Source organism: Reyranella humidisoli (assembly GCF_019039055.1).
In the GTDB taxonomy this organism is placed as follows: domain Bacteria; phylum Pseudomonadota; class Alphaproteobacteria; order Reyranellales; family Reyranellaceae; genus Reyranella; species Reyranella humidisoli.
Genome location: NZ_JAHOPB010000001.1, coordinates 2,330,001 through 2,560,686 on the forward strand (window position 1 = coordinate 2,330,001; position 230,686 = coordinate 2,560,686).

Annotated in this window: 194 protein-coding genes, 2 tRNA genes and 2 rRNA genes (2 of these 198 only partly in view); 105 read left to right on the top strand and 93 right to left on the bottom strand. The window is 66.5% G+C overall.

Annotated elements, in window-relative coordinates; genetic code table 11:
* The 9 genes from KQ910_RS11330 to KQ910_RS11370 form a co-directional block, all read left to right on the top strand.
* Nucleotides 1-824: ribosomal RNA gene (locus tag KQ910_RS11330) — 23S ribosomal RNA — on the top strand (it extends 1,906 nt beyond the left edge of the window).
* A gap of 80 nt (nt 825-904) precedes the next feature.
* Nucleotides 905-1,019: ribosomal RNA gene (gene rrf / locus KQ910_RS11335) — 5S ribosomal RNA — on the top strand.
* Nucleotides 1,020-1,075: 56 nt separating this feature from the next.
* Nucleotides 1,076-1,152: transfer RNA gene (locus KQ910_RS11340), tRNA-Met, on the top strand.
* Nucleotides 1,153-1,219: 67 nt separating this feature from the next.
* A complete protein-coding gene (locus tag KQ910_RS11345) occupies nt 1,220-3,580 on the top strand; it encodes a molybdopterin-containing oxidoreductase family protein (protein ID WP_216959713.1) in 2,361 nt (786 codons plus the stop codon).
* 62 nt (nt 3,581-3,642) lie between these two features.
* Nucleotides 3,643-4,419, top strand: a complete 777-nt coding sequence (locus KQ910_RS11350; RefSeq protein ID WP_216959715.1) for an SDR family NAD(P)-dependent oxidoreductase — start codon at nt 3,643-3,645, stop codon at nt 4,417-4,419.
* A gap of 98 nt (nt 4,420-4,517) precedes the next feature.
* A complete protein-coding gene (locus KQ910_RS11355; RefSeq protein ID WP_229600386.1) occupies nt 4,518-4,925 on the top strand; it encodes a hypothetical protein in 408 nt (135 codons plus the stop codon).
* Nucleotide 4,926: 1 nt separating this feature from the next.
* On the top strand, nt 4,927-6,531 hold the full coding sequence (locus tag KQ910_RS11360) for a GMC family oxidoreductase (RefSeq protein WP_216959718.1): 1,605 nt from the start codon (nt 4,927-4,929) through the stop codon (nt 6,529-6,531).
* Between the two features lie 32 nt (nt 6,532-6,563).
* Entirely contained in the window at nt 6,564-7,340 is a 777-nt protein-coding gene (locus tag KQ910_RS11365) for a phosphocholine cytidylyltransferase family protein (protein ID WP_216959721.1), read from the top strand.
* 1 nt (nt 7,341) lies between these two features.
* Nucleotides 7,342-8,403 (top strand): hypothetical protein, encoded by a 1,062-nt coding sequence (locus KQ910_RS11370; RefSeq protein WP_216959724.1) that lies wholly within the window; start codon nt 7,342-7,344, stop codon nt 8,401-8,403.
* A gap of 286 nt (nt 8,404-8,689) precedes the next feature.
* On the opposite strand, the gene KQ910_RS11375 is transcribed toward KQ910_RS11370, so the two are convergent.
* Nucleotides 8,690-9,217, bottom strand: a complete 528-nt coding sequence (locus KQ910_RS11375; protein WP_216959738.1) for a TetR/AcrR family transcriptional regulator — start codon at nt 9,215-9,217, stop codon at nt 8,690-8,692.
* A gap of 155 nt (nt 9,218-9,372) precedes the next feature.
* Between KQ910_RS11375 and KQ910_RS11380 the strand changes: the two genes are divergently transcribed.
* The 3 genes from KQ910_RS11380 to KQ910_RS11390 all read left to right on the top strand — a co-directional run bounded on the left by KQ910_RS11380 (nt 9,373) and on the right by KQ910_RS11390 (nt 11,132).
* The gene (locus KQ910_RS11380; protein WP_216959741.1) at nt 9,373-9,630 is read left to right on the top strand and encodes a DUF1127 domain-containing protein; all 258 of its coding nucleotides are present in this window, start codon (nt 9,373-9,375) and stop codon (nt 9,628-9,630) included.
* Nucleotides 9,631-9,684: 54 nt separating this feature from the next.
* Complete coding sequence (locus tag KQ910_RS11385) at nt 9,685-10,305, top strand: glutathione binding-like protein (RefSeq protein WP_216959744.1); 621 nt, start codon at nt 9,685-9,687, stop codon at nt 10,303-10,305.
* Nucleotides 10,306-10,424: 119 nt separating this feature from the next.
* On the top strand, nt 10,425-11,132 hold the full coding sequence (locus KQ910_RS11390) for a DUF4198 domain-containing protein (protein ID WP_216959747.1): 708 nt from the start codon (nt 10,425-10,427) through the stop codon (nt 11,130-11,132).
* Between the two features lie 115 nt (nt 11,133-11,247).
* On the opposite strand, the gene KQ910_RS11395 is transcribed toward KQ910_RS11390, so the two are convergent.
* Together KQ910_RS11395 and KQ910_RS11400 are read right to left on the bottom strand one after the other, a co-directional pair.
* Nucleotides 11,248-12,078, bottom strand: coding sequence for an enoyl-CoA hydratase (locus KQ910_RS11395; RefSeq protein WP_216959749.1), 831 nt, complete (start codon nt 12,076-12,078; stop codon nt 11,248-11,250).
* Complete coding sequence (locus KQ910_RS11400) at nt 12,075-13,256, bottom strand: amidohydrolase family protein (protein WP_216959752.1); 1,182 nt, start codon at nt 13,254-13,256, stop codon at nt 12,075-12,077. Before KQ910_RS11400 ends, KQ910_RS11395 begins: the two co-directional genes overlap by 4 nt.
* A gap of 42 nt (nt 13,257-13,298) precedes the next feature.
* Between KQ910_RS11400 and KQ910_RS11405 the strand changes: the two genes are divergently transcribed.
* Both KQ910_RS11405 and KQ910_RS11410 read left to right on the top strand, forming a co-directional pair.
* Complete coding sequence (locus tag KQ910_RS11405; RefSeq protein WP_216959767.1) at nt 13,299-14,042, top strand: 2-keto-4-pentenoate hydratase; 744 nt, start codon at nt 13,299-13,301, stop codon at nt 14,040-14,042.
* A gap of 113 nt (nt 14,043-14,155) precedes the next feature.
* Entirely contained in the window at nt 14,156-15,391 is a 1,236-nt protein-coding gene (locus tag KQ910_RS11410) for an MFS transporter (RefSeq protein ID WP_216959769.1), read from the top strand.
* Here KQ910_RS11410 and KQ910_RS11415 read toward each other — a convergent pair.
* Both KQ910_RS11415 and KQ910_RS11420 read right to left on the bottom strand, forming a co-directional pair.
* Nucleotides 15,388-15,792, bottom strand: coding sequence for a hypothetical protein (locus KQ910_RS11415; protein WP_229600387.1), 405 nt, complete (start codon nt 15,790-15,792; stop codon nt 15,388-15,390). The genes KQ910_RS11410 and KQ910_RS11415 overlap by 4 nt on opposite strands.
* A 26-nt stretch (nt 15,793-15,818) precedes the next feature.
* Nucleotides 15,819-16,598, bottom strand: coding sequence for an enoyl-CoA hydratase/isomerase family protein (locus KQ910_RS11420; protein WP_216959772.1), 780 nt, complete (start codon nt 16,596-16,598; stop codon nt 15,819-15,821).
* Between the two features lie 94 nt (nt 16,599-16,692).
* Between KQ910_RS11420 and KQ910_RS11425 the strand changes: the two genes are divergently transcribed.
* Nucleotides 16,693-17,433: a carbonic anhydrase gene (locus tag KQ910_RS11425; RefSeq protein WP_216959774.1), complete on the top strand. Its 741-nt coding sequence runs from the start codon at nt 16,693-16,695 to the stop codon at nt 17,431-17,433.
* 154 nt (nt 17,434-17,587) lie between these two features.
* Here KQ910_RS11425 and KQ910_RS11430 read toward each other — a convergent pair whose 3' ends face one another.
* Nucleotides 17,588-18,766 carry a pyridoxal-phosphate-dependent aminotransferase family protein gene (locus tag KQ910_RS11430; RefSeq protein ID WP_216959777.1) on the bottom strand — a complete coding sequence of 393 codons (1,179 nt, stop codon included), beginning with the start codon at nt 18,764-18,766 and terminating at the stop codon, nt 17,588-17,590.
* 99 nt (nt 18,767-18,865) lie between these two features.
* Between KQ910_RS11430 and KQ910_RS11435 the strand changes: the two genes are divergently transcribed.
* The 3 genes from KQ910_RS11435 to KQ910_RS11445 all read left to right on the top strand — a co-directional run bounded on the left by KQ910_RS11435 (nt 18,866) and on the right by KQ910_RS11445 (nt 21,816).
* A complete protein-coding gene (locus KQ910_RS11435; RefSeq protein WP_216959780.1) occupies nt 18,866-20,269 on the top strand; it encodes an aspartate aminotransferase family protein in 1,404 nt (467 codons plus the stop codon).
* Between the two features lie 189 nt (nt 20,270-20,458).
* Nucleotides 20,459-21,379 (top strand): SMP-30/gluconolactonase/LRE family protein, encoded by a 921-nt coding sequence (locus KQ910_RS11440; RefSeq protein ID WP_216959783.1) that lies wholly within the window; start codon nt 20,459-20,461, stop codon nt 21,377-21,379.
* Nucleotides 21,379-21,816 carry a GNAT family N-acetyltransferase gene (locus tag KQ910_RS11445; protein WP_216959787.1) on the top strand — a complete coding sequence of 146 codons (438 nt, stop codon included), beginning with the start codon at nt 21,379-21,381 and terminating at the stop codon, nt 21,814-21,816. Before KQ910_RS11440 ends, KQ910_RS11445 begins: the two co-directional genes overlap by 1 nt.
* A 148-nt stretch (nt 21,817-21,964) precedes the next feature.
* Here KQ910_RS11445 and KQ910_RS11450 read toward each other — a convergent pair whose 3' ends face one another.
* Both KQ910_RS11450 and KQ910_RS11455 read right to left on the bottom strand, forming a co-directional pair.
* Nucleotides 21,965-22,366 carry a RidA family protein gene (locus KQ910_RS11450; protein ID WP_216959790.1) on the bottom strand — a complete coding sequence of 134 codons (402 nt, stop codon included), beginning with the start codon at nt 22,364-22,366 and terminating at the stop codon, nt 21,965-21,967.
* A gap of 26 nt (nt 22,367-22,392) precedes the next feature.
* Nucleotides 22,393-23,364, bottom strand: a complete 972-nt coding sequence (locus KQ910_RS11455) for a Bug family tripartite tricarboxylate transporter substrate binding protein (RefSeq protein WP_216959793.1) — start codon at nt 23,362-23,364, stop codon at nt 22,393-22,395.
* Nucleotides 23,365-23,384: 20 nt separating this feature from the next.
* On the opposite strand from KQ910_RS11455, the gene KQ910_RS11460 reads away from it, so the two are divergent.
* On the top strand, nt 23,385-25,484 hold the full coding sequence (locus KQ910_RS11460; protein WP_216959795.1) for an acetate--CoA ligase family protein: 2,100 nt from the start codon (nt 23,385-23,387) through the stop codon (nt 25,482-25,484).
* A 15-nt stretch (nt 25,485-25,499) separates the two neighbouring features.
* Here KQ910_RS11460 and phhA read toward each other — a convergent pair whose 3' ends face one another.
* A complete protein-coding gene (gene phhA / locus KQ910_RS11465) occupies nt 25,500-26,270 on the bottom strand; it encodes a phenylalanine 4-monooxygenase (protein ID WP_216959799.1) in 771 nt (256 codons plus the stop codon).
* A gap of 89 nt (nt 26,271-26,359) precedes the next feature.
* Between phhA and KQ910_RS11470 the strand changes: the two genes are divergently transcribed.
* Nucleotides 26,360-26,845 (top strand): Lrp/AsnC family transcriptional regulator, encoded by a 486-nt coding sequence (locus KQ910_RS11470; protein ID WP_216959801.1) that lies wholly within the window; start codon nt 26,360-26,362, stop codon nt 26,843-26,845.
* Here the strand turns inward: KQ910_RS11470 and KQ910_RS11475 are convergent.
* On the bottom strand, nt 26,818-27,774 hold the full coding sequence (locus tag KQ910_RS11475) for a threonine dehydratase (protein ID WP_216959804.1): 957 nt from the start codon (nt 27,772-27,774) through the stop codon (nt 26,818-26,820). The two genes, KQ910_RS11470 and KQ910_RS11475, sit on opposite strands and share 28 nt — an antisense overlap.
* Before the next feature lie 48 nt (nt 27,775-27,822).
* Between KQ910_RS11475 and KQ910_RS11480 the strand changes: the two genes are divergently transcribed.
* The 6 genes from KQ910_RS11480 (at nt 27,823) to KQ910_RS11505 (ending at nt 34,833) form a co-directional block, all read left to right on the top strand.
* A complete protein-coding gene (locus KQ910_RS11480; RefSeq protein WP_216959807.1) occupies nt 27,823-28,989 on the top strand; it encodes a M20 aminoacylase family protein in 1,167 nt (388 codons plus the stop codon).
* A gap of 25 nt (nt 28,990-29,014) precedes the next feature.
* Nucleotides 29,015-30,775, top strand: a complete 1,761-nt coding sequence (locus tag KQ910_RS11485) for a glucan ABC transporter ATP-binding protein/ permease (protein ID WP_216959810.1) — start codon at nt 29,015-29,017, stop codon at nt 30,773-30,775.
* A gap of 68 nt (nt 30,776-30,843) precedes the next feature.
* A complete protein-coding gene (locus tag KQ910_RS11490) occupies nt 30,844-31,857 on the top strand; it encodes an ABC transporter substrate-binding protein (protein WP_216959813.1) in 1,014 nt (337 codons plus the stop codon).
* A gap of 17 nt (nt 31,858-31,874) precedes the next feature.
* On the top strand, nt 31,875-32,660 hold the full coding sequence (locus KQ910_RS11495) for an ABC transporter ATP-binding protein (protein WP_216959816.1): 786 nt from the start codon (nt 31,875-31,877) through the stop codon (nt 32,658-32,660).
* Nucleotides 32,657-33,433 carry an ABC transporter permease gene (locus KQ910_RS11500; protein ID WP_369408325.1) on the top strand — a complete coding sequence of 259 codons (777 nt, stop codon included), beginning with the start codon at nt 32,657-32,659 and terminating at the stop codon, nt 33,431-33,433. The genes KQ910_RS11495 and KQ910_RS11500 overlap by 4 nt, the downstream gene beginning before the upstream one ends.
* Nucleotides 33,434-33,582: 149 nt before the next feature.
* Nucleotides 33,583-34,833: an Hsp70 family protein gene (locus tag KQ910_RS11505; protein ID WP_216959820.1), complete on the top strand. Its 1,251-nt coding sequence runs from the start codon at nt 33,583-33,585 to the stop codon at nt 34,831-34,833.
* A 142-nt stretch (nt 34,834-34,975) separates the two neighbouring features.
* On the opposite strand, the gene KQ910_RS11510 is transcribed toward KQ910_RS11505, so the two are convergent.
* Entirely contained in the window at nt 34,976-36,508 is a 1,533-nt protein-coding gene (locus KQ910_RS11510; RefSeq protein ID WP_216959823.1) for an ABC-F family ATP-binding cassette domain-containing protein, read from the bottom strand.
* A 138-nt stretch (nt 36,509-36,646) separates the two neighbouring features.
* Between KQ910_RS11510 and KQ910_RS11515 the strand changes: the two genes are divergently transcribed.
* Entirely contained in the window at nt 36,647-37,738 is a 1,092-nt protein-coding gene (locus KQ910_RS11515; RefSeq protein WP_216959826.1) for an LLM class flavin-dependent oxidoreductase, read from the top strand.
* A gap of 91 nt (nt 37,739-37,829) precedes the next feature.
* On the opposite strand, the gene KQ910_RS11520 is transcribed toward KQ910_RS11515, so the two are convergent.
* Nucleotides 37,830-39,029, bottom strand: a complete 1,200-nt coding sequence (locus KQ910_RS11520; RefSeq protein ID WP_216959828.1) for an amidohydrolase family protein — start codon at nt 39,027-39,029, stop codon at nt 37,830-37,832.
* Between the two features lie 12 nt (nt 39,030-39,041).
* Nucleotides 39,042-39,824, bottom strand: a complete 783-nt coding sequence (locus tag KQ910_RS11525; RefSeq protein WP_068194161.1) for an HpcH/HpaI aldolase family protein — start codon at nt 39,822-39,824, stop codon at nt 39,042-39,044.
* Nucleotides 39,825-39,881: 57 nt separating this feature from the next.
* Here KQ910_RS11525 and KQ910_RS11530 point away from each other — a divergent pair, with 57 nt between their 5' ends.
* The 4 genes from KQ910_RS11530 to KQ910_RS11545 are packed head-to-tail and all read left to right on the top strand — an operon-like array spanning nt 39,882 to nt 43,118.
* Nucleotides 39,882-40,748, top strand: coding sequence for an aldose 1-epimerase (locus tag KQ910_RS11530; protein ID WP_216959831.1), 867 nt, complete (start codon nt 39,882-39,884; stop codon nt 40,746-40,748).
* A 10-nt stretch (nt 40,749-40,758) separates the two neighbouring features.
* Nucleotides 40,759-41,526: an SDR family NAD(P)-dependent oxidoreductase gene (locus tag KQ910_RS11535; RefSeq protein ID WP_216959834.1), complete on the top strand. Its 768-nt coding sequence runs from the start codon at nt 40,759-40,761 to the stop codon at nt 41,524-41,526.
* Nucleotides 41,523-42,206 (top strand): hypothetical protein, encoded by a 684-nt coding sequence (locus tag KQ910_RS11540; protein WP_216959837.1) that lies wholly within the window; start codon nt 41,523-41,525, stop codon nt 42,204-42,206. The genes KQ910_RS11535 and KQ910_RS11540 overlap by 4 nt, the downstream gene beginning before the upstream one ends.
* Nucleotides 42,207-42,221: 15 nt before the next feature.
* A complete protein-coding gene (locus KQ910_RS11545) occupies nt 42,222-43,118 on the top strand; it encodes a DUF3592 domain-containing protein (RefSeq protein WP_216959841.1) in 897 nt (298 codons plus the stop codon).
* On the opposite strand, the gene KQ910_RS11550 is transcribed toward KQ910_RS11545, so the two are convergent.
* From KQ910_RS11550 to KQ910_RS11565, 4 genes are read right to left on the bottom strand one after another with little or no spacing between them, the layout of a single operon-like run.
* On the bottom strand, nt 43,087-43,779 hold the full coding sequence (locus tag KQ910_RS11550) for an alpha/beta fold hydrolase (RefSeq protein WP_216959843.1): 693 nt from the start codon (nt 43,777-43,779) through the stop codon (nt 43,087-43,089). The genes KQ910_RS11545 and KQ910_RS11550 overlap by 32 nt on opposite strands.
* Before the next feature lie 19 nt (nt 43,780-43,798).
* A complete protein-coding gene (locus KQ910_RS11555; protein ID WP_216959846.1) occupies nt 43,799-44,572 on the bottom strand; it encodes a cysteine hydrolase family protein in 774 nt (257 codons plus the stop codon).
* Nucleotides 44,573-44,585: 13 nt separating this feature from the next.
* Nucleotides 44,586-45,653 carry a patatin-like phospholipase family protein gene (locus KQ910_RS11560; protein ID WP_216959849.1) on the bottom strand — a complete coding sequence of 356 codons (1,068 nt, stop codon included), beginning with the start codon at nt 45,651-45,653 and terminating at the stop codon, nt 44,586-44,588.
* Between the two features lie 14 nt (nt 45,654-45,667).
* A complete protein-coding gene (locus KQ910_RS11565) occupies nt 45,668-46,912 on the bottom strand; it encodes an MgtC/SapB family protein (RefSeq protein WP_216959851.1) in 1,245 nt (414 codons plus the stop codon).
* A gap of 197 nt (nt 46,913-47,109) precedes the next feature.
* Between KQ910_RS11565 and KQ910_RS11570 the strand changes: the two genes are divergently transcribed.
* Nucleotides 47,110-48,645: an alkaline phosphatase family protein gene (locus tag KQ910_RS11570; RefSeq protein WP_216959853.1), complete on the top strand. Its 1,536-nt coding sequence runs from the start codon at nt 47,110-47,112 to the stop codon at nt 48,643-48,645.
* A 42-nt stretch (nt 48,646-48,687) separates the two neighbouring features.
* Here the strand turns inward: KQ910_RS11570 and KQ910_RS11575 are convergent, their stop codons facing one another.
* From KQ910_RS11575 to KQ910_RS11585, 3 genes are read right to left on the bottom strand one after another with little or no spacing between them, the layout of a single operon-like run.
* Nucleotides 48,688-49,872 (bottom strand): MFS transporter, encoded by a 1,185-nt coding sequence (locus tag KQ910_RS11575; protein WP_216959855.1) that lies wholly within the window; start codon nt 49,870-49,872, stop codon nt 48,688-48,690.
* Complete coding sequence (gene mtnA / locus KQ910_RS11580) at nt 49,869-50,969, bottom strand: S-methyl-5-thioribose-1-phosphate isomerase (protein ID WP_216959859.1); 1,101 nt, start codon at nt 50,967-50,969, stop codon at nt 49,869-49,871. Before mtnA ends, KQ910_RS11575 begins: the two co-directional genes overlap by 4 nt.
* Nucleotides 50,970-50,978: 9 nt before the next feature.
* Nucleotides 50,979-53,318, bottom strand: a complete 2,340-nt coding sequence (locus tag KQ910_RS11585; protein ID WP_216959862.1) for a thiamine pyrophosphate-binding protein — start codon at nt 53,316-53,318, stop codon at nt 50,979-50,981.
* Between the two features lie 99 nt (nt 53,319-53,417).
* Between KQ910_RS11585 and KQ910_RS11590 the strand changes: the two genes are divergently transcribed.
* The gene (locus KQ910_RS11590) at nt 53,418-53,900 is read left to right on the top strand and encodes an Lrp/AsnC family transcriptional regulator (protein ID WP_216959865.1); all 483 of its coding nucleotides are present in this window, start codon (nt 53,418-53,420) and stop codon (nt 53,898-53,900) included.
* Nucleotides 53,901-54,004: 104 nt separating this feature from the next.
* Here the strand turns inward: KQ910_RS11590 and KQ910_RS11595 are convergent, their stop codons facing one another.
* Entirely contained in the window at nt 54,005-54,913 is a 909-nt protein-coding gene (locus KQ910_RS11595; RefSeq protein ID WP_216959868.1) for a PhzF family phenazine biosynthesis protein, read from the bottom strand.
* 36 nt (nt 54,914-54,949) lie between these two features.
* Between KQ910_RS11595 and KQ910_RS11600 the strand changes: the two genes are divergently transcribed.
* Nucleotides 54,950-56,635 carry an AMP-binding protein gene (locus KQ910_RS11600; protein WP_216959871.1) on the top strand — a complete coding sequence of 562 codons (1,686 nt, stop codon included), beginning with the start codon at nt 54,950-54,952 and terminating at the stop codon, nt 56,633-56,635.
* A gap of 151 nt (nt 56,636-56,786) precedes the next feature.
* Here KQ910_RS11600 and KQ910_RS11605 read toward each other — a convergent pair whose 3' ends face one another.
* The 4 genes from KQ910_RS11605 to KQ910_RS11620 form a co-directional block, all read right to left on the bottom strand.
* Complete coding sequence (locus KQ910_RS11605; RefSeq protein WP_216959874.1) at nt 56,787-57,533, bottom strand: alpha/beta fold hydrolase; 747 nt, start codon at nt 57,531-57,533, stop codon at nt 56,787-56,789.
* Between the two features lie 38 nt (nt 57,534-57,571).
* Entirely contained in the window at nt 57,572-58,054 is a 483-nt protein-coding gene (locus KQ910_RS11610) for a PaaI family thioesterase (RefSeq protein WP_216959877.1), read from the bottom strand.
* Nucleotides 58,055-58,143: 89 nt separating this feature from the next.
* Entirely contained in the window at nt 58,144-59,298 is a 1,155-nt protein-coding gene (locus KQ910_RS11615; protein ID WP_216959879.1) for a M20 family metallopeptidase, read from the bottom strand.
* Between the two features lie 130 nt (nt 59,299-59,428).
* The gene (locus KQ910_RS11620; RefSeq protein WP_216959881.1) at nt 59,429-60,670 is read right to left on the bottom strand and encodes a Zn-dependent hydrolase; all 1,242 of its coding nucleotides are present in this window, start codon (nt 60,668-60,670) and stop codon (nt 59,429-59,431) included.
* A gap of 91 nt (nt 60,671-60,761) precedes the next feature.
* Here KQ910_RS11620 and puuE point away from each other — a divergent pair, with 91 nt between their 5' ends.
* The 3 genes from puuE (at nt 60,762) to KQ910_RS11635 (ending at nt 63,461) form a co-directional block, all read left to right on the top strand.
* Nucleotides 60,762-61,676 carry an allantoinase PuuE gene (gene puuE, locus KQ910_RS11625; RefSeq protein ID WP_216959884.1) on the top strand — a complete coding sequence of 305 codons (915 nt, stop codon included), beginning with the start codon at nt 60,762-60,764 and terminating at the stop codon, nt 61,674-61,676.
* A 236-nt stretch (nt 61,677-61,912) separates the two neighbouring features.
* Nucleotides 61,913-62,365 (top strand): lysozyme family protein, encoded by a 453-nt coding sequence (locus KQ910_RS11630; protein WP_216959885.1) that lies wholly within the window; start codon nt 61,913-61,915, stop codon nt 62,363-62,365.
* 118 nt (nt 62,366-62,483) lie between these two features.
* Nucleotides 62,484-63,461, top strand: coding sequence for a Bug family tripartite tricarboxylate transporter substrate binding protein (locus KQ910_RS11635; RefSeq protein ID WP_216959887.1), 978 nt, complete (start codon nt 62,484-62,486; stop codon nt 63,459-63,461).
* Between the two features lie 156 nt (nt 63,462-63,617).
* Here the strand turns inward: KQ910_RS11635 and KQ910_RS11640 are convergent, their stop codons facing one another.
* Genes KQ910_RS11640 through KQ910_RS11650 form a run of 3 tightly spaced genes read right to left on the bottom strand, consistent with a single transcriptional unit; the run spans nt 63,618 to nt 66,827 of the window.
* Nucleotides 63,618-64,820 carry a pyridoxal phosphate-dependent aminotransferase gene (locus KQ910_RS11640; RefSeq protein WP_216959889.1) on the bottom strand — a complete coding sequence of 401 codons (1,203 nt, stop codon included), beginning with the start codon at nt 64,818-64,820 and terminating at the stop codon, nt 63,618-63,620.
* Between the two features lie 24 nt (nt 64,821-64,844).
* Nucleotides 64,845-65,687 (bottom strand): DMT family transporter, encoded by an 843-nt coding sequence (locus tag KQ910_RS11645; protein ID WP_369408326.1) that lies wholly within the window; start codon nt 65,685-65,687, stop codon nt 64,845-64,847.
* Nucleotides 65,688-66,827: an amidohydrolase family protein gene (locus KQ910_RS11650; protein ID WP_216959892.1), complete on the bottom strand. Its 1,140-nt coding sequence runs from the start codon at nt 66,825-66,827 to the stop codon at nt 65,688-65,690.
* A gap of 88 nt (nt 66,828-66,915) precedes the next feature.
* On the opposite strand from KQ910_RS11650, the gene KQ910_RS11655 reads away from it, so the two are divergent.
* The 3 genes from KQ910_RS11655 to KQ910_RS11665 are packed head-to-tail and all read left to right on the top strand — an operon-like array spanning nt 66,916 to nt 69,932.
* Complete coding sequence (locus KQ910_RS11655) at nt 66,916-68,661, top strand: flavin-containing monooxygenase (protein ID WP_229600388.1); 1,746 nt, start codon at nt 66,916-66,918, stop codon at nt 68,659-68,661.
* Between the two features lie 45 nt (nt 68,662-68,706).
* The gene (locus KQ910_RS11660; protein WP_216959898.1) at nt 68,707-69,165 is read left to right on the top strand and encodes a CHRD domain-containing protein; all 459 of its coding nucleotides are present in this window, start codon (nt 68,707-68,709) and stop codon (nt 69,163-69,165) included.
* Nucleotides 69,165-69,932, top strand: a complete 768-nt coding sequence (locus KQ910_RS11665) for an SDR family NAD(P)-dependent oxidoreductase (protein ID WP_216959901.1) — start codon at nt 69,165-69,167, stop codon at nt 69,930-69,932. The genes KQ910_RS11660 and KQ910_RS11665 overlap by 1 nt, the downstream gene beginning before the upstream one ends.
* Before the next feature lie 73 nt (nt 69,933-70,005).
* Here the strand turns inward: KQ910_RS11665 and KQ910_RS11670 are convergent, their stop codons facing one another.
* Both KQ910_RS11670 and KQ910_RS11675 read right to left on the bottom strand, forming a co-directional pair.
* Nucleotides 70,006-70,833 (bottom strand): amidohydrolase family protein, encoded by an 828-nt coding sequence (locus tag KQ910_RS11670; RefSeq protein ID WP_216959903.1) that lies wholly within the window; start codon nt 70,831-70,833, stop codon nt 70,006-70,008.
* Nucleotides 70,834-70,843: 10 nt separating this feature from the next.
* On the bottom strand, nt 70,844-71,872 hold the full coding sequence (locus KQ910_RS11675) for an aldo/keto reductase (RefSeq protein WP_216959905.1): 1,029 nt from the start codon (nt 71,870-71,872) through the stop codon (nt 70,844-70,846).
* Nucleotides 71,873-71,936: 64 nt separating this feature from the next.
* On the opposite strand from KQ910_RS11675, the gene KQ910_RS11680 reads away from it, so the two are divergent.
* Nucleotides 71,937-72,578, top strand: a complete 642-nt coding sequence (locus tag KQ910_RS11680) for a glutathione S-transferase family protein (RefSeq protein WP_216959908.1) — start codon at nt 71,937-71,939, stop codon at nt 72,576-72,578.
* On the opposite strand, the gene KQ910_RS11685 is transcribed toward KQ910_RS11680, so the two are convergent.
* From KQ910_RS11685 to gpt, 5 genes are all read right to left on the bottom strand, one after another.
* Nucleotides 72,575-73,471: a TauD/TfdA dioxygenase family protein gene (locus KQ910_RS11685; RefSeq protein ID WP_229600389.1), complete on the bottom strand. Its 897-nt coding sequence runs from the start codon at nt 73,469-73,471 to the stop codon at nt 72,575-72,577. The genes KQ910_RS11680 and KQ910_RS11685 overlap by 4 nt on opposite strands.
* 25 nt (nt 73,472-73,496) lie before the next feature.
* Nucleotides 73,497-75,533 carry a bifunctional aldolase/short-chain dehydrogenase gene (locus tag KQ910_RS11690; protein ID WP_216959911.1) on the bottom strand — a complete coding sequence of 679 codons (2,037 nt, stop codon included), beginning with the start codon at nt 75,531-75,533 and terminating at the stop codon, nt 73,497-73,499.
* An 8-nt stretch (nt 75,534-75,541) separates the two neighbouring features.
* On the bottom strand, nt 75,542-76,528 hold the full coding sequence (locus KQ910_RS11695) for a Bug family tripartite tricarboxylate transporter substrate binding protein (protein ID WP_216959914.1): 987 nt from the start codon (nt 76,526-76,528) through the stop codon (nt 75,542-75,544).
* 15 nt (nt 76,529-76,543) lie between these two features.
* Nucleotides 76,544-77,554: a zinc-dependent alcohol dehydrogenase family protein gene (locus KQ910_RS11700; RefSeq protein ID WP_216959919.1), complete on the bottom strand. Its 1,011-nt coding sequence runs from the start codon at nt 77,552-77,554 to the stop codon at nt 76,544-76,546.
* 207 nt (nt 77,555-77,761) lie between these two features.
* Nucleotides 77,762-78,265 (bottom strand): xanthine phosphoribosyltransferase, encoded by a 504-nt coding sequence (gpt, locus tag KQ910_RS11705; RefSeq protein WP_216959921.1) that lies wholly within the window; start codon nt 78,263-78,265, stop codon nt 77,762-77,764.
* 134 nt (nt 78,266-78,399) lie between these two features.
* Here gpt and KQ910_RS11710 point away from each other — a divergent pair, with 134 nt between their 5' ends.
* The 15 genes from KQ910_RS11710 (at nt 78,400) to KQ910_RS11780 (ending at nt 92,525) form a co-directional block, all read left to right on the top strand.
* Complete coding sequence (locus tag KQ910_RS11710) at nt 78,400-79,128, top strand: TerC family protein (RefSeq protein ID WP_216959923.1); 729 nt, start codon at nt 78,400-78,402, stop codon at nt 79,126-79,128.
* Between the two features lie 5 nt (nt 79,129-79,133).
* Entirely contained in the window at nt 79,134-79,565 is a 432-nt protein-coding gene (locus KQ910_RS11715; RefSeq protein WP_216959926.1) for a universal stress protein, read from the top strand.
* Nucleotides 79,566-79,615: 50 nt separating this feature from the next.
* Complete coding sequence (locus tag KQ910_RS11720) at nt 79,616-80,803, top strand: deoxyguanosinetriphosphate triphosphohydrolase (protein WP_216959929.1); 1,188 nt, start codon at nt 79,616-79,618, stop codon at nt 80,801-80,803.
* Nucleotides 80,804-80,995: 192 nt separating this feature from the next.
* Nucleotides 80,996-82,738, top strand: a complete 1,743-nt coding sequence (argS, locus tag KQ910_RS11725) for an arginine--tRNA ligase (RefSeq protein ID WP_216959932.1) — start codon at nt 80,996-80,998, stop codon at nt 82,736-82,738.
* 147 nt (nt 82,739-82,885) lie between these two features.
* On the top strand, nt 82,886-83,662 hold the full coding sequence (locus KQ910_RS11730; RefSeq protein WP_216959935.1) for an SPOR domain-containing protein: 777 nt from the start codon (nt 82,886-82,888) through the stop codon (nt 83,660-83,662).
* A 252-nt stretch (nt 83,663-83,914) separates the two neighbouring features.
* Nucleotides 83,915-84,946 carry a beta-N-acetylhexosaminidase gene (gene nagZ / locus KQ910_RS11735; protein ID WP_216959938.1) on the top strand — a complete coding sequence of 344 codons (1,032 nt, stop codon included), beginning with the start codon at nt 83,915-83,917 and terminating at the stop codon, nt 84,944-84,946.
* Nucleotides 84,947-85,000: 54 nt separating this feature from the next.
* Complete coding sequence (locus KQ910_RS11740) at nt 85,001-85,831, top strand: segregation and condensation protein A (protein WP_216959941.1); 831 nt, start codon at nt 85,001-85,003, stop codon at nt 85,829-85,831.
* Complete coding sequence (scpB, locus tag KQ910_RS11745) at nt 85,828-86,982, top strand: SMC-Scp complex subunit ScpB (protein WP_369408327.1); 1,155 nt, start codon at nt 85,828-85,830, stop codon at nt 86,980-86,982. The genes KQ910_RS11740 and scpB overlap by 4 nt, the downstream gene beginning before the upstream one ends.
* Before the next feature lie 110 nt (nt 86,983-87,092).
* Nucleotides 87,093-87,365 carry a twin-arginine translocase TatA/TatE family subunit gene (locus KQ910_RS11750; protein ID WP_216959944.1) on the top strand — a complete coding sequence of 91 codons (273 nt, stop codon included), beginning with the start codon at nt 87,093-87,095 and terminating at the stop codon, nt 87,363-87,365.
* A gap of 27 nt (nt 87,366-87,392) precedes the next feature.
* The gene (gene tatB / locus KQ910_RS11755) at nt 87,393-87,887 is read left to right on the top strand and encodes a Sec-independent protein translocase protein TatB (RefSeq protein ID WP_216959946.1); all 495 of its coding nucleotides are present in this window, start codon (nt 87,393-87,395) and stop codon (nt 87,885-87,887) included.
* Nucleotides 87,888-87,956: 69 nt separating this feature from the next.
* Entirely contained in the window at nt 87,957-88,772 is an 816-nt protein-coding gene (tatC, locus tag KQ910_RS11760) for a twin-arginine translocase subunit TatC (RefSeq protein ID WP_369408328.1), read from the top strand.
* A 2-nt stretch (nt 88,773-88,774) separates the two neighbouring features.
* Nucleotides 88,775-90,070 (top strand): serine--tRNA ligase, encoded by a 1,296-nt coding sequence (gene serS / locus KQ910_RS11765; protein WP_216959949.1) that lies wholly within the window; start codon nt 88,775-88,777, stop codon nt 90,068-90,070.
* Nucleotides 90,067-90,864, top strand: coding sequence for a 5'/3'-nucleotidase SurE (gene surE, locus KQ910_RS11770; protein ID WP_216959952.1), 798 nt, complete (start codon nt 90,067-90,069; stop codon nt 90,862-90,864). Before serS ends, surE begins: the two co-directional genes overlap by 4 nt.
* Before the next feature lie 12 nt (nt 90,865-90,876).
* Entirely contained in the window at nt 90,877-91,524 is a 648-nt protein-coding gene (locus KQ910_RS11775; protein ID WP_439612018.1) for a protein-L-isoaspartate(D-aspartate) O-methyltransferase, read from the top strand.
* Nucleotides 91,525-91,643: 119 nt separating this feature from the next.
* Nucleotides 91,644-92,525: a M23 family metallopeptidase gene (locus KQ910_RS11780; protein WP_216959954.1), complete on the top strand. Its 882-nt coding sequence runs from the start codon at nt 91,644-91,646 to the stop codon at nt 92,523-92,525.
* Between the two features lie 137 nt (nt 92,526-92,662).
* Here the strand turns inward: KQ910_RS11780 and KQ910_RS11785 are convergent, their stop codons facing one another.
* Entirely contained in the window at nt 92,663-92,998 is a 336-nt protein-coding gene (locus KQ910_RS11785) for a DUF1491 family protein (RefSeq protein WP_216959957.1), read from the bottom strand.
* Between the two features lie 146 nt (nt 92,999-93,144).
* Between KQ910_RS11785 and KQ910_RS11790 the strand changes: the two genes are divergently transcribed.
* Entirely contained in the window at nt 93,145-94,953 is a 1,809-nt protein-coding gene (locus KQ910_RS11790) for an ABC-F family ATP-binding cassette domain-containing protein (protein ID WP_216959960.1), read from the top strand.
* Between the two features lie 110 nt (nt 94,954-95,063).
* Here the strand turns inward: KQ910_RS11790 and KQ910_RS11795 are convergent, their stop codons facing one another.
* Entirely contained in the window at nt 95,064-96,500 is a 1,437-nt protein-coding gene (locus tag KQ910_RS11795; RefSeq protein ID WP_216959963.1) for a M20 family metallopeptidase, read from the bottom strand.
* Between the two features lie 44 nt (nt 96,501-96,544).
* Entirely contained in the window at nt 96,545-97,666 is a 1,122-nt protein-coding gene (locus tag KQ910_RS11800) for a hypothetical protein (RefSeq protein WP_216959966.1), read from the bottom strand.
* Nucleotides 97,667-97,850: 184 nt separating this feature from the next.
* On the opposite strand from KQ910_RS11800, the gene KQ910_RS11805 reads away from it, so the two are divergent.
* Together KQ910_RS11805 and KQ910_RS11810 are read left to right on the top strand one after the other, a co-directional pair.
* On the top strand, nt 97,851-99,434 hold the full coding sequence (locus KQ910_RS11805; protein WP_216959968.1) for a peptide chain release factor 3: 1,584 nt from the start codon (nt 97,851-97,853) through the stop codon (nt 99,432-99,434).
* A 255-nt stretch (nt 99,435-99,689) separates the two neighbouring features.
* On the top strand, nt 99,690-101,405 hold the full coding sequence (locus KQ910_RS11810; protein ID WP_216959972.1) for an N-acyl-D-amino-acid deacylase family protein: 1,716 nt from the start codon (nt 99,690-99,692) through the stop codon (nt 101,403-101,405).
* Nucleotides 101,406-101,600: 195 nt separating this feature from the next.
* Here KQ910_RS11810 and KQ910_RS11815 read toward each other — a convergent pair whose 3' ends face one another.
* Both KQ910_RS11815 and KQ910_RS11820 read right to left on the bottom strand, forming a co-directional pair.
* Nucleotides 101,601-102,440, bottom strand: a complete 840-nt coding sequence (locus tag KQ910_RS11815) for an amidohydrolase family protein (RefSeq protein WP_216959975.1) — start codon at nt 102,438-102,440, stop codon at nt 101,601-101,603.
* A 127-nt stretch (nt 102,441-102,567) separates the two neighbouring features.
* A complete protein-coding gene (locus KQ910_RS11820; RefSeq protein ID WP_216959978.1) occupies nt 102,568-103,791 on the bottom strand; it encodes a CaiB/BaiF CoA transferase family protein in 1,224 nt (407 codons plus the stop codon).
* Between the two features lie 115 nt (nt 103,792-103,906).
* On the opposite strand from KQ910_RS11820, the gene KQ910_RS11825 reads away from it, so the two are divergent.
* The 3 genes from KQ910_RS11825 (at nt 103,907) to KQ910_RS11835 (ending at nt 107,896) form a co-directional block, all read left to right on the top strand.
* Nucleotides 103,907-104,257: a RidA family protein gene (locus KQ910_RS11825; protein WP_216959981.1), complete on the top strand. Its 351-nt coding sequence runs from the start codon at nt 103,907-103,909 to the stop codon at nt 104,255-104,257.
* A 50-nt stretch (nt 104,258-104,307) separates the two neighbouring features.
* Nucleotides 104,308-104,655 carry a RidA family protein gene (locus KQ910_RS11830; RefSeq protein ID WP_216959984.1) on the top strand — a complete coding sequence of 116 codons (348 nt, stop codon included), beginning with the start codon at nt 104,308-104,310 and terminating at the stop codon, nt 104,653-104,655.
* Nucleotides 104,656-104,869: 214 nt separating this feature from the next.
* Nucleotides 104,870-107,896 carry a Calx-beta domain-containing protein gene (locus KQ910_RS11835; RefSeq protein WP_216959987.1) on the top strand — a complete coding sequence of 1,009 codons (3,027 nt, stop codon included), beginning with the start codon at nt 104,870-104,872 and terminating at the stop codon, nt 107,894-107,896.
* A 195-nt stretch (nt 107,897-108,091) separates the two neighbouring features.
* On the opposite strand, the gene KQ910_RS11840 is transcribed toward KQ910_RS11835, so the two are convergent.
* A complete protein-coding gene (locus tag KQ910_RS11840; RefSeq protein ID WP_216959991.1) occupies nt 108,092-109,495 on the bottom strand; it encodes an FAD-binding oxidoreductase in 1,404 nt (467 codons plus the stop codon).
* Between the two features lie 71 nt (nt 109,496-109,566).
* Here KQ910_RS11840 and KQ910_RS11845 point away from each other — a divergent pair, with 71 nt between their 5' ends.
* The 3 genes from KQ910_RS11845 to KQ910_RS11855 all read left to right on the top strand — a co-directional run bounded on the left by KQ910_RS11845 (nt 109,567) and on the right by KQ910_RS11855 (nt 113,004).
* The gene (locus KQ910_RS11845; protein WP_216959995.1) at nt 109,567-110,817 is read left to right on the top strand and encodes a thiolase family protein; all 1,251 of its coding nucleotides are present in this window, start codon (nt 109,567-109,569) and stop codon (nt 110,815-110,817) included.
* Between the two features lie 103 nt (nt 110,818-110,920).
* Complete coding sequence (locus KQ910_RS11850; protein ID WP_216960009.1) at nt 110,921-111,817, top strand: SDR family NAD(P)-dependent oxidoreductase; 897 nt, start codon at nt 110,921-110,923, stop codon at nt 111,815-111,817.
* A 104-nt stretch (nt 111,818-111,921) separates the two neighbouring features.
* The gene (locus KQ910_RS11855) at nt 111,922-113,004 is read left to right on the top strand and encodes an adenylate/guanylate cyclase domain-containing protein (protein WP_216960012.1); all 1,083 of its coding nucleotides are present in this window, start codon (nt 111,922-111,924) and stop codon (nt 113,002-113,004) included.
* A gap of 54 nt (nt 113,005-113,058) precedes the next feature.
* Here KQ910_RS11855 and KQ910_RS11860 read toward each other — a convergent pair whose 3' ends face one another.
* Nucleotides 113,059-113,505, bottom strand: coding sequence for a flavodoxin domain-containing protein (locus KQ910_RS11860; RefSeq protein ID WP_216960015.1), 447 nt, complete (start codon nt 113,503-113,505; stop codon nt 113,059-113,061).
* An 81-nt stretch (nt 113,506-113,586) separates the two neighbouring features.
* On the opposite strand from KQ910_RS11860, the gene paaG (KQ910_RS11865) reads away from it, so the two are divergent.
* The 3 genes from paaG (KQ910_RS11865) to KQ910_RS11875 are packed head-to-tail and all read left to right on the top strand — an operon-like array spanning nt 113,587 to nt 116,139.
* The gene (gene paaG / locus KQ910_RS11865) at nt 113,587-114,384 is read left to right on the top strand and encodes a 2-(1,2-epoxy-1,2-dihydrophenyl)acetyl-CoA isomerase PaaG (protein WP_216960018.1); all 798 of its coding nucleotides are present in this window, start codon (nt 113,587-113,589) and stop codon (nt 114,382-114,384) included.
* Between the two features lie 14 nt (nt 114,385-114,398).
* Complete coding sequence (gene paaG / locus KQ910_RS11870) at nt 114,399-115,187, top strand: 2-(1,2-epoxy-1,2-dihydrophenyl)acetyl-CoA isomerase PaaG (protein ID WP_216960032.1); 789 nt, start codon at nt 114,399-114,401, stop codon at nt 115,185-115,187.
* Nucleotides 115,188-115,206: 19 nt separating this feature from the next.
* Entirely contained in the window at nt 115,207-116,139 is a 933-nt protein-coding gene (locus KQ910_RS11875) for an SMP-30/gluconolactonase/LRE family protein (protein ID WP_216960034.1), read from the top strand.
* Between the two features lie 81 nt (nt 116,140-116,220).
* Here the strand turns inward: KQ910_RS11875 and KQ910_RS11880 are convergent, their stop codons facing one another.
* The 3 genes from KQ910_RS11880 to KQ910_RS11890 all read right to left on the bottom strand — a co-directional run bounded on the left by KQ910_RS11880 (nt 116,221) and on the right by KQ910_RS11890 (nt 118,940).
* Nucleotides 116,221-117,612, bottom strand: a complete 1,392-nt coding sequence (locus KQ910_RS11880; RefSeq protein WP_216960037.1) for a malonyl-CoA decarboxylase domain-containing protein — start codon at nt 117,610-117,612, stop codon at nt 116,221-116,223.
* A gap of 141 nt (nt 117,613-117,753) precedes the next feature.
* Nucleotides 117,754-118,392, bottom strand: coding sequence for a DNA-3-methyladenine glycosylase family protein (locus KQ910_RS11885; protein WP_216960040.1), 639 nt, complete (start codon nt 118,390-118,392; stop codon nt 117,754-117,756).
* On the bottom strand, nt 118,389-118,940 hold the full coding sequence (locus KQ910_RS11890; RefSeq protein ID WP_216960042.1) for a methylated-DNA--[protein]-cysteine S-methyltransferase: 552 nt from the start codon (nt 118,938-118,940) through the stop codon (nt 118,389-118,391). The genes KQ910_RS11885 and KQ910_RS11890 overlap by 4 nt, the downstream gene beginning before the upstream one ends.
* A gap of 126 nt (nt 118,941-119,066) precedes the next feature.
* Here KQ910_RS11890 and KQ910_RS11895 point away from each other — a divergent pair, with 126 nt between their 5' ends.
* The 3 genes from KQ910_RS11895 to pcaF all read left to right on the top strand — a co-directional run bounded on the left by KQ910_RS11895 (nt 119,067) and on the right by pcaF (nt 122,259).
* Entirely contained in the window at nt 119,067-120,296 is a 1,230-nt protein-coding gene (locus KQ910_RS11895; RefSeq protein ID WP_369408377.1) for a BtaA family protein, read from the top strand.
* Nucleotides 120,293-120,949 (top strand): class I SAM-dependent methyltransferase, encoded by a 657-nt coding sequence (locus KQ910_RS11900; RefSeq protein WP_369408329.1) that lies wholly within the window; start codon nt 120,293-120,295, stop codon nt 120,947-120,949. Before KQ910_RS11895 ends, KQ910_RS11900 begins: the two co-directional genes overlap by 4 nt.
* A 107-nt stretch (nt 120,950-121,056) precedes the next feature.
* Nucleotides 121,057-122,259, top strand: a complete 1,203-nt coding sequence (gene pcaF / locus KQ910_RS11905; protein ID WP_216960045.1) for a 3-oxoadipyl-CoA thiolase — start codon at nt 121,057-121,059, stop codon at nt 122,257-122,259.
* 136 nt (nt 122,260-122,395) lie between these two features.
* On the opposite strand, the gene pncA is transcribed toward pcaF, so the two are convergent.
* From pncA to purD, 5 genes are all read right to left on the bottom strand, one after another.
* Nucleotides 122,396-123,004 carry a bifunctional nicotinamidase/pyrazinamidase gene (pncA, locus tag KQ910_RS11910; RefSeq protein ID WP_216960048.1) on the bottom strand — a complete coding sequence of 203 codons (609 nt, stop codon included), beginning with the start codon at nt 123,002-123,004 and terminating at the stop codon, nt 122,396-122,398.
* Nucleotides 123,005-123,028: 24 nt separating this feature from the next.
* Nucleotides 123,029-124,156: a tRNA guanosine(34) transglycosylase Tgt gene (gene tgt, locus KQ910_RS11915; RefSeq protein WP_216960063.1), complete on the bottom strand. Its 1,128-nt coding sequence runs from the start codon at nt 124,154-124,156 to the stop codon at nt 123,029-123,031.
* Nucleotides 124,153-125,196 (bottom strand): tRNA preQ1(34) S-adenosylmethionine ribosyltransferase-isomerase QueA, encoded by a 1,044-nt coding sequence (gene queA, locus KQ910_RS11920; RefSeq protein WP_216960066.1) that lies wholly within the window; start codon nt 125,194-125,196, stop codon nt 124,153-124,155. The genes tgt and queA overlap by 4 nt, the downstream gene beginning before the upstream one ends.
* A gap of 21 nt (nt 125,197-125,217) precedes the next feature.
* On the bottom strand, nt 125,218-126,345 hold the full coding sequence (locus tag KQ910_RS11925; RefSeq protein ID WP_216960069.1) for an MBL fold metallo-hydrolase: 1,128 nt from the start codon (nt 126,343-126,345) through the stop codon (nt 125,218-125,220).
* 102 nt (nt 126,346-126,447) lie between these two features.
* Nucleotides 126,448-127,725: a phosphoribosylamine--glycine ligase gene (purD, locus tag KQ910_RS11930; RefSeq protein WP_216960072.1), complete on the bottom strand. Its 1,278-nt coding sequence runs from the start codon at nt 127,723-127,725 to the stop codon at nt 126,448-126,450.
* Between the two features lie 57 nt (nt 127,726-127,782).
* Here purD and xseA point away from each other — a divergent pair, with 57 nt between their 5' ends.
* Together xseA and KQ910_RS11940 are read left to right on the top strand one after the other, a co-directional pair.
* Nucleotides 127,783-129,318, top strand: a complete 1,536-nt coding sequence (gene xseA / locus KQ910_RS11935; RefSeq protein ID WP_216960075.1) for an exodeoxyribonuclease VII large subunit — start codon at nt 127,783-127,785, stop codon at nt 129,316-129,318.
* Nucleotides 129,319-129,440: 122 nt separating this feature from the next.
* The gene (locus tag KQ910_RS11940; protein WP_216960078.1) at nt 129,441-130,181 is read left to right on the top strand and encodes a ribonuclease activity regulator RraA; all 741 of its coding nucleotides are present in this window, start codon (nt 129,441-129,443) and stop codon (nt 130,179-130,181) included.
* A gap of 19 nt (nt 130,182-130,200) precedes the next feature.
* Here KQ910_RS11940 and KQ910_RS11945 read toward each other — a convergent pair whose 3' ends face one another.
* The 3 genes from KQ910_RS11945 to KQ910_RS11955 form a co-directional block, all read right to left on the bottom strand.
* A complete protein-coding gene (locus tag KQ910_RS11945) occupies nt 130,201-130,461 on the bottom strand; it encodes a hypothetical protein (protein ID WP_216960081.1) in 261 nt (86 codons plus the stop codon).
* 83 nt (nt 130,462-130,544) lie between these two features.
* Nucleotides 130,545-131,597, bottom strand: coding sequence for a glycosyltransferase family 4 protein (locus KQ910_RS11950; protein ID WP_229600390.1), 1,053 nt, complete (start codon nt 131,595-131,597; stop codon nt 130,545-130,547).
* A gap of 4 nt (nt 131,598-131,601) precedes the next feature.
* Nucleotides 131,602-132,417, bottom strand: a complete 816-nt coding sequence (locus tag KQ910_RS11955) for a UDP-2,3-diacylglucosamine diphosphatase (RefSeq protein WP_229600391.1) — start codon at nt 132,415-132,417, stop codon at nt 131,602-131,604.
* 122 nt (nt 132,418-132,539) lie between these two features.
* Between KQ910_RS11955 and KQ910_RS11960 the strand changes: the two genes are divergently transcribed.
* Complete coding sequence (locus KQ910_RS11960) at nt 132,540-133,466, top strand: diacylglycerol/lipid kinase family protein (protein WP_216960086.1); 927 nt, start codon at nt 132,540-132,542, stop codon at nt 133,464-133,466.
* Between the two features lie 11 nt (nt 133,467-133,477).
* On the opposite strand, the gene KQ910_RS11965 is transcribed toward KQ910_RS11960, so the two are convergent.
* The 6 genes from KQ910_RS11965 to KQ910_RS11990 all read right to left on the bottom strand — a co-directional run bounded on the left by KQ910_RS11965 (nt 133,478) and on the right by KQ910_RS11990 (nt 139,258).
* Nucleotides 133,478-134,698: a lytic murein transglycosylase gene (locus KQ910_RS11965; RefSeq protein WP_216960089.1), complete on the bottom strand. Its 1,221-nt coding sequence runs from the start codon at nt 134,696-134,698 to the stop codon at nt 133,478-133,480.
* 13 nt (nt 134,699-134,711) lie between these two features.
* Nucleotides 134,712-136,262 carry a TldD/PmbA family protein gene (locus KQ910_RS11970; protein ID WP_216960092.1) on the bottom strand — a complete coding sequence of 517 codons (1,551 nt, stop codon included), beginning with the start codon at nt 136,260-136,262 and terminating at the stop codon, nt 134,712-134,714.
* A gap of 16 nt (nt 136,263-136,278) precedes the next feature.
* The gene (locus KQ910_RS11975; protein WP_216960095.1) at nt 136,279-136,602 is read right to left on the bottom strand and encodes a hypothetical protein; all 324 of its coding nucleotides are present in this window, start codon (nt 136,600-136,602) and stop codon (nt 136,279-136,281) included.
* Nucleotides 136,603-136,623: 21 nt separating this feature from the next.
* Nucleotides 136,624-136,866, bottom strand: coding sequence for a hypothetical protein (locus KQ910_RS11980; protein ID WP_216960099.1), 243 nt, complete (start codon nt 136,864-136,866; stop codon nt 136,624-136,626).
* 75 nt (nt 136,867-136,941) lie between these two features.
* Entirely contained in the window at nt 136,942-138,645 is a 1,704-nt protein-coding gene (gene leuA / locus KQ910_RS11985) for a 2-isopropylmalate synthase (protein ID WP_439653320.1), read from the bottom strand.
* 298 nt (nt 138,646-138,943) lie between these two features.
* Nucleotides 138,944-139,258, bottom strand: a complete 315-nt coding sequence (locus KQ910_RS11990; RefSeq protein WP_216960102.1) for a hypothetical protein — start codon at nt 139,256-139,258, stop codon at nt 138,944-138,946.
* Between the two features lie 121 nt (nt 139,259-139,379).
* On the opposite strand from KQ910_RS11990, the gene KQ910_RS11995 reads away from it, so the two are divergent.
* From KQ910_RS11995 to KQ910_RS12010, 4 genes are all read left to right on the top strand, one after another.
* Complete coding sequence (locus KQ910_RS11995; protein ID WP_216960105.1) at nt 139,380-140,582, top strand: CaiB/BaiF CoA transferase family protein; 1,203 nt, start codon at nt 139,380-139,382, stop codon at nt 140,580-140,582.
* A 40-nt stretch (nt 140,583-140,622) separates the two neighbouring features.
* Nucleotides 140,623-141,612 carry a Bug family tripartite tricarboxylate transporter substrate binding protein gene (locus tag KQ910_RS12000; protein WP_216960108.1) on the top strand — a complete coding sequence of 330 codons (990 nt, stop codon included), beginning with the start codon at nt 140,623-140,625 and terminating at the stop codon, nt 141,610-141,612.
* Nucleotides 141,613-141,758: 146 nt separating this feature from the next.
* Nucleotides 141,759-142,751 carry a Bug family tripartite tricarboxylate transporter substrate binding protein gene (locus KQ910_RS12005; protein WP_216960112.1) on the top strand — a complete coding sequence of 331 codons (993 nt, stop codon included), beginning with the start codon at nt 141,759-141,761 and terminating at the stop codon, nt 142,749-142,751.
* Nucleotides 142,752-143,012: 261 nt separating this feature from the next.
* Entirely contained in the window at nt 143,013-143,657 is a 645-nt protein-coding gene (locus KQ910_RS12010; RefSeq protein WP_216960115.1) for a hypothetical protein, read from the top strand.
* Between the two features lie 60 nt (nt 143,658-143,717).
* On the opposite strand, the gene KQ910_RS12015 is transcribed toward KQ910_RS12010, so the two are convergent.
* Nucleotides 143,718-144,149, bottom strand: coding sequence for a DUF2852 domain-containing protein (locus KQ910_RS12015; protein ID WP_216960118.1), 432 nt, complete (start codon nt 144,147-144,149; stop codon nt 143,718-143,720).
* A gap of 97 nt (nt 144,150-144,246) precedes the next feature.
* The gene (locus KQ910_RS12020; protein ID WP_216960121.1) at nt 144,247-144,885 is read right to left on the bottom strand and encodes a TetR/AcrR family transcriptional regulator; all 639 of its coding nucleotides are present in this window, start codon (nt 144,883-144,885) and stop codon (nt 144,247-144,249) included.
* A 332-nt stretch (nt 144,886-145,217) separates the two neighbouring features.
* Between KQ910_RS12020 and argC the strand changes: the two genes are divergently transcribed.
* On the top strand, nt 145,218-146,195 hold the full coding sequence (gene argC, locus KQ910_RS12025; protein ID WP_216960124.1) for an N-acetyl-gamma-glutamyl-phosphate reductase: 978 nt from the start codon (nt 145,218-145,220) through the stop codon (nt 146,193-146,195).
* Between the two features lie 16 nt (nt 146,196-146,211).
* On the opposite strand, the gene KQ910_RS12030 is transcribed toward argC, so the two are convergent.
* Complete coding sequence (locus KQ910_RS12030) at nt 146,212-147,654, bottom strand: MATE family efflux transporter (protein ID WP_216960127.1); 1,443 nt, start codon at nt 147,652-147,654, stop codon at nt 146,212-146,214.
* 154 nt (nt 147,655-147,808) lie between these two features.
* Entirely contained in the window at nt 147,809-149,326 is a 1,518-nt protein-coding gene (locus tag KQ910_RS12035; protein WP_216960130.1) for a UbiD family decarboxylase, read from the bottom strand.
* A 30-nt stretch (nt 149,327-149,356) separates the two neighbouring features.
* On the opposite strand from KQ910_RS12035, the gene KQ910_RS12040 reads away from it, so the two are divergent.
* Nucleotides 149,357-150,079 (top strand): hypothetical protein, encoded by a 723-nt coding sequence (locus KQ910_RS12040; RefSeq protein WP_216960134.1) that lies wholly within the window; start codon nt 149,357-149,359, stop codon nt 150,077-150,079.
* 44 nt (nt 150,080-150,123) lie between these two features.
* Here the strand turns inward: KQ910_RS12040 and KQ910_RS12045 are convergent, their stop codons facing one another.
* The 7 genes from KQ910_RS12045 to ubiA form a co-directional block, all read right to left on the bottom strand.
* Complete coding sequence (locus tag KQ910_RS12045; protein ID WP_216960137.1) at nt 150,124-150,783, bottom strand: glutathione S-transferase family protein; 660 nt, start codon at nt 150,781-150,783, stop codon at nt 150,124-150,126.
* A 16-nt stretch (nt 150,784-150,799) separates the two neighbouring features.
* Nucleotides 150,800-151,684, bottom strand: a complete 885-nt coding sequence (locus tag KQ910_RS12050) for an HpcH/HpaI aldolase/citrate lyase family protein (protein ID WP_216960140.1) — start codon at nt 151,682-151,684, stop codon at nt 150,800-150,802.
* Nucleotides 151,685-151,704: 20 nt separating this feature from the next.
* Nucleotides 151,705-152,172 carry a CreA family protein gene (locus tag KQ910_RS12055; RefSeq protein WP_216960142.1) on the bottom strand — a complete coding sequence of 156 codons (468 nt, stop codon included), beginning with the start codon at nt 152,170-152,172 and terminating at the stop codon, nt 151,705-151,707.
* A 1-nt stretch (nt 152,173) separates the two neighbouring features.
* Nucleotides 152,174-153,076: a DMT family transporter gene (locus KQ910_RS12060; protein ID WP_216960145.1), complete on the bottom strand. Its 903-nt coding sequence runs from the start codon at nt 153,074-153,076 to the stop codon at nt 152,174-152,176.
* Nucleotides 153,077-153,256: 180 nt separating this feature from the next.
* Nucleotides 153,257-154,009 carry a hypothetical protein gene (locus tag KQ910_RS12065; protein WP_216960147.1) on the bottom strand — a complete coding sequence of 251 codons (753 nt, stop codon included), beginning with the start codon at nt 154,007-154,009 and terminating at the stop codon, nt 153,257-153,259.
* 60 nt (nt 154,010-154,069) lie between these two features.
* Nucleotides 154,070-154,741, bottom strand: coding sequence for a class I SAM-dependent methyltransferase (locus tag KQ910_RS12070; RefSeq protein WP_216960150.1), 672 nt, complete (start codon nt 154,739-154,741; stop codon nt 154,070-154,072).
* A gap of 5 nt (nt 154,742-154,746) precedes the next feature.
* Nucleotides 154,747-155,670 (bottom strand): 4-hydroxybenzoate octaprenyltransferase, encoded by a 924-nt coding sequence (ubiA, locus tag KQ910_RS12075; RefSeq protein ID WP_216960153.1) that lies wholly within the window; start codon nt 155,668-155,670, stop codon nt 154,747-154,749.
* 49 nt (nt 155,671-155,719) lie between these two features.
* On the opposite strand from ubiA, the gene KQ910_RS12080 reads away from it, so the two are divergent.
* The 6 genes from KQ910_RS12080 to KQ910_RS12105 all read left to right on the top strand — a co-directional run bounded on the left by KQ910_RS12080 (nt 155,720) and on the right by KQ910_RS12105 (nt 160,841).
* Nucleotides 155,720-156,508, top strand: coding sequence for a 16S rRNA (uracil(1498)-N(3))-methyltransferase (locus KQ910_RS12080; RefSeq protein ID WP_216960156.1), 789 nt, complete (start codon nt 155,720-155,722; stop codon nt 156,506-156,508).
* Between the two features lie 144 nt (nt 156,509-156,652).
* Complete coding sequence (locus KQ910_RS12085) at nt 156,653-158,017, top strand: glutamate--cysteine ligase (RefSeq protein ID WP_216960160.1); 1,365 nt, start codon at nt 156,653-156,655, stop codon at nt 158,015-158,017.
* A gap of 14 nt (nt 158,018-158,031) precedes the next feature.
* Entirely contained in the window at nt 158,032-158,886 is an 855-nt protein-coding gene (locus tag KQ910_RS12090) for a VOC family protein (protein WP_216960163.1), read from the top strand.
* An 8-nt stretch (nt 158,887-158,894) separates the two neighbouring features.
* On the top strand, nt 158,895-159,431 hold the full coding sequence (locus tag KQ910_RS12095) for a hypothetical protein (RefSeq protein WP_216960165.1): 537 nt from the start codon (nt 158,895-158,897) through the stop codon (nt 159,429-159,431).
* A gap of 1 nt (nt 159,432) precedes the next feature.
* Nucleotides 159,433-160,419: a ketopantoate reductase family protein gene (locus tag KQ910_RS12100; protein WP_216960167.1), complete on the top strand. Its 987-nt coding sequence runs from the start codon at nt 159,433-159,435 to the stop codon at nt 160,417-160,419.
* 17 nt (nt 160,420-160,436) lie between these two features.
* The gene (locus KQ910_RS12105) at nt 160,437-160,841 is read left to right on the top strand and encodes a DUF1801 domain-containing protein (protein ID WP_216960168.1); all 405 of its coding nucleotides are present in this window, start codon (nt 160,437-160,439) and stop codon (nt 160,839-160,841) included.
* 135 nt (nt 160,842-160,976) lie between these two features.
* Here KQ910_RS12105 and tldD read toward each other — a convergent pair whose 3' ends face one another.
* The 5 genes from tldD to KQ910_RS12130 form a co-directional block, all read right to left on the bottom strand.
* The gene (gene tldD, locus KQ910_RS12110) at nt 160,977-162,338 is read right to left on the bottom strand and encodes a metalloprotease TldD (protein WP_216963806.1); all 1,362 of its coding nucleotides are present in this window, start codon (nt 162,336-162,338) and stop codon (nt 160,977-160,979) included.
* A 206-nt stretch (nt 162,339-162,544) separates the two neighbouring features.
* Nucleotides 162,545-163,468, bottom strand: coding sequence for an NADP-dependent oxidoreductase (locus KQ910_RS12115; RefSeq protein ID WP_216960170.1), 924 nt, complete (start codon nt 163,466-163,468; stop codon nt 162,545-162,547).
* A 10-nt stretch (nt 163,469-163,478) separates the two neighbouring features.
* Entirely contained in the window at nt 163,479-164,450 is a 972-nt protein-coding gene (locus KQ910_RS12120) for a zinc-binding dehydrogenase (protein ID WP_216960172.1), read from the bottom strand.
* Between the two features lie 65 nt (nt 164,451-164,515).
* Entirely contained in the window at nt 164,516-164,947 is a 432-nt protein-coding gene (locus tag KQ910_RS12125) for a nuclear transport factor 2 family protein (RefSeq protein WP_216960174.1), read from the bottom strand.
* A 73-nt stretch (nt 164,948-165,020) separates the two neighbouring features.
* Complete coding sequence (locus KQ910_RS12130) at nt 165,021-166,562, bottom strand: AMP-binding protein (protein WP_216960177.1); 1,542 nt, start codon at nt 166,560-166,562, stop codon at nt 165,021-165,023.
* Between the two features lie 88 nt (nt 166,563-166,650).
* Between KQ910_RS12130 and KQ910_RS12135 the strand changes: the two genes are divergently transcribed.
* Nucleotides 166,651-166,735: transfer RNA gene (locus KQ910_RS12135), tRNA-Leu, on the top strand.
* Between the two features lie 166 nt (nt 166,736-166,901).
* Here KQ910_RS12135 and KQ910_RS12140 read toward each other — a convergent pair.
* Nucleotides 166,902-171,575: a M10 family metallopeptidase C-terminal domain-containing protein gene (locus tag KQ910_RS12140; RefSeq protein ID WP_216960180.1), complete on the bottom strand. Its 4,674-nt coding sequence runs from the start codon at nt 171,573-171,575 to the stop codon at nt 166,902-166,904.
* A gap of 359 nt (nt 171,576-171,934) precedes the next feature.
* Between KQ910_RS12140 and KQ910_RS12145 the strand changes: the two genes are divergently transcribed.
* Nucleotides 171,935-172,090, top strand: coding sequence for a hypothetical protein (locus KQ910_RS12145; protein ID WP_216960183.1), 156 nt, complete (start codon nt 171,935-171,937; stop codon nt 172,088-172,090).
* A gap of 79 nt (nt 172,091-172,169) precedes the next feature.
* Here KQ910_RS12145 and KQ910_RS12150 read toward each other — a convergent pair whose 3' ends face one another.
* The gene (locus tag KQ910_RS12150; protein ID WP_216960186.1) at nt 172,170-173,720 is read right to left on the bottom strand and encodes an alkaline phosphatase D family protein; all 1,551 of its coding nucleotides are present in this window, start codon (nt 173,718-173,720) and stop codon (nt 172,170-172,172) included.
* Between the two features lie 142 nt (nt 173,721-173,862).
* On the opposite strand from KQ910_RS12150, the gene KQ910_RS12155 reads away from it, so the two are divergent.
* The 8 genes from KQ910_RS12155 (at nt 173,863) to KQ910_RS12190 (ending at nt 186,989) form a co-directional block, all read left to right on the top strand.
* Nucleotides 173,863-174,303 carry a hypothetical protein gene (locus KQ910_RS12155; protein ID WP_216960188.1) on the top strand — a complete coding sequence of 147 codons (441 nt, stop codon included), beginning with the start codon at nt 173,863-173,865 and terminating at the stop codon, nt 174,301-174,303.
* Nucleotides 174,303-175,079, top strand: coding sequence for a cellulose synthase operon protein YhjQ/BcsQ (locus KQ910_RS12160; RefSeq protein WP_216960191.1), 777 nt, complete (start codon nt 174,303-174,305; stop codon nt 175,077-175,079). The genes KQ910_RS12155 and KQ910_RS12160 overlap by 1 nt, the downstream gene beginning before the upstream one ends.
* A complete protein-coding gene (bcsA, locus tag KQ910_RS12165; protein ID WP_216960194.1) occupies nt 175,076-177,241 on the top strand; it encodes a UDP-forming cellulose synthase catalytic subunit in 2,166 nt (721 codons plus the stop codon). Before KQ910_RS12160 ends, bcsA begins: the two co-directional genes overlap by 4 nt.
* 302 nt (nt 177,242-177,543) lie before the next feature.
* Nucleotides 177,544-179,997, top strand: coding sequence for a cellulose biosynthesis cyclic di-GMP-binding regulatory protein BcsB (locus KQ910_RS12170; RefSeq protein ID WP_216960197.1), 2,454 nt, complete (start codon nt 177,544-177,546; stop codon nt 179,995-179,997).
* A gap of 12 nt (nt 179,998-180,009) precedes the next feature.
* Nucleotides 180,010-184,113: a cellulose biosynthesis protein BcsC gene (locus KQ910_RS12175; RefSeq protein WP_216960200.1), complete on the top strand. Its 4,104-nt coding sequence runs from the start codon at nt 180,010-180,012 to the stop codon at nt 184,111-184,113.
* 22 nt (nt 184,114-184,135) lie between these two features.
* Nucleotides 184,136-184,624, top strand: a complete 489-nt coding sequence (gene bcsD / locus KQ910_RS12180; protein ID WP_216960203.1) for a cellulose biosynthesis protein BcsD — start codon at nt 184,136-184,138, stop codon at nt 184,622-184,624.
* A 2-nt stretch (nt 184,625-184,626) separates the two neighbouring features.
* Nucleotides 184,627-185,688 (top strand): family 8 glycosyl hydrolase, encoded by a 1,062-nt coding sequence (locus KQ910_RS12185; protein ID WP_216960205.1) that lies wholly within the window; start codon nt 184,627-184,629, stop codon nt 185,686-185,688.
* A gap of 161 nt (nt 185,689-185,849) precedes the next feature.
* The gene (locus KQ910_RS12190) at nt 185,850-186,989 is read left to right on the top strand and encodes an EAL domain-containing protein (RefSeq protein WP_216960208.1); all 1,140 of its coding nucleotides are present in this window, start codon (nt 185,850-185,852) and stop codon (nt 186,987-186,989) included.
* 9 nt (nt 186,990-186,998) lie between these two features.
* Here KQ910_RS12190 and KQ910_RS12195 read toward each other — a convergent pair whose 3' ends face one another.
* The 4 genes from KQ910_RS12195 to KQ910_RS12210 form a co-directional block, all read right to left on the bottom strand.
* The gene (locus KQ910_RS12195; protein WP_216960211.1) at nt 186,999-188,171 is read right to left on the bottom strand and encodes a GGDEF domain-containing protein; all 1,173 of its coding nucleotides are present in this window, start codon (nt 188,169-188,171) and stop codon (nt 186,999-187,001) included.
* 96 nt (nt 188,172-188,267) lie between these two features.
* Complete coding sequence (locus KQ910_RS12200; protein WP_216960214.1) at nt 188,268-190,172, bottom strand: sensor domain-containing diguanylate cyclase; 1,905 nt, start codon at nt 190,170-190,172, stop codon at nt 188,268-188,270.
* A gap of 175 nt (nt 190,173-190,347) precedes the next feature.
* Nucleotides 190,348-191,052, bottom strand: coding sequence for a carbonic anhydrase (locus tag KQ910_RS12205; RefSeq protein WP_216960216.1), 705 nt, complete (start codon nt 191,050-191,052; stop codon nt 190,348-190,350).
* A gap of 73 nt (nt 191,053-191,125) precedes the next feature.
* A complete protein-coding gene (locus tag KQ910_RS12210) occupies nt 191,126-192,427 on the bottom strand; it encodes a tetratricopeptide repeat protein (RefSeq protein ID WP_216960219.1) in 1,302 nt (433 codons plus the stop codon).
* Between the two features lie 138 nt (nt 192,428-192,565).
* Here KQ910_RS12210 and KQ910_RS12215 point away from each other — a divergent pair, with 138 nt between their 5' ends.
* Entirely contained in the window at nt 192,566-193,540 is a 975-nt protein-coding gene (locus KQ910_RS12215; RefSeq protein WP_216960222.1) for a Bug family tripartite tricarboxylate transporter substrate binding protein, read from the top strand.
* A 418-nt stretch (nt 193,541-193,958) separates the two neighbouring features.
* Nucleotides 193,959-197,126, top strand: a complete 3,168-nt coding sequence (locus tag KQ910_RS12220) for an AAA domain-containing protein (protein ID WP_216960227.1) — start codon at nt 193,959-193,961, stop codon at nt 197,124-197,126.
* On the opposite strand, the gene KQ910_RS12225 is transcribed toward KQ910_RS12220, so the two are convergent.
* Nucleotides 197,123-198,754 (bottom strand): GMC family oxidoreductase, encoded by a 1,632-nt coding sequence (locus tag KQ910_RS12225; RefSeq protein WP_216960230.1) that lies wholly within the window; start codon nt 198,752-198,754, stop codon nt 197,123-197,125. The two genes, KQ910_RS12220 and KQ910_RS12225, sit on opposite strands and share 4 nt — an antisense overlap.
* 307 nt (nt 198,755-199,061) lie before the next feature.
* Between KQ910_RS12225 and KQ910_RS12230 the strand changes: the two genes are divergently transcribed.
* Nucleotides 199,062-202,187 carry an AsmA family protein gene (locus KQ910_RS12230; RefSeq protein ID WP_229600716.1) on the top strand — a complete coding sequence of 1,042 codons (3,126 nt, stop codon included), beginning with the start codon at nt 199,062-199,064 and terminating at the stop codon, nt 202,185-202,187.
* 29 nt (nt 202,188-202,216) lie between these two features.
* Here the strand turns inward: KQ910_RS12230 and msrA are convergent, their stop codons facing one another.
* Both msrA and msrB read right to left on the bottom strand, forming a co-directional pair.
* Nucleotides 202,217-202,735, bottom strand: coding sequence for a peptide-methionine (S)-S-oxide reductase MsrA (gene msrA / locus KQ910_RS12235; RefSeq protein WP_216960235.1), 519 nt, complete (start codon nt 202,733-202,735; stop codon nt 202,217-202,219).
* Nucleotides 202,732-203,181, bottom strand: a complete 450-nt coding sequence (msrB, locus tag KQ910_RS12240; RefSeq protein WP_216960238.1) for a peptide-methionine (R)-S-oxide reductase MsrB — start codon at nt 203,179-203,181, stop codon at nt 202,732-202,734. Before msrB ends, msrA begins: the two co-directional genes overlap by 4 nt.
* Nucleotides 203,182-203,405: 224 nt before the next feature.
* Between msrB and KQ910_RS12245 the strand changes: the two genes are divergently transcribed.
* Together KQ910_RS12245 and KQ910_RS12250 are read left to right on the top strand one after the other, a co-directional pair.
* Complete coding sequence (locus KQ910_RS12245; RefSeq protein WP_216960241.1) at nt 203,406-205,409, top strand: M10 family metallopeptidase; 2,004 nt, start codon at nt 203,406-203,408, stop codon at nt 205,407-205,409.
* Nucleotides 205,410-205,516: 107 nt separating this feature from the next.
* On the top strand, nt 205,517-206,596 hold the full coding sequence (locus tag KQ910_RS12250; RefSeq protein ID WP_216960244.1) for a class I SAM-dependent methyltransferase: 1,080 nt from the start codon (nt 205,517-205,519) through the stop codon (nt 206,594-206,596).
* A gap of 178 nt (nt 206,597-206,774) precedes the next feature.
* Here the strand turns inward: KQ910_RS12250 and rfaD are convergent, their stop codons facing one another.
* Entirely contained in the window at nt 206,775-207,755 is a 981-nt protein-coding gene (rfaD, locus tag KQ910_RS12255) for an ADP-glyceromanno-heptose 6-epimerase (protein WP_216960247.1), read from the bottom strand.
* Nucleotides 207,752-209,302 (bottom strand): D-glycero-beta-D-manno-heptose-7-phosphate kinase, encoded by a 1,551-nt coding sequence (gene rfaE1 / locus KQ910_RS12260; protein WP_216960250.1) that lies wholly within the window; start codon nt 209,300-209,302, stop codon nt 207,752-207,754. The genes rfaD and rfaE1 overlap by 4 nt, the downstream gene beginning before the upstream one ends.
* A gap of 309 nt (nt 209,303-209,611) precedes the next feature.
* Here rfaE1 and KQ910_RS12265 point away from each other — a divergent pair, with 309 nt between their 5' ends.
* From KQ910_RS12265 to KQ910_RS12275, 3 genes are all read left to right on the top strand, one after another.
* Nucleotides 209,612-213,733 (top strand): hypothetical protein, encoded by a 4,122-nt coding sequence (locus KQ910_RS12265; protein WP_216960253.1) that lies wholly within the window; start codon nt 209,612-209,614, stop codon nt 213,731-213,733.
* A 253-nt stretch (nt 213,734-213,986) separates the two neighbouring features.
* Nucleotides 213,987-218,576 (top strand): hypothetical protein, encoded by a 4,590-nt coding sequence (locus KQ910_RS12270; RefSeq protein ID WP_216960255.1) that lies wholly within the window; start codon nt 213,987-213,989, stop codon nt 218,574-218,576.
* Between the two features lie 93 nt (nt 218,577-218,669).
* Nucleotides 218,670-220,037, top strand: coding sequence for a glycosyltransferase family protein (locus KQ910_RS12275; protein ID WP_216960257.1), 1,368 nt, complete (start codon nt 218,670-218,672; stop codon nt 220,035-220,037).
* 123 nt (nt 220,038-220,160) lie between these two features.
* Here the strand turns inward: KQ910_RS12275 and KQ910_RS12280 are convergent, their stop codons facing one another.
* From KQ910_RS12280 to KQ910_RS27215, 3 genes are read right to left on the bottom strand one after another with little or no spacing between them, the layout of a single operon-like run.
* Nucleotides 220,161-221,408: a KpsE/RkpR family capsule polysaccharide export protein gene (locus KQ910_RS12280; protein WP_216960260.1), complete on the bottom strand. Its 1,248-nt coding sequence runs from the start codon at nt 221,406-221,408 to the stop codon at nt 220,161-220,163.
* Nucleotides 221,409-221,448: 40 nt separating this feature from the next.
* Complete coding sequence (locus KQ910_RS12285; RefSeq protein ID WP_216960262.1) at nt 221,449-222,108, bottom strand: ABC transporter ATP-binding protein; 660 nt, start codon at nt 222,106-222,108, stop codon at nt 221,449-221,451.
* Nucleotides 222,105-224,039: a tetratricopeptide repeat protein gene (locus KQ910_RS27215; protein ID WP_216960264.1), complete on the bottom strand. Its 1,935-nt coding sequence runs from the start codon at nt 224,037-224,039 to the stop codon at nt 222,105-222,107. The genes KQ910_RS12285 and KQ910_RS27215 overlap by 4 nt, the downstream gene beginning before the upstream one ends.
* Before the next feature lie 154 nt (nt 224,040-224,193).
* Between KQ910_RS27215 and KQ910_RS12295 the strand changes: the two genes are divergently transcribed.
* Nucleotides 224,194-225,276 (top strand): glycosyltransferase family 9 protein, encoded by a 1,083-nt coding sequence (locus KQ910_RS12295; RefSeq protein ID WP_216960267.1) that lies wholly within the window; start codon nt 224,194-224,196, stop codon nt 225,274-225,276.
* Between the two features lie 36 nt (nt 225,277-225,312).
* Here KQ910_RS12295 and KQ910_RS12300 read toward each other — a convergent pair whose 3' ends face one another.
* The 4 genes from KQ910_RS12300 to KQ910_RS12315 all read right to left on the bottom strand — a co-directional run.
* Nucleotides 225,313-228,489, bottom strand: a complete 3,177-nt coding sequence (locus tag KQ910_RS12300) for a beta strand repeat-containing protein (protein WP_216960270.1) — start codon at nt 228,487-228,489, stop codon at nt 225,313-225,315.
* 179 nt (nt 228,490-228,668) lie between these two features.
* Nucleotides 228,669-229,784: a BMP family ABC transporter substrate-binding protein gene (locus KQ910_RS12305; RefSeq protein WP_216960273.1), complete on the bottom strand. Its 1,116-nt coding sequence runs from the start codon at nt 229,782-229,784 to the stop codon at nt 228,669-228,671.
* A gap of 4 nt (nt 229,785-229,788) precedes the next feature.
* Nucleotides 229,789-230,145: a hypothetical protein gene (locus tag KQ910_RS12310; RefSeq protein WP_216960276.1), complete on the bottom strand. Its 357-nt coding sequence runs from the start codon at nt 230,143-230,145 to the stop codon at nt 229,789-229,791.
* 120 nt (nt 230,146-230,265) lie between these two features.
* Nucleotides 230,266-230,686, bottom strand: the 3' portion of a protein-coding gene (locus tag KQ910_RS12315; protein ID WP_216960278.1) for a DUF1993 domain-containing protein. 98 nt of this gene lie beyond the right edge of the window; the window shows 421 of its 519 coding nt (coding positions 99-519); its start codon lies beyond the right edge, outside the window; the stop codon is at nt 230,266-230,268.

A 230,686-nucleotide genomic window follows, 5' to 3' on the forward strand; every position in this document is an offset into this window, starting at 1 on the left:
CCCCGTGCACCTTTACTACAACTTTGCAGTGGCATTAGAGAATGGATGTGTAGGATAGGCGGGAGCCTTTGAAACCGGGGCGCTAGCTCTGGTGGAGGCAACCTTGAAATACCGCCCTTTTGTTCTTTGATGTCTAACCGCGGTCTGTAATCCAGATCCGGGACCCTGCATGGTGGGTAGTTTGACTGGGGCGGTCGCCTCCCAAAGAGTAACGGAGGCGCGCGATGGTGGGCTCAGGCCGGTCGGAAATCGGCTGCTGAGTGCAATGGCACAAGCCCGCCTGACTGCGAGACTGACAAGTCGAGCAGGGACGAAAGTCGGCCATAGTGATCCGGTGGTTCCGCGTGAGTGGGCCATCGCTCAACGGATAAAAGGTACGCCGGGGATAACAGGCTGATACCACCCAAGCGTCCACAGCGACGGTGGTGTTTGGCACCTCGATGTCGACTCATCACATCCTGGGGCTGGAGCAGGTCCCAAGGGTTCGGCTGTTCGCCGATTAAAGTGGTACGTGAGTTGGGTTCAAAACGTCGTGAGACAGTTTGGTCCCTATCTGCTGTGGGTGTTCGAGACTTGAGAGGAGCCGTCCTTAGTACGAGAGGACCGGGATGGACTTACCTCTGGTGTACCGGTTATGGCGCCAGCCGTAGCGCCGGGTAGCTATGTAGTGAAGGGATAAACGCTGAAAGCATCTAAGCGTGAAACCCGCCTCAAAACTAGGTCTCGCTGAGAGTCGTGGTAGACCACCACGTTGATAGGCCGCATGTGCAAGTGCAGTGATGCATTAAGCTTAGCGGTACTAATAGCTCGATCGGCTTGATTTCATTCGTTCCGTGCAGCGGTCGACATCCGCTGCAGGGCCTTGTGCACGACTTAAAAGACCTCACCCTTTGCATTTCGACGATCCGGTGGCTTTAGCGAGAGGTGTACACCCGATCCCATTCCGAACTCGGACGTGAAAACTCTCAGCGCCAATGGTACTGTGTCTCAAGGCACGGGAGAGTAGGTCGCTGCCGGATCTTCCGAATGCAAAGGGAAACATTCCGATACGACGATCACTGCACGCAGGATTTGACGCGGGGTGGAGCAGCCCGGTAGCTCGTCAGGCTCATAACCTGAAGGTCGTAGGTTCAAATCCTGCCCCCGCAACCAAACTCTAAAAGCCGTCCTCGAAAGAGGGCGGCTTTTGTGCGTCCGGGCGCCGGTTAGGAGAACGCAGATGGGTGGACCGCAGAAGATCCCGGCCTTTTGCACGCAATGCCGGTCGCGCTGTGGCTGCATCGCCGTCGTGGAAGACGGGCGCTTGCGGGGGATCGAGCCTTTGCCGGATCATCCGACCGGCCAGGCGCTTTGTCCGAAGGGCCGGGCGGCCCCCGAACTCGTCTATCATCCAGAACGCGTGACGACCCCTCTTCGCCGGACCCGACCGAAGGGCGCCGCCGATCCCGGCTGGACGCCGATCAGCTGGGACGAGGCACTGACGGAAATCGCCGCTCGCCTGTCCCGTATCCGGGAGGTGCACGGCGCCGAACAGGTTGCCTTCTCGGTCACCACGCCGAGCGGGTCGCATATTTCGGATTCGATCTCCTGGGTCGAGCGCTTCATCCGCGCCTACGGCAGTCCGAACACGATCTACGGAACTGAAATCTGCAACTGGCACAAGGACTACGCCTCCCGCTTCACCTACGGCCACGATGTCGGCACGCCGGATTTCGCCAACACGGACTGCATCGTGCTGTGGGGAAACAATCCCGCGGCGACGTGGCTGGCGCGTCAGGTGGAGATACAAAAGGGCCTGAAGAACGGCGCGCGCATGATCGTCATCGATCCGCGACCGACGGCGCTGGCCAAACGGGCGAGCCAGTGGCTGCGGGTGCGCCCCGGCACCGACCAGGCGGTCGCCCTCGGGCTTGCGAATCTGCTAATCTCGAGCGGACGCTTCGATCGCGCCTTTGCCGGGACCTGGACGAACGCCAGCCTGCTCGTGCGCTCCGACACGGGCCACTTTCTGCGCCAGAGCGACCTTCGGGCCGATGGCCGGAGCGACGTTCTGTTTTCTCAAGCCGGCGAGGGCGGTGGCCTGTTGCCTTTCGATGCGACGAGCGAAGGCTCCGCCACGCCCGTCCTGCGGTGGAGCGGCACTGTCGAAACGCTCTCCGGCCCCGTCCTGTGTCACACGGCGCTGGAATTGTTCGCGGGGGAAGCGGCCGAGTTTCCGCCGGAGCGTGTCGCCGAAGTAAGCGGCATCGAGCCCGGCGACCTCGCGAAGGCTGCCGACATCATCGCCGGCGCGAAGTCGGTTGCCTATTACGCCTGGAACGGTGTCGGGCAGAGCGTCACGGCCACCCAGACCGATCGCGCGATTTCGAATCTCTACGCACTCACCGGCAGCTATGGCCGTAAAGGCGGCAACGTGCCGGGCGGTGCTGCGCCCTTCGTCGATATTTCCGGCCAGGATCTTCTGTCCTCGGAACAGCGCGACAAGGCGCTCGGTCTCGCCGAGCGGCCCCTCGGTCCCGGCCTTCAAGGCTGGGTCACGGCCCGCGATGTCTACAAGGCCGTGCTGACGAAGGCGCCCTATCCCGTGCGCATGTTGATGTCGTTCGGCACCAACCTCCTGGTGTCGCAGCCGGATACGGAAACCGCCCGTCAGGCGCTGTCGGCGCTGGAATTCCACGTCCATGCGGATTTCTTCGTCAATGCGACGGCCCGCTACGCCGACATCATCCTGCCCGTCGCGACCTCGTGGGAGCGGGAAGGCTTGCGCACGGGCTTCGACGGCAGCCTCGAGGGACTGCGGCATGTCCAGCTCCGGCCACCTGTCGTCGCGCCCGTCGGCGAGGCCCGCTCCGACACCGACATCGTGATGGGACTCGCCGCCGGGCTTGGCCTCGGTGAGCGGATGTTCGATCTCGATGCCGACCGCGGCCACAACGCCGTCCTGGCCAAAACGGGACTGACCGTCGAGATGTTGCGCGGCTCTCCGGCGGGCATCGTGGTCGAGGGCGCAGCGCAGCTCGACGCCCAGGCGGCTCCGCACGACGGCCGTCCCCGCGGTTACCCGACCCCGACCGGCAAAATCGAAATCTATTCGGAGCGGCTGCTGCTGGCCGGCTACCGGCCGCTACCCGGTCTCGACGTCAAAGATCTTCTGCCGGTCGACGCGAATTACCCGCTGCGCCTCGGCAGTGCCAAGAGCGTCGCCTACTGCCACAGCCAGCACCGCAATATCGACTCGCTGCGCCGGCTGGTCCCCGACCCGGTCGTGGAGATCTCGCCTGAAGATGCGGCGGCCCGCTCGATCGTTCAGCGCGACTGGGTTCGCATCAGGACACGGAGCGGTGACGTGGTTGCCCGGGCGGCCATCGTGCCGGGTCTCGCGCCCGGAGCCGTGTTCGGCCAGCACGGCTGGTGGGTCGATGGGGGCGACGGCACGCCGTATGATCGCAGTCACCCTCTGGCCGCGAACCTGAACGGCGCGATCGGCACCGACCGGGCCGATCCCGTCAGCGGCTCGATCCCGCTGCGGTGCTCGTGGTGCGAGATCGAAAAGATGGCGGGTGAGCCCCGGCCGGCGTGACGGTCGGCGTGACGGCCGGAATGCAACGTGCTCCAGTGGGTAGGGTCCACCGCTGAGCCGACATGTCACACGATCCGCTTGATCTCTTCCGACTGAAAGGCCGCACCGCCCTGGTGACCGGCGCCCGCCGGGAAATCGGCCGGGCCATCGCGCTCGCGCTGGGCCGTGCCGGTGCGCAGGTCGCGATTCATCACGCCGGTACTCCCGAGGAGGAAGCGGATGCCGGGGCCGTCGTCCGCGAGCTCGAACAGGATGGCGGAACTGCGCGCGCTTTCGCGCAGGACTTCGCGCTCGACGATGCCGGGCGCCGGCTGGCCGAAACCGTGTCGGCCTGGTCGCCGGTCGACATCCTGGTTCTGAACGCCTCGATCGAATTGCCGGAACCCTTCGAGGCGATCGATCGCGGGCGGTTCGACCGGCAGATCGCGGTCAATCTGCGGAGCCCGATGGAGTTGCTGCAGGAACTGGTCCCGCCGATGGGGCGCCGCGGCTGGGGGCGGGTCGTGACGATCGGCAGCGTCCAGCAGGTCAGGCCGCATCCCCGCATGCTGGTCTATGCCGGGACCAAGGCGGCGCAGTTGAACTGGGCCTGGAATCTCGCCCGGCAATTCGGTGGTCAGGGCGTCACGGTGAACAATCTCGCGCCGGGCGCCATCCTGACAGCGCGCAACCGCGAACAGATGGCGGTCGAGGGCGAGGTATTGGCTCAGCGCATTCCGACGGGCCGGCTCGGTCGGCCCGACGACCTGGTGGGCGCGGCCCTGCTTCTGTGTTCGGATGCCGGCGCCTACATCAACGGCATCAATCTTTACGTCGATGGGGGCCGCTCCATCGCCTAGGATCGACGCTGCACGTCAGCAGGGTTCACATGGCCGCCGCTCCCGACACTCGCCTTTCAGACACCGAGGTAGACGACCTCAGGAAAATCGCCGGGACGATGGTTCCCGCAGACACCGCTCTCGGCATGCCGGGCGCCGACGATCCGCTCATCCTGGACGACATCGTGCGATCGCTGGGTCGCGATCTTCCGCTGGTGCGCGAGGCGCTCGTCGCCATCTCGACGAAGTCCGGCGGGACGTTCGCCGACAGGGGCCAGGACGCACGGGAAGCGCTGATCAACGAATGGTATCCCGGCGGTGGCGGGCCGGCCGCCGCTCTCGGACGGGTGATCGTTGGAGCCTACTATCGCGACGACCGCGTCCTGCGGGCGCTGGGGCACGAGGCGCGCGCGCCTTTCCCGAAGGGTTACGTGCTCGAGCAGGGCGACTGGTCGCTGCTCGACGTCGTGCGTAAGAGACCGACGCTCTGGCGCGACGATCGAGTCCTCCCGACGGGAGGGCGCTGACATGGCGGCGAACGAAAAGGTCGATGTCCTGATCATCGGCTCGGGCGCGTCGGGCGCGGCCGTGGCCTGGAGCCTCGCCGAAACGAAGATGCGGATCCTGTGCCTGGAGCAGGGCGACTGGATGAAGCCGACGGACTTCCCCAGCAACGGCCGTGACTGGGAGGCGCGGCGCTACACGGATTTCGAGATCAGTCCGAACCGTCGCGGTCGTGACACCGACTATCCGATCAACGACGACAATTCGCTGATGAAGATCGCCAACTTCAACGGCGTCGGCGGCGGCACGATCATCTACACGGCCCACTGGCCGCGCATGCACCCCTCGGACTTCCGCGTGAAGTCGCTGGACGGCGTGGCCGAAGACTGGCCCGTCGACTACTGGGCACTCGAAAAATTCTATGACGAGAACGACCGGATGATGGGCGTCTCTGGCCTGGCCGGCGATCCCGGCGTGCCGCCGCGCCATCCGCCCATGCCGCCGATCGGGCTCGGCAAGACCGGTACCCGTTATGGCCAGGCGATGAATCGGCTGGGCTGGCACTGGTGGCCGTCCGACAGCAGCATCGCCACCACCGACTATGAGGGCCGGGCGGGCTGCATCAACCTCGGCCACTGCACGCCGGGCTGCGCGCAGGGCGCCAAGGCCAGCACCGACATCACCTACTGGCCGCTGGCGCTGCGGGCCGGCGTCGAGCTGCGCACGCGCTGCCGGGTGCGCGAGATCACCACCGACGAGCACGGCATGGCGGCCGGCGCCGTCTATTACGATGCCGACGGCGTCGAGCATTTCCAGCGGGCCGAGGTTGTCATCCTGGCCTGCAACGGCGTGGGCACGCCGCGCCTGCTGCTGAATTCGGCCTCCGCGAAGTTCCCGAACGGTCTCGCCAATTCGTCGGGCCTCGTGGGCCGGAACCTGATGCTGCATCCCTGGCCGATGGTATCGGGCTATGTCGACGAGCCGCTGGACGGCGGGCGTGGCCCCATCAACACGATCTGGAGCAAGCAGTTCTACGAGACCGACCCGTCGCGCGACTTCGTGCGCGGCTACACGCTGCAGTTCAGCCGCGGCACCGGTCCGGCCAACCAGGCGATCGTGGGCGCGGCTTCCGGCCTCCTGCCATGGGGCCGCGATCATCATCGCCACTACCGGCAAATGCTGGATCACCGGCTGAACATCGGCGTGGCCTGCGAGGACCTGCCGGAGGAGCACAACCGGGTGACGCTCGATCCCGTCCTGAAGGACAGCAACGGCATACCGGCGCCCAAGATCGACTACACGATCAGCGAGAACACGCGCCGCATGATGGAGCACGGGATTGCCCGCGCCGAAGAGATCCTGGCCGAAGCCGGCGCCACCCGGCTGTTCGCGTCGCGCACCGCATTGAACTATCCGGGCCACCTGCTCGGCACGGCGCAGATGGGCACGGATCCGGAGCGCTCGGTGGTGAACGAATGGGGCCGGAGCCACGACGTCAGGAACCTGTTCATCGTCGACGGCAGCATCTGGGTGACTTCGGGCGGCGTGAACCCGACCTCGACCATCCAGGCCCTGGCGCTCTACGTCGCCGATCAGATGAAGCAGCGGCTGGCCTCGCTTTTCGACTGATCGGCCGACGGTCATGGCTGGCGCGGCGGGACATGTTGCGTCACAGTCAGCACGTCATGCGCGCCATCATCATCGGAGCCGGCCGTGGCAGCCGGCTCATGCCCACCACCGAAGACGCCCCCAAATGCTTTGCCGAGATCCAGGGCAAGCGCATCCTGGACTGGACCGTCGAGGCCCTGAGGGGCGGGGGCTGCACCGAGATCGTGTTCATCGGCGGCTATCGCATCGACTCGGTGAAGCGCGACTATCCGGACTTCATCTTCCGCGAGAACAGGGACTGGCCCGACAACAACATCCTCGTCTCGCTGATGTGCGCCGAGGACCTGATGGACCGCCCCTTCGTCACCAGCTACTCCGACATCCTGTTCACGAAAGACGTCGTGCGAGGCCTGGTCGAGTCGAAGGACGAGCTGGCGCTGGGCGTCGATGCCGACTGGCGCGAGCACTACAAGCCGCGCACCCAGCATCCGCCGCATGACGCCGAGAAGGTGATCACCCGCGGTGACCGGGTCGAGCGCGTCTACCGCACGATTCCCTACGATGAGGCGACCGGCGAATTCATCGGCGTAGCGAAGTTCGGCGCCGAGGGCGCGGCCCGGTTCCGTGATTTCTACCATCGCCGCAAGGCCGAGTTCTGGGACAGGCCCTATCGCGAGGCGGCGATCTTCCAGAAAGCGTACCTGATCCACATGTTCCAGGACATGATCGAGCAGGGCATGTCGTTCGGCCATGCCGATACGCCGGGCAAGTATCGCGAGATCGATACGCAGGAAGACATGAACCTCGCCCAGACCCTGTGGAAGCCATGAAATGAAGACCCTGCCGCTGTTTCCCGCCTCGATCGTCGGTTCGATCCCGCGCCCGCTCGTGATCCGCGAGCTGATCGAGAAGCCGGCGTGGGACGAGACCGACCGCAACACGATGGACGCCGCCATCCGTTTCGTCGTGGCGCTGCAGGAGCGCGCTGGCCTCGATGTCGTGAACGACGGCGAATGGCGCCGTCGCTCCTATATCGGCGTCATCGCGGAACTGGCGCACGGCTTCACGCTGGAGGTCAATCCGGCGGACGGGCGGCCCTGGACCGTCGTGACCGAGAAACTGACGCCGAAGGCGGCCGGCTTTGTCGCAGCCGAAGCGAAGTTCGTGAAGGAGATCGCAAGGGTCGCCACCAAGATCACGCTACCGGCGCCGGCGCTGCTGGGCGAGCGGCTGTGGGACAAGGGCCGCTCGGGCAAGGCCTATCCGAAGCGTGAGGATTTCGTGCGTGACTGCGTGGCGCCGCTGCGCGCCGAGATCGCGCTGCTGCAGGACATGGGCGTCGAGATCGTGCAGATCGATGATCCGCATCTCTGCCTGTTCGTCGATCCCGATGTGCGCCGGAGCTATGAGGATCCCGACCGTGCCGCCGACTTCGCGGTAGAAATGATTAACGAGACGGTAAAGGGCTTCGACGGGATCAAGTTCGCCGTCCATCTCTGCCGCCGTGCCGGCGCGCGCGTGCGCGGCGAAAAGCATCATGCCGGCACTTACGGGCCGATCCTGAACCAGCTCAACAAGCTCAAGGTCCAGCATCTCACGATGGAGTTCACCGCCGCCGGCGCCGACGATCTCGAGAGTCTGGGCCGCCTGCGCGAGGATTTCGAGCTGGGCCTCGGCGTCGTCGACGTGACGCCCGGCGCGCCCGAGGCCGCGGCGCTGATCGTGTCGCGCGTCGAGCGCGCCCTCACGCGCATCGACAAGAAGCGCATCACCCTGAATCCCGATTGCGGTTTCGCGCCGGGCTCGGCGGCGAAGGTCGATACCGACGAGGTCTATCTCAAGCTCAAGGCCGAAGCCGAGGCCGCCCGGATCCTGCGCGCCAAGTACGCCTAGGGTCTTTCCAAGGAGCACGGAAACACACCCCAACCTCATGCTGAGGAGTGCTCCGCAGGAGCGCGTCTCGAAGCATGGGCGCGAGCACCACGTTTGCTGCCTATCCTTCGAGACGGCCGCTGCGCGGCCTCCTCAGGATGAGGTAGTGCGGTTGCGGTACGACTTGAGGCGGAAAGACTCTAGGCGACCTCCGTCGTCCTGAGCGGAGCCGCCCGGAGGGCGGAGCAGTCGAAGGACCTCTTTTCCCACGCACCTATTGTCGAAGTGAAAAGAGGTCCCGAGATCGTTACCGGCAGATCACCGGGATCATCGACCTTGTGAAGACCCGCAGGTCCGCTGCCGGTACGCCCAGTCGCGCGCGGATACCGGTGGCGTAGAGGATGGCGCCAGCCATGCTGGCCCGTTCGGCGGGCGAGGGCGCGGGCTTCAGGTCGCTGTTCGCGAACCCGCGCTCGAAGGCCTTCTCGAAGCCGGCGAGTATCTGGTGGGCGGCCGCGCCGATCTGCGGATGGCTGGTCGCTTCGACGGTTGCGGTGCCGACTATGATGCAGCCCGGCCTGTTCGGCGGCCGGGTATAGATGTCGATCGCGCCCTTGTAGATGCGGCCGAGCCGCTGCTCGATCGGCTCCGGTCCCGACAGCACCGCGTCCATCGCCTCGACGCTCTTCTCGCCGATATGGCGCAGCATGCTGATGTAGAGCTGCTCCTTGTCGCCGAATGCGGCGTAGAGGCTCGGCCGGTTGAGGCCGGCGGCGGCGCAGAGCTCGTCGAGCGAGGCCGCCGCAAATCCTTTGGCGAGGAAGACGTCGCGCACGCGTTCCAATACCTCGCTGGTAATGAATTCGCGCGGGCGCCCGCGCGGGCGCGGTTCCTTGCCTAATTTTGTACTGTCTCGCATAATTATCCTTGACGCAGGGCGTCGTCCGTATTTGTGTACCACTTCGTACATAAATACGAAAGCAGTCCACCATGAGCCATTTACGCCGCGACCTGTTCCCGGTCGATCCCTTCTCCGACGACCCGACCTTCCAGTCCGTATCGCTGCCGAGGCTGCCGCTGCACCGCCGCCTTCTCGCGAAGCTCCGCCTCTGGCGGGAGCGCGCGCGAACGAGAAAGGCGCTCGCGCAGGTCGACGAGCGCAGCCTGCGCGACGCCGGCATCGCACCGGCCCAGGCCGCCTTCGAGGCCAACCAGCCGTTCTGGCGCCGTCTGGGCCGGCTGCGCTGAACGATCGCGTCGAACGACTTGTTCAACCCCGCGTCAAATCCCAAGGAGACTGAGATGGAACTGTTTGCTTCGCCGATGGCGTGTTCGCTTGCCTCGCATATCGCCGTGATCGAGGCCGGGCTCCCGGTCAAGGTCCGGTTCGTCAATGGCAGGAAGACCGACGACGGCGGCGACTATCTCGCCGTGTCGCCCTATGGCTACGTCCCGGCGCTGCGGCTCGACGATGGCGCGATCCTGAACGAGGGCGCGTCGGTTCTGCAGTACCTGGCCGACCGCAACCCGGAGTCGGGCCTCGCGCCGGCCTGGGGAAGCGCCGAGCGATATCAACTCATGGATGTGCTGCACTATCTCGGCACCGAGGTGCACAAGCGCGTCTTCTACAACATCTTCTCGACCGCGGTGCCGGCCGAGGCGAAGGAGGCCGCGAAGGCCGAACTCGATCCGACGCTGGCCGCGATCGCCCGGCGTCTCAGCGATCGGGAGACGCTGGTCGGCGACCGCTTCACCGTGGCCGACGCCTACCTGCTGACGCTGCTCAACTGGGCGGTTTTCCTGAAGGCCGACCTTGCGAAGTGGCCGGCCCTGCAGGCCTATCACCAGCGCCACCTGAAGCGACCCTCGGTTGCCCGCGCGATGGGCGTGGAGATGGAGGAGCGCAAGCGCCGCGCGGCGTGAGTGATCGACGAGAAGAGCGGGGGGCCGAAAGGTCGCCCGCTTCATCTCCAGTAATTTAGATTGCGTCTAGTACTTGGTCGCTCTCATGGTAGATGTCCTGTCCTCGGAGGATATCGACCATGCGCATCGTCATCGCCGCCCTTCTGTGGCTCTCGTTGAGCAGTGCCGCCTCTGCGCATGCGCTCTGGCTCGAGCCGGACGGAGGGGGCTACCAGCTCTATTTCGGCGAGTTCGGCGAGAACCTGCGCGAAGGATCGCCCGGCCTGCTCGATCGATTCGAGCCCGCGCCGGCTGCCAAGGCGTTCGGCGGCGCGGGCGATGCGCCTCTCAAGGCGGAGAAGACGCCAACGTCGTTCCAGTTCACCGGCGCAGCCGACGGCACCACCAGCGTCGTGGCCGAGCAGGCGAGGGTCACCGAGCGCAAGCAGAACGACAAGACCGTCCGTACGCTGGGCCGCCTGTCGGCGCGCTACGTCGCCGACTTCAGGGAGCTCAAGCCGATCATCCCGCTCGACATCGTGCCGACCGGTACGCCCGGCAGCTTCAAGGTCTTCTACGACGGCAAGCCCCTGCCGAAGGCCAAGGTGGAGGTCGTGACCGAGTTCGGCTGGACGAAGGACCTCAAGACCGACGATGCGGGCGCCTTCGAGGTCGCGCTGCCGTGGAAAGGGACCTACGCCGTCGAAGTGTCGCTGGTCGACAACACGCCGGGCACGCACGGCGCCGCGCCCTATGACGGCATGCGCTTCGTCACCACGCTCACCTTCAAGGTGTCCGACGGACTCGCGGCACCGGCCCGCCCGCCGGTCGTGACGCCGAAGCGTTAGGCTTCAGACTCCTCTCCACCGCTAGGGGGAGAGGTTGGGTGAGGGGGCGACGCACGGAGCACTTCCTGTAACACCCTCACCTAACCTCTCCCTCTAGCGAGGGAGAGGAACATGACTAGGTGGTCTTCTTGTTGAGGACGCCGAAGCGATCCTTCGGCGATTTCTCGCGGGCGGCGGCGCCGTAGGTGCCCATCTCGATGCGGTGCGGGATGGTGAGCATGTAGTTCTTGAAGGCGTTCTCCATCGCCTGCCGCCAGCCCTGCGCATCCTGCGTCTCGTTGACCGACGCCTTGGCAAGCTTCAGCGCGTAGGGATCGCGCTCGGCGATCCTCTGGGCCAGCGCCATCGTCTCGGCCTCGAGCTTTTCGCGCGGGACCACGCGGTTCACCAGGCCCGCCTTCTCGGCATCGGCGGCGCTGATGAAGTCGCCGGTGAAGAGATATTCCTTGGTCTTGCGCGGGCCGAAATCCCACGGCATCGAGAAGTACTGCACGTGGCTGCCGCCCCACTTCACGGCGCGGTCGGCGAACTGGGCGTCTTCGCTCGCAATGATGATGTCGCAGGCCGAGGCGATCATCATGCCGCCCATGATGCAGTAGCCCTGGACCTGAGCGATGGTGGGCTTCGGCAGGTCGCGCCAGCGCATCGTGTTTTCGAAGAAGCGCTCCCACAGGCGGCGATACTCGCCCCTGAAGCCGGGCTCCAACGGAGTCTTCTTCTGGTCCTCCATCTCCTGCGGGCTGCCGAGATCGTGGCCGGCGGAGAAATGCTTGCCGGCGCCGGCCAGGATGATGACCCGCACGTCGCTGTCCTTGACCGCCGCGGCGAAGGCGTCGTCGAGTTCCTCCAGCAGGATGCGGCTCTGCGCGTTCAGCACGTCGGGCCGGTTGGTCGTGATCTTGAGCACCGGGCCGGTGCGGTCGATGAGAAGCGTCGAATAGGTCATGCGGCTGCCTGTACGGGGTGACGGAGTTCGGGCGCGAGACCGGCGCCCATCAGGTCGATGAAATTGTCGCAATAGAAGCGCTGCTTCTGGGCCTCCGTCGTGCCGGCCTTCTCCATCGACGCCTCGAAGCGCTTGATAGGATGGCGGCCGCCCTCGACATGCGGATAGTCGGAGGAGAAGAGGCAGACCTCGTCGCCGGTGTTGGCGATGATCCAGCCGGCATCCTCATGCGGATAGGGCGTGACGCGGATCTGGCGCTGCACGAACTCGCTGGGCTTCAGCGACATTTTCTGCAGCCGCTCCTCGTTGCGATAGAAGGCGTTGTGCGCGCTGTCCATGTTGCGCATCCAGCCAGGGACCCATGACGCGCCCTGTTCGATGACGCCGAACTTGAGGCTCGGGAAACGGTCGAGCACGCGGTCGACCACCAGCGCCGTCAGCGCCTTCATCGGCGGATAGCCGATGGCCATGTAGTCGATCGACTTGAAATTGTCGTCGCCGCCGTGGAAGTCCGGCACCGGCGGGAGGCCGTTGTTGAAATACGCGTCCTCCAGCAGCTTGCCGCCGCCACCGACATGGAAAACGATCGGCAGGCCCGCCTCCTGCGCGATGGCCCACAGCGGATCGAAGCCGATGTGGCTCGGCGAATGACCGTCGGGGCAGCGCGACGGGATCATCAGCGCCTTGGCGCCCAGCTCGATCGCCTCGCGTGCCGCCCGTTCCGTGCGCTCGAAGTCGACGAGAGGCACGTAGCCGGTCGGCAGCAGGCGGCGATCGACCGAGCAGAACTCGACCATGTGTCGCGTGTGGGCGCGCGCCACCGCATAGGTCAGTTCGACGTCGCGGCCGCCTTCCAGCACAGACGAGTAGTTGAGCAGTGCCGTGGTGAACATGAGTTGGCTGGCGAAGCCCAGCAGGTCGACGGAGCGCGGCCGGTCCTGCCGGCTCGACGAACCCAGCGCCTCCCAGTTCTTGCGCAGCATGATCTGCGTCTCGTCGAATTCCGTGGCCGAATCGGCCTTCAGCCGCGTGCTGTGGAAACCCTCGTGACGCGGAAACAGGACGGCGTCGGTGACCGACGCTCGATGCCGGGCTTCCAGGTAGTCCTCGAGAAAACCGGGCACTTCCATGATGTGCGCATCGGCGTCGTGAATGACGCGGCCGCTGGCGTAGGGCATGTTTCCTCTCGAATTTTCTTGTCCGTTTTGCGCGAGCTTATCATGAGCCCAGACATTTCCCACGCCGTGCAGGCCCTTCTCGAAGCGCGCCGCAGCGGCCACCAGATGGCGCCGCCCTTCGCCCTGAAGGACCGCGCTGCGGTCTTTGCCATCCAGGACGGCGTCGCCGCGGCCACCGGCCCGGTCGCCGGCTGGAAAGTCGGCGCGCGCACGCCGACGGCCGAGCCCAATCCGGCGCCGCTGCTCAAGGGGGCACTCGTGCCGTCGCCGGCACGGTTCGACGGCAAGGCGATGCACATGATCGGCGTTGAGGTCGAGATCTCCTTCCACATCGTGCGCGACGTCGCGGCTCGCTCGGCCCCGGTCGAACGCGCGGAAGCGCTCGCCGCGGTGGGCCATGCCTTCGTCGGGATGGAGATTGTCGACACCCGGCTCGCCGACTTCAAGAACGCCGATCCCGAGTGGCTGCTGGCCGACAACCAGATGAACCACGCGCTGGTGGTCGGCGATCCGATCCGCAACTGGAAGACGCTCGACTGGGCCACTCTGCCGGTGAGGCTGGTGGTCGACGGCCAGACGATCGTCGATCAGCAAGGTGGCCTCGGCGCCGTCGATCCGGTGCGTCCGCTCGCCTGGATGATCGATCACGCGGTGCGCCATCGCGGTGGCCTTCGCGCCGGCCAGGCGATCACGACAGGGTCGTGGACCGGCCTGCGCTATTTCCCGCCCGGCTCGCACGCACGCGGTGAGTTCGTTGGATTGGGTTCGGTGGAGGCGAGTTTCTAATTCTCGACGTCCCGAGCGGAGCCGCCCTTCGGCGCTTCGCTCGGGACGACGGTTGGAAATGCTTCGGCCGCAGCCGTAACAACGGCGCGCCTGCCGGCGGCACTGTCCGCCGCATGACAAGCATCGCTTCTCCCGCGCCGTTCTTCGGCCGCCGCGTCGTCGCGGCCGCCTTCGTGCTCGCCGTATTTGGATGGGGGCTCGGCTTCTATGGACCGCCCGTCTATCTCCAGTCGGTGCGCGAGGCACGGGACTGGTCGGTCGTGCTGGTCTCGTCGGCAGTGACTTTGCACTTCCTGGTGGGTGCGGTCGTCGTCGCCAACCTGCCGACGCTCTATCGCCGCTTCGGCCTGCCGTCGGTCACGAAGACGGGTGCCGTGCTGCTGGCGTTCGGCGTGCTGGGATGGGCACTGGCGCGCGAGCCCTGGCAGTTGCTGATCGCGACGTTCCTGAGCGGTGCGGGCTGGGTCGCGATGGGGGCGGCGGCGGTGAACGCCATCGTCGCGCCGTGGTACGCGCTGCGCCGGCCGGCGGCGTTGTCGATGGCCTATAACGGCGCAAGCATCGGCGGTGTCGTCTTTTCGCCGCTGTGGGTCGCGGCCATTGCGTCCTGGGGCTTTCCCATTGCCGCAGCCGTCGTCGGTGCAGTCATGGTGGCCACGGTCTGGTTCCTGGCCGACCGCGTGTTCGCCCATACACCGCAGTCCTTGGGGCAGATGCAGGATGGCGGGATTCTGACGCCCTCCGCCGGCACGACCGTGCCTGTAGAGCGCGGCCTGCCGGGCGGCTCGCTCTGGCGCGACCGTCGCTTCCTCACCCTCGCGGCGGCGATGGCGCTGGGGCTGTTCGCGCAGATCGGGTTGATCGCGCATCTCTTCTCGCTGCTGGTGCCGGTGTTCGGCGGACCGGTGGCCGGAATCCTGATGGGCCTGGCCACTGCGGCAGCAATCGCCGGCCGCACGCTGGTCGGCTGGCTGATGCCGCAAGGCAGCGACCGGCGGCTCGTCGCCTGCGCGAGCCATCTCGTGCAGATCGCGGGATCGGTGGCGCTGCTGTTCGCGGCGGGAACGGATGTGGTGCTGCTGGTGGCGGGAGTGCTGCTGTTCGGCGCGGGCATCGGCAACACCACGTCGCTGCCGCCGCTGATCGCGCAGGTCGAGTTCAGCAAGGCAGACGCCCAGCGCGTCGTGCCGTTGATCGTTGCCATCGGACAGGGGGCCTATGCATTCGCGCCGGCCGTATTCGGAGGGCTGCGGACGCTGTCACCAGCGGAAGGGATGCCGGTGTTCGTCGCGGCCGCCCTGGTCCAGGCGGCCGCGATCGCACTCTTCCTCTTGGGAAGAAGGACCTAGTAGTACCAGCCGGGATACGGGTAGCCGCCCCAGGGGCCCCAATCCCAGTCGTTCATCGCGTTCATGTCGGCCGTCATCTGCTGCTCGTCCGCGAGGTTCTTCTGGAACATATTGTTGCGATATGTGCCGTACGCCGACGCGTTGCCGACATAGATGCACACGCACACCGTCGGGTCCGGATAGACGTAGAACACCTGGCCGTTCTTGATCTCGCGCGAGAACTTGTGCGGCGGCAGGTTCTTGAACGCCGCCTGACGCTGCGGCGTGTTCGCGGGCACGAACTTGAAGCCCGCCGCCACCATCATGTCTTCCTTGTTCGCGATCACCTGCTGCGGGTTCTGGCAGGCGGCGACGGCAGCGCCCATTCCAAGAACCAATGAGAGTGTGGCAATCCGCTTCATCAAAATCCCTCCGTAACAATCGTCTGTCAGGCGCCTGACCATTTGGGTGCCCGCTTCCCCAGGAAGGCCGCCATGCCCTCGCGGAAGTCGGCGCTACCGTAAGCCAGTCTGATGAGATCGTCGATGTTCTCGTCGCCCAGGCGCGCCTGCAGGCGGCGAAGCGCCTCCTTGGTGACCTGCATCGTGATCGGGGCGTGCCCGGCCACGAGATTGGCCATCTCTTCGGCCCGGGCCAGCAGGGCGGCCTGGTCCGGTAGCAGCTCGCTGATCAGGCCGCAGGCGAGGGCCGAAGGCGCGTCCATCAGCTTGGCGAGCAGCATCATTTCCTTGACCCGTTGCGGGCCGATCAGGGCCGCCAGGCGCGCGTAGTTGGCCATCGACAGGCAGTTGCCGAGCGTCCGCGCGATCGGGAAGCCGAACTGGGCGCTGGCCGAGCCGATTCGCAGGTCGCAGACGGCCGCGATGGCCGCGCCGCCGCCGGTGCAGAAGCCGTTGACCGCCGCGATGGTCGGCACGCTGCAGCGCTCTATTTCACCCAGGATGCGGTCCATCTTGCGTTCGTAGGCGATGCCGTCCTCGCCGCTCTCGAAGCTCTGGAACTGGGCGATGTCGGTGCCTGCCGCGAAGGCCTTGTCGCCGCCGCCGGTCACCACCAGGGCACGGACTTCCGCGGTCTTGCCGATGCGGGCGCAGATTTCGGCCAAACCTTCATACATCGCGAAAGTAAGCGCGTTGCGCGCCTTCGGCCGGTTGAGCGTCACCCAGCCGATCTCGCCGCGCTTCTCGAAAAGCAGTTCTTCGGTCATGTCATCCGCAATCGGGGCCAAAAAAGTGTGATGGTGCGTTGCGGCATCATCGTCTATGTCGCCTCACGCCGCAAACGGGCACAGGCAGATCATCATGGCGTTGGAACGGCTTCTCAAGGGGTTCGCGGATTTCCGCGTGGGCTATTATCAGGAGCATCTCGACCTGTTCGAGAAGCTGGCGACAGAGGGGCAGTCGCCGAAGATCCTGATCGTGGGCTGCTCCGACGCGCGTATCGATCCCGGCATCCTGACCCAGACCAAGCCCGGCGACATCTTCACCGTGCGCAACGTGGCGGCGATGGTGCCGCCGGTTCAGATTCCGCCCGACGAGCGTCATCACGGCACGTCGGCGGCCATCGAGTTCGCGGTACGGGGTCTCGGGGTCGAGCATATCGTCGTGCTGGGCCATGCGCTGTGCGGCGGCATCGGCGCGCTGGTCGACGGAAGCGGCGGCGCCTACGCCCATTACGACTATCTCTCCACCTGGACCAGTATTGCCCAGGAGACACGCGACCGCGTCGTCGAGGAGCTCAAGGGACGCCCGCGCGAGGAGGTCACGCGCGCCGTCGAGCAGGCGGCGGTGGTGAACAGCGTGAACAACCTGATGGGTTATCGCTGGATCGAGGAGCGGGTGAAGGCCGGCACGCTGACCCTGCACGCCTGGTGGTTCAACCTGACGGTCGGGCAACTCTATGCCTTCGATCCGAAGTCGCTGAAGTTCGCGGCCGTCGTCGGCGTCAAGCTCGAGGCTGCCATCACAGCCGGAACGCCGCGCTCGGCCCTGAAGCCGGAAGCCTTCGCCGCGGCGCTGGCGGGGAAGAAGCCGGCGTTCTGAGAAGAAAGCGAAGGATCCCTCACTTCGTTCGGGATGACACGATTGTTGGAATTGGCGCAGTACGCCGATCCAAAAACAAGTGTCATCCTGAGCGCAGCGAAGGATCCTTCTCTTCTGCTTCTGCCGTCTGACGGGAGCAGCGGAAGTGTGAGCGTCAGGCCGACAGAGACTTGATCGCGGCGTCGACGCCGCCGGGAACGAAGGGCACGCCCGCCGTCTTCATGGCGAGTTCGGTCGTGGCGAGGCAGCCCAGCAGCATCGGCTCGTTGAGGTCGCCCATGTGGCCGATGCGGAACATCTTGCCCATCATCTTGCCGAGCCCGCCGCCCAGCGACAGGTTGAAGCGATCGACCGCGGCCTTGCGTAGGGGATCGGAGCTCACGCCCTCGGGCATGACGACCGCGGTCACCGAGTTCGAGAGGCGGTCCTCGTTCTGGCAGAAGAGCTGCGGGCCCTTGCCGTCGGCCCCCCACACGCGCACCGCGGCGCGCGTCGCTTCGGCCAGACGCGCATGGCGGGCGAAGACGGCGTCGAGGCCTTCTTCCTCGAGCATCTTCAGCGATTCCTGGAGGCCGAAGAACATGTGCACGGGCGCGGTGCCGACGAACTTCTGCGGTGCGCGGCCGGTCATCATCTCCCAGCTCCAGTAGTGCCGCGGCGTCTTGGACTTGCGCGACACCTCCAGAGCCTTGTTGCTGACGCCGGTCATCGACATGCCGGTTGGCAGCATCAGGCCTTTCTGGCTGCCGCCCACGGTGAGGTCGATGCCCCAGGCGTCCATCTTGTATTCCATGCTGGCGAGCGAGGAGATCGTGTCGCTGAGCAGGAGTGCCGGGTGCTTGGCCTCGTCGATGGCACGGCGCACCTCGGCCAGTGGCAGGACCATGCCCGTCGCGGTCTCGTTATGCACGGTCAGCACCGCCTTGATCTTGTGTTCCTTGTCGGCGGCGAGGCGCTCGGCGATCCTGGCGATGTCGGCGCCCATACGCTGGTCGGCGGGGATCGTCTCGACCTTGATGTCGAGATGATTGGCCATCTCGGTCCAGCTCTCGGAGAAGTAGCCGGTCTCGACCATCAGCACGGTCTCGCCCGGCGAGAACAGGTTGGCCAGCGCGGCTTCCCAGGCGCCATGGCCGGTCGACGAATACATGAACAGGTTCTGGTCGGTCTTGAGCACGCGCTTCACGCCGTTGTGGCAGGCGTGATGGATCGCGACGAATTCTTCCGACATGAAATCGATTACGGGCCGGTCCATGGCGCGCAGGACCCGGTCGGGAATGTTGGTCGGGCCGGGATTATTGAAGAATTGGCGGCCTCGGGGCTTGGCGTTCACGGCGTTCCTCCGTTTTGGAAGCGCGGACTGTGGCGCGAGGCCCTTGGCGAAACAAGCGAGACAAGCGATGCTCAGCCATTAGCTGGATTGAGGGCAAGTATGACCGGGCAAGAGAAAGATTCATCGCAGACGAACTCCGCCGTCGTGGCCGACTACAAGGCGAGGACGGGCAAATCGGCGGCCCTGTTCGAGCGCGCCCACAAGGTGCTGCCCAGCGGCATCACCCACGACGCGCGCTACCTCGATCCCTATTCGATCCACGTCACGCGCGCCGTCGGTCCGCGCAAGTGGGACGTCGACGGCAACGAGTATGTCGACTATTTCGGCGGCCACGGCGCCATGCTGCTCGGCCATTCGCATCCCGCCGTCGTCGAGGCGGTGAAGCGGCAGATCGAGCTGGGCACGCATTACGGTTCGAGCCACGAGCTGGAAGTGCGCTGGGCCGAGCTGGTGTGCGAGTTGACGCCGTGCGCCGAGCGGGTGCGCTTCACCGCGTCGGGTACCGAAGCCTCGCACATGGCGATCCGCCTCGCGCGCGCCCACACCGGCAAGGACAAGATCCTGCGCTTCCTCGGCCACTTCCACGGCTGGCATGACCATGTCACGGCCGGCGCTGGCGCGACTTACGACGGCGGCACGACGCCCGGCGTGCCGCAGGAAGTGGCCTCGCTCTCGATCGTGATGCCGCAAAGCGACGTCGCCGCGGTGGTGAAGGTGATCGAGGAGCGCGACGACATCGCGGCCGTCATGTTCGAGCCGTCGGGCGCCTCCTGGGGCCAGGCACCGCTGCCGCCGGGCTTCGTCCAGGCGGTGCGCGACGCCACGGCGAAGAAGGGCGTCGTCATGCTGATGGACGAAGTCATCACCGGCTATCGCTGGTCGTCGGGCGGCGCGCAGCAGGCTCTGGGCATCACCCCCGACCTTTGCATCCAGGCCAAGATCGTGGCCGGCGGCCTGCCGGGCGGCGCGGTCTCGGGCAAGCGCGAGATCATGGACCGCATCGATCACGCCGCGACCGCGGCGCGCAAGATCGAGCGCATCCTCCATCCCGGCACCTTCAACGCCAACCCGCTGTCGGCCGCCGCCGCCGTCACCGCGCTGTCGCTGGTGCGCGACGAGAACCTCGCGGAGAAGGCCAACAAGACCGCGGCCGAACTGCGCGCGGCACTGACCGAGGTGCTGGTGCAGGAAGGCGTGCCGTGGGGCATCTATGGCCAGAGCTCGACCTTCCTGATCTATCCCAATCCGTTCGGCGACCCGATCGATCCCGCGACCTTCGATCCGCTGAAGGTGCCGATCGAGAAGCTCAAGGGCGCGCGCGGCGCCGGTCCGCTCACCGGCAAGATCCGCATGGGCCTGATGACCCACGGCGTCGACGTCATGGGCGCCCCCGGCGGCTTCGTCTCCGCGACGCACGGTGGCGCCGAGATCGAGAAGACGGTCCACGCGCTGCGCCAGACCGTTCGTGCCCTCAAGGCCGAACGTGAAGTAAAGGCGGCGTAATACCCGTCCCACTCATCAAGTGGCTTGGCGCGGGGAGGGTGAGGTGGGTCATCGACCTCCGAACCCGTACATCGCTTTTGTTGAAGCACCACCTCATCCTCCCATTGCTTCGCAATGGGTCCCACCCTCTCCCCCGCTGCGCGGCGGAGAGGGTGAGCTGACAAGAACAAAGAAACGGGGGAAACGACCATGTACGGAATGACCAAGCCCGTTCGGGCCACGGAGTTCACTCGGTTGCCGGAGAAGTTCCGCAATCCGTCGCGCACGTCGTGGGGCGATACCAATGCCGTGGGGCAGTTGCTCGACTCGTTCCTCGAAGGGCCAAGCTTCGATCGTGCCGGCAATCTCTATGTCACCGACATTCCGTTCGGGCGCATCTTCCGCATCAGCCCGGCGGGCGAGTGGACGCTTGTGAGCGAGTATGACGGCTGGCCGAACGGGCTGAAGATCCACAAGGATGGCCGCATCTTCGTCACCGACTACAAGCGTGGCATCGTCCTGCTCGATCCCGCGACCGGCAAGGTGACGCCGTTGCTTGAGACGCGCGGCTCGGAGAGCTTCAAGGGCGTCAACGACCTGTTCTTTGCCGCCAACGGCGATCTCTATTTCACCGACCAGGGCCAGACCGGCCTGCACGACCCGACCGGCCGCGTCTATCGCTACGACACGGCGGGCAAGCTCACGATGCTGGTGGACACGGTGCCCAGTCCCAACGGGCTGGTGATGAACAAGGCCGAGACCGTGCTCTATGTCGGCGTGACGCGCGGCAACGCGGTGTGGCGCCTGCCGCTGATGGGCGACGGTACGGCCAGCAAGGTCGGGCTCTTCATCCAGATGAGCGGCGGCCATGCCGGCCCCGACGGCATGGCGCTGGACGAGGAGGGCGGGCTGGTGATCGCCCATCCCAGCACGACGGCCTGGCGCTTCGACGCGCTGGGACGGCCGACGCATCATGTCGATTGCGGCGACGACATTTTCTGCACCAACGTCGCTTTCTCGGGCCAGGACCTCTACGTCGTCGTCTCGCGCCGCAGCGAGAAGATCGCGGCCGGCACCATCCTCAAGGCGACCATGCCGGTTGGCGGCAAGCCCATGTTCAGTCACGCCTGATGCTCACCATCGGCAAGCTCGAACCGTCCGACCGCGCGCAATGGGAAGTGCTGTTCCGTGCCTACATGGATTTCTACGAGCGCACCCTGCCGCAGGCGATGTACGACCGCGCCTGGGACGAGTTCGCGAAGGATACGCGCATGCACGCGTTGGGCGCCCGTCTCGACGGACGGCTGGTCGGCATCACGCACTTCCTGATCCACGCAAACACCTCGTCGGACGATGTCTGCTACCTGCAGGACCTGTTCACCGAGGCCGAGGTGCGCGGCAAGGGCGTGGCCCGCGCGCTGATCCAGGCGGTTGCCGACTGGGCGAAAGCGCAGGGCTGCCCACGCCTCTACTGGCAGACGCAAGCCAGCAACGCGGCAGCGCGGCTCCTCTACGACAGGATGGCCGTGAACCGCGGGTTCATCCGTTACGATATCGAACTTGGCTAGTGCGCAAACAAACAACTCATCCTGAGGAGGCGCGCAGCGCCGTCTCGAAGGATGGGCAACGGAGGTGGTGCGCGTGCCCATCCTTCGAGACGCGGCCCGCCGGGCCGCTCCTCAGGATGAGGTCAATTGGGTTCGGGCGACGGAGAGTCTAACGCTTGCCTTTGCCGATATGCGCGACGGCTTCGATCTCGACGAGGATCTCCGGCGCGGCCAGCGCGCTGACTTCGACCAGGGTCGAGGCGGGGAAGTCACCGGTGAAGAACTCGCGGCGGGCCTGCCAGACCTTGGTGTTGTTGGCGATTTCGGTGAGGAAGATCGTGATCTTCACCACGTCGGACATGGCGCCGCCGGCGGCTTCGACCAGCGACTTGATCTTGCCGAAGATCACCTTGGCCTGGGCATATTCGTCCATCGCACCCAGCGCCTTGGGATCGCCACTGCGCGCGGTCATGCCGGAGACATAGACGACGCCATCCACCACGAGGCAGTTGGACCAGCGCTCCGCCGGCGGTTCGGCGACGTCGGGCGAGATTACGCGGCGAATGGTCATGGCATATCCTCTCTGCTGTGCGGGCCTTAACCGGGCGTGGCGCCCGACGCCTTCACGACCGGCGTCCATTTGTCGATCTCGCCCTGGATGAAGCGTGTCACCTCGGCCGGTGTCATGGTGCTTCCCTCGGCGCCGATTTCTTCCCAGCGCTTGATGACGGCAGGTTCCTTCAGCACGGCCTGCATCTCGGTCGCGAGGCGGTCGACGATCGGCTGCGGCGTCTTCGCCGGCACCGAGATGCCGAACCAAGAATAGGAAATCAGGTCGGGATAGCCCAGCTCCTTCATGGTCGGCACGTCGGGGAAGGCGGGGCTGCGCGTCTCGCCGCTCACCGCGAGCGCGTTCACCTTGCCCGCCTTGATATGCGGTGCGGCCGAGGGCAGCGAGTCGAACATCACCGGCACGTTGCCGGCAATCGTGTCGATCATGGCGGGTCCGGCGCCGCGATAAGGAACGTGGACCAGGCCGGCGCTGATCACCTGCTCGAGGCGCGCGCCCAGCAGATGGTTGCTCGAACCCGCGCCCGAGGTCGCATAGGAGACCTTGCCGGGATTGGCCTTTGCGAAGTCGACGAACTCCTTGAAGCTCTTGGCTTGGAAGTTCGGATTGGCGACCAGGACGCTTGGGTTTGTCGAGGCGATGGAGACGTGAATGAAGTCGCCCATCGGATCGAAGTCGGCGCCGCCATAGAGCGTCGGCGAGATCGACAGCCCCGAGATCACCGACATCAGCAGCGTGTAACCGTCGGGCGGCGATTTTGCGACGATCGCCGTGCCGACCATCGCGCCCTTGCCGGGCTTGTTGTCGACGACGATGTTCTGGCCGAGCTTCTGGCCGAGATATTCGGCGACCATGCGGGCCACCACGTCGGTCGTGCCGCCGGGCGCATAGGGCACGACGAGCTTGATGGGTTTGGAGGGCCAGGGCGCGGATTGCGCGGCGGCCGGGGCGGATGCGACGGCGAGCGTCGCAGCGACGAATGAGCGGCGGTTGAGCATGCGCGGAGTATACTCCGCCCATGAGCGATCCCAAGGTTCTCTTCTCCGCGCTGTTCGAACCGCGACGCGTCGCGTTGATTGGCGCCTCGTCGGACGTGACGAAGACGACGTCGCGGCCGCAGCGCTTCCTGCGAAAGCACGGCTTCTCCGGCGAAATTCTGCCGGTCAATCCGTCGCGCAGCGAAATCCTGGGCGAGACGGCCTACAAGGACCTCGATGCGATCCCAGGGGAGATCGATCATGCCTATATCCTGCTGAACGGCGCGTCGGCCGTCCGCGCGCTGGCGGATTGCGGCCGGCGCGGCGTGAAGGTCGCGTCGATCCTGGCCGGCGGATTCGCCGATGCCGGCGCCGCCGGCGCCTCGTTGCAGGACGATCTTGCCAGGGTCGTACGCGAGACCGGCATCCGGCTGGTCGGGCCCAACAGCATCGGCACGGTCAGCACCGATCCCGCTGTCGCGTTGACGGCCAATGCCGCTTTCGCCGTGGAGACGTTGCGCACGGGCAACTGGGGGTTGGTCAGCCAGAGCGGCAGCCTGATCGGCGCATTGCTGTCACGCGCGGATGCGCGCGGCATCGGTTTCTCGCGGCTGATCTCGGTCGGCAACGAGGTCGACCTCGCGGTCGGCGAGATCGCCGACCTGCTGGTGGACGATCCGAAGACGAAAGCCATCCTGCTGTTCATGGAAACGCTGCGCGACGGCGAACGGCTCGCGCGCGCGGCGCGGCGGGCACACGATGCGGGCAAACCGGTGATCGCCTACAAGCTCGGACGCTCCGACATCGGCCAGGAGCTGGCACGTTCGCATACCGGCGCCATCGCAGGGTCTGACGCGACCTTCGACGCCTTCTGCCGCCGCCATGGCATCGCGCGCGTGTCGATGTTCGAATCGCTGATCGACGTGCCGGCGCTGCTGGTCGACCGACCGCAGTCCAGGCGTGGCGGCCATCGCGTCGCCGTGGCGACGACGACCGGTGGCGGTGCCGCCATGGTGGTCGACAGCATGGCGGTGGCCGGCCTCGATATCGCAGGCCCGCCCAACAACCTCGTGAACTGGTTGAAGCCATTCGGAATCTCGGCGGGCGACGGCAAGCTGGTCGATCTCACGCTGGCCGGTGCCAAGCCCGAGATCGTGGCGGGCACCATCGAGCGCCTGCTGGCCGACGAGGGCAACGACGCGGTGATCTTCGTGGTCGGCTCGTCCGCGCAGTTCAATCCCGAACTCGCCGTCGAGCCGCTGTTGCGGTTCGCCGGATCGGGCAAGCCCTTCGCCGTGGCGTTGACGCCGTCGGCGGAGAAGTCGCTGGCGTTGCTGACGGCGGCGGGCGTGCCGGCCTTCCGCCATCCTGAATCCTGTGCCGAGGCGATGGCGCTCTGCCTTCTGCGCCGGCCGCCGCAGCCGGTGCCGCGTCTCGCGGAGCCTTCGATCGGCGCACTCGACGCGATGGAGGCGGGGCGCGTCTCCGGCTTCGACGAACGCCGTGCCGCCGATTTCTTCGGTGCACTCGGCGTTCCGATGGCCAGGTCGATGGCGGTACCCGATGCCAAGCGGATCGCTGCCGCCGTCGGCGAAGTGGGCGCGCCGGTCGTCCTGAAAATCCTGTCGGTCGACATTCCTCACAAGACCGAGGCGGGCGGGGTGGCGCTCGGTATTCCCGACGGCCAGACCGCAGCCATGGCCGCGCGAGAGATCGAGAAGAGGGTGAAGGCCTACGCGCCGGGCGCACGGCTGCAGGGCTTCCTCATCCAGAAGATGGAACGCGGGCTCGTCGAAGTGATCCTGGGCTTTCGCCGGGATCCGCTGGTCGGCCCCACGGTCACCGTTGGCCTGGGCGGCGTGCTGGCCGAAATCTACAAGGACGCCTCGACCCGGCTCGCGCCGGTCGACGAGCGCGAGGCATTGGAGATGATCGCCGAAGTGAAGGGCCTTGCGACAGTACGCGGCTATCGCAACCTGCCCAAAGGCGACGTGGCGGCGCTGGCGAAGACGATCTCGGCCTTCTCGACGCTGGCGCACAAGCAGTTCGCCAGCGTAGCCGAAGCAGAGATCAATCCGCTGCTCGTGAAGCGCGACGGCGAGGGCGTCGTCGCAGTCGATGGCTTGGTGGTGCTGGGTTGATATGCGGTCGCGGTGTCAGTGGCGTTGCGGCCGTTCCATGAGCTGGCGGAAGTCGTCGAGCACGAAATAAGTGTTCTGCAGCCGGTCGATCTCGTAGGGGCGATTCATCGCCGTCGTTGCGTCGAACGGCAGGCGCTCGACGCCATCGCCCTCGATCGCGTGCTTCACTTCGGCGGCAGAAGACAGGATGCCGGCGCCGTAGGCCTTCAGTCCCTGCTCGGTGCGGATCAGGCCGAACTCCACGGTGAACCAGTAGAGGCGCGCCAGCAGGCGGACGTCGGGGCCGGCTTCGACACCGCGGCGCCCATACTCCTGCATGTAATCGGCGAACACGGGATTGGTGAGCAGCGGGACGTGGCCGAAGAAATCGTGGAACAGGTCCGGCTCGACCAGATAGTCGATCTCCTCGCGCTTGCGGATCCACACCGTCACCGGAAACCGGCGATGGGCGAGATGATCGTAGAAGGCGGCATCGGGAATGAGACCCGGCACGCCGACGATGCGCCAGCCGGTCAGTGGCTCCAGCCGTGCATTGACGGCTTCGAAATCCGGGATCGTGTCGCCGAGCTCGATCGAGTCGAGACCCGACAGGAACTCCGCGCAGGCATAGCGCTCGGCCAGCGCGCGCTGCCGCTGAACCAGCAGCCGCCACACGCCCTGATCCTCGTCGGAATAGAGGTCGGGCTGCTGCGGCACCGTCCAGTCCGGCGCCATGCCGGCATAGTCGCCGCGCAGGTTCTCGAGGGGAGCGGTGCTGGTGTTCATGCCCTGAATATGGGCGAGCAAGGGTGGGGAATCCCGGCGAAGTTGGCTTTGGTATGTGTCTGTTTTGGAGATATTCTCCACAATAGAAGCAGTTTAGAGAGAATATCTCCATGATTGAGCTGGGTGACATCGACAGGCGCATCCTCGGGGCCCTGCAGGCCGAGGGCCGGCTGGCCATGGTCGATCTGGCCGAGCGGGTGGGCCTGTCGCCGACGCCCTGCCAGCGCCGGGTGAAGCGGCTGGAGGAAGAAGGGGTCATCGACCGCTACGCCGCTCTGGTCCAGCCGCCGGCGCTGGGCCTCGCCCTGCAGGCGATGGTGCAGGTGACGCTGGACGATCATTCGGAGAAAACCGTCGAGGCCTTCGAGGCGGCGATCCGTGCGCGGCCCGAGGTCGTGGCCTGCTATGCCATGACCGGCGACATGGATTTCCTGCTGCATGTGCTGGCGGCCGATCTTGCGCAGTTCAGCGAGTTCGCCATGAAGGCGCTGCTGCGCATGCCGGGTGTCCGTGGCACGCGCTCGTCCTTCATCATGCAGGCGGTGAAAAGCGATCTCGCCTGGGCGCCTCAATCGCCGGCGAGCGTACGGAGGTAGACAGGCCGGTCGATGTTGCCGCCGCTCAGGATCAGGCCGACGCGCTTGCCCTTGAAGCGGTCGCGTTCCTGCAGCAGCGCCGCCAGCGCTGCGGCGCCGGCGCCTTCCGTGAGCTGGTGCGTATCCTCGTAGTAGGCACGCATCGCGGCGCCGATCTCGGCGTCGCTCACCTGCACGATACGCTCCGCGCCCTTCAGGATGACATCGAGCGCCTCGGCATCGGGACCGCGCACGGCCATGCCGTCGGCCATTGTGTCGGCGCTGTTGGTCGCCACCACCTTGCCGGCGGCGAAGGAGAGCGCATAGGCCGGCGCCTCGGTCGAGACGACGCCGACCACCTTCGTCTTGAGCCCGAGTGCATCGCGCACGGCGATGGTGCCGCAGATGCCCGAGCCCAGGCCGATCGGCACATAGACCGTGTCGAGCGCCGGCGCCGCGCGGAACAGTTCGAGCGCATAGGTCGCCACGCCGGCCACCAGGTCACGATGGAACGACGGCACCATGGCCAACCCGCGTTCACCGGCCAGCGTCTGCGCGGCTTCCTTGGCGGCATCGAAGTCGTGGCCGGCCTCGACCAGTTCCGCCCCGAAGGCCCGCATGGCGGCGTTCTTCTCGACCGAATTGCCTTGGGGCACCACGATGGTGGCCGCGATCCCGTTGCGCGCCGCCGCCAGCGCGATGCTCTGGCCGTGATTGCCGCGGGTGGCGCTGACGACGCCCTTCGGTTGCGGCGAGCCGCGCTTCAGCCGGTCCATGTAGACCAGCCCGCCGCGCACTTTGAAGGCGCCGGTCGGCGTATGGTTCTCGTGCTTCACCCAGACTTCGCAGCCGGTGCGCTTTGCCAGCAGAGGCCAGGCATATTGGGCGGTGGCCGGCATCGCGGCATGCACGATCCCGGCGGCGGTTTCGACGTCGTTAAGGGACAACATGGCCGTCACTTTGGTCTAAGATGACCCTGGTTCCAACTGGAGTACCTGATGCCTGTTCTGCCGCGTGCGCTTGAAATCCAGGGCGAGATTTCCGCGATCCGTCGCGATATCCATGCTCATCCCGAACTCGCCTTCGAGGAAAACCGCACCTCCGACGTCGTGGCCGCCAAGCTGCAGGAATGGGGACTGGAAGTGACGCGCGGCCTGGGCAAGACCGGTCTCGTGGGCACGCTCCGCAAGGGCAATTCACTGAAGTCGATCGGCCTGCGCGCCGACATGGACTGCCTGCCGATGGACGAGACCAACGATTTCGCGCACAGGTCGACGAATCCCGGCCGGATGCACGCCTGCGGCCATGACGGCCATACCGCCATGTTGCTGGGGGCTGCAAAAATGCTCAGCGAGACACGGAACTTCGAGGGGGCCGTCCACTTTATCTTCCAGCCGGCCGAAGAGGGTGGCGGCGGGGCCAAGGTGATGATCGAGGACGGGCTGTTCGAGAAATTCCCCTGCGACGCGGTTTTCGCCATCCACAACAAGCCCGGCCTTCCGCTCGGCCACATCGTGACCAAGGGCGGGCCGTTGCTGGCCGCCGCCGATCGCTGGGACATCCGCATCAAGGGCAAGGGCGGCCATGCCGCCCATCCGCACACCACGCTCGATCCCATGGTCGTCGGCGCCAACATCGTCATGGCGCTGCAGACCATCGTGTCGCGCAACATCGACCCCATCGATTCCTCGGTCGTGACGGTCGGCTTCTTCCATGCCGGCTCGGCCTACAACGTCATCCCGGGCGAGGCGCATATCGGCGGCACGACGCGCACGACCACGCCGGAGAATCGCGCGCTGATCGAGCGCCGCATCGACGAGATCTGTGAAGGCGCGGCCAGGATGCACGGCGTCAAGATCGAGGTCGAGCACAAGCCAGGCTATCCGCCGACGGTGAATGACGTCGACCAGGCCCGCTTCGCGGCCGACGTCGCGACCGGCGTCTGCGGTGAACACGCGGTCAAGGACAATACCCGTCCCAGCATGGGCGCCGAGGATTTCTCCTACATGCTGGAGAAGGTGCCAGGCGCCATGGTGTGGCTGGGCAATGGCGGCGATTCGGTCAGCCTCCACAATTCCCGCTATGATTTCAACGACATGGCGATCCCCTTCGGCGTGAGCTTCTTCGTGCGCACCGTCGAGCGCTTCCTCGACACCAAAGCCTGAACGAGAACGGACGCGGACGAACCAGATGGAATTCTTCCGCGTCTACAGCCGGGTCATCGGCCTGCTGCGAGCCGAGAAGGGGCTGGCCATCACGCTGGCCATCGCGAACGTCGCGGTGGCCGCGCTGCAGTTCTACGAACCCGTCCTGTTCGGCATGGTCATCGACCTGCTGAGCAATGCCCGCAACAAGCCGGTCGAGGTACTGTGGCGCGAGGCCCGCGAGATCCTGGGCCTCTGGGCGTTGGTCGGCATCGGCGGCATCGTGGCCAACATGGTGGTCTCGCTGCAGGCCGACCGCATGGCTCATCGCCGGCGGCTTGGGGCGATGTCGACGTATTTCCAGCATCTGCTGATGCTGCCTTTCTCGTTTCACAACGCGCAGCATTCCGGCCGGCTGATCAAGATCATGCTGACCGGTGTCGACAACCTGTTCGGCATCTGGCTGTCGTTCTTCCGCGAGAACCTCGCGACCCTGGTGGCGCTGTTCATCATGCTGCCGCTCAGCCTGTTCATGAACTGGCGACTGGGGCTCCTGCTGCTGGTGCTGATCCTGTTCTTCGCCGTCACCAACGTCTGGGTGGTGAGCAAGACCGACCGGCTGCAGAAGGAGGTCGAGGACCTGCACAGCGAGCTGGCCGGCCGCGCGGGCGATGCGCTGGGCAACATCCACCTGATCCAGAGCTTCGTGCGCCTGGGCGCCGAGACACGCGAGATGCACCGCATCATCGGCCAGACGCTCGCGGCGCAGTTCCCGGTGCTGAACTGGTGGGCGCTCCTGTCGGTGATGACGCGCGCCGCCTCGACCGTCACCGTGATCGCGATCTTCGTCCTCGGTACCTGGCTCTACACGCGCGGCGAGGCGACGGTCGGCGAGATCGTGAGCTTCATGGGCTTCGCCACCATGCTGATCGGTCGCATGGACCAGGCCTCCGGCTTCGTCAGCCGCATCTTCTTCCAGATGCCCTCGCTGGGCGATTTCTTCCGCGTGCTCGATTCGCAGTCGACCGTGCCGGACAAGCCCAATGGCATCGACATCGGCCGGGCGAAGGGCAATGTCGAGTTCGACGACATCAATTTCTCCTACGACGGCAAGCGCCCGGCGCTGGTCCATTTCTCGCTGAAGGTCCCGGCCGGGGCGACCGTGGCCTTGGTCGGCCCCACGGGGGCGGGCAAGAGCACGGCGCTGTCGCTGCTGCACCGCATGTGGGACGCCCAGTCGGGCGTGGTCCGCATCGACGGCGTCGACCATCGCGACATCAAGCTCGAGTCCCTGCGGCGCAACATCGGCGTGGTGTTCCAGGACAGCACGATGTTCTACCGGTCGATCGCCGACAATCTGCGCATCGGCAAGCCCGACGCGACGCAGGCGGAGCTGGAGGAGGCGGCCAAGCTCGCAGAGGCGCACGAGTTCATCATGCGCCAGCCGCAGGGCTACGAGACGCTGGTCGGCGAGCGCGGCACGACCCTGTCGGGCGGCGAGCGCCAGCGGCTCGCCATCGCCCGCGCCCTGCTCAAGAACCCGCCGATCCTGATCCTCGACGAGGCGACCAGCGCGCTCGATTCGGTCACCGAGGCGCGGATCCAGAAGGCGTTGAAGGTGCTGATGCAGGGGCGCACGACCTTCGTGATCGCCCATCGGCTCTCGACCATCCGCGAGGCCAACCAGGTCGTGGTGTTCGAGCACGGCCGGGTCGTGGAGCAGGGCGCCTACCAGGCGCTGGTGGCGGAAGGCGGCGCCTTCGCCCGCCTCGTGGCCACGCAGCAGGCTGGCATAGAATCTGCCTGATATCCCCTTGGCGGGCGTCAAATGTCCGCCTAAGAGTCGCGGACAGGGAATTCACGGGGATCAATAAAATGAGCAAATTCGCCAAGATGCTGGGCGGCGCGGCGGCTGTCGCGCTGGCGCTGGGCAGCCTGCCGGCCAATGCCCAGACCGCGATCAAATTCACTCTTGATTGGGTATTCCAGGGCCCGACCTCGCCGTTCCTGGTGGCCCTGGAGAAGGGTTACTACAAGGCCGAGGGCCTCGACGTAACGATGGACCCCGGCCAGGGCTCGGCCGGCGCGGTCCAGCGCGTGGCTACCGGCGCCTACCAGATCGGCTTCGCCGACGTGAACTCCACCATCGAATACAATGCCAAGAACCCGGGCAAGGAAGTGCTCTGCGTGTTCATGGTCTACGATTTTGCGCCGTTCGGCGTCTATGCGCTGAAGAAGAGCGGCATCAAGACGCCCAAGGACCTCGAGGGCAAGAAGCTCGGCGCGCCGGTGTTCGACGCCAGCTTCCGCCTGTTTCCGGCCTTCGCCAAGAAGAACGGCATCTCCAAGTGGGAGCACGTCAACCTGACGCCGCAGCTGCGCGAGCAGAGCCTGGTGCAGGGCACGGTCGACTTCATCTCCGGCCACTACTTCTCCTCGATGCTCGACCTCAAGGCGCGCGGCGTGGCGTTCGAGGACATCGTGGCGATGCGCTTCGTCGACTTCGGCATGGACGTCTACGGTAACGGCGTCGTGGTCTCGGCGGAGATGGCGAAAAACGAGAAGGCCGTGAAGGGCTTCCTCGCCGCCACGATGAAGGGATGGAAGGACGTCATCGCCAACCCGCAGCTCGGCATCGCCGCCGCGAAGAAGCGCGATCCGCTGATCGACGAGAAGCTCGAGATGGAGCGGCTCAAGATCTCGCTCGAGACCAACATCCTGACGCCCTACGTGAAGGCCAACGGCATGGGCGACGTCGACCCGGCCCGCTTCGCCCGTGCCGTAAAGGACGTGTCCGAGGCCTTCGGCCTGCCGATCGTACCGGCTCCCGACAAGGTGTTCAGCAACGCCTACCTCCCACCCAAGGCCGACCGGATGGTCAGCAAGTAGCGGAGCGGACAAAGGCAATGGCCTTCGTCGATCTCCAGGGCGTCAGTCTCACCTACCGGCTCGGCAAGGACACCACGGTGGCCCTTGCCGATGCCACTTTTGGCATCGAGAAGGGCGAATTCATCGCCGTGGTCGGTCCCTCGGGCTGCGGCAAGTCCACCATCATGAAGCTGGTGACCGGCCTGCTACCGCCGACGGGCGGCGAAGTGCGGGTGAACGGCACGAAGGTGACGGGACCGATCAAGGGCGTCGGCATGGCGTTCCAGAACCCGACGCTGATGCCGTGGCGCACGACGATGAACAACATCCTCCTGCCCATGGAGGTGGTCGAGCCGCACAAGCGCCGCTTCCGCAGCCATCGCGCCGAATATGTCGAGCGCGGGATGAAGCTGCTGAAGACGGTCGGGCTCACGGACTTTGCCGACAAGTATCCCTGGCAGCTTTCGGGCGGCATGCAGCAGCGCTCGAACCTGTGCCGCGCGCTGATCCACGAGCCCGAGCTGCTGATGCTCGACGAGCCGTTCGGCGCCCTCGATGCCTTCACACGCGAGGAGCTATGGGGCGTCATGCAGGCGCTGTGGCTGGAGAAGCGCTTCACCGGCGTGCTGGTGACGCACGATCTGCGTGAGGCCGTCTATCTCGCCGATACGGTCTATGTGATGAGCCGGCGCCCCGGCCGCATCGTGCTGGCCAAGAAGATCGACATCCCGCGGCCGCGCACCCTGCAGACGACCTTCGAGCCGCACTTCGTCGACATCGTCCACGAGCTGCGCGACCGCATCCACCAGGAGCACGCGCCGTGAGCGACCTCCGGCGCGAGGCGCTGAAACACGCCATGCCGTGGCTGGTCCTGGCGGCCCTGCTGATCGTCTGGGAGATCTGCTGCATCGTCTTCCAGGTTCCGGAAATCATCCTGCCGAAACCGACCAAGATCTTCGCGGTCTTCGTTCAGCGCTTCGACATCCTGATGGCCTATTGCTGGGACACGCTGTGGACCACGACGATCGGCTTCCTGCTGGCGATCGCCGGCGGCCTGCTGCTCGGCCTCGCGGTCGGCGCCTCGCCGTTCGTGTATTCCGGCCTCTATCCGCTGCTGATCGCCTTCAACGCGATCCCCAAGGTCGCGATCGTGCCGATCCTGATGATCTGGGTCGGCGTCGGCTCCCTGCCAGCGGTCATCACCGCCTTCGTCATCAGCTTCTTCCCCATCGTGGTGAACGTGGCGACCGGGCTGGCCACCATCGAGCCCGAGATGCGCGACGTGCTGCGCAGCCTCGGCGCCTCGCGCTTCGAGATCCTGACCAAGGTCGGCATCCCGCGCGCGATGCCCTACCTGTTCGCGAGCCTCAAGGTCGCGATCACGCTCGCCTTCATCGGCTCGGTGATCTCCGAGACGGTGGGCGGCAACAACGGCATCGGCTTCCTGATGCTCTCGGCCAGCGCCCGCAACGACGCGCCCACGACCTTCGCCGGTCTGTTCGCCATCGCCATCATGGGCGTGGCCATGTACGCGGTCTGCGCGGTGATCGAAAAGCGCATGACCCGCTGGGCCTTCCGCGGCGAGATCGTCGCCTAGCTGCCTCAAAAAGCGAAAGGGCTGCCCGTGTTGCGGGCAGCCTTCTATCGCGCACAGGGCCGGCGAAAAGAAACAGTCTGGCAACGCGTGGCACATCGTAATAGACGACATCCCCTTCGCGACCCAATTCGCGATCCAAGGGGACTGTGATGACCGCCTGCGGACTTGATTTCGGCACCTCGAATTCGGCGATCGGGGTGGTGCGCGACGGCGTTGCCGTGCTGGCGCCGGTCGAGGGCGACAAGACGCTGCTGCCGAGCGCGGTGTTCTTCGATCAGGAGACGAAAGGACGGGTGCTGCTGGGCGAGGCCGCGATCGCTGCCTATGTCGATCACACCGAGGGGCGCCTGATGCGGGCGCTGAAGTCGATCCTGGGCTCGTCCCTGATCGACGAGGAGACCAGTCTTGGCGGCCGCAAGGTGCCGCTCACCAAGGTGGTCGAGATCTTCGTGGCGCACCTGAAGGAGCGGGCGGAGGCCTTCGCCGGCGTGGAGATCACCTCGGTCGTGATGGGGCGCCCCGTCCGCTTCGTCGACGACGACAACCGCGCCGATGCGCGCGCGCAGGAGGTGCTGGAGCGTATCGCCCGCCAGGCCGGCTTCCGCGAGGTCGCCTTCGCCTACGAGCCCATCGCGGCGGCGCATCACTATGAACAGACCGTGCCGCGCGAGGAGCTGGTGCTGATCGCGGACATCGGCGGCGGCACGAGCGACTTCTCCATCGTGCGCGTCGGGCCGGGCCTGCGGGATCGCGCCGACCGAAGCGGCGATGTTCTGGCGACAGAGGGCGTGCGGCTGGGCGGCACCGATCTCGACACCGCGCTCAGCCTCGCCTCGGTCATGCCGCTGCTGGGCCTCGGCACGCGGCTCGTCGAGAAGAACCTGCCGATGCCGAATGCGCTCTATCACCAGCTCGCCACCTGGGCGACGATCAACTTCGCCTACACTTACCGCAACGAACGCGAGATCGCCGAACTCGAGGCGCTCGCCGCCGAGCCGGAGAAGGTGGCTCGCCTGCTGAAGCTGGTGCACGAAGGCCTCGGTCATCGCGTCGCCTTCGCTGTCGAGGACGCCAAGATCGCGTTGAGCGCCGAGGAAAAGGCCGCCATTCCGCTCGGCTTTCTCGAAGCCGGCCTCTCGGCCCTCGCGACCCGTCGCGACTTCGACCATGCCATCGGCGTTGCAACGGAACGGCTCTACAAGTCGGCGGGCGACTGCATCGCCGCGGCCGGCCTCAAGTCCGATGCAATCGAGACGATCTTCCTCACCGGCGGATCGAGCCGGGTGCCGGCCGTGCGCGCCTCGGTTTCGCGAGCGGCTCCGTCCGCGCGGATCGCCGGCGGCTCCGACCTCCTCTCCGTCGCCCTCGGCCTCGCGCAGATGTCTGGCCGGGCGGGGTGATTTCCTGATTTCCGTCGTCTCGACCGGAGCGCTGCAGGCGCGGAGTGGAGAGACCTTCGCTCTACCAATAGCCGGCTAATCGTCGAGAGTAGGTCTCTCCGCTACGCCTCGCTTCGCGAGTCTTCGGTCGAGACGACGGAAATCAAACCTGTGAATCGAAAAACGCGTCGGCGTCTTCCGTCTCGACCAGCCGTCCCTTGCGGATCTCGAGGAACCGTGTCGCCACGGTGCGCGTGAAGAAGCGGTCGTGGCTCACGAAGAGGCACGATACGTCGCTCTTCTCCAACTGCTCCTCCAGATCCTCCTGGCCCTCGATGTCGAGATGGTTGGTCGGCTCGTCGAGAACGTAGAAGTTCGGCCGGAGCAGTTTCATCTTCAGGAACACCAGTCGTGCGCGCTCACCGTGGCTCAGCAGGCCGATCGGTTCCTTGAGACGCACGAAGGCGAAGCCGGCAGCGGCGAGCTGGCGTACGGCGTCCTTCTCGGTGACGCCTTCGGCCTCGACCACATAGTCGAGGATCTTCATCGTCATCGGCAGCTCGCTCATCGTCTGGTCGAAATAGACCAGCCGGCATGCCGGATTGAAGCGCACGGCGGCCTGCCCGTCGTAATGCTCTCGGCCGGGCTCGTAGGCGGCGGCAAGTGCTGCGAGAAGCGTCGACTTGCCGGTGCCGTTGGTGCCGAGCAATGCCACGCGCTCGCCGGCCGCAATGGCGAGGCGGTCGATGCCGATCAGTTTGCGGTCGCTGCCGGGGACGGTTACGTCGAGGTTCGACAGGCGCAGCGCCACCTTGGCGTCGATGTCGCCGTCGGCCAGTTCGAGCCGGCGCTCGCGCGCGACATAGGTCTGCGTGCGCTCCTTCTCGATGCGGGCGATGCGGCTCTCGACGGCGTTCTTGCGCTTGTTGAGGTCGGGGTTCTTGACCGCCCAGACCTTGTAGCGCGCGGCGGCCTGCTCCAGCCGCTTGATCTCGCGATCCTCCTGCCGCGCGCGGGCCGCGGAGTTGGCGTCGCGGCGCAGCAGCTCCTCGCGCGCGACCGAGAAGCGCGTCCTGAAGGCGTGCACGCCGTCGGCGCGCAGGAACAGGGTGCGCTCGGTTACGCGGTCGAGGAATTCGCGGTCGTGGCTCACCATCAGCATCGGCACCGTGAAGTCGGCCGTCAGCCAGCGCTCCAGCGTGTTGATGTTGGCGAGGTCGAGATGGTTGGTCGGCTCGTCGAGGATCAGGATGTCGGGCTCTTCCAGCCACGCCGCTGCCGCGATCAGCATCAGCCGCTGCCAGCCGCCCGACAGCGCGCCGAACGGCTTGTCGAGCATCTCGGGATCGACGCCGATCTCGTCGACCAGCACGTCGATGCGCCAGTCTTCGCCGTCCTGGCCCACGCGCGCCAGCGACCGAGCCAGCACCTCACGCACCGGCTGGTTGGCTAGACCTTCCGGTACGTCCTGCGGCACCTGGCCGATGCGTAGGCCGCGCGAGCGGATGACCTGGCCGGCGTTCAGTTCCAGCACGCCCGTCAGGCACTTCAGCAGCGTCGACTTGCCGGCGCCGTTCTCGCCGACCAGCGCCGTGCGCGCATCGTCCAGCAGGAACGAAACGTTCTCGAAGACACGGCCTGAGCCGTAGAAGAAGGAAGCCTGCTCCATGCCGAGCACGGCCTGACGCGACGCCATTGTCCGTCCTGACGGGAAAGCGACCGCGCCTTTACCACCGCTCTGCGGCCGGGGCGAGAGGCACATGGGACACGCGGGCTTGCCGGGCGCGCGGTCGCGTGAAAGCATTTCCGCAAACAAGAACACGGAGGAAGCCTGATGGACGTCGGCATGATGATGGTGTTCACCAGCTACGGCTGGGAGAACTGCTCGGACCAGCGGGTCTGGGACGAGGAGATCCGGCTGGCCCGCATCGCGGCGGACTCGGGCTTCGACTGCCTCTGGTCGGCCGAGCATCACTTTGCCGACTATTCGTTCGTTCCCGACAATCTCGCGCTGATGACGCACCTCACGGCGCTCTGCCCGGACATCGATGTGGGCACCGCCGCGGTCATCCTGCCGTGGCACGATCCGCTGCGCGTCGCCGAAAACGCGGCCGTACTCGACATGCTGAGCAAGGGGCGGTTGCGGCTCGGCATGGGGCGCGGCCTGGCGCGGCGCGAATTCAACGCCTTTCGGCTGAGCATGGACGAGTCACGCGGCCGCTTCGACGAGGCGGCTCCGATGATCGTCGAAGCGCTCAGGACCGGCTTCATGGAGGGTGACGGCAAGTACTACAAGCAGCCGCGTGTCGAGATCAGGCCGCGGCCGCAGCATTCGTTCGACGGGCGCATCTATGCCGTGGCGTCGAGCGAGGATTCGATCGACTCGGCGGCCAAGCTCGGCGCCCACATGGTGATGTTCGCCGACCGGCCGTGGGAGATGCGCGCCCCGATGATCGAGAAGGGGCGGCAGCTTCATCGCCAGTATCACGGCACCGAGCCGCCGACGGTCATGCTGACCGAGTTCTGCGTCTGCGGACCCGATGCCGCGACCATCGAGGACGAAGCGCGGCGCTACCAGGGCAAGTTCGTCGAGAGCAATTTCCATCACTACGAATTTCTCGGCGAGCACTTCAAGACTGTGAAGGGCTACGACTCCTACCAGCAGAAGGCCGAGATCGCGCGCAAGGGCGGCCTCGACGGCGCCGTCACGGGCTTCATGCAGGCGGCCTCCTGGGGAACGCCGGACAAGATCCTGCGCGGTCTCGAAGCGCGCCGCGAACTGTTGGGCGACTTCGAGATGAACGTCGCCTTCCGCTTCGGCGGCACGCCCTACGAGGTGAGCGAGCGCGGGCTGAAACTGTTCGCGAAGGAGGTCCTGCCGGTGGTGAAGTCGTGGGGCCCGGTCAAGGCGGCGAAGGCGGCCTGATCTCATGTTACTCTCCCCCGCTAGGGGGAGAGGCTAGGTGAGGGGGCGGGTCGAAGCACCGCTGCGCAACCCCCTCACTCAACCTCTCCCCCTAGCGGGGGAGAGGAGTTTGAAGGGTTCCATCTTTCGCGACGATGCGGCCGGATTTGACGACGAGGCTGCGCTGTTTGCGGGTGGCGACGGCTTCGGCGAGCGTCGTGGCTTCGACCGTGACGAAGTCGGCGGGGCCGCCGGCCTTGAGGCCGTAGTCCGATAGACCGAGCACGCGCGCCGCGGCGGCGGTTACCATGTCGAAGGCCAGCGCCAGCTCCGCGTCGTGGCGGAAGTTGGCGCGGTAGGCGATCTGCATGGCGCGGTCGAGCATGTCGCCGTTGCCGAAGGGCGACCAGGCATCGCGGATATTGTCGGATCCGCCGAACACCTCGACGCCGTGCTCGCGCAGGAGCTTGAGTGGCGGGATGGTCGCGCCGCCCGGTCCATGGCTCATGATCGCGACGCCGGCGCGGGCCAGCGCGTCGGCAGCGCGCGTCGCGCTGTCGGTCGATACGGAGCCCAGTGCGAAGGCGTGGCTGACCGCGACCTTGCCCTGCAGGCCCAGCGCTTCGGTGCGCGCGGCGATGGCGAGGATCTGCGCCAGCCCGCCTTCGCCGCCATCGTGCAAGTGGATGTCGACGCCCGCGCCACGGCGCTGGGCGATGGCGAACACCGCATCGAGATGGGCGTCCAGGTCGCCGTCGATGCCGACCGGGTCGAGTCCGCCCACGAGAGCCGCGCCCTGCGCGATCGCTTCGTCGAGAAGCTCCGCCGTGCCAGGCGAGCGCAGGATGCCGCTTTGCGGGAAGGCCACGATCTCGATGGTGACGAAGTCGCGGAAATGCTCGCGGATCTTCAGCACCTCATGGAGGTTCCGGAGACCGAGTTGATTGTCGATGTCGACATGGCTGCGCATGTGCAAGGTGCCGCTGGCCAAGACCTGGCGCACCAGGTTCGAGCCGGTCTCGAATTCCGGCACCGTGCGTGCCGCGCGCACGCGGCGCTCGGCCTCGATACGGTCGGAGACCTTGTTCCCCGCCGACTGGTTGGGCAGCCAGGGCAGGCCGAGAAGCGTCTTGTCGAGATGGATGTGACCGTCGACCAGCGGCGGCAGGACGAGGGTGCCGCCGAGATCGACTGTGTCCGAGGCAGCGGCGTGCGCCGCACCCGAAGCCGGGCGGAGGGCGGAAATCCGCCCTCCCTCGACCTCGATGTCATGCCGGCTGCCGTCGGGCAGCGTGGCGTTGGCGAAGCGCACGTCCTGGCTCGCTTACTTCGCGGCCGTCGGGCCGCCTTCCTTGCGCGTCTGGGCGACCGCTTCGCGGGCGGCCTTGGCCATCAGGCCGGCATCGTTGGCGATGGTGACGAGCTGGAAACCCTTGTGGACCATCTTCGCGGCGTAGCTGCCGGTGCCGTTGTGCAGGCCGGCGAACTGGCCACGCTTCTTGGTGGCGGCGAGCAGCTTGTCGTAGATCGCCAGGATCTGCGGCTCCTCGCGGTCGAGCATCGGCTTCATGCCGAGCGACAGGCCGAGATCGGACGGTCCGATGTAGATGCCGCTGACGCCCGGCACGTCGAGGATGGCGTCGATATTGTCGATCGCTTCCTGCGTCTCGATCATCGGGATGATCAGTACCTCGTCGTTGGCCATCGCCTGGTAGGGCGTCGCCTCGCCATAGGCGCCGGCGCGGATCGGGCCGTTGGAGCGCTTGCCCTTCGGCGGATAGAGCGCATAGGAAACCAGCGCCTTGGCTTCGGCCGCCGTGTTCACCATCGGGCAGATGACGCCCCAGGCGCCGCCGTCGAGCACCTTGCCGACGATGCCGGGCTCGTTCCACGGCACGCGCACCAGCGGTGTGATCGGATGCTTGTCCATTGCCTGGAAGCAGCGGACCATCGAGAGGTAGTCCTGCACGCCATGCTGCATGTCGACGGTGACGCTGTCCCAGCCGCACTGCGCCATGGTCTCGGCGGCGAAGCCGTCGGGGATCGCCAGCCATCCATTGACGCAGGCCTTGCCGGCCTGCAGCCGCTTCTTCAGCATGTTCGACATCGATGCGTTTCCTCGTAATTTGAGAGCGCGCGAGTTTACACAGCGACGGGGGATTGCGTGACGCTTTTGTCGCTGCGGGCCGGCCGGCTGGCCGTCGATCTGGCGCCGGACGCCGGCGGTTCGATCGCCCGCTTCGCCCTCGATGGCATCGGTGATCTGTTGCGCCCTGCGTCGGACGCCGCGCTGGCGTCCGGCACGGGTAAGGACACGGCCTGTTATCCGCTGGTGCCGTTTTCCAACCGCATCGCGAACGGTCGTCTCGCTTTCGGCGGCGAGATTTTTCACCTCGAACCCAACTGGCCCGGCGTGCGCCATCCGATGCACGGCGACGGCTGGGCGCATGCCTGGGACGTGGTGCGCCAGGACCGCACTTCGGCCGAGCTGGTCTATCTGCAGGAGGCGGGCGCCGGCGCTGCCGGCTGGCCCTTCCGCTATCGGGCTCGACAGACTTTCGCGCTCGACGAGGTGAGCCTCACGATCGGCATCTCGATTGAGAACCTCGAGGATCGGGAAGTACCGGCCGGGCTGGGACTGCATCCCTTCTTCGTGAGCGAGGCCGACACCGAACTGGCCTGCCGGCTCGGCGGTGTCTGGCACACCGACGCCGAAATCCTGCCGGTGCAGCATGTGCCCGTGCCGCGGGAATGGGACTTCTCGCATTCGCGCCCCGTCGAAGGGATGGGTCTCGATCATTGCTTCGACGGATGGGATGGCGATGCCACCGTTACCTGGCCGAGCCGCGGCCTCCGGCTCACCCTCTCAGCGACGGAAGCATTTCGTCATCTGGTGATCTATGTTCCCGGCGGCCAACGGTACTTTTGTGCCGAGCCGGTCAGTCACGCCAACGGTGCGGTCGGGCAGAGCCTGCTGGCCGCCGGTGCGACCCTCGCCGGCGAGGTCTCGTTTTGCGTGAGCAGGATCTAGAAGGAAATCCATGTCCTCATTCGCCTCCTATCCCAGCCTCTCGGGGCGGACCGTTTTCGTTTCCGGTGGCGGCTCCGGCATCGGCGCCTCGATTGTCGAACACTTCGCCGAGCAGGGCGCCAGGGTGGGCTTCGTCGACATCGACGAAGCGGCCTCCCGGGCGCTGGTCGATAAGATCGAGGCCCGTCGTCTCGCCGTGCCGCTGTTCGTCCCCTGCGACATCCGCGATATCGCGGCCTATCAGAGGGCCATCGAGGGCGTGGTGGCAAAGCTCGGGACCATCACGGTGCTGGTGAACAACGCGGCGCGCGACGACCGCCACACGCTGGACCAGGTGACTCCCGACTTCTGGGACGAGCGCATCGCGGTCAATCTGCGCCACGCCTACTTCGCGATCCAGACGGTGGCGCCGGCCATGAAGAGGGCGGGCGGCGGCTCGATCGTGAACTTCAGCTCGGTCAGCTACCACACAATGACGCCCAATCTTTCCGTCTACCAGGCGGCCAAGGCGGCGGTGATCGGCATGACGCGCGGTCTGGCGCGTGACCTGGGTGGCGACGGCATCCGCCTCAACGCGGTAACGCCCGGCTGGATCATGACGCAGCGGCAGATCGATCTCTGGGTCACGCCCGAGGCCAAGGCGGCGCAGCTCAATGCGCAATGTCTCAAGGAGCTTCTCCATGCTCCCGACATCGCGCGCATGGTGCTGTGGCTGGCGTCCGACGACAGCCGGCTGGTCACGGCGCAAAATTTCATCGTCGACGGAGGCCGCATTTGAGCGCAGCCGCCATCGCCTCGCTGCCGAGGCGCTTCTTCCACGGCTGGCTCCGGGTGATCCGGCACATGCTGCCGCCGACGCTCTATTTCTTCACCGCCTTCAACCTCATCGTCTTCACGACGAACCTCCTGGCCCACGACTACTGGTTCAATCTGACGGGCTTCATGCTGGCCAGCACCACGGCGCTGATCGTGGGCAAGGTGGTGCTGGTCGTCGATAAGGTCCGCATCATCGACAAGTTCCGGGGTGCGCCGCTCATCCAGCCCATCCTCTACAAGACCGTGTTCTACGGCGTCATCGTCACGATCGTGCGCTACGTCGAGAAGATGCTGCACTTCATTTTCGACGCGCGCGGCTTCGATGCCGCAGCCCAGGCGGCCGTCCTCGATTTCAGCTGGCATCGTTTCGTCGCCGTGCAGGTCTGGATCTTCGTCTGCTTCCTGATCTACGTGACCGCAAGCGAACTGAATGCGCTGGTGGGCGACGGCCAGCTCCGGCGTCTCTTCTTCCATCACCGCTCCTCGGAGTATCGCCTGACCCGCCGCCAGCACATCCGTGCGCTGATGGAGATCAGCCGGCTTGCCCGCGACACGCCGCACGAACAGCTGCTCGACCCGGCAACGCCGCAGGGCAGCCGCCTGGTGGCGCTGGTCGACCGGCTGAGGCGGCGCGACGCCTGAACGGTCGCATGGCCAATGTCTGTCGATAGGAACTGGCGCTGGATCGCCTGGCTGATCCTCGGGATCGGCGGGCTGATCGCGGCTGGCGGCGTGCTGATGGGACTCGGCAATCTGCGCCACGTTCTCTATGGCGAGCGGGCCGAGGGCGTCGTCACCGAGATCGTGCGCGAGGGCGACATGTATGCGCCGGTCGTGCGGTTCCGGCTGCCCCAGGGTGGGCCCATGGGGGTGCGTGACCTCGCCAGCAGCGCGCCGGACTTCGCCGTGGGCGATGCCGTCACTGTCCTCTACCTGCCCGAGACGCCCGCAGACTTTCGCCTCGATACGTTCGACCGGCTCTGGCTCGTGCCCCTCCTGCTCGCGGGCTTCGGAGGGTTCTGGCTGATGTTCGGGGCCATCGCCTGGGCGTTGTCCAACGATGCCGATCTCGCGGTCGTGGGCGAGCACGCCTTTACCGTGATTTCGGTGGTGGCGCTGCTGATCGGCGTGTTCGCGCTCTGGAGCGCCGTCGACCTCTATGCCAGCGGAGGCCGCGCCCGCGGCAAGGTGCTGGAGATCCGCGAAAGCCGTTCGATCGTGACGGAGGAAGTGACGACACCTGGCGGTCGCGAGGTCCGTCGCGACGTCGAGCGCATCTCCTACGCCCCCATCGTGCGCTTCACCACGCCGGAGGGCCGCGAGATCGAATTCCATGGCCGCGGCGGCAGCGGCACGTCGTTCGTTGCGGGCGAAGTCGTCAACGTCGTCTACGACCGCAACCAGCCGAGCCGCGCCCGCATCCTGTCGTTCGTCGATCTGTGGCTGCCGGCGGCCGTCGCCTTCGCGGTGTCGCTGCTGTTCGGGGGCGCCGTGCGCCTGTCGCGCCGGAGCCGGACGGGCGTTACAAACCGGTCCGCTCGATCCACGCGCTGAGTAGCCTGGAAAGCTCGTATGGTTTTTCGAGGGGGGCCATGTGGCCGCAGTCCTCGAGGATGCTGAAGCTCGAGTGGGGCAGTGCCTGCGCCATGCGCTCGGTCTCGGTGAAGGTGCGCAGCCGGTCCTGGCGGCAGGCGACCACCAGCGAGGGGCAGGCGATGCGTTCGAGATCGGCATAGCCGTCGCGGCGCACCAGGGCGGCCTGGCGCTTGCGCACCTCGGGGCCAAGTCGGCGCTGCATACCGCGCAGCCGGTCGAGCAGCACCGGATCGGTGTCGCGGTCGGGATGCAGGCCCATCGCGTTGGAGGCGGCGCCGGCGGCGCGGGGTGGCCGGTCGCCCGGCCGATAGCCCGACTGGCGGCGTGCGCGCTCCTCGTCGGAATAGCCGCGCGCGGAAGAGGCGACGAAGGCCACGCCCGTCACGCGCTCCGGCGCCATCAGCGTGAGCACGCGTGCCACGAAGCCACCCATCGAGAAGCCGATCAGCACGAAACGCTCGGGCGCCTCGGCCAGCACGCGCCGGGCCATGCCCTCGAGCGAATCGTCTTCATAGACGTTGCCGAAACGAAGGGTGCCGAGTGTTTCGAGATCGGGGACCATGTCGGTCCACAGATCGGCGTCGCACATGAAGCCGGGGAGCAGGACGAGGGAACGCACGCGGGATGACTTCTCGGAGTTACTTCTTGAGGGCTTTCAGGATCTTCTTCGAATCAGTGACAAAGCCGAAGCACTTCTTCACGTTCCATACCGTGGACTCGCGGCAGAAATCCGGCGAGGTGGTGCCGCAGCAATCCTCCACCAGCACGCAGCCGTAACCCAGGAAGTTGGCGTCAGTCAGCGAGTGCAACACGCACTGGTCGGTATTCACGCCCGCGAACAGGACGGTGCGGATGTCGAGGTTGCGCAGGATGCTGTCGAGCGGCGTGTCCCAGAAGCCGCTGATGCGGTACTTGTCGACTTTTATGTCCATCGGATCCGGTGCGAGCTCGTCGACCACCGCTGCGGCCCACGAATCCTTCTGCAGCACTGGCGCGCCACTGCCCGGCAGCGGATCGCCCAGCCCGATCCCCGTGCCTGAGTTCTTGTAGAGATGGATCTGGTTGGGCGGCATGTTGGCGAGGTCTGGCCGGTTGCCCCAGTTCAACCAGATCACGGGAACCTGGGCTTTTCGCAGCGCCGGCAACAGCTTCTGCAATGGCGCGATCGGCAGACGGTCCGGCGTGTAGTCGGCGCCGAGATGATCGACCCAGCCGCCCTCGGCACAGAAGTCGTTCTGCATGTCGACGACGATGATGGCCGTGCGCTTCAGGTCGATGGTGACGTCCTGCGGCGCGGCCGCGATCTTGAGTGGTCGGGGCCTCGCCGGCGTCGTCGCCATGTCGACATGGCGGGTGCTGGCGCGCCATTTATGGCCGGCGCGCGGGGCGCCGAGCGGGTTCATCTTCGTCATCGGGGCATGCTCTTCACGCCCACAGTGCCTTGACCTTCGGCAGCTCGGCCAATCCGCGTTCGTGGCCGTACTTCAGCAGGGGGCCGATCCACTTCGGATCCATGATGTTGTCGACATGCTGCGTGCCCGGCAGCAGGCCGGCGACGGTCAGCATGGTGCGCGTGCCGCCGGCTTCGAGGTCGCGGATCTCCTGCTGGAGTGTGTTGGGCATTCCGGAGGTGCGCAGGCCCTGCGTCACCGCCTGCGGACCACCGTCACTCAAGGAGATGACCAGCGCGCGCTTCACGCCGGTCACGACATCGGCATGCGTGCTGGTCTGGCAGATGCCGCCGTCCATGCACAGCCGGTCCTTCAGCCAGGTCGGTCCCATCGATCCCGGCAGGGACGAACTCGCCGCGCAGGCGACGTCGATGTGCAGGCCGGCGCTCGCCGAGACGACGATGCGCTCGCCGGTGTAGCAATCGTTTGCGGTCGTATGCAGCGCGGGCGAGGGCCAGATCGTGGGCCCGATCAGGCGATGCAGCGTGCTGAAGTACTTGTCGGTGCCGGCGGGATTGCGCGCGGCCATCGCGGCGCGGCCGATGTTGCGGATGGTCTCGAAGCTCGCATCCCGGGCGTCGACCGCGAGCTTACGCGCACGCTCCTGGCTGGGATTGGCCTGCAGCGCCGGCACCAGCTCGGCAAAGAGCTTGGGAAAACTGGCGAAGATGTCGAGTTCGCCCGTGAGCCGCCACAGCCGGCCGCTGGTCAGGACGGCGCCGGCGATGGAGCCTGCCGAGGTGCCGACGACGACATCGGCCGTCGCGAGGTCGACTCCGTTCTGCTTCAGGGCGTGGAAATAGCCCATCATCCAAGAGACGAGATAGGCGCCGCCGCCGCCCAGCACGAGGCCGCGCTCCTTCCCGAGACCGGGCGAGGGCGTGTAGGGAATCGGATGCGCCAGCCCGTCGTTCCAGCCGGCCGGTGTTGCCCCGGCCGCCACCGGTGCCTGCGCGAGAGCCGGGCGTCCGAGCGCGGTGGCGGCAGCGAGCGTTCCGGCGGCGATGAGGCCGCGCCGGCCGAACTTCTCTGCGACGGTCATTGAGTTCCCTTCGATCAGGCGACCAGCATAGCGGCCCAGGCTGCGGCCAGCATCAGCAGCTGGCCCGGCACGACATAGAGGGCGAAACGCGGACCGCCCGCGCTGAAGGCGAACACCATCTTGGTGATGGTATTGGTCGAGAAGGCGGCCAGAACGGGGATCACGGCGGCTGTCGGCAGGAGGCGGCCTTCGGCGACCAGCGACGCGACCGATATGGCCGGCGCATGCGTGTCGGCGAACCCGGCGGCGCCGGCTGCCAGGATGACGCCAGCCTCGCCCATCCAGTCCTGCAGGGCGGCCGCCAACAGAAGCACGGCGGCAAGGATTGCCGCGAAGACCAGCGCCGTCTTCAGGCTGAAGGCGTTGCCCGCCGTTTCCTCGACCGTGCCGCGGTCCTGTCGCAATGCCCACAGGATCAAGGCGCCGCCATAGAGGATGGCGACAGCGCCGGCGAAGAGCAGCGGCATCGCGAGAGCCTTCAGGGCCTCGAGATCGGTGGCGCCGATCAGCAGCCCGAGCTGCACCACGGTCGCGAGCGAGGAGAGCGCGGCCCCGGCCGCCGCCGGCCTCGTCAGGCGCGGCTCCTTGGCGGCGCGCGCGCCCATCGCGCCGATGGTCGCCGAGCTGGAGATGAAGCCCGAGGCGAGGCCGGCCAGCGGCAGGCCGAATCGCGGCCCCACGATTCGGACCGCGATATAGCCAAGGGCACCGACGCCCATCACCAGGATCACCACCAGCCAGATGGTGCGCAGGTTCAGCGCGCCGTAGGGACCGATCGGATGATCGGGCAGCAGCGGCAGCACGACCAGCGTGGCGCCGGCGAAGATCAGCAGGTCGTGCAACTCCCCGTCGGTCAACATCGAGCGCACGAAGCGATGCAGCGCTTCGCGGGAATTGAGCAGCACGGCGACCACCACGCCGACGCCGGCGGCGAAGCCCGGCTCGCGGATGGCGAGCCCGCCCAGCAAGGTCGTGGCGACCAGCGCCGTCTCCGTCGTCAGGCCGGGGTCGTTGTCGCGCGCGTGCCAGTAGGAGAGGCCGGCGAAGGTCGCCACGCCCAGGACGATCGCGGCCAGGAGGATTTCGCCGCCGGCTGCGGCTCCGATCGCGCCGGAGAGCGAGGCGAGCGTGAAGGTGCGCAGCCCCGCGGCCCCCCGGCCCGGCCCTTCGCCCTTCTTGCGCTCGCGGTCGATGCCAATCAACAGGCCGACGCCGAGGGCGACGACGAAGCCGAGGATGAGCGAGTGGGGTTCGAACATGGACTTTCTCGGGCCGCGCCCGTCGTTGCCGGCGCCGATACTAGCAAGCAAGCGACCGGTTCGTCCTGTTCGCTGGCGAGCTCGCTTTTCCGGCGAGTGCACCAGCAGGCAATCCAATTTTTCTGTTACTGAAGTAGTATGAATTGTCCCAACAATGTAAGCGCCGGATGATCGTCGCCACGGAAGGGGAGCATCGGATGGTCACCCGGAGGAACATCCTCTTCATCGTCATCGATCAGTGGCGCGCAGATGCGCTGGGCTGCGCCGGCAATCCCGTGCTGAAGACTCCGAACCTGGACCGACTGGCTGCAGATGGTGTGCTCTGCCGGCGGCACTTCGTGCAGGCCGCTCCGTGCGGGCCCTCGCGCGCGGCGCTGCTGACCGGCACCTATCAGCACAATAACGGCGTAATGCGGAACGGCACGCCGCTGGCGCGGCGCTTTACCAACATCGCCCTTGAATGCCGCAAGGCCGGATACGATCCGGCCCTGTTCGGCTACACCGATACGACCGCCGATCCGACCGGGCTGCCGCCCGACGATCCGGCATTGCGGACATACGAATCGGTGATGCCCGGTTTCGCGCCCGAACTGCACCTGCCGGAACTGCCCTATCCGTGGATGGCCGACCTCAAGGCGAAGGGCTATGACTTTGCAGACGACGTCACCGAGATCTACCGGCCGGCCGCGCCGGCTGGCGATCGCGGGCCGACGTTTCCACCCGCGCGCTTCAAGGCCGAGGACAGCATCACCGCCTTCCTCACCGACCGGCTCCTCGACTTCATCTCGCTGAGGCGCAACGGTTCGTGGTTCGCGCATGCGGCCTACATCCGGCCGCATCCTCCCTTCATCGCGCCCGCGCCCTACAACAGCCTCTACGATCCCGCCGACATGGCACCGCCGCGCCGCGCCGCCACGGCCGAACGGGAGGGCGCGCAGCATCCGCTGCTGGCGAGCTATCTCCGCTCGCAGAGCCTCGCGAGCTACTTCGTCACCGGGCAGGGGCTGGTCGCCGATCTCAGCGACACCGATCTCGCGCAGTTGCGCGCCACCTACTACGGCATGGTGCAGGAGGTCGACGACCAGGTCGGCCGCCTGATCGACCGGCTGAAGGAGTGGGGGCTCTACGACGACACGCTGATCGTCGTGACGTCCGATCATGGCGAACTGCTGGGCGACCACTGGATGCTCGGCAAGCAGGGCTATTTCGACGAGGCCTACAACGTGCCGCTGATCGTGCGCGATCCGCGGGCCACGGCCGATGCCACGCGCGGTACCCGGATCGAGCGATTCACCGAGGCGGTGGACGTGATGCCGACCGTCCTCGACTGGCTCGGCCTCGACATTCCACGGCAGTGCGACGGCCGCTCCCTGTTGCCGTTTCTCCATGGGAAGGCGCCGGCGGACTGGCGCCGGGAAGCTCATTGGGAGTTCGACTTCCGTGGCCTGGGCGCCGCGGACTCGGAGGTCGCGCTCGGCCTGCCAATGGATGCCTGTTCGCTGGCCGTCATCCGCGACGAACGTTTCAAGTATGTCCACTTCGCGGCCCTGCCGCCGCTGTTCTTCGATCTCGCAGCCGATCCGCACTGTCTGAACGACCTCTCCCGCGATCCGGCCGCGGCGCCGGCGATGCTCGCCTATGCACAGAAGATGCTGTCGTGGCGCATCCTTTCCAGCGGCCGCGACTTCACCGGCATGCATGCTTCGTCCGAGGGGCTCCACGTCCGTCCCTGACGCAACAAAGCGGCCCGACGCGGCTTGGGCGCGTCGGTGGCGTCAGCGGACCGTGCCGCTCGCGCGCACCAGCATCACGGTGGCGACGAGGGCAATCATTCCGATCACGAACGTGACGGCGAGCACGCCCTGGGCGCCGTAGTTGGCCATCACCGCGGCGAGCACCGGCGGGGCGGCGGCCGAGACGATGCCCTGCGGCAGGGCGAGGCGGCCGAGATAGGTGCCGAACTGGGCGCGTCCGAACAAGGCGAGCGGCAGCGTGGCGCGCAGGACCGCCTTCAGGCCGTTGGCGATGCCGTAGGCGACGAGGCAGAGCAGGGCGACCGCGAAGTTGCCACCGGCCAGAAAGGCGAGCCCGAGACCCAGCGGCAGGACGGCGGCGGCAAACAATGTCGAAGAGCTGATCGCGTAACGATGGCCGAACACGAGTTCGACAACCCGCACGGCGACCTGCGCCGGTCCGATCAGCGAGGCGAGCAGCAGGGCGGAAGCAGGATCGTGACCCAGCCCGCGCATCACGCCGATCGCGTGCACGATGAAGCCGGTGAAAATGAAAGCGCCACAGGAGAAGGCGACCGCCAGCAAGAGGAAGATGCGTTTGGTGTGATCCGAGGGCGGTGGCGTGGGCGTCGCGCCGGCCGCCGCGTGCGTGCCGACTTTCGGCCGGCCAGGCAGCACCAGCAGATGGACCGGCGCGCAGACCAGGAGATGGATCGCGGCATAGACGAGCAATACGCCGCGCCAGCTCAGGAATGTTTCGAGTGCCTCGGAGAGCGGCCAGAAAACGGTCGAGGCGAATCCGCCGATGATGGCGAGAACAGCGATCGCCTGGCGTGCGCGGCTGCCCGCGATCTGTGCCAGCGCGATGCTGGCCGGCGTGTTCAACGCCAGGGTCGAGGCGATGCCCATGGCGGCCCAGCACAGCAGGTAGCTCACGAGTCCTTGCGAGAAGGAAAGCGCGGCGAGCGACAGCGCGTAGACGATCGACCCGATGGCCATCACCGAGCGCGCGCCCGTGCGGTCGAGCAATCGGCCGACCCGTGGCGCGAAGAGGGCGCCGACGCCGAACATCACGGTGATGCCGCCATAGACGACCTCGCTCGGAAGGTCGAGGTCGCGCTCGAAGTGGCGGCCCAGCACCGAAGGCATCAGGAAGGTGGTGCCCCAGCCCACGATCTGGGTGAGGCAAAGCCCGACGGTCGCCTTGGCCGCTGCCGTGACTTTCACGCCGCGTGTGACCGCTCGGGATAGAGCGACAGCAGGCCGGCCTCGCTGGCGTCGCAGACGCCGCGCTCGGTGATCAACGCCGTCACGAGACGTGCCGGCGTCACGTCGAAGGCGGGATTGGCGCCGGCGCTGCCCTCGGGAAGGATCTGCACTGTTGCGAGTTCACCGGTCTCGGTGCGTCCCGTCATGTGCGACAGTTCGCGGGCGCTGCGCTCCTCGATCGGAATGTCGCGCACGCCGTCGGCGATCGTCCAGTCGATGGTCGGATAGGGCAGGCCGACATAGAAGGGCACGCCGTTGTCGTGCGCCGCCAGCGCCTTCAGGTAGGTGCCGATCTTGTTGCAGACGTCGCCGCCGCGCGTCGTGCGGTCGGTGCCGGTGATGACGAAATCGACCTGGTCGTGCTGCATCAGGTGGCCGCCGGCATTGTCTGCGATGACCGTGTGGGGCACGCCGTGCTTGCTCAGTTCCCATGCCGTCAGGCTGGCGCCCTGATTGCGTGGCCGCGTTTCGTCGACCCAGACGTGGATGGGGATGCCGGCATCGTGCGCCTGGTAGATCGGCGCCAATGCCGTGCCCCAGTCCACGGTGGCCAGCCAGCCCGCGTTGCAGTGGGTGAGGGCGTTGATGCGGCCGCTACTGTCGCGTGGCTTGAGTTTGCGGATCAGGCCCAGCCCGTTCTCGCCGATGCGGCGGCAGATCTCGGCATCCTCGTCGCAGATCTCGGCGGCGCGACGATAGGCGGCCTCGCGCCGCTGGGCGGGCGGCAACGGTGCCAGCAGCGCGCGCAGATCGTCGAGCGCCCAGCGCAGGTTCACCGCCGTCGGTCGCGACTCCAGCAGCACCGTGTAGGCGCGCGCCAGCATCGCGTCGGACGGATCGGCCGCCATTGCGAGCGCCATGCCGTAAGCCGCGGCCGCGCCGATCAGCGGCGCGCCGCGCACGATCATGGTGCGGATCGCGACCTCGGCATCCTCCATCGTGCGGAAATCGCGCACCACGAAACGATGGGGCAGCAGGGTCTGGTCGATGGCCTGGACGGTCGTGCCGTCGGCGCCGAGCCAGATGGTGCGATAAGGCGTGCCGTCTACTTTCACGCCGCCACTTTAGACGGCGCGTGCCACCGCGTCGATTATCGCCGCCGAATCGAGCCCGTAGGTTCGATAGAGATCGGGGATGTCGCCGGACTGGCCGAACTTCTCGATGCCGAGCGGCACCACCCGCTGGCCGCGCACCGAACCCAGCCACGACAGCGCCAGCGGATGGCCGTCCATCACCGTCACGATGCGCGCATCGCGCGACAGGGGTGCCAGCAGCCGCTCGATCGGGCTCATCGACCGGTCGACCAGACCCGCCGTGCGGCCGCGATTTCGCTGCGCAGCCAGCCAATCGGTGTGCAGCCGGTCGGGCGAGGTGAGCACCAGCAGGCCGGCGCCGCCAAAGTCGCGCGCGATGCTTTCATGCGCGGCGACGGCCTCGGGCGTCACCGCGCCCATGGCGACGATGGCCACGTCGGCGCCTTCCTCGGGCGGGGCGTACCAGTAGCCGCCGGAAACGATGTCGCTCTGCTGGTCCGGCGTCAGCGTGCGCTCGGGCTGTGCGAGGCTGCGCGTCGACAGGCGCAGGTAGATCGAGCCGCCATTCTCCTGCTGCATGTACTCGAAGCCGTGGCGCATCAGCACCGCCAGCTCGTCGACATAGGCCGGCTCGTAACTGACGAGGCCGGGCTGTCCCATCCCGATCAGCGGCGTATGGATACTCTGATGCGCGCCGCCTTCGGGGGCGAGCGTCACGCCCGACGGCGTCGCCACCAGCATGAAGCGGGAATCCTGGTAGCAGGCATAGTTCAGCGCATCGAGGCCGCGCGCGATGAACGGGTCGTAGAGCGTGCCGATCGGCAGCAGGCGCGCGCCGAACAGCTGGTGGCTGAGGCCCATCGCGGCGAGCTGGATGAACAGGTTGTTCTCGGCGATGCCCAGTTCGACATGCTGGCCCTTCGGCGTCTGGCGCCACAGCTGAGCCGACACGACCTTCAGCTCGCGGAACACGTCCTCGGCCTCGGTGTGGCCGAACAGGCCGCGCCGGTTCACCCAGGCGCCGAGGTTGGTCGAGACCGTGACGTCTGGCGAGGTCGTGACGATGTGGCGGGCGAGCTCGCCGTCTTCCGACGCGATCGCGTTCAGGATCTTGCCGAACCCTTCCTGCGTGCTCGACTTCTTGTCATTGGGCTTTGTGAGCTGCGCCGGGATGGCGACGACCGGCGCCTCGGTGCGGCGTCGGCCCTCGGCGTTGAACGGGGCGGCGTCGAGGAAGGCCTGCAGATCGGCCGGCGCGGAGGTGAGGCCCGCGAACTTGTCCCACTCCTGCCCGTCCTCGATCCCCATGCCTTTCTTGAAGCCCGCCATCTGGTCGAGCGTCATCAGGCCGGAGTGATTGTCCTTGTGGCCGGCGAAGGGCAGGCCCTGGCCCTTGATCGTGTAGGCGATGAAGCAGGTCGGCGTGTCGTCGTTCACGCCCTCGAAGGCGTCGACCACGGCCTGCATGTCGTTGCCGGCCAGGTTGGTCATCAGCCTGTGCAGCGAGGCGTCGTCATGCTGCTCGAGGATGCGGCGGATGCCGGGATACTGGTTGAGATCGCGCGTCAGCGCCTCGCGCCAGCCGGCGCCGCCCTTGAACACCAGCGCCGAGTAGAGCGAGTTGGGGCAGGCGTCGATCCACTCGCGCAGATGCGCGCCGTCGGGCTGCGTGAAGGAGGTCTCCAGCAGCTTGCCGTATTTCAGCGTGACGACCCGCCAGCCGACCAGCTCGAACATCTCCGCGACCCGGCCGAACAGCCGGTCGTTCACCACGCCGTCGAGGCTCTGGCGATTGTAGTCGATCACCCACCACAGGTTCCGGACGTCGTGCTTCCAGCCTTCGAGCAGCGCCTCGAAGATGTTGCCCTCGTCGAGCTCGGCGTCGCCGACCAGCGCCACCATGCGTCCCGTCGGCCGCTTGCCGTCACCGAGGTTCTTGAGACGCACATAGTCCTGCACGATCGACGAGAACAGCGTCATGGCGACGCCGAGGCCGACCGAGCCGGTCGAGAAATCGACGTCGTCCACGTCCTTGGTGCGCGACGGATAGGATTGCGCGCCGCCCAGTGCGCGGAAGCGTTCGAGCTTTTCGCGGGTCTGGTGTCCGAACAGGTACTGGATGGCGTGGAACACCGGCGAGGCGTGCGGCTTCACCGCGATGCGATCCTCCGGCCGCAGCACCGAGAAGTAGAGCGCCGACAGCACCGTCGCCAGCGAGGCGCAGGAGGCCTGGTGGCCGCCGACCTTCAGGCCGTCGCGATTGGGACGGATGTGGTTGGCGTGATGGATCGTCCAGGCGCTGAGCCACAGCACCTTGCGTTCCAATTCACGGAGGAGGCGGAGGCGCTGGACGGGGGCGAGAGTGCTCATTGCCAACGGATACTCCTGACGAGCTGGAAGGTCCTTGCGTTCAGGTCGCCGAACGGGCTGTATAGGGTAGAACTATCCTCGATAGGGACGTTTTGAGCAATGATCTCCCTTGATGCGATCGACCGGCGCATTCTCGAACGGCTGCAGCACGACGGCCGCCTGAGCAACGCCGACCTCGCCGAGCAGGTCGGCCTGTCCTCCTCGCCGTGCTGGCGGCGGGTCAAGGCGCTGGAGGAGGCGGGCGTCATCAAGGGCTATGCCGCCCAGGTCGACGCCAAGTCGGTGGGCCTGTCGGTCAACGTGTTCGTGAGCGTCTCGCTCTCGACCCAGAACGAGAAGGCCCTGAAGGACTTCGAGCGCGCCGCGGCGGAACGGCCCGAGGTGATGGAATGCTACCTGATGACGGGCGACAGCGACTACCTGCTGCGTGTCGTGGTGCCCGACCTCGAAGCCTACGAGCGCTTCGTGATGGACTTCACCAAGATCCAGGGCATCGCGCAGATCCGCAGTTCGTTTGCGCTGCGCCCGGTGAAGCAGGGTGCGGCGCTGCCGCTTGCTCCTCATATTCCTCTCCCCCGCTAGGGGGAGAGGCTAGGTGAGGGGGCGAGTCGAAGCGTTTGTGCGCAACCCCCTCACCCAACCTCTCCCCCTAGCGGGGGCGAGGAGTCTGAAAGAGAGAGTTGTCGCTACTCCAGTTCGATCACACCGCTCATCATCGGCTTGCAGCGACCGCCGATGTAGGTCGCGATGACCTTGCCGGCCTTCTTCTCGGCCGAGGCCTGCAGCACGCTGGGGCGGCCCATGTCGAAGCCCTGGCCGATCGTCTTGGCCAGAGTGATGTTGGTCTCTGGCCGGTGATGCGTCAGCACGCCGATCAGGGCAACGTTGGCCGCACCCGTCGCAGGATCCTCGGGGATGCCGTGCTCCGGCGCGAACATGCGGGTTTGGACGTCGATCTCGCCGTCCTTCGCCTGAACGTAGAGATGGATGCCGACGATGCGCTCGCGCGGCAGGTCGCGCGCGAAGATCTCGGCACGCGGTGCGGCGCGCTTGAGGGCCTCGCGCGACTTCAGTTCGACGAACAGCAGGGGGGCGCCGCAGGAGGCGACGCGGGGCGGATGGACGTCGAGCTTCAGGTCCTCCGGCTTCAGCGAGCAGGCCTGGGCCACGAGGGCGGGATCGATCTCCTCGCCGAAGCTCAGGGGCACCGGGGCGGCCAGGCGGGTCGCCACGACGGCGCCGCCTTCGCGGACGATGTCCATGTTCACCAGCCCGGCCTTTTCCTCGAAGACCAGCCGGTCGCCGGTCACCGGACGGCCGTAGCTGGTGCCGGCGCGGGCCAGCACGAAGGCGGTGCCGACATTGGGATGGCCGGCGAAGGGCATCTCGGCCTTGGGCGTGAAGATCCGGACCTCGGCGGTGTGGGCCGGGTTCCGGGGCGGCAGGACGAAGGTCGTCTCGGCCAGGTTGAACTCGGCGGCGATGGCCTGCATCCGTTCGCCCGACAGGCCCTGGGCATTGGTGATGACGGCCAGCGGGTTGCCCCCGAACTGGCGGTCCGTGAAGACGTCCACGGTGACGAAATCGAGTTTCATGATTTCAAATTTCGCACGGCGCGCTAATCTCGATTCATGACCAAAGCTCAGGCTGCCCCCAGAATCTCTCACGGTATCTCTTACGATCACGGCGTCTCGGAGAAGAAGCTGATCGGCGAAACGATCGGCGCTTTCTTCGACCGCACCGTCGAGGCCCATCGCGACCGCGAAGCGCTGGTGGTGCGCCACCAGAACGTGCGCTGGAGCTGGGGCGAACTGGGGCGCCGGGTCGACGAGTTGGCGGCGGGCCTGCTGACCTTGGGCCTCGAGCGCGGCGACAGGGTCGGCATCTGGTCACCCAACACGTCGGAATGGACGCTGGCGCAGTTCGCGACCGCGAAAGCGGGGCTCGTGCTGGTGAACGTGAACCCGGCCTACCGCCGCGCCGAGCTCGAATATGCGATGAACAAGGTCGAGTGCCGTGCGCTGATCCTGGCGCCGGCGCTCAAGACCTCGAACTATCTCGAGATCGTCGAGGACCTGGTGAAGGACGGCAAGCTGCCGCACCTGAAGCACGTCATCCGGCTCGGCAAGGAGAAGACGCCGGGCATGTTGAACTTCGACGATGTCGCGACGGCCGGCGGCAATGCCGAGAAGGCGCGCATCGCCGAACTGGCGCCGCTGCTGCAGTTCGACGACGCGATCAACATCCAGTTCACCTCGGGCACCACCGGCTTCCCCAAGGGCGCCACGCTCAGCCACCACAACATCCTGAACAACGGCTACTTCGTGGGCGAAGGACTGAAGCTCACGCCCGAGGACCGGCTGTGTATCCCCGTGCCGCTCTACCATTGCTTCGGCATGGTGATGGGCAACCTGGGCTGCCTGACGCACGGCTCGACGATGGTCTATCCGTCCGAGGCTTTCGATCCGCTGGCGACGCTGCAGGCGGTCGCCGAGGAGCGCTGCACGGCATTGTACGGCGTGCCCACCATGTTCATCGCCCAGCTCGACCATCCCGAGTTTGCGAAGTTCGACCTCAAGAGCCTGCGTACCGGCATCATGGCGGGCTCGCCCTGTCCCATCGAGGTGATGAAGAAGGTGCAGAGCCACATGCACATGGGCGAGGTCACCATCGCCTATGGCATGACCGAGACCTCACCGGTCTCGACCCAGTGCGCCACCGACGATCCGGTGGAGCGCCGCGTCTCGACCGTGGGCCAGGTGTTGCCGCACATCGAGATCAAGATCGTCGACACCGAGGGCCGCACCGTGCCGCGCGGCGAGACCGGCGAGTTCTGCACCCGCGGCTACTCCGTGATGAAGGGCTACTGGAACGACGAGGCCAAGACCAGGGAGGCCGTCGACGAGGCCGGCTGGATGCACACCGGCGACCTCGCGACCATGGACGAGCAGGGCTACGTCAACATCGTCGGCCGCCTCAAGGACATGATCATCCGCGGCGGCGAGAACGTCTATCCGCGCGAGATCGAGGAGTTCCTCTACCGTCACCCGAAGGTACAGGACGTGCAGGTGATCGGCGTGCCCGATCCGCGCTACGGCGAGGCGGTCTGCGCCTGGATCAAGCTGCACGCCGGCCAGACGACGACCGACGAGGAGATCCGCACCTTCTGCCAGGGCCAGATCGCCCACTACAAGATCCCGCGCTACATCGAGTTCGTGCCGGAATTCCCGATGACCATCACCGGCAAGATCCAGAAGTTCGTGATGCGCGAACAGACGATCGAGAAGCTCGGGCTCACGGCGCAGAAGACGGCTTAGCGGACACTGTGCGCCTTCCCGCCCTTCGAGACGCGCCTCTACGAGGCGTTCCTCAGGGTGAGGTTCTGGTGTTTCGCTTGATTCATTCTACCTCATCCTGAGGAGCACGCCGCAGGCGTGCGTCTCGAAGGATGGGCCACGGACGCGGTGCTTACGGCCGGTGCGCCTCCAGGAACATCCGGATGTGGCGCACCGCGAGCGGCACCCGTTCGGGCGTGTCCTTCCACGGATAGAGCGTGACCTGCGAATTGGGCGACAGCATCGCCACTTCCATCGCGACCTTGTAGGGATGCGGCGGGCTGTCGTCGGGGGCGACGAGGATCGGTGTCTTGCAGCTCTTCACGAAGTCGCGCGGCACGGTGAACACGAAGTCGGCCTTCTTCGTGTACATGTTGGTGAGGTACTGGCTCACCTGCTCCATCGTGTATTCGGGCCGCTTGGCCACGAAGTCGGGGCCCCAGCCCTTCATGTTGTTGTCGTAGAACTGGTTCGGCAGCTCGGGCCGGAAGCCGGAGGGCTGCGTCAGCACGGCGGCGATGACGCGGTCGCCCACCCGCTTGATCAGGTTCCAGATCAGCGGCTGGCCGATGCAGTAGCCGAGTACCATGAACTGCTTCGCGCCGAGATGGTCCATCAGGCCGACATGGTCGTCGGTGATGGCGTCCCAGGTGCGCTCGATGTCGAGCGGGCCGGTCGACTGGCCACCATTGGCATTGCGCAGGTCGGCGCAGATGCAGCGAAACCGGTCGCTGAATTCGCGCATCGCGTTGAACGGGTGGGTCTTGTCGAGGCCCGCGATGGTCGAGTTCAGCCCGCCGCCGGGAATGATCAGCAGCGGCAGACCCGAGCCCATCTCTTCGTAGTGAATGCGGACGTCGCCTTTTTCGTAGAACGGCATGGTGTTTTCTCCCCGCCGCCAGCCTGCCATGCCACAGATCACGACGCAAAGATCAGACAGGTCGTTGTGCCATGCGCTAAGAGGCGGCCTTTCTGATCGGTGATGCGACCTTCCGCGGTGCCGACGCGGCGGCCCGCGTTCAGCACGAGTCCTTCGGCGTGGATCAGGCCGGTTTCCGGTGTGATCGGCCGCAGCAGCGAGATCTTGAACTCGACCGTCGTCTGCGAAAGTCCCTTGGCCAGGGTCGTCTGGACCGCGAGGCCCATGCAGCTATCGAGCAGGGTCGCCGCAAGTCCGCCATGCACAGTGCCGGAGGGATTGAGATGCCGGTCGGTCGGCACGATCGAGACGACGACCCTGCCGTTTGCCGCCTCGACCACGTCGTAGCCCAGCGTCTCGGCAATCGTGTTGAGCGGCAGCGTGCCGTTCGCGAGTCCCTGCACGAATTCGAGGCCGGTCATGTCCCGTCGGCCCTCGGCGCTGACGGTTCCATAGGTCTTGGGGTTGGCTGGGCTCGACATCGGCTGGCTCCACGACTGCGGTTTCTCTCGTACGCTTACCGTGGAATGCCGTTGGCATCTGGCCGGATTCGGACCCGGTCGCCCTTCCTCTATCCCAGCAGCCGCTTCACCACGTCGAGCTGGATGTGGGCGGCGTCGACCATCTCGGCGATCGGCACGCTCTCATTGGCGGCATGGCCCTGCGCGCCGGAGCCCGGACCGAAGTTGATGATCTCGATGCCGTCGTCGGCATAGTAGCGGCCGTCGCTCACGCCGGTGGCGTTGAGGAACTTCACCTTGCGGCGGCTGTGGGTCTTCACCGCCGCTTCGAACGCGCCGACCGCCGCGCCGTTCTCGGGCGCGAAGAAGCCGTTGGTGCCGGTCAGGAACTCGACGCCGTACATCGCCTTCGGCTCGCCGACGCCGTCGACCACTTTCTTCAGTTCCTTGAACGCATCCTTGACCTTCTCGTTGGGCAGCAGGCGGCGGTCGATCTCGACGGTGCAGGCCGAGGGCACGACGTTGGTGTTGTGGCCGCCGTGGAACATGCCGATGTTCACGGTCGACTTCATTGCGCCGGAGACGCGCGTGGCCAGGGCCATGTCGTAGTAGGAGCTCAGCGCGCCCACGAGGCGCATCATGCGCAGGATGGCGTTATCGCCGGCCGCCGGGTTGCCGGCATGGGCGGCGCGGCCCTTGGTGGTGAGGCGTGCCCACATGACGCCGCGCTCGGCCACGATCAGGTTGTTCTCGGTCTGCGCGCCCAGGATCAGCGCGTCGGGCCGAACCTTGCCGCTCTTGCGGAGGAACTCCATGCCCTCGGGTCCGAGATTCTCCTCGTCGGCCACGAAGGTGAAGATCAGCTCGCCCGAGGCCGGACCACCGCGGCGCGCGATCTCCTCGGCGATCCAGATCTGCACCGCCATGCTGCCCTTGCAGTTGCCGGCGCCGAGGCCGTGGACCAGCCCGTTCTTCACCAGCGCCTTGTAGGGATCGCTCTTCCAGTTGGAGCGCTCGCCGACGCCCACCGTGTCGACATGGGCGTTGAAGGCGATGACCGGGCCTTTCGCCTTGCCCTTCATCCGCGCCACGACATTGTCGACGCCCTTCTTGTGCGTCGCGATCTCGACCTTGTAGCCCGCCTTTTTCAGGCGCTTCGCCGTATAGGCGCAGATCTCGACCGAGGTGCCGGGCGGGTAGGGGCTCGGCAGGGCGATCAGGTCGGACAGGATTGCAACGAGTTCGGACTGCATCTTCTTGGACATGGCACGATTACTTTCTGAAAGGTTATCCGTCGTCCTGAGCGGAGCGTAGCGTAGTCGAAGGACCTCTTTTCGCGAAGAGAGGCCCTTCGACTACGCGCCCCAAGGGCGCTCCGCCCAGGGCGACGGAGGGTTAGCGGTTTGCGAGCTCGGCCAGTACCTCGACCAGCACGCGGGCGCCGGCGGCGAGGTCCTGGGGCGTGGCGTTCTCGATCTCGTTGTGGCTGATGCCGCGCTCGCAGGGCACGAAGATCATGCCGGTGGGACAGAGATGGGCGATGTGCATGGCGTCGTGGCCGGCGCCCGAGGGCATGTCCATGTTGGTGAGCCTGAGCGCATTGGTCTTGGCGCGCACCATGTCGATCACCATCGGATCGAAGTTGGTCGGCGGCACGGCCGTCACGCGCTCGATGCCGGCGGTGCAGGGGGCGGCCTTCATCGCCACGATCTCCTTCAGCTTCTTCTCATGCGCTTCCAGCACGGCGTCGTCGGGATGCCGCATGTCGATGGTGAAGGTCGTGCGGCCCGGCACCGTGTTGGGCGAACCCGGACCGACATCGACCCGGCCGATGGTGAAGCGCAGCATATCGTCCTTGTCGGTCGTCGCCTCGTACATCGCGTGCGCGATGCGAAGGGCGGCGGCAAATGCATCCTTGCGGGCCGCGCGCGGCGTCGTGCCGGCATGCGCCTCTTCGCCCTCGGTCGTGACGATGTAGCGGCGGCTGCCCTGGATGGCGGTGACGACGCCGATCGTCGTAGCCGCATTCTCCAGCCGCGGGCCCTGCTCGATATGGGCCTCGACATAGCCGTCGAGCGGGAAGCCGGGCTTGCCCTCGCGCATCGGCGCGGGTGCGGCCTTCAGCGTCTCCGCGAGCGCGTCCTTCAGCACGACACCCTTCCAGTCCTTCACCTGCAACATCTGGTCGAGATCGTTGTGGCCGGCGAACACCGCCGAGCCCATGGCGCCGGGCTGGAAGCGCGAGCCTTCCTCGTTGGTCCAGGCGACGGCCACGACGGGACGCTTCGTCTTCACGCCGGCATCCTCCAGGGCTTCCAGAGCCTCGAAGGCGGCGAGCACGCCGTACATGCCGTCGAAGCGGCCGCCAGTCGGCTGGCTGTCCATGTGCGAGCCGCTCATCACCGGCAGCGCGTTGGGATCGGAGCCTTCGCGGCGCACGAAGAGGTTGCCGATGGCATCGGTCGAGATCGAGAAGCCGCGCGCTTTTGCCCAAGAACCGAGCAGGTTGCGGGCCGCCGCGTCCTCCGCCGAGAGCGCCTGCCGGTTCACGCCGCCCTTCGGCGTGCCGCCCAGCTTCGCCATGTCGGCGTGCCGCCGCCATAGCCGCTCTTCCCTGATCGCTTCGGCCGCGCCCATCTCGCCTCCACAAGCTTGTCGCGCGAGCTATAGCCGCGCCATAGTCGGGCTTCAATCGCCCGCACTCGGGCGGCGCGTCTCCGGGGGCCTCATGCACGACCATCTCGACCGCAACCTGATCGGCTATGGCGCCAATCCGCCGGACGCGCAGTGGCCGGGTGATGCCCGCATCGCGGTGAGCTTCGTGCTGAACTACGAGGAGGGCGGGGAGAATACGGTCCTGAACGGCGATGCGGCGTCCGAGGTCTTCCTGACCGAGACGCCGGGCGGCGCGCCGCTCGTGGGAGCCCGCGATCTGTCCACCGAGTCGATGTACGAGTACGGCAGCCGCGCCGGCTTCTGGCGCATCCTGAGGCTTTTCCAGGAGCGCAACATGCGCTTCACCTCTTGGGCGGTGGGCCGTGCGCTGGAACTCAATCCCGCCGCCGGCAAGGCGATGGCCGACGCCGGCCACGAGGTGGCGAGCCATGGCTGGCGCTGGATCAACTACAAGGACTTCACGCTCGAGCAGGAGCTCGACCACATGAAGAAGGCGGTGAAGGCGATCAGGCAGGCCGCCGGCCGCGCGCCGGTCGGCTGGTACACCGGCCGCTTCGGCATGCACACGCTCGAAGCCGTCGTGAAGCATGGCGGCTTCCTCTATTCGAGCGATTCCTACAGCGACGATCTTCCCTACTGGGTGAAGGTGTCGGGAGAGCCGCACCTGATCATTCCCTACACGCTGGAAGTGAACGACATGAAGTTCAGTGTCGCGCCCGGCTACTCCGCGGGCGACGGCTGGCTGCAGGCAATGAAAGACAGTTTCGACGTCCTCTATGCCGAGGGCGCGCGGTCGCCCAAGATGATGTCGATCGGCCTGCATTGCCGGCTCGCCGGCCGGCCGAGCCGCGCCGCGACCCTGGCACGCTTCCTCGACTACGTGGCGTCGAAGCCCAGGGTCTGGGTGGCGACGCGCGAGGAGATCGCGCGGCACTGGATCGAGACACATCCGGCCGGTGCAGCCTGAAAGCTGCCTGCACCGTTACAAATGGTACACGAATGCGTCGGCGGCGATGCCGCCGCGCAAAGGTGTGCGTGTCCGGCGTTCTTGGAGGCAAGCAAGCGTTTAAGTCAGCGTAGGCGGCAATTAACGAGGGTCGGCTCATGCCCCGTTCGTGTCTGCGGCATCGCAAATTCCTTCTTAGGGGCAGGCCGAGCCCAGGGTTTACCCTGGGGATAAAATCATGTGAACAATGGCGGGTCGTGAACATTCATCGAACCGCCACGCTCCCGCTCATGCTTGCCGCGCTCTGCGTCGGTTCGGGATGCGCCCAGAAGCCCGTCGAGACGGCCGTCGTCCCGCAGGGGCCTACGGAGCACGAGGCGTTCGTGAGGGCGCGCAAGAACGAGGTCTTGCAGTCGCTCGCCATTTGCGAGAGCGGAAGCTGGGGCCCGCATTCGAACCGCATCACCGGCGGACGCGGCACCTATCACGGTCGTTTCCAGTACACGCCCCGCACCTACATCACCATGCAGCAGAGGCGCGACGGTACCGTGCTGACGACCCAGGAAGCCATCGAGGCGGCGCAGGATTACGAGAAGGCCGCGTCACTCACCGAATGGGTGATGTTCGAGCAGGGCGAGACCTGGCACTGGCCCCTCTGCAACCGCAAGCTGGGCCTCACCGCCAAGGTCAAGGAAATCAACGCCCTGTAGGGCCGGACGAAAAGAATTCGCCCCTTCCTCCCGCCGACAGGCCGGGTGTAGCCTGATCCCGCAGCTGGCCCGGATGGATTGAAATCCACGAGATGGCGCAGTCTGCGGAGGAAACATCATGAAGATTCGCCGCCGCACGTTCGTGCATCTGGCTGTGGGCTCTGCTGCATTGCCCGCGGCCTCAAGTGTAGCGCTTGCCCAAGCCTATCCCTCGAAGCCCGCCCGCATCCTCGTCGGCTTTCCGGCCGGTGGGGCGACCGACATCCAGGCACGCCTGGCGGCCGAATGGCTGACCGAGCGCCTTGGGCAGCAATTCATCGTCGAGAACAAGCCCGGCGCCAGCGGCAACATCGCGACCGAGACGGTCGCAAAGGCCGCACCCGACGGCTACACGCTGCTGCAGGTCGTGACGCCGCATGCGATCAATGCCGCGCTCTATTCCAACCTTGGCTTCGACTTCATGCGCGACATCGCACCGGTCATCTGCGCCGCGCGGCTCGCCTATGTCGTCGTGGTGAATCCGTCTGTGCCGGCCGCGACGCTGCCGGAGTTCATCGCCTATGCCAAGGCCAACCCGGGCAAGATCAACTACGGCTCGGCGGGACAGGGCACGCCGCAGAACATCACCTGCGAACTCTTCAAGATGATGACCGGGCTGAACCTCGTCCACGTGCCCTACAAGGGCGGCGCGCCGGCCGTCGCCGACCTGATCGCCGGTCACGTGCAGGTGGTCTTCGCGCCCCTTTCGGAGGCGGTTCAGCAGATCAAGGCCGGCAAGCTGCGTGCGCTCGCGGTGACGACGGCGGCGCGTCTGGACGTGCTGCCCGACGTGCCACCGATCGCGGACTTCGTGCCGGGCTACGAGGCCAGTGGCTTCGCCGGCATCGGCGCGCCGAAGGGCACCCCGGCAGGTATCATCGAGCTGCTGAACAAGCAGCTGAATGCCGGCCTTGCCGATCCGAAGATCAGGAACCGGATCGTCGAGCTGGGCGGCACGCCGCTCGGCGGCACGCCCGCCGAATTCGCGAAGATTCTCTCGGAGGCCACCGAGAAATGGGCGAAGGTGATCAAGTTCGCCGGCATCAAGGCTGAATGATCCAGCCTCTCCGGCAGGCTATCGCCTGCAAGGCGAGGGTCCCTCACTTCGTTCGGGATGACACCAATCTTGGCACGGGCGCAGGCGCGCCGATGAAGAAGGGTGTGTCGTCCCGAGCCTAGCGCGGGATCTTTCGCTCTCTCCAGACGCGAGCTGCTAGCGCAGCTCCGCGCAGAACTCCTGGATGCGGGTGCAGCCGTCGCGCAGGCTTGCCATGTCGGTGGCGTAGGAGATGCGGAAGTAGGGGCTCATGCCATAGGCCGCGCCCTGGACCGTGGCGACGTGCTTCTCTTCCAGCAGCGCCGTGACGAAGTCGGTGTCGTTGGTGATTTTGCGCCCGCCCCTGGTCGTCTTGCCGATGCAGCCCGCGATGTTGGGGAACACGTAGAACGCGCCTTCGGGCATGTGGCAGGTGACGCCCTTGGAGGCGCGCAGCATGGCCACGACCTCGTCGCGGCGCTTCTGGTAATCGGCGGCGCGCTCCTTCAACAGCTCCTGCGGACCGTTCAGCGCCGCGGTGGCAGCGGCCTGGCCGATCGTCGAAATGCCCGAGCCGATCTGGCCCTGCATGTTGGTCATCGCCGCGATCATCGCGCGCGGGCCACCGGCGAAGCCGACGCGCCAGCCGGTCATTGCGTAAGCCTTCGACGCGCCGTTGACCGTGAGCGTGCGGTCCTTCAGCGCCGGCTCGACCTCGGCCACGGTGCTGAACTTCGCGTCGCCATAGATCAGGTGCTCGTAGACGTCGTCGGCCATCACCATGACGTGCTTATGCTTGAGCAGCACGTCGCAGATCTGCCGCATCTCGGCCGGCGAGCAGACCGCGCCCGTCGGATTGTTGGGGAAGTTCAACACCACCCACTTGGTCTTCGCGGTAATGACCTCTTCGAGATCGGAGGCGCGCAGCTTGAACTGGTTGTTCTCCGGGCACGACACGGACACCGGCTTCGCGCCGGCGATCACGGCCTGGTCGGCGTAGGAGATCCAGCCCGGCGCGGGGATGACGACCTCGTCGCCCGGGTTCACGCTGGCCATCAGCACGTCGTACATGATCTGCTTGCTGCCGTTGGAGACCATGATCTCGTCCAGCGCATAGTCGAGATTGTTGTCGCGCTTGAATTTGCGCTGAATCGCTTCCTTGAGCGACTTCACGCCGTCCTGCGGCGGATACTTGGTGTCGCCGGCCAGCGCCGCCTGATGCGCGGCCTCGATGGCGTGCGCCGGGGTGGGGAAGTCAGGCTCGCCCGAGGACAGGCCCACGATCTTCACGCCCTGCGCGCGCAGCTCGCGCACCTTGCGGGTCATCGCGGCCGAGGCCGACACCTTCACGTTCTTCAGACGATCGGCAACTTCGAACATGGCTTCCTCGGGCAATTGCCTGCGTTACTTGCGTATGGTGAGGGCGATACCGCCCAGGATGGCCGCCGACGCGAACAGCAGCCGCGCGGTGATCGGCTCGGCGAGTAGCACCACGCCCCCCAGCGCGGCAATGGCCGGCACGCAGAGCTGTATTGTGGCGGCCGACGTGGCGGAAAGTGCAGGCAGCGCGGCGTACCACAGGACATAACCCAGGCCCGAGGTCACGGCGCCCGAGGCCACGGCGTAGATCAGGCCCGTTTGGTCGGGCTGGGCCTGCGTCGCCACGGCCAGGCTGAGGATGGCGGCGAACGGCACGGCGCGGATGAAGTTGCCGCCGGTCGCGGCCGTGGGATCGCCGGCGCCACGGCCGAGCAGGGAGTAGATGCCCCACGCGATTCCGGACGCCAGCATGAGGCCCGCCGCAAGAGCCGGGGGTGCCGAGAGGCCGGGCAGCAGCAGCCAGAGGAGGCCCGCGATCGCGACCAGCACGCCGACGAGCCGCAGGCCGCGGAGGCGCTCGCCGGAGAACAGGCCGTAGGCGGTCATGGTGAGCTGCACCGCGCCGAACAGCAGCAGCGCACCTGTCGCCGCGGTGAGGTCGCGATAGGCGAAGGAGAAGCAGACCGCGTAGGCGAACAGCATCGCCGCCATCGGCCAGCTGCCCGCCGCCAGCGGTTGCCTCCCGCGCGAGCGCAGCAGGATCCACAGGACGAGCGCGCCCGAGGCCAGGCGGATGGAGGTGAAGCTTGCCGCATCGATCGACGTGTCGCGCAGCGCGATCCTGCACAGCAGCGAGTTGCTGGCAAAGGCCAGCATCGCGAAGGTCGTGAGGAGGGCCGTGCGGGCCGCTCCCGTTGCGGGCGTCACTCAGCTTGCCAGCTGATACAGCTTCATCGCGTTGTCGCGCGTGATCTTGCGCTTGGTCTCGGCGGAGACCTGGGTCAGCTCCTTGCTCAGGAACTCCTGGCTGTCCGGCCAGATGCCGTCGGGATGCGGATAGTCCGAGCCCCACATGACATTGTCCTCGCCGAGATGGCGCAGCAGCTCGATGCCGACCGGGTCGGTCTGGTAGGTCGCGTAGAACTGGCGATGCCAGTATTCCGAGGGCTTCATCTTGAGGTCGAGGTCCTTGAACTGGTCCTCCCATTCGAGGTCCATGTGCTGCAGAACGTACGGGATCCAGCCGAGACCGGCTTCGCCGATGACGATCTTGAGGTTGGAGTAGCGCGCCGGCGCGCCGGAGTAGATCAGGCCCATCAGCATGGTGCTCATGTGCATCTGGAAGCCGGTGATGTGCGTGGCGAAGATGCGACGCTGCACTTCGGGCGTGTACTTCGTGACGTCGGGCGAGCGGCCGCCGATCGTGTGGAAGTGCAGCGGAATGCCGGTCTCGTGGCCGAACTTCCACAGCGGCTCCCAGAACGGGTCCCAGAGCGGCGTCATGTCGGGACGATTGGCGATGTCGAGGCCTTTCACGCCGCGCTTGGCGCAGCGCATCGCCTCGGCGACCGACTCCTCCATGTCGTAGTTCGGGATGTTGGCGAGACCGACCAGACGGTCGGGCGCGGCCTTGCAGAAATCGTGGAGCCAGTCGTTGTAGATGCGCAGCATCACAATGGCGGCTTCCGGATCGTTCAGGCGGCCGCTCGATCCCAGCACGCCGTACAGCACCTCGGCCTGCACGCCGTCGCGGTCCTGGTCCTTCAGCCGGTGATCGACTTCGGTGAGACGGCGGATGCCCTTCTTGCCGTCTTCATAGAGTCCGGTCGAGGCCATGCGGTCGGAACGATGGATGATGCCCGGGACGTACTCGCGTCCCGCCGAGCCCATCCCGTTCACGAGACCGAACTTCGCGCCCTTGATGCTGACCCATTCCGGTCCCTTGGGTCCGTCGATGACATGGGGCATCCGGTCCTTCAGCGAAGCCGGCGCGTTGCTGGTGAAGAGATCCGGCGGCAACCAGATCAGGTCGACATGCCCATCCGCGGAAATCACATCGTACTTCATCGCTCGTTTCCTCCTGGGCGCCCCATTCCTCTGGAGTCGTCCATCTTCTAGAGTGCGCCGCCTGCCTGCCTGTCGCAATGGGATGACGATGAACGAGACCGAGTGGCTTGCCGAGTTTGCGTCCGCGCTGAAGCGCGCCGACACCGATGCTGCAGCGGCGATGTTCGCCGATGAGTGTTATTGGCGGGATCTCGTGGCCTTCACGTGGAACATCGTGACGCTCGAGAGCCGCTCTGCGATTTCTGACATGCTCCAGGCGCGCCTCAGCGATGTAAAACCTGGCTCCTTCGAATTCGCAGGGCGGCCCGGCTGGTTCACGTTCGAGACGGCGCAGGGGCGAGGCAAGGGCCACGTCCGCCTGAAGGACGGCAAGGCCTGGACCTTCTTCACCGCGCTGATGGAATTGAAGGGCTTCGAAGAGAAGAAGGGCCCGTCGCGCGAGCACGGCACGCAGCATGGCGCCTTCAAGGATCGCGTGACGTGGACCGACCGCCGTCGTGCCGACGCGAAGGAGCTGGGCTACGATCGTCAGCCCTACGTGCTGGTGATCGGTGGCGGACAGGGCGGCATCGGCCTCGGCGCGCGTCTCAAGAGGCTCGGTATCCCGACCCTGATCGTCGACGCCAATCCGCGCCCCGGCGATGCCTGGCGCAATCGCTACAAGTCGCTCTGCCTGCATGATCCGGTCTGGTACGACCACCTGCCGTACCTGCCGTTCCCCGATCACTGGCCGATCTATACGCCCAAGGACAAGATGGGCGACTGGCTCGAGTCCTATACGAAGATCATGGAGCTCGATTACTGGTCCTCGACCACCTGCAAGAGTTCGTCGTGGGATGGGAAGAAGGGCGAGTGGACCGTCGTCGTCGAGCGTGACGGCAAGGAGGTCACGCTCAAGCCGAAGCAGCTCGTGATCGCGACGGGCATGTCGGGCTTCCCGGAGATTCCGGCGTTCCCGGGTGCCGAGCACTTCAAGGGCAAGCAGCATCATTCCAGCGCCCATCCCGGCGGCGAGGGCTGGGCTGGCAAGAGCTGCGTCGTCGTGGGCTCCAACAATTCCGCGCACGACATCGCTGCCGACCTCTGGGAGCATGGCGCCGACGTGACGCTGCTGCAGCGCTCGCCCACGCTGGTGGTGCGCGCCGAGACGCTGGCGCGCAACCGGCCGCTCTACTCGGAAGAGGCGGTGGCGTCGGGCATCACCACCGAGATTGCCGACCTCACCACTGCCTCGATGCCCTATGGCGCGCTGCCCCAGGTGATGAAGCCGGTGGTCGACCAGATCCGGCGCGACGATGCGGATTTCTATGAGCGGCTCGAGAAGGCCGGGTTCAAGCTGACCTTCGGCGAGGACGGCACCGGCATCGGCCCGATGTATCTGCGTCGCGGCTCGGGCTACTATATCGAGGTCGGCGCGTCGGAGCTGATCGCCGACGGCCGCATCAAGCTCAAGTCCGGCGTCGAGGTCGAGCGCCTGACCGAGGGCTCGGTGGTCCTGAACGACGGCACCGAGCTGAAGGCCGACCTCGTCGTCTATGCCACCGGCTACGGCTCGATGAACCAGTGGGCCGCGGAGCTGATCTCGCCCGAAGTCGCCGACAAGGTGGGCAAGTGCTGGGGCCTGGGCTCCGGCACCGCCAAGGACCCCGGCCCCTGGGAGGGCGAGCTGCGCAACATGTGGAAGCCGACGGCGCAGGAAAACCTGTGGTTCCACGGCGGCAACCTGATGCAGTCCAGGCTCTATTCGATCTTCCTGTCGCTGCAGCTCAAGGCGCGAATGGAGGGGCTGCCGACGCCGGTCTATGGCCGGGCGCCGGTGCATCACAAAGCTTGATGTCGCGCGGGGACGCCGGCGCGATTGGCGACGTAGACTAGAAGCATGAGCCTCCCGTCCCGTCGCCTCATCCTGTCCCTCGGGCCGCTGCTCGCGGCCTCGGCCTGCTCGTTCAACATGGGCGAGCCCAACCTGCCGAAGACCGACCTGCGCGCCGACCTGAGCGGTGCGCGCGAGGTGCCGGCCACCGATAGCAAGGGCGAGGGCTATTTCGCCGCCACCTACCGGCCGTCGACCCGGGTGCTGGAATACAAGCTCAACCTGGTGCGGCTGAGCGGTCCGGTGCGGCAGGCCGGTCTGTACGGTCCGGCGTCATCCGACCAGAATGCCGTGCAGGTCGTTCCGATCGACGTGCCGTTCTACGCCGACCGTTCGACCGTCAACGACGGCGTGACTCTCACCGAGCAACAGGCCCGGGAAGTGCTGGCCGGCCTTTGGTACGTCAACGTGCTGACCGAGAAATATCCCGACGGCGAAATTCGCGGTCAGATCGTGAAGCGCTGATGCCCTACCCGGAAATGGAGGGGAAGGTGGCGCTCGTCACCGGTGGTAGCAGCGGCATCGGCCTGGCGACCGTCACCGCCTTCGCGCGCGAGGGCGCCACCGTGATCCTGGCCAGCCGCAGCGAGAGCCGGGCAAAGACCGCGCTCAAGACCATCAAGGGCGCCGAGCGGGAGAACGTGTCGTGGATCGCCTGCGACGTCTCGAAAGGCAAAGACGTCGCAAAGCTCTGCGCCGCGATCGCGAAGAAGCATGGCCGCCTCGACTATGCGTTCAACAATGGCGGCAGCGGCGGCTATGTCGGCCCGGTGGCAACCGGCGACGAGACCGGCTGGCGCAAGACGATGGACGGCTACCTCACCTCGGCCTTTCTCTGCCTGCGTTACCAGATTCCGCTGATGCTGGAGCAGGGCCATGGCGTGATCGTCAATAACGCCTCGGTCGACGGGCTGCGCGGCTATCCGTTTCCCGGCGGCGCGGCGTATTCTGCCGCCAAGCATGGCGTGATCGGTCTGACGCGGAGTGCCGCGCTGGAGAATGCCAAGGCGGGCTTGCGCATCGGCGCAATCTGTCCGGGCTGGGTCGACACGCCCGCGATCGCCCGATACCTGAAGGATCCGAAGCTGAAGGCCGAGATCCTGCGCCAGACACCGCGTGGAAAGATCGCCTCCGCCGATGAGATCGCGGCGAGCGTGCTCTGGCTCTGCTCGGACGGCGCGTCCTATATGATCGGCAGTCCGCTGATCATCGATGGCGGCTACATGGCCTGACGTGCCGGAACGAATCGTTCCGGCCCCTCCACTCCATCTTGATGCCTCATGATGCATCAAGATGGATATCAGGTCAGTCGAACTTCAGCTTCCAGTCGATCCACTCGCACAGGCCGCGGCCCATTACGTCCTCGAGGTCGCGGCCCTTCAGCCAGGGCAGCTCCTCGGTGAAGAAGGTCACGCACTGGCGGTAGGTGCACTGCATGCGGGTGATGTCGGTGCCCCAGAAGAAGCGCTTGGGACCGAAGGCATCGAAGATGCGATGCAGCCCGTCCTGGATGTTCCTGAACGGATAGCCCTTGGTCGAATAATGCGGCGCGCCGGTCGCCTTGACCGCGACGTTGGGGAGTTTGGCGAGCGCGACCAGCTTGTCGAGATGGATGAAGGCCTCCTCGTCCTGGCCGTGGCGGTTGAGGCCGCAATGGTCGACGATCATCTTGAGGTTGGGATGTGCCTCGGCGATCTCGCGGAACTTGTCGGGGAAGATGCCGCCCATCGTGGCGACCGGGATGCCTTCCTTCTCGGCGGCCGGCCACACCCAGTCGAGCAGCCCGTCGTTCAGCCACTTCTGCTCGGAAGGCTGCAGCAACGCCCAGCGCAGGCCCATCATGCCGGGCTGGTTGCGCCAGCCCTTGATGCGGTTGCGGCTGTCGGGATCGGTCAGCGGGAACTGGCCCATCACGGCGAAGCGATCAGGATACTTCTTGGCGGCATCGAGGGCGAGCTGGTTGGAGGTCGGGTCCCAGCTATAGGGCGGATGGATCAGCGCGGCGGAGACGCCGGCCTCATCCATCTCCTTCAATGCCTGTTCGGCCGTGAAACTCTCGACCTTGCGATGCAGGCCCGAGGGCGGTGTCACGGTCTGCGACCAGATATGAATCTGCGCGTCTACGATTTTCATTCAGGTAACCTCAGTTGGGTGTAGGGGCCGCGGCATCGAGCAGCTTCTCGCGCTTCAGCTCGCTCCACAGCTCGACCGGAATCTTCAAGCTCATATGGGCGATGTTCTGCTTTACCTCCGCGACGCTGAGCGCGCCGGGGATGACCGCGCAAAGGGCAGGGTGGAACAGCGGGAACTGCATCGCCGCCGCGCCGAGCGGCACGCTGTGCCGTTGGCACACCGCCTCGATCTTCTGTGCCTTGTCGACGAGGTGCTGCGGCGCGGCCACGTAGTCGTGCGTCGCACCCGTCTTCACGTTGCCGGTGAGGATGCCCGAATTGTATGGCCCGCCCAGGATCACCGAGACGCCGCGCCTGGTGCACTCCGGCAGGAACTCCTCCAGCGCGCCCTGTTCGAGCAGGGTGTAGCGCCCGGCCAGCAGCATGCAGTCGAAGTCGCCCGCTTTGATGAAGCGCGTGCTGGTGTCGCTCTCGTTGATGCCGACGCCGATCGCGGAAATGACGCCTGCCTTGCGCAGCTCGTCGAGTGCGCGGAAGCCCGAATCCATCACCGTCTTGAAGCGTTCGTCGAGGAGGGCGCGGTCCTTGATCGTCCAGAAATCGACGTCGTGGACCAGTGCGATGTCGATCCTGTCGAGGCCCAGCCGGAAGTGCGAGTGCTCCAGCGAGCGCATCACGCCATCGTAGGTGTAGTCGAACTGGGGCACGAAACCCGGCAGGCCGTTCTCGCGGAAATCCCTGGGCAGCACTTCGCCCGGCTTCCGCACATGCAGGATGCGGCCGACTTTGGTCGACAGGACGTAGCTGTCGCGCGGCTTCTCGCGCAACGCCGCACCCATGCGCAACTCGCTGCGGCCATAGCCATAGAACGGCGAGGTATCGAAGTAGCGGATGCCGGAATCGTATCCGTCGTTGGTGAGCTGCACCGCTTCCGCATCGGAGATGGTGGCGCGGAACCCGCCCATCGGCGCACCGCCGAGACCGATCTCGGTGACTTCGAGTTTCGTTTTTCCGACCTGCCGGCGCTTGAGCGCTGTCATGTTCGTTTCCTCCGGAGACGGGGGAGAGTACGAATTGCCTCGGGCCAACGCCACAGGAGAGACCATGAGCGACGAGCGCCTCGTTCTGCACGGCAGTTTCACGTCGAGTTCGAGCTACAAGCCGATGCTCTTCCTGGCGCTCTCGGGCCTGCCGTTCTCGTTCCGCACGGTCAACCTCAAGAACGGCGTGCAGAAGGAAGCCGAGCATCTCGCGATCAACCGCTATGGACAGGTGCCGGTGCTTCGTCATCGCGGGCTCACGCTGGTGATGTCGAACGTGATTCTCGACTATCTCGCGCGCACCACCGGCTGCTTCGAGCCGAAGACGGAGCAGCATCGCTGGCAGGCACGCGAGTGGCTGTCGTGGGAGAACGACGCCATCACCAACGTGGCGCGCGTCCGCCACTTCGCGCGCTTCCGTCCCGACGTGCCGCAGGACATTGTGAACTTCTTCCGGCCCGGCGCCGAAGCCGCGCTCGACTTCGCCGACAAGGCGCTGGCGGGGCGCGAATGGCTGGTGGGCGATGCCTGCTCGATCGCCGACATCGGCTGCTGGGGCCGCATGGTCTTCGCCCATGAAGGCGGCCTGTCGATCGACTCGCGTCCCAACCTCGCGGCGTGGCGCGACAGGATCAAGGCAATGCCGGGCTTCGCGCTGCCCTACGACCTGATCCCGAAGAAGGATGCGGAGTTCGACGGGCGTTAAGCCGCCTGCTGTCCCTCGACCGTAGGACCTTCGCTCATCGTCGTGGTGCGGCGCATGTCGCGGACGATGTTGAGGTCGTCGAAGCGGCGGACGCGGTGCATCGTCGTGCGGTTGTCCCAGATCACGAAGTCGTTCTTCGTCCAGCGATGGACGTAGACGAATTCAGGCTGGGTCGCGTGTTCCATCAGGTCGCGGATGAAGGCCATGGCTTCGGGCCTCGGCCAGCCGACGATGGCGCCGATATGCGCCGAGAGCAGCAGCGACTTGGCGCCCGTGACCGGATGCTTGCGCACGAGCCTGTGCAGCACGGGACGCATGCGATGGCGTTCGTCGTCGGTGAAGTCGGTGAAGCCGAGCTGGCCGCGCGAATAGATCAGCGAATGCTCGCAGACCAGGTCCTCGATCTCGGCCTTGGTCGCGTCATCGAGCGCGTCGTAGGCGGCGCGCATGTCGGCGAACTCGGTGTTGCCGCCGTCGCGCGTCACGATGCGGCCGCTCAGCAGGGAATAGCGCGCCGGCACGATGCGGAACGTGGCATCGGAATGCCACAGCCGGTTGCCCAGCGCGGCCATGCGGCGACGGTCGTTGCGTTCGAGGCGCTTGTTGTCCTTGTCGAGGTTGGAGACGTCGGCGAAGGCCCCGCCCAGGCGCATTGTGGTTGCTGTCAGCGTCGTGTTGGCACCCTCCTGCAAAGGCCCGAAGTTGCGCGTGAAGGCGAGCTGCTGCTCGTCGGTCATGTTCTGGCCGGGCAGCACCAGCACGGCATACTTGTCCATGCCGGCCTCGACGGCGGCGACATCGGCGGGCGTCAGCGGGCGCGTCGCGTCGATGCCGGTCATCTCGCCGGCGAACGACAGTTGGAGCGGCTGGAGGGAACGCGTCTCGATCGACAACAGGACCTCCCTTTGGTGAGGAACCCTAGCGCAGGGCGGCCGCGATATTACCACCGTCCACGGTCGTGACAGCGCCCGTCGTCTTCGACGCCTTGGCCAGCGAAACGAAGGCCTGCGCCACGTCGTCGGCCGTGACTTCGAGGCCGAGCAGGTTGCCGCCCATGTAGTCGGCCTCGCTGAGGCCGCGCGCCCTGGATCGCTGTGCGATCATTTCGTCCGTCAGGAGACCCGTGCGGATGCGGTCGGCGTTCACGGCGTTGGCGCGGATGCCGTCGCCGCCATGGTCGAGCGCATACTGGCGCATCAGGAACAGCGTCGCCGCTTTCGGCAGCCCATAAGGGCCGAAGTCCGGTCCCGGATTCACCGCCTGCTTGGAGGTGTTGAACAAAAGGCAGCCGCCCAGTCCCTGGGTGCGCATGATGCGGACGGCGTTCTGCGCCACGCTCTGGTGCGCCCAGAAGTTCAGCTCGAAGCTCTGGCGCAGCACGGCCTCGTCGACGTCGCCGATGCGGCCCTGCCAGGCGGCGCCGGCGTTGGAGACGACGATATCGACGCCGCCATAGGTCGCGGCCACCGTGTCGAACGCCGCGCGCACCGACTTCGGATCGGTCACGTCGCAGGCAATACCGAAGCCCTTCACCCTGGAGACATCGCGGTCGAGCACCGCCACTTCGGCGCCCTCGCGCGCGAAGGCGGCAGCGGTCGCGGCGCCGATGCCCGAAGCGCCGCCGGTCACGACGACGATGCGCCGCGCCAGCGGCTTCTCGGCCGCGCTGCTGAGTTTTGCCTGTTCGAGCGACCAGTATTCGATATCGAAGATGTCGGGCTCGGGAATGCACTCGTAGGTGCCGAGCCGCTCGGCGTCGGCGATCACCGCCACCGTCGTCTCGGCGAGGTCGGCCGCGATATTCGCGTCCTTCGAGCTGTTGCCGATGCCGAACAGGCCGACGCCCGGCACCAGCGCCACGCGCGGGATCGGGTCGAGTTCCTTCTTTGCGACGATCTGCTTGCCGTTGTAGCGCGTGAAGTAGGCGTGATAGTCGGCGGCGAATTTCTCGAGCGCGGCCTTGGCCTCGCTCTTGAACGCATCGAGGTTGCCGGCCTCCGGCGCGGGCGCGATGAAGGCCACGTTCTTGGTACGGATCGCATGATCGGGCGTCACCGGACCCTGCTGGCTGTAACGCGCGATCTCCTTGCCGTTCACATAGGCCAGGATCTCCGGCGAACTGCGGAACTCGAAGACGAAACGCTGCGCGGCTTCACGGCCACCGGCTTTTGCCGGCAGCGAGAACAGCCCGCGCAGGATCGGCGCGATCTCCGCTGCCGTCGCCGGCGTCGCGGGCAGAGTCGCGCCTGGGAAGATCTTCCGCGTGGCCTTGGCGAGGCGCTGCTCGGCCATGGTCACGAGGTCGATCATGTGGACATAGGCTTCCTCGGCCGTCGCGCCCATCGAGAAGATGCCGTGCTTCAGCAGGATCAATCCCTCGACGTCGGGATGGGCGCGTGCGATCTCGGCGGTCTTCCTGGCCAGCGCAAAGCCCGGCATGACATAGGGCACCAGCGCCGCGCGCTTGCCGTAGAGATCGGCGGCCAGTTCTGCGCCGTCGGGCTGGTCAGTCAGCGCCAGCACCGCATTGGAATGGGTATGGTCGATGAACTTGTGGGGCAGGAACGCGTGCAGCAGCGTTTCGACCGACGGGTTGGGCGCCTTGCTGTCGAGCAGGTTCGCGCGCTGCACGTTCACCATGTCCTCATCGGACAATGCCTGCAGCCCCTCCAGCTCGCGCAGCGGCGCGAGGCGGACGGCGGGCAGGCCGGGCGCCTCTATGGTCCCCATGTCCCAGCCGCTGCCCTTCACGCAGAGCACGTCGAGCGCCTGGCCTGTGACGTCCGCCATGCGCGTCTTTACCGATGTATTGCCGCCGCCGTGCAGCACCAGCCTCGGCTCGCCACCCAGCAGGCGCGTCGTGTAAACGCGCAACGCCAGATCCTCGTCGATGCCCTTGGCGGCATGGCTCGCGATGGCTTGCCGGGCATCGCTGTCGGACCAGAGGTTCTTCATGGCGCTGCCTATTCTCCCGGTTCGATCTTGGCGTCCTTGGCGATCTTCACCCAGGTCGCGATCTCCCGCTCCTGATAGGGCTTGAACTGCACCGGGTCGCGCGGCTCGACGGTGAAGCCCAGCTTGTCGATCTTCTCGACGACTTCGGGCTTCTTGAGGCTGTTCATGATCTCGCCCGACAGACGGTCGAGCGCGGGTTGCGGCGTCGCCGCCGGCGCGAAGAAGGCGGCCCAGGAGGAAGCGTTGGCGCCGGTCACGCCCTGCTCCTCGAGCGTCGGGACGTCGGGCAGCTGCGGATTGCGCTTGGCGCTGCCGATCGCGATCGCGCGGATGGTGCCGGCCTTGATCTGCGCCAGCACGCTGGGCAGCGTCGAGTTGGAGATGTCGATGCGGCCGCCCACCAGGTCCTGCACCAGCGGCGGGGCGCCGCGATAGGGGACGTGCGTCATCTTGGTGCCGGTGCGGGCCATGAACAGCTCGGTCGAGAGGTGCGAGCCCGAACCGATGCCGGTGGAACCGTAATTCAGCTCGCCGGGCTTGGACTTCGCGAGCGCGATCAGCTCCTGGATGTTCTTCACCGGCAGGTCGTTGCGCACGACGAAGACATGCTCGAAGGCGCCGGCGCCGGCCAGCGGTGCGAAGTCCTTCACCGCGTCGTAGCCCGGCTCCTTCAGCATGAACATGTTGTTGCCGTGCGTCTGGTTGTTGCCGAAGGTGATCGTCTGCCCGTCGGGCTTCGCCTTGGCGACAGCGCGCGTGCCGATGGCGCCGGCGCCACCGGACACGTTCTCGACCACGACCTGCTGGCCGAGCGGGCCCGATATGTCGGCCGCGACGATGCGGGCGATCACGTCGGTCGGGCCGCCGGCCGGATAGGCCACGACCATCTTGATGGGGCCGCTGGGTTGCCAGGCCGATTGTGTGTTCTGTGCGAAGGCGGGCTTCACGAAGGGCGCGGCCAGCAGGCCGGCGCTGAACAGACGACGCTTGATCATGGTGGGATCTGCTTCCTAGTGTGAAATGACGATCTTGCCGAAATGCTTCTGGCTCTTGAGATGCTGGTAGGCCGCTTTCGCCTCGGCGAAAGGAAACACCTTGTCGATGACGGGTTTGAGGCCATTCGCCTCGATGGCGCGGTTCATCGCCTCGAACATCTGCGTGCTGCCGACATAGAGACCCTGGACCTTGAGGTTGCGGCGCAGGATCGGCATCGGATCGAGCGTTGCCATGCCCGACAGCAAACCGATCACCGCGATGGAGCCGCCGAGCCGCGTCGCCATGAAGGAGCGGGGAAGGGTGCCGGCGCCGCCGACCTCGACGGTGATGTCCGCACCGCGGCCGCCGGTCAGCTTGAGCGCTTCCTGGTCCCAGTCGGGCGTCGCCCTGTAGTCGACCACCGCCTCGGCCCCCATCTGCTTCAGCCGTTCGGCCTTGGCGGCGGAGCTGGAGGTGCCGATCACGCGGGCGCCGAACATCCGGGCGAACTGCAGCGCGAAGATCGAGACGCCGCCGGTGCCCTGGATCTGCACCACGTCGCCTGCCTTGATATGGCCGATCTCGACCAGTGCGTTCCACGCCGTCACGGCGGCGCAGGGAAGGGTGGCGCCCTCCTCATAGCTGAGATGGGCCGGCAGCTTCACGACGCCTTCTTCTTCCAGCACCGCCAGCTCGGTCAGCACGCCGTCGATCGCGCCACCCATCGCCGAAGGCATCGCGCTCTCGCTGATGGCGCCACCGAACCAGCGCTGCATGAAGCAGCCGGCGACACGGTCGCCGACCTTGACCCGGCTGACGCCCGGACCGATCGCGACCACCTCGCCGGCGCCGTCCGACAGCGGGATCAGGTCGGGCTTGGGTGCCGACCGCGCATACTGTGCCTCGATGGTGAGCAGGTCGCGGTAGTTGAGCGAGGTCGCCTTGACCCGGACGAGGACCTGGCGTGGGCCGGGCGTCGGGTCCGCCCGCTCGACCAGGGTCAGCGAGTCGATGCCCTTGGGGGCGGGGATGACGTAGCACTTCATGGGGTGGCTCCTGTGGGGCGTACGGTGCAGGAAGGATCCCTCGCTACGCTCGGGATGACACCGGTGGGGATGTGAGGAGGGTGAGTCATTGCAAGCGGGCCCTTGGCGTGGCGTCCGCTAGGCGCATCGTGTCATCCCGAGCGTAGCGAGGGATCCTTGCTGGCCCGCAGTCCAGGACGACTCCGATTGCTATGCGAATGAGGTGCCTCACTTGGCGTCGCCCTTCAGTTCGATGACGGTCTTGGCCATGACGGCCTCCTGGTCCCAGGGGAACAGGATCCAGGTATCCTGGCTGACTTCGGTGACGTAGCTGTCGACCACCGGCCGGCCGGCGGGTTTTGCATAGACTGTGGCGAAATGCGCCTCGGGCAGCATGGCCCGGACGGCGCGGGCGGTGACGCCTGTGTCAACGAGGTCGTCGATGATCAGCCAGCCGGCACCCTTGTCCTGCTCGGCGGAAGTACCTTTCAGCAATTCGACCTTGGCACCGCGCTCCATGCGGTCGTAGGTCGAGCAGCACACCGTGTCGATCAGGCGAAGATTCAGTTCGCGTGCCACGATGGCGGCGGGGACCAACCCGCCACGGGTGATCGCGACCAGCCCTTTGAAAGGCCCCAGGTCGGCCAGCCGCCAGGCCAGCGCCCGGGCGTCGCGGTGCAGTTCCGTCCATGAGACGGGGAACATCCTGTTGTAGCCTGCGCTTCCCGCCATGCGATTTCGTCCCTGGATCCTGTCCGGTTTGGCTTGCCCCTTCGGGAGGGCTGCACTAACACCTTCGGCCGAAGCATAGAAGCGCAGGCCGCTGGGAAACAGGGCACAGGAAAACCGTACGGGGACCGCTGCATATGGGATTTGAGCTGACGCCCGCTTTCTGGAGCGGCCTGACCCAGATCATTCTGGTGAACATCATCCTGTCGGGCGACAACGCGCTCGTCATCGCGCTGGCCTGCCGGAACCTGGAGAAGAAGCACCAGCGCCCGGCCATCATCATCGGCAGCGGCGGCGCCATCCTGCTCCGTATCCTCTTCGTCCTGATCGTCGACTACCTGTTGTCGGTTCCCTTCCTGAAGCTCGTGGGCGGCATGCTGCTGCTGTGGATCGGCGTCAAGCTGGTGCAGGGCGAGGAAGAGGGCGAGGACGGCGTCAAGGCGGCCAGCTCGCTGAGCTCGGCCATCCGCACCATCATCATCGCCGACGCCGTGATGAGCCTCGACAATGCCATCGCCATCGCCGCCGCCGCCAAGGGCGACACCACGCTGATGGTGCTGGGCCTCATCATCTCCATCCCGCTGATCGTGTTCGGCGCCACGCTGATCATGGCCCTGCTCAACCGCTTCCCGATCATTGTCGTCGCCGGCGGCGCGCTGCTGGGCTGGATCGCGGGCGAGGTGCTGGCCACCGATCCGGGCTATGCCGCCAAGCTCACCGCCATCACGCCGCATGCCAAGACGATCCTCGAGGTCGGCTGTGCCGTCCTGGTCGTCGCGGTCGGATACTTCCTCCAGCACCGGGCGAAGCAGAAGCACAAGGCGCACGATCCGGTGGATCTCGCGACCGACAAGGGCAAGGAGTAGCGATCATGCACAAGATCAACGCCATCCTCGTCGCGGTCGACGGTTCGGCCTGCTCCGACCGCGCCGTTCAGCACGCCCTCGACATGGTCGCCACGGGCTGCGCCGCCGAACTGCATCTGCTCAACGTGCAACCGAGCCTTGGCGGTGCGGTCGCGACGTTCGTCTCGCGTGAGCAGATCGAGTCCCACCACCGCGACGAAGGCCAGAAGGCGCTTGCGTCCGCGGTGGCGCTGACCGGCAAGGCCGGGGTGACGCCGAAGACCCATATCGGCGTCGGCCGCCAGGGCGAGATCGTCGCCGATTTCGTGAAGAAGGTGGGCGCGGGCCTCGTGGTGCTGGGCACGCGCGGCCATACCGGCCTGGCCGGCGTATTGATGGGCTCGGTCGCACAGGACGTGATCGCGCATACGTCGGTGCCCGTAACCCTGGTCAAGTAGCCATCGCGCTCCGGACGGCGTAGAACGCGGCCCTGCAGGAGGACCCGCGTTTGGCCGAGGAGTTGTGGCGACACGAGGCGCTGGCGCCCTATGCGACGCTGCCGTGGCGGAGCAAGGGCCGCTACCATCGCGAGGCCGAGTCGCCGAGCCGCAGCCCGTTCCAGCGTGACCGCGACCGCATCATCCACTCCGCGGCGTTCCGGCGCCTGAAGCACAAGACCCAGGTCTTCGTCTATCACGAGGGCGACCACTACCGGACGCGCCTCACCCATTCGCTCGAGGTTGCCCAGATCACGCGCACGATCTGCCGGACGCTGCGTCTCGACGAGGATCTCGGCGAGGCCGTGGCGCTGGCCCACGATCTCGGTCACACGCCGTTCGGCCATGCCGGCGAGGAGGCGCTGCATGGCGTCATGCTGCCTTATGCCGGCTTCGACCATAACGCCCAGACGCTGCGGATCCTCACCAAGCTCGAGGACCGCTATGCCGAATTCAACGGGCTGAACCTCACCTGGGAGACGCTCGAAGGCGCGGTGAAGCACAATGGCCCGCTGCTGAAGCCGGGCCGGACGCTGGCCGACCTGCCGGCCGCCATCGTCGAATACTGCAAGGACCACGACCTCGAACTCGACGGCCATGCCGGCCCCGAGGCGCAGGTGGCGGCGCTGAGCGACGACATCGCCTACAACAACCACGATATCGACGACGGGCTGCGGGCCGGCCTGTTCGAGGTGAAGGACCTGCTCGACCTGCCGCTGGTCGGCGAGATGTTCGCGCTGGTGACGACCAAGTATCCCGGCATCGAGCAGCCGCGGTTGATCCACGAGGCGGTGCGCCGCGTGATCAACGCCATGGTCGAGGACGTCGTGGCCGAGACGCGCCGCCGACTGAAGGAGGCCGCGCCCGCGTCGGTCGCCGACATCCGTGCGCTCGGCCGTCCGGTGGTCGCTTTCTCGGAGGCGATGACGGCGACCGAGAAGACCGTGAAGCGCTTCCTCTATACGCGCATGTACGAGCACTGGAGGCTGAATCGGTCGCACTCCAAGGCGCGTCGCGTCGTGGTCGACCTGTTCAATCTACTGTTCGCCGAGCCCAATTGCCTGCCCTCGCCCTGGCGCGAGAAGGCCGAGCAGGCCGGGTCCCATTCCCGGGCCCGCGTGGTCGCCGACTACATCGCCGGCATGACCGACCGCTACGCCCTGGACGAACACCGGCGTCTGTTCGACCTGTATTCCTGATCAAGATTCCCGTCGTCTCGATCGGAGCGCCGAAGGCGCGGCGTGGAGAGACCTCTTTTCGGCCGAAGGCCGTCAAATCGAGGAAAAAGGTCTCTCCGCTTCGCCGCGCTGCGCGCGGCTCCGGTCGAGACGACGGAAAACCGATATCGTGGGTCGGATGACAAAAGGCACGGATTCGGCAATACCCGGCCCATGAATCCCTACCGTCATTTCATCGGCGAGATCGTCGCGGCCCTCCAGTCCATGCAGGCCGCGGGGGAATTGCCCGAAAAGCTCGATTTTTCCGCCATCACGGCCGAGCCGCCGCGCGATGCCGCGCATGGCGACATCGCGACCAACGCCGCGATGGTGCTGTCCAAGGCGGCGGGCAAGAAGCCGCGCGACATCGCCGAGCCTCTGCTCGCCCGCCTCAAGGCCAATCCCGACGTGGTCGATGGCGCCGTGGCAGGGCCGGGCTTCCTCAACCTGAAGATCGCCGACGGGTTCTGGCGCGCGCGCCTCGGCGATTGCCTGAAGGCCGGCACCGCCTATGGCGATTCCAGCATGGGCAAGGGCGCCAAGGTGAACGTCGAGTATGTCTCGGCCAACCCGACCGGCCCGCTGCACGTGGCGCACGCGCGCGGCGCCATCGTGGGCGATGCCCTGTCGAACCTGCTGCACAAGGCGGGCTACGACGTCACCAAGGAATACTACATCAACGACGCGGGCGCCCAGGTCGACAAGCTCGGACAGTCGACCTACCTGCGCTACCGCGAGGCGCTGGGCGAGACGGTCGAGTCGATCCCCGAGGGCCTCTACCCCGGCGAGTATCTCAAGGACGTCGGCGCCTCGATCGCCAAGCGCGACGGTGCCCGCTGGATCGGCAAGCCGGAAGCCGACTGGCTGCCCGAGATGCGGGCCTTCGCCATCGCCACCCTCATGGCCGAGATCAAGGCCGACCTCGAAACGCTGGGCGTTCATATCGACGTCTTCTCGTCGGAGCGCGCGCTGGTCGAGAGCGGCGCCGTCGATAGTGCCTTCGGGGAGCTCACGCGCCAGGGCCTGATCTACCAGGGCCGGCTGGAGCCGCCGAAGGGCCAGCTGCCCGACGATTGGGAGGACCGCGAGCAGACCCTGTTCCGCGCGACCCAGTTCGGCGACGAGGTCGACCGGCCGCTCAAGAAGTCGGACGGCAGCTGGACCTACTTCGCCAACGACATCGCTTACCACCACGACAAGTATCGCCGCGGCTTCGCCGACATGATCGACGTGTGGGGCGCCGACCATGGCGGCTACGTCAAGCGCATGAAGGCGGCGGTGAGCGCCATCACCGCCAAGCAGGGCGAACTCGACGTCAAGCTCTGCCAGCTCGTGCGCGTGATGCGCAACGGCGAGCTGGTGCGCATGTCCAAGCGCGCCGGCACCTTCGTCACGCTGCGCGACCTTCTCGACGAGGTCGGGCCGGACGTCGTGCGCTTCACCATGCTCACGCGCAAGAACGACGCGCCGTTCGACTTCGACCTCGTGAAGGCCACCGAACAGTCACGCGACAACCCTGTCTGGTATGTCCAGTATGGCCACGCGCGGACCCGTTCCGTGATGCGCCAGGCGACGGCCGCGGGCATTGCGATAGACGGTCTCGACAGTGCGCCGCTCGACCGCCTCTCCGACGTGGGCGAGCTCGCGCTGATCCGGATGATCGCCCAGTGGCCCCGTCAGGTCGAGGCGGCGGCGGTGGCGCACGAGCCCCATCGCATCGCCTTCTATCTCTATGACCTGGCAGCCGCCTTCCACTCCCACTGGAACCGGGGACGGGAGGAGCCGGGCCTGCGCTTCGTGATCGAAGGCGACTCCGATCTCACGCGGGCGCGTCTGGCATTGGTACAGGGAATCGGTTTTGTGATAGGATCGGGATTAAAGGTCTTCGGCGTAACACCCGTCGAGGAAATGAGATAAAAAATGCATGTTCGCCGGTCCCCCTCCGGCGACGGACCAACGATCTACCGGCCCAACGAGTCGGTAGCTGTGCGGCTCGATCCTCCGCCTCGGCCCGTCGCGCATGAACCCGATTCAATTCCCCCGCCTCCCCGGGACTCGCTGCTCATGCGGGTCAACAGACGCCGCGGCCAGATCCTCACGGTGATGGTGTCGGTCGCCGCCGTTGCGAGCTTCGGTTCGGTCGTCTGGTGGGCGCACAACCAGGACGTCAAGGCCGGCGGCAAGGGGCTGGAGCCGCTGGTGGTGCAGGCGCCGACCACGCCCGCCCGCGTGAAGCCCGAGAATGCCGGCGGACTCGTGCCGCCGAACCAGGACAAGGAAGTCTTCAACCGGATCTCCCCCGGGGCCGTACCGGCGCAGCCCGAGAAGCTGCTGCCGATGGCTGTGACGCCCAAGCTGCCGCCGAACGGCTTGCCGCTGCCGGCCGCGCGCCCGAGGGAGACGGAGGCCGGCAAGACGCCGACGCCGCTGCAACCCGCCTCGACGGCCGCCGGCACGCCGCCGCCTGCCGGCGCTGAACCGAAGGTGCCGGCCAATCCGCCCAACGTACAGCCCGCAACCAACACGCCGGCCGCGACCGAGAGCGGCCCCAGCATAGCGAGCCTGATCGAGAACATGTCCGGCCCGACCGGCGGCTGGCGCATCCAGGTCGCCTCGGTGAAGAGCGAGGACATCGCCAAGTCGACCTGGGCGCGGCTGCAGAGCGCGCATGGTGGCGAGCTTTCGAGCCTGCGCATGCAGGCGGTCCGGGTCGATCTCGGCGACCGTGGCGTCTGGTATCGAGTGCAGGCCGGACCGCTCGACGAGAAGCAGGCCCATTCGGTCTGTGCCTCGCTGAAGGCCCGCAAGGCCGACTGCGTCTCGGTCCCACCCGCCCGCTAGGGGCTTTCCGATGTGTCTCGAAGCGTCGGAATTCGGAACCGATCTCTTCCCCATTCAGATGGGGAAGTGCCACGTCATACCGGGCGATGGGGTCATCGGCCGAGCAAGGCTCGGCCGTCCGAGTGGCAGGACATCGCCTTGCGATGTCCGGGAGCGTCGGAGAATGAACGACAGCCTCATGACCCCTCCGTCGGCTTCGCCGCCACCTCCCCATTTGAATGGGGAGGAAAGTGACTACGGGACATTTTCCAGATGAGCAGGCCCCGCGCGCTTATCCTGGGCTGCGCCGGGCCGGACCTCACGACGGAGGAGCGTGCGTTCTTCCGCGACGCCGATCCGCTGGGTTTCATCCTGTTCGCGCGCAACATCGACACGGTCGAGCGCGCACGGCGGCTGGTCGACGATCTGCGGTCCTGCGTAGCGCGATCCGATGCACCGGTCCTGATCGACCAGGAAGGCGGCAGGGTCGCGCGCCTGCGTCCCCCGAACTGGCGCAAGGCGCCTCCGGCCCGCCTGCTGGGCGACCTCTACGCCCGCAACCCGGAGCAGGGGCTGGAAGCCACCAGGCTCAACTCACGCCTGCTGGCGGCCGACGTGGCCTCGATCGGCTGCGACGTGGATTGCCTGCCCGTGCTCGACATCGCCTTTCCCGAGACCCATGCCGTGATCGGCGACCGGGCCTATGCCGATCGGCCCGAGCCGGTGGCGGCGCTGGGCCGCGCGGCGGCCGAGGGCCTGCTGGCCGAAGGGGTAATGCCGGTCATCAAGCATATTCCCGGCCACGGCCGTGCGACGGTCGACAGTCACGAGGCATTGCCGACCGTGACGGCCTCGCGCGCCGAGCTGGAGCGCACCGACTTCGTGCCGTTCCAGCTGCTCTCGGACCTGCCCTGGGCGATGACGGGGCACCTCCTGTTCGAGGCGATCGATCCGAAAGAGTGCATCACGGTATCGGCGGGTGCCGTACAGGACGTGATCCGCACCCATATCGGCTTCGATGGGCTGCTGCTGTCGGATGACCTTTCGATGCAGGCGCTGGGCGGCTCCTTGGGCGATCGCGCGGCCCGGGCGCTGGCGGCCGGCTGCGACGTCGCTCTCCACTGTAACGGCAAGATGCCGGAAATGGTCGAGATCGTGGGCCGCACCGGCCCCATGACCGAGGCCGCCGGCCGTCGGTTCCAGGCCGGCCGCTCCTTTCTGGCGCGGCATCGTGCCCCTGCCGGCGGCAGGGGCTTGGCCGATGCGGCGCGGCGGGTCGCCGAACTCCTCCCGGAATGGGGATAAGGCGCTACCAAATCCTGTGGCGGCAGGCGCTTTCGCTGACTAAACCGGGACTGCATGACCGATTCCGCCAGCCCGCCACCTGAGGACGCGCCCGCGCCCGCCGTCGCCGACACGTTCGGCGCGGGTGGCCCGGACGTCATCGCGCCGGGCGAGGGCGAGCTGATCGTCAACCTCGAAGGCTTCGAAGGCCCGCTCGACCTGCTGCTGACCTTGGCACGCGACCAGAAGGTCGACCTGCGCAAGATCTCGATGGTGGCGCTGGTCGATCAGTACCTCTCCCACATCCACCAGGCGCGGCGCATGCGGCTGGAGCTGGCGGCCGACTATCTCGTCATGGCGGCCTGGCTCGCCTACCTGAAGTCGCGCCTGCTGCTGCCGGAGCCACCGGCCGGCGAGGAGCCGTCGGGCCAGGAGATGGCCGACGCGCTGCAATGGCAGCTGCGCCGCCTCGAGGCGATGCAGGAGGCCGGCGCCCGCCTGATGGCGCGGCCGCAGCTCGGCCGGGACATCTTCGCGCGTGGCCAGCCCGAGGGCATCGTCGTGGTGCGCCGTGCGATCTGGGACGTGAAGCTCTACGACCTGCTGAGCGCCTACGGCTCGCAGGTCCGGCCGAAGGATGCCGATACCTACCAGATCGAGCCGATGCAGTTCTTCTCGGTCGAGGAGGCGGCGGAACGGCTCGGTCGGATGCTGGGCATCGCCATCGACTGGCAGTCGCTCGAAGCTTTCCTGCCGGCCGGCCTCACCGATCCGGCGCGCCGCCGCTCGGCGATCGCCGCGACCTTCGTCGCCGGCCTGCAGCTCGCCAAGGATGGCCAGATCGAGTTGCGCCAGACCGAACGCTTCGGCCCCATCCATCTGCGTAAACGTACCGACCAGCAGTGACGGTCCCCGACATGTCAGACATCGAAAACGCCACTCCGACCGTCGAAGAGCCCGAAGCGCTCGAACTCGTCCGCCAGCGTGCCGCCGGCAAGGAGAAGGCCGAGGATGATGATGAGGACGACGACGAGTCGGATGACGATTCCGAAGATGATGACGATGACGATTCGGATGATGAAGACGGCGACGATGAAGACGAGGACGAGGACGAGGACGAAGAAGACGACGAGTCGGACGACGATGACGCCGACGAAGACAAGGATGACGACGACGCCGACGAGGACGATGGCGACGACGAGGATGTGGACGGCGAGGATGGCGATGAGGACGAGCAGCCTGCAAAGGCAGCCCTAGCCGACGAGCCCGCGGCGGAAGCCTCGACCGAAGAGGCACTCGTCGAAGCCGTGTCCGAAGAAGCGGTGGCTGTCGCGACCGCTGCCGCTGTCGCGACCGCTGCCGCTGTGGCGACCGCGGTTGCCGCTGCCGCCGGACCGGTTGTTACTGACGTCGTGTCACCCGACCATGCCCAGCATCTGCGCCTGCTCGAGGCCCTGGTCTTCGCCGGTACCCAGGCGCTGGACGAGAAGGAGCTGGCCGAGCGCCTGCCCAACGATGCCGACGTGAAGCGCCTCGTGGCCGACCTCGCCGAGATGTATGCCGGCCGTGGCGTGAACCTGGTGAAGGTGGCGGGCGGCTACGCCTTCCGCACGGCGCCGGACCTTTCGGAGAAGCTCAAGATCGAGCGGCCGGTGACGCGCAAACTGTCGCGGGCCTCGGTCGAGACGCTGGCCATCATCGCCTACCACCAGCCGGTGACGCGCGCGGAAATCGAGCAGGTCCGCGGTGTCGGCCTCAGCAAGGGCACGCTGGACCTGCTGTTCGAGCAGAACTGGATCAAGCCGATGGGCCGCCGGCGCGCGCCCGGCAAGCCGGTGACCTGGGGTACGACCGATTTCTTTCTCGAGCATTTCGGCCTGCCGAGCCTCGACGACCTGCCGGGCCAGGAAGAACTGAAGGCCGCGGGCCTCCTGGATGCGCGCGCCCAACCCCCGATATTCAGGCCGGATGAGGCCGATCTGCCGCTCGAGCCGACGGAGGACGAGCCCGACGAGCCTCTCGCCGTCGAGGAGAAAGCCGGGGGGCAGGCGCGCTGACGCCCCAGAACCACCTTATTCGGGCGGTTGCCGTGGCTTCGCAGCGGATGCCATAATCGGCATTCGTTATTCGACACGCCGATTGAAAATCGACTTGGGAGCATTTTGAAATGGGTAGCTTCAGCGTATGGCACTGGCTGATCGTGCTGGCCGTCGTGCTGCTGCTGTTCGGCGGTCGCGGCAAGGTCTCGCAGCTCATGGGCGACTTCGGCAAGGGCCTCTCGGCCTTCAAGAAGGGCGTCGGGGGCGCGCAGGAAGAGACTCCGCCGCAGGCTCAGCCGGGCACGCAGCCGGGCGACACCGCCAAGCCGATCTCGGCTCAGGCGACGACCACGCCGCCGGGTGGCACGGTTCACCATCAGGACAGTGCCGCCAAGGTCTAAAGCGGCGCTGTGAGGGCCTGAACGGCCATGTTTGGCATCGATAGTCCGGAACTTCTGGTCATCGCGGTCGTGGCGCTCGTCGTCATCGGCCCGAAGGAACTGCCCGGCATGCTGCGCAGCTGGGGCAAGTGGATGGCCCAGATGCGCGGCATGGCTTCGGAATTCCGCGGCCATGTCGACGAAATGGTGCGGCAGGCTGACATCGACGACGTGAAGAAGCAGCTCACCGGCAGCCAGGGTCTCGACCTGCAGGCGCTCGATCCCACCCGGGAGATCAAGAGTGCGCTGCAGGAGGGCATGGCCGAGGGCGAGAAGGCCATGGCCGAGGCCAAGGCCCAGATCGACAATCCGCTGGTCGAGCCGGAATCCGCGCCCCAGATCGCGGCCGAGCCGGCCCTCGAGACCGCAACCGCCGCAGTGACCGCGGAGGCTGCACCAGCCGCCGAACCGGCGCCTTCGGCCAGCGAACCTGCGGTGCCTGCAGCCGATGAGAAGCCGGCCAAGGCCGTCGCGGTCGGCTAGCGCCAACTTGCGCTTTGAATTGCGCACCAAAGGGCGGCATAACGCGGCTCCCAATCTGCGAGCCCTTCCGTGACCCAGGCGCACGACGGACCTGAAGACGACAAACCGATGCCGCTGCTCGATCACCTGGTCGAGCTGCGCAAGCGCCTGATCTATGCGCTGGTCTGCTTCTTCGCCGTCTTCTTCGTCACCTTCTACTTCGCCAAGCCGCTCTTCTCGTTCCTGATCCAGCCGGCGCTGGCTGACGGCTACAAGGTCGTCGTCCTCGACATCTTCGAGTTCTTCTTCGTCACGGTGAAGCTGTCGGCGTTCGTGGCGCTGATCGTAGGCTTTCCGTTGATCGCGGTGCAGATCTGGCTGTTCGTGGCGCCGGGGCTCTATCGCCACGAGAAGCGCGCCTTCATCCCGTTTCTCGTCGCCACGCCGTTCATGTTCTATGCCGGCTGCGCGCTGATGTATTACATCGTGCTGCCGTACGTGATCAATTTCATGCTGGGGCAGTACGCGCCGCCCGACATCGAGAAGACGCTGCGGTCGTCGGACTATCTCGAACGCATCCTGCAGCTCGTCTTCGCCTTCGGCTTCGCCTTCGAGGTCCCGGTCCTGCTGACCCTGCTGATCCAGGTCGGCATTACCAGCTCGGAGGGGCTGAGGTCGAAGCGCCGCTACGCCGTCGTCGTGGCCTTCATCATCGCCGCCGTCCTGGCGCCGCCCGATGTCGTCAGCCAGATCGCGCTCGCGATCCCGCTGATGGCCTTCTACGAGATCTCCATCCTGATCGGCGGCGTGATCGAGCGGAAGCGGGCTGCCGCGGACAAGGCGGCCGAAGAGGCTGAGCAGAAAGCCGAGGAAGCCGCCAAGGCCGGCGACGGATCCGGCAGCTAGCCATGCATGACATCCGGTTCATCCGCGAGACGCCCGAGGCTTTCGACGCCGGCCTGAAGAAGCGGGGCCTGGCGCCGCTGTCGGCCGAGATCCTGGAGATCGACAAGCGCCGCCGCGCGGCCATCTCCGAGAGCGAGGCCATCCAGGCGAAGCGCAAGGCGCTCAGCCAGCAGATCGGCATGGCCAAGCGCAAGGGCGAGAACGCCGATGCGCTGATGGCCGAGGTCGCCGCGCTCGAACAGAGCCTGAAGGACGGCGAGCACGAGGCCAGCCGTCTCGACGAGGAACTGCGGATCCGGCTCGAAGTGGTGCCGAACCTGCCGTTCGACGACGTGCCCGAGGGCGCCGACGAGACCGGCAATGTCGAGATCCGCCGCGAGGGCAACCAGCGCAACTTCAGCTTCCCGCCGAAGGACCATGTGGCGCTGGGCGAGGCCACCGGCGAGATGGATTTCGCCGCCGCCGTGAAGATCTCCGGCTCCCGGTTCGTGGTGCTGAAGGCGCATCTTGCGCGGCTGGAGCGCGCGCTGGCGCAGTTCATGCTCGATCTGCACACGGTCGAGGGCGGCTATACCGAGGTCAACCCGCCGCTGCTGGTGAAGGACGCGGCCGTCTATGGCGTCGGCCAGCTGCCGAAGTTCGCCGAGGACATGTTTCGCACCGACAACGGCTTCTGGCTGATCCCGACGGCCGAGGTCTCGCTCACCAACCTGGTGAACGACATGGTGCTGGACGAGAAGGAACTGCCGCTACGCTTCACGGCGTTCACGCCGTGCTTCCGCTCCGAGGCGGGCTCCGCCGGCAAGGACACGCGCGGCATGATCCGCCAGCACCAGTTCCCCAAGGTCGAGCTGGTGAGCATCACCACGCCCGAGCAGTCGGCCGCCGAGCACGAGCGCATGACGGCGTGCGCGGAGGAGGTGCTGAAGCGCCTCGGCCTTGCCTACCGCACGGTCGTTCTGTGCGGCGGCGACATGGGCTTTGGCTCGCGCAAGACCTACGACATCGAGGTCTGGCTCCCGGGCCAGGACGCCTATCGCGAGATTTCGAGCTGCTCGAACATGGGCGACTTCCAGGCCCGCCGCATGAATGCGCGCTACCGGCCGAAGGAAGGCAAGGGGACGCGCTTCCTCAACACGCTGAACGGCTCCGCCCTCGCGGTCGGCCGCACGCTGGTCGCGGTGCTGGAGAACTACCAGAACGAGGACGGTTCGGTGACGGTGCCCGAGGCGCTGCGTCCCTACATGGGCGGACTCGAACTGATCCCCGCGCCCCCTGCCGTGCCTGCGAAGAAATGAAGGTCGTCAACCTCGCCAAGGCGCGCATCCTCGTCACCAACGACGACGGCATCCACGCGCCGGGGCTCGAAGCCCTGGTCGAAATCGCCACGCAACTTTCGAGCGACGTCTGGATCGTGGCGCCCGAGGTCAATCAGAGCGGTGCCGGCCACTCGCTGTCGCTGTCGCGCCCGATCCGCGCGCGCGAGGTCAGCGAGGGCAAGTTCGCCATCGACGGCACGCCGACCGACTGCGTGCTGTTCGCCGTCAAGCACCTGATGAAGGACCGCAAGCCCGACCTCGTCCTGTCGGGCGTCAACCGGGGCACCAACATCGCCGACGACGTGACCTATTCGGGGACCATTGCGGCCGCCATGGAAGGCTGCCTGCTGGGGATCCCGTCGATCGCCTTCAGCCAGGCCTATATGCACGAACACCCGGTGAAGTGGGGCACCGCCACCGCCCATGGCGCTGCCGTTGCGCGCCGCGTGCTGGCGCTCGACTGGCCGCGCAACGTGCTGGTCAACATCAACTTCCCCGACGTGGTCGCGGGCTCGGTGAAGGGCGTGCGGGTCACGTACACCGGCACGCGTGGCTTCGGCGGCCACATCGTCGAGCGCAAGGATCCGCGCGGCGGGACCTATTACTGGATCGGCTACGCGCCGCAGGAGAGCGAGATCGACGCGGCGAGCGACATCGCCGCCGTCCGCTCGGGCCACATCTCCGTGACCCCGCTGCACCTCGACCTGACCCACGAGAGCATGCGCCGCAAGCTCGTGGCGGAGTTCGAGGCGGCGCCCGTCGACCTCGACTAGGGGCGGGCCCGCGTGAACGTCCCCGCCATGCAGCGCCTGATCGCCGAGCTGCGCAATTCGGGCATTTCGGACGAGAACGTGCTGGCCGCCATCGCCTCGGTCGACCGCGAGCGCTTCGTCACGCAGACCTTCGCCGAGCGCGCCTGGGAGAACACCGCGCTTCCCATCGCCTTCGGCCAGACGATCAGCCAGCCGCTGGTGGTCGCCGCCATGACCGAGGCGCTGCGGGTCGGCCCGCGCATGAAGGTGCTGGAGATCGGCACCGGCTCGGGCTACCAGGCGGCGGTGCTGGCGAAGCTCGCGCGCCGCGTCTATTCGGTCGAGCGCTTCAAGCCGCTCTCCAAGGCCGCCGAGCGCCTTCTGCTCGACCTCGGCATCTACAACGTGGTGGTCGACATCAACGACGGCAGCAAGGGCTGGCCGGGCCAGGCGCCGTTCGACCGCATCATCGTCACCGCCGCTGCCGAGGAACGCCCGCAGGCGCTGATCGACCAGCTCGCCGTTGGCGGCATCCTGATCGTGCCCGTGGGCCGCGATCCGACCTCGCAGGTCGTCGAGCGCATCGTGAAGAACGAGAGCGGCCTGCAGCGCGACACGCTGATGCCGGTGCGGTTCGTACCGCTGGTCGCCGGCCCGCTGCCGGTCCTTGGACAGGGCTGAGCGAAGCTCAGCGAGGAGCGGCAGGACATTGCCCTGGGCAATGTCCGGGAGCGTCGAAGAACGAACGACCACCGGAGCCACCTATTCCCGCCGGAATCCCAATGCAGTAGTATGGAAGCATGAAAAGAGCCCCTCGCTTCCCCTCGCGATGGGCCGGCCGGATGCACACGCTGGGTACAATGGCGGTGCTGTCGGTCGCGCTCGGCGCCTGCAACACCGTCATGGGTGCCCGCGAGGGCACCATGGAATATCCCGGCTCCGGCGCTGGCCCCAACGCCGTTCCCGTCTATGTCGTTAAGGACAAGGACACGGTCGAGAGCATCTCGCGCCGCTACGGCGTCTCGTCGCAGACCATCATCGACCGCAACAATCTGAAGGCGCCCTACACGATCAAGCCCGGCCAGTCGCTTGCCATGCCGGGCGCACGCTTCGTGCAGGACACTTACGGCGAGGCGCCCCAGCAGACCGCTGCCGCCAATCCCAATGCACCCTCCTCGGTGAAGCGCGAGGGCCTCGCGCCGCCGCCCGGCGCCTCGTCGGGTGAGGCGCCGCGTTCGGCCGCGCCCGCCGGCGAGCCGACGCCGCTGGCCGGCAAATCGGTCTCCGTGGCGGCTACGCCGCCGCCGCCCCGGATGAGCTGGCCGGTGAACGGCAAGATCGTCTCGCCCTACGGCACCTCGGGTGGCCAGAAGAACGACGGCATCAACATCGCCGCCGCCAAGGGCACGCCGGTGAAGGCCGCCGAGGGCGGCAAGGTCGTCTATGCCGGCGGCGAGGTGGCCAAGATGGGCAACCTGCTGCTGATCGAGCATCCCGGCGGCTACATCACGGCCTACGGCAACAACGAAGAGCTGCTGGTGAAGAAGGGCGACACGGTGAAGCGCGGCCAGACCATCGCCAAGGTCGGCAATTCGGGCGGCACGCCCGAGCCGCAGCTCCACTTCGAGGTCCGCCGCGCCGGCAAGACCATCGACCCGACGACGGTGCTGGGCGCTCAATAACACTCCTCCCCATTCAGATGGGGAGGTGTCGGCGTAGTCGCCGACGGAGGGGTCATCGTCGCATTGACGCCTATGACCCCATCGCCCCCGTAAGACGGGGACACTTCCCCATTTGAATGGGGAAGAAGCTTGAGGGCCTAAACGATCTTGCCGTTGATCTTGTATTCGCCCTTGCGGTCCTCGATCTCGAGGACCCAGAGGTCGGGGTCGCGGCTGACCTGGCGGGCGATGTAGGCGTCGGCTTCGGGCTCGGTGACAGGCGCGGGGCCGGTCCCGCGGCTCCACGACGGTTCGTCGTCGAGCGTGCTGGTCTGGGTGAAGACGGTCACGCCGGCCTCGAAGCGATTGATCTTCAGCAGCACGGTGCCGACATCGGGATCGCCACGCCGCACGACGGCCGCCGGAATGAACGCGCGGTCGCACAGGCGTATTTGCGCGCTGACCCAAAGTCCCGTTGTGAGGCCCATCACCATGAGACGGCCTTCATGCAGGGCACCGTACGACGCGTCAAATGCCGCCTGTGCGCCCCGTCAGGGCGCACGCCGCGCGCGGGAAGACCGGGACGATTCGGCTTCCGCCCTTGCCGACCGGAACGGCTTCGGCCAATACAGCGCGCTCCATGGCCGATCCCCCCCTCCTTGCGCTCAGCGACATCCGCTTCCATCTCGGCGACCAGACCATCCTGGCCGGCGTCGATCTCGGTATCGCGCCGGGCGAACGCCTGTCGCTGGTCGGCCGCAACGGTGCGGGCAAGTCGACCCTGCTGCGCATCCTCGCGGGCGCGCCGATCGCCGATTCCGGAACACGCTTCGCCCAGCCCGGCGCCACCGTCGCCACCCTGCCGCAGGAACCGGATTTCGCCGGCCACGCCACGGTCGCCGACTATGTCGGCACGGCGCTCACCGACTCGCTGGGGCCGGACGATTACCGCGTCGCCGCCATCCTCGAAGACATGAAGCTCGACGGCCCGCGCGATCCGACGAGCCTGTCGGGCGGCGAGGCGCGCCGCGCGGCGCTGGCGCGCGTGCTGATCGGCGAGCCCGACGTCATGCTGCTCGACGAGCCGACCAACCATCTCGACCTGCCGACCATCGAGTGGCTGGAAGAGAAGCTCTCGAAGTGGCGCGGCGCCTATGTGCTGGTGAGCCATGACCGCCGCTTCCTCACCAACCTGTCGCGCGCCGTGCTGTGGCTCGACCGCGGCATCGTGCGCCGCCTCGACAAGGGCTATGGCGAGTTCGAGACTTGGTCGAACGACATCCTCGAACGCGAGGCGACGGAGCGGCACAAGCTCGACCGGCTGATCGAGCGTGAGACCGAATGGGCTGGCAAGTCGATCCGCGCCCGCCGCACCCGCAACGAGGGCCGCCTGCGCGCGCTCGCCGCGCTCCGCCAGCAGCGCCGCCAGCAGATCGGCCCGGTCGGCCGCGCCACCATCGAGGCCGGCAGCGCCGAGGCCTCGGGCGCGCTGGTCGTCACCGCGCGCAACATCACCAAGCGCTGGGGCGACAAGACCATCGTCGATGATTTCTCGACGCGTATCTTTCGCAAGAACCGCATCGGCCTGATCGGACCCAACGGCGCCGGCAAGACGACCCTGCTCAAGATGCTGATGGGCGAGCTCGAGCCCGACAGCGGTACGGTGAAGCTGGGATCGAACCTGATGCCGGTGGTGATCGACCAGCGCCGCATCGGCCTCGATCCCGACAAGACGCCGTGGGAGACGCTGGCCGATCGCAACGACCATGTGCTGGTGCGCGGCCATCTCACGCATGTGATGACCTACCTGCGCGAATATCTGTTCCGCGACGAGCAGGCGCGCCAGCCGGTGCGCACGCTCTCGGGCGGCGAGCGCAACCGCCTGCTGCTGGCCAAGGCGCTGGCCGCGCCTTCGAACATGATCGTGCTCGACGAGCCGACCAACGATCTCGACGCCGACACGCTCGACCTCCTGCAGGAAGCGCTCGACGATTACGACGGCACCGTCCTGCTGGTGAGCCACGACCGCGACTTCCTCGACCGGCTCGTGACCTCGACCATCGTGCTCGAAGGCGACGGCACGGCGACCGAATATGCCGGCGGCTACAGCGACTACGTGGCCCAGCGTGGCCCGCGGGTCGAGCCAACGGGCGTGACCCCGTCACGCGCGAAGGAAAAGGCGCCCGCGCCGAAGGCCGCGGGGCAGGGCAAGGCGCGCCTCGGCTACAAGCGCGAACGTGCTCTGGTCGAGCTGCCGAAGAAGATCGAGGCCCTGCAGGCCGAGATCGCCACGTTGCAGCAGGCGCTCGCCGATCCCGACCTCTACCGCCGCGATCCCAAGAGCTTCCAGAGCAAGACGACACGCATCGGCACCGCCCAAGCCGAGATCGACGCCGCCGAAAGCGAATGGCTCGAACTCGAGATGCTGCGCGAGGAGTTGAATTCGTGAATCGAGTTCCTCTCCCCCGATAGGGGGAGAGGTTAGGTGAGGGGGTTACAGGAGGTGCATCGCCCCCTCACCCAGCCTCTCCCCCTAGCGGGGGAGAGGAGGAAGAAAGGCTACTTCTTCCGCTCGTAATGCGCCGCGATCATCAGCGCCGTCGCGACCGTCACCTTCTTGCCCGTCGGAATGTGCAGGAACTCGTTCGGTCCATGGGCATTCGAATGGGGCCCGAGCACGCCGGTGATCACGAACTGCGTCCTGGGGAACTTGTCGCCCAGCATGCCCATGAACGGGATCGTGCCGCCTTCGCCCATGTAGGCGACCGGCTGGCCGAACGCTTCCTGCGAGGCGTCGGTCACGGCCTTCTCCAGCCACGGCGCCAGCGGCGGCGCGTGCCAGCCGCTCTGGCCGCCTTCGCCCGCGTCGAACTCGACGGTGGCGCCGTAGGGCGGATCGGATTCCAGCGCCTTCTTCATGGCCTTCACGGCCTCCTTGGCGTCGAGCGTCGGCGGCGTGCGCACGCTGATCTTGGCCTCGGTGTAGGGCAGCAGCACGTTGCCGGCATCGACCGGCTCGGGATAGCCCGCCATGCCAACGGTCGCGAGCTGCGGCCGCCAGGTGCGGTTCAGCACCATCTGGCCGAGATCCTCGACCATCGGCTTGGTCGCGCCGGCGAAGGGGAACTTGCGATAGACCTCCTCGCCCAGCACGCGCGCGGCTTCCGAGGCCTGCGCGATGCGCTGCGGCGGGATCTGCACGAACAGCTCCGGCAGCTTCATCTCGCCGGTCGCCTCGTCCTCCAGCCGCGTGAGCAGCGCGCGCGTGATGCGGAACGACGAGGGCACGATCCCCGACGCGTCGCCCGAATGCACGCCCTCGTTCAGCACACGCACCTTGAGCGTGCCGGCCGCGATGCCGCGCAATGACGTCGTGAGCCACATCCGGTCCCAGTCGCCGCAGCCCGAATCGAGGCAGACGACCAGCGACGGGTCGCCGATCCGCTCGAGCAGGTGGTCGACATAGAAGGGCAGGTCGTAGCTGCCGGATTCCTCGCAGCCCTCGATCATGATGACGCAGCGGGCGCGCGGCACCTTCTGCTCCTGCAGTGCGAGCAAAGCCGCGAAGCAGGCATAGATCGCGTAGCCGTCGTCGGCGCCGCCGCGGCCATAGAGCTTGTCGTCCTTGCGCACCGGGATCCACGGCCCCATGCCCTCGGCCCAGCCCTTCATCTCGGGCTGCTTGTCGAGATGGCCGTAGAGCAGGACGGTGTCGCCGTTGGCGTCGCCCCCATCGGTACCAGGGATCTCGATGAAGATCAGCGGCGTGCGGCCGGGCAGGCGCACCACGTCCATCGTCGCGCCCGCGAAGGCGGCGACGTGCGGCCGCGCCCAGTCGGTCATAAGCGTGACCGCCTGCTCCATGTAGCCGTTCTCCTCCCACTTCGGATCAAAGGATGGCGACTTGTTGGGGATGCGGATGTACTCGGTGAGCGAGGGCAGGATCTGGTCGTCCCAGAAGCTGCCGATGAAGGTCTTGAGCTGGTCGGGGTTCATGGGTGGGAGTTTAGTCCCCCGGTTCGCCCTCGCAAACTCTCGGCTCAGCTCTTCGCGGCGTCAGCCTCTTTCTCGGGTTCGCCCTTGGCTGAGCCTTCCGGCCCGTCCTTGGCGAGCCTCTCTGACTCGTCCTGGCTGGGCTTCTCTGACACGTCCGTAGCGGGTTTCTCGGACTCGTCCTGGGTGGGCTTCTCCGGCTCGTCCGTGGCGGCCTTCTCCGACTCGTCCTTGGGCGGCTTCTCCGGTTCGGTTGTCGCAGCCTTCTCCGGCTCAATACTGGCGGGATCGAACCATGACGCGGCGCGGTCGAAAGCGGCGACAAGGGCGGCGGCTTCGACGGGATCGACCAGGGTTTCGAAGCCGTGGAGGATGTTGTTGCGGATGCGGCGCAGCGTATCGAGCTGGCGGAGCCGGTCCTTCGACAGGTTGAGGCGCGGCTCCTCGAACAGGCTTTCGAGCGGGACGGTGCGGTCGTCGGCCATGTCGGCGTGACGCTTGACCTCGCGTTCGAAGTTCACGGCGGCGTTCAGCACGGCCTGGTAGGGCATCTTGAGGTCGAGGAGCTGCTTCGGCGCCAGCGCTTCCACGGGGGTTCGCTTGGTCGGGGCGTGGGCGAGGTTGCGGAAGAGGGGGCGCTGGCCGTCCTCCGGCTTTTCCGGCTCGGGTTCGGGCAGAGCCCCTTGCTCCTTCAGTTCCTCGATCCCGACCCGGATGCTGACGAAATCGTTGGCGGGCTTCGGGGCGGGCTTCGCGGCAGGCTCAGGGACGAGCGCTGGAACGGGCACAGAGGCCGGCTCCTCGACCGGCTTGGCGGCGGGCTCGACGATGGGCTCGACCGTCGGTGTAGCGATGAGCACGGGCGCGGGCTCCGGTTCCTTCTCCGGCGCTTTCTCGGGGGGAGGCAGCTTGAGCGGCTCGGGAGCCAGTGCGCTGACTGCCGCCGGCGCGGTCTGCTCGCGCCGGGCCGTCCGAGTGGCGCGCAGCACCAGGCCCTGCGCGGCCAGGATGCAGAAGAACGCCACGCCGCCCGCCGTCACGCCGTCGAGCGGCATCTGCTTTGCCTGGGCGACGACCGCGCCGTAGGCGACGCCGCCGGCCAGCGGCAACACCAGCTCTTTCAGCACGCGCAGCGCGATTGGCGTACTGCCAGCCTTCGTCTTGTCCATCGACCCCAATCCATTCGCCCCGGCCAACCCGCGCCGGAAAAAGCCCGCGCCGTACTAACAAACCTCGGGTGCGCGACCAAGCGGGGGCCTGGGAGAACGGGGCCGGGAGAAGGAGGCCCGCCCGAGTTGACGTCCCCGGACCTGTCCGCTACCCCCTCGCCACCCCCGAAGGACCCCATAAAAAGTGCCCGATTCCGCGACTTCTCCCGCATCCGATGCCCGTCTGGCCGGCCACCCGGCCGCCCTGCGGCGCACGTTTGCCATCATCTCGCATCCCGACGCCGGCAAGACGACGCTGACGGAGAAGCTGCTGCTGTTCGGCGGCGCCATCCATGTCGCGGGTGCGGTGAAGGCGCGTGGCGAGGCGCGGCGGGCGCGCTCGGACTGGATGAAGATCGAGCAGCAGCGCGGCATCTCGGTCACCACCTCGGTGATGCATTTCGAGTATGGCGGCGCCGTCTTCAACCTGCTCGACACGCCGGGCCATGAAGACTTCAGCGAGGACACCTACCGCACGCTGACCGCCGTCGATTCGGCGGTGATGGTGATCGATGCCGCCAAGGGCATCGAGGCGCGCACGCGCAAGCTGTTCGAGATCTGCCGCCTGCGCGACGTGCCGATCGTCACCTTCATCAACAAGATGGACCGCGAGTCCAAGGACCCGATCGAGTTGCTGGACGAGGTCGCCTCGACCCTGGCGCTCGACGTCTCGCCCATGACCTGGCCAACCGGCTCGGGCCAGAATTTCAAGGGCACCTTCGATCTCAACAACAACCGCATGCTGGTGTTCGACAACACCGACCGCAGCCGCATCGGCGAGGTGATCGAGAACTACACGATCGCCGATTCGAACTTCGCCGAGGAGGTCGAGCTGGTGCGCGCCGGCTATCCCGCCTTCGACCTGGAGAGCTATCGCGCCGGCCATCTGTCGCCGGTGTTCTTCGGCTCGGCCTACAACAATTTCGGCGTGAAGGAGCTTCTCGACGCGATCGCGGCCTGGGCGCCGCCGCCGCGGCCACAGCCCGCCGAGCCGCGCGCCATCGAGCCGACCGAGGCCAAGGTCACGGGCTTCGTGTTCAAGGTCCAGGCCAACATGGATCCGAACCACCGCGACCGCATCGCCTTCCTGCGCCTGTGCAGCGGCAAGTTCCGCCGTGGCATGAAGCTGACGCAGATGGGCACGGGTAAGATCCTGTCGGTGAATTCGCCGATCCTGTTCTTCGCCCGCGAGCGCGAGATCGTCGACGAGGCCTGGCCCGGCGACATCATCGGCATTCCGAACCATGGCGTGCTGCGCGTCGGTGACACGCTGACCGAGGGCGAGACGATCAAGATCGTCGGCATCCCCAACTTCGCGCCGGAAATCCTGCGCCGAGTGCGGCTGGAGGACCCGATGAAGTCCAAGCAGCTGCGGCGTGCGCTGGAGGACCTGGCGGAAGAGGGCGTGACCCAGGTGTTCCGCCGCGTCATCGGCGGGGACCATATCGTGGGCGTCGTCGGCGAGCTGCAGCTCGACGTGCTGAAGACCCGCGTCGAGGCCGAGTACAACGTCCATATCGACCTCGAGCCCGCGCCGTTCGAGACTGCGCGCTGGATCTCGGCCGACACCAAGGCCGACCTGGAAGAGTTCATGTCGGCCAATCGCGGCGGCATGTCCGAAGACCGCGACGGCTCGCCGGTGTTCCTGGCGCGCAATGCGTGGGAGCTGGGCTACATCGCCGAGAAGAGCCCCAAGGTGAAGTTCAGCGACATTCGCGAGCGTTCCTAGGCCGAGCGAAGCTCGGCCACTGAGCGTCAGGACATCGTGAAACGATGTCCGGGAGCGCCGAAGAAGGAGCGATTACGCGAAGCTCATGACCCCTCCGTCAGCGTAAGACGCTGACGCCTCCCCATCTGAATGGGGAGGAAAGGGATCACGCTGCGCTCTGAATAGCAGTACGCCGGTAATGCATGGCTCCGGCCTTTCCGGGGCCGGCCGAGCGTGGAAAGCTGTCGTCCCCTTACAGAAGCAGCGGGACGGGCCATGCACGACATCGTCATTCGGGGCGGCACCATCGTCGACGGCACGGGCGCGCCGGCGTTCCAGGGCGACGTCGCCCTGGACGGCGACAGGATCGTCCAGGTCGGCGGCAAGGCGGGTCCGGGCAAACGCGAGGTCAAGGCCGAGGGCCGGCTGGTCACGCCGGGCTGGGTCGATGTCCACACCCACTATGACGGCCAGGCCACCTGGGATCCCGTGCTGGCGCCGTCCTCGTGGCATGGCGCCACGACCCTGGTGTTCGGCAATTGCGGCGTCGGCTTCGCGCCGGTGCGCAACGAGCACCAGAAGGCGCTGATCGAGATGATGGAAGGGGTCGAGGACATCCCCGGCATCACCCTGACCGAAGGCCTCAAGTGGGACTGGGAGAGCTTCCCGGAATATCTCGACGCGCTGGAGCGCCTGCCGCGCACCATCGATATCGGCGCCCAGGTCGCCCACCATCCGCTGCGCGTCTACGCGATGGGCGAGCGCGCCATCAAGCGCGAGATGGCGACCGCTGAGGACATCGAGCTGATGGCGCGCCTCACCGAGGAGGCGCTGAAGGCCGGCGCCGTTGGCTTCACCACCAGCCGCACCGACCAGCACAAGACCCTGGCCGGCGATCTGGTGCCCGGCCGCTATGCCGAGCATGAGGAACTGATCGCCATCGGCAAGGCGATGGGCCGCGCCGGTCGCGGCACCTTCGGCTTCCTCTCCGATTTCGACGACGAGAAGGCGGAGTGGAATTGGGTCCGCCAGGTCGCCAGGGAGAGCGGCCGGCCGGTCTGGTTCCTGCTCACCGACCGCGGCTACGACCCGCAGCGCTACAAGCGCCTGATGGAGGGCGTGCGCGCCTGCCGCGCCGACAACCTGCCGCTCTATGCCCAGGTCGCGGGGCGCCCCGTGGGCCTGACGCTCGGCCTCAACACCTCGCTCAATCCGTTCGGCCTGCGCGAGGGCTATGCCGCACTGGCCCATCTGCCGCCGGCCGAGATGCTGGCGAAGCTGCGCACGCCGGAGGTGCGCCGCCTGATCCTGTCGCAGGAGGCCTCGCCGCGCCTGCTCGAGGTGCTGCCGCCGCTGTCGCGCCAGATCGCGACGCGCTGGGACCGCATGTATCCGCTCGGCGACAAGCCGGACTACGAGCCCGCGCCGGAGCGCAGCATCGAGGCGTTGGCCAAGGCCGAGGGCGTGACGCCGCAAGAGTACTGCTACGACTATCTCGTCGGGGCCGAGAACCGCATGGTCTATTTCCCCGTCACCAACTACGTGCACGGCGATCTCGAGGTCGTGCGCGAGCTGATCGAGGATCCCCACACCATCCTCGGCCTGTCCGACGGCGGCGCGCATTGCGGCGTGATCTGCGACGCCTCGCTCAACAGCTCGATGCTGCAGCATTGGGTACGTGACCGCACGCGCGGACCGCGCCTTGGCCTGGAATTCGTAGTCAAGCGCATGACCAGCAGCACCGCCGACTTCTACGGCTTCAAGGATCGCGGCCGCCTGCAGCCGGGCATGAAGGCGGACGTCAATGTCATCGACTTCGACGGCCTGACCTTACACAGCCCTAAGATGATCTTCGACCTGCCGGCGGGCGGCCGCCGGCTCGTCCAGAGCGTCGACGGCTACGACATGACGATCTGCTCCGGCACGCCGATCTTCGAGAAGGGCGAGGAGACCGGTGCCCGCCCCGGCAAGCTGGTGCGTTCGACGGCCTGACTGAGACCCAATCACAGCAGTCTTGTCAGAAATCCACCTCACCCTGAGGAGCGCTCCGCAGGAGCGCGTCTCGAAGGGTGGGCACGAGCGCTCCGTGTTTTGCCGATCCTTCGAGACGGCCGCTGCGCGGCCTCCTCAGGATGAGGGTGGTGTGGGCGAACTCGAAGCGGAAAGAATCCAAGACGACTAAAGCTTCTATCTCTTCGGCGACCAGCCGTAAGCCTTGGCGCACGCGCCGCCCATCAGCATGGCGCGCTCGCTGTCGCTGAGCGTCTTCGTTTCCAGGAACGGCTTCACGGCGTTCTCGTAGTTCACGACCGCGAAGGCGCGGGTCCAGTCGGTGCCCCACAGGCAGCGCTCGAAGCCCCAGGCATCGAACACGCGCTTCAGCGGATCCCAGATGTCGGGGAACGGGTAGGGCTGCTGCGACAGCGTACAGGCGCCGCTCACCTTGATGACGGCGTTGGGACGCTTGGCCAGGTCGAGGATCTTCGGCAGGTCGGCCCATGGCTCGGCCGGCGCCGGCGGGTCGCGCGGCTGCAGCAGGCCGAGATGGTCGACGATGAAGCGCACATTGGGATGGCGGTCGATGATCCTGATGCCATCGTCGACCCTGCCCCAGAACAGGAAGTTGAGCGGCAGGTCGTAGTCTACGGCAGCCTTGCAGATGCGGTCGAAGCCGGGATGGTCGGGAGCACGCTTCTCTTCCTCGCGCAGGAAGATGCGGATGCCGACTGCGCCCTGCGTCTCCTTCCATTTCGCGACCACGTCGGCGACGTTCTCATCATCCGGGTCGACCGGCTTCACGATGGCCATGCGGCCCGGGTGCTGGCGGGCCACTTCCTCCGCGTAGCTGCCGTCATAGCGGTACATCGAGAAGGACGAGATGAAGATCGCGCCGTCGACGCCGACCTTGTTCATCGCCGCGACCATCTCGTCGCCGGTCACGTGAGGCGGCCAGTTCGGCACGGTGGCCCATGGGCGCTTCGGCGTGTTCGCTTCATAAGCATGGACCTGCGAATCTATGATCGGCATGGCACGTCTCCTTCCTTCTCATATTCCTCTCCCCCGCTAGGGGGAGAGGCTAGGTGAGGGGGGCACAGGGTGCGTCGTCCCCCTCACCCAACCTCTCCCCCAATCGGGGGAGAGGAGTCTGACAATTCTACTTCTTCTTCCGTTCCGTTACCGGCACCGTGACTTCGTCGGAGCGGAGACGCGTCAGCTCGTCGGCGTTCAGTCCGAGCAGCTCACCGAGCACGGCATCGGTGTGCTGTCCCAGGGTCGGCGCGGGCCGCTTGATCTCGGACTTGCCGCCGGTGTGGAGCCGGATGGGAGAGATCGGCACACGGGTCTTGCCGCGGCGCGGATGGTCGACATCGACCCAGAAGCCGCGCGCTTCGAGATGAGGATCGTAGGCGACCTCGCGCGCGGTCTTCACCGGGGCACACGGCACGCGCGCCGTGTTGAGCAGCGCCAGCACCTCGTCCTTGGTCTTCGTGATCGTCCAGGCGCCGACCATGTCATCGATCATTGCCATGTTCTTCGCGCGCCCTGGTGTGGTCGCGAGTTCGGGGTTCGCGAGCCAATCCTCGCGGCCCAGCATCTCGCACATCGACACCCAGTGCCGCTCGGCCGAGGTGAAGATCGCGACGTAGCCGTCGCTGCAGCGATAGGTGTTGTACGGCGCCATCGCGAGCGCGGGATGGCGGTTGCCGGTGCGGTCGGGCACGTTCTTGTCGCCGTCCATCACCGCGCCCAGCGCCGAGGCGATCGAGATCGCGCCGGCCTCGTGCATGGCGACCTCGACACGCTGTCCCTTGCCCGTGCGCTCGCGTTGCACCAGCGCGCCCAGAATGCCGGCACAGAGATGGATGCCGGCAAGGAAATCGCACACCGCGGCGCCGGCCTTGGTCGGCGGCCCGTCGGCGTCGCCCGTGGCGTTGGTGATGCCGCTCATCGCCTGGATGGTGACGTCCATCGCGGCGAGGTCGCGGTAGGGGCCGTCGAGGCCGAAGCCCGAGCTGCCGCCATAGACGAGTCGCGGATTGAGTTTGCTCAGTACCTCGTAGCCGAGGCCGAGCCGATCCATGACGCCTGCCGCGAAATTCTCGATCAGCACGTCGGCCTGCTCGACCAGCGCCAGGAAAAGTTCCTTGCCGCGCGGCTGCTTGAAGTCGAGGACGACCGATTCCTTGTTGGAGTTGAGCATGACCAGCGGATAGGGCTCGACCTCGCGCTTGCGGCGGCGCACCACGTCGCCCTCCGGCGGCTCGATCTTGAGCACGCGCGCGCCCATGAAGGCGAGCTGCAGGCCGCAATAGGGCCCGTTGTAGATTTGCCCGAGATCGAGGACGAGCATCCCGTCGAGCGGGCGGCGGATGGTCATGGGCGCTTTCTCCGATAGGCTTCCCGGGACTGTAGCGCGAACCGGCGGCACGGGGAGGGCGGAGTGCGTCCCCGGTCCGTTGTGCGAGCCGGAGAGGCGCTTTAGGTTCGCCGCCATGAGCAACATTGTACGAATCGACGTCGGCCCGCGCATGAGCGAGGCCGTCACCCTGGGCAACCGCATCTACTGCTCGGGCATGATCCCCGAGGATACGAGCCTCGACATCACCGGCCAGGTCCGGCAGGCGCTGGCCGAGATCGACTCGCTGCTGGCCAAGGGTGGCAGCGACAAGACCAGGATCCTGACCGCCACGATCTGGCTGAGCGATATCTCGGATTTTGCCGCCATGAATAAAGTTTGGGACGCCTGGGTCGTGCCCGGCCAGACGCCGGCCCGCGCCACCGTCGAGGCCCGCCTGAACGACCCGAACATGAAGGTCGAAATCATGGTCGTCGCGGCGATATAGGCTCTGCTAAGGTCCCGCCCGCTTTTCAAGTTTCTTCGAGGAGAGAGAATATGAGCATCAAGCGCATCAACGTCGGCGCCCGCATGAGCAGCGCCGTGGTCCATGGCGACACGGTCTATCTCGCCGGCCTCACCGCCGACGACGCCAAGGCCGACGTGAAGGTCCAGACCAAGCAGATCCTCGACAAGGTCGACAAGTTCCTGGCCGAAGCCGGTACCGACAAGTCGAAGGTGCTCTCGGCCAACATCTGGCTGACCGACATCTCGACCTGGAGCCAGATGAACGAAGTGTGGGACGCCTGGGTCTCCCCCGGCAACACGCCCGCGCGTGCGACGGTCGAGGCGAAGCTCGCCGCCCCCGGCCTCAAGGTCGAGATCATGATCCAGGCCGCCAAGTAAGGCGCGTCCGTTTCAATGGAAAGGGCCGGCATCCGCCGGCCCTTTTTCTTTGGGCGTTCTTTCCGGAGCCCCCGATTTTGCCGGCCACTTGCCCGTTCGCCGATTAATCGGCCTCGTTCATCGAGTACTCGCGGTTGGCGTCTGTTCCTCTCCGGGAAACATGACATCTCATCAGCAGAGACACTGTCGCTGACAACCAGCCGGAGGGAAGGACATGGCGAACGAGGCAAGCGCGACCGGGAAGATCTTCCAGATCACGTCGGATGGCGCGGACATCACCGGCTTCGATCCGGCCCGGGACAAGCTCGATCTTGGCCCTGTCACCGTACATAACGGCATTATCGTCGATACCCCGACCGGCGTCGGGATCATGAATCCGTGGTCGGGCGAGATCGCGGTTGTCGTCGGCGTTTCGCTCGGTCAACTCACGATCGACAGCTTCGTGCCGATCATCAACGATCACCTGCGTGAATGCGTATCCGGTGCGCTTGCCTGGGAACATGGAATCGCGGCGAACGACCACACTGTCTATGCGCGCTCCCACGAGATCGGCCAGATCGACCGGGTCGCCTTCAACCCCGCCACCGACACCGTGGACTTCCGATACTTCGGTACCCGCGAACAGATCTATATGACCAACAATCCCGAAGGAGTGGTCATCTCCAATTCGGGAACGGGTCAGGCGTTGATTCTGCTGGGTGTCACGACCGCTGATCTGAAAGCCGAGAACTTCGTGTTCTATTTTGCGGAGGCCCGCGAGGACCGCGTTGCCCTGCAACTCGGCTTCAGTTCGGTTCCGGATTCGCAGATCAAGCCGCAAGGCGTGCCCATCGCCGGCACGAACAACTGGCCGACGGGCACCGGTAACGGGGCGCCTCCCTCCGGCGAGGCTGGAACGACCACCATTATCGACTGGCACCATGGCACCAACACCGCCATCGCCTTCGATCCGTCGAAGGACAAGCTCGATTTCGGCTGGTTCAAGGCCAGCGAATTCTCGGTGAAAGAGGTCGATGGCTCGACGGTCATCAGCATCGAGGGCAACCGCCAGACCTACGTTCTGACGGGCGTGTCGCTCGCCGAACTGGACCACAACAATATCGCTGCCCGCGACGCCACGGCACGTGCGGAATGGCAGGAGCTGATCGATTCGGCCGAGGGATCTGCGGCCGTCGTGCCGCAACTCTCGATCGCCAACGGCACTCTCGCCGAAGGTAATGCCGGCAAGAGCCAGATGGTTTTCACCGTCACGCTTTCGCAGGCAGCGACCGGCCCCGTTTCGGTCGGCTATACGACCGGGAACGGTACGGCCACTGCCGGCCAGGACTATGCATCGGTTGTTGGTACGCTGACGTTCGCGGCAGGCGAGACTGCCAAGACGGTCAACGTCGACATTCTGGGCGACACCCTCGTCGAGACCAACGAGACCTTCACCCTCTCGTTGTCGTCGCCCACGGGCGCCACGATTGCCAGGGGGCAGGCCACGGGCACCATCGTCAACGACGATATCGATACGCAGCCCGCCACGCTGCCGGCCATCTCCATCGCCGACCTGTCGACCAGGGAGGGTAACGGCGAGCACAACCATTTCATGTTCGTCGTGACGCTGGACAAGGCATCGTCCGTGCCGGTGACGGTGCAGTACAAGACCGTCGATGGCAGTGCGGCCGCCGGCGTGGACTACACGGCTTCCACGGGGACGGTGACGTTCGCGCCGGGCACGACCTCGCAGATGATCCACGTGGACATCAAGGGCGACAGCATCGCCGAGGCCGACGAGACATTTACCGTGATGCTGTCCTCGCCTGTCGGCGCCACGATTGCCGACGGCTCGGGTACCGGCTTGATCACCAACGACGATGGGACCGCTCCGGTCCTGCCAGGCCTGTCCGTATCGGATGCCACGCGGGTCGAGGGAAACTCGGGCACGGCCAAGCTCAACTTCACCGTCTCGCTGTCGCAGGCCGCCACGGGTCCGGTGACGGTTCAGTACGGCACCGCCAACGGCACGGCGAGTGCGGGTTCGGACTACAAGGCGAAGTCGGGCACGCTCACCTTCGCGGCGGGCGAGACCTCGAAGACGGTCTCGGTGACCGTGTCGGGCGACACCGCCGTCGAGGCGAACGAGACGCTGACGCTGAACCTCTCGGGCGCGAGCGGTGCCACGATTGCCGACGGCTCGGGCGCGGGCACGATCACCAACGACGACATGGCCGCCCCGACCGGCGGGACGGCCGTTGGTTACAAGGTCAGCGACAACTGGGGCGCAGGTTTCATCGGCAACATGCAGGTTGCCGCCGGCGGTACCGCCCTGAAAGGCTGGACCGTCGAGTTCGACGCGGCGTTTGCCATCACCAACATCTGGAACGCCCAGATCGTAAGCCACATTGGCGATCATTACGTCATCAAGAACATGTCCTATAACGGCACGGTCGGCGCCCATCAGGAGACAAGCTTCGGTTTCCAGGCAACGCCGGGCAGCGACGGGACGGCGGCCACGGGCTTTACGCTCAATGGCATATCGTCCGGCAGCGGGACGCCGGCATCCGCGCCGCTCCTGCCAAGCCTGTCGATATCGGATGCCACGCGGGCCGAGGGAGATTCGGGCACGGCCATCCTTGACTTCACCGTGTCACTGTCGAAGGCGGCCTCGGGGCCGGTGACGGTCCAGTACGGCACCGCCAACGACACGGCCAGTGCGGGGTCGGACTATACGGCAAAGTCGGGCACGCTCACCTTCGCGGCGGGCGAGCAGTGTAAGGTCATACAGGTGCCGATTGCCGGCGATAAGCTGGCCGAGGGCAACGAGAAGTTCACGGTCACGCTGACCGATGCTCATGGCGCCGCCATAGGACGCGGCGCTGCAACGGCCACCATCAACGACGACGATGCAGCGCTTGCATCGACATCGTCGCCGCCCGTCACCAATTCGACGGCATACGGCACGTCGAGTGGCGATCTGGAGGCCCTGATGAAGGTGGTGGATTCGTGGAGCGGCGGCTTTAACGCGGCCGTGACCATCCACAACGACGGGGGAGCCGTCTCCGGTTGGCAACTCGAAATCGAGACACAGAGCGAGATCACCAGCATATGGAATGCGGAGATCGTTTCACACGATGCCAGTGGCTATGTGGTCCGCAACGCCGCCTGGAACGGGAAGGTCGATGCAGACGCCGACGTGAGCTTCGGCTTCACCGCGACAGGACCGGCGGACCCGGCCAAGTTCGACTTCCTGATCTGATCGCCGTCCCGGCCTCGAGGTCGAGATCGTGATCCAGGTCGCCAAGTAAGGCGCTTCAAAAAGCAAAGGGCCGGCGAAAGCCGGCCCTTTTTGTTTGCGCTGTCATCCCGTGCGAAGCGAGGGTTCTTTCCGGTAACCGAAGCATCCTTCGCTGCGCTCAGGATGACAATGTTCATCGCGACGCAATGAATATTGTCAATTGATCGGCCCGATGATCTTGCCCGGGTTCATGATGTTGTCGGGGTCGATCGCCTTCTTGATCGAGCGCATCAGCGACATCGCCTCGCCGTGCTCCTGGTAGAGATACTTGATCTTGCCGATGCCGACGCCGTGCTCGCCGGTGCAGGTGCCGCCGAGATTCTGCGCCCGGGCAATCATGCGGTCGTTGAGGCCTTCGGCTCGCGGCAGGTAGGTCGGGTCGTCGGGGTCGACCATCATGGTGAGATGGAAGTTGCCGTCGCCGACATGGCCGACGATCGGGGCGTAGAGGCCGTTGGCCTGGATGTCCTTCTGCGTCTCGAGGATGCACTCGGCGAGCTTGCTGATCGGCACGCAGACATCGGTCGCCCACATGCCCCAGCCCGGCTTGTAGGCCTTGGCTGCCCAGGCCGCGTCGTGGCGGGCCTGCCACATCCTGCTGCGCTCCTCGGCCTGGCTGGTCCAGGCGAAGTCGCCGCCGCCGTGCTCGGCGGCGATGGCCTGCACCATCTCGGCCTGTTCCTTCGTGCCGGCCTCGGTGCCGTGGAACTCGAGTAGCAGCAGGTTCTTCTGCGGCAGCGTGAGCTTGGAATACTGGTTCACCGTGTCGACGGTGTAGGTGTCCATCAGCTCGATGCGCGCCACCGGGATGCCCGACTGGATGGTCTGGATCACGGTGTTGACCGCGCCCTCCAGACTGTCGAAGGCGCAAGTCGCGGCGACCATCGATTCCGGTGTGCCGTAGAGGCGTAGCGTGATCTCAGTGATGACGCCCAGCGTCCCCTCTGAGCCCACGAACAGCTTCACCAGGTCGTAGCCCGCGCTCGATTTCCGCGAGCGGCGGCCGAGCTGCATGATCCGCCCGTCGGGTGTCACGACCTGCAGCGACAGCACGTTCTCGCGCATCGTGCCGTAGCGCACGGCGTTGGTGCCCGAGGCGCGGGTGCTGGTCATGCCGCCGATCGAGGCGTCGGCGCCGGGATCGATCGGGAAGAACAGGCCGGTCGCGCGCAGGTATTCGTTGAGCTGCTTGCGGGTGACGCCGGGTTGCACGACCACGTCGAGGTCGGCCTCGTTGACCTGCAGGATCTTGTTCATGCGGCTGACGTCGAGCGAGATGCCGCCGTTGGGGGCGCTGATATGGCCCTCCAGCGAGGTGCCGGTACCGAACGGGATGATCGGGGTCTTGTGGCGGGCGCAGAGCTGGACGATCTGCTGCACTTCCTCGGTCGATTCGGCGAACACCACGGCGTCGGGCAGGTGCGCTTCGTGATACGAAATGTCCTTGCCGTGCTGCTCGCGCACGGCGTGCGCGGTGCTGACCCGGTCGCCGTACAGCGCCTTCAGCTCGGCGATCGTGGCATCGACGTTGAGGGGTCTCGCCTGGGCCGCTACAGCCATGTTCGTTCTCCTAGCGTAAGCCGTTTGGATACGCTCAAATGCGGCCAAAGCCAACCTGAGGAAACCGCCCCATGCGCGACGTCTACATGATCGGCGCCTACACGACCGTCTTCAAGAAACACCCCGGCCTCAGCTTCGGCGACCTCGCCCGCGAGGCCTATATGGGGACCCTGGCCGATGCCGGCATGGACAAGGGAACGGACATCGAGACCGGCTGGCTGGGCAATTGCGGCATGGGCTTCTGGGGCCAGAACTCGATCCGCGGCCAGGCGCTGTTCCAGCCGCTCGTGGAGGAGGGCCTGTTCCCCGCGCGGGTGCCGATGTTCAACGTCGAGAATGCCTGCGCCACCGCCTCGACCGCCTTCATGGGCGCCTGGAAGGACGTGCTGGCGGGCACGCATGAGCTGTCCTTCTGCCTCGGCGTCGAGAAGCTGTTCAGCCCGGAGGCGCCCGAGCGCACAGCCGGTCTCTTCAACCAGGGCTACATCACCAGCCAGCACGACCGGCTGGTCGAGGAGATGAACCGGGTCGGCAAGATGGTGGGCTCCGAGTTCAAGCCGGGCGATGACCGCACCATCTTCATGGATACCTATGCCATGCAGGCCAAGTGGCACATGTGGAAGTACGGCACGACGCAGGCGCAGATCGCGGCCGGTGCGGCCAAGAACCACAATTACGGCGCGCTGAACGAGAAGGCGCAGTACCGCTTCCAGATGACGCCGCAGTCGGTGCTGGAGGACCGTCCCGTGTCCTTCCCGCTGACCCGCGCGATGTGCGCACCGATTGGCGACGGCGCAGCGGCGGCGCTGCTCTGCTCGAAGGAGTATCTCGACCGGCTGCCGAAGGAAGTACGGGACCGGGCCGTGAAGATCGCGGGAGTCGGCTTCTCCGGCGGCATGTACCGCAATCTGGACGAGCCGGGCCTGACGCGGGCGGCCGCCGACAAGGCCTATAAGATGGCGGGGATTGGGCCCGAGGACATCGACGTCGCCGAAGTCCACGACGCCACCAGCTTCTGCGAGATCTACCAGTGCGAGATGCTGCGCTTCTGCCCCGAGGGCGAGGGCGGCAAGTTCGTCGAGTCGGGCGCCACCGGCCCCGGCGGCAAGCTCCCGGTCAATACGTCGGGCGGCCTGGTCTCCAAGGGCCATCCGGTGGGCGCCACCGGCCTGTCGATGCTGGCCGAACTCGCCACGCAGCTGCGCGGCGAGGCCGGCGACCGTCAGGTGAAGGGCGCCGAAGTCGCGCTTGCCGAGAACGGCGGCGGCGTCATCGGCATGGAAGAGGCCGTGGCCTCGGTCGTGATTCTCAAGAAAGAGTAACCGTGTCATTCCGAGCGTAGCGAGGAATCCTTGGGTTCGAGGAAGGATCCCTCGCTTCACTCGGGATGACACATTTTATCGGGCGTCTGAGGAGAACAATGAAATGACAATCCGCTTCGACAACCGCGTCGCCATCGTCACCGGCGCGGGCAATGGGCTCGGCCGCGCGCATGCGCTCCTGCTGGCCAGCCGTGGCGCCAAGGTAGTCGTGAACGATCCGGGCGGCGCGGTCGACGGCAAGGGTGGCGGTCATGCCGCGGCCGACAAGGTCGTGGACGAGATCAAGGCGGCGGGTGGCCAGGCCGTCGCCAATTACGACTCGGTCGCCGAAGCCGCGACCGCCGCCAACATCGTGAAGACCGCCGTCGATGCCTTCGGCACGGTCGACATCGTGGTGAACAATGCCGGCGTCCTGCGCGACAAGACCTTCCACAACATGACGACCGAGGATTTCGAGTTCGTCGTGAAGGTCCACTTCCTCGGCACCGCCTACGTGACCCATGCCGCCTGGCCGATTCTGCGCGCCAAGGCCTATGGCCGCATCGTCGTGACCTCCTCGAACTCGGGCATCTACGGCACCTTCGGCCAGTCCAACTATGGCGGCGCCAAGCTCGCCGTCGTGGGCTTCATGAACGCGCTCAGGCTCGAGGGCCAGAAGTACAACATCATGATGAACGCGCTGGCGCCGATCGCCGCCACGCGCATGACCGAGAGCCTGATGACGCCCGAGGCCCTGGCCAAGCTCAGGCCCGAGTTCGTCTCGCCGATGGTCGCCTTCCTGTGCAGCGAGCAGTGCCAGCGCACCGGCGACATCTGGAGTGCCGGCGCCGGCACCTTCGCGCGCATCGAGTATCGCGAGGCGGAGGGCCTGCGCATCGACGGTCGCGCGCCGACCATCGAGGACGTGGCCGACAATATCGAGAAGATCGCCGACGTCTCGGCCAGCCGCGTCTTCCGCACCTCCGGCGAGGAAGTCGCGGCCGTCGTGAGCGGCTCCTGAGCAACGAGGCGCCTCCGGCTGCCGACCGGCTGGGGCCGGTCGCGAAGTGGCTGCTGCGGGAAGGCCGGCTCATTCAACGGCCGGCCTCCTTCATCGAGCAGATGATGGGCCGCGTGTTCGAGGCGGGCATCCCGGTCTGGCGCATGTATATCGGCCTGCAGCTCGTCCATCCGCAGCTCCAGGCGATGGGCTATCTATGGAGGCGGGGCCAGCCCGTGGAAACGACCGCGCGGGCCTACGGTGTGCAGTTCACCCCCGCCTATATCGGCAGCCCCCTCCAGGAGGTGCGGGAGGGCGGGGCACCCGTGCGCTACCGGCTCGACAGCCTGACCGAGCGGCATCACGAGGTGCTGCACGATGTCAGGGACGGCGGCGGCACCGACTATTTCTCGCTGCCGATGCGCATCCGCCGCGACGGACCGCTGCCAGTTGTGGCCTTCGCCACCGACCGCAAGGAAGGCTTCAGCGACGCCGACATCGACGACCTGACGCGGCTCGTGGACATGATGGGTGCGGTCACCGAGATGCACATCGAGGAGAGCGTCGCCCAGACCGTGGCGGAGACCTATCTGGGCCGCCAGGTCGGCCAGCGCATCCTGAACGGCATGATCCGGCGCGGCGACGGCGAGGAGATCCGCGCGGTGCTGTGGTTCTCCGACCTGCGCGATTTCACCGGCCTCAACGAGCGCCTGCCGCCCGACCACGTGCTGGAGCTGCTGAACAACTACTTCCAGCTCGTCGGCGATGCGCTGGCCAAGCATGGCGGCGAGATCCTGAAATTCATCGGCGACGGCGTGATGGCCTACTTCCCGGCCGAGGACGCGCTGTTCATGCCGATGGTGACGGCCGCCGCGCTCGAGGCGGCGCGGCAGCTCATCGACGATGCCGAGGCCGCCAACGAGGCGCGCGCCACGGGGGGCGCCGAGCCGATCAGGTTCGGCATCGGGCTCCATGTCGGCACGGTGACCTTCGGCAACATCGGCACGGAGGACCGGCTCGACTTCACCGTCATCGGCTCCGCCGTCAACCGCGCGTCGCGGCTGGAAGGCCTCACCAAGGCGCTGGGCGTCCGCGTCTGTGCCTCCGCCGAGTTCAACGAGAACTGCCCGAGCCCGATGAAGTCGCTGGGCAAACACCGCCTGCGCGGCGTCCGCGAACCGGTCGAGATCTTCACGCTGCCGGATTGACGATCTTCATCTCATGTTCCTCTCCCCCTACCGGGGGAGAGGAGTCTGAAATGATCAGACCTTCGTCTTCCAGCCTTCGATCCAGGTGAGGGCTTCCTCGTCCGGCAGAGGCTGTTCGGAGGCATCGACCTCCAGGCGGTCGCCGACCCGCTTCGCGCCGCAGCGTTCGAGCGCCTCGTCGACCTTCTTGCCGCCACCGCAGAACGTGTCCTGGTAGGTCATGTCGCCCAGGGCGATGACGCCGTAGCGATGGCCCGACAGGTCGGGCCTGTCGCGGTGCAGGGCCTCGACCAGCGGCAGGATGTTGGTCGGGATGTCGCCGGAACCGTGGGTGGCGCAGACCACAAGGAGCACGTCGTGCGCCTGCAGGTCGGCGGCGGTCGCGGCCTTGTCGGTGACGTCGACGGCGTGCCCGGCTCCAGCCAGGACGGGTTGCAGCGCGTCGGCCACCATCTGGGCATTGCCCGACTCGGTGCCGACCAGGATCAGGATCGTGGCCATGGGTCTGGGATACGGTAGGGAGTGCCGCGATGCGACGCGACCGGATGGCGCGGCAAATTCCGCCATGCCAGTCTGCCCGCCATGGAAGAAACGCCCGTATTGGCCGCCCTCGCCGGCGGCGTCCTGACCCTGACGCTCAACCGCCCGCAGCGGCTGAACGCGATGAGCCATGCGCTGATCGACGCCATGAATGCCGAGCTGAAGCGCGCCCGCGAGGACGATTCCGTGCGCTGCGTGCTGCTGACCGGCACTGGCCGCGGCTTCTGCGCCGGCGCCGACCTGGCGGGCGGCGGTCCCGGCGATGCGGGCGCGTCCGGCCCGCGCGACGTCGGCGCCGCGATGGACCGCATCTTCAATCCCATGATCCGCGCCATGCGCGATCTCCCCAAGCCGATCGTCGCCGCAGTGAACGGCGTGGCGGCGGGCGGCGGCGCCAATCTCGCGCTGGCCTGCGATATCGTGATCGCCGCGCGGTCAGCCCGCTTCGACCAGGCCTTCGTGCGCATCTCGCTGATCCCCGACCTCGGCGGCACCTGGTTCCTGCCGCACACGGTGGGGGACGCCCGCGCCCGGGCGCTGGCGATGCTGGGCACTTCCGTGCCGGCCGAGGAGGCCGCGCGCATGGGCATGGTTTGGCAGGTGGTCGACGATGCCACCCTGATGGACGAGGCCGGCAAGATCGCCGCCAGGCTCGCGACCGGCCCGACCCGCTCCTATGCCGCGATCAAGGGCGCCATCAACGCGGCCGCCACCAACACGCTCGACCAGCAGCTCGACCTCGAGCGCGACCATCAGCGCGAACTCGGCAAGAGCGAGGACTTCAAGGAAGGCGTCGCGGCCTTCCTCGCCAAGCGCGCACCCAATTTCACCGGACGTTGAGAGACGAGAACCAGATGACCTACGAGAAGATCCAGATCGCGAAGGATAACGGCCTCGCCACGCTGACGCTGAATGCGCCGGACCGGCTCAATGCCGTGTCGCGCAAGATGATCGGCGAGCTGAAGCAGTGCTGGGAAGAACTGGCCGCCGACACGTCGGTGCGCGCCGTCCTGCTGACCGGCGCGGGCCGCGGCTTCTGCGCCGGCGCCGATCTCGCCGATCCCGACCGCGCGAAAGGCAACACGTCGGACTCGGGCGAGGCGCTCGACAAGTTCTTCAACCCCGTGATCCGCCTGATGCGCAGCGTGCCCAAGCCGATCGTGGCGGCGGTGAACGGCCCGGCGGCCGGTGTCGGCATGAGCTTCGCGCTCGCCTCCGACATCGCCGTCGCGGGCAAGTCGGCCTCGTTCCTGCAGGCCTTCGCCCGCATCGGCCTGTTGCCCGACGGCGGCAGCACCTGGTTCCTGCCGCGCCTCGTGGGCGAGCAGCGGGCGCGGGCGCTGGCGATGCTGGCGCCGCAGATCAGCGCGCAGCAGGCCAAGGATTGGGGCCTGATCTGGGACGTGGTCGAGGATGCCGAGCTGATGAAGACGGCCGGCGATCTCGCGCGCCGCCTCGCGGATGGACCCACGATGTCGCTCGCGCGCATCAAGGAGGCGATGAACCGCGCCAGCGGCAACACGCTCTCCGAGCAGCTCGACGTCGAACGCGACTTCCAGCGCGAGCTGGGCAAGAGCGAGGATTTCAAGGAAGGCGTCGCGGCCTTCCTCGCCAAGCGCAAGCCCGAATTCAAGGGCAAGTAAGAACAACGGGAGAAACGCCATGACGACGCCGTTCAAGGAGATCACCTCGGGCCTCAAGTTCCCGGAGGGGCCGGTGGCCATGCCGGACGGCTCGGTCATCCTGGTCGAGATCGCGCGCGAGACGCTCACCCGCGTCACGCCGGACGGCAAGCAGCACATCGTCGCGAAGCTGGGCGGCGGCCCGAACGGCGCGGCGATGGGGCCCGGCGGCAAGATCTACGTGACCAACAATGGCGGCTTCAACTGGATCGAGCGGCCCGACGGCCGCCTGTTCCCGGGCACGCAGCCCGCCTCTTACAAGGGCGGCTCGATCCAGGTGGTCGATCCCGAGACCGGCAAGTTCGAGACGCTCTACGACAGCTGCGATGGCCGCAAGCTGAACGGGCCGAACGACCTGGTATTCGACGATGCCGGCGGTTTCTGGTTCACCGACCTCGGCAAGACGCGCGAATACGACAACGATCGCGGCGCCGTCTACTACGCCAAGGCCGACGGCTCGAAGATCGAGCAGAAGGTGTTTCCGCTGGAGCGCCCCAACGGCTGCGGCCTCTCGCCCGACGGCAAGACGCTCTATGTCGTCGAGACGCCGACGGCCCGCCTCTGGGCCTTCGATCTGTCGGCGCCCGGCACCATCAAGGACGCCAACGGCGCCTATCGGGGCGAGAAGGGCCGCGTCGTCACGGGCCTCGGCGGCTACCAGATGTTCGACTCGCTGGCCGTCGATTCGGCCGGGCACATCTGCGTCGCGACCCTGATCACCGGCGCCGTCTCCGACATCTCGCCCGACGGCCAGTCGGTGACGCAACACAAGTTGCCGGACCCGATGGTCACCAACGTATGCTTCGGCGGCAAGGACCTGCGCACGGCCTATGCCACTCTTTCGATGACCGGCAAGCTGGTCAGCTTCGAATGGCCGCGTCCGGGCCTCAAGCTCGAGTATCTGAACAAGTAGGTACGCCGGGCGCGCGCCACTCCCGTGGCGCGTCTTTTCGTTGATCCTGAACGCGCCACTGGAGTGGCGCGCCCCCGGCAACTACCCCTTCGTCTGCGCCCGCACTTCGCGGCTGGCGACGACCTTGCCAGTGGCGTAGGCCTCGTGGTTGGCGTCGACGTCGGACAGCTTGTAGCGGTAGTTCACCATCATCGCGTAGGACTGCTTGAAGCCGTTGGCGCTGGTGTCGCCCAGCCAGTTCAGCCGCTCGACGATGGCGCCGTTGCCGAGATGGAAGTGCGCCACCCGGTCGAGCGCGCGGCCCTTGTCGGTGGCAGTGAGGTAGACGGCGGCGAGGCGCGTCAGGATCGGGCGCAGTGCCTTGTCGATCGCCGGCACCTCCCACCAGTTCGGCCTCGCCAGCAGCTTGAGGACGGCGGCGGTGCCGTAGGCTTCATCCGTCACCGGTCCCAGCGAGGCGATCTCGCTCTGGGTAAGCATCGCATCGCCCTCGGTTTTCGCCCGATGCTCGACATGCTGGCGCAGGCCGGGGATCGGCGAGAGGGTGGCGAAGTCCTTGATGTTGGGCAGGTCGCGAGAAAGCTGATCGGCGACGCGCTTGATCAGGAAGTTGCCGAAGCTGATGCCGGCGAGGCCCTGCTGGCAGTTCGAGATCGAGTAGAAGATCGCGGTGTTGGCGCGCTTGGGATCGTGCGTCTCGTCGCGTGCGTCGAGCAGGCGCTGCACGTTACCCGCCATGCCGTCGACCAGCGCCACCTCGACGAAGATCAGCGGCTCGTCGGGCATGCGAGGATGGAAGAAGGCAAAGCAACGGCGGTCCGAATCGAGCCGGTTCTTGAGGTCGCGCCACGAGCGGATCGCATGGACCGCCTCGTAGGTGACGAGCTTTTCCAGCAGCGAGGCCGGCGAGCGCCAGTCGATGCGCACGAGATCGAGGAAGGCCACGTCGAACCAGGCGCCGAGCAGTGAGCGCAGGTCCTCGCTCAGCGCCTTGGCGGCGGCATCGCTCTTGCCCAGCGCCAGCAGCTCGGCGCGCAGGTCGACCACGAATTTCACGCCCTGCGGCACGCCGACGAATTCGCGCAGCAGCCGCACCGCCGGCGATTCCAGCTCCCGGCGCAGCGCCCGCGCCGGTTCCTTGCTGGCGCGCCATTTCTCGACGGTCTTCAGCGCGGCCTCACGCGGCAGGCCATAGTCGCGCGCCAGGGTCAGCAGGAATTTTTTGCGCCCGGCCGGCGACAGCGAGAGGTAGGCCTGTCCCAGCTCGGCCGCGCGCCCGCGCCGTGCCGTCTCGCCGCCCTTGCCTTCGAGGCAGGCGTCGATGCGGCCCTTGAGCCGCGGAACGTCGTCATCGGGAAGATCCGGCCGCAGCGGCGCGCCGACGGCTTCACGCGCGCCGCGCGCGGTATCGACGAAGGCGGTGCGAAGACGTTCGAGGGTACGGTCGACGGTATCGGAGAACGGTAGGGCCATGCCTGGATTATGTCACAGCAAACGTGTCACTCCAGTGGCGGCACATGAACGTGCCTTTACCAGAAATTTGATCCGTCGTTTCATGGTTTGCATCTTCATGTTCCTCTCCCCCTAGCGGGGGAGAGGAGTTTGAAAGTGTAGTCACGCGGGCGGCTGATCCAGCACGCGCCACAGATACCAGCTGGCGACCGTGCGATAGGGGCGCCACTTCTCGCCGGCTTTCTCCAGCGCCTTCGGCGACGGCAGCGCACGTTTCCTGAACGCTTTCGCATAGGCCTTGCGCAGGCTGTAGTCGTCGAGCGGCAGGATGTCGGGGCGGCCCAGCCGGAACATCATGAACATCTCGGCGCTCCAGCGCCCGATGCCGCGCACCTTCACGAGACGCTCGATCAGTTCGGCGTCGGCAATCCCATGTGCCTCGTCGAGCGTCGGCAGTTCGCCGCTGTCGACGCGGCGCGCGAGGTCCTGCACCGCCAGCACCTTGGCGCGCGACAGGCCGCAGCCGCGCAGATGCTCGTCCGGCGTCTTCAGAATGTGGCGCGGCGTGAAGCCATCGGTCGCCCTGGGATAGAGCGCCTCGACCCGGCCGTAGATCGTAGCGGCCGCCTTGTTGGAAAGCTGCTGGTAGACGATGGCTTCGGCCAACGAGCCGAACAGGCTGCGCGAGACCTTGAGCTGCATGCGGAACGGGCCGACGGCTTCGATGATTGCCGCCAGCGCCGGGTCGGCTTCCTTGAGATGCGCGACGGCTTTTGCCGGCTTGAACGGAAATCCCGTCATCGGGCCGCGAAGAGGGGACCCGCGCCGACTTCGGGCGCACCCTCGATCTCCAGCATGCGCCGCTTGGTCGAGACGCCGCCATTGGCCGAGAAGCCGCCCATCTTGCCGTCGGCACCCAGCACGCGATGGCAGGGTACGATGATGGCGACCGGGTTCTTGCCCAGCGCCTGGCCGACCTCGCGCGATTCGTGCGGCACGCCCAGGCGCCTCGCGATCTCGCCATAGGTCATGGTGTGGCCGGGCGGGATCGTGCGTGCCACCTCGTAGACCTTGCGGTGGAACTCGGGCGCGGCCTCGAGGTCGAGCGGGATGTCAGCGAGATCGACGGTGCCGCCCGCCAGCAGCGCCTGCACGCGGTCGAGCGCGCGCTGCACGCCGGCCGGCACCGACGCGGCCTCGACTGCGTCGGGCCAGCGCCGCTTCACGCGGGCGCGCGTCGCGACCGGCGTCGGCTCGGGAAGCTGCAGGCCGGTGATGCCGCGACCGCTCCAGGCGATGGCGCAGATGCCGATCGGCGTGTCGAACAAAGCGAAACCTGGGGCGCTCATGGACTCCGATCCTTCTACCTAACCGGTAATCCCGTCAAGTCGAGTGTTCACAGGCCGTCGTCATCAAACTGGCACCGACCGGGACTAGCCTCGGCTCGTCGATGTAAAGCCGGAGTCGATGGGTTGATCTATCCGCGGGCCGAGAGTCATTCGCTGCTGAAGCAGGCGGTGCGCCGCCACAAGGTCATGTCCCGCGAGGGGCTGCTGGAGAAGCTGTTCGAGCGGTTGTTCAGGGGCCTGGTCTACGCCCAGATCTGGGAAGATCCCGAGATCGACATGGACGCGATGGCGCTGACGCCGGACTGCCATGTCGTCGCGATCGCGTCGGGCGGCTGCAACGTCCTGTCCTATCTCACCGCAAGTCCGGCTCGCATCACCGCCGTCGATCTCAGTCGTGCCCATGTCGCGCTGAATCGGCTGAAGCTCACGGCGGCGCAGCGGTTGCCATCCTGGTCGGACTATTACCGCTTCTTCGGCGCCGCAGACTCAGGCGCCAACCCACGTGCCTACGATCGGGAGATCGCGCCGCACCTCGATGCCGAGAGCCGCGCCTACTGGGAAGGCCGCAGCCTGCAGCAGGGCGGGCGTCGGCGCATCTCGATCTTCGCGCGCAACGCCTATCGCCACGGCGTGCTCGGCCGCTTCATCGGCCTCGCCCATGTCGCCGCCCGCGCCTATGGCGTGGACCTGCGCGAGCTGCTTGTCGCGCGCACCCTGGACGGGCAGCGACGCTACTTCGACAGCGTGCTCGCGCCGCTGTTCGACAAGGCGGCGGTGCGTTGGGTCACCTCCAATCGCCTCTCGCTCTACGGGCTCGGCATTCCGCCGGCGCAGTACGCGGCGCTGGCCGGTAGCCGGGACATGGGCTCCGTCCTGCGCGACCGGGTCCAGCGGCTGGCCTGCGGCTTCAGCCTTTCCGAGAACTACTTCGCCTGGCAGGCGTTCGGCCGCGCCTATGCGCCCGACGCAAGCGGTCCGCTGCCGCCCTATCTGCGTGAGGGCAACTTCCCTGCGGTGCGCCGCGGCGCGGCGAGCGTCGAGGTACTCAACCGCTCGGTGACGGACTATCTCGCCGCCAGCCCCGCCGCCTCTCGCGACCGTTACGTGCTGCTCGACGCGCAGGACTGGATGACCGACGTCCAGCTCAACGCGCTGTGGAACGAGATCACGCGCACCGCGCGGCCGGGCGCGCGCGTGATCTTCCGCACCGCCGCCGGGCCCTCGCTGCTGCCGGGCCGCGTCGCGCCGGCGCTGCTCGACCAGTGGCACTACGAGGCCGAAGCCTCGCGCGCCTTCACCGCGCGCGACCGGTCGGCGATCTACGGCGGCTTCCATCTCTATGTGCTGAAGCCGTGAGTGCAACGCTCGTCCATGCCGGCCTGATGGACCGGATCTATCGTCGCCAGCGTCACGTCTATGATCTCAGCCGCAAGTACTACCTGCTGGGGCGGGACCGGCTGATCGAGGGCCTGGATCCGCCGGCCGGCGGCCGCGTGCTGGAGATCGGCTGCGGCACCGCGCGCAACCTGATTGCCGTGGCTCATCGTCATCCCGCCGCGCCGTTGTTCGGCATCGATCTTTCGCGGGAGATGCTCGACACGGCGCGACGGCGGGTCGAACGGGAAGGGCTCGCGGGACGCATTCGCCTCGCCCACGCCGACGCCACGCGCTTCGATCCGGCGCTTCTGTTCGGTGTGCCGGCCTTCTCGCGCATCTTCTTCTCCTACACCCTGTCGATGATCCCGGAATGGGAGAGGGCGCTCGCCCAGTCGGTGCTCTGGCTCAAGCCGGGCGGGGAGCTGCATATCGTCGATTTCGGCGGCCAGGAGCGGCTGCCACGCTGGTTCCGCGGCGGCTTGCGCCGCTGGCTGGCGACATTCCACGTCAGGCCTCGCGATGGGCTGGAGACGGCCTTGGCGCGGCTGCCCGGCGGGATTGAGGTCCACACCTTCGAACGGCCCCATCGCGGCTACGCCCAGTACGCCGTCTGCAGCCGCCTCCCCGTCTAAAGACACATAACCCCTCTGCCCCAGGGGCATTGGCAGGGCCATTGGCAAGCGGCCGTGGCCGGTGCTAACCCGACAGCAACGATTTGCTGAGTCCGGGAGTACCCAAGATGACCGAAGCCTTCATTTGCGACGCAATCCGCACCCCCGTCGGCCGCTACAACGGCGGCCTGGGTGCCATGAGGGTCGACGATCTCGCCGCCCATCCGATCAAGGCGCTGATGCAGCGCAATGCCAATGTCGACTGGGGCTCGGTCGACGACGTGATCTATGGCTGCGTGAACCAGGCCGGCGAGGACAATCGCAACGTCGCGCGCATGGCGGGCCTGCTGGCCGGCCTGCCGGTCGAGGTGGCCGGCGCTACCGTGAACCGCCTGTGCGGCTCGGGCCTCGAAGCGGCCGGCCACGCCGCTCGCGCCGTGAAGCTGGGCGAAGCCGACCTGATGATCGCTGGCGGCGTCGAGGGCATGACCCGCTCGCCCTACGTGATGGGCAAGCCCGAGGGCGCCTTCGACCGGTCGATGAAGCTCGAGGACACGGTGCTGGGCTGGCGCTTCGTCAATCCGCGCATGAAGGCGGCCTATGGCGTCGACCCGATGGGCCAGACCGCCGAGAACGTCGCCACCGAGCACCAGATCAGCCGCACCGACCAGGATGCCTTCGCCTATCGCAGCCAGCGCCGCTGCAAGGCGGCCCAGGACCGCGGCTTCTTCGAGAGGGAAATCGTCAAGGTCTGCGTGAAGAAGGGCAAGACCGAGGTGATCGTCGAGAAGGACGAGCATCCGCGCGGCGACACCACGATGGAGACGCTGTCCAAGCTTTCCGCGGCGTTCCGCGACGGCGGCTCGGTGACGGCCGGCAACTCGTCGGGCCTGAACGACGGCGCCTGCGCCATGATCATCGCCTCGGAAGCCGCCGCCCGCGCCAACGGCCTGACGCCGCGCGCCCGCATCCTGGGCACCGTGTCGGCCGGCGTGCCGCCGCGCGTCATGGGCATCGGCCCGGTGCCGGCGACTCAGAAGCTGCTGGCCAAGCTCGGCATGACCATCGGCGATTTCGACACGATCGAACTCAACGAGGCGTTCGCCGCCCAGGCGCTGGCCGTGCTGCGCCAACTCGGCCTCAGCGACGACGCCGAGCAGGTGAACCCCAATGGCGGTGCGATTGCGCTCGGCCATCCGCTGGGCGCCTCGGGCGGACGCCTGATGATCACCGCGCTGAACCAGCTCGAGGCCACCGGCGGCAAGCGCGCGCTCGCCACCATGTGCATCGGCGTCGGCCAGGGCATCGCGCTGGCGCTGGAGCGGGTTTGAGGTCGAGCCGTACTGACGTCTCATTCAGACTCCTCTCCCCCGATAGGGGGAGAGGCTGGGTGAGGGGGCGACGCACCGCCTGTAACCCCCTCACCTAACCTCTCCCCCTAACGGGGGAGAGGAATATGAAAAAGCTTTATGCGGTGGCGTTCAGATTGATCCCCGCGCGGCGCATGTCGCTCATCATGCGCTTGCGGCTGTCGTCGAGGTCGATGGCGGCGGTCGCCTCGACCACCACGGCGACGTCGAAGCCCGCCTGGCGCGCGTCGATCGCCGACCAGGCGACGCAGTAGTCGAGCGCGAGACCGCAGAAGACCAGCTTCGTGAAGCCGCGCGCCTTCAGGTAGCCGTCGAGGCCGGTGCGCGTCATGCGGTCGTTCTCGCGGAACGCCGAGTAGGAATCGATGCCGGTGTGATAGCCCTTGCGCACGATCATCTGCGCCTTGGTGACATTGAGTTCGGGGTGGAAGTCCGCGCCGGGGGTGCCCTGCACGCAATGGTCCGGCCACAGCGTCTGCTCGCCGTAGGGAAAGCGCATACTGGAGAAGGGCTCCGCGCCCTCCCATGAACTGGCAAAGGAAGCGTGGCCGGCAGGATGCCAGTCCTGCGTCAGCACGACATGGTCGTGGCGGCCGATCAGGCGGTTGACCAGCGGGACGACCGCATGGGCGCCGGCGACGGCCAATGCGCCGCCTTCGCAGAAATCGTTCTGCACGTCGACCACGACCAGGGCCTCGTTCGGCATCCGTTACGCTCCGTCACTGTGCCGCTATTGAATTGGGGGTATGTCGCCCAGCGCCTGGTCGCGTTCGAACGACGCGATCCAGGTGTCCAGGGTCTTGCTTTCGATGGCGCCGCGCAGGCCGCGCATCACGTCCTGATAATATTGAAGGTTGTGCCAGGTGAGCAGCATCGCGCCCAGGATCTCGTCGGCGCGGATGAGGTGATGCAGGTAGGCGCGGCTGTGATGCGTGCAGGCCGGGCAGGCGCAGTGCTCGTCGATCGGCCGCGGATCGTCGCGGTGGCGCGCGTTGCGCAGGTTGATCTCGCCACGCCGCGTGAAGCCCTGCGCCGTGCGGCCCGACCGCGTCGGCATCACGCAGTCGAACATGTCGATGCCGCGCTTCACCGCGCCCACGATGTCACCCGGCCGGCCGACGCCCATCAGGTAGCGCGGCCGGTTGGCCGGCAGCATCGGGACCGTGTAGTCGAGGGTCCCGAACATCAGCTCCTGGCCCTCGCCGACGGCGAGGCCGCCCACGGCGTAGCCGTCGAAGCCGATATCGATCAGCGCCTTCGCACTCTCCGCGCGCAGTTCGGGGAAGACGCTGCCCTGCACGATGCCGAACAGGCCGTAGCCCGGGCGCTTGACGAAGGCGCGCCGCCCGCGCTCGGCCCATTTCATGGAGAGCCGCATCGAGAAGGCGGCTTCCGGCTCCTCGGCCGGCCAGCTCGTGCACTCGTCGAACGACATGGTGATGTCGGCATCGAGCAGGCGCTGGATCTCGATCGAGCTTTCCGGCGTCAGCCGGTGCTGCGAGCCGTCCTTGGGCGAGCGGAACGTCACGCCGTCGGGATCGAGCTTGCGCAGCTCCTTGAGCGACATCACCTGGAAGCCGCCGGAGTCGGTCAGGATCGGGCCCGGCCAGTTCATGAACTTGTGCAGTCCGCCAAGCGCAGCGACGCGCTCGGCGCCCGGCCGCAGCATCAGGTGGAAGGTGTTGCCCAGCACGATCTCCGCGCCGGTCTCGGCGACCGACTGCGGCAGCATCGCCTTCACGGTGCCCGCCGTGCCGACGGGCATGAAGGCAGGCGTCTCGATCGTGCCGTGGGCGGTGGTGATCCGGCCGCGACGGGCGGCGCCGTCGCTGCCCAGCAATTCGTAGGAAAGGCTCATCGGCGCAACAGACAACAATCGCCATAGGAATAGAAGCGGTATCGCTTCTCGATGGCATGGGCATAGGCCTGCTTCATGCGCTCCAGGCCGGCAAAGGCGGAAACCAGCATGAACAGGGTCGAGCGCGGCAGGTGGAAGTTGGTCAGCAGCAGGTCGACGGCGCGGAACCGGAAGCCCGGCGTGATGAAGATGTCGGTCTCGCCGCTCCACGGCTTGATCGCGCCGTCATGCAGACGGGCCACCGCTTCCAGTAGCCGCAGAGACGTCGTGCCTATCGACACGACGCGGCCGCCCAGGATGCGTGTCGCCTCGACCGCGCGCGCCGTGGCCGGGGAAACCTCGCCCCATTCGGCATGCATCGTATGGGTGTCGGTGTCGTCCACGCGCACCGGCTGGAAGGTGCCCGCGCCGACATGCAGCGTGACGCCCGCCGTGGTGATGCCGCTGTCGGCGAGCGCCGCCATCAGCTCGGGCGTGAAATGCAGGCCTGCGGTGGGGGCGGCGACGGAGCCATCGTGCCTGGCGAACAGCGTCTGGTAATCCTTCCGGTCCTGCGCGTCGGCGGTGCCGCCGCGGATGTAGGGTGGCAGGGGTACCGCGCCTTCCTGCTCGAGCGCTGTGAGAAAGGCGTGACCCTCACGGTCGAATTCCAGAACGACGGAGCCATCCTCTTCCTTGGATCGGACCGTGGCTCCGAGGTCCGCAAAGACCAGCGTATCGCCGGGACGCAACCGCTTGCCAGGCCGCATGAAGGACCGCCAGCGCCGCTCGCCGAGGTCGCGGATCAGCAGCGCCTCGACCGCCACGTCCTGGCGCAGGCCATTGCCCGGTCGCACGCCCTTGAGACGTGCCGGGATGACCTTGGTGTCGTTGAAGACGAGGAGATCGCCGCGGCGCAGCAGGCCGGGCAAGGACCGCACGGTGCGGTCATGCAGCGCTTCGCCTGTGACGTCGAGCAGGCGCGCGGAGTCGCGCGGGGAGACGGGCCGCTGGGCGATCAGATCGTCCGGCAGCGCAAAATCGAAAAGGTCGACGCGCATCGAGTGACTGTCTGGCCTTCGTCAGGTCTGACCGATGTCCATGACCACGCCGTCTGAATCGTCGGCGGGCGGCAGGGTGTTCAGGTCGGCCAGGGCCACGAAGCGATGGACGCCGTCGACCACGACGCGCTTCACGCGCGCGCGAGTCTCGAGGCAATGCAGGTGCGCCAGCGTCTCGCCGAAGGCGAAGACGATCTGGTTGTTGTCGAGGTGGCGCGGGAACAGCACCGGGACCATGTCCCAGGCGGTCGCGCCCGTCGCGCCCCTGCGGGCGATCGCCAGTTCCATGTCGTTCAGTCGTGCATCGTGATGGGCCACGAGCTGGTCGAGGCGCGTGTGCAGGCCGATGAAGGGAAAGCCGTGGCTCGGCAGGACCAGCGCGTCGGCCGGCAGGCGGCGGAAGCGCGAGAAGCCGTCGAGGAACCAGGTGAGCGCGTCGGCCAGCGGCTCGTTGGGCCAGACGCCGACATTGGTGCTGATCTTGGGCAGCACCTGGTCGCCCGCGATCATCACGTTGAGCTCAGGGCACCAGAGCGAGGCATGCTCGGGCGCGTGGCCGCGGCCGACGATGACGTCCCAGCGATGGCCGCCGATGGTGATGGGATGCGCATGGATCATGCGCCGGAAAGCAGTCGGCAGCGGCACCACGCCCTTGGCATAGCCGCCCTTGTGGCGATGGAAGTTGGCGATGCGGTCGGGCGGCACGCCGTTGCGCGCGACATGCGCGGCGCGCGTCTCCTCGCTCTCGACGAAATCGTTGCGGGCGGCCTGCGCGCTCATGTACTCGCCCAGCGTCATGTAGAGCGGGGCATTCCACTTCTCGCACAGCCAGCCGGCGAGGCCGATATGGTCGGGATGGAGATGCGTGCCGATGACGCGCACCACCGGTTTGCCCTGGAGCTTCTCGACGAAGATCTTTTCCCAGAGCGTTCGTGTGTCCTGCGAATTGATGCCGGTGTCGACGATCGTCCAGCCGTCCTTCTCCTCGATCAGCCACAGGTTGATGTGGTTGAGCTGGAAGGGCAGCGGCATGCGCAGCCAGTGGATGCCGGGGGCGACATTCTTGATGTCGCCGGGCTCGGGTACGTCACCACAGGGAAAGCGGAGCTGCGCCAGCAGGCGCTGGGATTCGGAGAGGGCGTCAGGCATGGGCTTGAAACTAAAGCATCTTTCCCGCCGCGTCTGCCCGGGGCGGCGCATGCCAGCCTTTCAAACTCCTCTCCCCCTATCGGGGGAGAGGAATATGAAAGATCAGGCCTTGAGTGCCCGCCAGGCGATGTCCTTGCGGTAGAAGCCCTCGGGCCAGTCGATCAGGTCCACGGCGCGGTAGGCCCGGGCGCGGGCTTCCTCGACGGTCCGGCCCATGGCGCTGACGTTCAGGACGCGGCCGCCATTGGCCAGGATCTTGCCGTCGGGGCCGGCCTTGGTGCCGGCGTGGAAGATCTGCACGCCCTCGACCCTGGCGGCCTCGGCGAGGCCGCGGATCTCGCTGCCCTTGGGGTAGGAATCGGGATAGCCCCTGGTCGCCATGATCACGGTGATGGCGGCGTCGGGCGACCAGCGCAGGTCGAGATGCTTCAGCCCGCCCTCGGCGCTCGCCAGCAGGGCCGGCACGAGGTCCGACTTGAGGCGCATCATCAGCACCTGCGTCTCGGGATCGCCGAAGCGGCAATTGTATTCGACCAGCCGCGGCCCCTTGGCGTCGATCATCAGGCCGGCATAGAGCACGCCCTTGAACGGCGTACCGGCGCGGGCGAGCGCCCGCACGGTCGGCAGCACGATCTCGTCCATCGTGCGCTGCTGCATGGCGGCATCGAAGATCGGCGCGGGCGAGTAGGCGCCCATGCCACCGGTGTTCGGACCCGTGTCGCCGTCGAAGGCGCGCTTGTGGTCCTGCGCAGCGACCAGCGGCAGGACATGCTCGCCGTCGGTCAGGGCGAAGAAGCTCGCCTCCTCGCCCTGCATGAATTCCTCGATCACCACCGAAGCGCCGGCGGCACCGAAGCGGTTGCCCGAGAGCATGTCGCGCACCGCTTCGACCGCCTGGTCGATCGTCTCGGCGATGATCACGCCCTTGCCGGCGGCGAGACCGTCGGCCTTGATCACGATCGGCACGCCCTGCGCCTTTATGTAGGCCTCGGCCGGTGCCACCTCGGTGAAGCGCTCGTAGGCTGCCGTCGGGATGTCGTTGGCGCGGCAGAGTTCCTTGGTGAAGCTCTTGGAACCTTCGAGGCGGGCGGCGGCCTTGCTCGGACCCCAGGCCTTGATGCCGGCGTCGGCAAAGGCGTCGGCCATGCCGGCGACCAGCGGCGCGTCGGGCGCGATCACCACGAAATCGATCTTCAGGCGCCGGGCCAGCGCCACCTGGCCGGGGATGTCCTCGGCGCCGACGTCGTCGATGCATTCGGCGACCTGGGCGATGCCGGCATTGCCGGGCGCGCAGTAGAGCTTGGTGCAGAGGGGCGAGCCCGAAATCGCCCAGCACAAGGCATGTTCGCGGCCGCCGCCGCCTACCACGAGGATTCGCATGGCGAGGCTTTGACCACAGTTTGCGCCGTGGGCACAAGCGGCTAGGTTCAGTGCCGTATGGATGATTTCGACTCTCCGGCTCCCCCCAGCCCCACACTTGGCAACGTCCCGGAATTCTCGGTTTCCGAGCTTTCCTTTGCCCTCAAGCGCGAGATCGAGACCGCCTTCCCGCGGGTGCGCGTGCGCGGTGAGATCAGCCAGCCGTCCTTCCCGCGCTCGGGCCACTGCTACTTCCGCCTGAAGGACGAGAACGCGGTGATCGACGGCGTCTGCTGGAAGGGCACGATCCCGCGGCTCGGCATCCGGATCGAGGAGGGGCTGGAGGTCATCGCCACCGGCAAGCTCACGACCTATGCCGGCTCCTCGCGCTACCAGATCATCGTCGACCGGCTGGAACTGGCGGGCGAGGGCGCGCTGCTCAAGCTGCTTGAGGACCGGCGCAAGAAGCTGCAGGCCGAGGGGCTGTTCGACCCGGAGCGCAAGCGCGCGCTGCCCTATCTGCCGCAAGTGGTGGGCGTCGTGACCTCGCCATCCGGCGCGGTGATCCGGGACATCCTGCATCGCCTCGGCGATCGCTTCCCCTGCCACGTGCTGGTCTGGCCGGTCTCCGTGCAGGGCGAGAAGGCGGCGGGCGAGGTGGCTGCGGCCATCGCGGGCTTCAACCGTCTCGCCGTGGATGGGAAAGTGCCGCGGCCCGACGTGCTGATCGTGGCGCGCGGCGGCGGCTCGCTGGAAGACCTGTGGGCCTTCAACGAGGAGATCGTGGTGCGCGCCGCCGCGAATTCCGAAATCCCGCTGATCTCCGCGGTCGGCCACGAGACCGACACGACCCTGATCGACTTCGCCTCGGACCGCCGCGCGCCGACGCCGACCGCGGCCGCCGAGATGGCGGTGCCGGTGCGGGCCGACCTGATGACCGAGACGCTCGACTATGCCAAGCGCCTGGTCGGCGGCATGACGCGCCTGCTGCGCGAACGGGCGATGGAACTGGCCGGCCTGGCGCGCGGGCTGGGCGATCCGCGTCGTCTGATCGAGGAACGCCAGCAGCGGGTCGATGTCAGCGGCGAGCGTCTCGCGCTGGCGACCCGCCAGCTCGTCGAGCGGCGCGCGCATCAACTCTCGGCCGCGCGTCTCGTTAGCCCGCAGGCGGTGATCGCCGCCAAGGAACAGGCGCTGGTCGCCGAAGGCCGTGCGCTGACGCGCGCCGTCGACCGCTTCAAGAGCGACGCTCTGCAGAAGTACGCGCGCGCCTTCGACCGGCTGGACCAACTCGGCGATCGATTGAAGCGCCACGGCAACGATCTTCTCGTGAACGGCCAGCGCCAGGTCGACCAGGCCGCGAAGCTGCTGGAGAGCTATTCCTTCCACTCCGTCCTGAACCGCGGCTTCGCCCTGGTCCGCGACCAGGATGCCCAGCCGGTCCTTGCCGCCGCCAGCACCAGCACCGGCCAGACGATCACAATCCAGTTCAGCGACGGCCATGTAGGCGCGCGCGTGACCGACGGCGCCGGTGCGCCGAAGCCGGTTGCGCCGCAGCCCGCCTCACCGCGTCGTCGCGACGACGGCACCGGCAATCAAGGGTCGTTGCTCTGACGCGCGAGCCTTGATGAAATGAAAACTGTCATCCCGAGCGTAGCGAGGGATCCTTGATCTTCTGGATTCAAGAGAAGGATCCCTCGCTACGCTCGGGATGACACAGTGAGGGGAGAAGCACCGTGAGCAACAGCGAACCGCTGTCGGCCGAGACGATCAGGAACTTCATGTATGCGAGTACCGCTACCGTCTCGATGCAGATGTTGAAGCGCGGGTTTCGCAATGTCGCGGTAAACGGGGTGAAGCCGCTCAATCCGGCGGCGGCGCGGATCGTCGGGCCGGCCTATACGCTGCGCTACATTCCGAGCCGCGAGGATATCGACAAGGCGCCGAGCCCCAGCGATCCGCCGAATGCGCAGCGCACGGCGATCGAGGAATCGCCGGCGGGCTCGGTGCTGGTGATCGGGACCGAGGGCAACACGCGCTCCGGTACGCTGGGCGACATCCTGGCGCTGCGCCTCAAGGTGCGTGGGTTGGCGGGCGTGCTGAGCGACGGGGCGATGCGCGACTCTCCCGTCATCGGCAAATTCGACTTCCCGGTCTATTGCGCCGCGGCCGCCGCGCCGCCCAGCATGGCCAATCTTCGGCCGGTCGAGGTGCAGGTGCCGGTCGGCATCCGGGGCGTGCCGGTCTATCCTGGCGACGTGATCGTGGCCGACGAGGACGGCGCCATCGTCGTGCCGCGGCACCTTGCCGACGAGGTCGCGCGCGATTCCTTCGAGCAGGAGCGGCTGGAGAAGTTCGTCGCCATCCGCGTCGGACAGGGCCATCCGATCACCGGCACCTATCCGCCGAACGACGAGACGAAGAAGCTCTATCAGGCCTGGATCGCGGCCGGCGAACCGGCGGGCGGTGTTCCCTAGCCGGAGTACGTCCCGAGGATCAGCCGCCGCCCTTCTCGCAGACGAACGCCTTGAAGGTGATGATGTCGCTCGGGACACCCCTCTCCTTGCAGTAGGCCTCGAACTCTTCCGGTGTCACGGGCACCATCTTGATGGCGTGACGGCGGCTGCGCCAATCGGACATGCGGCTCATTTCCTTCAGATGCCAGTCGGCATAGGAGCTGAGCGGATAATGCTTCACGATGCGCTGCAGCGTCTCGTGGTCGGAAGCGGTCACCTTGGCGAAATACTGGATAGCCATGCCGGTCTGCCCTTGCGATGCGGACGCCGCAATTACCCTCCCACGGGCGGACCCGCAACCCGAATGACGCGGCGGAAAGGTGGCTAGGATGAGGCGGCGTCGGGCACGACCCGGTGGCGCAGCTTCTGCCAGTGACCGCGGGGAATGGGCTGCAGCGTTTCGAGGAACTGCCGCGCGCACTTCTCCCAGGTGAAGGTTTCGGCATGGCGGCGGCAATCCACCGCATCGAGCGACACGGCGGCGAGGCAGGCGGTGCGCAGATCGGGGTCGACGGCGCCCACCTTCGGGTCGGTGATCACGTCGAGCGGCCCCGGTACGGGATATCCGGCGACCGGCACGCCCGAGGCCAGGGCCTCGACCATCACCAGGCCGAACGTGTCGGTGAGGCTGGGAAAGACGAAACAATCGGCCTGCGCATAGCGATACGACAGCTCCTCGGTGTCCACCGAGCCGAAGAAGTGGACATCCGGATAGCGCCTCTGCAGCGACTTGAGCTGCGGGCCGCCGCCCACCACCCACTTGCTGCCCGGCAGGTCGAGATCGAGAAAGGCCTTGATGTTCTTTTCGATGGCGACGCGGCCGGCGTACAGCCAGATCGGCCGCGGGTCCTCGAGCTGTTCGCGTGGCTGCGGTCGGAAGGCGGCGATGTCGACGCCGCGCGACCATGGCACGAGATTGCGGAAGCCACGCGCCGCGAGCTCGTCGCGGATCGCCGGCGACACGACCAGCACGGCCGCCGACGGCGCATGGAAGCGGCGGACGAAGGCATAGCTCCACGAAAGCGGCGCGAGGATGCGGGCGCGGACATATTCGGGGAAGCGCGTGTGATAGGCGGTGGTGAAGGGAATTCCGCGACGCCGGCAGAAGGCGCGCGCGGCCCAGCCGAGCGGACCCTCCGTCACGAGATGGATGGCATCGGGCGCGAACAGCTTCAGCATGTGGCTGAGGCGCGCCGAGGGAAACAGGGAGAGACGGATCTCCGGATAGGTCGGACAGGGCAGGGTGCGAAAGCGGTCGGGCCCGAAGACCTCGACCTCGTGGCCTTCCGCCCGGAGGATGCGGGCCACCGTCTCGAGCGTGCGCACGACGCCGTTGATCTGGGGCCGCCAGGCGTCGGACACGATGGCAATGCGCAAGAGGCTACTCCGCGGCGAGCTGGACGGGCGCGAACGGCAGGCGCGAGGAGCGGCGCGCCACCTCCTCGGCCCAGTGCACGATGCGCAGGCGGCCGTTGAAATCCTCGACCAGCGCGGTGCAGCTTTCGACCCAGTCGCCGTCGTTGCAGTAGAGGATGCCGTCGATGGTGCGCATCTCGGCGTGGTGGATGTGACCGCACACGACTCCATCGACGCCGCGATGGCGGGCCTCGCTTGCAACCGCCTTCTCGTAGTCGGCGATGAACTGCACGGCGTTCTTCACGCGGTGTTTCAGGAAGGCCGAGAGCGACCAGTAGGGCAGGCCGAGCTTGCGGCGGCCCCAGTTGAAGAGGGTGTTGAGGCGCAGCGCGGCCGCATAGGCCCAATCGCCGAGGATCGCGAGCCAGCGGGCGTAGCGCACGATGCCGTCGAACTGGTCGCCGTGGATCACCAGCAGCCTGCGGCCGTCGGGCGTCTCGTGGATCGCCTCGTCCTGCACGCGCACGTCGCCGAAGGTGAGCTGGCAGTATTGCCGCGCGGCCTCGTCGTGGTTGCCGGGGATATAGACCACGTTGGTGCCCTTGCGGGCCTTGCGCATGATCTTCTGCACCACGTCGTTATGGCTCTGCGGCCAGTACCACCAGCGCTTGAGCCGCCAGCCGTCGACGATGTCGCCCACCAGATAGAGATGCTCGCTCTCATTGTGCCTGAGGAAGTCGAGCAGCAGGTCGGCCTGGCAGCCGCGCGTGCCGAGATGGATGTCGGACAGGAAGATCGCCCGGTGGCGCGCGGGCTGCGCATTTCGCTCGAGGGGGCTCATGGAAGCACGGTCATGTGGAAAAGAACTCGACCGACACAAAATCTGTCGTGCGCGATTGCACGGTACGCTTTGGATTGTGTAAGGGAGCCGTTGCGTGGAGGTGTCTCGGTTGTGACGTTTCGATGACATTCGCCCCTGTGATGCATTCGGTCCTTCTCATTCTCAACCCGACCGCGGGCCGGCGACGGCGCGGCCTGGTCGACGCAGTGGTGCGTTGCGTGCGTGACGCGGGCTGGACCGTCGATGTCGTGGAGACGCGGGCGGCGGGGGATGCACGGCATCTGGCCGAGACCTGCGATGCCACGCGCTACGGCGTCGTGGCCGTGGCCGGCGGCGACGGCACGATCAACGAAGTGGTGAACGGTCTCGCCGCACGTGCCGCCACCGCGCCGCCGCTCGCGCTCGTGCCGCTCGGCACCGCCAACGTGCTGGCGCATGAGCTGGGCCTTGGTTCCGGCGCCGCTTCACTGGCCGAGGCGATGATGGCCGGCCGGGAGGTACTGATGCATCCGGGCCAGGCGAGCGACGCAGGTGCGCCGCGCTGCTTTTCGCTGATGGCGGGCGCGGGCTTCGACGCCAAGGTCGTGGCCGGCGTCACCGCTCCGCTGAAGCGCCGCTGGGGCAAGGGTGCCTATGTCTGGCGTTCGCTGGTCGAGGCGCGGCGCTACCGGCCGGTCCGCTATGCCGTAGCGATCGACGGCGAGCGTTACGAGGCTGCGTCGGTGATCGTGACGCACGCGCGCCACTATGCCGGTCCCTATGTGGTGGCTCCCGCGGCATCGCTCGGCGAGCCGCTGTTGCATGTCTGCCTGTTCGAGCGCTGGGGCTGGATGCAGGCGCTGCGCTTTGGCGCGGCGCTCGTGCGCGGTGTGCTCCCCCGCACGTCAGGCTATCGCGTGGTTTCGGGCCATGAGGTCAGGATCTCGGTCCTGAACGATGCCGGCGAAAGCCGTCGCCAGCCGGTTCAGATCGATGGCGACGATGCCCTGTCCCTGCCAGTGACGATCCGCGTTTCGGCCGACGCCGTGCGGCTGCTGCGGCCTGCCTGACGGGAAGGCTTCTATCGCACTGCCTGGAGGCGGCGGATCGATTCCTGCGTCGGGTGGCCGTCGGCGGGCAGCGCCTGCTGCTGCTGGAACAGGCGCAGCGCCGAGCGGGTCTTGGGGCCGAGCAGCCCGTCGGTCTCGTCCTTGTAGAGGCCGAGCCTCGCCAGGCGGTTCTGCATGTCGATGACCGTGTCGCGCGAGATCGGCGCGTCGTCGGCCGGCGCGGACTGCTGCACCGGCGGGCCGCCCGCGATCTGGCGGGCGAGGATGCCGACCGAGAGCGCGTAGAGCGTCGAGCGGTTCCAGTTCATCACCGCCTTGAAGTTCGGATAGATGATGAAGGCCGGTCCGCGGAAGCCGGCGGGCAGCAGGATCGACGCCTCGGCGTCGACGGCCGGCAGCGCGCCGCCATTCATCTTCTTCACACCCATCGATGCCCATGCCTTGACGGGCTTCTCGACCGTGGTATCGGCCTGGTCGAGCGGGAAGCCCGGCGGCAGCATCACCTCTTCGCTCGACGGCAGGCTGGGCTTGAACCCGATGCCGCGCAAAAAGTTCGCGGCCGAGGCGAAGGCGTCGGGCAGGCTGTTCCAGATGTCGATCTTGCCGTTGCCGTCGCGATCGACCGCCCACTTGGTGAAGGTGGAGGGCATGAACTGCATGTTGCCCATCGCACCGGCCCACGAACCGCGCATCTGCTCGCTGGTCATGTGGTTGGTGTTGAGGATGCGCAGCGCCTGCACGGTTTCGTTGCTGAAGAAGGCGGTGCGCTTGGTCATGCAGGCGAGCGTCGCCACCGAGCGCACGACGCGGAAGTCGCCCATGTAGGTGCCGTAGTTGGTCTCGATGCCCCAGAAGGCCATCAGGTACTGCGGCGGGATGCCGTATTCGGCCTGGAGCTGGTCGAGCAGGGCGCGATGCTGCGCCATCTTCTGCTGGCCCTTCTGGATGCGGTCCAGCGACACGGTACCGCCGACATACTTCGCATAGGTCAGCGAGAATTCGGGCTGGCGATTGTCGAGGTCGACCACCTTCTGGTCGGGCGTCAGGCCCTGGAAGGCACGGTCGACCGTCGCGGCCGGCACGCCCTGCTTCAGCGCATCGGCCTTGATGTTGTTCAGGCAGTCGCGGAAGCCGCCATCCTGGGCTTGCGCGGGGCCGGCCGCGACAAGCGCGGTGCCGCAGAGAAGCGCCGTCGTTGCGGCGAGAATGCGTGCGTGAGGCATGAAGGTCATGCCCGGCACTTTATCACGAGCCGGCGACGGTCAGCCCTTCAATTCTTACGGTCGGCGCGTTGGTCGAGCTCTTGAATTCGAGGTCGTTGGCCGCCGTCATGTTCATGAACATGTCTTTCAGGTTACCGGCCACGGTGATGCCGCTCACCGGCCAGGCGAGCTTGCCATTCTCGATCCAGAAGCCCGAGGCGCCGCGGCTGTAGTCGCCGGTCACGCCGTTGACACCGAAGCCGATCATGTCGGTGATATAGAGTCCGCTCTTGATGTCGCCGATCAGCTCGGCGACCGAGAGCTTGCCCTTGTCGAGATAGAAGTTCGACGTGGTGGGCGAGGGCGGGCCTGAGACGCCGCGCGAAGCGTGGCCCGTGGGCTTGAGGTTGAGCTGGCGCGCGGCCGCGAGGTCGAGCAGCCAGGTGGTGAGCACGCCGTCGTCGATCACGGCGCGGCGCGACGTCGCCAGGCCCTCGGCATCGAATGGCCGGCTGCCCAGTCCGCGCTTGCGCAGCGGGTTGTCGAGGATGCGGATGCCCTCGGCGAACACGCGCTCGCCCATCTTGTCCTTGAGGAACGAGGTGCCGCGGGCCACGGCGCGGCCATTGATGGCGCCGGCGAGATGGCCGACCAGTCCGCCCGAGACGCGGCGGTCGTAGATCACCGGCACGCGCGCGCTCTGCGCCTTGCGGGGATTGAGGCGGCGCACCACGAACTTGCCGGCATTGCGGCCGACCTTGGCGGCCGACATCAGGTCCTCGAGATGGACGGCACTGGTCCATTCGTAGTCGCGCTCCATGCCGGTGCCTTCGCCGCCCAGCACCGAGCAGGAGAGCGAGAAGCCGCTGCGGCGATAACCGCCCGCGAAACCGTTGCTCGCGGCCAGCATCACCGAAGTGCGGCCCCAGCCGGCCTCGGCGCCCTCGGAATTGGTGACGCCCTTCACGGCGCGCGCAGCGTCCTCGGCCTCGGAGGCCATGGCGAGCAGCTTCTTCGCGGTCGGACGTGTCCGGTCGTCGAGATCGAGGTCGGGCCACGAGCGAGCCAGCAGTTCTTCCGGCGCGAGGCCGCAAACCGGGTCTTCCGGCACGGCACGCGCCATGTCGACGGCGCGGCTGGCCAGTTCCCGCAGCGAGGCGGGGTCGAAGTCGGTCGAGGAGACGAAGGCCTGGCGTTTGCCCACGAAGACGCGGAGCCCGAGATCGCGGCCCTCGCTGCTCTCCAGCTTCTCGCGCTTGCCCAGCCGCTGCGCCACCGAGATCGACTCGCCGTTGACGTAGAGCGCGTCGGCCGCGTCGGCGCCGTTGGCCTTCGCCCACTTCAGCAGGTCGCTCAGGAGATTGACGTCGACCGCGCCAGCGGGGTGCGTGTTCCGCGCGATCTTCGCGGCGGCTTTGACGGCAGGCTTGGCAACGGGTTTGCGCGCGGGCGACCTGGCCGGCTTCGGCGGCGGGCGTTTGGCTGTCTTCGGCGCTACCTTCTTCGACGCTACCTTCTTCACCACCTTTTTGGTGGCGGGCTTCGCCGGCTTTTTCGGAGAGGACTTGGGGGCGGTCTTTTTCGCTTTGGCCATGGGGCCGTTCTACGCGCTAACGGCCCGTGTCGTCGAGATAGTAGGAGAAGAACAACACGCCCGAGGCGGCGATACCGAGTGTCCAGAACAAGGCCCGCACGAAGTCGGCGAGCATCGCCCGGTCGGGCCATAGATGCGCCACCGCCTCGGCGCCGAACTGGTAGCCGAGTAGGCCGATCATCGTTCCGAGCATCAGCGAGATCGCGGCGTTCCAGAGGTGACGGACGCCGCGCATGACCGGCCCTTCCTGCCGCCGGTGAGGCGAACCAAGGCCCGATGGGTCGGTGATGTTGGAATTGGCGGCCGGCGGCGGCGCGGCGCCCGGGCGGACAGGGGACATGTCCGTACTATAGCAGGCGGATCAGTCGCCCGCGTAGCCGATGCCGGCCTCGGTCTCGTTGATGGCCGCGTTGACCAGGCTGATGGCGCGATCGCGATGGCCGCCCTTGTTGGGACGGGCCTGGATGAGTTCGGCGCGGGCGGCCTGCAGCGAGCTGAGGGCGGCCTGCATGTTGGGCTGGTTGGCGCCGGCAGCGCAGGCACCGATGACGGCGCCGATGACGAGGCTGACGGCGGAAATCTTCACGGACGAGCTGATCTTCATCGTTCACTCCAAAACAGAACGGGCGGGGAAATCCCCGCCCGTAATGCTAATCGTTCGCAACGTCTCGGCGCACGCCTATTTGGCGGCGGCGGCCCGGTTCGCGGCCGAAGTGACGGCCTTGAGCGAGGCGGCCACGATGTTGGAGTCCATGCCGACGCCCCACAGGACCTTGCCGTTGGCCGTCTCCGCCTCGATGAAGCTCACGGCCTGGGCGTCGGATCCGGCACCTGTGGCATGCTGGTGATAGTCGCGGACCCGGATCTGGATGCCGCAATTCTTGCCCAGCGCATCGACATAGCCCGCGATCGGGCCGTTGCCGCGGCCCGAGATGGTGGCCGGCTTGCCGTTGAAGGTCACCTTGGCATCGAGAAGACGCACGTCGGGATGGGCCGGGTCGGGCACGGTGGTGTGGCTGTCGAATGCCACCGGCGAGGTGTTCTCGAGATACTCCTTGCGGAACGTTTCCCAGATCAGCGCCGGCTGGATCTCCTTGCCGGTCTCGTCGGCGATCTGCTGGATGCGCTTGGAGAACTCGACCTGCAGGAGACGCGGCATGTCGATGCCGTAGTCGCTCTTCAGGATGTAGGCGATGCCGCCTTTGCCCGACTGGCTGTTGATGCGGATGATCGCCTCGTAGCTGCGGCCGAGATCGGCCGGATCGATCGGCAGGTAGGGCACTTCCCAGACCTTGCTGTTCGACGCGTCGAGCGCCTTGAAGCCCTTGTTGATCGCGTCCTGGTGGGAGCCCGAGAAGGCCGTGAACACCAGGTCGCCGCCATAGGGATGGCGCGGATGCACGGGGAGCTGGTTGCAGTATTCGACCGTCTGGCGGATCTCGTTGATGTTCGAGAAGTCGATCTCGGGATCGACGCCCTGCGTGAACATGTTGAGGCCCAAGGTCACCAGGTCGACGTTGCCGGTGCGCTCGCCGTTGCCGAACAGGCAGCCCTCGATGCGGTCGGCACCGGCCATGTAGCCGAGTTCCGCCGCCGCCACGCCCGTGCCGCGGTCGTTGTGCGGATGCAGGCTCAGGATGATCGAATCGCGATTCTTGAAGTTGCGATGGCACCACTCGATCTGGTCGGCATAGACGTTGGCCGACGACATCTCGACGGTGGCCGGCAGGTTGAAGATCATCTTCTTCTGCGGCGTCGGCTTGTAGATGTCGGCCACGGCGGCGCAGATGTCGCGCGCGAACTCGAGCTCGGTCCCGGTAAAGCTCTCGGGCGAGTATTCGAACACCCATTCGGTCTTCGGATCGGCATCGGCGAGCTGCTTGACCAGTTTCGCGCCCGACACGGCGATGTCGATGATGCCGGCATAGTCGAGGCCGAAGACGACGCGGCGCTGCAGGGTCGAGGTGGAGTTGTAGAGATGAACGATGGCGCGCTTGGCGCCGCGGCAGGCCTCGAAGGTGCGCTCGATCAGCTCGGGCCGGCTCTGCGTCAGCACCTGGATGGTCACGTCATCCGGGATCATCTTCTTCTCGATGAGTTCGCGCACGAAGTCGAAGTCGGTTTCGGACGCGGCCGGGAAGCCGACCTCGATCTCCTTGAAGCCCATGTCGCAGAGCAGCTTGAACATCCGCGTCTTGCGGTCGGAGTCCATCGGCTCGATCAGCGCCTGGTTGCCGTCGCGCAGGTCGACCGCGCACCAGATCGGCGGCTTGGTGATGACGGCGTTCGGCCACTTGCGGTCGGGGAGGGGCACGGGCTTGAAGGGCACGTACTTCTCCGCCGCGATCGGCATCATGGGCTTCTGGTAATTCTGGGATGACATGACGTAGCTCCTCGCGCCGCGCACGGCCGTATGGCTCAAACGAACACTGCGATGGATGAAGGGGATGCGGCGACTGGTTGGGTAAGAACAGGGACGAACGACAAGCGATCCGCAGGGCCCTTCCGGTTGTCCCGGTCGGGCGGCGGATCAGCCAATAAGTCGTAGCGTCGTCAGTCGCAGCATGATGGGCGCGACAATCGTTGATTTGCCCGCTTACGTCAACCGGGGGCGTCGTCCGAATTTTGCACGAGAGTCTTGCCCCTGGCCGAGCGCGCCAAGGGGAGGTCGAACGACGCGATCAACGCAGCGGGACGTCGATGCCGATGCTGAGGTTGCCGCCACGCGGGTAGGCCGGACCGTAGACGGGCGCGTAAGCCACCGGCGGGGCATAGACGGGGGCAGGGTAAACCACCACGGGGCGCGGGGCGTAGTAGACCGGGCGCGCGGGCTGCACGACGATGACTTCACCGCCATGGTAGTGATGATGATGCCTGTGCCCGCGACCCTTCTTCCAGTCGCCGGCCATCGCCGCGGAGGTGGTGAGCATCACGGCGCCCGCCACGGCGAGCGACCCGATCAGACGCGCGGTCAGACGCAGGGCCTCGATGTTCATTTTCCGGTCTCCTTTGCTGCAGGATGAAACGCCTGCAGGACAGCCATGTTGCCTGTGAATTCGCCCTTTGACGGTGACCAACTTGTGGTAAGCGGGACCTTCAAAGCGGGAGGAAATCAAGATGGCAGGTCCGTTGGACGGCGTTCGCATTCTCGACTGCACGACCGTCGTGCTGGGCCCCTGGGCGGCGCAGCAGTTGGGCGATCTCGGGGCGGACGTCATCAAGATCGAGCCGCCGGAAGGCGACACGACGCGCCAGCTCGGGCCGGCCCGCAATCCCGGCATGGCCGCCTTCTACCTCGGCTGCAATCGCTCCAAGCGTTCGATCGTTCTCGACCTCAAGCAGGAGTCCGGGCGCAAGGCGCTGTTCAAGCTCGCCGAGACCGCCGACGTGGTGATGCACAACTATCGCCCCGGTCCCGCCAAGCGGCTGGGCGTAGAGTACGAGGCGTTCGAGAAGATCAATCCTCGCCTCGTCTATCTCGCGACCTACGGCTACCGCGCCGCCGGACCGATGGGCGCGAAGGCGGCCTACGACGACATCATCCAGGCCGGTTCCGGCCTGGCCGCGCTGCAGACCGTCGTGGCGGGCGAGCCGCGCTTCCTGCCGACCATCGTGGCTGACAAGACCAGCTCGAACGGCGTCGTCTCGGCGCTGCTGGCGGCCCTGTTCGCGCGCGAGCGTACCGGCAAGGGCCAGGCGGTCGAGGTGCCGATGTACGAGACGCTGGTCTCTTTCGTGATGGTCGAGCATCTCTATGGCGAGACCTTCAAGCCGGCACTCGACACGGCGGGCTACAAGCGCGTGCTCAACAAGGAGCGCCGCCCCTACCCGTCGAAGGACGGCTACTTCGCGCTGCTGCCTTACACCGACAGTCACTGGCGTGAGTTCTGCACCCTCGTGGGTCGCGAGGACCTGGCGAGGGACGAGCGCTTCCAGGGCATGGCCAACCGCCTGAAGAACGTCGAGCAGTACTACTCGACCCTGGCGGGCCTGTGCGCTGAGCGCACCAATGCGGAGTGGGTCGAGCTGCTGAAGAACTCCAACGTCCCGCACGGTCCGGTGAACACGCTCGACGACCTGTTCGTCGATCCGCAGCTCGAGGCGACCGGCTTCTGGAAGGACGTCGACCATCCGACCGAAGGCAAGTTGCGCATGACCGACATTCCGCCGCGCTTCAGCAAGACCAAACCCGAGATCAAGCGCCTGCAGCCGCGGCTGGGCGAGCACAGCGTCGAGGTCCTGCAGGAGGCCGGCTTTACGCAGGGCGAGATCGACGCCATGCTCAAGTCGGGCACGACCAGGACGGCTCCTGCAACCTAAGCCGTCTCGACAACGAGTCGCCCCCGAGGGGGAGGCGACCATGATCGTGCGGGCAACGCGGCGTGACCTGTTGCGCTACGGCTCTCTGTCGGCGCTGGCGGCGGCATTGCCGGCGCCGGCCATCGCCCAGGCATGGCCCGCGAAGCCGATCAAAATCGTCTGCACCTATCCGGCCGGCGGGCTCACCGACATCTTCGCCCGTGCCTATGGCGAGTATGTCGCCGAGAAGACCGGCCAGCCGGTGATCGTCGAGAACAAGGCGGGCGCGGCCGGGGCGATCGGTGCGGAGATCGTCAAGCAGTCGCCGGCCGACGGCTACACGCTGATGTTCACCAATTCCACGACGATGGTGCAGAACAAGGCGCTGTTCAAGAAACTGCCCTACGATCCCGACAAGGACTTCGCCCTCGTCGCCTGGTTCAACACCGGCCATCTGCCGACCATGGTGAACAAGGACATCCCGGTGAAGAACGTCGCGGAGTTCGCCGCCTGGGCGCAGGGGAAGAAAGTCTCGCTCGCCACCTACGGTATCGGCTCCTTCGCGCACATCGTCACGGAGACGTTGAACCGGCATTACGGACTCAAGATGGAAGCCGTCCACTATCGCGGCGAATCGGCGATGTGGCAGGACGTGGCGTCCGGCGCCGTGCAGGGCGCCACCGGGAGCTACGCGTCGGGTTCCGCGGTTCTGCAGGCAGGCAGCGTCAAGCCGATCGCGGTGCCTACGATGGTGCGCATGAAGAAGCTTCCCGACGTCGCGACCTTCTACGAGCAGGGACTGACCGAGAAGGCGTTCCAGATCCGCGGCTGGGTCGGCTGCGCCGCGCCGGCCGGCACTCCGCCCGAAGTGGTGCAGAAACTGTCGGCGTTGATGGTCGAGGCCGGCAAGACCGAGCGCGTCCGGAAGATCAACGACACCTTCGCCATCGACGAGGGTGCCCGCGACGCCGCCTATTTCCGACAGGTCCTCGACCAGGAAGGCCCGGTGTCGATCGAGGTCCTCAAGACCCTGGGGATCGAGCCGCAGTAAAGGCAGCCTGCAAGGAGAGCGAAACGCTTACGGCACCGGGCCGGGGGCGGGCTTTACGCAGTGCGAAATGGCGGCCATGCTGCCGGGCAGGCGCGACCTGACGGCTCGGACCGTCGCAAAAATACCGCGCCACAGGGAGGCTATCGATGATCGTGCGTGCTTCGCGACGTGATGTGCTGCGTTATGGTTCAGCCGCTGCCGCTGCGGCGGCCCTGCCGGCTCCCGCCATCGGACAGGGAGCCTGGCCCAACAAGCCGATCCGGATCGTCTGCGGGTATCCCGCGGGCGGTCTCACGGACACCTTCGCCCGGGTCTACGGCGAATATATCTCCCAGAAGACCGGCCAGCCGGTAACGGTGGAGAACAAGACCGGCGCCAGCGGTGCGATCGCGGCGGAGCAGGTCAAGGGGGCGGCACCCGACGGCTATACGCTGATGTGGACGATCTCCACCACGATGATCATGAACAAGGTGCTGTTCAAGAAGCTGCCCTACGATCCCGACAAGGACTTCGTGCTGATCTCGTGGATGGACGCGGGCCATCTGCCGCTGATCGTGAACAGCAAGGTGCCGGTGAAGAACCTGGCTGAACTCGCCGACTATGCGCGCGCCAACAAGACGAGCCTCGGCACCTACGGCGCCGGTTCCTACAGCCATGTCGCGGTCGAGGCGCTGAACCGCCACTACAAGCTCGGGATGGAGGCCGTTCATTATCGCGGCGAGGCGCCGATGTGGCAGGATGTCGGTTCGGGTGCGGTCCAGGGCGGCAGCGGCAGTGTCGCGGCCGCCTCGGGCGTGCTGCAGTCGGGCAACGGCCGGCCGATCGCCGTGCCGACCAAAAAGCGGATGAGCAAGCTGCCCGACGTCCCGACCTTCTACGAGCAGGGCGTGACGGACAAGGCCTTCCAGATCCAGGGATGGATCGGACTGGTCGGGCCGGCCGGCATGCCTAAGGAGATCGTCCAGAAGCTGTCGGACATGATGGTCGAAGGCGGCAAGAGCGAGCGTGTCCAGAAGATCCTCGCGACCTTCGGCATCGACAACGCGGCGCGCGATCACGTCTTCTTCGAGAAGATCGTGGCCGAGGAGGGGCCGATCTGGATCGAACTGGTGAAGGGGCTCAATCTGGAGCCGCAGTAGCGGCAGCCGCGCTCGTCGCGGCCGGCTCCCGGGAAGCGATCTGCTCGCGCGGGTTGTTCGCGGTCCGGCGGTGCCGCAGAACAAGATTCCCGCGTGGGTTTGTCGCTTTGCGATTGCGTCTCTGCACGTCCGGATTGTACTTGTGGGCTGACTGCAAGTGTCGCTGTCAGCTTTGGTACGAAGGGAATCCGGTTCTTTATGGCCCTCGACGTGTATGTCGGGTCGCTTACGCGTTATTACGCTGGTGCCTGGGAAAATCCGATGGAGAGGGCTGCGCGCGAGCGCGGCTTGCCGCAGCCGGTGAGACCGTCGGGGCACGCCAAGGCTGCGACGTCCCAGGCTCGTATCCACGCACAGGTCCTGGCCTGGCGGTCCACGCTGGCTGCGGCACTGGGCAAGCGTATCCGGGTACCGCTGGACTGGGACGAGACGGACGAAGCACGCTGGTTTACCGGCCGACCGGGCTGGGACGGTCTTGGATCGCTGGTGCTCTGGGCTGCCTATGCCGAGCATCCTTCCTTGCGGGTGCCAGAGACGCTGCCGGAAGAGTGGGATCATGACGACATCGCCCTCACGCGCTCTACAGCGGAGGGATTCAAGTCGCGCTATTCCCATCTCGTCCGCAACGTCGAGATGTGGCTGCCCGTCTCCTTCGAGATCACGTTCGAGGGTGAGGATGTCGGCGGGCGCCGCGTCGTGATGGGATCGGTGTCGACCCTTCGGCGCCAGCTCGCCGAACTGAATGCCGCAACCTGGAAAGCCGCTGCCGAGGAGGTGGCGGCATGGGGACGGGTACGGCCGGAGAGCGGCGGGGTCGAGGAAAGCGCCCGCTATGCCTTCGCTATTTTCTGCGAGCTCGCGCGGCTGGCGGAAGTCGAGCGCCTGCCGATGAAACTCGACCACTGAAACGAAAACGCCCGCGGCCGAGCCGCGGGCGTTCCGTCGAACAGGCCTTGTCCGGGTCGATCAGGCGGCGGTCGGTGCCGGCGGTGCGGCCGGCGGCTCGCTGGCCGGACGGTTGCGGCGATCGGCCATGAACTGGTCGAACTCCGAACGGTCCTTGGCGGCCCGCAGCTTGTCGAGGAAGTCGCGGAACTCGCGCTGCTCCTCGTCGAGGCGGTTCAGCGTCTCTTCGCGATATTCGTCGAAGGCGACGTTGCCGCTGCTGCTGTGGCGTCCCCAGCCGTGGCGGCGCTTCCAGCCGCGGAATTCCTCACGGGCCGAGCGGCCGTCGGGCATGTTCCAGTGGCCATATCGCTTCGAGCAAAACATGCGTCCACTCCCTTTGAGATAGATGAGAAGGGCCAGGCCGACCGGCCAGAACAGGATGAAGCTCAGCACCATGAGCGCAATCCACGCCGGCTTGCCGAGGTCGTCTATTTTTTCGATCAGGCCCATGCGGGAGCCCCCTTTTGATGATGTTAACGATGTGAATGTTAACGACATTTACATTGGGGTCGAGGACCCCGGGAGTCAATAGGTCGCCGAAAAACTTTCAGGGGGCGGCGGGAAAGCCCAGCCCCTGCAGGTAGATGAGCACTTCCGACTCGAGGAGTTCCTCGGCCGACATGGGCAGGGGCCGCCGGCCGGCATCGCCGCGGCCGAAGAGCGAGGCGATGCCGTGCGACATCGACCAGATGTGCAGGCTCATCATCAGCGCCGGAGGCCTCTTTGCGGCGGGCAGCAGCGTCACGAGCTGGTCGGCAGCGGCGCGCAGCACGGCGAAGGCCCGCTCGGAGGCGGCGCGCAGGTCGGTGTTGGCATCGGCTGAAATGCCCGACTCGAACATGGCGGCATAGTAGGCGGGCTCGGCGCGTGCGAAAGCGAGGTAGGCCTTGCCGATGTTGTGGAAGGCCGTGATCGGGTCGGGCCTTCCGTTGGCCCAGCCGGTCGACAGCATCGCGGCGAAGCGCTCGAACCCCTCGCGCGCCACGTCGGCCATCAGCGCATCGCGGTCGCGGAAATGACGGTAGGGAGCGGCCGGGCTCACGCCGGCGGAGCGGGCGGCGTCGGCGAAGGTGAAGCCGGCCGGGCCCTTCTCCTTGATGAGCTCGCGGGCGGCCTTGATCAGCGCCTCGCGCAGACTGCCGTGGTGATACTTCCGCTCCTCACGGTCGTTGCGCTTCCAGCTCATGTTAACGGACTTTACATTAAAGGCGCCCGCCGCAACATCGCCATCGGCCGCGTTCACCGGTTGGCCGGTTGATGGACAATCCGCTTGACGACCGGGGGCGGCCGAAACAGTGTCCGAGCCCATGCTCAGGAACGAAGCCCTTTTCGACCGACGCCGACGTCGCTGCACCCCGCGGCGGCTGTTCTGGCTGCGCGTCGATCGGCGCCCCTCCGCATGGTGAAGGCCTCTTCTTAGGTCTTGCCCGCAGGAGCGGCCCTGGCCCGCGTTCCTGAACCCCCGCAGCCCCCCGGATTCGGGGGTTTTCTTTTGCCTGAACTTCGGAGGACACCATCATGAGCATTCGCGTCGGCATTGTCGGCATCAGCGGTTTCGGCGGCGGCGAGGCGATGCGCCTCGTGGCCGGCCACCCGTCCTTCGAACTGGTTTACGCCGCGGGCGAGGGCAGCGCCGGCAGCCGATTGGTGGACCGCTTTCCCGGCGTGCCGGCACGGCTCGCCGACCTGGTGATCGAGAAGTGGGACCCGGCCGCCCTGCCCAGGCTGGACGTCCTGTTCGCGTCCCTGCCCACGGGCGCGTCGGCCGAGGCGCTGGCGCGGGTGCCGCAGGATGTGAAGATCGTCGATATTGGCGGCGACCATCGCTACGTCGACGGCTGGACATACGGCCTGGCCGACGTCTGGCCGGACGAGATCAAGGGCAGGAGCCGCATCGCCAATCCCGGCTGCTTCCCCGCCGCGGTGCTGACGGCGCTGGCGCCGCTGCTGGCCGACGGGCTGATCGAGCCCGGCAACATCGTGATCGACGCCAAGACCGGCATCTCCGGCGCCGGCCGCGGCGGTGCCGACAGCCGGTTCGGCTATGCCGAGAGCAACGAGAACTTGGTGCCCTACGGCCTGCTGAAGCACACCCACATGCCCGAGATGGCAAGCACGATCGGGCGGCTGAGCGGCGGGAGCGCGGCCGGACTGGTATTCACGCCGCACCTCGTGCCGATGACCCGTGGCGTGCTCGCCACGATCTACGGCCGCGGCCGCGCCACCACGGACCAGTGCCTCGAAGCCGCTCGACGCTTCTACGACGGGCGGGCGTTCGTCCGCGTGACCGACAGGCCGCCGCAGACCAAATGGGCGACCGGCTCGAACCTCGCCTTCGTCAGCTATGCGGCCGATCCGGAGCGCAACCTGGTGATCGCGATGGGCGTGGTCGACAATCTCGGCAAGGGCGCGGCCGGGCAGGCGGTGCAGAACGCCAACCTGATCTGCGGCCTGCCGGAAACCGCGGGGCTGGACGGCGCGCCCGTCTGGCCCTGAGGAAGACGAGCCCGCTCTAGCGCGAGACCTCGCCGACGAGGATGTCCTCGGTCACTTTGCCGGCGATTTCCTCCTCGGGCTCGATCAGGCGCTTCTTCTTCCAGTCACCCTTCGCATAGAGGCAGAGGGTGATCAGCGCCGTCACGATGTTGGCGATGGGCAGTGCCCACCAGATCCCCTGCTCATGCAGATCGGTGTGCTTGGAGAGTACGTAGGCCAGCGGAAACTGCACGACCCATTGCGACACCAGCGTCAGCACCATGGTCAGCACCATGTTGCCGGAAGCCCGGAACACGCCGGTCAGCGCGAACTGCAGGCCGAGGAAGCCCCAGGCCAGCGACATGATGCGCAGGAAACCTGCGCCGGCCGCGATCACGGCCGCATCGCCGGGCACGAAGAACGCCACGAACTGCGGCGCGAACAGGAAGACCACGACGCCGAAGAGGCTGAGGCTCGCGAAGCCCAGCAGCCCGCCCAGCCGCCCGATCTGCGCGGCGCGTTCGATGTTGCCGGCGCCGATGTTCTGGCCGACCAGGGTCGAGATCGCCATCGACAGGCCCATCGCCGGCACCATGACAACCTGCAGGATGTTCGAGCCGACACCATAGGCCGCCAAGGTCAGCGTGCCGAAGCTCGCGATCAGGAAGGTCATCACCATCAGTCCGAGCGCCCGCGCCGACAGTTCGACTGAGGCAGGGAGGCCAAGGAAGAAGGCGCGCCTGATGTAGCCGAAGTCAGGGATGAAATCGCGGCGCCGCACGTGGATGCCGTGCATGCCGAGCCGAAGAATGGCGACACCGATGATGGCGGCGATCGCCTGGGTGATCAGCGTGGCGATGGCAGCCCCCATCACGCCGTAGCCCGGTACCGGGCCCCAGCCGAAGATCAGCAGCGGATCGAGCACGAAGTTCAGGAACACCGTGCCCAGCACGATGTAGACCGGCAGCGTCGGCTTGCCGATGCCGCGCATGATCGCCTGGAAGACGAAGAACGTGAAGTTGAAGACGATGCCGACGAATGACACCCGCATGAAGCCCAGCGCGCCGGGATAGACCTCGGGCGCCACGCCCATCAGCCGCAACAGCGCGGGCGCCGAGAAATAGCCGATCGTGCCCAGCACCACCGAGGCCAGGATGACCATCAGCAGCGTCTGTCCCGCGACGTGCGCCACCATCTTGTCATTGCGCGCACCGACATACTGCGCGATCAGCGTCGAGCCCGCGAGCGACAGGCCCGAGCCGATGGCGAAGGTGAGGAACAGCACCGGGAAGCTGATCGACACCGCGGCCACCGCGGCGCCGCCCAGCCGCCCGACCCAGAAGGCGTCGATGATCTGGTAGGCCGACTGCAGCACGTTCGCCGCCACGATCGGCACGGCCAGCGTCAGCAGCGAGCGGAGGATCGGCCCTTCGAGGAGCTTGTTGCTGGGTGGGGGCACGCCGGTCCTTTGATCGGGCAATGAGGTTTTTCTGCGGACCTCAACGTCCGAAGGGCGGTGCGGCTCCTGTCACACGGGGTGCGTTAGGATGCAGGAAGGATCCTTCGCTGCGCTCAGGATGACACGGACTTTTTGACACGCTCTCTGTGTCATCCCGAGCGCAGCGAGGGATCCTCTACTTCCAGATCTTCTTGCCCGACCCCGGCAACCCGAGCTTGCTCCACATCGCGTCGACCTTCTCGATCACCGCGTCGTCCATGCGGATCTGGCGGCCCCATTCGCGGTTGCTCTCGCCGGGGAACTTGTCGGTGGCGTCGAGGCCGATCTTGGAGCCGAGGCCCGACACCGGGCTGGCGAAGTCGAGATAGTCGATCGGCGTGTTCTCGATCACGGTGATGTCGCGCGCCGGGTCCATGCGGGTCGACAGCGCCCACATCACGTCCTTCCAGTTGCGCGCGTCGATGTCGGCGTCCACCACGATCACCCACTTGGTGTACATGAACTGCCGCAGATAGCTCCACACGCCCATCATCACGCGCTTGGCGTGGCCGGCGTAGGCCTTCTTCATCGACACCACGGCGATGCGGTAGGAGCAGCCCTCGGGCGGCAGCCAGAAGTCGACGATCTCGGGGAACTGCTGCTGGAAGAGGGGAATGAACACCTCGTTCAGCGCCTCGCCCAGCACCGAGGGCTCGTCGGGCGGACGGCCGGTGAAGGTCGAGAGGTAGATCGGCTTGCGCCGCATCGTGATGGCGCTGATCGTGAAGACCGGGAACTGCTCGACGCTGTTGTAGTAGCCGGTGTGGTCGCCGTAGGGACCCTCGTCGCCATAGTCGTCGAGGCTGACATGACCCTCGAGCACGATCTCCGCTTCGGCCGGCACCTTCAGCGGCACGGTCTTGCAGGCGACCAGCTCGACCTTCTTGCCACGCAGCAATCCCGCGAACTGATACTCCGACAGCGTGTCGGGTACCGGCGTCACCGCCGCGAGGATCGTGCCGGGATCGGCGCCGATCACCACGGCGGCCGGCAGCGGCTCGCGCTTGCCGGACTTCTGCCAGCGCTGGTGATGCTGCGCGCCGCCGCGATGCTTCAGCCAGCGCATCAGCGTCGTGTTCTTGCCCGTCACCTGCAGGCGATAGATGCCGAGGTTGAAACTGTCCTGCTTGTCGCCTTTCGGATTGGGCCCCTGCGTCACCACCAGCGGCCAGGTGATGAGCGGCGCCGGCTCGCCCGGCCAGCAGGTCTGGATCGGCAGCGTCGAAAGGTCGATGTCGTCGCCGGTCAGGACGATCTCCTGGCAGGGCGCCGAGCTCACCGTCTTCGGCTTCATTGCCATGACGGTGCGCACCATCGGCAGCATCTCGAGCGCCTCGCGCCAGCCGCCGGGCGGCTCGGGCTGGCGCAGGAAGGCCAGCGTCTCGCCCACGGCGCGCAACTGCCCCGGCTCGCGGTCCATGCCCCAGGCCACGCGCTCCACGGTGCCGAACAGGTTGACCAGCACGGGGATGTCGGAGCGCGTACCGTCGGGCCGCACGACATTCTCGAACAGCACCGCCGGGCCTTTCTCGGCCAGAAGGCGGGTCTGGATCTCCGTCATTTCCAGGTGCGGTGAGACCGGCGCGGTGACGCGCACGAGCCGGCCGCTCTTCTCCAGCCGGTCGATGAAGTCGCGAAGCGAGGCGTATGGCATGCTAGGCACGTCGTTTAGAGGGGCGGACCGATGAGATCAAACGGCATTCCGGTCGAGTTCGAGGACCTGTTGAGTCGCGCCGGCCGGCGCGTGCTGGCCGGCACGCATCCTTTGTGCGGCGCGCTCGCCAACCCACGCACGCGCTTCCTCAGCTCGGAGGACCTGCTCGACCGCGCCAAAGTCGCACGCTTGCGTCGCACGCTGGAGGCCGAGCTGCCGGACACGCTGGAGCCGATCGAGAAGCCGATCCCGCCCGACACGATCTTCGACATGAAGCGGGATTACGGTGAACTGCTGCCCAAGAGCAGCCGTGCCCGCACCATCTACTTCGAGAGCCGCCGCGAACCCGGGTACAAGGCGGCCGAGCGGATCGGGCTGGTGAAGATGATGCGCAGCCCGAGCTTCCGCGCCTTCGCCGAGGCGCTCGCGGGCCGCAAGCTCGCCTCGGGCTGGGGGATGCAGGTGCTGCGCTACGGGCCGGGCGATTATGCCGGGCCGCACAACGACCATCATCCCGAGAATGACAAGGCGAAGGGCGGATACATCGACCTGCATCTCAGCCTGTGTGGCCCCGGCATCGATCATCAGTGGCTGGTCTACAGCCGCGCCGGCCATTTCAGCGAGATCGTGTCGGTGGCAAGCCCCGCCACGGTGACGGCCTATCGCCTGCCGTTCTGGCACTACACGACGCCCCTGGTCGGCACGCCGAAAGCCGGCCGTTGGGTCTTGCTGGGGACGTTCCTGTATCGGTGAACTCATGTTCCTCTCCCCCTACCGGGGGAGAGGAGTCTGATTCTTTAATCCCTGTCCGGGGCGCCCAGCGGGAAGAGGGGGCGGAACTGGCGTGCGTCCTCGACGCACCGGGCGAAAGAGGGGCGTGCGAGCAGGCGCGTGCGGTAGGCTCGCAGGGTCGGATATGATTCGGGAATCCGGTGCACCCAATCGGCGTAGAACAGCGAGGGCGCCGCCGCGCAGTCGGCCATCGTGAAGTCGCTGCCGGCGGCCCAGGCGCGGCCGGCGAGTTCGCCGTCCAGCCAGGCGTAGGCGAGTTCCAGCTTCGCGATGGATTCGTCGTGACCGTCCTTGCGCTTCACCGGATCGCCGGTCAGCGCGCCGTTCACCGCGAGTTGCATCATGTTCATCACGTGCAGGTCGAAGAAGCGGTCGAGGAAGCGCACGTCGAGCGCCTTCATCGGATCGGCCGGGATCAGCCGCACGGGGCCTGGATGGTTGAGCTGCAGATACTCGATGATGATGCTGGTCTCGACGACGGTGCGGTCGCCGTCGAGCAGCATCGGGAACTTCCGCAGCGGCCAGCGCTTCAGCCACTCCGCGACATGCTGCGGCGTGTCCTGCCAGATGGCGCGGAACTCGAACGGCGTGCCGTTCTCGTAGAGCGCCAACAGCACCTTCTGGGTGTAGGACGAGAAGAGATGGCCGTAGAGCGCGAGCGACATTGCCGGTTCTTCCCGTTCAGCCCGTCTTCTTCCACGACGCCGCGCGGGCGAGCAGGCGCTCGGCGCGGATGACGATGGGCAGGTCGACCATGCTGCCCTCGAAGGCGACGGCGCCCTCGCCGTTGGCCTTGGCGACCTCGAAGGCGGCGAGCAGGCGGCGGGCGCGATCGAGCTCGGCGTCGGAGGCGCCGTACTCTTCGTTGATGATCGGCACGTGCGCGGGATGGATGCAGGAGGCCGTGGTGAAACCGAGTTCCCGGCCTCGCTTCAGGCCGGCGCGATAGGAGTCGAGATCGTCGATCTTGGCGAGCTGGCCCATCGAGCCCATCGGCAGGATGCCGGCGGCGCGGCAGGCGGCCAGGCCGTGCATGGCGAAGACGTACATGCTGTCGGCCGAGGGCGTGGCACCCATGTCGGTCGCCATGTCCTCGCCACCGACCGACATGCCGGCCATGCGTGGCTCGGCGGCGATGGCGAAGAGGTGCGGCAGTGCCGCCGTCGTCTCGATCAGCACCAGGAAGCGTGTATGGCCGATCTCCATGCCGAGCTGCGTCTCGCGCTCGGTCACCAGTTCGGCCAGCAGGCGCACATGCTCGGGGCCCATGACCTTGGGCAGCATCAGTGCCGAGACGCCCGGCATCACGGCGGCTTCGATGTCGGGCACGGCGAGTTCGAGCGGCCGGTTGATGCGCACGACCACGTCGGCACCGTTCTGCGACACCCGCGGCACGGCGGCGGCAATGGCGGCGCGGGCCTCGGCCTTCTTGGACGGAATGATCGAATCCTCGAGGTCGAGGATCAGCGCGTCGGCGCCGCGCGTATGGGCCTTGGCGATGAAGCGTTCGGCCAGCACTGGCACGAACATCAGCGAGCGCCAGTTGGGCGGGGGACGGCTGGTCATTCCATTGTTCTCCGGAGAAGTCAGCGCAGGCCGACGGGGACGACGCTGATCGAGTTCTGCGGACTGCCCTCGATCACGCGGTCGGTATAGGTGAGATATATCAGAGCGCGCCGCTTCGGATCGTAGAAGCGCACGACCTGGGTGGTCTTGAAGATCAGCGAGGCGCGCTCGCTGAACACTTCGTGCGGGCTCTTGAGCTTCTCGGCCTTGTCGCCGTCGACCGGCCCGACCTGGTGGCAGGAGATCGAGGCGTAGGGCGGGTCCTCGGCCAGGCCGACCATGCCCTTGAGCCCGCCGGTGCGGGCGCGCGCCAGGTAGCACGTGATGCCGGCGAGGTCGGGATCGTCGAAGGCCTCGACCACGATCTTGTCGTTGGGCCCGAGCCACTTGAAGCGGTAGCCGACCGAGCCGATCTCCTCGGCCGCGGCGGGAAGCGCCGTAGGAAGCGCCACGAGCAGGGCGAGGGCGGCGAGGAAAAAGCGGGTCATCTCAGGCTCCTTTGGCAGGGCGGGTCGCGAGGAACAAGCCGGGCAGCACCAGCATGGTTCCCATCAGATGATACCACTGCGGCGTTTCGCCAAGGGTCAGCCAGGCCAGGATGCCGACATAGAGCGGCCCGAGATACATCGACACGCTGGTGACCGAGGGGCCGAGCTCGCGCACGCAATAGGCGAAGGCACCGTAGGCGCCGACGCCCGGAATGATCGCCAGCACGAGGAAGGCGGTCCAGGTGCGCCAGTCGGCGAGGTCGGGCGCCTGCCAGAACAGCGCCTCGGCGAGCGTGAACGGCAGCAGCACGATCGCGCCCGCGAAGGAGATGGCGCAGAGCCGCGTCAGCGGATCGAGGGCGCTTGGCCGCGCCTTCAGCAGCACCGAGTAGAGGCCCCAGCAGGCCGAGGCCGCCGCGATCCAGAGATCGCCCTCGGTGAAACGGACCGACAGCAGGTTTTCCACCCGTCCCTTCGCGAACACGGCGGCGACGCCCGCGAGGCAGAGCACGATGCCGGCGATGCGGCCCGGCGTGAGCCGCTCGCGATAGAGAACACGGCCCAGTGCCACGACCAGGATCGGCGAGGCGGCGTAGATCAGGCCGATGTTGAGCGCCGGCACCGAGCGCGCGCCGATATAGACCCAGGCGCCGCAGATCCACATGCCGAGTGCGCCCAGCAGCAGCAGGTCGCGCCATTCGCGCGCGAGGGCGTGGCGGTGGCGCACGAGGCGGGGCCAGACGAACGGCAGCAGCAGCAGGGCGACGAAGAACCAGCGTCCCAGCGCCAGTGCGTTCGGCGGCACGAACGTCGCGTAGCGTGCGCCCAGCATGTTCACGGAGAACATCGCGGGCGTCAGCAGCAGCAGCGTCCAGGCGATGCGACGGCGGGTGAAGAACGACACGGTGGGTTTCTAGCACGGGAAGCTCTCCCGTCGTCTCGACCGAAGCCTCGCGCAGCGAGGCGTAGTGGAGAGACCTTCTCTCCACCAAAGGCCAGCTATGCGTGGACAGAAGGTCTCTCCGCTACGCGCCTGCGGCGCTTCGGTCGAGACGACGGGGGACTTTGTTTCTCGGACCGCGCCTCAGGTCGGGCGCAAGCCGTCCTTGGGATACTGGCCGCCGGCTTCCTTGATCGCGGCGCGGTAGTTCTTCTCGGAGTTGAATGGCTCCATCTTCGGGAAGTCCTTCGGCTTGCCGGGACGGATCTCGCCGGTCGAGGGCGTGACGATCAGCAGCTCGCCCTTGCGGCCGAGCAGCGGGATCTCCCGCTTCCAGCGCGAATAGACGCGGCGCGCCGAGGCCGAGAAATCGACGTAGGTGTCGAACTCGCTCTTGTCCTTGATGAACAGCGCCTCGTAGGTGGCGATGAACTCCTCGACGAACTTGCGGTCGACGATCTCGAGGTGGGACATCATCCAGCAGCGATCCTCGAACACCCAGTAGGTGCCGATGCCGACGAATTCCTTCTTGCGCGTCAGGTACGGGTAGAACGGGAAGCCGCGGCAGGCGATGGTGCGGTTGTCGCGCTCGCAATGACGCGCGCCCTTGCAGTGGATCGCCATGCAGTCGGGCGTCAGCTCCTCGACGATCTTCTTGGTGGCGTAGTCGTAGGGCTTGAACTTCGACCACAGGTCGGTGCGGGTCTTGAGCAGGTCCCATTCGACCTTGTGGACCACCGGCACCGCGTTCTGCGTCGAGCAGCAGACCGGCTCGCCATCATTGAGGGGCGCGCATTTGCGGCCGCAATCGAAACGCGAGACCGGGGCGTTGAAGCCCTCGTAGAGACTGGCGAAATCGGCGGGCTTTATCTTTGATTTCTGGGAGGCAGGGGGCATGGTTTCACCGTACCCCGAGTTGTCTGTGAATGAACAGCGATGGAATTGAAGCGCCGCGTCTCACGAAACCGGCAGGACGCGCCACACCACCGTCTCGCGCATGCCGCGGTTCTCCAGCTGGAGCGAGGTCGGGATCTCGTAGCGGCCGCGTTCCTCCAGGCCCTGGGCGCTGAAATAGTTGCGGCCCGGGTCGCCCAGCAGGACCAGCCGGCCCTTTTCGGCGTGGCTGCGCAGCCAGGCCAGCGCCTGCACCGACATCTCGCGCTCGTAACAGACGTCGCCCGCGATCACCACGTCGGCCTCCGGGCTTCCCGCCGCCCCGGCCAGCCAGTCCTCGCTGCTCGTCTCGATCGACAGGCCGTTGGCCGCGGCGTTGAGGCCGGCCGCGATCAGGGAGAGCTTGTCGATGTCGTTGGCCACCACCGACGCGGCGCCGCAGCGGGCGGCTGCCATCGAGGAGACGCCCGAGCCCGCGGCGAAGTCGATCACGCGCTTGCCGGCCACCAGCGACGGGTTGTCGAGCAGGTAACGCGCCACGGCCTGGCCGCCCGGCCAGCAGAAGGCCCAGTAGGGCGGGTCGACGTTCTGCTCGTCCAGCCACGCCTCGGTCGCCTGCCAGATCGGCACGTATTCGGTGGCAAGCCACAGCTTGAACTCGGGCACCATGGCCGGCGCCTCGAGCGCGGTGTTGGTGCGGATGAAATTCTCGGGGTCGTGGGGAAGTCTCGACATGTACCTCAGTACAGTCTGTCGGCGACAAGCGCAGCCAGCATCAGCCAGCCGACCAGCCGGTTCGACTTGAAGCGCATCAGGCAGTCGGCCGGGTCGTGGGGCTTGAGCAGGGCGATCTGCCACACGAAGTGCGCGGCGATGCAGGCCAGCAGGACAAAGTAGCCCGGCCCCAGCGGGGCCAGCAGGCCGGTCGCGGTCCACAGCGCGAGGGCCAGCACGGCGAAGAAGGTAAGCCAGCGGCGCGGGGCGGCGGCGAAGCGGCGGGCCGTCGACTTCACGCCGACCACGGCATCGTCGCGCTGGTCCTGCATGGCGTAGATCGTGTCGTAGACCATCGTCCAGGCGACGCCGCCGAGATAGAGCGCGACGGTGGCCCAGGAGAGCGTCTGGGTGACGGCGGCGTAGCCGACCAGCGCACCCCAGTTGAAGGCGAAGCCCAGCACGACCTGCGGCCAGGAGGTGATCTTCTTCATCGCCGGATAGACGGCGACCAGCAGCAGCGACAGCAGCGCCACGCCGCCCGCGAACTTGTTGAGCTTGAACAGCACGGCCGCGCCCACGGCGCCCTGAAGCGCCATCCAGATCAGCGCGTGGTGCAGCTTCAGCTCGCCCGAGGGCAGCGGCCGGCCGCGTGTGCGCTCGACCCCGGCATCGACCTTGCGGTCGAGGATGTCGTTCCAGGTGCAGCCCGCGCCGCGCATGGCAATGGCGCCGACCGTGAACAGCGCCATGTAGCCCGCCAACTGGGCCCAGTGGGGCGCGGCGGCCAGCGCCGACGACCACCAGCAGGGAAACAGCAGCAACCAGATGCCGATCGGCCGATCCCAGCGCGCCAGACGCCCGTAGGGCCGCGCCCAGGGCGGCAGGTAGCGCAGCGTCCAGTGCGTCTGGTCGATATCGGTGAAGCCGGTTGTCCGGGCGGTGGTCATGGCGTCATCATGCAGCGATGCGCGTCAATGATCCATCGAAGGAACCTTCATGAGTGCCGCACGCCTCTTCGTCGAGGCCGCTCTCGCGGCCGGCGGCGAAGCCCCGCTCGACGAGGCCCAGGTTCACTACCTGCGCCATGTGATGCGCCGGCCGGACGGCGCGCCGCTGCTGCTGTTCAACGGCCGCGACGGCGAGTGGCGCGGCACGCTGTCGGCGCGCGGCAAGAAGTCGGCCGTCGCCGAGCTGGGCGAGCGGACGCGCGAGCAGGTGCCCGAGCCCGACCTCTGGCTGTGCTTCGCACCGGTGAAACGCGCGCGCATCGACTATATCGCCGAGAAGGCGACCGAACTCGGCGTCTCGGTGCTGCAGCCGGTGGTGACGCGCCACACGGCGGTCGAGAGGGTCAATGTCGAGCGCCTGCGCGCCAACGCGGTCGAGGCGGCGGAGCAGACCGAGCGCCTCACGGTGCCCGAGGTGCGCGAACCGCTCGATCTCGGGAAGCTGCTCGACACCTGGCCCGCGGGCCGGCGGCTGATGATGTGCGACGAGACCGGGGGCGGTCCGCCGATCACTGAGGCCCTGTTGCAGCTGGATGACGCCGCGCGGGCCGCGCCGTGGGCGATCGTCATCGGGCCGGAGGGCGGCTTTGCCGAGGTTGAGCTTCAGGCACTCCGTCGCATAAAGGATGTAACGTCTGTAGGTCTCGGTCCGCGCATCCTGAGGGCCGACACGGCGGCGCTTGCAGCGCTGGCATGCTGGCAGGCCCTCGTGGGCGACTGGCGGCGCCCGACGCCCCGTCTGAGCGGCGATTATCGCACATCCAAGGTTACCGTCTGAGTGCTTGCGCAGTCCCCCGGCGATGTGGGAGAGGGGGAATCGAACAGGATGAACCAGCCGCAGGCTCACGTGAGGTTTTCTCATGCGACCGCGCCGCTCCATCAGCCCTCATAAGGCCGGGAGCGATCAGGGAGAGATGACCGTATGTCCGCACCTCCGTCGGGCGGCGGCGCGCCGATCGAAAATCGGCGGCAGCTGATTGAATACTTCGCGGCCGGCAACAAGCCCCGCGCGCAGTGGCGCATGGGCACCGAGCACGAGAAGTTCGGCTACCACACCAAGACGCTGAAGCCGCTGGCCTATGACGGGCCGGACGGCATCCGCGCCATGCTCGAAGGGCTGACGCGCTTTGGCTGGGAGCCGGTGATCGAGGGCAACAATCCCATCGCGCTGCTGCGCGGCAAGGCCAGCATAACGCTGGAGCCGGGTGGCCAGTTCGAACTGTCGGGTGCGCCGCTCGAGACGCTGCACGAGGCGGCGGCCGAGAACGGCCAGCATATCGACGAGGTGAAGCAGGTCGCGGGCGAGATCGGCGCGTCCTTCATCGGGCTGGGCTTCGCGCCCGAGTGGACGCGCGAGGACATGCACTGGATGCCCAAGGGCCGCTACAAGATCATGCGCGAGTACATGCCCAAGGTGGGCAAGCTCGGCCTCGACATGATGCTGCGGACCTGCACTGTGCAGACCAATCTCGACTTCGATTCCGAAGCCGACATGGTGAAGAAGTTCCGCGTGTCGCTGGCCTTGCAGCCGATCGCGACCGCGCTGTTCGCCAACTCGCCCTTCAAGGAGGGCAAGGACATCGGCTTCAAGAGCTACCGCAGCCACATCTGGACCGACACCGACCCCGATCGTTGCGGTGTGCTGCCCTTCGTCTTCGAGGACGGGTTCGGCTTCGAGCGCTACGTCGACTACATGCTCGATGTGCCGATGTACTTCGTCTATCGCGACGGCAAGTACATCGATGCGTCCGGCCAGAGCTTCCGCGACTTCCTGAAGGGCAAGCTGCCGGCGCGGCCGGGCGAGTTACCTTCGATCAACGACTGGGCCGATCACATCACCACGGCGTTCCCCGAGGTGCGGCTGAAGCGCTTTCTCGAGATGCGCGGCGCGGACTCCGGTCCGCTGGGCGCGCTGAACGCGCTGCCGGCGCTGTGGGTCGGCCTGCTCTACGACCAGACCGCGCTCGATGCGGCCTGGGATCTGGTGAAGGACTGGACCGCCGCCGACCATGACTTCCTGCGCGCGGAGACGCCCAAGTCGGGCCTCGCCACGATGTTCCGTGGCCGTGTCCTGTCAGAACTGGCACGCGATGTGGTCGAGATCGCCCATGCCGGCCTGCGCGCGCGCAATCGGCTCAACGCCGTGGGCGCCGACGAGACGATGTATCTGGCGCCGCTCGACCGGGCCGTCGCCAGCGGCCAGGCGCCGGCCGACGAACTGCTCGCCCGGTGGCACGGCGAATGGAAAGGGTCCTTCGCGGCACTGTTCCGCGACTGTGCCTACTGAGGTAAGGTCGCGGCATGCTCGATCGTTGCGACCGCGTTCAGATCGCCGTGCACGACGCCGCCAAGGCGGCGCAGCGCTTCGGCCAGTTGCTTGGCAGCCAGGTGGCGCGCCACGACCATAGCCGCCACCTGTCGGCCAAACGCACCATCCTCGCCGTCGGCGAGAGCGAGTTCGAGCTCTGCGAGCCCGATGGCGCGGGCCTTACCCAGGATTTCCTCAGCCGTCGCGGCGAGGGGCTGATGACGGCGGGTTACTGCACCGCCGATCTCGACGGCATGGTGAAGCGCTGGGAAGGTCTCGGCATCGGCTACGACCGCGACAACGGCCAGCTCTACCTCGCGAACGACGCGACCTTTGGCCTGCCCATCGTGATCTCCGAGAGCACCTATCGTCCCCGCGTGGGTCCGGTGTCGTTTCTCTACGAAACGACCAACACGCTGATGAGCGACTGGCGCCGCGTCGCCGCGGTCTATGCGGGCCTGTTCGGGCTCGACCCGTCGCGCTTCAGCGAGATCGGCAGCGAGCGCTTCGGCTATATCGGGACGCTCACTTTGTTCGATCCGCCCAACCGGCTCGACCGCATCGAGCTCAGCCAGGTCACCGACAACGTCCATTCGATGGGCCGCTACGCCCACAAGCACGGCGATTCGCTCTACATGTGCTACGTCGAGGTCCACGACTGGCCCAACGTCCGCCAGCGCCTGCTCGACGCCAATGCCCGCTATACGCCGCGCGGCTCGGACCCGGTGACCGATCCCGACGGCGGCTGGATCCATCCGAAGGAACTGCACGGGGTGTTGCTCGGCGTCTCGCGCACGGGCCTCGCCTGGGACTGGTCGGGCCGCGAGGAGCTGGTGCCGCCGGTATGAGTTCGAACATGAAGCGTCGTTCGCTCGTTGCGATGCTGGCGGCGCTGCCGCTCGCAGCACACGCCCAGCCGGCCGACTGGCAGACCGTGGTCGGGCCCGACCTGCGCTTTAGGCTGGAAATGCCGGCGCCGGTCAACAAGACCTCGGCGGGCGAGAAGGAAAAGGGCCATGCCGGCGAGCGCGTCGCCTGGGCCTCCAAGCGCAACGGCGAGATGTTCGACTTCGACTATGTCGACTACGAGCCGGGCTGGTTCTCGGCCAAGAACAGCAAGGAGATGGCGCGCGATCTGGGGCGCGGCGAGGCCGAGAAGGCCTTCCCGCGCAACAAGTTCAAGTACGTGCTCGACGAGCCGGTGACGCTGCAGGGCTGGGACGGCTACGCGCTGGACATCGCCGACCACGAGAACGCGCTGGTCATGATGCGCACCTACATCGTGAAGGACCGGCTCTATCGCCTGCTGGTGACGGCGAAGAACGACGAGGAATCGCGGGCGGCGGCCAACCGCTTCCTCGCCTCGCTGCGGCTGGCGGAGACCAGAAGCTAGGATGCGTATCTGTGTTTTCGGCGCCGGTGCGATCGGCGGCAACTATGCAACGCGGCTGGCCGATGCCGGCAACGAGGTCTCCGTCGTCGCGCGCGGTCCCCATCTCGAGGCGATCCGCGCCAACGGGCTTACGCTGCTGACTGGTGACAGGAAGATCGTCGCCAAGGTGAAGGCGAGCGACAAGCCCGCCGAACTCGGCCCGCAGGACGTGGTGATCTCGACCCTCAAGGCATCAAGCCTGTCGGCAATCGCCGACACGGTCGGGCCGCTGCTGGGACCGGGCACGCCCGTGGTGTTCGCGCAGAACGGCATCCCCTGGTGGTACGGACACGGGCTCGGCAAGGATCGACCCAGGGCGCCCGACCTGTCGCGCCTCGATCCCGGTGGTGCCCTGCTCAAGGCGGTGGGCTTCGACCGCACGCTGGGCGGCGTCATCACCTCGTCCAATCACGTGATCGAGCCCGGCGTGGTGCGCAACATCTCACCCGACCGCAATGTGCTGTGGGTCGGCGAGCCCGACGACCGTCAGACGCCGCGCATCCAGAAGCTGCGCGAGACGCTGATCGCCGCCGGCATCGCCTCGCCCTCGACCACCGACATACGCTACGACATCTGGCACAAGCTGATGGCCAACTTCACGGGCTCGACGCTCTGCCTCATCCTGCGCCAGCCCACCACCATCCAGGCGACACCAATGGTCAATCGCCTCGCGCGCCGCGCCCATGCCGAGGCGCTGGCCATCGCCGCCGCCCACGGCGTCGTGCTCGACGATTCGCCCGAGGTCCGCTACGGCCCCAAGCGCGTCTATCCCGACCATCGTCCGTCGATCCTGCAGGATTACGAGGGCGGCCGACCGATGGAAGTCGAGGCGATCGTGCGGGCGCCGCTCGCCTTCGCGCGCAGCGCCGGCCTCGACACGCCCACGCTCGACGCCATCGAATCGATTTGCGTCAGCCTCGCGGAATCGAAGAAGCTGTATCGGTCCTGACCGCAAGGTAAGGGAACATGGCGAAGTCCGCCGCTTCGGCCAACATCGACGCCCGCATCAAGGAGCTGGGCGACTGGCGCGGCGAGACGCTCGCGCGCGTCCGCAAGCTGATCCATGAGGCCGATCCGGCGATCGTCGAGGAATGGAAGTGGCGCGGCGTGCCGGTCTGGGAGCATGACGGCATCGTCTGCACCGGCGAGAGCTACAAGCAGGTCGTGAAACTCACCTTCGCACGCGGCGCGGCGTTGCCCGATCCGAAGATGCTGTTCAATGCCAGCCTCGACGGTAATGTCCGCCGTGCCATCGACATTCCCGAGGGTGCGAAGCTGAACGAGACGGCTTTCAAGACCTTGATCCGCGCCGCTGTCGCCGTGAACAAGCAAGCGTTGGCCGAGCGGGCCGCTAAAAAGAAGAAGCGGTAGCGAGTGCCTCTCATGTTCCTCTCCCCCGCTAGGGGGAGAGGCTAGGTGAGGGGGTGACTCGATATGTTCGTGCGCAACCCCCTCACCCAACCTCTCCCCCTATCGGGGGAGAGGAGAGTTTGAGGGATGCCCAGATCAGGTCGCGGTGCCGCCCACGGTGAGGGCGTCGATGCGGAGCGTCGGCTGGCCGACGCCGACGGGGACGCCCTGGCCGTCCTTGCCGCAGGTGCCGATGCCGGGGTCGAGCGACATGTCGTTGCCGACCATGCCGACGCGCGTGAGCGCCTCGGAGCCGGCGCCGATCAGGGTGGCGCCCTTCACCGGGCGGCCGAGCTTGCCGTTCTCGATCAGGTAGCCCTCGGTCACGCTGAACACGAACTTGCCGGACACGATGTCGACCTGGCCGCCGCCGAAGTTGGCGCAGTAGAGGCCCTTCTTGACCGAGGAGATGATCTCCTTGGGGTCTTTGTCGCCGCCCAGCATGAAGGTGTTGGTCATGCGTGGCATCGGAGAATAGGCGTGGCCCTGGCGACGGCCGTTGCCGGTCGGCTTCACGCCCATCAGTCGGGCATTCATGCGGTCCTGCATCAGGCCGACCAGGCGGCCGTCCTCGATCAACACGTTGCGCTGGGTCGGCGTGCCCTCGTCGTCGATGGTGAGCGAACCGCGGCGGTCGTTCAGCGTGCCGTCGTCGACCACGGTGACGCCCGGGGAGGCGATCATCTCGCCCATCAGGTGGCTGAACATCGAGGTCTTCTTGCGGTGGAAGTCGCCTTCCAGCCCGTGGCCGACCGCCTCGTGCCACAGCACGCCCGACCAGCCGGCGCCCAGCACGACCGGCATCTCGCCGGCCGGCGCATCGACCGATTCGAGGTTGACCAGCGCCTGGCGGATCGCCTCGTCGGCTTCCTTCTGCCAGTAACCCGGCAGGAAGATGTCGCCATAGGCGGCGCGGCGGCCGCTGCCGGTGCCGCCGGCTTCCATGCGCGTGCCGTCGGCGCAGACCACGCTGACGTTCAGCCGCACCAGCGGCCGCACGTCGGCGGCGCGCCAGCCGCCGGCGCGCACGATCTCCACGACCTGCCACGAGCCCGACAGCGAGACCGAGACCTGGCGCGCCTTGGGCTCCTTGCCGCGCACATAGGCGTCGATCTCCTGCATCAGCGCGACCTTCTTGGCGAAGGGCACGCCGTCGATCGGATTGTCGTCGGCATAGAGCAGCCGGTTGGTGCCGCGCGGGGATTCGTCTGACTTGCCACCGCGGCCCGCACGCACGGTCTTCACCGTCTCGGCCGCCCGCTTCAGCGCCTGCTCGTCGAGCGCCGAGGCGTGGGCGAAGCCGGTCACGTCGCCCGCCACGGCGCGCAGGCCGAAGCCCTGCGAGGTGTCGAACGACGCGCTCTTCAGCTTGCCGTCGTCGAACGACAGGCTCTCGCTCTGGACATATTCGAGGAACAGTTCGCCGTCGTCGGTGCCGGCCAGCGCGTCATCGACCATCTTCGCGGTCTTGCGCTGGTCGAGGCCGCCCTTGCCGAAGAACAGGCCGTCGGCGGTGGCGAGATGGTTGATCGACTTGCTCATGGGGGTATCCTTCAGACTTCCTCGTCAATCCTGAGCTTCGTCCTGTCAGGACGACATCGAGGCCTCAGACGACGAGGACCATCTTCAAAATGGGCATCTGCACCGATGGGCGCAAGCGCCGCTCACCGCAGTTTGAGCACCAGCTTGCCCTTGAGGTGACGGCCGGCACTGACCCGCAGCGCATCCGCCGCCTGGGCCAGGCCGAATTCGGTGATCGGAGGCACGCGAACGGCGCCGATGCGATGAAGCTCCACGATGCGCTCGAGGTGCGCGCGGGTGCGGGGAACGGCGGGCCGCAAGGCGGTGACATCGCCGCGGTCGGGCTTGGGCGCCTGGGCACCCGAGGCGATGAAGGCCGCGCGTCCACCAGGCTTCAGAACCGAAAACGATCGCATCGCGACGTCGCCGCCCACGGTATCGAACACGGCATCACAATCGCTTACCGCCTTGGTGAAGTCGGTCGAATTGTAATCGATGACCTGATCGGCGCCGATCTCGCGCAGATACGGCGCGTTGGCAGCGCTTGCCGTGGTGATGACATGGGCGCCGATATGCTTGGCGAGCTGAATGGCGAAGCTCGCCACGCCGCCAGCACCGCCCTGGATCAGGATCGTTTCGCCCTTCTGCAGCTTCAGGGCGTTTTCGATGGTGCACAAAGCCGTCAGGCCAATGAGCGCCAAGGCCGCGGCTTCGACATGCGTGAGCGTCGCCGGCTTCTTCGCAACGATGGCCGCGCCAATTGCCAGCTTCTCGACATAGGTGCCGTCGCGGCCGGTTTCCAGGACGCCGAACACCTCGTCGCCGACACGCAGGTCCGACACGCCCTCGCCAAGCGTCGCGACAACGCCGGAGAAGTCGCGTCCCAGGCTCAAGGGAAAGCGGGGCTGGCCGGGATACTCACCGGCGCAGACTTTCGCGTCGGCGCCATTGATGCTGGCTGCCGTCGTCTCGACGACGATCTGGCCCGGGCCGGCGACGGGATCGGGGAGGTCGCCGACGATCAGAACCTCGGGTCCGCCGAATTTTTCGATGTAAGCGGCTTTCATGAGGTACCTCTCAGACGACCAGGACGATTTTGCCGAAATGAGCGTTCGCCTTCATGTGCGCAAGCGCGGCGGCCGCCTCGGACAGGGGGAAGGTCTTGTCGATCGGCAGGCTGAGCTTGCCCTCCTCGATCGCCGTCCACAGGTCCTTGCGGGCGGCCTGCACGATCTCGCGCACTTCCTCGGGGCTGCGGGTGCGGAAGGTGACGCCGATGTAGTCGATGCGCTTCAGCGCATGCAGGTCGAAGTTGAACTCGCCCTTCATGCCGCCCAGGCGGCCGACATTGACGATGCGGCCGAGGATGGCGGCGGCTTCCATGTTCTGGTTCATCACGCCGCCCGAGACCTGGTCGACGATCAGGTCGACGCCCTTGCCGCCGGTCGCTTCCTTGACCTTCTCGGGCCACTTCGGGTCGCGCGTGTCGATCGCGACGTCGCAGCCGAACTCGCTCAGCCGCGCGCGGCGGCCATCGTTGGTCGAGCTGCCCAGCACCACCGAGGCACCCATGATCTTGGCGATCTGCATGCCCAGCAGGCCGACGCCCGAGCTGGCGCCCTGGATCAGGACGGTCTCGCCCTTCTTGAGGCGGCCGGCGCCGACCAGCGCGTTGTGCATGGTCTGCACGGCGACCGGCATGCAGGCGGCCTGCTCGTAGCTCATGTTGTTGGCCGGGATCTTGTGGGCGCGGCCGGCATCGGTGAGGGCGTATTCGGCGAAGCCGCCGGCCGCCGAGCTCATGACGCGATCGCCGGGCTTGAAGTCCTTCACGTCGGGGCCGACCGCCTCGACCTCGCCGGCGCATTCCAGGCCCACGATGGTGCCCGGGCCGCCGATGCGGCCGTGCGCATGGCCCGAGGCCACCGCGAGGTCGGCGCGGTTGAGCGAGGCGGCCTTCACCTTGATCAGGATCTCGTTGGCTTTGGGCGCGGGCTTCGGCGCGTCGGTGTACTGGACGCCCTTGTCGGTGACGACGGCTGCCTTCATGGCGGATCTCCCTGAAATGAGTTTTTGCTTCAGGGATCCTGCTTAGCAGGCAGGGCGCGCGGCCTCTACGGCTGGGCCATGCCCCTCACGTATTTCTTCACGATCGTTTCGTCGGGCGGGTAGTGGGCGGGCTGGACAGGCGTGATCTGCGCCTGGATGCACTTCCAGACGCCGTCGCGGCGGACATAGACGTCCGTGTACATGGTCATGCCGGTGATCTCGACGCCGTCCCGCACGCGCACGCTCTTGTTGGTCGAGCGCAACAGGGCGGTGTCGCCGAACACGTCGATCTTCTCGTCGCGATAGTCGAAGTAGGGGATGCGGGCGGGATCGAAGCCATCCGCCCATTCCTCCAGATAGTCGGCGCGGCTTATCCGCAGGCCGGCTGGCGAGATGCAGATGAAGTCCTCGTGCAGGATCGCGTCGTGCCCGGGCACGTCGTTGGTGATGAAATTATGGATGAACCTGGCATTCAGCGCGCGCAGTTCCGCCGTCATGGCAACCTCTCTTTCGATGAGTCAACCATATAACCGGTTATATAGTTAAGTCCAGACCCGTCTGGCGACGCGCCTAGCCGATCTTGCTCGTCCGATCCTGCCAGTAGCGGTCGCGCAGAAGGCGCTTGTAGAGTTTGCCGGTCGGATGGCGCGGCAGTTCGGCCTCGAAGTCGATGCTGCGCGGGCACTTGATGGCGGAGAGGTGCTGCTTGCAGTAGGCGATCAGCTCCTCGGCCAGGGCGGGACCGGCCTCGGCCATGTCGCGCGGCTGCACGACGGCCTTCACTTCCTCGCCGAAGTCGGCGTTGGGCACGCCGAACACGGCGCAGTCCATCACCTTGGGATGATTGATCAGCAGGTTCTCGCATTCCTGCGGGTAGATGTTCACCCCGCCGGAAATGATCATGAAGGCCTTGCGATCGGTGAGGTGCAGGAAGCCGTCGGCGTCGACATAGCCCACGTCGCCCAGCGTGCTCCAGCCCTTGGGGTGGCGCGACTCGGCGGTCTTCTTCGGGTCGTTGTGATACTCGAACGGGCGGCCTTCGGCGAAATAGACCGTGCCGGATTCGCCGGTCGGCATCTCGTTGCCCTCGTCGTCGCAGATCCTGAGCTTGCCCACGATGGCGCGGCCGACCGTGCCCTTGTGCGCCATCCACTCCTGCGAATTGCACATGGTGAGGCCGTTGCCCTCGGTGCCGCCGTAATACTCCCAGACGATCGGGCCCCACCACTCGATCATCGCTTCCTTGGTCGGGATCGGGCAGGGGGCGGCGGCGTGGATCGCGCACTTCAGCGAGGAGACGTCGTACTTCGCGCGCACCTCCTGCGGCAGTTTGAGGAAGCGCACGAACATCGTTGGCACGACCTGCGTGTGCGTCGCCTTGTGCTTCGGGATGAGCGACAGATATTCCTCGGCGTCGAAGTGCTCCATGATCACCGACGTTCCGCCCAGCCGCATGACGCTCATGTTGAAGCGCAGCGGAGCCGCATGATAGAGCGGCGCCGGCGACAGATAGACGGTGTTGCTGTCGATGCCGTAGAGCTTGCGGCTGATCGCGAGCAGCGGGTTGTCGAAGTCGATCGCCTGCTTCTCGACCACCGGCATCACGCCCTTGGGCCGGCCTGTCGTTCCCGACGAGTAGAGCATGTCGTGGCCCGCCGTCTCGTCGGCGATGGGCGTCGCGGGAAAGCGCGCGACCGCTTCCTCCCAGGACTCGTAGCCGGGCACGGTACCGCCGATCATGAAGCGATGGGGCGCGCTCTTCATCAGCGGCGCCAGCTCCGCGGCCTTGTCGGCCAGGCACGTCGAGGTGACGAACAGCCGGGCGCCGCAGTCGGTCACGATATAGTCGACCTCGGCGGCGGTGAGGCGCGAGCTGATGGCCGTGTAGACCAGGCCCGAGCGCTGGGCGCCCCAGCAGATCTCGAAGAAGCGCGGATTGTTCTCGAGGAACAGCGCGACATGGTCGCCGGCCTTCAGGCCGAGCGACCGGAAGAGTTGCGCAATGCGGTTCGACTGCTCGTCGAGCTGGCGGTAGGTCACCGTCTCGCCGCTGCCGGCCATGATGTAGGCGGGCTTGTCGGGATGGGTGCGGGCGTGATGATAGGGATGCATGAGGGCCGCATAAGAGCGGACAGAAAGTCCGCTCGCAAGCGTTGACCCGGTTCCGCCCATCGGCTTTATTCGCCGCGCACGACGATGTGCCCCCGTGGCGGAATTGGTAGACGCGCCTGACTCAAAATCAGGTTCCTCACGGAGTGTTGGTTCGAGCCCGACCGGGGGTACCACCCTTCTTTCTTTCGCTTCATCAGCTGCCGCTCCGCCTCGAGCGGCAGGTGGTACGATGCCTCACGACGCGTCGTGTCTGCGGCGACCGGCGGCTGCCCGAACGCGAGACGGGGGCGAGCGGCCCTGTCCTGACAGCGCCGGCAGGCCGCGGTGCCGGACCGCCAGTCAGTTCATCAGATAGCCGTGCCCGTAGGCGCTGGTGAAGTCGAGCTGGACCACGAGATCGTTGAAGTCGTGGTCGCCGCCGCCCGCGCCCGCTTCCCATCCCCAGGTGTTGAGGCCGTAGTTCCACAGGTGGCCGACCGGCTGTCCGCCGGCCGTCTCGTTGGCCTGGGAGAAGGCCCAGTACGTGTTGCCGGTTGTGATGTTCTGCAGCTGCATGGCGATGATGTCGCCCGGGCGCACCTGGAACGTCGCCTCGCCGGGCTGGCCGTAGCCCGGTCCGGTCGCCGAGGTCGGGTCCGATACCGAGCCGCCCGAGGTGAGCGTGTACGCGGCTGCGAGGGCAGCCGCAGCATATCCGGCGTCGCCCGGCTTCATGCCGCCGACCGCGCCGGTGTAGTCGTCGACCTTGTAGAAGCGGACGGCGAGGGCGTCGGTGTCGGACTGGCGGAGACGCACGATGGCGGTGCCGTCCGGCTGCTGATCCGGATCGACGGTCGGTACCTGCACCGTTTCCGCGACGGCAACCGGCCGCGCCAGGCGCACAGTGCTGCCGTCGGCGGTCTGAAAGTCGATGAATCCGAAATCGCTGGTGAGCAGGCCGGCCGACCCGGAGGCCTGGCTGCCGTTGATCGCGACCGAAAGCGCGTCGCCCGCCTCCACCGTCAACTCGTGGAGGGCGCCCTGCTGCTGCCTGTCGAACAGAACCATCAGGTCGGAAGCGAACCCCTCCTGCTCGACCTGGCCCGCGAAGCGCGAGGTCCAGGCATAGGCATCGGTCGCCCGGCTGATGAAGTCGAGCGTCTCGTCGCCGGCCGAGACCGACACGGTGCCGCCCGTCGTCGAGGCCACACCGGTGGGATTGTGAAGCGTCGTCTGCACGAGCAGCGTCTCGCGCGTGCCGGCTTCCCAGCTGCCCCCGTTCAGATCCGCCACGTCCGGCACCGTCTCCGAATAGTTCATCTGGGACTGCGCGATGGCGGTGAGAGCGCGGGCCAGCAGCAGGCCGTTGGGCGAGCCGAGACCGGAGGCGAGATCGTAGCCGGGGCCGGCCGCGTAGCCGATGTTCGTTGCGGTCAGTCCCAGGGGTTCCCCCCCTTCGACGTACGAGGAATTGTTGTTGCCGATGGTGACGTCGTTGAAGGAAGCCGGCGCGACGGCGGCCGCGATGTAGAGCAGATCCGTCATGTAACCGAGGGCCGGCAGGTGCTGGTCATTGAAGACGGCGTTGATCTGGAGGGCGAGCGAGGCCCAGAGCGGCGTGGCGGCGCTCGTGCCGCCGTCGCCGCGTGTCCCCTGCAGGTCGGGGGTCGGTACGGTGTAAAACGTGTTCCCGCTCGCCAGCGCCGCTACGTCCGGCACGCCGCGACCGGTGACATGGGCTGAATCGGTGGTGACCGGCGGCGCGAAGGGCAGCAACGCGCTCTGGTACCAGGGCGTGGGTTGGGTGTAGTCCACGCCTCCATTGCCTGCATCGTTGCTGGTGTAGCTGGGATCGAAGACCCCCGGGCTGAGGAGGTTGTAGTGGTTCCACACCGTTTCGACGAACCAGTCCCCGTCGGTGCCGGTGTCCGTGCCGGTGGGGGGTGGGGTCGTGAGTCCGCCGGCGACGAGCTGCCAGAGGATGCCCAGGTCGCCCTCCTGCGCCAGGCCGAGGATGTTCGTGAAGGCAGGATTGGTGCTTTGTCCGTTCAGTGTTGGATCACCGCTGGCGACGGCGACGGTGCTTGTCGACGTTCCGCCGACAATGACGCTGTACTCGCTGGCCCGCGCGTTCGAGGTGTTCGTGAGACCGTTGCCCAAGGCATAGCTCGAGCCGCCATCGCCGCTCGACTGGAACACCGTGATGTTGCGTAGAGCCGCGTCGATCATCAGCTCGCGGGCGGCCCACAGGAACGGCGAATCCACGCCGGCCTGCGCCGCCGTGAAGCGGAACGACGACGACACGACCGAGGCCGGATCCCGGTCGAAGAAAGCCGACTGGTAGGCGGTGTAGACGGAGGCGCCGGCATTGTCCGCGGTGCCGGAGCCCGCGTAGAGCGCCAGCGTGCTGTTCGGATTGATGGCCGTCGCCACGCCCACGTCGAGCGACCGCTCGCTCGTGTCAGCGTTGCCGGACAAGGTGCCGCCCTGTTGCTGGCCGATGACGTGGGCGCCATTGGTATCGGTCACCTTGATCGTATTGCGATACTGGTCAAGCAGCTGCGCGAAGCCGCTGTCGGTGTTCGGGATGGCGAGGCCGCTCGCGCCGCTCGCGCCATACGTGTCGGTGCCCATGCCCGGTTCGATCAAACCGAGCTTGCCGGTCTGTACATGGGCATGGGAGATGAGCGGGAAGTTGTAGCGCTCGGCGACGATCTGCGGATTGACCGGAAAGGGGCTGCCGTCATTCGCACCGTTGCCCTGGCCTTGCGGACCGGGGGGGATCGTGTAGGTGCTGGCGGGTACGGTGCCGTCGGGCAGCGTGCCATCAGGCAGTGTGCCATTCGCTCCGACGACCGCGGCCATGTTGTAAATGTAGTCGATGTCGAACGAGAGGCCTTTGACCGTACCCAGCGTCGAGATGGCGGGATTGAGGACGAGATTGCCGTTCCAGTAAAGGTCTGACCAAGAACTGTCTGCATTGGCCGGGTTGGGCGGCGTCCCGAACAGCTTCGTCCCGAACAGGGTGGAGAACTCTGTCGGCGTCAGGGAGACCCAGACTGTACGAGAGTGGGCAGACGATTCGTAGGCAGGGTTCGTCGAGCGTGCGATCTGAAGCTCGTCGAGAGCCGAGATGAGGTCGTTGTAATCCTGCTCGCGGGCGCCGTAGACCGAGAACGGATCGTCTCCCAGCAGGGCCAGCGCCTTCTGGCGGGTTCCCCAGTCGCTCTGCAGCAACCGGGTCGGATCGAAGGCGCGCTCCAGCACCAGCCCCACGTTGATGTTGTCGGAGAACGGGGTCATGCCGGTCGGCATGTACGCAGGATCGGGATAGCCCGTGCCGTAATAGCTGTTGTAGTCGAAGAACGACCAGCCGTTGGGTTCGCTGGAGGCGAAGGCGATGTCGGCGGTCGTGAGCGCGTTGGGCGCGGTGAAAGAAATCGCCAGGTCTGTCGCCGAATCGAAGCTTCCCGGCGTCCTCTGCAGGTAGAGCACCGTATCGGTCGCGTTGGATTCGATCAGCACGTTGGCGCTGGTGAAGCCGAGCGCCGAGACGTCGATCGTGTCAGAGCCACTATGGAAGCCGACGATCGTGTCGTAGCCCGTCACCAGATTGCTGTCGCCATAGGCGGTGTACACGAACGTGTCCCCGCTCGTGCCGGCGTAGAATTGATCGCCACCGCCGCGGCCGTCGAAGATGCCGGCCTTGTTGCTGGCCTGGATGATGTCGACGCCGTCCGAGCCATTGACGTTGGGGACGTTGGCGATCGAATCGACGAAGGTGTAGGTGCCGTTGTCGATCACATAGGCGTTGTGGCCGTGATGCAGGTCGACGTAGATGCCGCGCCCCGCGCCGGTGATGGCGCCATAGTCGACCGTGTTGTTGGAATACTGGCTCGTGTCCGCTGCCGAGGCACCGCCCCAGATCTGATTGTAGGTGGCATTGCCCGACAGGAAGAGATTCGTGCCCTGACCGCCGTAGAGAGCGTTGCTCCCGCCGCCGCCGTCGAGCGTCGCGACAACGTTGTAGCCGATCTGCTGCGTCGGATTGGCGATCAGCACGTCGTCGCCGGCGCCGCCGGTCAGCTGGCCGCCGTTCTGTGCACCCACGATGACGGCGCCGCCGGAGCCGGCGGTGACCGAACCGGAGATCCTGCCGAGCGTCGCGTCGAAGATCTGGCTGGTGCCGTCGCCCAGCTGCACGTTGCCGTCGATGGTGCCGGCATTGCCGAAGAAAGCGCCGTCGCCGTCGCCGAAGGTGATGCCGCCCATCGTGCCGTAGTTCAGCCCATAGGCCTGGTTGCCGTTGCCCCAGGTCAGCGCGCCCATCGTGCCGAGGTTCAGGAACTGGCCGTCGTCGCCGTCGCCGAAGGTGACGTCGCCGCCGCTGCCCACCGTCGCGCCGGTGATGGAGCCCGTCGCCAGGTTGCTGAAGGAGGCGCCATCGCCATCGCCCAGCACGAGATCGCCGTTGATCAGGCCGCCGTTGAGGATCTGCTCGGTGACGAGGCTGCCCTCGGCATCGTAGCCGCCGATGATCGTGCCGGTGATGCCGTTGACGAGGGAGAAGAGGGAGGTCGTGGCAATGCTGCCCACCTGGGAAATGGCGAGGCCAGCCGAGGTTACGAGCCCGTTGTTCACGATCTGCCCGGCGCCGTCGACGCTGATCGCGCTGCTGGTGGGCGCGGCCGCGCTCACGATGCCGGCGTTCTGGATATCGACGCTGCCGCTCGCACCGGTGGCGACGGCGACGATGGCGGAGCCGATAGTCGAGCCGATGGTCCCGGCGGCGAAGTTCAGGATGGTGGTTGTCTGGTTCTGGGCGCCGAGCGAAATGCCGGCATCGTATCCGAGGATCCGGCCATTGTTCTGGACGGTTCCGCCGCCCGGCCCTGTCACGCCGACGAAGCCAGCGCTGCTGGCTATGATGATGATGTTCAGCGGAACGAGGAGCTCGTCGTCCGTTCCGGGAAACACGAAGCCATTGCTTGTGGTTGTGGTGGTGGTGGTGTTCGTCGCAATGAAGGTCGCCATTCCGCTTCAACCCCGAGACTGCTCGCCCCCGCGATCAAGGTGCGGGAACCATAAATTTGTCCAGAAATCCGACGTGGCGCTACCGGAAACGAGCAGCCGTCGCGTCGCACTTTTCCGTCAAAGTCCAGCTGCTCTGGGGGATCGCCCCCTCTGCGAAGTGGCCTCCGCCGCGTCGCCGAAGAAACGCTCGGGCGGGGAGATCGCGCGGGGACCGCCGACGATGGTGCCCACCTGTTGAAGGATGCCGGGCGATAGGCACGGCCCAACCATCAGTTCGAACTTTTTGCCAAGCCCTGCCGCAATCCGGCCTGCGCCTTCCTGTTGCCCGGCATCACGAATCAACCGGGAAGGAGAGTTCCATGAACACAACCGTTATCGACCGGGACCGGACAGCGACCTTCGGCACCGACCGGGCAGGGAGCGAGGCATCCCTTCAGGTGAAAGATGTCGCCGCCTTCATCATGGCGGCGGTGATGACGTTGGGCCCGCTCGCGGCTACGACCCTGTTTCGGTAGGACTCGTCAGGCCGCCCTCCCATCAGGCGGATCGCGAGTTGGTTCACGAACGCCAACGGCATGCCGTTCGCGCCGGTCCTTAAGCCTGCCGCGCGCCCACCGCGCCATCCTCGACGACGAAGGTCGCGAGCCGCGCGACCGTGCCGTCCTTCTTCTTTTCGTCGTCGATCACCTCGAAGCCGACCGTGCAGCGCGCCGGCGTAAGGTCCACGGTGGCGTAGCCGCGGCGGTCGCCGCGCGCGTACTTCACATGAGGGTTGGCCGCGAGGGCGTCGCGCAGGCCCTTCGCGCCGGGGCCTTCGGAGGTGATGGACGTGCCGACGAATTCGGTCGCGACGGGCGGTGCCGTTGGCCGCGTGGGGTCGCGGGCGAGATCGGCCACGAAGAAGGCATGGCGGTCGCCGCCGATGACGATCGGGTTGCGCGGCCGGTGCGTGGCGATCGAGTCGAGCAGGCGGCGCCGCGCGTTGGGATAGCCGTCCCAGCCGTCCATCCAGAAGCGATGCGCGCTCTCGGTCGGCCGGTCGAGCTCGGCCATCAGGGTCTGCTGCGCGACGACGGTCCAGCGTGCCTTCGAATTGCGGATCTGCGTGTCCAACCACGCCTCCTGCGCGCGACCCAGCATGGTGCGCTCCTCCAGCGTGCGCTCGGGGCAATCGGGCACGGTGACGGGGCGCGCACCGTTCACGCAGGCCGGCGCCGAGCGATATTGCCGGTCGTCGAGCAGCATCACGTCGAGCATGTCGCCGAACCGGTAGCGCTCGTAGATCGTGGCGGTCGGGCCGCGCGGCCGCGCCGAGGCCGTCAGCGGCATGTGCTCGTAGTAGGCCTGGTAGGCCGCCGCCCGCATCTTCAGGAAATGCGCGGGATCGCGCGTCGTGTAGGAACGGTCGTCGGCATAGTCGTCGGCAACTTCGTGGTCGTCCCAGATCGACAGCCACGGCGCAGCGGCGTGGGCGGCCTGCAGGTCGCCATCGAGCTTGTACAGCGCGTAGCGGTCGCGGAATTCCGGCAGCGTCGTCGGGATGCCGACTTCGTGCCGGCGCACGAGTCGCGATCCCCAGGACTTCTCGTAGATGTAGTCGCCGAGATGGATGACGAGATCGAGGTCGCGCGCCGCCATATCGCGATAGGCCGCGAAATAGCCCTGCTCGTATTGCTGGCACGAGGCGAAGGCGAAGCGCAGCCTCTGCGGGGCGCCGGTGGCGGCGGGCGCGGTGCGGGTGCGGCCGGTCGGACTCTGGGCGGTGCCGGCACGGAACCGGTACCAGTAGGGACGCCCCGGCTTGAGGCCGCGCACGTCCGCATGAACCGAATGGGCGAACGCCGGGACGGCCTGTTCGGTGCCCCGCGCGACGATCCGGGAGAAGGATTCGTCCTCGGCGACCAGCCAGTCGACCGCGACAGGTGTGTCCGGCATGCCGCCCCCTTCGAGCGGCTGCGGCGCGAGGCGCGTCCACAGAACGACGCCGTCTTCGCGCGGCGCGCCCGAGGCGATGCCCAGGGTGAAGGGATCGCCGGAGAAGCCCGGCGGTGCCGCGCGCGAGATCGCGAAGGGGGCTGCGACCAACGCACTCCCCAGCGACCCTGCCAGGAAGCCGCGGCGGGCAAGACCCCGGTTCGTGCTCATCTCGCCGACCTCCGTTGCGCGGTCCGCGACACCGCTTTAGGGACGGGCGCTAACATGCACTGATATATAGCGTATATTGTGCTTGGATGCGTGACGGAGCACGAAGGATGGTGTATCGAAATCATAGGGTCGAGATACGGACATGACGATCAAGAACAACGATGACGTCGCCCATCTCCTGGACGCAACAGGCCGCACCGGCACGCCCTATCGGGAATTCGAAAGCTCGGCGGATCAAATGTCAGCACCCCTGATCGATGCCATTTTCGGCAAGGATGGCCCAATCGCCGAGCCGGAAGACGTGCCTCTGGCGATCGCGCAGGCGCCCGGCCACGATCTGCTGGCCGACGTTTTCGACCGCGCGCCGGCTGCCGCGCCGCTGCAAGCCGTCGATCGCGGCGGGTGGCGTGGCCCCGCGCCCCGGCCCACTCCGGCCATGCCGGCTCGGGTCCCTGCGGCATCCGTTGGCCCTGTGAGATCGCTGGGCGACATTCGCCGCATTATCACCCAACGGGCCGACCAGGCGGCCAAGCCGGCGTCGAGCGACAGTCTCAACGGACTGTTCGACCGACTGGCACGGTGATGTCGGTCGTCTGCTTCTGTTCGCCCAAGGGCGGTGTAGGCAAGACTTCCCTCAGCATCAACGTCGCGGGCGTGCTGGCGCGCTCGGGGCTGCGGGTGCTTGTGGTCGATCTCGACGTCCAGAATTCGATGCGGCTGCATGCCGGCATCCAGCTCGCCGACGACCGCGGCTGGGCGCCTTGTCTGGTGCACGGTCGCTCCATCCGCGAGGGCGTGCTGACGGCCGGCACCAATCTTCTCGTCCTGCCGTACGGGCAGGTCAACGCGGCCGAGCTTCATGCCGTGTCCGACCATCTCGCCCGCAACGGCGACTGGCTGGCCCACACGCTCGCGCCGTTCATCGAGCGCGGCTTCGTCGTGGTGATCGATACGCCGCCGGGTCCGTCGGTCTTCCTCGAGCAGACCCGGTCGATCTCGACCCTCGACGTCGTCATCCTGCAGGCCGACGCCACCTCTGTGTCGCTGCTCTCGGCGGTGGAGACCGCGAGCTTCCTCGGTGTGCGGTCGGCGGATGGGCGACGCGAGGTGCGCTACGTGTTCAACCTCGTGGACATGCGGCGCAAGCTGACCCGCGAGGTGATCGCGCTTCTGCGGCGCCGGCTGGGCCAATCGATGATGGGCATCGTGAATTACGACGACAGCTTCGGCGATGCCGTCGCCCACCAGCAGCTCCTGGTCGACCGGGCGCCCGTGAGCAAGGCGGCGGCGGACGTGCGGGGCGTGGCCGCGGCAATCCAGGGACTGCTCGTTTCCAGTGGAGACCCGGGGCCGGCATGACCTCACCCAGCGACGCGCTGCCCAGTGAAACGCGGCCGGTCTCCCTGGCCACGAGGCTCTTCTATCTGCTGGTTTCGGTCGTCGCCCTGGTGCCCGCCGCCTTCGTCATCATCACGCCGTTCGACCTGCAGACGCAGGCCATCTTCGCCGTCTTCACGGCCGCCATCTTCCTGTTGGTCAACCGCTTCAAGAATCGCACCGCGACCCTGATCATCGTCACGCTGTCGGCCATCGTGTCGACCCGTTACCTCTGGTGGCGGACGACCGAGACGCTGGGCTTCATCGATCCGTTCGACATGATGTTCGGCTACGGCCTCTATGCCGCCGAGGTCTATGCCTGGATCGTGCTGATGATCGGCTATTTCCAGGTGCTCTGGCCGCTCGAACGGCAGCCCGCGCCGTTGCCGGCCGACGTCAAGGAATGGCCCACGGTCGACGTCTACATCCCGACCTACAACGAAAGCCTCGACGTGGTGAAGCCGACCGTGCTGGCGGCGATGGCGATGGATTACCCGGCCGACAAGTTCAAGGTCTACATCCTGGACGACGGCCGCCGGCCGGAATTCAAGCGCTTCGCCGAGGCGGCGGGCTGCGGCTACCTGATCCGGCCGAGCAACGAGCACGCCAAGGCCGGCAACATCAACCACGCGCTGACGGTCACCAAGGGCAAGCTGATCGCCATCTTCGACTGCGACCACATCCCGACGCGGGCCTTCCTGCAGATGACGGTCGGCTGGTTCCTGCGCGACCGCAAGCTCGGCATGCTGCAGACGCCGCACCATTTCTATTCGCCCGATCCGTTCGAGCGCAATCTCGGCACCTACGGTCGCGTGCCCAACGAGGGCCAGCTGTTCTACGGCCTGATCCAGCCCGGCAACGACTTCTGGAACGCGACCTTCTTCTGCGGCTCGTGCGCGGTGCTGAACCGCGACGCCCTCGACGAAGTGGGCGGCATCGCCGTCGAGACTGTGACGGAGGACGCCCACACCTCGCTGCGCATGCATCGCAAGGGATGGAACACCGCCTACCTGCGCTGGCCGCTGGCGTCGGGCCTGGCGACCGAGCGGCTCTCGATCCATATCGGCCAGCGCATGCGCTGGGCGCGCGGCATGATCCAGATCTTCCGCACCGACAATCCGCTGCTGGGGCGGGGCCTGAGCTTCGGCCAGCGCATCTGCTACCTCAATGCGATGATGTACTTTCTGTTCCCGGTGCCGCGCTTCGTCTTCCTGACGGCGCCGGTGGCGTACCTGGTCACCTCGCAGAACATCATCGTCGCCAGCGCGCTCATGGTCCTGGTCTATGCCGGGCCGCACATGTTCCACACGCTGAGTACGCAGTCGCGGCTCGACGGACGCTACCGCTATTCGTTCTGGGGTGAGATCTACGACAACGTGCTGCTGTTTCACATCATGGGACCGACGCTGCTGGCGCTGATCAATCCCAAGGCCGGCAGCTTCAACGTCACCAGCAAGGGCGGCATCCTCGAGAAGGAACTCTACGATACGCCCATCATGCGGCCGCTGATGATCCTGGCGGTCGTTCTGCTGGGCGCGATCGGCGTCGGCGTCTATCGCCTGATCTTCACCGAACTGTTCCCGGGCGATGCGCCCGTGCTCTGGATGAACCTGTTCTGGTGCTTCTACAGCGCCTTCACCGTCTTCGCCGCGCTGGCCGTCGGCCGCGAGCGACGACAGGTCCGCGCCCAGCCACGCGTGCGGATCAGGCAGCCGGTGGCCCTTTATTTCGACGGCCGCCGGTCGTTGCTGGGCCGCACCGAGGATCTGTCCCTCGGCGGCGGCCTGTTGCGCATGGACGACGACGCGACCGACGTGACGATCAACGAAGAGGTGTTCGTCAACTTCGAGCAGATCGAGGGCGACTCCGGCGTTCCCGCGCGCGTCGTGGCGGTGAAGGGTCGAGAGGTCCGTCTCGAATTCATGCCCCAGTCGCTCGACGACGAGCGCACGATCGTGAGCGCCGTGTTCGGGCGTGCCGATGCCTGGCTGAACTGGGACGACCGGCCGCCGGATACCGTCGGCAAGTCGCTGATCGATCTGTCGGGCGCCATTCGCGGTCTGGCCGGGATGGCCTTCCGCAACATCCGTCGTTCGCGGGAGGTGGTCCAGCAACCGCTGGCGGCGCCGTCGAGGCCGACGTGAGGTCCGCAACGGTCCGTCACGCAGTGATGGCCCTTGTTTTCGCGATCGTCGCCCCTGCCGCCGCGCAACGTGCCCTGGATCCGCCGGCGGGCGCGGGCTCGCAGCCGCCGACTTTCTTTCCACCGCAGGCAAACTCGCCGCAGGTTCAACTCTCGCAACCGGCCCAGCTCACGCCGAAGTTCGAGCTGCCGTCTACCTTTCCCTCGATCCCGTCGGGCGTGGCTGTCATTCCGCCGACGGATTCCCAGGGCTCTCGACCTGTAGGGCCGGCGCCATCTGCTCCCTTGCCGACGACCACCCCCATGCCGCCGGCCAGCGTCGCAACGCCGGTCGTGCCGCCGACCATTCCGCCTGCGACCAGTCCCGTGCCGGCCGGCGCCCAGCGGCCGCAGACACCCCCGGTCGCCGCCGCGCCGGCGCCGATCGCGCCGGCCCCGACTGTTGCTCCGCCCGCCGGCATTCCTGCCGCGGGGATGGCGCCGGCGGCACCGTCCGTTACGGCAACCCCCGTCCCGCCGGCGGCGGGATCGGGACGGCCCGACATCCTGCCCATTCCCACGCCGCTGCCGACGGCGGGCTATCCGATGTTCACCGGCACCGGCGAGGGTCGCAGCCAGCTCATCCGGCTGCGCGACATCCGGAGCGGGGCCCTTCATCTCGAGGGTGCCGCGGCCGAGTCGGGTGTCACCTTCACGACCCGTCAGGACGATGCCTTCGTCGCCGCACGCATCAGCCTGGTCTTCAGCTATTCGAATGCGGTCGCCCGAGACGATGGCGAACTCGCGGTCTTCCTCAACAACGAGCCGATCGGCACGGTCGCGCTCGGCAAGGCGAGGGGCCCCAAGGCACGGGCCGAATTCACGTTCACCCCGGCATTGCTCAGCACCGACAACCGCCTGCAGTTCCGCTTCACCCTGAAGGGGCAAGGCGCAACCGCCTGCAAACTCGAACGCGACAAATCCATCTGGGTGAACATCGAGCCCGCGACGTTCATCTTCCTCAGCACGACGCGGCTGCCGCTGGCCGACGACCTGTCCTTCCTGCCGCGCCCCTTCGCCGACCCGAAGGATCCGCTGCCGCTCAGCCTGCCGTTCGTCCTGCCGGCCAATCCCGAGCCGGGCGTGATCCAGGCGGCGGGAATGGTGGCGGGCTACTTCGGCCTGATCGCCGGGGCCAAGGGCGCTTCGTTTCCCGTGCAGTACACCGGGCTACCAGCGGGCAATGCCGTGGTGCTGGTCGCCGGCGGCAACTATCCGGCCGGCATCGCCGCCATTCCCGGCCAGGGACCGCGCGTCGCGGTGGTCGCCAATCCTTCCCAGGTCGACAGCAAGCTGCTGCTGATCGTTGGCGAGAACGCCGAGGAACTTCAGGCCGCCGCCGGGACCCTGGCCACGGCAGGGGCGCGGCTGACTGGTGGCTGGTCGGCCGCCAGCGAGCCCTTGCCGCCGCCGCGCCAGGCCTATGACGCGCCCAAATGGATTCCCAGCAATCGCCCGGTGCGGTTGGGCGAGCTCGCCGATGGCGGCGCCCTGAGCGGCCGACGGCTGATCGACTCGCCGCAGATCTCCTTTCGCACCGCGCCCGACCTCTTCTTCGGCGCCCTCTCCGGCGGCACGATGTATCTGCACATCCGTCGCGCCGACGACAGCTGGATCGATGCCGGCAATTCGCGGGTCTTCGTCGACCTGAACCGGAAGGTCGTCGGCGAGATTCCCCTGGAGCCGAAGCTCAAGGTGCTATCGCGGCTGAAGGAATGGCTGTTCCCCGGCAAAGCCGACGACCGCGTGAGCCAGGTGCTGCTGCCGGGCTTCCAGCTTGCTAGCCAGAACCACCTCGACTTCATGTTCGAGTTGCGGGCCAAGGCGGATGCCGACTGCGAGATGCTCGACTGGAGCGATCGCACCGGAATCGACCCGAACTCGACCATCGACCTCAGCCGCGTCGCCCATTTCGCCGCCTTCCCGAACCTGGCGCTGTTCGCCAACGCGGGCTTTCCCTTCACCCGCTACGCCGATCTCTCCAGCACCGCGTTCGTGATGCCGGAGACTTCCGCGCCGGAGGAAGTCCAGGCGATGCTCAATCTGCTGGGCATGATGGCCGATTCCACGGGCGTGGCGCCGACCCGCTTCAAGGTCGCCGACGCCGCCCGCGTCGACGAGGTGGCCGACCGCGACCTGATCGTCATCGGGTTGCAGTCGTCCCAGCCGCTGCTGAAGGAATGGGGCGCCAACAATTCGGTGCAGATCACCAGCGCCAGCGTCACGGCCGGACCGGGCCTCACGTTCCTGCAGCGCCAGCTCCAGCCGGTCGATCCCCGGGCACCCTACTATCGCGGGGCGGCACCCGAACTGGCCAAGGCCAATCTCGGCAAACCCTACGCCTACCTCACGAGCTTCTGGTCTCCGCTGAACGCCGACCGGCTGGTCGTCATGGTCGGCAGCACCCAGCCGGCCAACCTCGTCGAAATGAGCAACCAGCTCGGCGATCCCGAGCAGGTCGCCAACGTGCAGGGCGATTTCTATTATCTGACAGGCGGTAAGGGCGAATTCTATACATCCGGGATCAGGAAGTTCGTCGGTGGTCTGCCGATTTGGTGGCGAATTCAATGGCTTGCGGGATCTTTTGAGCTTGCTGCCTTCATTTGCGTGATTTGTGTTATATTGATTTTTGCAGTGACCATAGAGCGCTTCTCCGCGCACCGGGCGAACCGAATTCTCGTTCGGGGACTACCCAATCCACCAACGGAAACCGTTTGAGTCCGGGGGCTTATGACGAGGACTGACCGATCCGAGCGAAGAAGCGCCCTGAAGAGCGTTCTCGCCAGCGCGGTCGTCGTTCTGGCCGCGTCCGAAGTATCGGCCGCGCCGCCCGCCTCGGCCGATACCTCGACCTCTTCCTCGATCTATGGCCTGCTGTTCGAGCAGGCGACGATGTGGCGCGAGCGCAATCGCCCCGACCTCGCCGCGCAGTCGCTGCGCAAGATCCTCGAGAGCCAGCCCGACAATACCGAGGCGCTGTTCCAACTCGGCTCCATCGAATTGCAGAGCCAGCGCTTCGACCAGGTGCGGGCCACGATCCAACGGTTGCGCCAGATCGATCCCGGCGATGCTCGGGCGGCCGAACTGGAACGCGCGATGGCGATCGGTCAGACCGACGAGGTGGCCCTGGCCGAGGCCCGCCGGCTGGCCGCGGCGGGCGCCTACGATCGCGCGATCGCTGCCTATCAGCGCGCCTTTCGCGGCGGCCCGCCGCCCTTCGACCTGGCGGTCGAGTATTACGAGACGCTGGCCGGGACGGGCACCGGCTGGGAAGAGGCGCGAATCCGCCTCAAGGCGCTGGCCGAGCGCAGCTATGCGACCTCCCGTACCAAGTTCGCCTATGCCCGCGTGCTGACCTACAACGAGCAGACCCGGCGCGAAGGCATCGTATTGCTGGCTGAACTGGCCAGCGACCCTGCGGTCGGACAGGCCTCGTTCGAGGCGATGCGCCAGGCCATGCTCTGGCTGACGGTCGGGCCGCAGGACAAGCCCTTCTTCGAGTCCTATCTGAAGCGCTTCCCCGGCGACACGATGGTGCGCGACAGGCTCATCGATTCGCAGCGGCCGGTGCGACAGGACCCGATCGGTGCGGCGCTCAACGAAGCCTACCGGCTCTCCGACCAGGGCTTGAACGACCAGGCGGTCGCGCGCTTCGAGGCCGTGCTGCAATCCGATCCGGGCAACGCGGACGCGGTGGCGGGCATCGGCATCGTGCGCCTGCGTCAGGAACGGTTTGCCGACGCGAAGGACCAACTCGACAAGGCCATCAAGCTGGCGCCGAGCCGGGCCGCCGATTGGGCGCCGGCGCTCGAGTCGGCGAACTTCTGGCTGTCCTACCGGGATGCGGTGGCGCTGCGCGACCGGGGCGACTTCGCCCAGGCGGAGAAGATCGTCCGGCCGCTGGCCGATCACACCGGCACCACCAAGGAACGCGGCATGGCGCAGGCCCTGATGGGCGATCTGCTCCGTCGCCAGGGCAAGGCGCGCGAGGCCGAAAGCTACTATCGCGACGCGTTGAACCGCGATCCGGGCAACAAGGAAGCGCAGGCCGGGCTCTATCAGGTCCTGACCGCGCAGGGCCGCGACACCCGCACCGAGCCGCTGCTCGCCAACCTCGATCCCTCGGTGCGCAATCGCATCCAGTCCGACGGCAGCCAGGAGGCCGCGCAGCGCCTGCGCACCCAGGCCGTGGGCCTCGAGCGTTCGCAGCCCGAGCGCGCGGAACAGCTTTTCCGCGAAGCCATGCGCCTGGATTCGTCCAGCCCATGGATCCGCTACGATCTCGCGAAGTTCCTGGTGAAGCGCGGGCGGGCCGCCGAAGGGCAGGCGCTGATCGACGAGTTGGTCGCCAGCGGTCGGCCGGAGAGCCTCTACGCGGCCGCCGTCTATTATTCCGAACAGCAGCGCACCGGCGAAGCCGTCGCCTTGCTCGACCGGATCCCGGTCAACCAGCGCTCGACGCGGATGAACACGCTGCGCAACGACCTGCGCAATGCCGGCGATACCGACCAGCTCATCGCTGCGGCCAAAGCGGGCGATGCGGGAGCGCGCGCCACGCTGGCGGCGCGCGCCAACGCCGCGAATGCCACGCCGGCGCAGCAGGCCAATGCCGCGCTCGCGCTGGCGAAGATCGGCGAACGCGCGCAGGCCATGGCGGTCGTGCGCCGGCTGCAGGTTCGTAACGACCTCAGCGCCGACACGCTGCGCACCCTGTTCTACGCCTCGTCCGAGGCGGGCCAGGACGCCGAAGCCAACGCGCTGCTAGCGCGCATATCCAAGAACACCGGCGGCCGGGACGTGGCCGGCCTGCAGGAGTCGCTGGCCATCCAGCAGTCCGACCGACTGCGCCAGCAGAAGAACCTGACGGCGGCCTACGACGTGTTGCTGCCCTATGTGTCCGGCCCGTCGCCCAGCGTTGGCGCGCGGCTGGCGCTGGCGCGGGTCTACAAGGACTCGGGCTTCGGCGAGCAGGCGATCCAGGTGCTCGACGGCATCATGGTGTCGTCGCCGGCCGATCCCGATACGTTGCAGCAGGCCGTGAACGTCGCCATCGATCTCAGGCGCTACGAGCGGGCGGACGTCTGGCTGGCCGAGGCGCTACGCCTGCAGCCGCAGAATCCGCGCCTCTACATGGTGCAGGCCCGCCTGTTGCGCGCGCGCGGTGACACCACGGGCGCCAAGCGCGCCCTCGAAACCGCCCAGCAGCTCAATCGCGGTCTCGGCCAGACCGAGCTCGTTCCGCTTCCTGCGCCGGCGTCGACCGGCAGCGCGCCCGTCCAGCGCGCGGCGGCAGAGCCATCCCGCGGTACCGTCGCCAATGCGGGCGCGACTACGCCCGAGCGCGCGCCGGAAGTGGCGGCGCTTCGACCTGTCGGAAAAAGCGACGACGCCGCGCTGATGGCCGAATTCGAACGGCGCGTTGCCGGGAAGAAGTCTTCGCCCACCGTCGCCGATGGCGCGCCCAGCCGGTCCGATGTCATGTCGCTCGACCGTCCGTCGCTGGCGACTCCGGCCGTGCTGACGGCACAGGCGGGGCCGGTGCGCGCCGAGCCCATCCAGGTCGCACAGAGCAATCCGCTGGTGCCCCTGCGGCGGCCGGGCGGGGAGAGCGGTGCGAGCGCCTCGGTGACCGCCATGACGCCGCCGCCCTTGCCGGGGACGCCGGGCGCGCCGTCCGGCTCGATGGGCGACACCGATCCGCTCAGCCGCGAGATCGACCGCGAACTCAATTCGCTGAAGAAGCAGACGGCGATCATCGTCGACGGTGGACTGGGCTTCCGCGGCCGGTCCGGCGAATCGGGCCTCGGCCGCGTCAACGAACTCAACGTGCCGGTCAAGGCGCGCATTCCCGTCGGCAACGCGGCCCTCGTGCCGACGGTCATGCCGGTCACGCTCGACGCTGGAACGATCGCAGCCGACCCGTCGACCCTGGCGCGCTACGGCGCGAATTCGATCGTCGGACTGGCCGGTGTCATTCAGCCCAACAACGCGCGGGCGACGGGCATCGCCTTCGGCATGGGCCTCGATTGGGGCCGCCTCACCGCGGATGTCGGCAGCACGCCGCTCGGCTTCCCGATCACCAATATCGTCGGCGGCCTCGCCTGGAACCAGCCGCTGGGCGACAAGATGAACATGAAACTGGAGGCGTCGCGCCGGGCGGTCACCGATTCGGTTCTCTCTTATGCCGGTGTAACCGATCCCATCACCGGCACGACCTGGGGCGGCGTGATCCGCAACGGTGGCGAAGCGATCGTGAGCTACGACGACCAGACGCTCGGCATCTACACGAAGTTCGCCTACGGCTACTACACCGGCAACAACGTCCCGACCAACCAGTCCTACGAGTTCACCTCGGGTGCCTACTTCCGGCCCGTCAAGGACGAGAACCAGGAACTCAAGGTCGGAATTTCGGCCACCTACCTCAGCTACAACCAGAACCTCAGCTATTTCACTTTCGGCCAGGGCGGCTATTTCAGCCCGCAAAGCTTCTACAGCCTGACTTTCCCCGTCGACTGGACGGAGACGTCGGGCAAGTTCACCTACAGTGCGGGCGCCACGCTGGGCGTGCAGAGCATCCAGCAGAGTTCCGCGCTCTTCTTCCCGAACAACTACTATTTGCAGAACGCTGCAAACATACTGGCCTCGAGCGGAGCCATCGCGATCGCGCCGATTTTCCCGTCCCAGAGCAACACAGGCATCGCCTTCGGCCTGCGGCTGGGCTTCGAATACGCAGCCACCGACCGGACGTCGATCGGCGCCAAGGCCAATTTCGACAATGCATACCAGTACGATCAGGGCACAATTCTGCTATTCCTGAAAAGCTCGTTCAACTAGGTCGCCCTACACCGGTCCTTTGATGGCTGTACGCCCCGCAAACAATTCGTTCGACGCGATGACCCTCGCCGCCGCTGCACGGCGCTCCAGCCCGCTGCACTGGCGGATATTCATGGAGGCGCTGGGGACGTCGCTGTCGCAGGTCGCGGGTGACGAACAGGCGCTTCGCGTCCTGGCCGCTGTCGGGGCGACCATCGCCCGCGAACAGCCCGTGCCGGTCTGCAACTCGCTGACCGACCTCAAGGCGGCGATGAATGCCGGACTGCAGACCCTCGACTGGGGCCAGGTCGATCTCTACGAGGCGGAGAAGGCGCTCGAGTTCGTGGTCGTGGGCTATCCTTGCTTCGACGGCGTTGAGGCACAGACGGCGTTCGCCGCCATTCTCGAGGCGTTACTGGAGGGCTGGCTCGCCCAGCAGGCAGCGCGCTCCGGCCTCTCGATGCGCCTCGTCGAACGCGGCAGCGGTCCTTATCCGCCCCTGGTCTTTCGCTACGAGCGGTCCGGCGCCTAGTCATGGATTGTCGTCGGCCGCCAGACGGTTCGCGCCGGCGTCTCCTGACGACGGGCGTAGGTTTTGCTGCGCTTTCGCTCCTGCCCGCAGTCGCGCGTGCGGACCAGAACTGGCAGACCTACAAGCGTCGCTTCATCGTCGACGACCGCCGCGTGATCGACAGCGGCAACAACAATGTCAGCCACTCCGAGAGCCAGGGCTGGGGCCTGCTGTTCGCGCAGAGCTACGACGACAAGGACACTTTTGCGAAGATCTGGGACTGGACGTCGAAATCCCTGCAGCGCGGCGACGGTCTCTTCTCGTGGCGCTGGTCGCCCAATACGAACGATCCAGTGCCGGACAAGAACAACGCCGCCGACGGCGACATCCTGATCGCCTGGGCGCTGATGCGCGCCGCCGCGAAGTGGAACGAGCCGCGCTGGCTGGCGCCGGCCAGGCGGATCCAGTCCGCCGTCCTCGACCGTCTGGTGATCGAATCGCAGGGAAAGCTGATCCTGTTGCCGGGCGTGCAGGGGTTCGTGCGCGGCAACCGGCACGTGATCAACCTGTCCTACTATGTCTGGCCCGCGCTCCACGACTTTGCCGCGCAACCGGGCGATCAAGGGCGTTGGCGGCGTCTCGAGGCGGACGGTTTGTGGTTGGTCGACAACGCGGCCTTCGGCGACTATCGGTTACCACCCGACTGGCTGCTGTTCGGAAACCAGGTCCTCCGGGTGGCCGATGACTGGAAGCCCTATTTCGGTTTCGACGCCATTCGCATCCCGCTCTATCTCGCCTGGCATAACCAGGCCTCGCGCCTCGGGCGCTTCCTGACGGCGTGGCGAACGCCCCGCTTCGGCGGTCGCCCGCCGGCCTGGATCGACCTCGACACGGGCGCCGTGGCGCCATACCCGTCCAGCGGCGGCTATATCGCCGTTTCCTCCGTCACGAAGTTCGTTGCCGATGGCAACCAGGGCCCCGCGCCGGTCGCAACCGTGGGCGACGACGACGATTACTACTCCGCCAGTCTCAAGCTGCTTGCGAACGTGGCAGGCCAGGAAGCCCCGCGTGCGAAGCGCGCGTGACGGGTTGCGCCCGGGAGAGATTTGCACCGGTCATGGTCGGCGCGATACGGTAAGTCTCGTGGCTTCGAGGATATCGTTTGGCCAACCCTGATCAGGCTCCTTCGGCGCCACGGAGGTTCCGCTCGCTCGTAGCCAGCGGAGACGACGACTTTCGGGCGGAGTTGGTCGAATGGGCCATCACGCTCAATTTCTCCGTGCGCGCCATCCGCTCGGTGAAGGACCTGCCCGACTTCCTGCAAGGGCGGCATTTCGACTGGCTGTTCCTCGACGTCGAACTCGGCCGCACCCAGTGCCTGCAGATCATCGAAACGCTCGGCACCGGCTGGCAGCCGCGAACGGTCCTGGTGGGAAACATGGACCCGGACACGCTCAACGGAATAAGGCAGAGCGCCATTCGCGCCGGCCTCGACGTCGTCGGTGTTCTCGCGAAGCCTCTTTCCTTTTCCGCCCTTTCGGCGCGGCTGGCCGCGCTGGAGGCGCGCGACAAGGACAATACCAACGCCGATCTCGCCGCGCGTGACCTCGCCCGCATTCCCGGCGAAGAGCTCGAGATTCACTATCAGCCCATCGTCTCGATACGCGATCGCGTGTTCTCGCGTGCCGAAGCACTTGTGCGCTGGCGGCACCCCGAATACGGGCTGATCGGGCCGGAGGGGTTCATCGGTCTTGCCGAGCGCTCCGGCGCCATCATCCAGCTCACATGGGATGTGCTGACGCGCACGGCCGAACAGCAGGCCGCCTGGAACGAGCAGGGGTTGCCCCTCGCGATTGCGGTGAACATATCCGCGCGCTTTCTCGGATCGATTCGGACGGCGGACGAGATCCTGGCCCTGCTGCGGGAGAAGCGGATCGAACCGTCCACGCTGATCCTGGAGCTCACGGAGACCGAAAGGGCGCCCGACCCGGCGGTGGCGCGCGCGCTCCTTGCGAGATTGCGCGAGGCCGGTGTCAGGATCTCGATGGACGACTATGGAGTGGGCTATTCCGATCTCGGCCGGCTCCAATATTATCCATTCAGCGACCTCAAGATGGATCGCGGACTGGTGGCCCGCCTGCCGGACGACCGGGAGGGCAGGGACATCGTCTCGATGCTGGTGTCGCTTGCGGCGCGCGAGAAGGTCAGCCTGACCGGCGAGGGCATCGAGACCCAGCAACAGTGGGATGCGCTCGAGTCGCTCGGCTGCGATTTCGGCCAGGGCTTCCTGATCGCCCGGCCGATGCCCGGCGAGCGCGTCACCGGCTGGATCTCCCGCATGGCAAAGGCTGGACGATACCGGCCACCCGGAAGCAGCCGCTCCTGACCGGGCGCGTCACGCGGCGGCGGCCGGAGGCTCCTCCGCGCTTTCTACCCGGTTGCGGCCGCGTTCCTTGGCCCGATAGAGCGCGGCGTCGGCCCGGCGCATCGCGTCCTGGAGGTCTGCCCGCAGCGTTGCCACGCCGATGCTGGCGGTGATTCGAAGGGCACGGCCGTCGACGTCGAGCGACAGGTCGGCGATGGCGGCGCGCAACCGTTCTGCGACCTGCAGCGCTTCCGGCTCGTCGACGTCCCGCAGCAGGGCGCAGAATTCCTCGCCCCCATAACGTGCGATCAGGTCGTCGGGACGAAGCTGCCGGCGCGCCAAACCGGCGAAGGCGACGAGCGCCTGATCGCCGCCTGCATGTCCGAAGGTCCTGTTCACGTTGGTGAAGTGGTCGAGGTCGATCATCAGTACGCAGGCCCGCGCCATGCCGAGGGCGCCCCGGCTGGCCAGGCGTTCGGCTTCCTCGAGGAAGAAACGACGGTTCCGCAGATGCGTCAGCTCGTCGGTCGAGGCCAGCTTCTCGTAGTGATGCCTCAGGCGTTCGTTCGCCATCAGCAGGAAGCCGAGCGTCATTGCCACGACGCAGATCGTGTTGATGAACAGCGTGATGCCCTGGGTCGGGTCGTAGAAGGGCGTCGTATCGCCCTCGGGCGCGTCGCTCAGCAGCGAGAACACCACGCGCACGATCATGGAAAAGGCCATCAGCAGCAGCGCGATCGCCGTCGGCAGGCGGCTGCTCAGGGGCTCAGTGATCCTGGCCCGCAGGACCTCCCAGGCAGCCAGCGTGGACAGGATGGCGATCACGAGCGAACAGAGGGCGACGCGCTTGTTCACGTCGATGCCGGCGAGGAGGGCGCCCGTGAAGATGACGACGAAAACAGTGGTCGGGACGACGGCAAACTTGATCCCGCGCTCGCCGCTGTTGAACCGCCGCACGCTCATCCAGACGGTGGAATAGCCCGCGACGATCAGCGAATTGGCCATGACGACCATGTAGAGGGGCGAGCTGTTCGTGCGCAGACTGAGTTCCAGCGACCCCATCGCCCCCAGCAGCAGGCTGGTGGCCCAACCGCGCAGGCCGAGGATGTCGCGGCTATGGAGCCACGAGAAGAAGCACAGACCGGCCATCGCGAAGGCGATCACGAAGTTCAGAAGATAGATCGTGAGGACGTCGATGGACATCGACTGGATTCGCCTGACTGGTCGCTGCGGTGCCGGCGGAGTTTAGTCCGAACGTCGTCTCGACGGGCCGATTTTCTCGATCACCGGAAGCGAATTCTAGGCGCTTTCGGCACCCCGCCAGGCCACTACCCGGCCCGACATGACGAAGCGGTCGCGGCCGGCGTGCTTGGCCGCATAGAGCGCCCGGTCGGCTGCCGCGACCAGCGATGGATGATTGTTCGCAGAATCGGCGCCCGGCCAGCCCGTGGCGCCACCGGCACTGAACGTCACCCGCTTCGTCGGCGGATTGAGCGCATGGGGCATGTTCAAGGCAACCAGGGACTCGCGCAGGCGGGCTGCCACGCTGGCGCAGCCCACTTCGTCGGTGTTCGGCAACAGCAACACGAATTCCTCGCCGCCGTAGCGCGCCGCGAGATCCGCTGGGCGCCGGGCCTCGGCCGAGATCGCCTTGGCCACGGCCTTGAGGCACGCATCTCCCGCCTGGTGGCCGTACTGATCGTTGAACTTCTTGAAATTGTCGACGTCCACCATGAGCAGCGACAACGGGGTCTCGTCTCCCGCGGCGCGCCGCCACTCCTCCTGCAGCTTTTCGTCGAAATGGCGCCGGTTGGCGAGGCCCGTGAGGCCGTCCTGGCGGGCGAGCGTCGCGAGTTTGTCCTCGAGTCCCTTGCGTTCGGTCATGTCCCGGGAAATCGCCACGACGCCGCTGATCCTGCCGGTGGCGACGTCGCGCGTCGCGCGCAGGGCGCTCTCCAGCCAGATCTCGCCGCCGCTGCGATGCCGGGTGCGGTAGATGACCTTTGCTTCCTCGACCTCGCCTGCCTTGAGCTCCTCGACGGTTTTCTGCACGTGCGGCAGGTCCTCCGGATTGACGCCGGCCAGGGCGGGCGTTCCGCGGAGCTGCTCGGCGCTCCAGCCGACGATTCGAAGGCAGGCGGGAGATACGTAGAGGATGCGCTCGTCGAACGCGATGCGCATGACCATGTCACTCGATTCCTCGGCGAGCAGCCGGAAGTCGGCCTCCTTGGCCGCGAGGACCGTCGCGATGCGTTGCCGCTCCAGCAACTGGCGCACCAGATAGAAGCCGGCGCCGCCGATCAGGGAGATCAGCACAAGGACCAGCGCCATGCGGAACATCGCTTCGCGGCGCCACGGCGCCAGCACTTCGTCCCTCGCTTCGGTGGCCAAGATGATGATCGGGAACCGGTCGCTCATCTTGTAGAAGCTGAGGCGCCATGATTCGTCGAACGTCGACTGGAAGTAGTAGACGCTGGCCGTAGGCCGGCCGTGCATGTCCTTGATGAGGCCGGAATTCGACAGGTCGCGGCCGACCGACTTTTCGTTGTCGATGCTGCGCGCCAGCACGATGCCACTCTTTTCCAGCATCGTGACCACGCCCGAGGGGCCGAGGTCAAAGCGCTTGTAGAAGTCGGCGAAGTAGCTGGCGTCGATGGTGGCGAGCACGACGCCGGCAAAGGAACCGTCCGGATTGTTGAAGCGCCGCGATGCGGGAATGATCCATTGTCCGCCCGACCGGCTCCTGATCGGCCTGCCGATCAGCAGGCCCAGGTCGTTCGACGCCCGGTGCTGCTTGAAATATTCGCGATCGCTGTTGTTGAAGGCGTTCAGGTCGACGTTCTCCGAGGTCGCGAGCCATCGACCCTTGTCGTCATAGACGAAGAGGGCGCGGACACGACCCATCGCACCCTTGCGGAAATTGATGTCGCTCTGGAGCCGCGCGGTGGCGACCGGGCCGGTTCCCTCCGCTTCCAGCCGGTGGACGAGGCCCACGACTAGGCTGTCGGCCATCTCGAAGGAGTCCTCGGCGTGCTGGACCAGCGACTGGGCGAGATTGGTGACGTCGATCTCGGCGGCCTTCAGGGCATCGCGGCGCAGTCCCATCTCGCGAAGCGAACTGAAGAAGAGCATCATGAAGCAGACGACTACGACGAGACCGGCCGCAAGGTAGACGGGCTGACGGAGGCGAAGGCCAAGAGTCATGGCCCGCAGCCATTGTCATGGATACGCCGGAAGGCCATTTCAGATGGTATCGCGCTGGAGAGCGCGGCCAGATCCATCGAAAACTCCCGGATGACAGGCGTCGAAGGCCCAGTCCGGGAATGATAGGCCATCTCCGGGGTCAAAAGAACTCGAATAGTCTCGGCGAATCGAGTCGCTAGACCATGATCACTTTGCCGGTGGGCAGGTCGTAGTAGGCGCCGACGACCTTGAGCTTACCTGCCGCGACCATGTCGCCGAGGATCGGCTTCTCGGTCTGCAGGCGGCGGACGTTGTGCTGGATGTTGGCGACCACGGCGCGCTGCCGCAGGTCGTCGCCCGGCGTCTTGAGGACCGGCTCGATCCCGGGCTTCATGGCGCGCACGAGGTCGGCGATGTGGCCCGGCAGGGTGTTCCCTTTCTGCAGCGCCTCGACCGTTGCGTTCACGGCGCCGCAGCTCGTGTGGCCGAGCACCATGATCACCTTCGTGCCGAGCACCGCGGCCCCGTATTCGAGGCTGCCGAGCCCGTCGGGCGTCACGAAGTTGCCGGCCACGCGCACGATGAAGAGTTCGCCCGCTGTCTGGTCGAACACCAGTTCAGGTGCCACCCGCGAATCGGCACAGCCGAGAATCGCGGCGAAGGGAGCCTGTCCAAGGGTACGCGCCGCTCGACCGGCGGAGAAGTCGCGCTCGGCCAACTTTCCGGAAGCATAGCGCGCATTGCCTTCCATCAGGAGCGACAGCGCCGCATCGGGTGTCTCGACCGACCGCGACGGTTGCGCCATGGCCGCGCCCGTCGACAGGGCACCGACTGCGGCCGTGACCGCGAGACCGCCCGCGCCTGAAAACAGGCCGCGACGTGAAAGACAGACGTTGCACATGATGTTCTCTCCCCGAATCAGGCGGACAGCATAGTTGCAACGGAAGGGCGATCAAGGCGCGGCAGATGTGCGATCACGCAGAGCCTTTTCCCGTGACCGGCAGGCCCGCCGGGCCCGCGCGCCGGCGCCCGGCCAGCTCTCGCGCCTCGTCGGCGCGACCGGCCGCGAGATACGCTTGCAGCAGGGTCGCTTCCACCAGATCGCCCTGCGCCCGGCTACCGCCGATGCGCTCGCGTTCCGGCAGGATCGCCTCGATGAGTTCGATCGCCGTTGCATGGTCGCCGCGCTGGTGGGCCGCGAAGGCCCGCGTAACAGTGGGGATCAGCGAGCCGGACGGGTAGCGGCCGGCGCTTGCCAGTTCCTCGATCGCCTTGACCCAGCCGTCGAGTGCGGCGTCGTCGCCAGTGGCCGCATAGGTCAGGCCGACATGCCAGTCGGCGAGGGACATGCCCGGTCGCGGAAGTTTCTCGCGCGCATAGTCCTTGAGCTTTGCCCAGCGCGCGGGATCGCGCGGATGGCCCGCCAACTCCGAGCGCCACAGGAACGCCGCGGAATCCGAGAGCTTCTGATGAATGGCGCCGCGATGATCGTCGGCGCAGAAGGCGTCGTTGTAGAGGCGCAGCCCGCCTTCGAGGTTTCCGGCGTGCAGTTCGAACAGGCCGAGATGCCAGTTCAGGTGGCCGAACAATCCGCCGCCTCGATCGTAATCCGGCAGCCAGTCGCGCAGGAAGGCGATGCCTGCGTCCTGCTCGCCGGTTTCGTAGCAGAGATGGGCGAAGGCATGGGCGGCGTATGCATTGAGCCGGTATTTGGCCAGCGAGCGCTCTATCCCGGGGCGCGCCTCGTCGTGCCGGCCGATCTCCGACAGCGCCATCCCGTGATGGGCTTCGAACCACCAGTCCTCGCCATAGTGCGGGGCGAGCCCGTCCAGGAAGTCCATCAGGTCCTGCTCGCGGCCGGGCAGGCCCGACATCCCGATCAATCCGCCCTGGTTGGCGGCGAGACTCAACACCAGCGCGTCGCGCGGCCAAGTCTGCACGTGGGTACGGATCGCCGCCAGTGCCGCGACGGCCAGACCGGCGAACAGGCGGCGGAACACCTCGATGTGGCTCAACTCCCGCGCCGTACTTCCCTCGCCGAGGGAAGTTGCCGTGGCCAGGGACTCGCGCATCGCGTCGAGCTTGCCGGCAAGCTGCGCGGCGCGCGCCTTGCCGATATGGGCGAGGGCGAATGCGGGGTCGGCGGCGATGGCCCGCTCGAAGGCATTGGCCGCGCCGGGATAGACGGTCAGCAGAAGATCGACGCCCTCGACATAGGCGTCGCGCGCAGTCGCGCTCGTGGTGGAGAGGGGAAGGCCGTAGCGGTCTGTCAGCATGTCGTCACCGGAACCGAATTGCGCGCATCGAGATCCCGACTGTCACTCTCGCACGCGACGACGGCAAGACTGCATTGACGCTCACATGCGCAGTGCGGACACTCCTCGCCAAGCAAACAAAGAAAGAGGAGGAACTTCATGAAGATCACGCGCCGCACGGCGATAGGCTCGCTCGTGGCGACGGTCGCGGGCACCGTCCCGGCCTTCGCACAGGCCTTCCCGAACAAGCCGGTGAAGATCGTCGTCGGTTTCGCGGCCGGCGGCGGTACCGATTTCGTCGCGCGCATCCTGGCCGATGCCTTGAAGGATCGCTGGGGCCAGTCCGTGATGGTCGAGAGCCGCACCGGTGCGAGCGGCATGCTGGCCGCGGAGCAGGTGGTGAGGTCGGCGCCCGACGGTTACACGCTGCTCGTCTCGCCGCAGACCTCGATCGCGGTGGCGCCGCAGATCTTCGCCAAGTCGCCCTACGATCCGCTCAAGGACCTGACGCCGATCACCATCCTCACCGCGACGCCGATGCTGCTGGTCGCGCACCCGTCCTTCCCGGCGTCGACCTTCGCCGAATTCCTGGCCTATGTGCGGGCCAATCCGGGCAAGGTCACCTTCGCCTCGGGCGGCATCGGCTCCTCGCCTCACATGACGTCCGAACTGCTCAACATGCAGCTCGGCCTCAAGGCCGTGCATGTGCCCTATCGCGGCGAGCAACCGGCGCTGGCCGACGTGATGGGCAACCAGGTCGGTGTGCTCTTCGCCAACATTCCGTCGGGCATGCCCTACGTCCAGGCGGGTAAGCTGAAGGCGCTCGTAACGACCGGGCAGACTCGCTCACCGCTCGCGCCGGATGTTCCCACGATTGTCGAATCCGGTGCCGGCGATATCGTGACCGCGACCTGGAACGGACTCTACGGTCCCGCCGGCATGGCGCCGGAGCTGGTGCAGAAGATCTACACCGACGTCAAGGACGTGCTGGGCCAGGGCGCGGTGCGCGAACGCCTGATCGCCTCGGGCAGCGACATGGTCCTGAACACGCCGCAGCGCTTCCAGGAGTACCTGAAGGCCGAGGTGACTCGCTGGGGCAAAGTCATCAAGGCCGCCGACATCCGCGCGGAGTGATGGTGCCGGGCGTGATGGCCTTGTCGATAGTCCCTTCAGAGGCGTGTCAACTCGCGGCAGTGACCCTGGGAAGCCACCGCGCCAGCGGTTGGCTAACGCGGAAATGAGCGTCAGTATGTGTATTCATGATCTGCACGACGCGATGCCGTACAGCTTCGAGGGCATTCCGTGACGCTCCCTGGGCGCCATTGGATTTCCTCTCATTGCGCTATGGGAGGATAGTCCATTGCTCGATCACGAGCCTGGTCACTTCTTTCTGTAGATTCGTGTGAGCACAAACGTGAGTGAGGAACTTAACAATCGGATTCTGGAGTACCTTCGAGCCTACGGACCGATCAGAGCGAAGGATATTGCGGACGCGTTGGGGGCCGATCGGAACACAATCAATCAGCTCCTGTATGGATCGCTCCGGAGCAAAGTGAAGCAGAACAAGAATTTCGCCTGGTCGCTCACTTCCACCAACTCTCCACAGTCGAAGGCTTCAAGACAATCGAAGACTAAGGGCAATACGTGGAGCCCTCTCTTCCGATACTATCTCGATTGCCTCGCCCAGGACGACGACAATGGTGTAAGTGTCTTCGCGGATTTCGGCTCAGATCTAGACTATGTCGAACTCCCATCTTGGCCCTTGGATGGCCCTGCATCAGAAGGCCATTCCGATGCCCTGAGGAAGCTGATCGGCCGCCAGCAACGCGACTGGCGCAAGAAAATCCTGTGGCTCGGATACCCGACAATGTTGAGGCAAGTACGTGGCCGCGACGGTTGGGAACGCAAGGTGATCGAGCCGCTACTTCTGTGGCCGCAGGATCCCGAGGCCAACGACTTTGCCTTTCTGCCCGAGCCTCTCGTGAATACGAGGGCGGTTCGTAGCGCAGGCCCCGCAGACAACATTCTCGAAGAGGTCACGCGACTCACGGAGGAACTGGGACTCGATACTGGCGACCTGGCGCCGCTAGACGAGCTGGTCGCCCGATTGCGCGATCTTCGCCCGGAGTGGCGGTGGAAAGAGGCGCTGGTACCCGCGCCTTTGCGACCGCTGGGAAGCCTTCGCAGTCTCCCAGAACCAGGCATTTACAATGCGGCGATAGCCGTCATCGCGGACAAGTCGCCCTTCACCGTGGGGCTCGAACAAGATCTCACCGATCTTCAGGGAGCCAGTGACGGCGACATAGCAAAATCAAGTCTAGGCATCTTGCTTGGCAAGACCTCATCGCGGCTAGTGGACGATGAACTGCTGTTGGAGCCGGCCCCGCTCAACGCCGAGCAACGGAACGCCGTGCGTGCTGGGCTGACCGAGCCTCTCACCGTCATTACGGGACCCCCAGGGACTGGGAAGTCCCAGGTCGTATCGGCGATACTCGTCAACGCGGTGTGGCGTGGGCAGCGTGTGCTGTTCTCCAGCAAGAACAATAAGGCCGTAGACGTAGTGCTGGATCGGGTCAACGGTCTGGCTCCTAGGCCCACTGTCCTAAGACTGGGGGCACGAGCGCTGCAGGAGGAATTGGCACAACACTTGAGTGCGATTCTGTCCTCGCAGCCGACAGCAGACGATAGACAGGCCTACGCTCAAACGCTGGCGCGCCTCAAGCTGCAGAGTGAGGCCCTTAACTCCAAGTTGCGTGCTTATGAGACCCTAGTGGCACTACGCAATCGGGTGGACCGTCTCGAAAGACTCGCCGAAGGGAGCCGCGCCGTCCTTAAGGAGGCGTTTTCCAACTCTACTGAGGTGCTCAAGTCCGAATTGCCGCTTCGGGCCCAAGTTCTGGCGGAAGCCGTGCGTCGAGCGAAGCGCGACGGCGCGCCGCTGATCGATCGGATGCTTTGGCCGATGCGGAGAGGCACCCTGAACCGCCAAGCAGAGCAAGCGGCAGAGGCGGTTCGCCAGTCGCTCGCGCGCTTTGATGCCTGGCCGGGCGGCACGGAAAAGCCGGAGGACGTCTGGAGGCTGGCGGAGGCATTCGTCAAGGCGGCGCAAGATGCAGCCAGTTATAGATCCGCGCTCGCCGAGCTATCGACTGGCAGAGATCCAGGCAAGCTGGCCATCGACATTGCGCGCGAAATCGAAGGAATTGCGGCCCTGTCTCTGGAGACGTGGCGATCATGGTCGACACTTCTGCCAGACAGACTAAACCAAGAGGACCGGTCGGCGATAGGAGAGTATGCCGCGCTCTTGCGGCTAATTGCAGAGTCGAACGGACAGGGCGGGGGCATCGACCGCAAAGTGTGGCGTCGCTTCTATGAACTCGCGGGCAAGACGACCAAAGCCTTGCCTTGCTGGGCTGTTACGTCGCTTTCGGCACGCGGGCGAATTCCGCTGGAAGCAGGGGCATTCGATGTCGTGGTTGTCGACGAAGCAAGCCAGTGCGATATCGCGTCCATAGTCCCGCTCCTCTATCGCGCCAAGCGAGCTGTAGTTATCGGAGATCCGCAACAGCTTCGCCACATTACCCGCCTGTCTCAGCCACGGGAGCAGGCTCTGATGGTGAAGCACGACATTCTTTCCGCGCCAGGGGCGAACTGGAGCTATCGAGCGAACGCACTCTACGACCTCGCGGCTGCTAAAGCGCCTCCGGGTGCGATCGTTGCCTTGCGAGACCATCATCGGAGTCACGAGTCGATCATCCGGTTTTCGAACGATTTCTTTTACGGCGGCCGTCTGCGTGTGGCGACCGACTACAAGCTTCTGAAACGCCCTGAGGGACCAGCAGTGCGATGGGTCGACGTAAAGGGACGCACGGTACGTCCTTTCACCGGCGGCGCGGTCAATCATGAAGAAGCAGCTGCGGTTGTGGCCGAGTTGCGGCAGCTTGCCCTTCATCAGCGCTTTTCAGGAGAGATGGGCGTCGTCACTCCTTTCAGAGCGCAAGCGAATTTGATCGAAGAACTCATAGCTCGAGACGACCCTCTGGCGGCCGCTCTGGCGTCTCGTAACTTCATCAGCGAGACTGCGCACCGGTTCCAGGGAGACGAGCGCGATCTCATTGTGTTCTCGCCAGTGATTTCGGCCGGTGCCCCTGAGACAGCTTCCGGGTTCCTAAAGAGTCAGGGCAATATCTTCAACGTCGGTATCACGCGTGCTCGCGGCGCTCTGGTTGTTGTTGGCGACGCCGCAGCGTGTCAGGCGAGCGACGTGGGGTATCTCAGCGCTTTCGCCAAGTATGCCGCTGGGCTGACGCAACCGGCTGAATTGGCCGCAAGAGATGTGGTCGCCACACAAGGCACTGATTACCCTCCCGTCGCCCAGCCAAAGCTTGTGTCGGATTGGGAGAAGGTGCTCTGGACTGCCATGGTAAAAGCCGGCCTTCGTCCGGTGCCTCAATACGATGTCGATTCCTACATTCTCGACTTTGCCCTGATTCGGCCGAATGGACGTCGGCTCAATATCGAGGTCGATGGTGAGCACTATCATCGCGACTGGGATGGGGAGCTGATAAGGAGAGACCAGCTCCGCAACCTGCGCATGATTGAGATGGGGTGGGATGTCATGCGCTTCTGGGTCTACCAGATTCGCGATGACCTGCCTGCGTGCGTAAGCAAAGTGGCGGCGTGGGCAGAGAATGCAGATCGGCAGCCGGCCGCGATTTAGGCCGCTCGCGCGGTCGCCGCGGCGGCCAACACCATCGCTGCGCATTTCTCGCCGATCATGATGGACGGCGCGTTGGTGTTGCCCGAGGTGAGCGTGGGCATGATCGAGGCGTCGGCGACGCGGAGGCCGGCGAGGCCGTGGACGCGCAGCTCGGGATCGACCACGGCGCGCGGGTCGTTGCCCATCTTGCAGGTGCCGACCGGGTGATAGGTCGTCTCGGCGTTGTTGCGCACCCATTCGAGCAGCTCGGCGTCGCTCTGGAGATGGGCGCCGGGGGCGATCTCCTTGCCGGTGACTTCCTTCAGCGGCGAGGTCGCCATCAGTTCGCGGCCCTTGCGCAGCACGTTCACGATGCCGGTGCGGTCGTGCTCGGTGGACAGGAAATTGAAACGGATGGCCGGCGGCTCGGCGGGATCGGCCGACTTGATGTGGACCGAGCCGGTGCTCTCGGAGCGCAGCACGTTCACGTTCATGGTGATGCCCTTCTGGGCCGACACGCGCCGCTCCTTGCCGACCATCTCGTAGAGGAAGGGCGCGATCGAGATCGTGGCATCGGGCGAATCGAGTCCGACGCGCGTGCGGAAATAGAGGCGGATCGGCACCGAGGTCGAGGCGAGGAAGCCCTCGCGGAACATCGCGTACTTCAGCGCCTCGCGGGCCAGCCGCCAGCCGCGCGCATTGTCGTTGAAGGTGAGGTTCTTGCCGGTGATCTCGAACTTCATGCGCGGCGAGTAGTGGTCGCGCAGGTTCTCGCCGACGCCGGCTAGCTCGTGCACCGGCGCGATGCCGAGCGCCCGCAGCCGGTCGCCCTGGCCGATGCCCGAGAGTTCCAGCAGCTTCGGCGAGTTGATCGAGCCGCCGGAGACGATGACCTCGCGCGTGGCGCGCGCCTCGGGCTTCTGGCCGTTCACGGAATAGCGCACGCCGACGCAACGCTTGCCCTCGAGGATGAGCGATTCCGCGATCGCGCCCTGGTCGATCTGCAGGTTGGCGCGGCCGCGGGCGGGATCGAGATAGCAGAAGGCGGTGCTCTGGCGGCGGCCCTTGGTGATCGTCACCTGGGACATGCCGATGCCTTCCTGCGAGGCGCCGTTCTGGTCTGGATTGTAGGGCAGGCCCATCTTCTCGGCCGCCTCGATCATCTTCTCCAGCAGCGGGACCTTGTTGCGCGGCGTGTGGGTGACGGGAAGGATGCCGTCGCGGCCGCGGAATTCGTCGGAGCCGCCCTCGAAGCGTTCCATGCGCTTGAAGATGGGCAGCACGTCCTGGAAGCTCCAGCCGCGATTGCCGAGCTGCGCCCAGTGATCGTAGTCCTGCGCCTGGCCGCGGATGTAGACCATGCCGTTGATCGAGCTGGAGCCGCCCAGCATGCGGCCGCGTGGCACGGCGATGCGCCTGCCGCCTGAGCCTTCGTCGGGCTCCGACGAGTAGCACCAGTTGACGGCCGGATCGTCGATCATCTTGGCGACGCCGACCGGCACCTTCGACCAGAAGAAGTTCGAGCCCTGCGTTCCCGCCTCGAGCAGCAGCACGCGATACTTGCCGCTCTCCGAGAGCCGGCTCGCGACGACCGCGCCCGCGGACCCGGCACCGACGACGATGTAGTCATAGGTCGAGTCGCTCTTCATGCTGGTATCTCCCTTGACCGGAAAGGGAGCAGCCCTCGCGCGCGCTGACAAGCCTCGCGGCGCGCGAATTGCCCGGCGGTTTCGCCAACGGGAATGGCGCTGTCGCGGCAGCGTCGGCAGATCCACGTCGGCAGATCCACGTCGGCAGGTCCGGCTGCCGCGCCGAAAGAGCCGCACCGCGTCCAATCTTGAACCGTCGGGCAAGGCCCCATAGGCTCGGTTCGAAGGCAAACCCCAGCAGATTGCTGTCGTCACGGTATCCTCGATGTTCGCATGGTCGTTGAGAACGGCTGGATTTTTCGTGCGGATGTCGGCCTGGATCGCCGTTTGCGTGGTCGCGGTCGTGGCCGGCCTGTTCATCCTTCCCAAGGTTATCGACTGGCAACCGCACAAGGCGCGCCTCGCATCGTTCCTGACGCAGGAGATCGGCCGGGAGGTCGGGCTCGACGGCCCGCTCGACGTCGCCCTGCTGCCACAGCCCGTTCTCGTTGCGCAGCGGGTTCGTGTCGGCAATGCGCCGGGCGCCGCCGCGCCGAACCTCTTCGAAGCGCGACAGCTCGCCGTGACACTGTCCTGGCGGGCGCTGTTGCAGGGCCGCATCGATCTGCAGCGGGTGGTCGTCGACGAGCCTCGACTGGCACTCGAACCGGGAACTGACGACGGCCCCAACTGGCGGCTGCCGGACGGGCAGGCGGGGGACGCTGTGCCGATGGTGACGGTCGCGCGGCTGGAGATCCGGCGCGGTCGGATCGTCAACGCGACCGGTCTGTCCGGCCAACCGCTCGAGGCGCGGGCCATCGACCTGTCGGGCTCGTTCGATGCGAACGCGGGCCTTCTCGCCCTCGACGGGACCGCTGTCGTCAACGGCATTCCGGCATTGTTCACGCTCGGGCTCAGGATGACGGCGTCGGCCGATGCCCCGGTCAATCTGAAGCTCGGCGTGCCGGGCGGCCGCCTCGTCTTCGCGGGCTGGCCCGGCGAGCGCACGGCCGGCGATCCTTTGCGGGGCCGCCTGTCGCTGGAAGCCGAGTACCTGCCCGAGTTCGTCGAATCGATCACGACGGCGAGCGGCCGCCGGCCGATGCGCGTGAACGAGGCGGTCGCTCGCAGGCTGGCGGTGTCGGCCGACGTCGCGCTGGCCGGCGACCGGCTCTCGCTCGACGATCTGGCGATCGCCGTGGCGGACGAACGCATCACGGGGAGTTTGCTGATCGCGGGTGGCGGTACGACGACGGCGGTGAGCGGCAGGCTGGCGTCGTCCTATCTGGATGCGGACCGTTGGGTGGAGCGGTTGCAGGACGGCGCGCTGTTCGTGCCGCCGTCCGGTGACGCAGCGCGGGCGGCGATGCAAACCGGGGCGTCGTCCGACGACGACCTGCCGTCGTTGCGGGTGCGCCTGACCTGCGAGGTCGACACGGTGCGCTACCGCCGCGACGCGGTCCGCGATGTCACAGTGACCTTCCAGTACGAGAAGGACGTGCTTCACATACTGGCGCTCAAGGCCGTGCTGCCCGGGGACCTCCTGATCAACCGGAAAGCCGGCTTCGAGGGCGATGCGAAGGACGCGGGATATGACGGCCTCATCGAGGTCGAGGGCCGGAACCTGCGCCAGACGCTGAAATGGATCGGCATCGACACGACGTCGCTGCCGCCCGACCGCCTGCAGACCTTGCGGATCAGCGGCAAGACGCGGCCGGCAAGGGGCGTCGTTCATGTCACCGATGCGACGTTCGAACTCGACGACCAGCGCGGCACCGCGAGCGCCGACATCGCTTATTCGATTCCGACCGTCATCACCGCCCGCATTCATCTCCCCGACCTGAACCTCGACGCCTATCAGTTGACCGGCGCGGCCCTGCACGGGCTGATGCCCGCGCCCGACGCGACGCCGGTCTCGCCGCCGGCGGCCGACGAACCCGCGCCGCCCGTGCTGGACTTCAAGGCCCGCTTCGACAACGTGCTCTACCGCGGAGAAACCGCGCACGAGGTCGATGCCCATGTCGTCATCCAGGGCAACGAGCTGAAGCTCAAGCATGTGGGCGTGGGCGAGCTTCTCGGCTCACACCTCGAACTCTCGGGGGCGGTCGCCGACTACGGCACCGTCCCGCGTTTCGACCTCGTCTATCGCGGCGTCATTCGCGATGCCGACCGGATGCTCGATTTCGCGGCGCTGCCGCGCTTCGTCCATGGGCGCATCGGGGCCGCCCAGGTGGCGGGCCGCGCGGTCGGGACGTTGAAGGAAGCGGCCCTGTCGGACCTGTCGGTTTCCATGCTCGGCGCCACCTTCACGGCGGCCGGGCGCATGTCCTTCGGCGAGGACCGCCGCTTCGACTTTCCTCGCTTTTCCGTGACGGGCCTCGACCTCGGCGCCTTCCTCGCGGCGGCCAGCGGCGGCCTGCGCGAGGACGTGGCCGACGTGGAGGCCGACGGCAGTTTTCACGGCGATTGGCGTCGCGCAACGTTCCGCGGCACCCTCGCGATCGACGGCATGGCGCTTTCGGGTGAGCTCTCCTCGACCCTGGCGGCACGCCCGCACGTCACCGCGTCGCTGCAGGCGCCGGGCGGGCTGCGGCTGGATCGCTGGCTGCCCGCGGCGCCCCGGTCGGGCGTGGGGCGTGCCGGCGATTCACGGCGCGGGGCCTCGCCGGCGACGGGAAGCGAGCGGCTCACGAACTCGCTGCGGGCGCTCGATGCGACGCTGACACTCACGACGCCAGCGGTCGCCTGGGGGCGCTATGCGCTGGGCATGGTCGAACTCTCCGCGCGACTCGACCGCGGCGTACTAGACGTCACGCGGCTGGCGGGCACGCTGGAAGGCGCGGCCTTCGACCTGACGGCGCGGGTCGATGCGCGGGCTCCTGTGCCCGCGATGGAGTTGGGCGGCAGCGTGGGGAACATCGACATCTCGCGCACCATTGCGGTGGCCGGCGCCGCCAACGAGTTCGGCACCGACCAGCTCGCGGTGGCACTGGAAGGCACGCTCGACCTCGAGGACCTGGTCTGGAGAGCCGAGGGCGGCACGCTCGACGATCTCGTCGCCTCGGGAGTGGGCCGCGGACAGTCGCGAAGCCAGGTCCGCGCATCCGTCGTGCGGGGGTCGGCGTCCTTCGCCTCGTTCGCGACCGGACTCGCCAGCCTGTTCAGCACCGAGATGGGCTTCACCTCGGCGGTCATCGACGGGTTCGTGGGGAGCTGGATCGCCACGCGCGGGGCCTTCGACCTGTCGGGCGGCATCCTTGCGCTCGACGAGCATACCGTGCGCGCCCCGCATGCCACGGCCTATGTCAAAAGCCGCTTCGATCTCCGGCAGGGGACCGTCGACACGCTGATCGCCCTCGACACCGGCACGCCGGGCTCGCTGGACTATCTCGTGTCCGTGCGCGGGCCCCTGGCGTCGCCGACCATGCGGTCGGAACCGGTGCGCGGTCGTTAACTGGGGCCGGGCGCCGGCTCCGGCCGGTGTCAGGCGGGCTGGGCTGCCTTGGCGCGGACCGGCAGCTTCCAGTTCGGCCGTACGAAGTGGCAGGTGTAGCCGTTCGGGATCCGCTCCAGGTAATCCTGATGCTCGGGCTCGGCCTCCCAGAACTCGGCGGCCTGCGCCACCTCGGTCACGACCTTGCCGGGCCACAGCCCTGAGGCGTCGACGTCGGCGATCGTGTCCAGGGCGATCCGGCGCTGCTCGTCGCTGGTGTAGAAGATGGCCGAGCGGTAAGAGGTGCCGCGATCGTTGCCCTGGCGGTTCATCGTCGAGGGATCGTGGATCTGGAAGAAGAACTCCAGGATCTTGCGATAGCTGGTCTTCGCCGGATCGAAGACGATCTCGATCGCCTCGGCATGGCCGTCATGGTTTCGGTAGGTCGCATTGGCGACGTGGCCGCCGGTATAGCCGACCCGCGTCGACAAGACGCCGGGCATGCGTCGGATGAGGTCCTGCATGCCCCAGAAGCAGCCGCCGGCAAGAACCGCGCGTTCCGTGCTCATTTCACATCCTCCACCTGGTCGAGATAGTCGCTGTAGCCCTGCGCCTTCATGTCGTCGCGATGGACGAAGCGCAGCGAGGCCGAGTTGATGCAGTAGCGCAGGCCGCCGCGGTCGCGCGGTCCGTCGGGGAAGACGTGGCCGAGATGGCTGTCGCCATGCTTCGACCGGACCTCGATGCGCATCATGCCGTGCGACACGTCCTTGAGCTCCGCGACGTTGGCGGGCTCGATCGGCTTGGTGAAGCTCGGCCACCCGCATCCCGATTCATATTTGTCGGAAGATGCGAACAGCGGCTCGCCGGAGACGATGTCGACGTAGATGCCGGGCTGCTTGTTGTGCAGCAGCGCGCCGGTCCCGGGCCGTTCCGTGCCGCTCTCCTGCGTCACATAGAACTGTTCGGGGGAGAGCTTGGCCAAAGCCTCCTGGGTCTTCTTGTACGTCTGCATGTCTCGCTCCTGTCGCCACCTGCCAGAGAGCCGGAATATAGGTATCCGCTCGCGTTGTGTCAGGGGGCCGACGAGAGTCGCGTGCGGTGTCGAACCGGAGAACTGACACTTCGCGTCGCACCTGCCGCGATTCTGCGCGGTCTGGGCGCGGCGAAACTTGTCCCGAATGTGGACGGATAGTAGAGGCGGGCCTCTGTTTTCTGCTTTCCAGGAGGATGCTGATCATGGCCGATCCGGCGATCACCAAGGGCGGCCTCTACGCCGGCACCTTCGCTTCCTACACGATCATCGATGCGAACCTCAGGGCGCTGTTGTCGGACCACTATTGGACGTCGGATGCCGACGGTCAGACACCCGCGGATAGCTTCACCTACTTTTTCCCGGATTCCGTCGACGACTATCCCGAGGATTATCAGGACCAGGAAGGCCTGGATGTCTTCATCGAGGCCAACGAGCACCAGCAAGCGGCGTCGATCATCGGGTTCAACCAGATCACCTGGTACACCGGTGTCGCTTTCGAGCTGAGCGAGACTTCGGATGCTGCCATGCGCATCGCCGGCGCCGGCAGCCTGCCGGGCAACGACGGCGGCTCGCATGCGAACTTTCCCGCCAATCACGAAGGCGCGATCTCCAACAGCGCAGGCGACGTGTTCCTCGGCGAGAACGGGACGCCCGAGACCGATCAACTCTACGGCAACGACACCTTCGCCACGATCATCCACGAGATCGGTCACGCGATGGGCCTCAAGCATCCGTTCGAGCCCTATCCGAACGGCGCCATCTCGGCCGATCGCAGCAACATCGAATTCACGGTGATGAGCTATTCGTCTTTCCTGACCGGCGAAGTCGGCGTCAATGCCAACACGACCGCGCCGGACGGGTCCTCGGTGTCGGGCTACATGATGTACGACATTGCGGCGCTGCAGGAGATGTACGGCGCGAACTTCGACAAGGGCAAGACCGGCACCACGCCGGCGCAGAAGGCCGTCTACACCTGGAGCAACAGCACCGGGCAGCAGTACATCGACGGTGAGGAAGCACCGGACACCGGCGTGACGGAAACGCACAGGATCTTCCAGACCGTGTGGACGCAGGGCGCCGACACCACTTACGACCTCAGCAACTTCAGCGGCGACCAGTACGACGACCTGCGGGCCGGCCAGTGGTTGCGCTTCTCGGTCGACCATCTCGCCGACCTGAACGCCTATGCCCCTCCGGGCACGGTCGAGTACCAGGCGCAGGGCAACGTCTACAACACGCTGCTCTACCAGGGCGACACGCGCTCGCTGATCGGCACGCTGGTGACGGGTAGCGGCAACGACACCATCATCGGCAACGAGCTGAACAACGTGCTGCACGGCAATGCCGGCAACGACGTCATCGACGGCGGCATCGGCAACGACATTCTCTATGCCGGCGCCGGCGACGACGTGCTGATGGGCAGTTTCGGCATCAACCAGCTGTGGGGCGGCGACGGCATCGACACCGCCTCCTATGCCGGTCGCAGCGGCGTCGTCCATGCCGACCTGTCGGCGCGATACGGCATGGTGAACTACCTGCTCGCCGACACCTACGACAGCGTCGAGAACCTGACCGCGGGCCTCGGGCGCAGCACGCTGATCGGCGATGGCGGCGCCAACCGCCTGACGGGCGGTGCGTCGAGCGACCTGCTCTACGGCCGCGAGGGCGACGACATGCTGATCGGCGGCGGCATCAATGCCGGCACGCCCAACCAGCTCTGGGGCCAGGGTGGCATCGACACCGCGTCCTACGAGGGCACCACGGGCCACGTCTATGCCGACCTGCGCTCGCAGGCGGGTTATGTCGACGGCGTGCTGTTCGACACCATGAACTCGGTCGAGAACCTGATCGGCGGTTCGACGTCGGACACGCTGATCGGCGATGCCGCGGCCAATATCCTGACGGGCGCGGGCGGCGGGGATGCGCTCTATGGCATGGGCGGGGCCGACGTCTTCGTCTACCTGCAGTTCCTCGACAGCAATCTGGTCACCGGCTACGACACGATCTTCGACTTCATGTCGGGGACCAGCAAACTCGACCTGACGGCGTTCAGCATGAGCGCCTCGCATGTCCAGATCCAGTCGGACGGAAGTTCGACGAGCCTCTATCTCCATGCGACGGTGGATGTGCTCTACGCTCCCGCCGACCTCGCCATCTCGTTCGTCGGCGCGAACGCCATCGAGTTGAGCGATATTCTCTTCGCCTGATGGCGTTCGCCGCCCATCGCCCTTCTACCGAGGGGAGGAGTGTGCGAGCATCGACCCTTGTTCAGTCCCGGAAAGGACCGTCGGTGAATTCGAGATCGAGCGTAGTGATGTCGGGAAGGAGCTTCGGGCTCGCCGACGCGGAGGCCTTCCGGTCGACCGCCCGGGTCTTCGTCGACCAGGCCGGCCGGATGGAGCCGGGGATCGCCGGCGGTCCGTCCTTTGGCCTGATGAAGGAAGCCGCCGCCGGCCGCGCGTTTGCCGACGCGCGCGGTCAGCATGAGGCGGTCTGCGCCTTCCTCGACTGCCTGAAGCGCGCCGCCGGACAAGGCGCGACCCCCGAGACCTTCACCTTCGTCGCCAAGTGCGCCGAATACGACCGGTATCTCGACGAGAAGGTCGTCGAGTTCCGCGCCAACCCGCGCGGCGACTGGTCGGCGGCGGCGGTGAAGAGCGAGGACAACGCCGTCATCGCCAAGGTGGTCGACGAGATCGCGGCCCACCTGCGCTCCTTCTCGGAGCCGGCGCAGGCGTACCAGAGCCTGGTCGACTACACCCAGGCCCGGATCAAGGCGCTGATGCCGCCGGAAATCGCGGGCATGCGCCAGGAAGCCAACATCTCGCTGATCTTCCCCTTCCTTGAGAAGGCGCTTCCGGTCGCGGGCGACGTGGCCGAGTTCGGCTGCTTCCGCGGCATCCTGTCGGTGAAGCTCGCCTGGATGCTGAAGGCGCTGGGGGCGAACAAGCACTACTACACGTTCGACACGTTCCACGGATTCGAGATCGACGACCCGGCGGGCGGCGCGCTGGGGATCGGCGCCTTCCGCGACGACGCGTTCGATGCCTTCGGCTTCCTCACCAAGTGGTCGCGCATCCTGCCGCTCACGCCGGTCAAGGGCGATGCGACGAAGACCTGCGCGCAGTTGCAGGGGCCGCTGAGCTTCGTCTGGCTCGACCTCGACATGGGCGTGCTGATGGACCCGGTGCTGCGCACGATCTGGTCGAAGTGCGGCCCCGACACCATCATCGGCATCGACGACGTCGGTCGCCCCGAGACGCCGACCGTCGCGCCCTGGCTCGACGGCCTGATCGCATCCGGCGCCGTCGAACTGGTCTTCGACAGCGACCGGATCGCGCCCAACACCTTCATCCGCTTCGTCAAGAAGAAGGGCGACCTGCTGCCGGTTTAGCGCCTCTCCAATCATCTTCCTCCCCATTCAAATGGGGAGGTGGCCCGCAGGGCCGGAGGGGTCATGGATTTGCGATGTTCATGACCCCATCGCCCCGTATGACGGGGCACTTCCCCATCTGAATGGGGAAGCAATTGATCTCTGATGGTTCGCCTATGTCGGAAAGATTCCAGGGCCGCTAACGATACCGGTCGCTACCCGAGAGGTATTCGACGTAGCGCGCCACGGCGGGGCCGACGTCGGTGAAAGGCGCGCGATAGCCGGCCGCCCGCAGCCCGTCGAGCGGCGCCTGGGTGAAATACTGGTACTTCGCGCGCAGGCTCTCCGGCATCGGCACGTAGGAGATGTTGGGCGCCTGGCCGACCGCGGCGAACAATGCCTCGATCAGTTCGCGGAAGGAGACGGCCATGCCGGTGCCGACATTGAACAGGCCGTGGCGCGGGCCCGCCTCGAGGCACCACAGGACCACGTCCACGACATCGTCGACATAGACGAAGTCGCGTCTCTGCCCGCCATCGACGAAGTCGGGGCGATGGCTCTTGAAGAGCTTCACCTCGTCGCCCGCGACGGCGGTCGCGTGGTTCTTGGCGACCACGCTCATCATGTCGCCCTTGTGATACTCGTTCTGGCCGAACACGTTGAAGAACTTCAGCCCGATGCATTTTGGCGGCAGCGGCAGGCCGCGTGCGACACGCTCGGCCACGACGAGATCGAACTGGTGCTTGCTCCAGCCGTAGAGATTGAGCGGCTGAAGCGCGCGCAGCGCGTCGAAGGAAAGCCCGTCGGCAAAGCCCTTGTCGCCGTCGCCATACGTCGCCGCCGACGAGGCATAGACCAGCGGCACGCCGCGCGCGGCGCACCAGTCCAGCAGCATGAGCGAGAACTTGAAATTCGTCCGCAGGATCGCGTCGCCGTCCGTCGCGGTCGTCGAGGAGTTGGCGCCCATGTGGATCACGGCCTCGATCCCGTCGGCCTTCTCCAGGTAGCCGGCGAGATCGTCGGGGAATACGAAGTCGCGAAACATCCGCTTGCGCAGGTTCATCCAGCGCGTGTCCTGGCCCAGCCAGTCGCAGACCACGAGATCGTTGCGGCCCTTTTCGTTCAGGGCGGCGGCGACGTTGGAGCCGATGAAACCCGCCGCACCGGTGACGAGGATCACGCGTTCACCTTCGCGTCCGTCTTGATGGGCCGGCTCGCGGCAACCAGTTTCGTCGTCGACTGGCCGGGCACGAGTTCGGCGGTGACGACCCTGCCGCCGGCCTTCAGCACGGTGTCGGCGCCCACGATATCCTCGATCCGGTAGTCGGCGCCCTTGACCAGCAGGTCGGGTACCAGCAGGTCGATCAGTGCGGCCGGCGTGTCCGCGTCGAAGATCACCACGAGATTGACCGACTCGAGCGCGCCCAGCACGGCGGCGCGATTCTCCTCGGTCTGGACGGGGCGGCCGTCTCCCTTGAGACGCCGGACGGACTGGTCGCTGTTGAGGCCCAGGATCAGCCGGTCGCAGCCCGACGACGCCTGGCGCAGCAGCGAGACGTGGCCGGGATGCAGCAGGTCGAAGCAGCCGTTGGTGAAGCCGACGCTGAGACCCTGCCGTTTCCAGATCCGGCGCAGGCGCAGCGCCGTCTCGGCCGTGACCAGCGCACCGCGGGCCACGACTTCGTCGTCGGCGAGCAGCGAGCGTTCCGCCTCGACCTCCTCGGCGAGCACCGTCGCGGTGCCAGGCTTCGAGACGGCGATGCCGGCCGCGAGATTGGCGAAGGCCATCGCCTCCGGCGTGGAATGATCGGAGGCGATGCCCAGCGCGAAAGCCGCGATCACGGTGTCGCCCGCGCCGGTGACATCGAACACCTGCTGGGCATGTGTCGACATGTGGAGGGCGGGGCCGGCGGGCGGGACGAGCGACATGCCGGCTTCGGACCGGGTGACCAGCACGTTGGCCATCGTGGCTGCCGCCACGATGCCGGCCGCGCGTTCGACGGCGCCGTCGTCGCGCGACGGCACGGACAGGCCGGTCGCGCGTTCGAGTTCGGCGAGGTTGGGCTTGATGTAGGTGGCGCCGCGATAGGCCGAGAAGTCACGTCGCTTGGGATCGACGACGATGGGAACGCCGCGCGCGCGCGCCCAGGCGATGGTCCGTTCGAGGACGCGGTCGGTGAGCACGCCCTTGTCGTAGTCGGACAGGACGACGAGCCGGCAATTGCCGATGCGCCGCTCGATGGCCGCCAGCACCTCGCGCTCGCACTCCGCCGTCGACACCGCGTTGCTCTCGCGGTCGAGTCTCAGGATCTGATGCTGCCCCGCCGCGAAGCGCGTCTTGACCGTGGTCGGCCTGGCCGCCGATCGCACGAGGTCGAAGGTGATGCCGGCTTCGGCGAGGACTGCCGCCAGCCGCTCGCCATCGGCATCGGCCCCGACACAGGAGACGAGATGGGCGCTGCCGCCCAGGCTCGCGATGTTGACCGCCGCATTCGCCGCACCGCCCGCCGCCTCGCGCGTTTCCTGCTGGCGCATGACGGGCACCGGCGCTTCGGGGGAGATGCGCTCGACCGTCCCGAACACGTAGATGTCGAGCATCGCATCGCCGACGATCAGGATCGGCTCTGCGGTCGGCGCCCAACGCCTGGCCAGATACTGCCGAAAGGAGGCCGCGCGGTCGGTGCCGCCGGCTTCAGTCGGAGCGCCAGCCTCCCTGCCATTCTTCATCTGTCGTCCTGCGTTGGGGCCCCCGGCCGGGGCAAATGCTGCCGCAGAATGCAGCCCGGGACGCCTCGACCGCCAGTCCTGATTTCCGAAGAACCTGCCGGCGCGATGTTTGCCTTCACCGCGTCTGACATCGGAACGTTACAGTTATTTATTCTGTCCGCGAGCACGAACGTGTTGCCTTTGCCGGCGTGCGGCTTCAGGTTCCCCTCAGACTAGGGACAACAGCGCCCAGCGGGGGGACTCTCGGCGCTGCTGAAGCAGCGACGACCGAATCGTCATCTCCGTTCGCGCAGCACAGGGAGATGAACGATGGCCACTCCGCCGCCGGTGACGCTGACGTTCCACATGTCCGGAGACTTCGTTACGGAAGTCACGGGAGCGACGGGCGGCCAGACCGGCTCGAATTTCACGGGCGTGTGGGTCTATCTCTACAATGACCAGCCGCCCTCGGGTGAAAGCAATTTCACGACGCTGATCGACGGCGGCCAGCTCCAGTCGGGTGTCACGTCGGACGGCAGCGGCAACTACACCGCTACCATCGACCTGACGAACACCACCACCACCACGATCAATGGCGGCGTCGTCTATCTCCTCGTGCAGAGCGAGGCCCTGACCACGCCGGGAACGAACGCACACGCGCACGATCTGACGACGCTGATCACGGCAGAAGCCGATATCGCGATAAACGTTTCGAACTACCAGTACGGTTACTCGCAGTTCGAATACTCCCTGCTGGGTAAAGGCGGAGATGCGGGCGACCTGACGGCCATTCCGGGCTTTGCCCAGAACACGCAGGTGCACGTCTCGTACAGCAGCGGGCCCGACCAGTATCGCGGCTATGGCCAGAGTCAGACCACCATCGTCGACGCGCTCAAGAACAGCACCTCGTCCAATGTCCTGACATATGCCGCCGGCGAACTCGCTGGCGACACGATGATGGTGATCTCGCCCTCCAACGTGCAGATGGGCGGCGGCGCCCTCTATCCACCGTCCGACTGGAACGACTACGTCACCAAGGGCTTCGCCGCGCAGCACGACCTGCTGCTGTCGGGGGCGACCAACGGCGAGAACGATGCCAATGGCGTGTGGCACAACGGCCAGTATTATTCCTACAAGATCCAGTCGGTGCAGCTGGGCGCCGGCACCTGGGGCTCGGCCGGGCAGTACTTCGTGTTCAGCCCGAAGGAGGGCAGCCAGACCCAGGCCTGGATGGTGATCAGCGAAGCCGACCTGCAGTCGAATCTCTATTCGGCCGGCCAGGGCAAGCTGTACATCTATGAAGACCCCTATCTGACGCAGCCCTATACGGTTCCCGGCAGCGGCAGTCCGCCGGGTTCGCCCGACGCCACGTTCGTCACACCGGGCGGAACGAACGACGAATTCGGCAACATCCTCACGCAGGCCTTCACCGGCTTCACGGCGGGCTACTGGGCGACCGTGGCCAACCAGTCCAACCCCTATAACGGCGGCACCTACGGGCCGGACAACTGGGCGGCCCAGACCATCAATCTCAACAACAACGCCAACTGGGACGCGGCCTACGCCTTCGACAATTATCGCGACACGGCCGTCTCGCCCACGCCGAGCTACGTCCACTACGACGCCTACAGCGAGTACTTTTTCTACAATTCCAATGTCTACGGCTCGGCTTTCTCCGACAACCTGTCGGTCGACGTCACGCCCGGGCCGCTGATTCCGCTCGGCCAGCCCGGTTCGTCGTCGACGCCGTCACCCGCGAACAATGTCGGCAACATCGACTTCTACGTCTATGGCGCGTCGGAGATCGCGCCCGACTATACGGCGCCGACCGGTGGCCCGTTCCTTGCCCCGCAGTCGAGCCAGACCGACTACCTGATCCCCGATACGACGAGCGCACTCTATCTCAACGTGGTCGGGCGCGACGGCCAGACGCTCCTGCGCCCCGATCTCAGCGTGCAGATCGGCATCTATACCGGCAAGGACGCCAACGGCTACGGCACGTTCGAGTACGTGACCCTGCCGACCGGCGGCAACATCTGGCAGACCTATACCATCGCCGGCTCGCCGGGGGCGTGGACGGTGACGAGCGGCATGAACGTCCTGGGGACTTTCGGCATCGCGGGCCTGCCGGTCGCCAGCACGGTCGCGCAGGGTGACATCGGCTGGTACCAGCTCGTCCTCTCGGATCTCGAAGGCCGTCAGAAGGTTTACGAGTTCTACACGACGGCAGCCTCGACAACCCCGGGCGACATCGAGTTCACGATCTTCGACGTGGCCGTCGCGGGCGGCGCGAACATCAATCCGAACAATCTCTCGACCAACTTCCTCGAGATCGACCTGAACGAGTACCGGTCCGCGCCGGTCGAGATGCTGACCTTCGCCTATGCCGGCGGCGCGTCGCTCAACCAGCCGGCCGCTGCGCCGATCGCGGGCACCCTGAGTGGCGCCGTCTTCACCGCGCTCGACCAGCAGAACGGCACCGGCATGCCCGCGCAGGGCAACATTCCCTTGTCGACGGCGCCTTCGGTCGCGATCACCGGCGAGACACCACTGGCCTTCGGCTGGACCGGTACGAACAACGGCTCCCACACGGGCACGCCGACGAATTCCACGGCCACCAGCAGCGGGGGAGTCACGACTTGGGGCCTGACCTCGCAATACACCAACCAGATCGTGCCGGGTCATATCGCCCAGATCGTTATCACCCAGACGGTCGGTGGCACCTTTTCGGGCGTCCTGCAGGCGACGCCTGATCTCGACGGGCGCTGGCAGACCGAGACGACCTCGACGCTCGGCAATGGCACCTACACGGTGACGATGCAGGAGCTGCTGGCCGACGGGGTGACGCCCTACGGTCCGCCGAGCGTCGCGCTGACGCTCACCGTGAGCGGCGTGGCCGCGAACGGCGCCATCAGCGACACGGCCGCCAATATCTCGGCCGATCTCGACACCTACGGCGCCAATCTGCCGACCTCGATTACGATCTCCGACAACGACGCACTCACCGTCACGGTCGGGCAGATCACCGGCGATGCGGCGGCACTTGCCGTGACGCAGAACGCCGACACCTCGCCTTACCAGCTCATCGTGCAGGACAAGGCGGGTAACGTGGCCGCCGCCCTCAGCGCGCTCAACAGCAACACCCACGTGCAGCAGATCGAGTTCACCGACGTGGGCGAGTCGGTGCTGCAGATCGCCTACACCGACTACCAGGCGAACGGCACGGCGATCGACAAGATGACCGGCGCCCACAGCTTCCTGATGAGCGTCACGGGGCAGGCCTATTCGTCGATGTCCTACGACTACAACGACGACAACGAGCTGACGGGCGCGCAGTACTTCCACACCGGCATCACCGGCCAGGCCTATACCGGCTACGAGGCCGACTATGACGGTTCGAACCGCCTGCTCAGCTACACCTTCACCGGCGTCAGTGGACAGGCCTACCACGCCTACGAATACGACTACGCCGCGGGCTATGAGAGCGTTCTGCCGCATAACGGCCTGATCGGTCAGAAGTACTTCTTCTCCAACGTCCAGGGCCACGCCTACACGGCCTACGAGCACGACCTCGATGCCCAGGGCCTGACGACGCGCATCTACTACAGCGGCATCAAGACCCAGGCCTACTCGTCCTACGAGGACGACTACATCATCAACAGCACCGGCAGCCACTTCGCGGGCCAGAAGTACTACTTCACGGACATTGTCGGCCGGAACTACACCGGCCACGAGCAGGACCTCGACACCTCGGGCAATCTCATCAAGGAAGTATTCACCGGCGGCCAGATCACGGCCACGCAGGTCTACTCGTCCTGGGAGAACGAGTATGCCAACGGCAACGGGGTGCTGACCGGACAGAAGTATTACCAGTCCGACATCACCGGCCAGGATTACACCGGCTATGTGGTGGAGCTGAATGCCGGGGGCCAGAAGATCGGTGAGACCTGGACCGGCGTGACCGGCCAGTCCTATACGGCCTACGAATACGAGTACGCCAATGGCGACGGGGTCGTCACAGGCATCACGCACTATTTCACCAACGTGCAGAAGACCGAGTATGCGAGCTATCAGCTCGACTACGACGTGAGCGGCACGACCTCGACCGAGGCGCAGATAATCTACAACATGAACGACGGCAGCCACACGATCAAAGGCCTGCTGTCGACGCCGCAGACGCTCCACAGCATCTTCGACGACGCGATGACCGGCGGCACCGGCGCCGACAGCTTCGTCTATGCGCCGCTGTTCGGCACCTCGGTCATCACCGACTTCAACGCAGGCGAAGGCGACACGATCACGCTCCCGACTTCGGAGTTCGCGGACTTCGCCTACGTCCAGGCCCACAGCACGGTTGCCGGTGGCAACACCGTCATCGTCGGCAGCAACGGCGACAGCATTGCGCTGCAAGGCATCACGACCTTGCAGGAGTCGGACTTCCTGTTCGCCTAGAAACTTGAGCCGGGCGACTCCGTCCGGGCACTTCGAACGTGCGTGCGGGGACCGACGACGGCCGAATCGGCTATCGGCGAAGTTCCATGCTGGGTCCGTGCCGCCGGTTTCACTCCGGGTGTCGGCAGGAGCGTGGACGAAATTTAATGTTTGTCGGGTTCCGAACGCATTGACGCGGCTCTCTGGATAGCCGCAAGTTGTTTGTGGGAATTAGCTTGACGCTCCGGAACGGGGCCACGAGTGGGGGGGAACCATGGCGACACCGGTAAATCTGACTTATCACCTGTCGGCCACATTGCTGTCCGAGCTGACGCAGGGGGGCAGCGGCAACGGCGTCAACGCCTACCTCTGGTACAACGCCTACGCGGCGGGCGGGAACCTCAGCCCCTTTACCACCGTGATCTCCAACGGCGTGGCCAACGGAGGAACGTTAAACAACACGACCGGGACGACTGACTGGGATCTGACTCTCACGACTGACGCCAGTGTCGCTGCCACGCAGGTGTCCGGCGGCAAGGTCTACCTCATCATCCAGAGCAACCCGACCTCGACCCCGACGGCCAACGACCTCACGACCCTCATCGGTACGACCGAAGGCAACATCAATCCGGCCAACGCCGTCGCCTGGAACTTCAGCTACGACACGTTCGAGGTGGCGCTGGCCAACAACACGGCCGACGTTGCCGACCTCAGCGCCATCAACAGCTTCGGTCACCAGTTCGGCATCAGCGCGGTGATCGACGGGGCGGTCGTCGCACGCGGTTACAATTCTACCTACGACGCGGAAGGCATCGCCGGGCTGATCAACACCGCTGCCGCAGGCGTCCCCGATCCGAGCACCACGGCGCCGGTGATCGACTTTCCGACCGGCAGCACGCTTGCCGGGACGCCCATGATCGCGATCACGCCCGCGACCGACAACGGGCAACAGGCGCCGCCGTACAATCCGCCTCCGACGACGCCCAACTATACCGATATCTGGCAGGCCTCGAACTGGCAGACCTATGTGACGACCGTCGGCGGCCTGTCGGGAGTGGAACTGGTCGGCCACTTCAACGGTGCTTCGGACGCGAAGACCAACGGCGTCTATCACAATGCCGGCTATTACGACTATACGGTTGCGGCGCAGGCCATCTCGGGCAATGCGACCCTTAGCGACGGCAACTATTTCATCCTGTCGCCGACCGCCAGCAGCCAGATCAAGGGATACATCGCCATCAGCGAAACGAGCCTGATGGGCAATCTCTACTCGCCGGGCCTTGCGTCGGCGCCGGCGTACATCTTCACTGATTCAGCGTTGCTCGATCCTTATACTATCGAAAACACCCCCTCCGGTACTCCTGCGGGCGAGACCAACACCGGACGCAACGACCAGTGGGGCAATATTTTCACCCAGCTCTTCACCGGATTCACCGGCGGCTATTTCGGTGGCACCGGCGTGTCTATCCCGGCCAGCGAGAGCAACCCGCACGCGCCGACGAACACCGTCAATCTCAACCAGAACTACAACTGGGACCCGACTTACGCCTTCGACGGCGCACGCGCGAGCGGCACGACCCTCACCGGGCAGCATTACGATCCCTATGCCAAGATCTTCTTCGACAATTCGAACGTGTACGGCACGGCCTATGGCGACGCCCTGACGACACAGTTCACGGCCTCGGTGACGCTTCCGGTCTATTCCGGCTCCTCCGACGTCGCGAACATCGACCTGTGGGCGTTCGGGTCGAGCGAAAAGATGACGACGGTGCCGGGGACCGGTGGATCGGGCCAGCCGCCGCTCACCCAGTTCTATGCCCCCTATACGATCAACAATTACCTCGCGCCCGGGGGCGCCGACTACGCCGTCCCCACGGCGCCCAGTGCCGGCAACAACCTCAGCCTCAATCTCGCGAACAACGGCCTCGTCGTCGATCCCGACACCGCCGACATCCAGCTCGGGATCTATCTCGGTAACGGGCAGTTCCAGTATATCGACCTGCCGAGCGGCGCGGCCCAGAACGACGGTGGCCCCTGGCAGAACTGGCAGATCACCCAGGACACGTCGAAGCCCGCCGGGCAGCAGTTTGCGATCGAGTCCATACCGATTCCGGCGAACTTCAGCGCAACGCCCCCCACGGCCTATGTCCCGTATACGGCATCGGGGCAGGTCGGGGCGCTGGGCTTCGACAACCTGCCGGCAGTGGCGAGCGCGACCAACTGGTATCAGCTGATCGTCGGCGGCAAGACCTTCAACTTCTACGCCACGCTGGATGGCTCATCCTATGTGACGGCCCTGGCGGCGGATGGCCTCGCCAGCATCACGCCACCGGCCGCCAACCAGACGTCGATGTCGCTATTGCTGGTGCCGGGCTCCATGAATGCGCTGCCCGGAGCGCTCATGGAGGCGTACGCGACCGAATCGACCATTGCGGCGACGGTCCAGCCCACCTCGCCCGTGGCGGGCACGCTCTCCGGTCCGCCCGACGCGCTTGTCCTCAGTGCCATCCAGACGGGGGCGGGCCTGGGGCAGTCGGTCAACCTCAACTCGTCGGTTTATCTGACGGCCACAACCTCCCTGGGCTTCGGTTGGACGGGCGAGAGCAACTCGGCAAATCAGCCGAGCTGGATTTCCGGGGCCACCAACAAGATCCTCGCCTCCGACATTGCGCGTGTGGAGGCGGTGGATCTCCTGACCGGCCTTTCGGCCATGGTCTGGAACGTCACGCCCGATATCGACGGCCAGTGGCTGACGCCGACGTCGTTCAGTTTCACCGCCGGGGCCTATGCGGTGACGATGACCGAGATGTTGTCGGACGGAAGTACACCCTTCGGCAAGGCCAGTTCCCCGGTCTATGTCGTGGTTTCCGCCACGGGAGCCATCACAGGCGCCGCCGCGGAGATTTCAGGGGCCCTCGACGCCTACCAGGCGGTCAACGCCTCGCTCACCTCGATCGCGATTTCGGACGGCCAGCCGCTCACCATCGACTGGGCGGACATCACCGCCGATGCTCAGGCGCTGGCGCTGATCCCCGGCGGCGCCTACACCCTGAACGTGGTCGACAGCTCGACCACCATCATGGCGAACATCGCGGCACTGAACGGCAATGCGAAGGTCGCGGGGATAGGATTCACGGACGCTACGCCGCCGACGCTCACGTTTACCAACCAAGACTACACGACCTACCAGCCCGCGATCGGCAAGATGATGGGTGAGCGCACGATCGCTGTCACCGGCGTTACGGGCGAAAGCTATGGGGCCTTCAATCAGATCTACAAGCACGGAGTACTGTCGAGCGGGGCCAACGGTGACGGCGTGCTGGCACTTACGCAGCAGTTGACGACCGGCTATTCGAGCGCCGGCCCTATCACCAGCGCCGCCAGCTTCGAACACGAATTCGCCACGATCGACTCGGCCATCCGCACCGTGCGTGACATCTACACGACGGCCGTGTTCGCCACGATGCCGGCGCCTTACCCCGTTGCGGCGGTCTCGGGCTATCCGTCGCCCGGCCCATCCAACCTGACGTTCACCAGCGTCCAGTACGATTATGCCAATGACGGTACCACGCACGCACAGTCCACCTACACCTATGCGAACACTTCGGGTCCGCCGGGCTCGATCACCGAGGTCGACGTTTTCGACGTCAACAACCGGCAGATCAGCCAAGCGTTCTCCGGTTTCAATCCACAGGCCACCAACGGCGTGGCGGAGAAGGAGACGACCTTCGCCACGATCAACGGCGCTCAGGTCATCACGTCGACTAAGAATGTCTACGAGTATTCGACGCCCGTGAACGGCAACCACTACACGATGGCCGAGGAAACCCTCGATTCGTCGGGCCGGGAGTTGAGGCACGTCTTCTCGGGCCTGTTCGGCCTGGAAGGCCAGATCTTCACGTCGTATCAGCACGACTTCCTGGGGGGCGTTCATAGCGGCAGCAAGTACGCCTCCGACAAGATCGAGGATCAGGCCTTCACGAAGGGCGAAATCTGGCTCGACGCCGACAGCAACGTCTCCAAGATCATCTTCGGCGGTGTGACGAGCCAGCCCTACTCGTCGTATTCGTACGACTACTCCTACGACAACGGCGCCTGGGGCGGCGGCTCCGTGGTGGCGCAGACGTACTTCTACACGAACGTCGAAGGACAGCCTTACTGGTCCTACGAGGTCGAACTCGACGGCGCGGGCAGTACCACCAGCATCACCTATAGCGGCTATACGGTCACGGCCACGCAGCCCTATGCCTCGCTGGAGTATTTCTATTCCGGCGGCAGCCTGACCGGCGCCTACAACGGCTACATCGACAACATCGCGGGAAAGAACTGGACCGGCGAGGTGCATGGCTTCGATACGTCGGGTCAACTCGTCCAGCAGATTTTCACCGGCGTCACCAACCAGCCCTACACCTCCTACGAGAACGACTACGCAAGCGGCGTCCTGTCCGGACAGAAGTTCTATTACACGAACGTCCAGAACCAGGGCTACTTGACCTACGAAGTCGATCTGACCTCGACGGGCGCGCTGGCGCTCGAAATCTACGACATGAACGATGGCAGTCACCGCATCATCGGTTCCAGCATCAGCCAGACGATCGACAGTATCTACAACGACCTGACGACGGGCGGAGGCGGCGCAGACGTCTTTTCCTACACGCCGTTCTTCGGGGACGCGACGATCACCGACTTCACGTCAGGCACCGACCAGATCTCGCTGTCGACGTCGGAGTTCGCGAACTTCGCCTACGTCCAGGCAAACAGCAGCGTGGTCGGCGGCAACACCGTGATCGACGGCAGCAACGGCGACAGCATCACGCTGCAGGGCATCACGACGCTGCAGGAGTCGGACTTCCTGTTCGTCTAAACTCGCCCGCGGCCGGATTTTCTCAGGAATCCGGCCGCAAAACTCCGCGATCGCTGCTAATGTCCGGCCGCGCAGGTCCGACCGGAGTCAGTCATGAAGAAGCGTGTGGCGATCGTATCCAGCTACAACGAGGAATGCGGAGCCGCGTATTACAGTTCACGCCTCCTGAAACATCTTCTGGCCGCGGGGTACGAGGTCGAGGTCAAGCGCCTCCCGGTCTCGCTCCTGCGCCTGCAGTCGCCGACCTTCCTGCGCCGCAAGGGCGACCAGGAAATCGCCCGGATTGCGCGGGAAATCGCCGAGTTCGACGCGGTTTTCCTGCAATTCGAGCCCGGCCTCTACGGCACCCGCGCCAAGACCTCCTATACCCGGGTGCTGCGCCTCCTCAAGGCCGCCAAGTGCGCCGTCATCACTGTCCATGGCTTCGATCGCCAGATGTCGAGCCGGTCGCTGACCGCCTTCGGCACCAACATGCTGCACCTGCGGCCGGGCGCGGCCGTGATGGGCCTCATCGAGGGCGCGCTCGATCCCGTTTATGAGAGCTTCTGGAGCTATGTCCGCAAGTCGCCCCATGTGAAGGTCATGACCTTCAACCGCGGCGACCAGGTGCTGCTGCAGCGGTTCTTCAATCTCGGTCAGATAACCAACTATCCGATCTGCTACTTCGACCAGGAGGAGGTGGGCGAGGTCCGCGCCTCGCTCGACCGCGAGCGGTTCCTGGCCCAGTACGGCCTCGACCCCAGGTACAAGTATTTCGCGGTCTGCGGTTTCTTCGCGGCCTACAAGGGCCACCTGACGGCGATGAAGGCGCTCGAGTTCCTGCCCGACGACTGGCGCCTCGTGCTGGTGGGCGGCGAGCATCCGCAGGCGCTGGAACCCGGCCGCGACATCGGCGGCTACGTGCGCCAGCTCCTGTCCTTTCCGCTCGCCGCCGACCGGCCTTCGTCGGACGGCAGCCTCGAAGTCGAGGGGGGCCTCAAGACGTTCCTGGGCGGGCCGGTGGTGCGCTCCGACCAGGTCTATCGCCGCGAGCTGCGCGACAAGCTCTTCGCCAAGTCGGAGTTCAAGTATTTCTTCCCGACGAGCGAGATCAAGCACCGCATCCACTATCTCGGCCAGGCCTCGGACGAGGAGATGCCCAAGTTCTACGCCATGCTCGACTACGTGGTGCATCCCTACATGCGCACCAAGGAGGGGCAGAGCGGCTCGGGCCCGGCGACCTTCGCCCTGGAATTCGGCTCGCGCGCGCTGTTCTCCAACGCACCGGTCTTCCGCGAGATGGGTTTGTATTTCGAAGGCGCGATGCAGTACTTCAACATCGGCAACTTCATGGAGCTGGCCGACCAGCTCCAGCGCTTCGACGGCTTCGTGCCGGGCCTCGACGCCAAGCGCCGCACCGCGATCGAGACCTACAATCCCAAAGGCATGGTCGAAGCCTACCGCCAGCTCATCGAGGCTTAGGAGGACAAGGATCCCTCACGCCGTTCGGGATGACACCTGTTGGGGAATCGGCGCACTTCGGCCAGCCCAGCGACAGTGTCATCCCGAACGACGTGAGGGATCTTTGGCTCATACGCGGCGATGTCAGACGTGGTCGCGGATGGAATAATAGACCATCAGCAGGAAGATCCAGGCGCCGAAGGAAGCCAGCGCCACGATCAGGACCGACACGAGGCGGCGCGGATAGGCCGGGTGTTCGGCCAGTGACGGGGTGACGAATACCTCCAGGTACATGGCGCGGCGCGAAGCCTCGAACTGGGCGCGCTGCAGGGACTGCATGGCCGCGTCGTAGAACTTCTCCGCGAGCTGCCGCTCGATCTCGACATTCTCGAAGCCGCGGATGTTCTGGCTGATCGGCAGCGCCTCCTTGGATTCGGTGCCCGTCATCCGCGCCTCGGCGTCATGGATCAGCGATTCGAGCGCGGTCATGCGGTTGCGGAGCGAGACGAGGACGGTCGAATTCTCGCCCGTCCGGCCGCGGGCCGTCAGATAGTCGGCGCGGACGCGGCCCAGCTCGTCGCGCAGCTTGGAGATGCCCAGGCGCGCCGAATCGGCCTCTTTGTTGGGATCGATCGAGCGCTCGCGGTCGCGGAACTCCAGCATCGCCTGCCGGGCCTGGCGCAGCTTCTCGGAGGCTTCCTCGACCTGCTCCTGCGCGAATTTCACATAGTCCGCGCGCGCCCGCTTGGAGAGGTCGTCGGCCAGGTTTTCCGACAGGGCCAGCACATTGCGGCCGATGGTCAGCGCGTCCTCGGGCGTGAAGGCCCGGATCTGGACGCTGACGATGCCGGTGGTCAGCTCGAAATAGGGCTCGACCTTGCCGCGCCAGTAGTCGACCAGGCCCTCGACCGAGGTGTGGGGATCGAGGCGCGAGAACTCGTCGACCTCGGGGCCGGAGAACATCTTGCGCAGGTCGATCTTCTGGCTGATCGCGTCCACCATCGACCGGCTCTTGATGTATTTCACGACGATGTTGGACTGCAGGCCGATCTGCGACGCCGAGGCCATGCCCTGGAAGATCGAGGTGGCGTCGTTGCGCTGGGCGTCCGCGGAGCGCACGCCGAACTGGATCTCGGTGGCGTACTGGCTGGAGGCGATGAAGCCGTAATAGACGGCCGCCAGCGCGGTCGGCAGGCCGACGACCAGCAGGAAGACCAGGATGGACAGCCAGCGCGCCGGCCGGCCCGCGCGCTCGTCCGCCGGCGTCCAGCGCCGCACGATCCGCCGCGCCGAGAGCGTCTCGGCCGGGCGCGGCTGACCGTCCTCGCCGGGGGCAAGCGCGCGCCCGTCTTCGGCGCGGGCCTGCAGCGGCGCGGTCTGGACCAGCTTCACGGGGGGTCTCTGGGGTTGGGTCATGCTGCCTGCAAATCGGTCACGTCGCCCGGAGCGAACGTTCGTAGGTCTCGAGAGCCTCGTCAATCGTCGTGAAGTCGCTGAGCCTGCCGCGATGCAGGACCGCGCCGAGGTTGCAGTACTGGCGGATCGTCTCGACATGCTGCGAAACCAGGATCAGCGAGGCCGCATGCATACGCTCCCCGAAGGCGGCCGCGCACTTCCGGCGAAAGGCCGCATCGCCGACCTCGATCACCTCGTCGACCAGGTAGAGGTCGAAATCGAAGGCGAAGCTGGTGGCGACGGCGATGCGGGCGAACATGCCGGACGAGTAGGTGCCGACCGGCATGTCGAAATAGCGGTCGAGCTCGGCGAACTCCTCGATCCAGGCGCTGACCTCGCCGTGGTTCATGCCGTAGATCCGCGCCAGGAACGCCACGTTCTCGCGGGCCGAGAGGTGGGGGTGGAAGGTGCCGGTAAAGCCGACCGGAAACGAAATGCGCCCCTCGCGCACGATGCGGCCGCGGTCGGGCATCTCGCTGCCCGCGATCAGGCGCAGCAGGGCGGACTTGCCGGCGCCGTTCACGCCGAAGATGCCGATGCGGCTGAGCGGCGGCAGCTCGAAGCTCACATCGTCGAGGATGACGTGGCGCCCGCCGGGCACGGCGTAGCTCTTGCTCACTCCCTCGAGGCGGATCATTGAGTCCTCATGCGCCGGCGCAGCGCCCGTTCGAGGATCAGGCCCACCAGCACCGTGCCGAAGGCGACGGCGAAGATGTAGGTCTTGTCGAGCCACGGCGGATCGTAGTCGCGGAAGAAGCCGGTCCGGAACCACTCGATGCATTGCAGCAGCGGGTTCCAGGACAGCGGCTCGCGGATCCATTCCGGCATGCTCTGCGGCAGGAAGAACACGCCCGAGGCGACGTAGAGGAAGCGCTGCATGATCATCCAGCCGTTGGCCCACGGCCGCCACAGGTTGTTCATGACCGCGCTGATCAGGCCGAGCCCCAGCGCGAACAGCCAGACCGCCAAAGTGGCATAGACCGCCTCGATGTGGCTGTCCGTGCGCGGGCCGTAGGAGATCAGCTCGAAGGTGCCGAACGTGACCACGATCACGGTGAAGCCGATCAGCAGCTCGGTGAGCGCCATCGCCAGCACGAGGTCGAGACGGGCGATCACGGGGACCTGCAGGACGCCGATATTGTCCTGGAACAGGTTCTGCGAATGATCGATGACGTGGATGAACAGGTAGAAGGGCATGACGCCCGTCGCATAGAAGAAGAACAGGTGCCCGCCGATCGGTGGCATGCCGCCGTTGAACAGGCTGAGCACGATGCCCAGGGTCACGATATTGATGGCCTGCGGGATGAACAGCGACAGGAAGCCGAAGCGGCCCTGCGCCGTGCGATGGCGGAAGTCGCGCAGCACCAGCGCCGTGAGCACGCGCGCCTGCGTGACGAGCTGGTCGCGGACCGCCGCGAAACGGGACGGCGGTCGTGCCGGCCGGTCGCGCCACGGCGCCCGCGGCATGGGCGGGAACAGGCCCGACCCACCGGCATAGGCGACCGGCTCGCGCCCCGAGCGCTTGGCCAGCAGGAAGAGCCGCAGGTCGCGCACGCTGGTGCTGGCGGGGGCCAGTTGCGACGCCCGGTCGATCACCTCGACCGCTTCCTCGTCCTCGTTGGCATGGGCCAGCGCATGCGCCAGCTCGACATGGATCTCGGCCTTGTCGGGCGAGGCCGCCAACGCCTGGCGCAGGTAGCGGATGCCCTGTTCGCGCTCGCCCAGCCGGTTGGACAGCACGCCCGCCATGTAGAGGTATTCGCCGTTCTCCGGATCGATGCGCAGCGCGTGGAGGATCTCGTCCAGCGCCAGCCGGTTCTTGCCCATCGAGGCATAGGAGGCTGCCAGCAGGTGGCAGACCGAGGCGTCGTCCGGCTGCTCCTCGCGCAGGCGCAGCAGCAGCGGGATCGCCCGGCCGTGATGGCTGAGCTCGAACAGGATGCGGGCGAGTTTGTCGCGCGGCGCCGCCGCGTCGGGCCACAGCCGCGCCGCCCGCGCCGCGGCGCTGGAGGCGGCATGGAGGTCGCCCGAGCGATAGGCGAGCTCGATCTCCATCAGGAGGCTCTCCTCGGTGGGCGTTCCGGCATCGTTGACCGAGTGGACCGCCTGCAGGGCCTCCTCGATCCGGTTCGCCTGGACCAGCAGCCGCGCCCTCTGCAACTGGGCGGCCTGGCTCGGGCCGCACAGCGTCGCCCGGGCTTCGGCGGCGGCAAGCGCGCCCTCGACGTCACCCGCCTGGAGGCGCGCCTGGACGTGGAGGTCGTGGGCGGGCTCGAGACCCGGATCGTAGGCGACGGCGCGGGCGGCGCTTTCCGCCGCGCCTGCCGCATCGCCGCTCTCGAACAGCAGGACGGCCAGACGGTGATGGAACGGCGCCGAGTCCGGATCGCGCGCCACCAGCAGCGTCATGGCTCGAACCGACGTCGCAAGGTCGCGGTTCACATAGGCGACTTCGGAGGCAACCAGCAGGTCCTCGACGGAAAGTGCGGCGGCGGCCTCGTCGGAGGAGAGGCGCGCGCGCACCTCCTCGATCGGCGTTTCCGCCGAAAGTCGCTCAGCGTCCGCCACGGTGGCCCCGGCGCGAGTTGACAAAGACGGGCACTGCCCTCAGCAGTAGCCCGCGCCGCCGCCCCCGTGTTCGAGCCCTTTGCTGGTCATGATCAACTTTCATTGCCGACACTATAAGGGTTCGAAACCCTGCATCTTCAACAAAACCGAGGGCATGGAGTGCCCGACCTGCACCCGCGCCGATGAATTCGGCTGCCGCGTGCTGATCGTCAAGCTCGATGCGCTGGGCGACGTGCTGCGGACCGGCAGCCTGGTCCCGATCCTCCACAGGCTGCATCCGCGACCCTACGTCTGCTGGATCACGCGGCCCGAGGCGGTCGAGATCGTGCGCATGATCGACGGCGTGGACGAGGTGGTGCCGCTCAATGTCGACGGGCTGGCGCGCATCGCCGAGGGCGGCTGGGACCATGTCTATGCGCTGTCGAACGACCACAGTACGGCTTCGCTTGCCACCACGGCGCGGCCCGCGCATCCGGTCGTCGGCTATTCGATGAAGGACGGCCGCCTGCGTCCGGGCAACCGCGCCGCCGAGCGCTGGCTGGAGATGGCGGCCTTCGACCGACTGAAGCGCGCCAACACCGAGAGCTACCAGAAGCTGATGCTCGACATCGTCGGCGTCGAGGGGCCGCTGGAGCCGCCACGCCTCACGGTCGAGCGGAAGCATCTCGACCACGCGGCCGGCTGGATTGCGGACCTGTTCGCCGGCAGCACGCGCCGCCGCATCGCGATCAACGTCGGCTCGGGCGCCCGCTGGCCCAAGAAGATGCTCGAGGCCGACCAGATCGCGGCCTACGCCCGACTCGCGCACGAGCGGCTCGACGCCGATATCCTGCTCGTGGGCGGTCCGGCCGAGATCGCGAAGACCGAGGCGATCCTGGCAGCCTGCGGCCCCGGCACGCCGGTACGGTCGGCGCTCACATCGCACTCGGTGCCGGAGTTCGTCGGCGTGCTGCGACAGGTCGATGCGCTGCTGTGCGGCGACACGCTGGCGCTGCACATCGCCACCGCGATCGGCCTGCCGACCGTTTGCCTCGTCGGCCCGACCAGCTCGGCCGAGCTCGCCGATTTCGACGGACTGGTGCTCAAGAGTTCGGTCGACACGCTGGATTGCCTGGGCTGCTACGGCGATTGCCGCAAGGTCGACAACTGCATGTCCCTGTTCGACCTCGAGGGGCTGGTCGAGCTGACGGCCCGCCAGCTCGCCCGCCCGGCGCCGGTCAGGCCTCGCGCTGCCTGACCGCTGCCGTTGACCGTCTCCTCCGACGCCGCGGCGTCAGAGGATGAAGTCGGAGAGCTGAAGCCCGCCGGTCGTGGTGGTGATCGCGATCAGGGCCAGATCCGTGTTGGCGTTGAAGACGCCCGGATCGTGCTCGACGTAGATCGTGTTCGACGTGCCCGACGTCTGGATCAGCAGATTGTCGGCGGTGATGCCGAGCGCCGAGAGGTCGATCTTGTCGCTGCCGAGCTGGAATCCGACGATCGTGTCGTATCCCGTGACCAGGTTGCTGTCGAGGTAGTCGGCGTAAACGAAGGTGTCGGCGCCGGCGCCGGCATAGAGCGCGTCGGCACTGCCGCCGCCGTCGATGACGGAAGCATCGTTGCCGGCGATGATGACGTCGCCGCCGGACGAACCGATGACGTTCGGCACGTTCACGATCGAGGCTTCGAGCGTGAAGATGCCGTCGTTGTTGGCGCCGTCGTTGACATAGGCGTTGTGGCCGTTGAGCAGGTCGACATAGACGCTGCGGCCGACCGCCATCTCGGCGAACGAGATCGTGTTGTTTGCAAAGCCCGTAACGCCCGCCATCTGCGACGCGCCGCCCCACACCTGGTTGACGCCGTCGTCGTCGACGTTGCCCAGCAGGAAGGTGTTGAAGGCACCGCCCCCGTAGAGGGCGTTGCTGCCGCCGTCGCCGTTCAGCACCGTAACGGCGCTCGCATCGGCCGCCGCCTGTGCGCTGCTGGCGTACAGCAGGTCGTCGCCGTCCAGTCCGTCCAGGCGGCCGCTGGTGTTGCCGCCGACCAGCAGGTCATCGAACGCCGAGCCCGTCGCATTGCGGATGCCGCCGGCAAAGTAATCGACGGCGATCGGCGTCACCGTGGACGGTCCGTTCCAGTAGCTTGCATCGACGTCGCCGCGCTGGCCGATCTGCGCCGGCAGGTCGACATAGACGCCGCCGATCGCGTCGTAATAGCTGACGCTGCCGGCCGTCAGGACCGGATTGGCCGAGACCCAGACGGTGATGTGCTGGCTTGAGAACGCATCGACGGTGTCGGCGGCAGAGACGGTCACCTGGTAGCCCGGCGTCGCCCCCGCCGGCGGCAGGTCGCTGAGGTCGGGGGCCGTGATGAAGCTCAACTGGTTGCCGCCGACCATCTGGAACAGCGCCGCGTCCTCGCCGCCGGTGATGGCGTAGGAAATCGTCTGGCCGGGATCCACGTCGACGGCGGTGACGGTCGTCACCAGCGTCTGGCTGGTCACCATGGTGATGCTGGCGGTCGGTCCGCCGCCGTTCGAGGTGATGTCCGGCGGTGTGCCCGGCGGCGTCGGTCCGGGGACGTTGCCCACGATGAAGTTGGTCGCGCCGCTTTCGTCGTCGATCTCCGCGCCGGTATTGGGGAGCGGCGCGCCGACCGAGTTCTCGCCGATGACATTGTCGACGATCTGCGTGCCGGTGACGCCGGCGGCGAGCGTGATGCCGTTGCCGGTGTTGCCGCTGATGTAGTTGGCGCGCGGCTCGTCGGGGCTCGCCTCGACGCCGCCGATCAGGTTTCCGGTGCCGGTGGTCGAGACCAGGATGCCGCCCTGGCCGTTGCCGAAGCCGCTGGTGATCAGGGAGTTGGTGCCGATGGCGGTGTTGAGGACCTGATTGTTGTAGGCACTGCCCGTGATCTCGATTCCGTAGCCGGCGTTGTTCGAGAAGGTATTCTGCGGGATCACCGAGCCGTTGTTGCCGCCGATGATGTTGTCGTGGGCGTTGCCGCTGATCACGACTCCGCTGCCGCCGTTGGCCATGCTCGGGATGCCGATGCCGGTATCGACGGTCGTGCTGGTGCCCGTCGTATTCAGGCCGATGATGTTGGGATCGACGGTGACGCCCCAGGCGTCGCCGGTGATCTCGATGCCGTTGTTGGTGTTGCCGGAGAAGACGTTGGTGCGGAGCAGGATGTTGCCGCCCGTCGAATCGATCAGGATGCCGTTGTTGCCGTTGGGCGCCGAGCCCTGGAAGGCGAGCAGGCCGCCGAACGTGTTGAAGGTCGTGAAGCCGCTGGCGGTATCGGTGACGTAGATGCCGTTCTGGCCGTTGCCGGCCGAGACGTTGCCGAGCGGGATGACGCCGCCGACCGTGGTGTCGCGCGAATCGCCGTCGACCAGGATGCCGTTCAGGGCGTTGCCGACCGTGGTCGCATTGTCGGCGCCGATGCCGAAGAAGTTGGCCTGGATCGTGGCATTGTCGGAATTGGTGATGTGGACGCCGTTGCCGCCATTGCCGCTCAGCACGTTGTAGTAGACGAAGGGCTCGGTATAGAAGTCGCAGCCCAGCAGGGCGTTGTTGTCGGCGTTGAGGATCTGAACGCCGTCGCCGGCGTTGCCGATGGCGGCGGTACCGTCGGCGTCGGTACCGATGAAGTTGCCGCTGAGCACGTTGTTCTCGGACCCGTTCTGGATCAGCACGCCGTTCTGGCCGTTGCCCGAGATCAGGTTGCCGAGCGGCGGCGTCACGAGCACCGGCGGGACGATGGTGCCCTTGTTGCCGGTCGGATCGTTGGCCTGGCCGGTCGACGAATCGACGTAGACCGTGCCGCCGATCATGTTGTCGTGCGCGCCGTTGGTGATCAGGATGCCGTTCTGGCCGTTGGCCACGGCCGTGGTGCCATCGGCATCCGTGCCGATGCGATTGCCGACCACAGTGTTGTCCGACGATCCCCAGAAGGCGATGCCGTTGCCGCCATTGCCGGAGATGACGTTCGTGACGGTGTCCGGATGACTCTCGGGGTTGAGGCCGATCAGGTTGCCGGACGAGGTCGAATTGACGTGGATGCCGTCCAGCGCGTTGCCGAAAGCGGTGCCGTTGGCATGGATGCCGATGTAGTTGGCGTTCAGCGTGATGCCGGAGCTGTTGAGCGTGATGCCGTTGCTGCCGGAATTGCCCAGCGCGAGGCCGAATACGGCCGAACCGTCCGACGCGCCCGAGAAGGTGAGACCGGCGTTCCCGCCGAAGTTGATCTCGACGGTCGGTACGCCCAGCGCCGCGAAGCCCGGCGCGGTCATGCCGTCGAGCGTGACCGGCTTCAGGATGGTGGGCAGGGAATTTGCCAGAACGATCTCGCCGGCCACGGTGAAGACGATCGAGTTGCTGGCTGCATTGCTGGAGTTGAGTGCGGTGATCGCGGCCCTGAGCGAACCCGGTCCGGCGTCATCCAGGGTGGAGACAATGAAAGTGGTCATGCCAGATTCTCCGTTGAGTTGAGCTTGAGTCAGGAACGCATGCGGGCGCGGGTTCCCTTATCACAACTCGCTCATTGCCCTATGCATCTTGAGCCGAAGTACCGGCCATTCAGCAACGCGGATGCATCGATGGAAGAGTATGCCGTCGCAAACGCTATGTGTTTGCATCAGCGATGCGATCAGGGGGGCGAGCCGACGACTCCGTCGAGCAGATAGTCGGTGCGCTGGAGGGCTTCTGCCGTGGCACCGAGCGTGGTGCCTGCCGCGAGGACTCGCCGCCCCCGGTTGTCGTCGAGCGGTCCGGTGAAGATCGGCTGGCCTTCCTTCATCGCGGCGATGGCGCGCGTGGCCGCCGCGATCGCCTCCGGGCTGGCACCGGCACCGAACGGACTCGAGCGCACGTAGTCCTTGTCGTAGCCACCGGTGACGAAGTCGGGCAGGGCACCGCCGCCGCGGCAGGTCTCGACGAAGCCGCGGAACATCGCGGTCCAGTGATAGTCGGCGCCGGTGATATAGCCGCGGGGCGCGAGCGGCGCCTGATCGAAGGCGTGGCCGCAACTGCGGACGCCACGACTCTCGGCCGTCGCGATGATGGGCGCGGGCGCATCGAGATGGCAGGTGATGACGTCACAGCCCGCATCGATCAGCGCATTGGTCGCCGCGGCGTCACGCGTCGCATCCTCCCAGCCTCCGGTGAAGGTGACGTGAACCCTCGCCTGCGGATTGGTGCGGCGCGCGCCCAGCAGAAAGGCGTTCACGTTCAGCAGCACGGCGCCGAGCGGCAGGCCGGCCACGAAGCCCAGCCGATTGGTGCGCGTGCTGAGCCCGGCTGCGACGCCGTTCACATAATGCCCCTCGTGGATCAGTGCATTCTGGCTGCCGAGCCGGCCCGGTCGCTCCTTCAGCGGAAGCAGCGAGGCCTGCCGGAAGGGGATGCCGGCATACCGCTGCGCCGCCGTGCGCAGGAACGGGTCGTTGTCGAAGGCTGTGGAGAACACGATGTCTGCGCCGGCGCCAATCAGCCCATTCAGTGCGCGCGCATAGGCACGCGTTTCGGCATCGTCCCGCCCGCTTCCATAGTCCGTGCTCTCGGGCAGGTAGGGTGCCTCGACCAGCCGCACGCCCGGCAGTCGCGCGAGTTCGACGGCGGCGACGGCATGCGACTGGTTCCAGCCCCAGTCGAGGCGCGGGCCGATATAGACGAAGCCGACGGTGAATCCGGCCGCGCGCGCCGCCCGGCCGGTGGCGAGGGGGGAGGCCAGCGCTGCAGCGGCGAGGAGCGTCCGCCGTCTCATCGCCCTAAAGCGGCCGGCAGTTCAGCGCGACGGTCCGCATCGAGCGTCCGGCCTTGCCGTCGCAACCGAGCCGCTTGCCGTGCGCGTAGAAGGGCGGATCGAGGAAATAGTCGAAGTCGTCGGTGTCCTGTGCGTTGACGATCCGGTAGAGCTTGTAGGGTCCGTTGTCGCAGATGATCTGCTGCGAATCGACAAACAGAGTCGCCGGGCCGATCAGCACATGCTCGATGTTGGGATTGGCCGCGCAGAACTTCTCCTGAAGCTCGCGATGGCTGCTCCCTTCGATGATCGGAACCGGCTGCGCCGCCGCCGTTCCCGCGATCATGCCGGCGGCAATAAGTCCCAAGACTGAAAGGTTCACAACGCTCCCCCGAGGTTGCAGCGTCACCATCCTGACCAAGGAAGTGCCGCGAGACTAGAATCTCATATTCCTCTCCCCCTATCGGAGGAGAGGAGCATGAAAGGGTCGCGCGTCCGATCGTTACGCCGCTTCGCGGTAGGGCATCGCGCCCAGATAGTTCTTCTTGCCGACCGGGACGCCGTTGTGGCGCAGGATCGCGTAAGTCGTCGTGACGTGGAAATAGAAGTTCGGAATGACGTGCTGGACGAGGAACTCCTCGCCCGACAGCGACTTGCCGTTCCAGCGCGGCTGGGTGATCCGCCGCTCGGCAGCCCCGGCGAACGACTGGGCGGTGAAGCTCTTCAGGTAGGCGACGGTGCTCTCGATGCGCGCCTTGATCTCGGCCAGCGTCGCTTCGGTGTCGGCGTGGACCGGCGCGTCCTTCTCGGTGCCGGCCAGACGCGCGGCGCCGAGCTTGGCGGTGTCGCAGGCGATCCGGACCTGCTGGATCAGGTCGAACTGATCGGGCGCCAGGCGCGCGTGCAGCAGGACGGCGGCGTCG

Coding starts and splice junctions, on each gene's coding strand:
- msrA (WP_216960235.1), bottom strand. CDS start 202,735: ATGAGCACGGAACGCGCGGTTCTTGCCGGCGGCTGCTTCTGGGGCATG.
- KQ910_RS11615 (WP_216959879.1), bottom strand. CDS start 59,298: ATGTCCAAGAAGATGCAGTCCGAACTCGTTGCAATCCTGTCCGACCTG.
- KQ910_RS11830 (WP_216959984.1), top strand. CDS start 104,308: ATGAGCATCAAGCGCATCAACGTCGGCGCCCGCATGAGCAGCGCCGTG.
- KQ910_RS12140 (WP_216960180.1), bottom strand. CDS start 171,575: ATGGCGACCTTCATTGCGACGAACACCACCACCACCACAACCACAAGC.
- KQ910_RS12270 (WP_216960255.1), top strand. CDS start 213,987: ATGGCGACACCGGTAAATCTGACTTATCACCTGTCGGCCACATTGCTG.
- KQ910_RS12100 (WP_216960167.1), top strand. CDS start 159,433: ATGCGTATCTGTGTTTTCGGCGCCGGTGCGATCGGCGGCAACTATGCA.
- KQ910_RS12200 (WP_216960214.1), bottom strand. CDS start 190,172: ATGACTCTTGGCCTTCGCCTCCGTCAGCCCGTCTACCTTGCGGCCGGT.
- KQ910_RS12125 (WP_216960174.1), bottom strand. CDS start 164,947: ATGACGGCGGAACTGCGCGCGCTGAATGCCAGGTTCATCCATAATTTC.
- KQ910_RS12105 (WP_216960168.1), top strand. CDS start 160,437: ATGGCGAAGTCCGCCGCTTCGGCCAACATCGACGCCCGCATCAAGGAG.
- KQ910_RS11700 (WP_216959919.1), bottom strand. CDS start 77,554: ATGAAGTGCTACGTCATCCCCGCCCCCAAGGGCATCGACTCGCTGACC.
- KQ910_RS11535 (WP_216959834.1), top strand. CDS start 40,759: ATGTCCTCATTCGCCTCCTATCCCAGCCTCTCGGGGCGGACCGTTTTC.
- KQ910_RS11860 (WP_216960015.1), bottom strand. CDS start 113,505: ATGGCCACGATCCTGATCCTGGTCGGCACCGAGTCGGGCAATGCCCAG.
- argS (WP_216959932.1), top strand. CDS start 80,996: ATGAATCCCTACCGTCATTTCATCGGCGAGATCGTCGCGGCCCTCCAG.
- purD (WP_216960072.1), bottom strand. CDS start 127,725: ATGCGAATCCTCGTGGTAGGCGGCGGCGGCCGCGAACATGCCTTGTGC.
- KQ910_RS11835 (WP_216959987.1), top strand. CDS start 104,870: ATGGCGAACGAGGCAAGCGCGACCGGGAAGATCTTCCAGATCACGTCG.
- KQ910_RS11585 (WP_216959862.1), bottom strand. CDS start 53,318: ATGAGCACTCTCGCCCCCGTCCAGCGCCTCCGCCTCCTCCGTGAATTG.
- KQ910_RS11925 (WP_216960069.1), bottom strand. CDS start 126,345: ATGCCTGACGCCCTCTCCGAATCCCAGCGCCTGCTGGCGCAGCTCCGC.
- KQ910_RS11800 (WP_216959966.1), bottom strand. CDS start 97,666: ATGGACAAGACGAAGGCTGGCAGTACGCCAATCGCGCTGCGCGTGCTG.
- msrB (WP_216960238.1), bottom strand. CDS start 203,181: ATGCAGACGTACAAGAAGACCCAGGAGGCTTTGGCCAAGCTCTCCCCC.
- KQ910_RS12245 (WP_216960241.1), top strand. CDS start 203,406: ATGGCCGATCCGGCGATCACCAAGGGCGGCCTCTACGCCGGCACCTTC.
- pcaF (WP_216960045.1), top strand. CDS start 121,057: ATGACCGAAGCCTTCATTTGCGACGCAATCCGCACCCCCGTCGGCCGC.
- KQ910_RS12055 (WP_216960142.1), bottom strand. CDS start 152,172: ATGACCCGCTTTTTCCTCGCCGCCCTCGCCCTGCTCGTGGCGCTTCCT.
- KQ910_RS11620 (WP_216959881.1), bottom strand. CDS start 60,670: ATGGGCGCGGCCGAAGCGATCAGGGAAGAGCGGCTATGGCGGCGGCAC.
- KQ910_RS11515 (WP_216959826.1), top strand. CDS start 36,647: ATGGACGTCGGCATGATGATGGTGTTCACCAGCTACGGCTGGGAGAAC.
- KQ910_RS11590 (WP_216959865.1), top strand. CDS start 53,418: ATGATCTCCCTTGATGCGATCGACCGGCGCATTCTCGAACGGCTGCAG.
- leuA (WP_439653320.1), bottom strand. CDS start 138,645: ATGTCATCCCAGAATTACCAGAAGCCCATGATGCCGATCGCGGCGGAG.
- KQ910_RS12040 (WP_216960134.1), top strand. CDS start 149,357: ATGAGATCAAACGGCATTCCGGTCGAGTTCGAGGACCTGTTGAGTCGC.
- KQ910_RS12305 (WP_216960273.1), bottom strand. CDS start 229,784: ATGAGACGGCGGACGCTCCTCGCCGCTGCAGCGCTGGCCTCCCCCCTC.
- KQ910_RS11990 (WP_216960102.1), bottom strand. CDS start 139,258: ATGAACATCGAGGCCCTGCGTCTGACCGCGCGTCTGATCGGGTCGCTC.
- KQ910_RS11355 (WP_229600386.1), top strand. CDS start 4,518: ATGGTTCCCGCAGACACCGCTCTCGGCATGCCGGGCGCCGACGATCCG.
- KQ910_RS11460 (WP_216959795.1), top strand. CDS start 23,385: ATGAGCGATCCCAAGGTTCTCTTCTCCGCGCTGTTCGAACCGCGACGC.
- gpt (WP_216959921.1), bottom strand. CDS start 78,265: ATGGCGGGAAGCGCAGGCTACAACAGGATGTTCCCCGTCTCATGGACG.
- KQ910_RS12160 (WP_216960191.1), top strand. CDS start 174,303: ATGTCGGTCGTCTGCTTCTGTTCGCCCAAGGGCGGTGTAGGCAAGACT.
- KQ910_RS11730 (WP_216959935.1), top strand. CDS start 82,886: ATGCGGGTCAACAGACGCCGCGGCCAGATCCTCACGGTGATGGTGTCG.
- KQ910_RS12120 (WP_216960172.1), bottom strand. CDS start 164,450: ATGAAGGCAGCCGTCGTCACCGACAAGGGCGTCCAGTACACCGACGCG.
- KQ910_RS11390 (WP_216959747.1), top strand. CDS start 10,425: ATGCGCATCGTCATCGCCGCCCTTCTGTGGCTCTCGTTGAGCAGTGCC.
- bcsA (WP_216960194.1), top strand. CDS start 175,076: ATGACCTCACCCAGCGACGCGCTGCCCAGTGAAACGCGGCCGGTCTCC.
- puuE (WP_216959884.1), top strand. CDS start 60,762: ATGCACGACCATCTCGACCGCAACCTGATCGGCTATGGCGCCAATCCG.
- KQ910_RS11525 (WP_068194161.1), bottom strand. CDS start 39,824: ATGTCGAACATGCTGAAGAAGCGGCTGCAGGCCGGCAAGGCCTGCGTC.
- KQ910_RS11650 (WP_216959892.1), bottom strand. CDS start 66,827: ATGAAGTACGATGTGATTTCCGCGGATGGGCATGTCGACCTGATCTGG.
- KQ910_RS12195 (WP_216960211.1), bottom strand. CDS start 188,171: ATGTCCATCGACGTCCTCACGATCTATCTTCTGAACTTCGTGATCGCC.
- KQ910_RS11380 (WP_216959741.1), top strand. CDS start 9,373: ATGAGCCATTTACGCCGCGACCTGTTCCCGGTCGATCCCTTCTCCGAC.
- KQ910_RS12150 (WP_216960186.1), bottom strand. CDS start 173,720: ATGAGCACGAACCGGGGTCTTGCCCGCCGCGGCTTCCTGGCAGGGTCG.
- rfaE1 (WP_216960250.1), bottom strand. CDS start 209,302: ATGAAGAATGGCAGGGAGGCTGGCGCTCCGACTGAAGCCGGCGGCACC.
- KQ910_RS11820 (WP_216959978.1), bottom strand. CDS start 103,791: ATGACCATCCGCCGCCCGCTCGACGGGATGCTCGTCCTCGATCTCGGG.
- KQ910_RS11410 (WP_216959769.1), top strand. CDS start 14,156: ATGACAAGCATCGCTTCTCCCGCGCCGTTCTTCGGCCGCCGCGTCGTC.
- KQ910_RS12205 (WP_216960216.1), bottom strand. CDS start 191,052: ATGTGCAACGTCTGTCTTTCACGTCGCGGCCTGTTTTCAGGCGCGGGC.
- KQ910_RS12185 (WP_216960205.1), top strand. CDS start 184,627: ATGGATTGTCGTCGGCCGCCAGACGGTTCGCGCCGGCGTCTCCTGACG.
- KQ910_RS11960 (WP_216960086.1), top strand. CDS start 132,540: ATGACATTCGCCCCTGTGATGCATTCGGTCCTTCTCATTCTCAACCCG.
- KQ910_RS12275 (WP_216960257.1), top strand. CDS start 218,670: ATGAAGAAGCGTGTGGCGATCGTATCCAGCTACAACGAGGAATGCGGA.
- KQ910_RS11555 (WP_216959846.1), bottom strand. CDS start 44,572: ATGACGAAGATGAACCCGCTCGGCGCCCCGCGCGCCGGCCATAAATGG.
- KQ910_RS11715 (WP_216959926.1), top strand. CDS start 79,134: ATGCACAAGATCAACGCCATCCTCGTCGCGGTCGACGGTTCGGCCTGC.
- KQ910_RS12130 (WP_216960177.1), bottom strand. CDS start 166,562: ATGCATCCCTATCATCACGCCCGCACCCATCCCGACAAGCCCGCCTAC.
- KQ910_RS12145 (WP_216960183.1), top strand. CDS start 171,935: ATGAACACAACCGTTATCGACCGGGACCGGACAGCGACCTTCGGCACC.
- KQ910_RS12210 (WP_216960219.1), bottom strand. CDS start 192,427: ATGCTGACAGACCGCTACGGCCTTCCCCTCTCCACCACGAGCGCGACT.
- KQ910_RS11810 (WP_216959972.1), top strand. CDS start 99,690: ATGCACGACATCGTCATTCGGGGCGGCACCATCGTCGACGGCACGGGC.
- KQ910_RS11420 (WP_216959772.1), bottom strand. CDS start 16,598: ATGACCGAAGAACTGCTTTTCGAGAAGCGCGGCGAGATCGGCTGGGTG.
- KQ910_RS11845 (WP_216959995.1), top strand. CDS start 109,567: ATGCGCGACGTCTACATGATCGGCGCCTACACGACCGTCTTCAAGAAA.
- KQ910_RS12215 (WP_216960222.1), top strand. CDS start 192,566: ATGAAGATCACGCGCCGCACGGCGATAGGCTCGCTCGTGGCGACGGTC.
- KQ910_RS11875 (WP_216960034.1), top strand. CDS start 115,207: ATGACGACGCCGTTCAAGGAGATCACCTCGGGCCTCAAGTTCCCGGAG.
- KQ910_RS12070 (WP_216960150.1), bottom strand. CDS start 154,741: ATGTCGAGACTTCCCCACGACCCCGAGAATTTCATCCGCACCAACACC.
- KQ910_RS12155 (WP_216960188.1), top strand. CDS start 173,863: ATGACGATCAAGAACAACGATGACGTCGCCCATCTCCTGGACGCAACA.
- KQ910_RS11480 (WP_216959807.1), top strand. CDS start 27,823: ATGCCTGTTCTGCCGCGTGCGCTTGAAATCCAGGGCGAGATTTCCGCG.
- argC (WP_216960124.1), top strand. CDS start 145,218: ATGAGCATTCGCGTCGGCATTGTCGGCATCAGCGGTTTCGGCGGCGGC.
- KQ910_RS11710 (WP_216959923.1), top strand. CDS start 78,400: ATGGGATTTGAGCTGACGCCCGCTTTCTGGAGCGGCCTGACCCAGATC.
- KQ910_RS11345 (WP_216959713.1), top strand. CDS start 1,220: ATGGGTGGACCGCAGAAGATCCCGGCCTTTTGCACGCAATGCCGGTCG.
- KQ910_RS11640 (WP_216959889.1), bottom strand. CDS start 64,820: ATGTTCGAAGTTGCCGATCGTCTGAAGAACGTGAAGGTGTCGGCCTCG.
- KQ910_RS12050 (WP_216960140.1), bottom strand. CDS start 151,684: ATGACCAGCCGTCCCCCGCCCAACTGGCGCTCGCTGATGTTCGTGCCA.
- KQ910_RS11670 (WP_216959903.1), bottom strand. CDS start 70,833: ATGAAAATCGTAGACGCGCAGATTCATATCTGGTCGCAGACCGTGACA.
- KQ910_RS11565 (WP_216959851.1), bottom strand. CDS start 46,912: ATGTTCGAACCCCACTCGCTCATCCTCGGCTTCGTCGTCGCCCTCGGC.
- KQ910_RS12010 (WP_216960115.1), top strand. CDS start 143,013: ATGGAGAGGGCTGCGCGCGAGCGCGGCTTGCCGCAGCCGGTGAGACCG.
- pncA (WP_216960048.1), bottom strand. CDS start 123,004: ATGCCGAACGAGGCCCTGGTCGTGGTCGACGTGCAGAACGATTTCTGC.
- KQ910_RS11635 (WP_216959887.1), top strand. CDS start 62,484: ATGAAGATTCGCCGCCGCACGTTCGTGCATCTGGCTGTGGGCTCTGCT.
- KQ910_RS12085 (WP_216960160.1), top strand. CDS start 156,653: ATGTCCGCACCTCCGTCGGGCGGCGGCGCGCCGATCGAAAATCGGCGG.
- nagZ (WP_216959938.1), top strand. CDS start 83,915: ATGAGCAGGCCCCGCGCGCTTATCCTGGGCTGCGCCGGGCCGGACCTC.
- KQ910_RS12225 (WP_216960230.1), bottom strand. CDS start 198,754: ATGAAGAGCGACTCGACCTATGACTACATCGTCGTCGGTGCCGGGTCC.
- KQ910_RS11510 (WP_216959823.1), bottom strand. CDS start 36,508: ATGGCGTCGCGTCAGGCCGTGCTCGGCATGGAGCAGGCTTCCTTCTTC.
- KQ910_RS12045 (WP_216960137.1), bottom strand. CDS start 150,783: ATGTCGCTCGCGCTCTACGGCCATCTCTTCTCGTCCTACACCCAGAAG.
- KQ910_RS12115 (WP_216960170.1), bottom strand. CDS start 163,468: ATGAAAGCCGCTTACATCGAAAAATTCGGCGGACCCGAGGTTCTGATC.
- KQ910_RS11445 (WP_216959787.1), top strand. CDS start 21,379: ATGCTCACCATCGGCAAGCTCGAACCGTCCGACCGCGCGCAATGGGAA.
- KQ910_RS11400 (WP_216959752.1), bottom strand. CDS start 13,256: ATGCCCTACGCCAGCGGCCGCGTCATTCACGACGCCGATGCGCACATC.
- KQ910_RS12015 (WP_216960118.1), bottom strand. CDS start 144,149: ATGGGCCTGATCGAAAAAATAGACGACCTCGGCAAGCCGGCGTGGATT.
- KQ910_RS11385 (WP_216959744.1), top strand. CDS start 9,685: ATGGAACTGTTTGCTTCGCCGATGGCGTGTTCGCTTGCCTCGCATATC.
- tgt (WP_216960063.1), bottom strand. CDS start 124,156: ATGAGCCTTTCCTACGAATTGCTGGGCAGCGACGGCGCCGCCCGTCGC.
- KQ910_RS12300 (WP_216960270.1), bottom strand. CDS start 228,489: ATGACCACTTTCATTGTCTCCACCCTGGATGACGCCGGACCGGGTTCG.
- KQ910_RS11370 (WP_216959724.1), top strand. CDS start 7,342: ATGAAGACCCTGCCGCTGTTTCCCGCCTCGATCGTCGGTTCGATCCCG.
- KQ910_RS12000 (WP_216960108.1), top strand. CDS start 140,623: ATGATCGTGCGGGCAACGCGGCGTGACCTGTTGCGCTACGGCTCTCTG.
- KQ910_RS11425 (WP_216959774.1), top strand. CDS start 16,693: ATGGCGTTGGAACGGCTTCTCAAGGGGTTCGCGGATTTCCGCGTGGGC.
- xseA (WP_216960075.1), top strand. CDS start 127,783: ATGGATGATTTCGACTCTCCGGCTCCCCCCAGCCCCACACTTGGCAAC.
- KQ910_RS11815 (WP_216959975.1), bottom strand. CDS start 102,440: ATGCCGATCATAGATTCGCAGGTCCATGCTTATGAAGCGAACACGCCG.
- KQ910_RS11365 (WP_216959721.1), top strand. CDS start 6,564: ATGTTGCGTCACAGTCAGCACGTCATGCGCGCCATCATCATCGGAGCC.
- KQ910_RS11850 (WP_216960009.1), top strand. CDS start 110,921: ATGACAATCCGCTTCGACAACCGCGTCGCCATCGTCACCGGCGCGGGC.
- KQ910_RS11995 (WP_216960105.1), top strand. CDS start 139,380: ATGGCAGGTCCGTTGGACGGCGTTCGCATTCTCGACTGCACGACCGTC.
- KQ910_RS11475 (WP_216959804.1), bottom strand. CDS start 27,774: ATGTTGTCCCTTAACGACGTCGAAACCGCCGCCGGGATCGTGCATGCC.
- KQ910_RS11595 (WP_216959868.1), bottom strand. CDS start 54,913: ATGAAACTCGATTTCGTCACCGTGGACGTCTTCACGGACCGCCAGTTC.
- surE (WP_216959952.1), top strand. CDS start 90,067: ATGAAGGTCGTCAACCTCGCCAAGGCGCGCATCCTCGTCACCAACGAC.
- KQ910_RS11750 (WP_216959944.1), top strand. CDS start 87,093: ATGGGTAGCTTCAGCGTATGGCACTGGCTGATCGTGCTGGCCGTCGTG.
- KQ910_RS11350 (WP_216959715.1), top strand. CDS start 3,643: ATGTCACACGATCCGCTTGATCTCTTCCGACTGAAAGGCCGCACCGCC.
- KQ910_RS11980 (WP_216960099.1), bottom strand. CDS start 136,866: ATGAAGATCAGCTCGTCCGTGAAGATTTCCGCCGTCAGCCTCGTCATC.
- KQ910_RS11880 (WP_216960037.1), bottom strand. CDS start 117,612: ATGGCCCTACCGTTCTCCGATACCGTCGACCGTACCCTCGAACGTCTT.
- KQ910_RS11440 (WP_216959783.1), top strand. CDS start 20,459: ATGTACGGAATGACCAAGCCCGTTCGGGCCACGGAGTTCACTCGGTTG.
- bcsD (WP_216960203.1), top strand. CDS start 184,136: ATGGCTGTACGCCCCGCAAACAATTCGTTCGACGCGATGACCCTCGCC.
- KQ910_RS12005 (WP_216960112.1), top strand. CDS start 141,759: ATGATCGTGCGTGCTTCGCGACGTGATGTGCTGCGTTATGGTTCAGCC.
- KQ910_RS12035 (WP_216960130.1), bottom strand. CDS start 149,326: ATGCCATACGCCTCGCTTCGCGACTTCATCGACCGGCTGGAGAAGAGC.
- ubiA (WP_216960153.1), bottom strand. CDS start 155,670: ATGACCACCGCCCGGACAACCGGCTTCACCGATATCGACCAGACGCAC.
- KQ910_RS11470 (WP_216959801.1), top strand. CDS start 26,360: ATGATTGAGCTGGGTGACATCGACAGGCGCATCCTCGGGGCCCTGCAG.
- KQ910_RS11455 (WP_216959793.1), bottom strand. CDS start 23,364: ATGCTCAACCGCCGCTCATTCGTCGCTGCGACGCTCGCCGTCGCATCC.
- KQ910_RS12065 (WP_216960147.1), bottom strand. CDS start 154,009: ATGCCCCCTGCCTCCCAGAAATCAAAGATAAAGCCCGCCGATTTCGCC.
- KQ910_RS11610 (WP_216959877.1), bottom strand. CDS start 58,054: ATGTCGAGCCCAGCCAACCCCAAGACCTATGGAACCGTCAGCGCCGAG.
- KQ910_RS11825 (WP_216959981.1), top strand. CDS start 103,907: ATGAGCAACATTGTACGAATCGACGTCGGCCCGCGCATGAGCGAGGCC.
- KQ910_RS11885 (WP_216960040.1), bottom strand. CDS start 118,392: ATGACGGGATTTCCGTTCAAGCCGGCAAAAGCCGTCGCGCATCTCAAG.
- KQ910_RS11965 (WP_216960089.1), bottom strand. CDS start 134,698: ATGACCTTCATGCCTCACGCACGCATTCTCGCCGCAACGACGGCGCTT.
- KQ910_RS11740 (WP_216959941.1), top strand. CDS start 85,001: ATGACCGATTCCGCCAGCCCGCCACCTGAGGACGCGCCCGCGCCCGCC.
- KQ910_RS12080 (WP_216960156.1), top strand. CDS start 155,720: ATGAGTGCCGCACGCCTCTTCGTCGAGGCCGCTCTCGCGGCCGGCGGC.
- KQ910_RS11680 (WP_216959908.1), top strand. CDS start 71,937: ATGAGCGACGAGCGCCTCGTTCTGCACGGCAGTTTCACGTCGAGTTCG.
- KQ910_RS11970 (WP_216960092.1), bottom strand. CDS start 136,262: ATGGCCAAAGCGAAAAAGACCGCCCCCAAGTCCTCTCCGAAAAAGCCG.
- KQ910_RS11945 (WP_216960081.1), bottom strand. CDS start 130,461: ATGGCTATCCAGTATTTCGCCAAGGTGACCGCTTCCGACCACGAGACG.
- KQ910_RS11780 (WP_216959954.1), top strand. CDS start 91,644: ATGAAAAGAGCCCCTCGCTTCCCCTCGCGATGGGCCGGCCGGATGCAC.
- KQ910_RS11570 (WP_216959853.1), top strand. CDS start 47,110: ATGGTCACCCGGAGGAACATCCTCTTCATCGTCATCGATCAGTGGCGC.
- KQ910_RS11655 (WP_229600388.1), top strand. CDS start 66,916: ATGAACGAGACCGAGTGGCTTGCCGAGTTTGCGTCCGCGCTGAAGCGC.
- KQ910_RS11975 (WP_216960095.1), bottom strand. CDS start 136,602: ATGTCCCCTGTCCGCCCGGGCGCCGCGCCGCCGCCGGCCGCCAATTCC.
- KQ910_RS11360 (WP_216959718.1), top strand. CDS start 4,927: ATGGCGGCGAACGAAAAGGTCGATGTCCTGATCATCGGCTCGGGCGCG.
- KQ910_RS12170 (WP_216960197.1), top strand. CDS start 177,544: ATGCCGCCGGCCAGCGTCGCAACGCCGGTCGTGCCGCCGACCATTCCG.
- KQ910_RS11665 (WP_216959901.1), top strand. CDS start 69,165: ATGCCCTACCCGGAAATGGAGGGGAAGGTGGCGCTCGTCACCGGTGGT.
- KQ910_RS12095 (WP_216960165.1), top strand. CDS start 158,895: ATGAAGCGTCGTTCGCTCGTTGCGATGCTGGCGGCGCTGCCGCTCGCA.
- KQ910_RS11605 (WP_216959874.1), bottom strand. CDS start 57,533: ATGCCGTTCTACGAAAAAGGCGACGTCCGCATTCACTACGAAGAGATG.
- KQ910_RS11955 (WP_229600391.1), bottom strand. CDS start 132,417: ATGAGCCCCCTCGAGCGAAATGCGCAGCCCGCGCGCCACCGGGCGATC.
- KQ910_RS11415 (WP_229600387.1), bottom strand. CDS start 15,792: ATGAAGCGGATTGCCACACTCTCATTGGTTCTTGGAATGGGCGCTGCC.
- KQ910_RS11395 (WP_216959749.1), bottom strand. CDS start 12,078: ATGACCTATTCGACGCTTCTCATCGACCGCACCGGCCCGGTGCTCAAG.
- KQ910_RS12285 (WP_216960262.1), bottom strand. CDS start 222,108: ATGATCCGCCTCGAGGGAGTGAGCAAGAGCTACGCCGTGCCCGGCGGG.
- tldD (WP_216963806.1), bottom strand. CDS start 162,338: ATGGTCGATGACGCGCTGGCCGGCACCGACGACGGCGAACTGTTCCTC.
- KQ910_RS11495 (WP_216959816.1), top strand. CDS start 31,875: ATGGCCTTCGTCGATCTCCAGGGCGTCAGTCTCACCTACCGGCTCGGC.
- KQ910_RS11790 (WP_216959960.1), top strand. CDS start 93,145: ATGGCCGATCCCCCCCTCCTTGCGCTCAGCGACATCCGCTTCCATCTC.
- KQ910_RS12265 (WP_216960253.1), top strand. CDS start 209,612: ATGGCCACTCCGCCGCCGGTGACGCTGACGTTCCACATGTCCGGAGAC.
- KQ910_RS11795 (WP_216959963.1), bottom strand. CDS start 96,500: ATGAACCCCGACCAGCTCAAGACCTTCATCGGCAGCTTCTGGGACGAC.
- KQ910_RS11485 (WP_216959810.1), top strand. CDS start 29,015: ATGGAATTCTTCCGCGTCTACAGCCGGGTCATCGGCCTGCTGCGAGCC.
- KQ910_RS12295 (WP_216960267.1), top strand. CDS start 224,194: ATGGAGTGCCCGACCTGCACCCGCGCCGATGAATTCGGCTGCCGCGTG.
- KQ910_RS12020 (WP_216960121.1), bottom strand. CDS start 144,885: ATGAGCTGGAAGCGCAACGACCGTGAGGAGCGGAAGTATCACCACGGC.
- KQ910_RS11690 (WP_216959911.1), bottom strand. CDS start 75,533: ATGAAGAACCTCTGGTCCGACAGCGATGCCCGGCAAGCCATCGCGAGC.
- KQ910_RS12230 (WP_229600716.1), top strand. CDS start 199,062: ATGTCGGCCTGGATCGCCGTTTGCGTGGTCGCGGTCGTGGCCGGCCTG.
- KQ910_RS11405 (WP_216959767.1), top strand. CDS start 13,299: ATGAGCCCAGACATTTCCCACGCCGTGCAGGCCCTTCTCGAAGCGCGC.
- KQ910_RS11785 (WP_216959957.1), bottom strand. CDS start 92,998: ATGGTGATGGGCCTCACAACGGGACTTTGGGTCAGCGCGCAAATACGC.
- KQ910_RS11855 (WP_216960012.1), top strand. CDS start 111,922: ATGGGCCGCGTGTTCGAGGCGGGCATCCCGGTCTGGCGCATGTATATC.
- KQ910_RS11560 (WP_216959849.1), bottom strand. CDS start 45,653: ATGACCGTCGCAGAGAAGTTCGGCCGGCGCGGCCTCATCGCCGCCGGA.
- KQ910_RS11490 (WP_216959813.1), top strand. CDS start 30,844: ATGAGCAAATTCGCCAAGATGCTGGGCGGCGCGGCGGCTGTCGCGCTG.
- paaG (WP_216960018.1), top strand. CDS start 113,587: ATGGAAGAAACGCCCGTATTGGCCGCCCTCGCCGGCGGCGTCCTGACC.
- KQ910_RS11890 (WP_216960042.1), bottom strand. CDS start 118,940: ATGAGCGCCCCAGGTTTCGCTTTGTTCGACACGCCGATCGGCATCTGC.
- KQ910_RS11675 (WP_216959905.1), bottom strand. CDS start 71,872: ATGACAGCGCTCAAGCGCCGGCAGGTCGGAAAAACGAAACTCGAAGTC.
- KQ910_RS11435 (WP_216959780.1), top strand. CDS start 18,866: ATGACCGGGCAAGAGAAAGATTCATCGCAGACGAACTCCGCCGTCGTG.
- KQ910_RS11450 (WP_216959790.1), bottom strand. CDS start 22,366: ATGACCATTCGCCGCGTAATCTCGCCCGACGTCGCCGAACCGCCGGCG.
- KQ910_RS12175 (WP_216960200.1), top strand. CDS start 180,010: ATGACGAGGACTGACCGATCCGAGCGAAGAAGCGCCCTGAAGAGCGTT.
- KQ910_RS11660 (WP_216959898.1), top strand. CDS start 68,707: ATGAGCCTCCCGTCCCGTCGCCTCATCCTGTCCCTCGGGCCGCTGCTC.
- KQ910_RS11840 (WP_216959991.1), bottom strand. CDS start 109,495: ATGGCTGTAGCGGCCCAGGCGAGACCCCTCAACGTCGATGCCACGATC.
- KQ910_RS11695 (WP_216959914.1), bottom strand. CDS start 76,528: ATGATCAAGCGTCGTCTGTTCAGCGCCGGCCTGCTGGCCGCGCCCTTC.
- KQ910_RS12250 (WP_216960244.1), top strand. CDS start 205,517: ATGTCGGGAAGGAGCTTCGGGCTCGCCGACGCGGAGGCCTTCCGGTCG.
- KQ910_RS11505 (WP_216959820.1), top strand. CDS start 33,583: ATGACCGCCTGCGGACTTGATTTCGGCACCTCGAATTCGGCGATCGGG.
- paaG (WP_216960032.1), top strand. CDS start 114,399: ATGACCTACGAGAAGATCCAGATCGCGAAGGATAACGGCCTCGCCACG.
- queA (WP_216960066.1), bottom strand. CDS start 125,196: ATGCGCGTCGACCTTTTCGATTTTGCGCTGCCGGACGATCTGATCGCC.
- KQ910_RS11545 (WP_216959841.1), top strand. CDS start 42,222: ATGTCTGTCGATAGGAACTGGCGCTGGATCGCCTGGCTGATCCTCGGG.
- KQ910_RS12090 (WP_216960163.1), top strand. CDS start 158,032: ATGCTCGATCGTTGCGACCGCGTTCAGATCGCCGTGCACGACGCCGCC.
- tatB (WP_216959946.1), top strand. CDS start 87,393: ATGTTTGGCATCGATAGTCCGGAACTTCTGGTCATCGCGGTCGTGGCG.
- serS (WP_216959949.1), top strand. CDS start 88,775: ATGCATGACATCCGGTTCATCCGCGAGACGCCCGAGGCTTTCGACGCC.
- KQ910_RS11600 (WP_216959871.1), top strand. CDS start 54,950: ATGACCAAAGCTCAGGCTGCCCCCAGAATCTCTCACGGTATCTCTTAC.